This is a genomic window from Actinomadura sp. 3N407, from assembly GCF_052245875.1.
GTDB lineage: Bacteria > Actinomycetota > Actinomycetes > Streptosporangiales > Streptosporangiaceae > Spirillospora.
Map to the genome: position 1 here is coordinate 1 of NZ_JBQQBP010000019.1, position 181,758 is coordinate 181,758.

The following is a 181,758-nucleotide window of genomic DNA, read 5'->3' on the forward strand; positions in this document are numbered from 1 at the left end:
ACCATGCGGACGATCTCGTCCTTGTGCTCCTGGGTGAAATGCCGCCTCTGTCGTGCCAACGGCCTTCCTTTCCGGTTCTCTCCCCAACTCTAGTTGGGGCCCTGTCCGGAAGATCCGGGGCACCTCACTTGGTCCGCGTCACGGTATCCAGGGGACTGATCGGAGGGTGTCTGGTTCAGTTTCTAGAACGCAGTGCGCCTTGGCGCCCGCCGTGCGGTTCCTGGCGCGGGTGGCGGTCATGGGGCAACGTGGCCAGTGACTTGAGGACGGCCGCCTCTCCGGCGAGCAGCGACCTCATTAGATGTAGGCGTTGGGTTAGGCACTGGCGACATGGTTCGCTCGTTCGATGTCCTTAACGCAAACCTCGGTGAGGGGGCAGGTGGCGCAGTCTGGGAGTCCGGGATGACACCAACCACGCCCGATAAGCCAGCTGGGCAGGTCGAGCGAACCAGGGCGGGGAGGGTACAGGGTCCGGGCCCTGGTGATCATGTGGTCGCGGTCGTCCACGTCGGCGAGACGCGTACGTAGGAAGACGCGGCGCAGGTGGATGTCGTAAGCAATGTCGCTTCCTTCCATGTTCCTGATTGGGACGGCGAGGTCGCGCTCCAAGATTTCAACCGCCATCGCCGATATCTTCTGGCCGATGCCGACGAAGGCCTTGAAGCGATCTTGCAACTCCCTCGCGTCGGGATTGCCGGACCAGATAGCTCCGGCGTCGCCTTCGTACTCGGTCATCACGCGGCGAGCAGCGAGAGTCAGCCAGCGAGGCATCTTCTCGATGTATCGGTGCAGTTTGGGGGAAAGCGCAATGGCCGCTCGCACTCCCGCCTCGTCTTCGGCGATGCGGGCGGGATCGAGGTGACCAAGGCGTTGACGGAGAAGAAACGGTGCGCACCAGGCCCGCTCCGCTGGTACTCCCTGGCCGAAGAGCAGTCCGGTTAGGAAAGCGAAACCATCCGTCCGGAGAAATTCGTTCGCCTCTTGGTTCTGAGTGAACTCCACCACCTCATTCGGAGCGGACCTGTGATGTTCGGCGTAGGCCAAGAGTGCCGTGACTACACCGTCACGGAGCTCGGTGTGACTCCTTGTCGCCAGTGCGGCGGGAGCAGGCCCGCTCCTGGAGGCTGGCGGAAGAGTCTTCCTGCCACCCGGTTGGGACGGAAAACGACTCCGGTTCACGGCTCGCAGGAGGGCGTGACGAGTCCAGCCATCAACGTCATCCTGCCGGAGCTTCACCGCCAGACTTCGTGGTGCGCCCGGCGCGCGGATTTGGTCGGCGACCACCACGATGGGAAGCGTGCGATAGCCCACCGGCGTCGCGTCATCCGGTTTCAGATGCCGTTTGGTCACCTTGATCAAGCTCAGCAGGCTCTCGGACTCGTCGAAGTCATCCGACTCGACACCCTCGACGAGAGGATCGCCCTCGACCCAGGTCACCGAATGGACACGCGTCCGCCCATAGGTGTTCCTGTGTCCGATTCCGTGGCGGACAAGAACTTCTCGATCGTTCACCGTCGCAACGGCGACCCAACCGCGCTCGAAGTACTCGACTCCTTCGGGCCAACGCCACGAGAACGGCCCCAAGGCCTTCATCTCGACGAGGCGGATCCTGGGATTAACCGTGTCTCCCATATGACGAGCCTAACGAATGTCAAGAGTTGGTCGCTGATCGGGACCGATCATCGTGGCCACAATTCGGGTGGTTCGTCACATGGCTTTCACGCGAACCTCCATGTCGTCGAGGAAGGACGGGTCATATGGATCATCGACGTGGTCGCTATTCCATAGCCCGGATGTACGGACGTGCTCGTTCTCGGCATGCAGGCCAAGCCAGCCGGAAGTGGTGCGGTGAACGCCGCCGTTGCGTTGGGAGAGCAGGGAGATCGAGTTGGCCCGAATGGACTCCCTTTGTTCGCGGTCAGGCACGTCCAGCCAAAGGAGCGGCATAGCTGTTATGTGCTCGCTCACGGCCTGTTCGAATGGTCTTTCAGCTTTCCGTTGGGCCGGGCTGACCTTCGTCTGTCGCCAAGACTGCACAACATCGGCCGGCCAGTTGTCGACCTGCTGCAGTGCTGTACCGATGTGGTGGCGGAATATGGAGCCGCGATGGTTGCCTACGCCTGCATTGGTGCCGCTGACCGGGCCTCGGTGCTGGGCCAGCCTGCCCCAGAAGGTCGCCTGGGACGTAGCCCGCAAGGCATGGCTGCCCACACGTACCACGCGGAGCTCGTCTCCTCCGGTTCGGAACTGGCCTTCTTCGAGGAAGAACTCCACACCGTATTTCGGCCAACCGGTGGCCTGATTGCAGTTCCGGAGTAGCCGCGGTCCTCCGATGCGCTCCTCCAAGCGGCCGAGCAGGAAATAGAACCGCTCGGTATCCTTTCGGCGGTTAGCATTCCCGTCGCTCATGCGAGACGCTCCACAGTTGTCCCCTCCGGGTATTGGTCGGCGGGCTGCTCTTGCCAGAAGGCAGCGAACGCCTGGCCGAGTCGACGTGGCACCATGCCGGAGGCCCCCTTGCCTACGCCCGTGATCGTAACCAGATACGCGGTCAGCCCGGCCTGGCTCCAGGGCGTCGCCCGTACCACCCGTGCGTAGTCGGAGCTCCTTGCCGCAAAGGCCACGACGGATGATACGTTTCTTTGTCGAGCCTCATGGAGCAGGAGACTTTCGAGAAGACCAGCCGGCCAGTCGGCCGAGCGCATGATCTTATTGTAGTCACCGATGTGCTCCCTGGCGTGCAGGACGCCGTACCCGCCGCTGAGAATGATCAAGGGTGTGTCCTGAACTACCGCTTCTCGCAGGCTGGACTGAGCGGCCGAGTAGAAGCCCCCGCTATAGCGGCGCCATGCTGGGAGTACTTGCCGTTCGTCCAAGTGGGCCGAGGTTTGGTTGCGCGCTCGGGCTGCGATTAGGTCGGACGGCCACTGCGCTTCCTCTCGGTTCCCCGTTCTGCCGCCGGTTCGCTTGCTCTTCGAACATGGGATGACCAGAAGAGTTTCGCTTCTATTTAGCTCCTGCAGTAGCCCTGCGCTACCGGTGGGTAGCGCAGGAGACGTCTGTCGACCCGCGGCCGCGGAGACGACTTGGCGATCGGCTCCGATTCTGCGGAAGGTGACTGAGCTTCCTGGCCGGATCTCAGTGACCGTGTAGCCTGCAGCCTGCCAAGCTCGAACATGTGACCGATCGCCATGCCACCACTGTGGGTAATGTCGGACCGCCGAGACAGGAAGATCGCCTACGATTCGGCGTAGCTCAGGCCATGACAGGGCCACTTCCTCTTCACCTGCTGGACGGGCGGACAGGAATATGGTGAGGCGAGCCCAGTCGGCCCGTCCCTTCCCCGTAGCTGGCACGACACCCTCCATCCAGGTGTAATGGCATCTTCTGCAGGAAAGCACGTCAGTGGACGTCGTGCCAAGGTGGCACGGGGTGGTGTCGCGGTAGCCGGAACCCTTGAGTTCAGCTCGCAGTGGCGGGGCGGACGGGACGCGAAGTCGGCGCGTGCTTCTCGTGAATTGATGTTCAGCGAGAACCTGCTTCCCCGCTGCCGCTAACCTAGCCTGACGTGATGGTTCGCGCGCTGCCCGCCCGCTTCACCATCGTCTTTCCCCGCAGGCTGGACACCGCACGCTATTGGGTGCCCAGGCGTTGGCGTTCTCGTACGATCCACCGCTTGCCTTCCGCGGCGATTCCTTCCATGACGGTCAGGGTGTGGCGGAGGTTGGCGGCGTCCTGCGTTACTTCTGACACGACGCCGCTTGGCTCATCCTGGAGTTTTTCCGCTTCCGGGGCCATCGCCTCGACGTGGATCTCCTCACCGTTGACGAGGGTGAGTCTGAAGTCGTGTTCATCGTCGTCGGTCTGGCGTACCCGTACGGCGGCGACCGCCTCGTAGCGGTAGTTGGTCCGGTACCGATCGTGGAAGGTGCCTTTCACGAAATCGAGTTCGGCGTTGAGTTGCCGCACCCCGTCCGTGGTGAGGAGGAAGAGGAGCAGCTTGTAGCGCTCGTAGCGCCAGGGGCCTTTGCGTACGCGTGCGCTTCTGCCGGGGAAGGCGCGCGTCTCGATGAACGCGTGGGAGATCAGGCCACTCATCGTCAACCGGTAGTGGCGTAGTGCCTCATCCAGGAGCATCTTCCGGTCGCAGTCCAGCCAGGTGGCCATCTGGCGGTCGTCGGGTTTGTCGGCGAGCTTCGCCTTCCAGCGCTTGAAGGCCGCTTCGCAGGCCTTCAGCGTCTGTGTGTTCTCGGCGAGGTCGGCCGCATATCGCCTGCGCTCCAGGACGATGCGCAGCCAGGCGTGGGCGGCGATCACGCCCGCCGGCAATGCCAAGGCGGCCGTGCGGACGACGCTCAGCGGGTCGATCCGTACCGCGACCTCCAGCGTCCACGTAACCCCGGGGACGAGGAGGGCGAGACCGAGGACCGTCAGCAGCATGGAGGCCGGGGGAGTGGCGAGTTCCTGCCGGTAGTTCCACAGCGTGCCGTTCTCCCACCGTGTCCTGACGTCGCTGACCCGGTACCGGATCAGCCAGGAGATCCTTTCGACGCCGGTCCGCTGCTCCCGGTAGACCTCCACGATCTCGTCGCGCAGGCACCTGCGGATCCCCGCCGTCTCGGCCAACCAGACGGACCTGCTGGTGTCACGTGGAACGTATCTGGCGAAGTAGTGGTCCAAACGCCGACTCACCTTGTCGGCGAAGCCGCCGGAGGGGGCGCTTCGCGGGCGCGTCCACGGCGCATATTGCGCATCCTTCACCCGGCGCCGCTCGATGCGGAAGCGCCACTCCACACCGCCCCTTGCGGCGCAGTAGCCGCCACCGACGCTCAGCAGGTATGCGAGCAAAGCGACCGCCTGAAGTTCCCGCACCAGAAGGTAAGCGATGTGGATCGCCGCTGCGGTCAGAACGGCGGTCGACACCAGAGCTTGAACCCAGGTGCCGGTTGTGAGGTCCGGTGGCCGCGGCTCACGAACCCGCGGCCGGGCCGGTTTCGGCTCGAAGAACTTCCAGACACGGTCGGCTCTGCCGTTCGCCATCTGTTTTTGCTGGGCGCTGTCCAGGGCGCGGCGCCACATCTGGTTCTCGAGTGGCCCGTCCAGGAACAGCTGCAGGTGCCGAAGAATCATGGAGCGCTGCGGGTCGGCAAGCCCGTCGAGGTCCTTGAGCAGAGGACGTAGGTCCTCGTCGGGTTGCTGCGCGGACTCCAGCAGCCGGCATAGGGTCCGCACGCCGTCCGCCCATGCGTCGCCACCGGTGGCGTTGCAGGTTCCCGATGCCCGATGCAGCATGGTGAGGTGCTCCTGCGGCATCTCGTGCCGTGTCCGGCCGCTGACGAGGGCGAGTTGCCAGTGGAAGCAGACCCGGCTGCCGGTGAGACCGCCGTCCATGACGGCTCGGCCGATGAGCTCACGTGCTTTTCCCGGTATGCCGCCGGCGAGAAGCCGGACGCCGATTTCGAACATCTCCGCCGCCGATGCGCCTGCGGGGGTCTCGTAGACGTATACGTCGCCGTGTACGACTCCCGCCTGGACCCCGACGTAGGCGGAATCTCCGGCGTAGTTCGTCGTGGTGTCATTCGGTGCAGCGGTGGTGTCCTGCGCTGTCATGACAGGCCTTGAACCAGGGCGATGACGCTCGCCACTTCCGCGGAAAGGGCGGCCACGTCCCCGACCAGCCCGCGCACCTTCTTCAGGGCCAGCGTCACCGCACCGACGTCCTGCGGATCGGTCGTCTGCAGTGTCTCGCGGGCGGCGGCGAGTTCCGCCTCGGCCGCGCGGTAGGTGTCCTCATCCAAGTGTCCCGCCGTCCGCGCCTGCCGAAGCCGGAGGGCGAGTTCGATGATCGCCGCGGCGGGATCGGTGGGGCCGCCGTGCTCACCGGACACCCGGATGCCTCCGTGCACGTGCCCCGCCTGCACGACCACCCGTGCGTTGTCCTTGGCGACGTTGCGGATGGTGTCGCTCATCATCGGTGTCCCTTTCGTATCGGCCGGTTCGCGTTGTTGCGGTTCCTCGGCGGACAGGGTTTCGGCCAGTGCGGTGGTGAACGCCGCAGCGTTCGCCACCGCCCGTGCCTGCCAGTGCTCGCGGTCGGTGGTCTCCTTGGTGCCGTCGGCGTGGTCGCTGACGCCTCGGATCACGACCACCGGCAGGGACCTGTTGAGGTGCGCCGCCTGAGCCACGCCGGCGCCTTCCATCTCGATGGCGCGTGCGTCGTTGTAGTTCTGCCGGATCCAGTGCGCGTGCGGCGAAGTCGTCGAGTTCAGTACGACTTCGCCTGCTGCGATCGGCCCGAAGTGCACCGTGGGCTCCTGGTCATCGAGACCGTCCGCCCATGCGCGGTTGCGAGCCACATGCCGGGCGACCTGGTCGGCGCCGTGCGACACTTCCCAGACTCGAGGGCGGCTCTTGAACCCGTCGTCCTCGCTCGTCCCGCCGTGGAAGGCATAAATGTGGGTGGCCACCACCACGTCCCCGAGGGCGATGTCGGAGTGCAGGGCCCCGGCGACCCCTGCGAACAGCAGCGCCGCTGGGGAGAACTCGTTGATGGCGCGTTCGGCCAGGACTGCCGCGGACTGGTTGCCCTTCCCGACGAGGCCAAGGGCGATGCGTGCCCGGCCGTGCGCCAGTCGGCCCACCTCGAATCGAGTGCCCTGCGGGTGGCGATACAGCCGCGGCCTGCCCAGCTTCGCGCGGACGGACTCGTACTCCACGTCCAGCGCCGTGAGAACGACGATCGGATTGCCGCTCATTGTCCCGATCCCTTCGTGATCGACGGTTCGACTGGCCGGACCATCGGCGGATTCAGGGCCTTCTGCGGACCGGCTTTGAAGACTCGGGCCGGCCGGCCGGTCGTGCCCTTGCGTTCCGGGCCGGCCGCGACGATGAATCCGCTGGTCTTCTGAACCTTGCGATAGAAATTGCGGGGGTCGAGAGAGATCCCCCATACCGCCTCGTAGACCCGCTGGAGGTCGGCGATCGTGAACGTCGGGCCGCAGAACGCCGTGGCGAGCGCGGAGTGCTCGAGCTTGGCGCGGGCGTTCTCGACGCCGTCCTCGACGATCTGCCGGTGGTCGAAGGCGAGTTCCAGGTCGCCTGAAAGCACATGATCTGCTCGCTGCCACCGGGCCCCGGCCGCGTCTGTTCCGGCAGCCGGTTCCGGGAGCCGCGGTGCGATCGCCAGGAAGGCGACCGACACCACCCGTCCGCGCGGGTCGCGGCCAGGGGCACCGTAGACGCCCAGGTGCTCAAGGTGCAGCGTCTCGACGTCCATGTCTGCCTCCTCCGCCAGCTCGCGGTGGGCCGCGGCGGTGATGTCCTCCTCGGCGTGCTGCAGGAAGCCGCCGGGAAGCGCCAAAGCGCCCTTATAGGGCTCGATGCCGCGTTCGATTAGCAGCACATGAAGGAGAGACTCGCGCAGCGTCAAGATCACCAGATCGACGGCGAGCATGACTTCGGGGGGAGTCCAGCGGTCCTCGGCCATGCGCTGACCCTAGCTTTTTGTCAGTCTGACAAAAAGTAGTTTCAGGATGCCGTCCTGGCCATCGCCTTGTCACCCGTTGGCAAGACCGTTGACCGCAGACCAGCCTCACTTGCGCTCCGGCCGTGGCGGGTCTGCTCGTGGGCCAGCACCTCCCACGAAGAAGGTCCTCCGGGTGGTGGATAGGGCACACTGGTGTGTATGGAGGGGCACAGTGGAGCGCCGTTCAGTTATGCCGAGACCAGGCCGTACGAGGTGGCCGGGTCGCTGAGTGAGCTGCAAGGGCCGGAGCGCGGCGTCGTGGTGCTTCCGCTGGAGCTGGCGTGGGGTGGGCGAACGGAGTTCGACCTCGATGACGACTACGATCGGTCGGCCGCTTACAAGATCGTGTTGGAGGAGGGCGGTGTGGAGCACCAGCGGCAATTGATCAACGGCCGGCTGCTGGTGGAGCACTGGGACGAGATCCTCCCGGCACGTCCAGTCCGAGCCCTGTGGGAACGGCGCTTTCCCCAGCTTCGGCATGCCGCCTGATGGATCGGTTCCAGTTCCGGTTGGTCTGCATTGCGCTGGATGTCGTCGGTGACCGAGGTTTCGTGCTGGGCGGTGGGCACGCCGTCCAGATGCACGGCATGGGCGCTCGTCCTTCAGAGGACATCGACCTGTTCTCTTCTCAAAGAGGAAGCCCGGAGCAGGTCGCCGACGACGTTATCGCCGCCTATGCGAGCCAGGGGCTGCGACCCGAAGTGGCCCGGCGCACCCCGGACCTTGTCCAGATGACGGTCACTGACTCTGATGGCAATGCCTGCAAAGTGGATCTCGGGGTGTTCTGGCGGGCTCACGCTCCGGTGATTCTGGAAGTCGGCCCGGTACTGCACCCTGACGATGCCGTGGCCGGCAAGATGGACGCTTTGTTCAACCGGTGGGCACCGCGCGACTTCCTGGACATTGATGCGGTCTTGGCCAGTGGACGTTATGACCATGACCGCCTCTTGGCCGTGGCCGCGGAGCACAACCCGGGCTTCGACATTGCCTTGTTCGCCGAGTCGCTCTCCTATCTGCACCGCATCCCCGACCGGGACTTCACGGCCTACGGCGTGCCCGTTGCGCAGATCGCAGTAATGAGAGACCGGTTTGCCACCTGGGAACGAATGCTTGCACCGTAGGCAACGACGCGAGCCGCTGCCTGCCGCGCCGACTTGGCGTTGAATGCGGGCACCCCACACTCCGTATGGGCGGTATGTGCTTCTGTGCCTCGGATGGCTGGAATGAGCATGTCGATGGGCCGACGGTCACCCATGGTAATTGGTGGTGAAGGGCGAGGAGTATGAATCGTGGGAGATCAGAAGTGACTTGATCTTCCTTGAACTGGTGTCACCGGAGCGGAAGATGGGCTTCTGACCTGGGGTGATGCCTGAACGGCCTGTATCGTCGGGGTGTCCGACCGTTTTCACACCGAAGAGGTCACTGGTTCGAACCCAGTATCGCCCACCCACCTCATAGGCCCTCCTGCTTTCCGCCGGAGGGCCTCGTTGCGTTGCTGGGGCGGATTCGGGCACGCCTGAGCGGTTCGGCCAGGTTGGTAGCGGTGAGATCGGAGCCGTCGCCGGCCGCTCGTCGCGTTTCTCCCATCGCCGCTGGAGTTCGTCTCGCATGCCGTCGGAGACGTGCGTGCAGATGCCGTGAATGCCCGGGACGCCGTCGGCCTAGAGAACCTCGGAACCTCCGGAACGCCGTCCTCTGCCATCCGAGCCTTGTGCCAGCGCCGAAGTTCGTTCGCCATGTGGTTGTCCGGTGCGGGGTGTGGTGGAGCTGAGTGGGCGGCGGAGGAGGTAGGTGTCCATGATCCAGCCTTTGCGGGTGCGGGCCTCGGCGCGGGCGGTGCGGATCTGGTCGGCGACCTCCTCGACCGGGCCGGAGATCAGGATCTCGTCGGGTGTGCCGAGGTAGGCGCCCCAGTAGATGTGGAAGCCGGCTGCCTCGGTGAATGAGCAGGCCGCGTCCAGCATGACGAGGACGTCGTCGGCGGTGGTGCCTTCGGCGGCCAGGCGGCGGCCCGTGGTGATGTGGACGGGACGGCCCACGCGGGTGAGTCCGACGCGGTGACGTGCGGTGAGCGCGGAGACGCTGCTGATCCCGGGGATCACCTCGTGGTCGAACTCGGCGTCGACCTCTTCCAGGCCCGCGAGGGTGCTGTCGTAGACGCCGGGGTCGCCCCAGACGAGGAGTGCACCGGTCTGCCCGTCGGCGAGCTCGTCGGTGATGAACGACTCGTAGATCCTCGCGCGGCGGGAGCGCCAGTCCTCGACGGCGGCCGTGTACGCCGGTGCGGTGCGGTCGCGTTCGGGGTCACGGGCCTCGACGATCCGGTACGGGGAGCGGCCGTGCGCTTCGATGAGGTCGTGCCGCAGGCGGGCCAGGTCGTGTTTGGTCTCGCCCTTGTCGACGATGAGGAACACGTCGGCCGCGGCGATCGCCTTCGCCGCCTGGAAGGTCAGGTGGTCGGGGTCACCCGCGCCGATGCCGATGATCAAAAGCCGCTTCACCTGGATCAGTGTGCCAGAGCGGCTGGTATAGGCTTGGCGCCGCATTTCGTTCGAGGAGGCCAGTGGACGCGCGTGTCATCACCGTTGTGGGGATCGGCGCCGATGGGTGGGGCGGGCTTCCGGAGGCTTCCCGTGCGGCGTTGCGGGCGGCGGACGTGCTGCTGGGCGGGCGTCGACAGCTCGACCTGGTGCCGGAAGGCGAGGCCGAGAGGGTCGCGTGGCCGTCCCCGCTTCTCCCCGCGCTCTCCGGGCTGATCGAACGGTACGAGGGACGCGTCGTCGCCGTCCTGGCGAGCGGCGATCCGATGTTCTACGGGATCGGGTCCACGCTCGCGGAGATGCTGGGTCCGCACCGGCTCCGGGTCCTGCCGCATCCGTCGTCGGTGTCGCTGGCGTGTGCGCGGCTCGGATGGCCGCTGGAGCGGGTGGACGTCCACAGCCTCGTCGGCCGCCCGGCGGAGACGCTGAACGCGCTCGTCGCCCCCGGCCGCCGTCTCCTGGTCCTCGGTGCGGGACGCGACGCCCCGCTGGTCGTCGCGGAGCTGCTGGCCGGGCGCGGCTTCGCGCCCAGCCGGATGACCGTGCTGTGCGACCTGGGTGCGGAGACCGAGACGGCGCGGCGCGGCGTCGCGGGGGAGTGGGGCCGGCCCGCCGGGTCCGCGCTGAACATCGTCGCCGTCGAATGCGAGCCGGGCCCGGACGCGGTGCCGCTGCCCCGGGTGGCGGGGCTGCCCGACGGAGTCTTCGAGCATGACGGGCAGATCACCAAGAGCGAGATCCGCGCGATCACCGTGTCGCGTCTCGGGCCGCTGCCCGGTGAGCTGCTCTGGGACGTCGGTGCCGGGGCGGGCAGTGTCGCGATCGAGTGGGCGCGGGCGCATCGCTCGTGCGAGGCCGTCGCGATCGAGCGGGACGCGGAGAGGGCGGCGCGGATCGGCCGCAACGCGCGGTCGCTCGGTGTTCCCGGTGTGCGCGTCGTGGAGGGCCGGGCGCCGGATGCGCTGGACGGCCTGCCGGCGCCCGACGCGGTGTTCGTCGGCGGCGGTCTCACCGTCCCGGGACTGCTGGAACGCTGCCTGGACGCGCTGAAGCCGGGCGGGCGGCTCGTCGCCGGCGCCGTCACCATCGAATCGGAAGTCCGGGTCGCCGAGGCCCGCCGCGCTCATGGCGGCGAACTGGTCCGCATCGGTGTCGAGCGTGCCGCGCCGCTCGGCGGGTTCACCGGCTGGCGGCCGGCGATGCCCGTCACCCTCTGGACGACATGGAAGGACGACACATGACCGTGTACTTCGTCGGAGCGGGCCCGGGTGCGGCGGACCTCATCACGGTGCGCGGGCTGCGGACCTTGGAGTCCGCTCCGGTGTGCTTGTACGCCGGGTCGCTCGTCCCGCGCGAGCTGCTGGACGCGTGCCCGGCGGGCGCGCGGCTCGTCGACACCGCGGACATGACGCTGGACGAGATCATCGCCGAGCTGACCGCCGCGCACCGGGGCGGGCTGGACGCCGCGCGCCTGCACTCGGGTGACCCGTCGGTGTTCAGCGCGGTGGCGGAGCAGATGCGGCGGCTGGACGCGGAGGGCGTACCGTACGAGATCGTCCCGGGTGTTCCGGCGTTCGCCGCCGCGGCGGCGTCGCTGGGGCGTGAGCTGACGGTCCCCGGTGTCGGGCAGACGGTGATTCTGACCCGCACCGCGGTGCGCGCCACGCCGATGCCGGACGGCGAGGACCTCGCCACGCTCGGGAGCAGCGGCGCGACGATGGTGCTGCACCTGGCCGTTCAGCGCATCGAGCAGGTGGCGGCGGAACTGCTGCCGCACTACGGCGCGGACTGCCCGGTCGCGGTGGTCGCCCGCGCGAGCCGCCCCGACGAGGTGATCCTGCGCGGCACGCTCACCGACATCGCGGACCTGGTGCGGGAGGCGGGGGTGAAGCGCACGGCGGTGATCGTCGTGGGGCGGGTGCTGACGGCGTCGGCGTTCCCCGGCAGCCACCTCTACAGCGCCGAGCGGGACCGGGGATGCGCCGCGTCCTGATCCTCGGCGGGACGGCGGAGGCGCGGGCGCTCGCGGCCCGGCTCGCGGACGTGCCCGGCGTGCGTGTCGTGTCGTCGCTGGCCGGGCGGGTCACCGAGCCGCGGCTGCCCGCCGGGGAGGTGCATGTCGGCGGCTTCGGTGGTCCGGAGGGGCTGGCGGCGTGGCTTCGTGAGCGGCGGATCGACCGTGTGGTGGACGCCACGCATCCGTTCGCGGAGCGGATGAGCGCCTCGGCCGCGCGGGCGTCGCGGCTGACGGGCGTGCCGTTGCTCGCGCTGCGGCGGCGGGGCTGGGACGAGGAGGACGGCGACGACTGGCATCGCGTCCCGTCCCTGGCCGATGCCGCCGCCCGCCTGCCCGCGGGCGCCCGCGTGTTCCTGACGACCGGGCGGCGCAGCATCCCGGTGTTCGCCGCACGGACCGACGTGTGGTTCCTCGCGCGGTCCGTCGATCCGCCGGAGCCGCCCGTCCCGCCGAACGTGCGGGTGCTGGTCGCGCGCGGCCCCTACACGGTGGACGGCGAGCGGGCGCTGATCCGCGACCACCGGCTCGGCGCGCTCGTCACCAAGGACAGCGGCGGCGCGATGACCCGCGCGAAGCTCACCGCTGCCCGGGAGGCCCGGCTGCCGGTGTTCATGGTCGACCGTCCGCGCCCACCGGACGGCGTCCGGACGGTCGATGACGTCGCGCAGGTCGCCGCCTGGGTTCAGGGGTAGCGGCGGGGCGTGTAGACCGCGCCCCGGTCGGTCACGCGGGTTGTGGACGACCCGACGATGAGCAGGCACCGCATGTCGACCTGTTCGGGGTCCAGTTTGGCGAGCGTGGTCACGGTGACGCTTTCCTCCGCGCCGCCGACATCGCGTCCGATCACCACCGGCGTTTCGGGGGAGCGGTGTTCCAGCAGCAGGTCGCGCGCGGCGGGGAGCTGGTGCCTGCGGCGGCTCGAGGACGGGTTGTACAGGGCCAGCACCAGGTCGGCCTCGGCCGCGGCGGTGAGGCGGCGGGCCACCACGTCCCACGGCTTGAGCAGGTCCGACAGCGACAGGACGCAGAAGTCGTGGCCGAGCGGTGCGCCCACCCGGCTCGCCACGGCCTGCGCGGCCGTCAGCCCGGGGGCGATCCGCACCGGCACGTCCGCGAACTCCTCCTCGGACGCCGCCTCCAGTACCGCCGCCGCCATGGCGAACACGCCGGGATCGCCGGAGGAGACGACGGCGACCCGCGAGCCGTCGCGTGCGAGCAGCAGCGCGTGCCGGGCCCGGTCGGCCTCCACCCGGTTGCCGGACGCGTGCCGCCGCTGCCGCGCGTTCGCCGGCACCCGGTCCAGGTACGGACCGTAGCCGACGAGGTCGGTGGCCGATGACAGGATGTCCTGCGCCTCGGGGGTGAGCCACGGCCGGCCCGCCGGGCCGAGCCCGACGACCGTGACGCCGCCGGCCCCCTCCGGCCGTGCCGGCGGCAAGGGCTGGAACGACCGTTCCGCAGGACTGGTCAGCAGGGCGAGCGACATGTACGGGACGTCCGCCGGGTCGACGTCGGCGAGCGGCGCCACCCGCTGCCGGTCGGTGGCGGCCCGCTCCACGTACCAGGCGTCGCCGAGCCGCCCGGCGTCCTCGAAGGCCTGCCTGACCTTGGTGAACGTCCGCCCGAGCTTGAGCACCGCCGTCGCGTCCGCGCCGCGCAGCCGCTCGGTCAGCTCGTCGCCGGGCAGTGTGCCGGGCAGCACCGTGAGGGTCTCCTCCCCTTCCACCAGCGGGCGTCCCGCCGCGGCGGACGCCGCGCTCAGCGACGTGACGCCGGGGACCACCTCGGTCGGGTAGTGCGGTGCGAGCCGTTTGTGCAGGTGCATGTACGAGCCGTAGAAGAGCGGGTCGCCCTCGCTCAGCACGACGACGGTCCGCCCCGCGTCCAGGTGTTCGGCGAGCCGGGCGGCGCAGTCGGCGTAGAACTCCTCCAGCGCGCCCCGGTAGCCGCCCGGGTGACCGGTCGTCTCGGTGGTCACCGGGTACAGCAGCGGCTCCTCGATCTGGCCGCCGCGCAGGTGGGGCGCGGCGATGGAACGGGCGATGCTGCGGCCGTGGCGGGCGGAGTGGTAGGCGACCACGTCCGCCGAGCCGATCAGCCGTGCCGCCTTCACCGTGACCAGTTCGGGGTCGCCGGGCCCGACGCCCACGCCGTACAGCCGTCCGGTCATCACTCCGCCTCACTGGCGATGGCGTTGACCGCCGCCGCCGTCATCGCGCTGCCGCCGCGCCGCCCGCGCACCGTCAGGTGGGCGAGGCCGCTCGCGGTGAGAGCGTCCTTGGACTCGGCCGCGCCGATGAACCCGACCGGGATCCCGAAGACCGCCGCCGGACGTCCCCCGCCGTCGTCGACCAGTTCGAGCAGCCGGAACAGCGCGGTCGGCGCGTTGCCGACCGCCACCACGGCCCCGTCCAGCCGGTCGCGCCACAGGTCCACGGCCGCCGCGCTCCGCGTGGTGCCGAGCCGCGCCGCCAGCTCCGGCACGCCCGGCTCGCCCAGCGTGCACACGACGTCGTTGCCGGCCGGCAGCCGCGCCCGCGTGATCCCGGACGCGACCATCCGCGCGTCGCACAGGATCGGCGCACCGCCCAGCAGCGCCGCCCGAGCCCGCTCCACGACCTCCGGCGACCACGCCAGGTCGTCCACCAGGTCGGTCATCCCGCAGGCGTGGATCATACGGACGGCGGCCCGCGCCACATCGTCGGGCAGGCCCGACAGGTCGGCCTCCGCGCGGATGGTCGCGAACGACCGCCGGTAGATCTCGGCGCCGTCCCGGACATAGTCGATCACTGCTGTCCTTCCCGTGGTGCCGCCATCATCAGGACGACCGGGCCGCGGGGCGTCCCGCAGCGTCGTTCGCATCCCGCCCAGTGGACGGGCGTGTCGGGGGCGCGGTCCAGGCCGGCGACCCAGCGGCTGGCCTCGCCCTTGACGTCGCCGCGCGACTTCGCGCAGCCGGGGCTTCCCGTGCAGGCCGTCACGCCGACCCAGGGCGACGCGGCGTCGTTCGCGAAGCCCGCCGCCGCGAGCCTCGCCGCGGTCGCCCGCGCCTCGTCCGGGTCCAGGTCGCGTAGCACGACGCTCCGCCACGGCGTCACCCGGACCTCGCCGGCCGCCTCGGCGAGCGCTTCGACCTGCCGTCCGGACAACCGCCCGAGTGGCGGCACGACCTCCAGCGCGACCATCCCGTCCCGTTGCTCGATGACCCCGGCAGACGGGGCCACGGGGGCCGGACGTGCCAGGTCGTCTCGTGGTGTCCCCCCAAGCCGTCCGGCGACGAGCCGCACCCCGTCCGGCACTTCCGCCAGCCGCCAGGCGTCGCCCCGGACGTCGAGGAACGCCTCCGCCGCCGCGAGCATCGTCCCGGCCGGATCGTCGTCGGACGCGAGGTCGAGCCGTGTCCCGGCCAGCCGGAAACCGGTGGGGCCGAACGTGACGTCGGCGTCCAGCGCGGTGACGTCGCCGGTGCCGTCGTCGAACCCGAACAGGAACCGGCCCGGCAGCCCGGCCAGCCGGGGGATGCCGCAGAGCGCCCGGTCGAGCGCCGTGACCAGCGGGTCCGTCGCGAGGGCGCCGTGCGGCCCGCGCCCGCCCAGCGGGGACGCGACGATGTTGCGCACCCGCTCATGGGACGGCGAGGGCAGCAGCCCGGCGTCCGCCAGCCGTGCCGCGAGACGTACGGGGTCGTGGACGCCGCGTAGCTGGAGGTTGCCGCGGGAGGTCAGCTCGATCACATCGCGGCCTAGGTCGCGGGCGGCGGCTCCGAGCATGCCGAGGCGCGCGGCGGACACCGCTCCGCCCGGTGTGCGGACCCGCGCCAGCGGGCCGTCGGCGGCGTCGTGGGTCTGCAGCGCTCCGGGGCAGGCGTCGGCGCGCGGCCGTCCCGCCCGGTTGACATTCGGCACGAGGAGGATGTTAACCACAGTTTGCAGACGGCCCGCGCTGCCGTACTGTTCTCACCAGGCGATGGCAATGGGAGGAAGCCGGTGTGAATCCGGCGCGGTCCCGCCACTGTGACCGGGGAGCGAACCCCGCTTCAGGCCACTGTCCGCACACGTTGATGGCGGACGGGAAGGCCGGGGCGAGCACTGATCCGGGAGCCAGGACACTCCTGCCGTCGCAACACCCGCGACCGGGGCGAGGACCCCAGGGGGAGGACCCATCGTGTCCGCTGACACGTCCGGGCAGGAACGGGCCGTCCTGCTGCTGTCGACGTCCGACACCGACCTGCTGAGCGCCCGCGCCTCCGGCGCCGCCTACCGGCTCGGCAACCCCGCGCGGCTGGCCGTGGACGACCTGCCGGCGCTGGTCGACGGCACCGACCTCGTCATCGTCCGGCTGCTCGGCGGGCGCCGCGCGTGGGAGGACGGCCTCGACGCGCTGCTCGCGGGTCCCCGCCCGGTCGTCGTCGTCGGAGGTGAGCAGGCCCCCGACGCCGAACTGATGGAGCTGTCGAGCGTCACCGGCGGCGTGTGCGCCGACGCGCACGCCTACCTCGCGCACGGCGGGCCCGGCAACCTGGCCGAACTGCACGCCTTCCTGTCGGACACGGTGCTGCTGACCGGCCGCGGGTTCGCGCCGCCGGCCCCGACCCCGACGTGGGGACGGCCAGAGCGCGACTTCCGCGCCGTGGAGGGGCCCGTCGTCGGTGTGCTCTACTACCGCGCCCACCACATGGCCGGGAACACCGCGTTCGTCGAGGCGCTGTGCGCCGCGATCGTGGACGCGGGCGGACGGCCCCTCCCCGTGTTCTGCTCGTCGCTGCGCACGGCGGAGCCCGCGCTGCTCGACACGCTCCGCGAAGCCGACGCGCTGGTGGTGACCGTCCTCGCGGCGGGCGGGTCGCGGCCCGCGACGGCCGGGGCCGGCGGCGACGACGAGGCGTGGGACGTCGGCGCCCTCGCCGAGCTGGACGTCCCGATCCTGCAGGGCCTCTGCCTCACCACAGCACGCGCGGACTGGAAGGCGAGCGACGACGGGCTCTCGCCGCTGGACGCCGCCTCGCAGGTCGCGATCCCCGAGTTCGACGGGCGGATCATCACCGTCCCGTTCTCGTTCAAGGAGACCGGCGAGGACGGCCTCACCGTCTACGCCGCCGACCCGGAGCGGGCCGCGCGGGTCGCGGGGATCGCCGTCCGGCACGGCCGCCTGCGGCACACGCCGCCCTCCGGCCGCCGCCTCGCGGTGATGCTGTCGGCGTATCCGACGAAGCACTCCCGGGTCGGCAACGCCGTCGGCCTGGACACCCCGGCGAGCACCGTCCGGCTGCTGTCCCGGCTCGCGGAGGCCGGATACGACCTGGGGGAGAGCTTCCCCGGCGTCGCGGGGCAGGACGGTGACGCGCTGATCCACGCGCTGATCGCGGCGGGCGGGCAGGACGAGGACTGGCTCACCGAGGAGCAGCTCGCGGGCAACCCCGTCCGCATCTCCGCCGCGTCCTACGAGCGCTGGTACCGGACGCTTCCCGACGACCTGCGCGAAGAGATGGAGCGGCACTGGGGCCCGCCGCCCGGTGAACTGTTCGTCCAGGACGGCGACATCGTGCTCGCCGCCCTCCGCGCCGGCAACGTCGTCGTCATGGTGCAGCCGCCGCGCGGCTTCGGCCAGAACCCGATCGCGATCTACCACGACCCCGACCTGCCGCCCAGCCACCACTACCTGGCCGCCTACCGGTGGCTTTCGGACGAGTTCGGCGCGCACGCGATCGTGCACGTCGGCAAGCACGGCAACCTGGAGTGGCTGCCCGGCAAAGCGGCGGGAATGTCGGCGTCGTGCGGCACCGACGCGGCCCTCGGCGACGTGCCGCTGATCTACCCGTTCCTCGTCAACGACCCCGGCGAGGGCACCCAGGCCAAGCGCCGCGCGCACGCCGTCCTCGTGGACCACATGGTCCCGCCGATGGCGCGCGCGGAGACCTACGGCGACATCGCCCGCCTCGAACAGCTCCTCGACGAGCACGCCACGATCGCCGCGATGGACCCGGCGAAGCTGCCCGCGATCCGCGCGCAGATCTGGACGCTGATCCAGGCCGCGAAACTCGACCACGACCTCGGCCTGGACGACCGCCCGCACGACACCGAGTTCGACGACTTCCTCCTGCACGTCGACGGCTGGCTGTGCGAGGTGAAGGACGCGCAGATCCGTGACGGGCTGCACGTTCTCGGGGAGGCGCCGGAGGGCTCGACCCGCGTCGACCTGGTACTGGCCATGCTCCGCGCCCGGCAGATGTGGTCGGGACGGGAGACGCTGCCCGGCTTGCGGGAGGCGCTCGGCCTCACCGAGGACGGCACCGCCGGGCTCGCCGACGTGGACGCCGCCGAGGCCGCCGCCCGCTCCCTCGTCCAGGCCATGGAAGACGCGGGCTGGGCCGTGGAGGCGGTCCCCGGTGTCGCGGAGCGGATCCCGGCCGGACGGCGGGATCTCGTCGCCCGCGTGCTGGAGTTCGCGGCCACCGAGGTCGTCCCGCGCCTGGCCCGGACGTCGGACGAGCTCGCCCACGTCCTGCACGCCCTGGACGGCGGCTCCGTCCCGGCCGGCCCCAGCGGATCACCGCTTCGCGGCCTGATCAACGTCCTGCCGACCGGCCGGAACTTCTACTCGGTGGACCCGCGCGCCGTCCCCAGCCGCCTCGCATGGGAGACCGGGCAGGCGATGGCCGACTCGCTGCTGGAGCGCTACCGCGCCGACCACGGTGAATGGCCGCGCTCGGTGGGCCTTTCGGTGTGGGGGACGAGCTCGATGCGCACGGCGGGCGACGACGTCGCGGAGGTGCTGGCGCTGCTCGGCGTCCGCCCGCGCTGGGACGAGGCGTCCCGCCGCGTCACCGCCCTGGACCCGGTCCCCGCCGCCGAGCTGGGCCGGCCGCGCATCGACGTGACCGTCCGCATCAGCGGATTCTTCCGGGACGCGTTCCCGCACGTCGTCGCCATGCTGGACGACGCCGTCCGGCTCGTCGCCGGCCTCGATGAACCCGACGCCGACAACTACGTCCGCGCCCACGTCCAGGCCGACACCCGGGAGCACGGCGACGGGCGGCGCGCCACCCTGCGGGTGTTCGGGTCGGCGCCGGGCGCGTACGGGGCCGGGCTGCTGCCGCTCATCGACAGCCGCAACTGGCGTGACGACGCCGACCTCGCCGAGGTGTACGCGGTCTGGGGCGGCCACGCCTACGGCCGCGACCTCGACGGCGTCCCCGCCCGCGCCGACATGGAGAGCGCCTACCGGCGGATCGCGGTGGCCGCCAAGAACGTCGACACCCGCGAGCACGACATCGCCGACTCCGACGACTACTTCCAGTACCACGGCGGCATGATCGCGACCGTCCGGGCGCTGACCGGCAGGGCACCGGAAGCCTACGTCGGCGACAGCACCCGGCCGGACGCCGTCCGTACCCGCACCCTGTCGGAGGAGACCGCGCGCGTCTTCCGGGCGCGCGTCGTCAACCCGAACTGGCTCGCCGCGATGCGCCGGCACGGCTACAAGGGCGCGTTCGAGCTGGCCGCGACCGTCGACTACCTGTTCGGCTACGACGCGACCACCGGCGTCATGGCCGACTGGATGTACGACAGGCTCACCGCCGCGTACGTTCTGGACGAGGAGAACCGCGCGTTCATGGCGGAGTCGAACCCGTGGGCGCTGCACGGCATCGCCGAACGGCTCTTGGAGGCGGCCGAGCGCGGCATGTGGGAGCACCCCGACCCGGAGACCCTCCAGGGCCTGCAGGAGGTCTACCTCAAGGCGGAGGGCGACCTGGAGGACGACACCAGCCGCTGAGCCGCCTCCGGATGCCCGGCCCAGTGCAGATGCAGGTATGACGCGGTGATCCGGTCGTCCCCGAAGCCGTCGCGGCCGCCGCCCCGCCACCGGAACAGCGGCCCGGCCGTCCCGCCGTTCAGAGCGGTGCGGTGGAACTCGTGGCCGCGGAACCGCTCGCCCGGCCGTGTCAGCGGCGACTCCGCCACCGCGACCGCCTCCCTGTAGCCGAGCGTCAGCCGGGACGTCATCGCGGCGCGGCCGGGGACCCGCCCGCACATCGCCCGCCCGTCGAGCTCTTCGCAGAGATAGAGAAGACCGGCGCACTCCGCCGCGATCGGGCCGCCGAACGCGGCCACGGCGGCGAGCATCGGCGCGTTGGCGGCGAGCTCGGCGGCGTGCACTTCCGGGAACCCGCCGCCGATGACCAGCGCGGCCGTCCCTTCCGGAAGGGCCGCGTCGCGCAGCGGGTCGAAGACGACCACGGCCGCGCCCGCCGCCCGCAGCAGTTCCACGTGCTCGGCATAGGAGAAGGTGAACGCCGGCCCGCCCGCCACCGCGACGACCGGCCGTCCCGGCATCGGAGTCACGTGGTCCGCCGGGTCCCACGGGCGGTCGGACAGTGGGGCAGCCGACGCGGCGATCCGCAGCAGCGCGTCCAGATCGCAGGATCGGTCGACCAGCGCGCCGAGCCGCTCGACCGCGCGCACGGCTTCGCCCTCACGCTCGGCCGCCGGGATCAGGCCGAGGTGCCGGGACGGCGTGACGACGGCGTCGTCCCGCCGGATCGCCCCGAGCACCGGCACACCCGACGCCTCCAGCGCGTCCCGGCACAGCTCCTCATGCCGGTCCGACCCCACCCGGTTGAGGATGACGCCGCCGATCCGGACTCCGGGCTCGAACACCGCGAAGCCGCGCACGAGCGCCGCGACCGACCGGCTCTGCCGCGCCACGTCCACCACCAGGACCACCGGAGCGGCGAGCAGCCGCGCGACATGCGCCGTGGACGCGAAGTCGCTCGTGCCGCGTCCGTCGAACAGGCCCATCACGCCCTCGACCACGGCCACGTCGCAGCCGGTGGCGCCGTGCAGGAACAGCGGCGCGACCCGCTCCTCGCCCACCAGCCACGGGTCGAGGTTGCGGCCGGGCCGCCCCGCCGCGAGCGAGTGGTAGCCGGGATCGATGTAGTCGGGGCCGACCTTGTGCGGGGACACCCTGAGGTCACGCGCGCGCAGGGCCGCGATCAGGCCGGTCGCGACGGTCGTCTTCCCGCTTCCGGACGACGGCGCCGCGATCACGATGCGGGGGACCGGCCGGGGCGTCACCACTCGATGCCCCGCTGGCCCTTCTGCCCCTCGTCCATCGGGTGCCGGACCTTGCCCATCTCCGTCACCAGGTCCGCGACCTCGATGAGCCGGTCCGGCGCGTCCCGTCCGGTGATGACGACGTGCTGATCGCCGGGGCGGGTGGTGAGTGCGTCGATGACGTCGTCCAGATCCAGCCAGCCCCACTTGAGCGGGTAGGTGAACTCGTCCAGGACATAGAAGCGGTGCGTCTCGGCGGTCAGGTCGCGTTTGATCTGCGCCCAGCCCTCCCGCGCGTTCTCCGCGTGGTCGTCCTCGGTGCCCGGCCGCTGGATCCACGACCAGCCCTCGCCCATCTTGTGCCAGGCGACGGGCCCGCCCTCGGGGCTGTCGCCCAGCACCCGCAGCGCCCGCTCTTCACCGATGCGCCACTTCGCCGACTTCACGAACTGGAAGACCCCGATCGGCCAGCCCTGGTTCCACGCCCGCAGCGCCATCCCGAACGCGGCGGTCGACTTGCCCTTGCCGGGGCCGGTGTGGACGATCAGCAGCGGCCGGTTGCGGCGCTGCCTGGTGGTGAGGCCGTCGTCGGGAACGGACACGGGCTTTCCCTGGGGCATGTCAGGCCACCTTCCCGTGGTCGCGCTTCCGGTGGCTCTGGACCATCCCGTCGAGATCGCCGAGCGGGACGAGCCGCGCGCCGAGGCGGACGGCGAGCCGCCCCGCCAGACCCAGCCGGACCGGGCCGTCCTCGCAGTCCACGACGAATGCCGCCGTGCCCGCGAGCGGCCCGGCCGCCCGGTCCACGTCGCCTCCCGCGGTGGCGCGGCCGTCGGTGACGATCACGAGCAGCGGGCGCCGATCCGGGTCGCGCAGCCGCTCCGCGCGCAGCACCTCGGCGGCCCGGACCAGCCCGGCGGCCAGCGGAGTGCGGCCCCCGGTCGGCAGAGCGCGCAGCCGCGCCGCCCCCGCCTCCACCGACGACGTCGGAGGCAGCACGAGGTCGGCGTCCCGGCCCCGGAAGGTGATCATGCCGATCTTGTCGCGGCGCTGGTAGGCGTCCAGCAGCAGGCTCAGCACGGCCGTCTTCACCGTGGTCATGCGGCGCCGCGCGGCCATCGATCCGCTGGCGTCCACGACGAACAGCACGAGGTTGCCCTCGCGCCCCTCGCGGACCGCCTCGCGCAGATCGTCCGGCCGCAGCACCAGACCGGGGCCGTACCGTCCACGCGCCCGCTGATGTGGCGCCGCGGCCAGCAGCGTCGCCATCACATGCGGGTCGCGGACCCGCGCGGCCGGACGGCGCGCCCCCGTGACCCTGCCCCGCGCCGTCCGCGACCGCGACCTGCGCCCCGCCGCGCCGTCGCCGACGCCCGGGACCTCCAGCAGCGGCACCGCGTGCGGCGCGGCCGCCGCCGCGACCGTTCCGGCGCCGGCGTGCCCCGGCCCGTTCGCCGGCTCCGGCCCCGCGTCCGTCCCGTTCCGCTCATCGCCCCGCTCCCTGGCGGGCGGGTCCGCGGCCGGCGCGGCGGATTGGTCCGCCTGGTCACCGGGGCCGTCGGGGGGCGGCCCGTCACCGCCGTCCGGTGGGGTGCCGCCGGGCGGTGTGTCGTCGGGATCGTCGCCGGGGGACGTGTTCTGCAGTAGTTCGTCGAGCAGCGACTCGTCCAGGCCGGGCGCGTCGAACGGATCGCGGCGGCGGCGATGGGGCAGCGACAGCCGCGCGGCCGCGCGGACGTCGTCGGCCGTCACCTCGTCCCGCCCCCGCCAGGCCGCGTGCGCCAGGGCGGCGTTCGCCGTGACGAGGTCGGCGCGCAGGCCGTCCACCTCGAATCCGGCGCACACCGCCGCGATCTGCTCCAGCCGCTCATCGGGCAGCCGCACCCCGTCCAGCCGTTCCCGCGCCCGGGAGATGCGGTCCGCGAGGGCGGCCTCGGCACCGGCCCAGCGCGCGGCGAACACGGCCGGGTCCGCCTCGAACCCCAGCCGCCGCCGGACGACCTCCGCCCGCTCCTTCGGGTCACGCGACGCCCGCGCCTCGACCGTCAGCCCGAACCGGTCGAGAAGCTGCGGGCGCAGCTCCCCCTCCTCGGGGTTCATCGTCCCGACGAGCAGGAACCGCGCCGCGTGCCGGACCGACACCGACTCCCGCTCGACATAGCAGGTGCCGAGCGCGGCGGCGTCCAGCAGCAGGTCCACCAGGTGGTCGTGTAGGAGGTTCACCTCGTCCACGTACAGGACGCCGCGGTGCGCGGTCGCCAGCAGGCCCGGTTCGAACGCCTTGACGCCCTCGGTGAGAGCCCGTTCGACGTCCAGCGCCCCCGAGAGCCGGTCCTCGGACGCGCCGACCGGCAGTTCCACCAGCGCGGCCGGGCGCCGCGCGGACGGGCCGCCCGGATCGTGCGGCCCGTCCGGGCACGACGCGTCCGGCGCGGCCGGGTCGCAGGCGAACCGGCACGCGGCCACGACGTTCACGGCGGGCAGCTGCGCGGCCAGCGCGCGGACGATCGTCGATTTCGCGGTGCCCTTCTCGCCGCGCACCAGCACCCCGCCGACCCGGGGGGAGACGGCGTTCAGCAGCAGCGCCAGCTTCAGGTCGTCCATGCCGACGACGGCGCTGAAAGGATAGGTGGCGTTCAAACGAGGACCTTCCGGTTGACGTGGGCGACTCGCCAGCCGTCACCGGTGGTGGTGAGCCCGGTGGTGGCGAGCGCGGTGGTGGTGAGCGCGGTGGTGGACAGCGGTGCGAGGTCGATGCGGTCCGCGGCCGTGACGTCCAGGCCGACGGCGTGGGCGAGCGCGGCCCGGATGACGCCCGCGTCGCAGACCGCGACGCCGGACACGCCGGTGCCGAGCCAGGCGGCGACGCGGGCCGCGAAGGCCGCCCGGCTTTCGCCGCCGTGCGGGACGGCGTGCGGATCCGACAGCCAGCAGGCCAGCGCCTCCGGTTCGTCCGCCGCGACCCGCGCGTACGGCTGACCCGCCCAGCGGCCGTGGTCGGCCTCGGCGAGCGCCGCGACCGGCCGGGCGTCGAGACCGAGCGCGGCGCACGTCTCCAGGGCGGCGCGTGAGGGCGACGACCATGCCTCGGCACCCGGGAGCGTCCCGGCCAGGAGCCTCGCCCTGGCCAGCCCGCCCGCGTCGGCCGGGTCCTCGGCCGGGTCGCCGGCGGGGAACCGGGCCTCCCGCATCCCCGCCGACGTGGCGTGCCGGACGAACAGCACGCCGTTCAGGCCGGGACGGCGGCGCGGGCGGGACGCTGCGCCCGGTCGCACGCCCATCCGAACAGGACGCCGAACGCCGCCCAGAACACCAGCTGGGTGCCGAGCGAGACGAGACGGAACTCCCACAGCAGCGTCGCGGGGAACCCGTCCGGCACCTCGTCGACCCCGGGCAGCAGCGCCGACGCCACCACGACCGGTGCGAGGAAGGCGAGCACGGCGGCCGGCCAGCGCGCCCACGGCCCGCCGGGGACGCGCCTCGCCGTCGTCACCGCGATCGCCGCCGCGAGCAGACCGACGCCGACCATCGCCAGATACAGCACGGTCCGGCTGGTGATCGTCTCCGGGTCCCCCACCGCCGGGGGGTTGGCGGGGTACTTCAGGAACGGGACGACGATGACCGCGGCGAAGGCCGTCCCGGCGGCGGCGATCGCGAGCCCTCCGTCCGACCGCGGGCCGACGCGTCCGCGAAGCGCCGCGTAGACGAGCGCGAACACGCCGCCGATGGCGAGCCCGTAGAGCCCGGTGGCGAGGAAGAGTCCGGCCTTCTGCGTGCCGCGGCTCACCTCCGCGCCGTGCTCATGCCCGCCTCCGGCGGAGTCGTGCTCGTGCTGGTGCGCGGGCTCGGCCGCGCCGGCGGCCTCCTCCAGCGCGATCGCGTCGTCGATGCGGGGCTCGCCCGCCGCGAACGCGAAAGCGCCCGCGACGAGCCCGGCCAGCAGGCCGTACAGAAGCCCCCTGACCAACAGGGTTCGAATCATGGGGCGGCCCTAATGGCAGGGCACGCCGAGCAGATGCCGCCCATCGTGCATCAGCTCGTGCAGGTAGCCGCCCGTCTGCGACACGGCGCCGTTGTCCATCAGGACGAGGTAGCCGATCAGCAGCAGCACGGGAACCGTGAGCAGCCATGGAACGAGGCGGGGAAGGGGGATGTTGCCTGGAGCCGACAGCGTGCTCACGGTGCCTCCGCAGGGGATCTAGCGCGTCCCGGACAATGAGGTCGCGGCCGCCCGAGCGACCTGGCTCCCGGGATCGTCGTCCCGGATACAGTGGCGCGTCCGCACCGGCATCTCACCGGATTTCCCTCGGGCAACCGTGAATCAGGCGAACTTTACGATCTTGGCCTCTCTCCTGTCAACAGCGCGGCGGGACCGGGGCCGCGGAGAGGGCGGCGCAGTCGTCGGCGAAGTGGAAGGCGCCGGTGATGAAGGCGTCGCCACCGGAGCCGGCCCGGCGCACGCACTGGATGACGGCGGAGTAGTCAGTGAGACGGGGCGTCGGCCGCGTCCGGGTTGATCAACGCCAGCCCCGTTTCAGGATCGTGCTGCTTGCGCAGCGTGGTCGGTGTCTCGGTGACGATGAGTTCCAGGGTGGGCCAGACGTCGGCTTCCATCAGGTGCCCGCCGCGTGTGGACGTGTCGCGCAGGCCGAGCACCGCGTGGGCGTGCACGGCGGGGCTGCCGCCCGACTCGGCGATGTCCCCGATCAGTGACAGCACCTCGGCCTGCTCGTTCACTTCCATGGGCAGATACTCCTTGCGCACGGGGTCGAAGAAGGCCAGGACGGCTCGGCGAAAGGCGCCGACGCCGGTCAGTGAGGCACCGCCGACCGAGTTCTCCGTGGCCCAGCGGCCGAGTTCCGTCACCGGGTCATCCCCTTTGTCCATCACGATCGCGTAGGTCCGCCGGCCATCGGCCTCGGCGAGCAGCTTTGTGCGCATGGCCCTCCTTCCGTACACGGCCGCTCAGCGCGGCGACGTCTTCCGGAGTTGTTGCCCTGCGGTAACCGGCCTAACAGAACCGGCGGGGCATGCCCGGCAGAATCTTCGTCGCCCTGGTTTGACACCTCCGACTCCTGGATCCCGGACAGTTACCGGCCGCCGGCCTTCCGGAGCGCGTCGCGGAGCGTCTCGGTGCTGGTCACACCGACGATCAGCTCGCCGCCTCCTAGCAGCCCGGCGCGGGTGCCAAGCACGGCACGATCGCATCATCCTCGTGGGGCAATGGCGGTCCGTGTGCGTTCCGTTCGGGCTGGTGTCCCGCGCGAGTCAGTGCTTCAGGCCGGCTGCGCCGCTGCGATCGGCTCACCCGTCCTGTCACGGGGCACGCTCGGAGACGGCGAGACGGCGAGACGGCGAGACGGCGATCCCTGGGCATCTTGCCGGTGTCACGATGGGGTGAGGGTCTGCTCGGCCCAGATGGTCTTGCCGTGCGGGGTATGACGGGTCCCCCAGCTCTGGGTCAGCTGGGCGACCAGGAGCAGGCCCCGTCCGCCCTCGTCGAAGACGCGGGCGCGGCGCAGGTGCGGCGAGGTCTCGCTGCCGTCGGAGACCTCGCAGATGAGCGTCCGGTCCCGGATGAGACGGAGCCGTATCGGGCCCTCGGCATGCCGGATCGCGTTGGTGACGAGTTCGCTGACGACGAGTTCGGTGGTGAACGCGACCTCGTCGAGGTCCCAGACGGTGAGCTGCTCGGCCGCCCGTTTGCGGGCGTCGGCGACGATGGCGGGGTCGGCGGGCAGGTCCCAGGTGACGACCCGGTCGGACTTCAGGGCACGGGTGCGCGCGACCAGCAGGGCGACGTCGTCCACGGGACGGCCGAGGGAGACGCTGTCGAAGACGTGGTCGCAGGTCGCCTCCAGTGACGGGCCGGGCCGCGTCAGCGCCCGGCGCAGCCGTTCGAGACCGGCGTCGATGTCGCGGTCGCGGGACTCGACGAGTCCGTCGGTGTAGAGGACGAGGATGCTGCCCTCGGGAAGTTCGATGTCCATTCTCTCGAAGGGGAGACCGCCCAGGCCGAGCGGGAGGCCGGCGGGCGGGTCGAGGAGGTCCACGGTGCCGTCCGGGCCGATGAGCGCGGGAGGGCAGTGCCCGGCGCGGGCCATGCTGCACTGGCGGGAGACCGGGTCGTAGACCAGGTACAGGCAGGTGGCCCCGATCTCGTGCTCGGCTTCGCCGGAGCCGGCTTCGTTCGCGAGGCGGCCGACCAGGTCGTCGAGGTGGGTGAGGAGTTCGTCGGGGGCGAGGTCGATGTCGGCGAGCGTGCGGACGGCGGTGCGCAGCCGGCCCATGGTGGCGGAGGCGTGCAGGCCGTGCCCGACGACGTCGCCGACGACCAGGGCGACGCGGGCGCCCGACAGCGGGATCACGTCGTACCAGTCGCCCCCCACTCCCGCGGGGTAGCCGGCGGGCAGGTAGCGGCCGGCGACCTCCACGGCCGACTGCACGGGGAACCGCCGGGGGAGGAGGCTGCGCTGCAAGGCGAGAGCGGTCGCGTGCTCGCGGGTGTAGCGGCGGGCGTTGTCGAGGCAGACGGCGGCTCTTGCGGTGAGCTCCTCGGCGAGGAGCACGTCGTCCGGCTCGAAGGGCTCCGGCCGCCGGCCGCGGAGGAAGACGGCGGCACCGAGGGTGACCCCGCGGGCGCGTATCGGCACCGAGAGGACCGAATGGAACCCATGCTTCCGGACGGTCTCCGCCCGATCGGGATTATGGCTGACCGATGGAAGGAACGCCTGGTCGTGGGAGCCGGTCAGGACCGCTTCGCCGCTGGCCAGGCAGCGGGCGGACGGGGATGAGTCCGGGTAGCGGTCGATGTCCCCGATCTTGACGACGGCCTCGGGGACGCCCTCGTTGACGGACTGGTGGGCGGTGCGGCGCAGCGCGACGGTGGCGGGAACGGGCCCGGGGAGCGGCTCGTCGCCGGTGAAGACCGCCTCGAGCAGATCGACGATCGCGAAGTCGGCCAGCCGCGGCACCACCACGTCGACGAGTTCCTGGGCGGTCTGGGTGACGTTCAGGGTGCTGCCAATGGCCGTGCTGGCCTCGTTCAACAGGGTCAGCCGCTGCCGGGAGCGGTACTGCCCGGTGATGTCGAGGACCCCGACCCACACGGCCCGCGTCCGGCCGTCCTGATCCTTCAGCGGCGCGATGGACACCGACCAGGCCCGTTCGCGGGGCTCGCCGGGCACCCGGCGGTAGGTCTGCCGGTGCACCGGCTCGCCCGTGTCGAGCACCTGGCGCATGTACCGTGCCAGTGCGTCGAACTGGGGGCCGGGGAGCGCCTCGGTGAGGCGCCGTCCGCGCAGTTCGCCCTCGGCCTTCTCGAACATCTGGCACATGCGGTCATTGACGCGCAGGCACACCAGATCCGTGTCATGGATGGCGAGGGCGAAAGGGGACTGGGCGAACGCCCAGTCCATGAAGGGCAGGTCCGACTCCTCGGCCGGGGGCGGCCCTTCGACGAAGGTCGCCAGGAGCCATCGGAGCCGGCCGTCGTCGCCGCGGCTCGGGTGCGCCAGCAGTTCCACTTCCACGGCGGCGCCGTTCTTGTGCCGCAGGCTGGCCTCACCGTTCCAGTCGCTGCGCCCCTTGAGGCCCTGCAGGACGGATGCCGGCACGTCGGCGGCGAGCAGAGCGGCGGCCGGACGGCCCAGTACCTCCGCCGAGGTGTAGCCGAGCAATCGCTGCGCGCCCGTACTCCACGCCAGGATGACGCCCAGCTCGTCCAACACGGCCGTGGCCGCGATCACCTCAAGCCCCAAGGCCTCGCCCCCGCCCGGAGGGATATCGGTATGCGCGTCCCCTATCATGCGCACCGCCCCCGCCCGAGTCTTCCTCGGTTGTCGCAGGTCAGAGCTTTAACGTACCAGGACGCCGGCCAATAGAGCCAAGCATCACGGTAAAGTCCGCCATCTCCGCACACCGTGCGAGTCTCCGCCGCGCCGATGAGCTCTGGGACGGCACTCCTCGGGTGATCGCGCGTCAGGTGTCACAGCGGCCTATAGGAATTCCGTTCTAGGCCAAGCAGGTCTTACCCTTCGCCCACGGGTCCCGACGGCCGTGAGGTGCGGATGTACAAGCTTCATCACCTGCTGACCTTTCAGGCGGTGCACAGGACCGGCTCGTTCGCGATCGCCGCGCGGGAGCTCGGCTACACCTCATCGGCCGTCTCGCAGCAGATCGCGGCGCTGGAGAGGGAGACCGGGCTGCTGCTGTTCGAGCGGGAGGCGCATGGGATTCGCACCACCGCGGCCGCGCACCGCCTCCTGGAGCTGAGCAGGCAGGTGCTGACCAGTGTGAACGAGTTCGACTACCAGGTCCGGCAGCTGACGAGCGGCGTGAGCGGCCAGATCAGGGTGGGCAGCTTCCCCACCGCGAGCGTCCGGCTCGTGCCGCCGGCGTTGTCGGCCTTCAGCGAGCGGTGCCCCGGCGTGAAGATCACCCTGGAGGAGGGTGAACCCGACGAACTGATCGCGACCATCGTCGACGGTGACCTGGACGTCGCACTCGTCTACGAGTACGGGCTGTGTCCCCGCCAGTGGTCGGACGGTGTCACCCGGCACCCGCTGCTGCGCGAGGACCTGCTCCTCCTGCGGCCACCCGGCGACCGGCGCTCCGTCGATCTCTCCCGGCTGGCCGGACGGCGCTGGATCACCAGCCGGGAGGGCACGGCCGGGGCGCTGTCGCTGACCCGGCTGTGCGCCTCGGCCGGCTTCAGCCCGGCGATCGCCTTTCGCAGCAACAACTACGACGTCGTCCGCGAGCTGGTCGCCACGACCGGCGGAGTGGCGGTCGTTCCCTCGCTCGGTCACGCGCCCCACGAGCGCATCGTCGCGACCCGGCTGGCCCAGAGGTCGGCGCATCGCACCGTCCTCGCGGTCCATCGGACCGGCAACACCAACCCGCTGCTCGGCCGCTTCCTGACGACGGTGCGCCAGGCCGTTCCCGCCGGCGACCATCTGACCCCGCTGGCGCGGTAGCGGGCTAGGCCTCGGCGTCCCCCGGCGCGGCGCGCTTCTCCCGGTCCTTCTTGACCGCCCAGAACAGCAGCAGGATCAGCACCAGCAGGTCGCCGCCGAGGAATATGACGGTCCACACCAGGACTTCGGTGTCCACGGGTTGTCCTTTCTCACTGGGCGGAACTAGGAGGGGGTCTTCTCGTCGCCGCCCTCGGCCGCGTCACCGGCCGGGGCGGTGCCGGCGGGCGCGGGTGCGGTCATGGGGCCGCTGCCGATCCGGTCGGCGAAGAAGTTGTTCAGCGCGTACAGGATCACGAACAGCAGGGTCCACTGCAGTGCCAGCGTGGCGACGCTGAACGTCGAGAAGGGGTTCCACCAGTCGTCGGGGGCGAACTCGTCGATCGCCCGGTAGACCCACCAGCCGATCACGATCGCGAACATCACGGGGAACAGCCGGATCAGCCACGGCCACCAGGCCCGGATGCGGAAGTCGCTGTCGGCGTCCATCGCCGCCCGTGCCCGCTCCAGCCCGTACTTCATCATCGCGATCGCGGCCAGCAGACCGCTGATCAGCAGCGCGACGCCCCACACGAAGTCCTGGTTGGCGAAGAAGTCCAGGCTGAGGGCCGACGGGATGCCGGCGACGGCGGTGATCGCGACCACCAGCCAGACCGCGCGTGGCCGGGTCATTCCGGCGTCCATGACGTTGCGGGTGGCCAGTTCCGCCATCGCGATCAGGCTGGAGATCCCGGCCATGGCGAGCGCCAGGAAGAACAGCACCCCGAAGAAGGCGCCGCCGGGCATCTCGGCGAACAGCTGGGGGAAGAAGATGAAGGCCAGGCCCTCGTTGCCCGCGGTGGCGCTGGCGATCTGCTGCGGCTCGCCCAGCGCGTACAGCGCGCCGATCACGGCGATGCCGCCGAGCAGGGAGGCCAGCAGGTTCCCGGCGCACACCACCGTGGCGTTGAGCCCGAAGTCCTCCCGCCGCCGCATGTAGACCGCGTAGGTCAGGTAGAGGCCCCATCCGGCGCCGGTGGAGAAGGCCATCTGGGTGAACGCCTGGAGCCACAGCTGGGCGTCGCCGAGCCGGTCCCACTCGGGCACGAAGAGGTGCCGGAGCCCCTCCTCCGACCCGTCCAGCGTCAGCGCCTGGATCGCCAGCACGAGCAGGATCACGAACAGTCCCGGGATCGCCCACTTGAGGATCCGCTCGAAACCGCGTTTGAGCCCGCGGGCCACGATCGCGCCCACCAGCCCGATGGCCAGCAGGTGGAACAGGATCGTCTGCCAGGCGCTGGAGGTGAAACCGTCCCACAGCGCCTGGGTGTCACGCCCTTCGTCGAACGTCCCGGTGAGCGAGTAGACCACGTAGCGCAGCGTCCACCCGCACACCACCGAGTAGTAGAACAGGATGCCGACGGTGACGAACCCCATGTAGGCGCCCATCCAGGCGAACCTGCGTCCCATGAAGTCGCGGAAGGCGCCCACCGTGCCGAGCCGGCTCTTGGAGCCCATGAAGGATTCGGCCATCAGGATCGGGACCGCCCACACGAGGTTGGCCACCACCAAGGCGACCAGGAACGCGCCCCCGCCCCACTCGGCCGCGACCCGGGGGAACCGCCACAGGTTCCCGGTGCCCACGGCCATCCCGATCGCCGCGGCGATGAAGGCGAATCTGCTGCCGAACACTTCTCTGGCTGCCATCGGGGGTCGTTCCCTTCGCTATCTGGTTCCGCCGGTTCTGTGCCCCCGCGGCGACACGTCCGGATCTCTACCCGGACGGCGCCTCTCTGTGACCATCACGCAAGATTCAGTGCGGGTTCAAGCGCGAATCGACAACGGTTGCGCATCCTGTTGGCTCATGCGGATTCCCTGAGGCGGGACGGCCGGTGCCCGGGCGATCGACGGTCGAGGCGGGGACGGAGGGCGTCCGGCATGGGGTTCCTCTTCCTGTCCGCAGGGCGTGTCCGACGACTCGAACGCTGGGAAGACGCGATTCGCATAGCGAGAACTTTGAGCCAATCGGGTCGCCGACGAAAGAGGCGGCAGGACTAGACCTTGCCGCCCTCAGGGTCACGCCGGCTGGGCCTGCTCGCCGGTGTCCCCGTCGTCGGCCAGCTCGCGCAGCACCTGGACCAGGGCCGCCACGGTCGGCCTGTCCTGCGCCGCGGCACGCACGATCACGACGATGTGCCGCTCGAACGGTTCCGCGAGGCCGACGACGTCGAACCGCGAGGGGCGCAGCCGCATCATCAGGTCGGTGACCGGAGCGGCGCCGACCCCGGCCTCGACCAGTGCCAGCGAGGCGGCCGTGTCGGTCACCTCGTGGCGCACGTCGGGCTCGACCCCGGCACGGCGGCACACCGTGCGGATCGCCCGGCCGTAATGGCTTTCGGCCGCCGGAAGGATCCATCCCAGGGACGCCGTTTCGGAGAGGCTGATGGAATCCACACCCGGGAGCGTGCCCGCGGGGACCGCGAGGCAGAACCGTTCCCGGTAAAGCCGGACCACGTGCAGCGCCGGGTCACGGGGAATCGGCACATCGGGGTAGTCCAGTCCGAGCGCCAGATCCACCGTGCTGGAGGAGACCGCGTCGTAGACCTCGTCGACGTCCATCTCCCTGCTCTGCACGACCAGACCGGGATGACGCCGGTGGATCCTGCCGAGCGCGAGCGGAAGGATCTCCGCGGCGGCCGTGGCGAACAGGCCGACCTGCAGCGCCCCGGAGATCGCGCGGGTGGTCCGCTCCACCGCCGCGACCGCCTCGGCCTCGATGCCGAGGATGCGCTCGGCGTGCCCCGCCAGGGCGAGCCCGGCGTCGGTGAGCTCGACCCGGCGCCCGACCCGGCGCAGCAGCCGCACGCCCGCGGCCCGCTCAAGCGCGCCGAGCTGATGGGAGACACCGCCCGGGGTGTAGCCGAGCGACTGCGCCACGGCCGTGATCGTGCCGCGCCGCGCCAGCTCCACCAGCGACCGCAGTTGCACGCTCGTCCACTCCATATAGGAACTCTAATAAATACAGATGAAAAACTGTGAATAGACGTCAAAGATTCGCGGATGCACGATGGTGGCTGACGCACCTCCGCTCGCCTCGCGCCCCAGGCGTCGGCCCCACGGAAGGGACCACCGATGTCCGCCACCCCGGCCCCGCTCCCCGGCAGCGCGTCCGTCGTGATCATCGGTGGCGGGGTGATCGGCACCAGCATCGCCTTCCATCTCGCCGAGGCCGGCGTCGGCGACGTGGTGCTGCTCGAACGAGACGAGCTCGGCTCCGGCTCGACCTGCAAGGCCGCGGGCGGCGTCCGAGCCCAGTTCTCCGACGAGCTGAACATTGAGCTCGGCGCGCGCAGCCTCGAAGCGTTCACCCGCTTCCGCGAACGCCCCGGGCAGGAGATCGACCTTCGCCAGGTCGGCTACCTGTTCCTGCTGTCCACGCCCGAGCACGTCGCGGCCTTCGAACGCGACGTCGCGCTGCAGAACGAGCTCGGCGTCACCAGCCGCATGATCGACGTCTCGGAGGCGCGCAGGCTGTCACCTCTGATCGAGACCGACGGCCTGCTCGCCGCGGCGTTCTCCCCGGACGACGGCCACTGCACCCCCGAGTCGGTCGTGCTCGGCTACGCGACGGCGGCCAGAAGGCTCGGCGCCACACTGCGCACGAACACGCCGGTCACCGGCATCCGGACGCGGGCGGGCCGGGCCACCGCCGTGGTGACCGATCACGGCACGATCAGGGCCGACACCGTGGTCTGCGCGGCGGGCGCGTGGTCGCGCTCGATCGGGGAGATGGCCGGTGTGGAGCTGCCCGTGACGCCGGTGCGCCGCCAGGTGATGTTCACCCGGCCGATGCCCGATCTCGCCGCGGAGGTGCCGTTCACCATCGACTTCGCCTCGTCCTTCTACTTCCACCGCGAAGGCGGGGGGCTCCTGCTCGGCATGTCCGACCCGGAGCAGGAGCCGGGATTCCATCTCGGCTACTCCGACGCGTGGCTGCCCAGGCTGAGCCGGGCGGTCGAGACCCGCGCACCGCGGTTGCTCGACGTCGGGCTGTCGCGCGGCTGGGCGGGGCTCTACGAGGTCACCCCCGACCACAACGCTCTCATCGGCCGCGCCGACGAGCCGCCGAACCTCCTCTACGCCACCGGGTTCTCCGGCCACGGATTCCTGCAGGCGCCCGCGGTCGGCGAGGTGATCCGCGACCTCTGCCTCGAACGCGCGCCGGTCCTGGACGTGAGCCCGCTGAGCGTGCGGCGCTTCGCCGGCGGCCGGCCGCGCCCCGAAGCCCGCATCGTCTGAACACCGCACCCGAGCCGGGAGGCGAAGCATGAAGACGCTCGGCCAATGGCAGCTTCGCGCGGCCTTCGCGCGCAGGCTGTCGGAGATGTACGGGCGCGAGGTACCCGCGTACGCGACGCTGGTCGACGTCTCGCGGGAGGTCAACGCCGATGTTCTGCTCCGTTCCGGGGCCGCCGCCGAACGCTTCGGCTCCGTCGGCCGGGTCACCGCCGAGCGCCACGGCGCGATCCGGGTCGGCACCCCGGCCGAGCTGAACCAGGTCGCCCGGATCTTCGGGGCTCTCGGCATGGAGCCCGTGGGGTTCTACGACCTGCGGGAGGCCGCGTCCAGCGCGGTCCCCGTCGTGTCCACCGCCTTCCGGCCCGTCGAAGCCGGGGAGCTGGCCCGCAACCCGTTCCGCGTGTTCACCTCGATGCTGACGCCCGCCGACTCCCGGTTCTTCGATCCCGGGCTCCGGCGCAGGTTGGAGAACTTCCTGGCACGGCGGCGGTTGTTCCCGCCCGAGCTGCTCGCGCTGGCCGATCGCGCCGAGCGCGACCGGGAGCTGCCGGAAGCGGACGCGGAGCGGTTCCTGCACCTGGCGGTGCGCTCCTTCGAGCTGTCGGACGAACCCGTCGACCAGGGCTGGTACGAGACCCTGGAGAGGGTGTCCGCGGTCGCCGCCGACATCGGCGGAGTCCGCAGCACGCACGTCAACCACCTGACCCCGCGGGTCCTGGACATCGACGAGCTGTACCGGCGGATGACCGGGCGCGGCATCCGGATGATCGACACCATCCAGGGCCCGCCCCGATGGAACGGGCCCGACGTGCTGCTCCGCCAGACGTCCTTCCGCGCCCTGGCCGAACCCCGCCGGATGCGCGGGCCCGACGGAACCGTGTCCACGGGAGCGCTGCGGGTGCGGTTCGGCGAGGTGGAGGCGAGGGGGCTCGCGCTCACCCGGCGGGGGCGCGCCCGCTACGACGCCCTGCTCGACGAGGTGGACCGCCGGGCCGCCGCCCGTCCCGGCGTCCCCCGCGCCGACACGGCACGGGCGGTCTGGGAGGAGGGCCTCCCCTCCACCGAACGCGGACTCATCGAGCACGGGCTGGCGTTCTTCACCTATCACCTGTCCGGCGAGCGCCCCGCTCATGGCGGACCCGCGCCGGCGAACGTGATGGACCTGCTCCGGCAAGGGTGGATCCGCGCGGAGCCCATCGTCTACGAGGACTTCCTTCCCCGATCGGCCGCCGGCATCTTCCAGTCCAACCTCAGCGGCGAAGGCACCCGCAACACCGCCCGGGAAGCGATCCGGTACGACCTCGACTGGCTCGCCGGCGCGATCGGCCGCCATGTCCACGACCCCTTCGCCCTCTATGAGCGGCAGCAGAACGACTCGATCGCCGAGGTCGCCGAGGCCCTGGGCATCGAAGGGGCGCTCGACTGACGTCATCCGGCGGACAAGCCCGAAAGGAACCTCATGCCAGACACGCCACTCCCCAGCACCGGCTCGCTCCGCGACCGCGCCCGCACCGCCCTGCGCCGGGTCGGGGTGACCGTCACCGAGGGGGACGGACTCATCGCACGCACCCCCATCACCGGGGAACACCTGTTCGGCCTCGAAACCGGCACCGCCGCCGCCGAGGCGGACCGGGCGGTCACCGCGGCGGCCGCCGCCTTCCGGACGTGGCGCACCACCCCGCCGCCCGTCCGCGGCGACCTCGTCCGGCGCCTCGGCGACCTGCTCCGCGAGCACAAGGGCGACCTCGCCGACCTCATCACCATCGAAGCCGGCAAGATCCGCTCCGAGGCGCTCGGCGAGGTCCAGGAGATGATCGACATCTGCGACTTCGCCGTCGGGCTGTCCCGCCAGCTCTACGGCCGCACCATCGCCTCCGAACGCCCCGGCCACCGGCTCGCCGAGACCTGGCACCCGCTCGGCGTCGTCGGGGTCATCTCCACCTTCAACTTCCCCGCCGCCGTGTGGTCGTGGAACACCGCCATCGCGCTGGTCTGCGGCGACACCGTGGTGTGGAAGCCCTCGGAGCTGACGCCGCTGATCTCCGTGGCGGCCGGCCGGCTCGTGGAACGCGCGGCCGAGGACGCGGGCGCCCCCGCGGACGTGCACCGGCTGCTGCTGGGCGACCGGGCCGCCGGTGAGCGACTGGCCGACGATCCCCGCGTCGCCCTGGTGAGCGCCACCGGCTCCACCCGGATGGGCCGCGAGATCGGCCCGCGCGTCATGGCACGCTTCGGGCGCGTGCTTTTGGAACTCGGCGGCAACAACGCCTCGGTCGTCGCCCCGTCCGCCGACCTCGACCTGGCCACGCACGGCATCGTGTTCGCCGCCGCGGGCACCGCCGGCCAGCGGTGCACGACCCTGCGCCGCCTCATCGTCCACCGTGACGTCGCCGGCGACCTCGTCGACCGGCTCACCGGCGCGTACCGCAAGCTGCCCATCGGCGACCCCTTCGCCGACCACACCCTCGTCGGCCCGCTCATCTCCACCGGTGCCCACGACACCATGCGCCAGGCCCTCGACCGGGCGCGGGACGAGGGCGGCGAGCTGCTCGCGGGGGGCCGGCGCAGGCTCGCCGACGCCGCCCCCCGCGCCGCCTACGCCGAACCCGCGCTCGTGCGGATGCCCGGACAGACCGGCGTCGTCCGCGAGGAGACGTTCGCGCCGATCCTGTACGTGATGACCTACGACCGCTTCGACGACGCCATCGCCCTGCACAACGACGTCCCCCAGGGACTGTCCTCGTCGATCTTCACCCGCGACCAGCGCGAGGCCGAACGGTTCCTCGCCGCCGACGGCTCCGACTGCGGCATCGCCAACGTGAACATCGGCACGTCCGGCGCCGAGATCGGAGGAGCCTTCGGCGGTGAGAAGGAGACCGGCGGCGGACGCGAGTCGGGCTCCGACGCCTGGCGCGCCTACATGCGCCGCGCCACCAACACCGTCAACTACTCCGAGACCCTCACCCTCGCCCAGAACGTCAGCTTCCTGTAGCCACTCCTTCGACGAGTGCACACGGATCGAACACGTGATGTCCGGCATCACCGGAGCGGCGGCCAAGCCGCGGCACAGCACCGTCTACCCGAGCGCGGAGGACCCGGAAGAATGAAGATCTTGCTCGTCGGCGCGACCGGCGCCATCGGCGGCGCGGTGCACGCGGCCCTGTCGGACCGCGGCCACGACGTCATCGCGGCGCACCGCGGGTCACGCGAATGGCCCGTCGACATCTCCGATCCGGCCCAGATCGGCGACATCGTCCGCAGGGCCGGCGTCCTGGACGCCGTCGCGTGCACCGCCGGGTCGACACCGTTCGGCCCCTGGCGTGAGATGGACCGCGACGCCTGGATGTCCGGGATCAACAGCAAGCTCCTCGGGCAGGTCGAGCTGGTGCGGCAGGCCGCGGACCATGTGCGCACCGGCGGCTCGTTCACCCTCATCACCGGAATCCTCGCGCGCGAGCCCATCCGCACGGGGAGCGTCGCTTCGGCCGTCAACGGGGCACTCGAGGCCTGGGTGCGCGCCAGCGCCGCCGAGCTGTGGGGCGAGCAGCGCATCAACGCGGTGAGCCCGACCGTGCTCACCGAATCGCTGGGCAAGTACGGCGAAGCGTTCCCCGGCTTCCGGTCCGTCCCCGCCGCCGACGTCGGCCGGGCGTTCGTCCGGTCGATCGAGGGAACCGACACGGGCCGGATCTACGCGGTCTGACACGACGATCCGTCCGCCGTCAGCGCCCTGCCCGGGGAACGGACACATGGCGCGGGGCATCGGAACCACCCGGTTCGCCGTCCGGTATGCGCTGGGCGAGCACCCGGTAGGTGTTGGAGCGGCCGCCGCGCCGGATGACGGGATACAGCAGCTGGTCGGCCATGGCGGCGCCGAGCATCAGCGGGCCGGCGGCCAGATAGACGGCCGTGCGCGCGGCGACGCGGAGCCGCCGGTACCTCGGGTCGCGCCAGGGCTTGTCGGGATCGGGCACGATGCGGTGCGCCGGCATCATCACGAGCATCAGCAGGTCCACCGGCTGGTGCGCGGGGCCGCGTTCCACGGCGACGATCCGCATGCCGTGTTCGGACAGCGCGGCCGTGAGGTCGTCCAGCGGCACGAAGTGGAGGTGCTGCGGCTGGAACCAGGCGTGCCACCAGCGGCCCGCGAGCCGGCCGACCGTCCATTCGGGGTCGGGGACCTCGATGAGCAGATGCCCTCCGGGCGGCAGCACCCGGGCGGCCGCGTCCAGTTCCGCGTGTGGATCGACGGTGTGCTCGAGGTAGTGGTGCATGCTCACGACGTCGTACTCGCCGGCGAGCTTGTCGGCCAGCTCGGTGAACGAGCCGAGATGGGACGCGTCGGCCCAGCCGCGGCGTTCGGCCTCCTGGATGCTGACGCTCATGTCGAGGGCGTCGAAGCGGGTGTCCGGCCAGATGTCCCGGGCGGCGTTGCAGAAATGGCCGTGCCCGCCGCCGACGTCGAGCCAGGTCCGGGGGACCACGTGCCCGCGCGGCATTCTGGCGCGGTCCCGGTAGTGCGGCGCGGCCAGCCGGAAGCCGCGCTCGACCTCCGGGGCGCCGGAACCGTCGTAGTAGTCCCGGTAGTAGAAGTCGAGGCCGGTCGCGTTGAGGCGGGGATTCTGGAAGACGTGGCCGCAGGAGCCGCAGCGGTCCAGCCTGAAGAGACCGGGCCGGTGATGCTGGTGGTCGCCGCTCGTCAGCACGAGCCGCAGGTCGCCGTCGCCGCACCAGGGGCACGTGCGCCGGGGGGCCTCGAAGAAGCGCGCCACTCCTTCGGACAGTTCGGCCGCGTACTCCCGGCGCAGGCGTGGCATCTCCGGGTCGGGCTCCTCCCGGACGGCGGCGACCCGCAGCCACCGGCAGGGGGCGGCGATCGGCCGGGAGAGCGCGAAGCGGCGCCGGTCGTGCGGGCGGAGCGGGGTGCGGGCGGTGGCCAGGTAGGGCTGCGCGCATGCCGCGGCGAGGACGGCCGCCGCGGACGCCGCGTTCCCCGCCCGCCCGCGCGGGTGGACGAGGCAGGCCGCGAGGCCGGTGCCCAGAACGGCCAGGCCGATGATGTTCCCGGTCAGGTAGACGGGCAGGTCGCTCGGCCAGTGCCGGCGGAGGATCGCGCGGCGGTCGGCGACCGGGCTGCCGGCCGGGGTGATCCCGGAGACCACTGCGAGGTCCGTCCGCACCGGGGCGTAGAGCTTGAGGCGGGCGGTCAGCGCCTCGAACTCGGCGGAGGCCAGGCCGGTGAACCGGGTGATGCCGGCCCGCCCGGCCACGTCGGCGTCGACGAGCAGCGCGTGCCCGCCACCCGCGCCGACGGCGAGCCGGGCGCGGCGGTAGGTGTCCGGGTCGACGCGCCGGACGAGATCCAGGGCCCGGAGGCTGTCCAGGCCGGCCGGTACGAGGTCCAGGACCTGGAGGCGGCCTTCCCTGGCGTACGCGCTGGCGGCCCGCCGGGTCGCGGCGTCCACGTCGACGCCCGCGGCGGTGACGAAGAGGTGGTCCTCGGCCACGGGCTCGTCGCTGCCCGGCAGCGGCGTCAGCCTCGCCGCCCGGCCTCGCCGCCACAGCGCGTCCGCTGTGAAACCGGCCGCGGTCAAGAGCATGAGCGATCGCAGTCGCATGTCGTTTCCTTCGCGTTGGGAGCGAAAAGACGATGTGAGGCCCCGGGCGTGGCCGGGGTCTCAACGGCACTGCGATGATCGGGCGGTGGATCACCGGCCGAAATGACACTCGTGCCAAAGTCCGGGCCGCGGGCGCTCAACCGGATGAGTCGCGGGACGGGTCCGCCGCCGTCCCGGATGTGGCCGCCGGCGCGGGGAACCGGAGCAGGGCGTTCAGCGCGATGCTCATGTCGAGCCTGGTGTCGGGGTCGACGATGTCGCCGCCGTACATCTCCTGGAGGCTGCGGATGCGGTAGCGCACGGTCTGCGGGTGCACGTGCAGCCGCTCGGCCGCGGTGATCGCGTTGTCGCCGCAGTTGAGGTAGAGCAGCAGGGTCGCGGCCAGGGTCCGGCGGCGGTGCGCCGGAAGCTTCAGCAGCGGGCCGAGGTGGCGGACCGCCGCCGCGTCGATCAGGTCCTCGCACAGCGAGGCGGCCAGTACGGCGACGTGGTCGACGCACCGCACGACCCCGTCGCAGGGCAGGACTCCGCGCTCTACGAGCTCGACGGCCCGCCGGGCCCAGAGCAGGGAGACGGCGCCCCGGTTCAGCGGCACGGTGGGCCCGATCACGCCCGGGTGCTCCCGGACGAGCCGTGCCAGCAGCCGGTCCTGGCCCGGCCCGTCCGGATCGGGCACCACCAGGTACGGCGCCGGCCCCTCCCAATCGGCCAGGACCATCGGCGGAACGACGTGTGCGGTCCGCGAGACCGGCCGGCGCAGCGCGATGACGCCGATCGTGCTGGTGGGTCCCCAGTCCGCGGCGCGGCTCAGATCGGTGAGCGCCTCCAGGCTGGGGGGCGGATCGACGACCAGCAGGTCGCGCAGCCGGTTGCGGTGCCGCTCCCGCGCGGACGCCAGTTTCTCCTGGGCGGCGGCGTAGCCCTCGGCGGCGGCGTTGGCGACCGTCCCGAGCAGGAGGAACATGGAGTCGGTGAGCAGGGCCAGCGTCTCGCTGGGCCAGCCGAGACGGTACGCCTGCTCGATGAACCGCCGGCAGGCGACCTGGCTGCTCAGCCGCATGGCGTTCTGCAGGCTGTCGAGGGCGCGCCCCTTGCGGGCCTCGTGCGCGCCGAGCCGCGCGTAGATCGCCGCGAGGCCTTCCCGGTCGTACGCCGGCCGGCCGACGGTGTCGATGAAGTGCTCGACGGTCACGGAAATGGTCTCCTGCACGCGCCGGCCGTACTCGCTGTCGGACGGCTGCGCGTATTCGGGCAGCTGCCTGCGGATCTCCCTGGTGACCTCATCGACCACGGATTTCGTGTAAGGGCGGAGCAGATCGTCGAGACCGCGGTGCGACGCGTGCCGCTGGACGGGATGGTGCTTTCTGACGGACAACTGCCGGGTTCTCACAAGCATCTCCTACAGCCCCGTCTGGCGGGTCATATGAGTGAATTGGTTCGGCCGTCCAGCTCTTCCAGGCGCACGAGAAAGTTGATCTTGGTCGTCCGTGGAACAATTCCTGCACGTGCTCGATTTCCACTGCCCGGCGACCGGATCGTCGTTCGTCCCGGAGAACCGTCGTCGGGATGCTCCCCCTGATCGTGGTGCCGGACGGCCGCCTGCCCGCCGCTCGTTTCGGCCTCGTCGGGGCGAGGCGAAAGAACGGCGGGCAGTGGTGGTGGCCGTCAGACCTTGCCGGCGGCGAAGTCGGCGGCCTCGTCGGCGTCGTCGCCGTAGCTCAGGTGGGCGAGGATGTCGAAGCCCGCGCCGCAGACCGGGTCGCCGTCCGCGCACACGTCGAGGGTGCGGGACTGATAGGTCCCGGTGATGCTCCTCCCGATGGCCCGGATCGGGTTGCCGAACACCAGGACGGCGGCGACCCGGGGCTCGATCGAGGCGGGAATGGTCGCGGTGATCGGCCCGCCGACGGCGGCGCCGTCGCTGCTGATGCCGATGGAGTTGTCGACCACGTTGGCGCCCTGGGAGTAGCCGACGAGGATGAACTTCTGGTTCGGGCAGGACGCGGCCTGGCTCTTCACATGGTCGACGAGGTCGGTGTTCCCCTTGGAGGCCGAGCCGGTGCTCAGATCGGCCGGGTAGTCGACGGAGTACGCGCTGAACGTCCTGTTCCTGATCTCGCTCCTGAGCGCGGAGTAGACCGGGTCGCCGACGATCCAGCCCAGGGTGCCGGGCTCACCGGTGCCACGGGCACTGACCACGTTGACGTCGCTGCACTGGGCGGCCGAGGCGGGGGCCGCCGTCACGGCGACGCCTGCGCCGCTGACGACGCACGCCGTGGCGGCGAGCGCGGCGAACCGGCGGGAGGTGAGGGATGGGGGGAAACGCATGTGGGTCCCTTTCCGGGGGGGGGGAGGGGCTCGTGGCCGGAATACCGGCCTCGAATGGTGGTGTGATGATCGGACTTCACCGGAGCCCCGGAAACGCACCCGCATACAAAAAACCGGCCATGCTTGACTCAGCCATCTGAGTTGAGTTCAGGCCATTCGAACGTCACCGCCGGTGAACGACGTTGAACGGCCGCCACCGGAATGGGAATCGATGGCGGCCGGCTCCGTCGTCATGACCGGGCGGGGGACGATGTCGGCGGTTCGGTTACGTGTAGTCGTCGAAGAACACGGTGACGGTGTTGACGTCCGACGGCCAGTCGGGCACCACCATCCGGGCCGTCCGGCCGTCGCCGGCCCGCTGCCTGGTCTCCAGGACCACGCTGCCGGCCGGCGGGTCCGCCGCGGGCATGAAGATGTCGACGCCGCTCATGAACGGCAGGGCGGGGAACAGTCCCACCGAGACCGAGGTGTCGGTGTTGCGGTCGGATTTCCAGTCGTAGGCGAAGAGGCCGATCGCCCCCTTGCCGCGGGGGGCGGTCGTCGCGTTGAGCACATCGGTACCGTTGATGGTGAGCGTGTCGCCGTCCGTGCCCTGGTCGCCCCACCACTCCTTGTTCCGGTAGGCGAGCAGGGAGACGTGGTGCGGGCCGCGCTCGATGAGCCAGTCCACCGGGCCGCCCGGGTCGGAGGTGAGCAGCCGGATCCCCAGATCGGTGCGGCGGAAGGGCTGGAAGTACAGGTGGTGCACTCGATCGCTGCCGTCCGGTGAGATCGCGAACTCGTACCGTGCCGTTCCGCTGCCGTTGAACGGGCCGAAGGAGCCGTCGCCCGAGAGCCGGAACGTCGCGACCGGTTCGGAGCCGGCACGGCGTCCGGTGGCCGGGTCGACCTCGAACACGTCGAGCCGGGCGTCGGTGTAGCCGGCGTTCGTGGGGAAGGAGACCGCCCGGCCGGCCAGCCTGATCGGTCCGGACTCCGCCACGACGCCGGTCGTCCGGGGATCCGCTCCGGTGAGGAACTCGTAGACGGCCTTGAAGGTGGCGACGGAGGACGTCGTCTGCACGTGTGATTCGTCGGGGAGGTACACGTTGGTCGCCCCGGTCACCGCGCGGCTCTGGTTGTTCTCTCCCCAGATCGCCAGGGTGGGCACGCCGCCGGGGAGGGAGTCGGCGGCCATGCCGTCGATATTGACGTAGTGGGCGACGTTTCCCGCCCGCGAGGCGGAGCTCCGCAGGTAGTCCTGGGATATCCGGGTGCCGAGCGAATGCCCCAGCAGGTCGACCTTGTCTGCGCCGGTGGCCGCCTTCAGCTTGGCGATGCGCTCATCGAGGGCGGTGTACACCTCCTCGGTCGAGGTGTTGAGGAAGGTGGAGTCGTACTCCAGCGATTCGATGTAGGTCGCCGGATAGCCGTTGCTCGCGAACCGCTTGGCCTGGGTCTGGAATTGGCTGCCGGAGCCGAAGAACCCGTGCACGAAGATCATCGGTCGCGTTCCCGGCGGAGCGGGGGCCGGCTGGGCGCCGGCGGTCGTCGCGGGGAGAAGGCCGGTCAGCAGGACCAGGGTGGCCAGCCCGAACAGCATGCGGATTCGTCTCATGGGTGCGTTCCTCCGGTGAGTGAGGCGGCAGGATGCGTCCGGCGCCGCCCGGCGGTCACCGGACGCGCCCAGAACCTACGAACCGCGAACCCGCGCCCCTATGACGGTCGGCGCAGAATCGCCCGCCTCGCTTTTGCGGGAAGCGCATAGCCGGACGGCTCGCCCGCCGTGGCGGCGTTCTCGCGAACCTGTGACGCGGCGGGATAGGCGTCCCTTTCTCGCGCGCCGCGTCGCGGGCAGCCGGCGTCCGCGCGCAGGGCGAAGGCCGCGACCATCACCGGCTGCCCGGGATCCGAGGAGCGGCGCCGGCCCGCCGGTACACTGGCGGTTCGGTATACCGAACATCGCTGTGATCAGAGCGGGGGGCGGGAGCATGGCTGCGTCAGGGGAGTCGGTGCGGGACGTGCTGGCCGGCAACCTGCGCCGCGCGCGGCTGGAACTCGGTCTTTCGCTGTCGGAGCTGTCCCGCCGGTCGAGGATCGGCAAGGCGACGCTGTCCCAGCTGGAGGCCGGCGCCGGAAACCCCACGATCGAGACGGTGTTCAGCCTGTCCCGCGCGCTGGAGGTCCCCATCTCCGACCTGCTCGACCGCCAGGAGCCGTCCGGGCTGACCGTGGTCCGGGCCGGCGACGTCGAGGTGCTGCGCGGTGAGGGAGTGGACCTGCGGCCACTGCGTGGCATCGTGTCCGGCGGCGCCCTGTTCGAGGTGTACGACCAGCAGGTCAGGGCCGGTCGGCGGCAGGACTCGCTGGGCCATGTCGGGACCGAGCACACCATCGTCCAGGCCGGGCGGCTCGCCGTTCGGGTGGACGGCCGGGACACCGAGCTCGGCCCGGGCGACTACATCGCCTTCGACGCCGGCCTGCCGCACGCCTACACGGCGCTCGACGGGACCGTGCGCTCTGTTCTGCTCCTCCAGTACGACGCCGGTCGGCGGCTTCACTTCGGTGCGGCGGAGCCGCCGCACCGGGACGACACTCCCTGACGATCCTCAGGGACCTGCGCGTTGACACCCCGCCCGAGGGCGACGTAGCCTCAAAGCGTTCGATTTATCGAACAACGGGAGTGCGATGATGCGGGTCGTGGTGCTGGGCGCCGGGATCATCGGCGCGGCCTGCGCCCGTGAGCTGGCCCTGGCCGGATGCGACGTCGCGGTCGTGGACCGCTGTGGCCCCGCCGCGGCGACCACCGCGCACGGCGAGGGCAACGTCCTCGTCTCCGACAAGGCCCCCGGCCCCGAACTCGAACTGGCGAAGCTGTCCCGGCGGCTGTGGCCGCTGATACTCGAAACGCTTCCGGACGCCGGCGCGGTGGAGTGGGAACCCAAGGGCGGCATCGTCGTCGCGACCACCGGCGAAGGCGCGCAGCCCCTGCGGGAGTTCGCCGAGTCCCAGCGCGCGGCCGGCGTCAACGCCGAGGAACTGGACGCCGCCGCTCTCGCCCGGGCGGAACCGCATCTCACCCGCGACTGCGCCGCCGCCGTCCACTACTCCGACGACGCTCAAGTACAGCCCGCTGGAGCGGCCACCGCCCTGCTCGCGGACGCGGTGCGGGCCGGAGCCGCTCTGCACACCGGCCGCGAAGCCGTCGACGCCGTCACACGCGGCGGCCGGATCACCGGTGTCGGCACGTCCGGCGGGATCGTCGAGGGCGACGCCGTCGTCAACGCCGCCGGGCCGTGGTCGGGGGAGCTCGCCGCGCGGCTCGGCGTCCGGCTGGCCGTCCGGCCCCGGCGCGGCGAAGTGCTCGTGACCGCGCCGATGCCTCCGACCGTCTTCCACAAGGTCTACGACGCCGACTATGTGGGCGCGGTCGGCAGCGGCGCCGGGGAACTCCAGGCGTCCGCCGTGGTGGAGTCGACCCGCGCCGGGACGATCCTGCTCGGCTCCTCCCGGCGCCGCGTCGGATTCGACGACCGGATCCGTACCGAGGTGCTGTCGGTCATCGCCGGCAAAGCGCTCCGCCTCTTCCCGTCCCTGGCCGGCGTGCCGGTGATGCGCGCCTACGGCGGGTTCCGCCCGTACGTCGCCGACCATCTCCCCGTGATCGGCGCGGACCCGCGCCTGGAGGGGCTGTGGCACGCCACCGGCCACGAGGGCGCCGGCATCGGGCTCTCCGTCGGCACGGCCGCCGTGCTGCGCGACCTGATGCTCGGACGCGAACCGGACATCGCCGCGAAGCCGTTCAGGGCCGATCGGCCCGCCGTCCAATCCGGAGGGAACAGCGAATGAGCCCGAGACTCGTGCGTACGGCCGGCGACGCCTCCGGGCGGCGGGACGTTCCCCTCCGGATCACGGTGGACGGAGAGCCGCTCACCGGCATCGAGGGTCAGACGCTCGCCGGGGTGCTGATGGCGTCCGGCCGCCGGGCCTGGCGTGCGGGGCCGTCGGGCGCCCCGCGCGGGGTCTTCTGCGGCATCGGCGTGTGCTTCGACTGCCTGGTCACCGTCAACGGCGTCCGGGACGTGCGGGCATGCGGCCGCCGTGCCCGCGACGGCGACGCGGTCACCACCCAGTCCCGCGTGGACGGGGACGGCCGGTGACCCGGCACGTCGTGATCGTCGGGGCCGGGCCCGCGGGCCTGGGCGCGGCGGCGGGCGCGCTGCGCGCGGGAGCGCGGGTGACGCTGGTCGACGCGTCCGAGGACCCCGGCGGCCAGTATCACCGGACGCCGCCGGTCGCCTTGGCCGACGCACGCCCCGCACGTCCCGGGCGGAGCGGCTTCGAGCGCCTGCGCGGCCACGTGCTGGGGCATCCGCGCTGTGACTGGTGGCCGCAGACCGCCGTCTGGTCGATCGAACACCGCGATCAGGGGGCGCCGTGCCCGCATGTGCTGTGCGGGGAGGCGGACGCGGCCGGTCGGGAACGGTACGTCCTCGAACCGGACGCGCTCGTCCTGGCCCCCGGTGCGCATGACCGGGTGCTGCCGTTCCCCGGCTGGGACCTGCCCGGCGTCCACACCGCGGGGGCTGCGCAGGCGCTCGTCAAAGGGGAGCGCCTGGTCGTCGGTGACCGGGTGCTGATCGCCGGTTCCGGGCCGTTCCTCCTGCCGGCCGCCGCCGCGCTGCTGGTGGCGGGATCGACCGTCCAGGCCGTGCTGGAGGCCAACACTCCCGGCACGGTGGCGCGCGGTTGGACGCGGCGCCCGTGGGAGCGTGCGGCGCGGACCGGCAAGACCGCGGAGCTCGCCGGGTATGCCGCGTTGATGGCCCGGCATCGCGTCCCCTACCGGATGGGCCGCGCCGTGATCGAGGCTCGGGGCGACGGCCACGTGGAGGAGGTGGTCACGGCGCGGCTCCGTCCCGACTGGTCGGCGGTGCCCGGCACGGAACGGGCCGTCGAGGTGGACGCGCTGTGCGTGGCCCACGGGTTCAGCCCGCGGCTCGAACTGCCCGTCGCGGCCGGTTGCGGGCTCCGGGACGGCGCGTTCGTCGAGGTGGACGACGACCAGCGCACCACCGCCCCGGCCGTCCACGCCGCGGGGGAGATCACCGGTATCGCCGGTGCTCCGGCGGCCAGGGCGGAAGGGCTCCTCGCCGGCTGGATCGCCGCGGGCGGCGCACCGGACGCCCCCGAGCTGACGGCCGTGCGCAGCCATCGCGACCGCGGCCGCGTGTTCGCCGCGCGTCTCGCCGCCGCGCATCCCGTCGGGGCCGCCTGGCCCGGCTGGCTCCGCCCCGAGACCGTCGTGTGCCGCTGCGAGGAGACGACCTACGGCGCCCTCCGCAGCGCGGCCGACGATCCCGCCCGGAACTCCGCCCACGCGATCAAGCTCGCGACCCGGGCCGGACTCGGCCCCTGCCAGGGCCGGATGTGCGGTCCCGCCGTCGCCGACCTGCTGTCCCACCGCGCCGCTCACCACCGGCCCATCGCGCAGCCGATCCGGCTGGGCGAGCTCGCACGTCCCCCCGTCGGCAACACCAAGGAGAACGTCCGATGAGCGACACCACGCTCCAGAGCCTCGGCGGTGTCATCGTGGCGACGGCGCTGCCCTACCGCGACGACGCCGCCGCGCCCGCGGGGCTCGCCGTCGACTACGACCGGTACGCCGAGCACTGCCGCTGGCTCGTCGACAACGGCTGCCGCGGCGTCGGCCCCAACGGCTCCCTCGGCGAGTACTCGTCCCTGACCGACCGGGAGCGCCGCCGCGTCGCCCGCACCGCCGTCGAAACGGTCGGCCACGACGGTGTGGTGGTGGTCGGCGTGCACGGCCCCGGGTCCCACCAGGCGCGGCACTGGGCGGAGATCGCCGCCGAGGACGGCGCGGACGGCGTCCTGTGCCTGCCGCCCACCATGTACCGCGCCAACCGCGGAGAGGTCGTCGCCCACTACGAGGCCGTCGCGTCGGTCGGCCTGCCGGTCATGGTCTACAACAACCCGATCGACACCAAGGTCGACCTCACCCCGGATCTCCTCGCCGAGATCGCGCGGATCGACGGTGTCGTGGCGGTCAAGGAGTTCTCCGGCGACGTCCGCCGCGTCCTGGAGATCAAGGAGAAGGCCCCCGGCCTGGAGGTCGTCGCGGGCGCCGACGACGTGGTCGTGGAGTCGCTGCTGATGGGGGCGACAGGCTGGTTCGCCGGATTCCCGAACGTGTTCCCCGCCGAGGCGGCGCAGCTGTACGAGTTGGCCGCCGCCGGGAGGCTGGAGGACGCCCGCGCCCTGTACGAGCCGCTGGTCGCCGCGTTCCGGTGGGACTCGCGGACCGAGTTCGTCCAGGCCATCAAGCTCGGCATGGAACAGGTGGGCCGGTACGGCGGACCCTGCCGCCCGCCGCGCGGCCCGCTCACCGCCGAGCACCGCGCCGCCGTCACCGCCGACATGACCCGCGCCGTCAGGGCGCTCGCCGACCGCCGGGCCGCCTGATGCGCTCGGTCCGCACGATCACCGCGGTCGACTCGCACACCGAGGGGATGCCGACCCGCGTCGTCACCGGCGGGGTCCCGGCCATCCCCGGCGACACCATGGCCGAACGCCGCCGTCACGCCGCCGGGCACCTGGACGGACTGCGCCGCTTCCTGATGGACGAGCCGCGCGGCCACCCCGCGATGAGCGGCGCGCTGCTCCAGCCGCCCACCCGCCCGGACGCCGACTGGGGCGTCGTCTACATCGAGGTCAGCGGCTTCCTGCCGATGTGCGGGCACGGCACAATCGGTGTCGCGACCGTGCTGGTCGAGACCGGGATGGTCCCGGTGACCGAGCCGGAGACGATCGTCCGGCTGGACACCCCCGCCGGGCTCGTGGAGGCCCGTGTCGCCGTCCGCGGCGGCGTCGCCGAGCACGTCACCCTCCGCAACATCGCCTCGTTCGCCCTCCGGCAGGACGCCGTCGTGGAAGTGCCCGGCCTGGGGGAGGTCCGCCACGACCTGGCCTACGGCGGCAACTTCTACGCCATCACCGATCTCGAACCGCTCGGGCTGCCGTTCGACCGGGCCCGCAAGGACGACATCCTCGCCGCCGGCCTGTCCATCATGGCGGCGATCAACGCCACCGACCGTCCCGCCCATCCCGCCGACCCGCTGATCACGGGCTGCAAGCACGTCCAGTTCCTCGCGCCCGGCTCGGACGCCAGGCGGTCCCGCAACGCCATGGCGATCCACCCAGGCTGGTTCGACCGCTCACCGTGCGGCACCGGCACCTCCGCCCGCATGGCGCAACTGCACGCGCGCGGCGAACTGCCCCTGCACACCGAGTTCGTGAACGAGTCGTTCATCGGCACCCGCTTCACCGGACGCCTCGTCGGCACCACCGAGATCGCCGGTCTCCCCGCCGTCGTCCCCGAGTTCACCGGACGCGCCTGGATCACCGGCACCGCGAACTATCTCCTCGACCCCGCCGATCCCTTTCCCGAAGGCTTCGTCCTCTGAGACCGGGTCAGAGGCGGCCGGGTCGCCGCGCGTGCGGTGCCGGTCAGCCGCCGATCCCGGTGAGGGCGACGATCCGCAGCCTGGAGAAGGACCTGGGGACGCCGCTGTTCCACCGCACCGGGCGGCGCGTCGTCCTGACCGAGGCGGGCCGGGCGCTGATCGCCCCGGCGCGGCAGGCGGGGTGCGCAGCCTGGAGGTGGCGCGGGAGAGCGTCACCGCGGCTCAGGGCCTGAGGAAGGGACGCATCGCCGTCGCCTCGATGCCGTCCCCCGCGATCGAGCCGCCCGGCGGCATGATGCAGCGCTTCGCCGAGCGGTACCCGGGGGTGGACGTGCTGCTGCGGGACGCGCCGGTGCCGGGCGCGGTCATCGACATGGTGCGTACCGGGGTCACCGAGCTGGGGCTGCTGTCGGCGTGGGATCCGCCCGCCGCGACCGAGGTCGACCTGCACCCGGTGGAGGAGCAGCGGCTCGTCCTGGTGGCACCGCCGGGCGGTCCGTTCGCGCCGGGTCCGCCGCTGCCCCGGGAGCGCCTCGCCGGGCACGGCTGATCGCCGGGGAGCGCGGGACGGGCATGCGGCGCCTGGCCGACGAGATCCGGGCCTCCGGGGTGGAGGTGCCGTTCGCGGTGGAGACCGACCACCGGGCGGCGATCCTTTCGCTGGTCCTCAAGGGGGTGGGCGTGGCGATCCTCGCGGAGGCGTGGCGCCCGCTGGCACTGCGCGCGGGCGCGGTCGTCCGCGACCTGGACCCGCCCGCCACGCTGCACGTCGCCCTGGCCGCCCGGAAGGGCTGGCTCAGCCCGATCGCCGAAGAGTTCCTGCGGGTGGCTCTTCCCGCGACCCGGGCGGCAGTCCCCGCCGATCAATAGGCACGGTTTATAGGACACATCGGGGACGCGTCTTGGACGTGACCGCGAACCCTTGATCCAATTCCGGGCATGAGCAGCAGCACGGGGCACCGCATCGCGTTGATCCCCGGCGACGGCATCGGCCGCGAGGTCGTCCCGGCGGCGCGGAGGGTCCTGGACGCCGTGTGCGAGCGGCACGGCCTGGCCCTCGACTACGCCGAATACGACTGGTCGTGCGAGCGGTACGAACGCGAGGGCGCGATGATGGCGGACGACGCCCTCGACCGCCTGGCCGAACACGACGCGGTCCTGCTGGGCGCCGTCGGGTACCCGGGCGTGCCCGACCACGTGTCGCTGTGGGGGTTGCTGATCCCGATCCGCCGCCGGTTCCGGCAGTACGTGAACCTGCGTCCCATCAAGGTGTTCGAGGGCCTGGACAGCCCGCTGCGCGGCGCCCGTGCCGGGGAGGTCGACTTCGTCGTCGTCCGGGAGAACGTGGAGGGCGAGTACAGCGAGATCGGCGGGCGGATCTACCAGGGCACGCCACAGGAGACCGCCGTGCAGGAGTCGGTGTTCACCCGCGCCGGCGTCACCCGCGTCCTCGACTACGCCTTCGACCTTGCCGGACGGCGCCGCGGGCGGCTCACCTCGGCGACCAAGTCGAACGGCATTGTGCACACCATGCCGTTCTGATCGCCGGTGACGCCCGGAGCCCGGCGCCCGGAGCCCGCCGCCCGGAGCCAGGGGCCACGGGCGGCGGGCACGCGTGCGGTGTTACCTGTGGCGCGCCACGTCGTAGGCCGCGCAGCCGATCAGTTCGAGGGACACCTGGAGCCGCTTCAGGCTGATGTTCTGGGCGATGGTGTCCTCGGGGGTGTGGTAGAGCGGCTCGAGCTGGCTGGGCGCCTCATCGCCGCGCCAGCTGAAGTTGCCCGCGGGGACGCCGCGTTCGTAGAAGGCCTCGTGGTCGCTGGAGCCGCGGGCGACGGGGCCCTCGGTCTGGTCGACGTAGCCGAGCCGGCGCGCGGCGGCGTTCACTGCGGCCGTGGTGGTGTTGTCCGCGCCGTCCACGGACAGCAGCCAGTACGTGGTCGCGGGCGGATGGCTGGTGGCGACCATGTCGTTCTGGAAGCACCCGGTGATCTGCTTGACGCCGGCCTCGTCGAGGTTCTTCACGTAGTGGCGGGCACCGACCAGGCCGTACTCCTCCGAACCCCACAGGTAGATGCGGATCGCCTGCTGGGTGGGCAGCCGCTTCAGGACGCGCGCCAGTTCCAGGCACAGCACGGTTCCGCTGCCGTCGTCGTTGGCGCCGGGCGAGCCGGGAACGCTGTCGTAATGGGCGCTGACGATGACGGCCTTGCCCTCCGGGTTGGGGAACGTCGCCCTCCGTTCGGCCAGGACGTTGTACGAGGTCAGCCCGGAGTGATGGGTGACCTGGAAGGACAGCCGCCGGGCGCCCGCCCGGATCCGCTCGCCGTGGTACTCGGCCAGGCCCAGCACCGGGATGGTGACCGGCTCCTTCAGATTGGGGGTGAAAGAGCCGGGTTTGCGCTCGGGGTAGGTGGTCGAGCGTGCGTTGATGATGAGCGCCGCAGTGGCGCCCGCGTCCGCGGCGGCCTTGGCCTGCTCGGTCTCCATGCCGATCACACGGTCGAACAGCACCGGTCTGCCGCGCACGTCGCCGGTGACCTCGGTGACCGGGCCCACGTCGACCACCTTGCCGCTCACGGTGGCGACGGCGCCCTGTGGAGAGGCGCTGCACTGCCAGAGCCGTTCGCCCTTGGCGCGGATCTCCGCCAGGTACTTGTCGGCGACCGGGAAGGGCTGCAGTTCGACCTGGTAGCCGAGGCCGCGCAGTTGCCAGGCGATGTAGCGGGCGGCGCGGTGTTCGGTCTCGGTCCCGGCGATGCGCCAGCCGATCTCGTCGCTGAGCACCTTCAGGTGCCGCAGGGCCCGGCGTGCGTCGACGCGGGCGACCACGGCCTTGTCGCCGGGGGTGAGGGAGGGCGGCCGGAGGGCACCGGGGCGCTGCCGGGTCGCGGCGGAGGCGGTGCCGGGCAGCAGGCCGACGGTCGCGAATCCGGCGAAGGCCGCGGCTCCGGCCAGCAGGTCACGGCGCTTGACCTCGGACATGGGATCTCCTGAGGAGGTAGGGGGCCGTGCCCGCCGGCCCGGGTCTCGAGCCGGTGACGGACGACGGCACCGCGAACGGAGCCCCCGTTTTGGGTGAAACCTATGCAAATCCCCCAACGTCAACAAGAACGGCCCGAAGTTCCGAGACCGAACCGTGATCAAGGTCGGCCATGGAGCGTTCCTGCGTTCGTGCGCAGGAACGGGCCCGCTTCCGGCGAGGTCGCTCGCCGGAAGCGGGCCCGTGGCGTCGCGCCAGTTCACCCCTGCCGTTCCTCGCCGCCGGAATTGAACGGCGGCCATGCTTCCGCCGTCGGGTCAGGCGACGTGGCCGCGCTTGAGCGCCGTGGCCATCTGTGTGATGCGCCTGGCCTGGTAGCGGGCACCGTCGAGTACGGGCCCGGCGGGCTGGCCCTCGCCGCCGACGTGGGAGGTGCCGTAGGGGTTGCCGAGATGGAACTGGATGTCGTCGGTGTAGCCGGGTGGGACGATCAGGCCGCCCCAGTGGCAGAAGACGTTGTGCAGGGTCAGCAGCGTGCTCTCGTGGCCGCCGTGTGCGGTCCCCGCCGAGCCGAACGCACCGTAGATCTTGTCCGCCAGCAGTCCCTTCTGCCAGACCGGCCCGGTGATGTCGATGAACTGCTTGAGCTGGCTGGCCATGGCGCCGTACCGGGTGGGGGTGCCCAGCATGATCGCGTCCGCCCACAGCAGGTCGTCCACGGTGGCTTCGGGGATGTCCTTGGCCTGCTCGGCATGGGCGGCCCAGGCGGGTTGGCCGGCGATGACCTGGGCGGGGGCCAGTTCGGCGACCTTGCGCAGCCGTACCTCGGCTCCGGCCTTCTCCGCGCCCTCGGCCGCCGCGGTGGCCAATGCGTGCACGTTCCCGGTGGCGCTGTAGTAGACGATCGCGACGTTCGTCATTGCAGGGATTCCTTTCGCTGAGCGTGTGAGGCAGAGGTTTTGTGATCTTCGCGGTCGGACGGGGACCTGATGAGGAGGGCCGCGAGGCTCAGGACGGCCATGCAGAACGCCATGCCGATGGCAAGGCGCATCCCCTCGAACCGGTAGTCGGTCATGGACCAGGTAACGGTGGCCAGGGCGGGACCGAGCGCGACGCCGAGCTGCCGTACCAGGCTGGTGGACGCGCCGGTGGTGGCCAGCAGATGGTGCGGGGACAGGCCCATGGCCATGGTCTGGTTGGGCCCGGCGAAGAGCCCGGCGCCCACGCCCACGAGGGTGAGCGGAACGGCGAGTTCGGCCGGGCCCCATCCGGCGTCGAAGCCGAGCAGTTCGAACGAGGCGAGGCTGAGGGAAAGGACGACCAATCCACCGGCGGCGGTCCGCTTGGCGCCCCACCGGTCGGAGAGCACCCCGCCCGCGAGGCCCGCCACCATGATCCCGATGGGCAGTGCCAGCATGGTCATCCCCGTCGTGCTGGGGGAGGTGCCGCCCTGGAGCAGGTGGAACGGGATCAGGAACTGCACGGTCATGATCGCGGTCATCTCGGTGAGCAGCGCCAGGTGCGGGCCGCGCATGCCCGGTACGGCGATCAGTTCACGGACGGGCCGTCCGGCCGGCAGCCGCCACCAGGCCAGCACGAACGGCACGGCCAGCGGGGCGAGCAGGAGCCAGGCGGGCCCGCCGCCCGCGCCCAGCGAGAGCGCGAGCATGACCGCGACCGCGGCGGCGCCGAGCAGCCCGGTCTCGGCCGTCCAGGACCGATCCGGTACGCGCAGCCGCCGGCCCGGACGCAGCTGCGACCGCGCGATCACGATCACCAGCGCGCTCACCGGGACGTTCAGATAGAAGATCCACGGCCAGCCGAGCGACTCGATGATCAGCCCGCCCAGGCCCGGCCCGGCCACGCCGCCCAGCGGTCCGAGCGTCATCACCACCGCCATCGCCCGCCCGCGCATCTGGGGCCGTACCGCGATCGTGGTGAGGACTGGGACGAGCGCGAACAGCGCCGCGCCGAACGCGCCCTGCACCACGCGGGCGGCCAGCAGCCACCCGATGCCCGGCGCGAGTCCGGCCGCGACGCCGGCCACCGCGAACCCGGTGACCGCGAAGACCAGCGCCTGGCGCCGTCCCACCCGGTCCAGCCAGCGTCCGCTCGGCAGGCTGAGCGCGATCAGCGGCAGCACGTACCCCAGCACGACCCATTCGGTGAGGCTCGTGCCGGTGCCGAACTCGTGCTCGATGGTGGGCAGCGCGACGTTGACGATGGTCACGTCCAGCTGGGCTATGAACACCGCGAGGCCCGTGGCGGCGACCAGCCACCAGCGATCGCGCATGCCGGAGTCGTTCCCGTCCACCGCCGGCCCCCCGAGGAAACTTGTCAGCCTGTCAACTTGGTAAAGTAGACATCACGACAAATTTCTGCAAGGGGCCGCATGGCGAGGGCGATCGGAGACCCACAGAACGCGCGGAGCCGCCGGACGCGCGAAGCGGTGCTGGCCGCGACACGGAACATCCTGGAGAGCGACGGGTTCGAGGCGCTGACCATGGCGGAGGTCGCCACCCGCGCCGGGATCTCACGCCAAGCCGTCTACCTGCACTTCCGCTCCCGCAGCGAGCTCGTGACCGCCCTGTTCGGGTACATGGGCGAGAAAGAGGGACTGACCGAGTCGCTCGGCCCCGTGTGGAACGCGCCTGATGCGGTCACCGCTCTCCGGGAGTGGGCGCGGCACCTGGCCGCCTACCATCCGCGGCTGATGGCGGTGGACCGGGCGATCGACCGCGTCCGCCACGCCGACGTCGATGCCGCACGGTACCGGGAGACCATCGACACCAGGCAGATGGCCGGCTGCCGTGTGCTGGCCGAGCGGCTGGCGGACGAGGGGCGCCTGGCCGAACCCTGGACGGTGGACACGGCCGCCGACATGCTGTGGGCTCTGATCGCCACGGACCTGTTCGAACGCATGCTCGCTCGCGGCTGGACGACCGCGGCCATCACCGAGCATCTTCGGGCGATGTTCGAAAAGACCTTCGTGCGGCCGACAGACCCCTGAACGAGTGCTTCCCGATGGCCGCAGGGGGCCGGTGATCGGGTGATCGGCCGGCCGTGAGTCTCCGCTGAGGTTCCCGGACCTCCTGCTGATCGGGCCGGAGCCCCACCGCGGCGTGCCGGCCGTCACTCGGTGGCTTGATTCCACTGAGCGATGGGCGTGGGGATGTCCGAATCTCGTCGCGTACCGGGTGTGGTTGAAGTTGATCGCATGAACGCCCAGAGTGGCCGTGTCCAAACTCAATGTCATTGCCACGGGTGAAGCGGAATTCCCGGGGGCGTCGCGGCCGGGCGGTTGAAGGGGAAACTGTGAAGAAGATCTAAGTTGATCATGTTTCGGGCATTCCGTAAGCTCGTTTCTGATCACGAAGGGTCGACGAACAGGAGACTGCGTGAAGCAGCGGATGGGCCGGATTCTGGCTACGGGCCTTGTCACCACAACGCTCGCCGGGCTCGGCACGACGGTGATGGCGGGACCCGCCAACGCCACCGACACCCGATGCAAGACCAGCACGAAGGAGTACCCGACCAACGGGTTCAACGCCGACGTCTCGGTGCGGCTCTGCATCTACCGCAACTGGGGCGGTCCGGGCGGCAGCAACAGCTACAAGTGGGCCAGCGCGCATGTCAGCTGGGGCGACTCGGGCTCCGGCAAGTTCGAGAACTTCGACGTCCAGGTGCGGATCGAACAGAACGACGCCGACATCAGGACCAAGACCTGCGACTTCACCGCGGAGATCAACGGCAGCAGCTCCGGCTCCAAGACCTGCAGGCTGCCCGGCACCGGGTCGTACCTGAACATCGCCGGCAACACCGCCGACGGGCATGTCGTCGCGAACGTCAACGACGACGGCAAGGGCAACCAGACGTGGGGCCTTGCGGGTACCGCGAAGCTCTGAGCCACCGGCCGGGCCCGCGCGCGGGCGCACCGGTGCGAAGGACCCCGTCCGGATCGTCCGGGCGGGGTCTTCGCGCGGTCACGGACTTTTCTCCGGGCCCGGCCGTGGAGCGTGGACCACGACCGGGTCCCTTGAGCGGTTCGCCCGGCTGGAACGCGCCGCTGCGGGAAGGATCGGAGGCATGCTGGACGCGCAGAGGGCGATGGTCGCGGACGAGCTCGAGATGCGGGGGTCGCCCTTGTGCGACTGCGCGCAGCACGGACCCGCGGTCAGCCGGTCGACCGGGGCGGCGATCGCGCATCACTGCGGTTGCGCGGCGGTGCGGGCGTCCGCCCTGGCGCGCCGCGCCGCGTCCGCCACCCGGCATGCGCGCGAGTGCGGGTGCGATGACGCCGACCGCGAGGCCGCGCTGTTCTGGGAGGGGGAGTTCGCCGCACGCCGTCCCGGTGGCCACGTGCCGGGCTCTGGAGCGTGCTGACCAGGGCCCGGCGAGTCAGGATGCCGGGTTCTGCGGCGGAAGGGCGGCGATCAATGGGTGATCGCGGTCGATCGGGCCGGTTCTCGACGCGCCTCCCGGAGAACCTAGGTCGGTGAAGAACTCCACGTTGGCCGCGTAGAAGTCCTTCCACTGCTCGGGCACGTCGTCCTCGTAATAAATCGCCTCGACGGGGCAGACCGGCTCGCAGGCGCCGCAGTCCACGCATTCGTCGGGGTGAATGTACAACGACCGGCCGCCTTCGTAAATGCAATCGACGGGGCATTCGTCAATGCAGGACTTGTCCTTGACATCGACGCAAGGCTGTGCGATCACATAGGTCATCGAAGACCTCCAGAAGTCGCTCTTGATGAGATCATGCGGCTTATGCGGTACGGGGCTACCGGGCGTGGATCACGATGCGTTCGCCGGTGTCGATCCTGCGCGTGCGCCCGGCGCGGTCCAGCATTTCGAAAAGGGGGACGGCGACCCGTCGGGTCGTGCCGAGTGCGCGCCGTCCGTCGCTCAGGGTGAACGGTTGCGGAAGCGTCGCGAGTCGCCGGACGGCCAGGTCCGCCGCGTCCGGCAGCAGGTAGACCCCGTCGGCGACGCGCAGAAGCCGCCCGGACCTGACGGCGGCGGCGAGGGCGCGCCGCCCCAGCCCGAGATCCATGAGCTCCTGGCCGCCCGGGGCCGCGAAGGGCTCCGCGGTCAACCTCTCACTGATCACGGCGAGCGCCTTCTCCGCCTCTGGCGGAAGGGTCGCCGAGACACCCGCGCGGTGAATGCCGTCGCCGTCCGACACGATCCCGTCCGCATGCGCGACAAGTGCGTCGACGAGCCGGACGTCGGGGAGCCCCAGCCTTTTGGCGACCGCCTCACGCGGAATTCCCGGCACCAGCGGCTGGTCGGCGGCCCACTGGTCGGCGACGGAGAACAGGCCGGCTTTCCAGTCGTCCCATTGCCGTTGGTGGACGAGCCAGTCCCCGATGGCCACCGCGTTGCCGGGTGGCTCCGCATCGGGCGCCATGACGCCCATCGCGACGAGCAGGTTCCGGTCCGCCACGCGGCGTCGCGTGATCTCCCCGGCCGGGTCGGCCTCGCCTGGCATCCCGGTGAGCTCGGTCGCGCGTGCGGCGGCGGCGCGGCGGCGGATCGGCGGCGGTGCGGTGTCCAGAACGATCAGCCCGGCCACGATCTTCTGCGCCCCCGGATCGCGGAGGATCGCGCGCTCGCCCACATGCAGGGGCAACGGGGCGGCCAGGGTCAACCGTGCCGTGTCCACGCCCAGCCTGCGGACGCGCACGGAAACGGCCGCCGAGCCGACATGGAGGATCAGAACCGACGCCATGCGATCCGCGGCGGATACGAGCCGCACGTCCATGGACGTCACGGGCTTCCACCGTGAAGGGGCGACGAGTGCGTCGCCCCGGCGGATCTCGCGGGTCGTCAGCCCGCGGACGTTCACGGCGACACGGGCGACGGCCGCGGTGCGGTCCACGGCCTCCTTGAGGCATTCCAGCTTCCGCACCCGAACCGGTCTGCGGGAGGGGGCGAGGAGCAGTTCGTCGCCGGTCGCGATCTCCCCCGTCCCGAGCGTGCCGGTGATTATGGTGCCCGCACCACGGATCGTGAAGACCCTGTCGACCCACAGACGTGCCGGCAGGCTCGGTGCCGGCGCGGGTATCTCCGCGACCAGGCGTCCGAGCGCCGCACGCAGATCGGTGACGCCCTCCCCGGTGAGCGCGCTGACCGCGACGGTCTCGACCTCCTCGAACACCGTGCCGGCCAGGTAGTCGTGTGCCTCCTCGGCCGCCAGATCGGCGTCGCCGAGATCGGCGCGGCTGATGACGAGGAGGCCGCGCCGGACGCCGAGCGCCTGGAGGGCGGCCAGGTGCTCACCGGTCTGCCGGCACCAGCCCTCGTCCGCCGCGACCACGAGCATCGCGGCCGGGACGGGCCCCAGGCCGGCGAGCATGTTGGTGATGAACCGGTGGTGGCCCGGGACGTCGACGAAGGCGACGGTGTCGCCGCCGGGGAGGATTGTCCAGGCATAACCGAGATCAATGGTCATGCCCCGGCTGCGCTCCTCGGCCCAGCGGTCGGGCTCCATCCCGGTCAGCGCGCGGAGCAGGGTCGACTTCCCGTGGTCGACGTGGCCCGCGGTGGCGATCACATGCATGGCCGGCCTCGCCCTCATCGCTTCCCGAGCCGCTCGTCGGCCGCGACCACCGCACGGTGCAGCGCCGTGTCGTCGTCCTCCGGCACGCATCGGAGGTCGAGCAGGCACTGGCCGCGCTCGACCCGGCCGACGACGCAGGGGCGGCCCTGGCGCAGCGGGGCGGCGATGGGCTCGGGGAGCCGGACCGCCCAGCCCGGGAGCGCCACGCCGGGAGCACCACCGCCGCCGACCGCGCCCGGACTCTCGACGGCGGCCGCGGTGATGCCTTCCGCCCGCAGGTCGGCCGCGAGGACCTCGGCTCGCCGCCGGAGGTCTTTTCGGTCCGCCGCGAGGGCCCGGCGCGCCGGGCCCTCGGGACCGCGCAGGGTCGCCTCCAGCGCGGCGAGTGCGAGCTTGTCGACGCGGAAGGCACGGGCGAGGGGGTTGCGGCGGAGCGCGTGGACGGTGTCGCGCCGCCCGAAGATCAGCCCCGCCTGCGGTCCGCCGAGCAGCTTGTCACCACTTGAGGTGACGAGGGTGGCGCCTTCGGTCAGCCAGGTCGTGACGTCGGGTTCGCCGGGGAGCAACGGGTCGTGGACGAGAAGGCCTGAGCCGACGTCCGCCACGACGGGAGGGCCGAGGGCGCTCAGCTCCCGCACGCCGACCGAATGCGTGAACCCGTCGACGCGGAAGTTCGACGGGTGGATCTTGACGATGAATCCGGTCTCGGGGCCGACCGCCTCCGCGTAGTCGGCCGGCCGCGTGCGATTCGTGGTGCCGACTTCGCGGAGCCTCGCCCCGGCGTGGATCAGCAGCTCCGGAATGCGGAAGCGGTCGCCGATCTCCACCATCTCGCCGCGGCTGATCACGATCTCGCGTCCGCGGGCGAGCGTGGCGACCGCCAGCGCGAGCGCCGCCGCGCCGTTGTTGACGATGTGGACGTCCTCGGCGGCCGGAACCGCCTCGCGCAGCGCCTCCAGCGTGCCGCGTCCTCGCCGGGCGCGCCCGCCGCCGGTCACGTCGTACTCCACATCGACGTACCCGGCGGCCGCCGACAGCGCCTCGACGGCGGCGGGTGACAACGGGGCGCGTCCGAGATTGGTGTGCAGGACGACGCCGGTGGCGTTGAGAACGGGCCTGAGCGTCGTCGCGGTCTCCGGCAGATGCGTGATCGCGGAGTCGGCCACGGAGTCGGGCGCTATCTCGCCCGAGCGGGCGCGTTCCTGCGCTTCGCGGACAGCGTGCTTCACCAGTGTCGGGCCGAGTTTGTGCAGCGGTTCGGCGAAACGGGTGTCCGCGAGGACGGTGTCGGTGCCGGGGACGAGTCGACGGGGATCACGCATGGACACCTCGGGGGACGGTCGTTGGCTGCGAACGGGGGATGCGGTCACACTCAGCGGGGTCAGAGGACGACGAGCGTGCGGTCGCGCGATTCGACCAGCTCGCCGATGATCGGTGAACCCGGTACCTCCCCCGCGACGAGGAGGCCGCCCGAGGTCTGGGCGTCGGCGAGGAGGAGGCGGTCGTCGGTGCGCACCGCCGCTCCCCAGTCCGTGTGCGGATCGACCCAGCCGAGATTCCGGTGCGTTCCGCCGCTGACGAATCCGTCGCGCACGGCCTCGCGCGCGCCGTCGAGGTAGGGCACCGCTGAGGGGTCCACCACCGCGGTGACGCCGCTCGCGCGGGCGAGCTTGTACAGGTGGCCCAGCAATCCGAATCCCGTGACGTCGGTTGCGCAGGCGGCCCCGGCGTCGAGGGCGGCCACGGACGCCTCCCGGTTGAGCTCGGCCATGGTCTCGACCGCCTGCGGGAAACGTTCCCCCGTCGCCTTATGGCGGTTGTTCAGGACCCCGGTGCCCAGCGGCTTCGTCAGGGAGATCGGCGTACCGGGACGGCCGGCGTCGTTCCGCAGCAGGCGGCCGGCGTCCGCCGTCCCGGTGACCGCCAGGCCGTACTTCGGCTCAACGTCGTCAACGCTGTGACCGCCGGCGAGATAGCATTTCGCGGCGACCGCGATGTCCATCCCGCCTCGCATCACTTCGGCGGCGAGTCCGATGGGCAGCCGGTCCCGCGGCCAGGCGAGCAGATTGACCGCCATGACCGGCGTCCCGCCCATCGCATATATGTCCGACAAGGCGTTCGCGGCGGCGATGCGGCCCCAGTCATAGGGATCGTCGACCACGGGCGTGAAGAAATCGGTCGTCAGTATCATTGTCGAGTTTCCCGCCGACCGGACGACGATGGCGTCGTCTCCGTCGTGCAGGCCGACGAGCAGTTCACTGCCGTTCGAGAACGTCAGGTCGGCCGGCAGGCCGCCGACCAGGGACTCCAATTCGCCCGGGGGAATCTTGCACGCGCAGCCGCCGCCGTGAGCGTACTGCGTCAGACGTATCTCTGCCGACGGTTCCGGTGATTCGCCGGAGATAATGGATTCGTCTATCAAAACTCCTCCAGATGGCGGCCGGTAACTAGCTGCTTATTCGATTCTCCGGACGTCCTCGACCATCTCTTCACCGCCGGGCCGGGACGCGGGCGGGCGGTTCAGGAGTGGTTCGCCGTTTCGATTGATCGAATCGTATCGCCCGTCCCGCCTTCAGCCCAGCCATTGGCTATGGAGTTGTGCGCCGAGGCTCCCGGATGAGGTTGATTCAGGCGCCTGCGATCGTGGTAATCTGACGTTGGCTGATCAAGCCTGGAGGTGCTTCCGGCCTGGTGACCGGCGCGGTCTTCAAAACCGTTGCGGCGAGCTGCGCTCGCCTGGCGAGTTCGATTCTCGTTCACCTCCGCCACAATTCGGCCCGGGTTGCCGCCCCGGTCCGGGCGGAATCGATTTCCACCGGCTCCGGTGGCCTTCTACAGGCTCACGCGACGAGTCGGCCCAGCGTTCGAAGTGCCGGCATGTCACCGTTCACCAGCAGCGTCGTCACCATGCTGGACCTCCAGTGGCGCAGGTCCTCGGCCAGCTTCTCGGGCGGGCCCACCAGTGCGACGTCCTCGATGAGCCGTGTCGGCACGGCGGCGGCGGCCTCGGCCCTGCGGCCCTCGAAGAACAGCTCCTGTATCTGGGCGACATCCTCCCCGTAACCCATGCGCGTCATGAGATCGGCATGGAAGTTCCTGGCCCGGGTCCCCATTCCGCCGATGTACAGCGCGAGCGTGGGCCGCAGCCGATCGGCGGCCTTCTCGACGCTGGCATCGATCGACACCCACGTGCTCGCGGCGACCTCGAACTCCTCCCACGGCCGGTAGGGCCGCGCTCGTGCCGCTCCCTCCTCAAGCGGCTTGCGGAAGTTCTCCTCGTGGTACGGCGAAAAGAGAAACGTGAGCCATCCGTCGGCGATCTCGCGGGCCAGGCCGATGTTCTTCGGGCCTTCGGCGCCGATATAGATCGGCATGTCCGCGCGCAACGGATGCAGGGCGGACTTCAGTGGCTTGCCCAGGCCCGTTCCACCGCGCAGCGGAAGCCGGTAGTGCTCTCCCTCGAACTCCACCGGCTTCTCGCGCGCGATGATCTCCCGGACGAGGCCGACGTACTCCCGGGTGCGCGAGAGCGGGTGCTTGAAGTCCTGTCCGTACCATCCCTCGACCACCTGCGGCCCCGACACCCCGAGCCCGAGAACGAACCTGCCGCCGGTCAGATGGTCCATCGTCATCGCGGCCATCGCGGTCGCGGCGGGTGTGCGCGCACTGATCTGGGCGACCGCCGTGCCGAAACGAAGGTGTGACGATCCGGCGGCACCCCAGGACAGCGGCACGAAGGCGTCCGAGCCGTACGCCTCGGCGGTCCAGTAGGAGTCGTATCCGAGTTCTTCCAGTTCGCGGATGACGAACGCGAGGTCACTCGGCGGCGCCTTGCTCCACAGCATGCCGTTGACTCCGAGCCTGAGCCGCGAATGGGGGCCGGCGATGTTCTGTTCTGCCATGACCGTCACTCCTGCGTCACAACGACTTTTCCTATGGTTCCGCGCGAAGCCAGGGCGCTCAGTGCTTTGGGGACGTCGGCGAAATCGATCCGTGCCGAGATCAGCGGATCGATGCCGCCTTCCGCGTGAAGTCTCAGCAGAGCCTGATATGTGTCCGCGATGTATTGGGGTCGCCGTGTCCAGTACAGGGCGAGATGGAGCCCGACGACGGAGTAGTTCTTGATGAGGACGTGGTTGGACGGAGCCTGTGCGATGCGCCCCCCGGTGAATCCCACGACCACGAGGCGCCCCTCGAACGCCACCGCCTTGCGCGACAGGTCGAAGGTCTCTCCTCCGACCGGGTCGTAGATGACGTCGGCGCCGCGGCCGCCGGTGAACTCCCGTACCGCCGCGACGAAGTCGTCGGTCCGGTAGTCGATCGCCAGGTCGGCTCCCAGAGCGCGGCACACGTCGACCTTCTCCGCGCCGCCGGCGGTGGCGGCCACCCGGGCCCCGGCGGCCCGGCCGAGCTGGATCGCCGCGCTGCCCACACCGCCCGCGCCCGCGTGCACCAGCAGTGTCTCGCCGGCCTGCAGCCGGGCGCGCCGATGGAGCCCGACGAGGCCGGTCGGGTAGGTGACCACCATCGCGGCGGCGGTCGCGGATGTGAGGTCGTCGGGGACCTCGAAGAGTTCGCCGACGCCGACGACCGCCCGCTCGGCGAACCCGCCGTGGGGCAGCCGGCAGATGCCCGCCACACGCGTGCCCTCGGCGATCGCGACCCCGGCCCCGGTGGCCACCACCCGGCCTGCGGCCTCCATGCCCGGCGTGAAGGGAAGAGGGGGACGCTCCTGGTACTGGCCACGGCATACCAGGATGTCGGGAAAGTTCAGTGCCGCGGCCTCGACCTCTATCACGACCTCGCCGGGGCCTGGCACGGGGACCGGCGACTCCTCAAGGGACAGAACGTCCTCCGGTGGGCCCAGCGACCGGATCCGCCATGCCTGCACGTGGGCTCCCTTCCTTGTCCGCCGCAGTCGGCGTGACCGCTAGCGGCGGTCTCATGTCATCCATCCGGAGAAAGGCACCGAGGCCGGGTTCGCAGTACGCCCCCGCTCAACGGGTGTCCGCGATGACGCGACCGTCATGTGACGGAACAAGGGTCGCGTACCGCATTTTCGGCTTCTCCGAGGTTCCGTTCCCTGCGATTCGGAACCGATATCGTTCGAGCACGGCCGGTATCACCGCCTGCATTTCCAGCATCGCCAGCTGGGCGCCGAGACATTTGCGCCGTCCACCGCCGAACGGCATCCACGCCGGGGGACTCTCCTCGAGGAAACGCTCTGGCCGGAAGTCATCCGGCTCGGGGAAATAGCGGGGCAGGTTGTGCAGCAGCGTGGCGGACGGGTTGACCCACCATCCCGGGGGGATCCGGTAGCCGCCCAGTTCCAGCGTCCCGGTGGTGTAGCGCGGCATGTCCGGTCCCACGGGCCGGGTGCGGAGCGTCTCCTTGATCACGGCGTCGAGGTAGCCGCGGTCACCGCCGTCGACGACCGCCCGGGTCAGGCGGTCGAGCACGGTGGGATGGCGGACCAGCCGCTCGAAGGCCCAGGCGAGTCCCGTCGCGGTGGTCTCGTGGCCGGCGACGATGAGGGTCATCAGGGCGTCGCGCAGTTCGAGGTCGGTCATCGCGCGGCCGTCGTCGTCACGTGCTCGCAGCAGCACCGAGAGAATGTCGCCCCGGTCCGCGAGGTCGCCCGCGTCGCGACGTTCCGCGATCTCGGCGTAGAGGATCTCGTCGGTCTTGGCGAACAGTTCCCTGAACCTCACGACCGGATTGCGCGGAAGCCGTGCGAGGAGCGGTTCGATCCGTGCCCACAGCGATCTCGGCAGGATGGAGATGAGCGAGTTCAGCGACTCCCACGATTCCAGCAGCGGGGGGAGGAGCTCATGGAGCCGCTCGACGCGCCTGGCGTCACGGACCCCGAACACGACGCGGAGGATTATCTCGAGAGTGATGACCTGTATGTGCGGGCGGAGGCGGATCTCCTTGCCCGTCGGCCATTCACGGACGTGCGCGGCGGCGATGGCCGCGATCTCTTCGCGGTACCGCTCGATGCGTTTGCCGTGGAAGGCCGAGCCGAGAAGCCGCCGCTGGCGCATCCAGTCGTCCCCGTCAAGGCATATCAGTGAATTGACCCCGACGAGAGGTTCGAGGAACGGCTTGCGGGCCTCGCCGGCCTGTCCGATGTCACGATCGGTACTGAAGACCTGTTGCGCGAGATCGGGATCGGCGACGTAGGCCACGGGCGGGATTCCGATGAAGGCCACCCGGAAAACGTCGCCGTGGCGTTGCCGGCAACGTTCGAAGAATCCGACGGGGTCCCGTAATGCGAGAACCGTCTGCAGCCATTTGGGGAGGCGTGGGCCCGGTGGCAGCCCGAGATCGGCCCGTCCGCCATCCGGGGCCGCCGGGATGCGGCTGTCACCGCTCGTGCTCTCCTCACTGGGCGGCTGAGCGGATTCGGCGGATCTGCGCGCGGTATCGTGGTTCCGGCTCCTGGCGCTTGCGGTACGGCGCATTTTCCCCTCGCCTCGAACACTGCGGTTTCACCATGGCGCGCCGGGTGTGCATGACCGAGCCCAATGTAACCGCGTGATGTACAGACACGGTCCAGAATGTCGCAATTCCGAGTATGACGACTCGGGCCACGGCTTTCCAGGGCGGACGCTCCCGGCGGAATCGAGGTTCGGCCATGGGCGGCCGATTGCGAGAGCATTCCCGGGGCGCCGGGCCGATCACCGGGGTCGCGGCCGTATCGGCGCGATGCCTACATGAAATTACGGGTGTGGAGTGCGGACAGTTCGGCGGCCTCGTCCGGGGGGAATCCGAGACGGATCAGCCGGCGCTGACGGCCCTCGTCCATGTCGGCGTGGAGCCGCTGGACGCGGCGGTAGCCGTCCGCGATGGCATGCGGTGTCCAGGCCCCGGCGGCGAGGACCACCAGCGAGTCGAACACGTCCCTGTTCAGCCCCGCGGTGTCGATCAGCGTGTCGTGGCGGCGTTCCACGGCGGACCGAAGCCGAGAGCGCAGGCTCGGGTCGAGCTCGGCCTGATGCTCCAGGTGGGCGACGCCGAACGCGACGTGCCGCGCCTCGTCCTGCCGGGCAAGCCGGGCGACCTGGCGGGTGACCGGATCGGGCGCATAGCGGTCCAGGAACGACAGCAGGCTGAGAAAGCTGCCCTCACCGAGCACGGACAGCAGGAACGACGCCAGCGAGAAGTCCGGCTCCGACAGCAGTGTCACGAGCGAGGAGCGGCCGCTGGCCGAGGACGTTCCCATCTCGCCGCGGCGGAGGAGGGCGCGCCGGGTGAAGACCTCGATGTGGCGCGCTTCGTCGGCGGCCTGGACCGCGAGGAGCTGCAAGACCTCGCGGAAGTGCGGGTGGACGCGGGCGAGCAACCGGGCCGGGATCACCAGGGCCGCCTGCTCGTTCTCCACGAGGTAGGTCATCACCTGGACCACGGCCTGCTCGACCTCGTCGGGTACGGAGAACTCGGCGTCCCACGCGACGGCCGACGCCGGGTCCCACTGGGCGGAGGCGGCGTTGGCATACAGCTTGGGAGCCAGGTCCGCCCAGACGATGTCGCGGTCGTCCAGGTCGGCGGCGAGGGCGGGACCGCCGGGCTCCACGAGCGCGCCGCGTGCCGCCGGCCCCCAGTGGGCGGCAGGCCGCTTGACGATTCCCGCCGGCGTGGGACCCCCGGCGTGTTCGGCGCCCGACCAGCGGTCGAGGTCGGCGCGCCCGCGGATCACCTGGCCGCGGACCGGCCCGGTGGTGTCCTCCCGGGCTTTCCAACGGTGGCCTGTCTGGCGGCACCAGGCCGTCAGATGGACGCCCAGGGCGGGATCCGAGCCGGTGACGGTGAGTTCCGCACCCGGCGGGAGCCCGGCGAGCGCACGGTTCAGCAGCAGATGGGCACCCTGCTCGAAGCCGAGAGCGCCGAGATCCACGACGGGCTGCGGGGGCTCGCTCATGGCGTGTACTCGCGTGCCGTGATCACGCCTCGGGCGTCGTAGAAGCCCACCTCGTCGACGGCGGTCTCCAGGGCGCCGTAGCCGGTGTCGCGCCCGGCCACCCATGCTTTGAGTCCCTCCATCTCCAGCAGCGGACGGACCTCGGGGTCGGTGAAGCTCATCGACAGCAGCAGAGTGGCGAACCGGTCCACGAGCTCGCCGGGTGCGGAGTCGACCACGGTCATGTTGCAGTGGTCGTACGGTGCGGTCTGCGCGAGCACCCGTGTACCGCCCGGAGGGAACACGCTCTCGCGCCCGAACAGGAGATGGTTCGCGTCGATCAGGCATGCCGCCGCGGCTTCCCCGGACGTCAGGGCGATGGCCGCGTCGCGCTCGCCGCCGATGTGGTCGCCGTGCAATCCCACACCGACGTCGAACCGGCGCACGGTCACGTTGTCACCGGGCACGACACCGTGGCCGCGGAGGTACGACAGCGGAATGAGGGTGGCCTGGGGGGAGTCGACCGCGCCCACTGCCAGCCGCTCGCCCTTGAGGTCGGTGACGGACATGTACGGCGACGAGTCGCGTACGACGACCAGCGACGTGAGATCGCGGTCGGTGTCTCGCATGAGGAGGGGCCGAACGGTCCGCCCTCGCTCCGCGGCCAGCCGACGGGTCCGGATCCAGGCGAGCGGGGAGTTCCAGGCCAGATGGATGCGGCCTTCGATCAGATCCTCGACCTGGCGTTCGTAGTTCGAGTACAGGACGAAATCGATGGGGAGTTCGCGCGCGGCGAGCCAGGTACGGAACCGCGACCAGATCGTCACGACCTTCGGGTCGTAGGCGACCGCCCCCAGCAGGAGTGACATCAGGAGACCTCCTCGTCGAGCAGCGGGCGGCCGATGCAGGCCCGCGCCACGAAGTCGTGCAGCGCTTCGGTGGTCGGGGCCATGACCCGGGCGGCGAGCGCGTCCCGGAACCGGCGTTCGACCCCGAGTTCCTTGCGGAACGCCGACCCGCCGCAGAGCCGCATCACACCGTCGGCCACTTCTGAGGCGGCCTCGGCGGCGACGGCTTTGACCTGCAGCACGCGCAATGCCGCGTCTTCCCGGTCGGTGTGGAGCGCGCTCAGCGTGTCGCGCAGGAACGACCGGGCCTCGTCGGTCCGGGTCCGGAGGCGGGCGAAGCTCGCCCGTGCCATCGGCTGATCGGCGAGGGTCTGACCGAGGTGCGTGAGCCGCGTTCGGGTCAGATGCTCTTGTGCCATCCCAGTCAGCGCTTCCATGACGCCGACGGAGAACGCTGCGTTCAGCACCAGGAAGCGAGGCAGCACCGTCTTCAGTGCGATGTCCAGGCCGGAGCCGTCGCCTCCGAGCATCGAGCCGACCGGGATCAGGACGTCGTCCGCCGTGACTGGGCTGGATGCGTTCCCGCGAAGGCCGAGGCCGTCGAACGGCCCCTGGACGGTCAGGCCGGCCGCTCCGCTCGGCACGGCCCAGAGGGTCATGGGGCCCGGCCCGCTCAGCGGGCGGCTCGACCAGACGTAGCTGTCCGCCTCGCCCGCGGCCGTGATCCAGCTCTTACGCGCGTGGAGCCGGACCATGTCACCGCCGGCGGCGGTCGCGGTGCCGACCGGCGCCCAGAAGTGGCTGCGCGAGCCCGCCTCCGAGAAGGCCAGCGTGGTCACGTGTTCGCCGCCCGCGATCGCCCGTCGGACGTCCTCGGGACCGTACGCCTCGATCACCGTCGTCGCGGCGTAATGCATGAGCACGACCATCGCGGTCGATCCGCACACGCCCGCGAGGCGCTCGACGACGTGAACGGCCGCCTCGAGTTCCGCCCCGGAGCCGCCCACGCCGGGTGCGCTCATCAGGCCGAGCAGGCCGGCCTTTCCGAGCGCCTCGACGCCCGCCCGCGGATAGGTTCCGCGCCGGTCCACCTCGGCGGCGTTCGGCGCGATGACGGTGTCGATGACCGAGGCGAGCGTGGCGGCGTGATCGTCGGCGCCGGTCACGGGCCCGGTGGCGGAAACAGAACTCACAGATACCTCCGTGTGGGGGTTCACGGCCACCCGGAGGCACGCGCTGCGACACTCGTCGATCAGCGGGACGTCATCGGCGTGGCCAGAAGCATTCCGCCCGACCGGACGGAACCGGATGCGGCTCAACGGAGTACGAACATGCCCGCGCTCCCTTTGCTCCAGTGGAAATGATTCGGGCCGTGGACGCGGCCGAGGTCACGCGGCGGTGCTCGTCCGCCGCCGGATCAGGAAGCGGTGCTCGCCTTCCTGCACGACCTCTTCGCGCTGGTTGTACATCTGAATGTGCATGGTGAGCTTTCCGCGCTCCGGATTCTTACTGCCTTCGAGGGCGGCGACGGTCACCTTGGTGCGGAGCGTGTCACCGAGGAGCATCGGCGCACGGAAACGCCAGTGCATGTCGAGAAGCGCGACGACGACGCCTTCCAGAAGGCCGATCCGGTCGTAGCCGCCGATCGCGAAGAGCATTCCCAGCGGACCGTGCGGTATGCGCTCGCCGAAGACGGACTGCTTGCCCACTTCGTCGTCGACGTGAAGCGGATTGAAATCACCTGACAGAGCCGAGAAGGCGGATATGTCCTGCTCGGTGATGGTCCGGCCGCTCGACCAGAAGGTCTGGCCCTGCCGCAGGTCGTCCCACAGAATTCCGCGATGCGGTTGCGTCATGACAATGACCCTTTTTACGGTGATCCGGTTCGTGCTCGGCTCACGGAAAGTCGAGCGCTTCCGGCAGTTCGGGGATCCGCGCGAACTCGTACGGTTCGGGTTTGCGGCCCGCCTGCAGGAGCCATGCGCGCCCGGTCTCCTCGGTGGACATCACGGTCTCGAACGCGTCCGCGACGTGTTCGACGTCCATGAGTTCGATGCCGGCTTCGTCGAGGAATGGGCGGTCATCGGCGATGAGGGGCGTGTCCACGAAATTCGGGCAGAGCGCGTTGATGGATATGCCGGCGGGTGCGAGTGCCGGCCCGAGGGAGCGGACGAGGCCGATCAGGGCGTGCTTGCTGATCGAGTAGATCGGGTCGTACGGCATTCCGATGAGCCCGCCGATGCTGGCGGTGACGACGAACTTCCCGCCGCCTTGCCGCCGGAGTTCCGGAAGCGCTGCGCAGACGCCGTAGAAGACACCGTCGAGATTGACGCCCATCGTCCTGCGGTATTGCTCGGGATCCAGCTCGGCTCCGCCGCACACCCCGGCATTCAGATGAACGACGTCGAGGCGGCCGAATCGCCGGACCGCGGCCGCGACGGCGGCCTCGTTGTCGGCGAGCACGGAGACGTCCGTGCGGTGGAATGCGCCTCCGATCCGCTCGGCCAATGCCGAACCCCGGTCCTCGTCCACATCCGCGACCACCACTTTGGTGCCCGAGCCGGAGAGCCGGCGCGCGACCGCGGCGCCGATGCCGCTGGAACCACCCGTCACGAGAGCGACCCGGTCGGTCTCCGCCGTGCTGTGATCGGTGCTGTCGGTGTCGAACATGGCCGGCCTCCCGGATCAGATGCAACAGGAACGTGACGAATCTCCGCCGATGCGGTCGCGCTGGCTATTTGGGCTGGACGACGATTTCGTTCTTTCCGCGCAGCAGGGCGTCGGCCACGCGGCTGAGCATGAGGATCATCCACTCGTCGAGGGGGCGGTCCATCTTCTTGGCGGCCTCCTGCCAGCGCTCCTCCTCACCCGACGGCACGTTCACCTGGATGACGACGCCCTCGGCCGGCCGGCCTTCACGGGAATTCGCCGACGTCTCCCGGTGAACCCGGAGGTACTGCCGAAGCAGGTTTCTGGACCAGCCGAACTTCTCGGCCCGGTCGAGCCACTCTTCCTGCTCGTCCTCGGGAAGTGAGGCCACCTCGGCATGATGCTGGAAGCTGAGCGTGCCGCGCCGCCGGGATTTGTCGATCTTGCGACTTATCCAGGCGTAGTTGCGGAGGGTCTGGTAGTCGAGAGTCGTCTCCTTGACCGCCTGTTTGTAGCGTTCCGGGTATCTGGTCTCCCCGTACACCAGCCAGTCTCCCAGCCACCAGGCGGACGCGTTTGCGAGCGTGGAGAGCTGCTCGCCTATCTTTTTCCAGCGGGAGAATGGTATCTGCGAGAGAAACCGAAGGCTGTTGCCTTGGGCCAGCGCATTGTCGTCGATCTTAAGGAGGCTGTCCTGACAGCTTCTCTTCGATGGTTGATCGACCTTGGAAGCGTTCTCTGTCGAGCGGGATATCACGCTTTCCAAACTCATCTTCGTTGGTCCCTCCCCAAGAGATCCATCGGGACACACGAGAGTCACTATCCCAACGGTTCGGCCGAGTGGTCAAGAGGTTGGATGGGGCGTTTCTGATCAGTTCGCTTTGGTGCTGATGGCTCGACGTAATGGTGCGGGGAGCGAAATTTGGCATGACGGTTCACCTGGCCGGACAGCAGATTCTCCCCGTGATCAACGGCCTAAGGAAAGGGTGTTCCCGCCCGTGTCGAAGTTAATCCTCCCTTGCTCCGGGGTTGTCCTGACCACATACTGCTCCTGTCGGATCCCAATGCCCGAAGGAGGCATAGTGGCGCAGCATCGTGTGTTCGACGGATGGGTCAATCTGAACACTCCCGAGTTCGCCGGAGTATTCACCGTGGATATCTACGATGAAGTCAGCTCCTTCTTCAGCAGGCCGGAGCAGATGCAGGCCGGCACCGCATTGCCCGAGATGATCAAGGAAATGCGGGCCGCCGGCATCGAACGCGCGGTCCTCACCGCGTACGGCGTGGAGTACCCGGACCTGCCGGACGTGCGCTGCGTCCAGGGGGAGGACGTCGTGAAGGTGGTCACGGAGCGGCCGGAGCTCTTCACGGCGTCGGCCGGTTTCAACTCCCCCCGCGCGATCGGCGGCCACGGCGGCGGGATAACCGCCGGCGTCCGCCGCCTCGCCACGCTGATCGACCAGGGACTTCGCGTGTTCCGCATCGTGCCGTTCAACTTCGACCGTCCGCCGACGGACGCGTGCTTCTACCCCTACTACTCGCTGTGCGAGCAGACCGGCACGATCGCCTCGGTCAATGTCGGAGTACCGGGACCGAAGGGCGCGGCGTGGACCCAGGACCCGCTCCATCTGGACCGGGTGCTGCGCGACTTCCCCGATCTCACGGTGATCGCGTCGCACACGGGTCATCCGTGGGAGGAGATGCTCATCCGCCTGATGATGAAGTACGAGAACCTCTACCTCATGACCACCGCGTACAGCGCCCGCTACCTCAAGCCGGAGCTGGTCTCCTTCATGAGGTCGCGCCGCGGAAGGACCAAGGTCATGTTCGCGAGCGGATGGCCGCTTCTCGGCTTCGGCCGCGCGGTCGGCGACGCCCTCCGGCTCGACCTTCCCGACGAGGCGATGGACGGATATCTCTACGCCAACCTGGACCGCGTCCTGCGGCCGGGCGAGCCGGCGGCCGGGGGAGGGATGTAGCGTTCCACGACGAGCGCGGCCGCACCGCGGTGGCGCCGGACCGCGGGCCGGTGCCACCGCGGACGCGTTTCCGGCGTTCCCGTTCATGATGCCTCTGACGTCCGCGGGACGGCGGCGCTCTCGGCCCGCCGGCGCGCACGGCGGCGGGTCAGCGCGGAGATCGGCACGATCGCGAACGTGATCGCGAGCCCGATGCCCATCACCTTCGCCCCCCACAGCGATCCGCCGACCACCAGGACCAGCAGGTTCAGGATGAACAGCGCCACCGCGAGGACGGCCGCCTGGCCGGGCAGCCGGAAGGCGCCCGGACGGCCGTCGGGGCTGCGCCGCAGCAGCAGGTAGGCGAGGGGCAGCAGGACGAACACCACCACGTACCCGACCGCCGCGGCGGCGACGATGTCGACCACGTCCGTACCGAAGATCGCCAGCAGTGCGACGATGATCAGGATGTCGAAGAACAGCGAGCCCACCGGGGCGCCGCGCTTGTTCGTCGTCGCGAAGACCCGGGGCAGGTGCCCGTCCATGGACATCTGGTAGATCGTTCGGGACGACCCGAGGATGAACACCTGGGCTCCGAGGGTGATCGCGCAGATCAGCATCAGTCCGATGACCGCCGGTCCCGCGGAGCCGAAGAGGGCCTCCGCCGCGGGGGTGAAGGCGGCCGGCCCCTCGGACGCCGTTCCGGGCGGGCCCGCGGTGCCGATCAGGGAGATCGGGACCCCCGTGAACGTGATGACGCAGATGATGCCGGAGATGCCGAGGGACCGCGGGATCCGCTTCGTGGCGTCGCGGATTTCTGCGACCACGGTGGAGGCCATCTCCGCCCCGTACGCCGCCCACGCGGCGACGAAGAGCCACTTCAGGAAGATGAGGCCCAGCTGCATCGGATCGTGGGCGGCCTCGTCCGGCACCTCGATGGGCCACACCCGGCCGAACTCGAAGGAGGACGGCCGGAACAGCGGTCCGATCATGAGGAGGGTGAGCGGGACGATGCTGAACACCGCGAGACCGACGTTCAGCGTCATCGTGATGCGCAGCCCCAGCGAGTTGACGGCGTACAAGCAGGTCCCGATGCACGCCGCGAGCAGCAGGATGTTGACGCCGGGCAGGAGATGCTCGTGAAGGTAGGTCGACACGAGGATCAGGTGCGTGGCGATGCCGGGGGTCCACGCGAACCAGTACCCCCAGCTCGACACCGCCCCCAGCGTGTGGGAGCCGTTGGGGGCCGCGCGGTAGCCGAACTGTGCCACTCCGCCCGCGCGGTACGGGAACCGCGAGGCGAGTTCGCCGATGAGCAGGCACTGGAGCGCGCCGACCACGGCGGCGACCGGCCACACGACCAGGGCCAGGTTCCCGATGTCGTTCCTCATCGGCCCGAAGGACACGACGATGAGGCTCGCCGCTCCGAGCCCGACCGCGACCGCGTACCGCCAGGAGACCGTCCGCGGAAGCGCGCTCGCCGCGGGGAAGGTCCGGGTGCCCGGTTCGGAACGGCTCAGCGTGTTCGCCGATGCGCCGGAGGACCGTCCGGGGCTTCTTAAGTGCTCAGCGCTCACTGGGATCACTCACTCCGTTCATCGGGGAGCGGGCTCGGCCACGACCCGCGCACCGTTCTTCGGCGCGCAGGTGACGTAGCGGATGACGCCCGGTTCGGGCTTCGGCGTCGTGGGGGCGACGGTCACCCTTTCGAGCACGGCGCCGAGGACGCGTTCCATCTCGATGGACGCCAGGTTCGCGCCGACGCAGCGGTGCGGGCCCCAGCCGTAGGGCAGATATCGGTGCGCCGGAGGCGACGCGTTGAGGAACCGGTCGGGCAGGAACCGGTCGGGATCCGGGTAGTTCTCGGGATCGTGATGGATGAGCGTGGTCCCCGGCGTCACGAAGGTCCCGGCGGGTATGCGGAACCCCTTCAGCGTGACGTCGTCCGTCACCATGGGAACGGGACCGACGAGCACCGGGGGATGCAGCCTCAGCGACTCCTTGACCACTGCCTTGGCGTAGGCGTCCTCGCCGCCGGCGCGTTCGGCGCGGACGCGCCGCTGAGCGGCGGGATCGCGGGCCAGTTCGTGGAACGTCCACGAAAGCGCCGTCGATGTGGTCTCCAGGCCGGCGATGAGCACCGTGACGACGTGATCACGGATCTCCTTCCTGCTGAGCCTGTCGCCGTTCCCGTCCGTCACCGTGGCGAGCCGCGAGAGAACGTCCGCGCGGCCGGCGGAATGCCGCGCCGCCCGCCGCTCGTCGATCATGCTGTAGACGAGCGCGTCGACCCGCGCGCGTGCCCGGACGAATCTGCCCCACGGGCTCCACGGTCCGAGGTCGCGGCGCAGCGCGGGCAGCGGGAGGACGAGCGTGCCGCTCTCCACCATGCGGGTGATCGCCCGCGCGAGTTCGGCGAGCCGCGGTGCGACGTCGTCGCCGAACGTCACACGCAGCATCACCTGAAGGGTCAGGTCCTGCATGTGCGGGCGCAGTGCGAACGGCCGTCCCCGGGGCCAGGAGCCGACTTCCCGCAGGGCGACCTCCTCGACCATGTCACCGGAGTCACGGGAGCGGTCACGGCCGAAGAAGGGGGACAGCAGCTGGCGGGATCGCGCGTGGGCCCCCTCGTCGAGGGTGAAGGACGAGTGCGGGCCCACGATCGGCATCAGCTCGACCATGTTGATCTCGGAGGCGTGATAGATCTTCGGGTCGCCGGAGATGATCGCGCGCGTCGTCTCCTCGTCGGTGAAGAAGACGACGGTCCCGAGCGTGGCGACTCGGAGGGTGAAGGTGTCGCCGTACCGTGCGCCGCAGCGGCGCAGCCAGCCCTCGGGCCGTGCCGCGTAGCGCAGGAGCTGGGCGACGGGCGGCAGCGCCGGGCCTGGCGGGAGACCGCCCTGCCGGGTGACCGGTCTCGTACTCCCCATCGGATTCTCCTCGGATTGCAGTGCGTCGATCTGTCGCGATCTCGGTCCCGGTATCCGGACGTCAGGGGGCCCCGCCGTTCCGCGCCCGGGGCGGTCCGCTGGACACGGCGGCCTGGTGCGCGGCGATGCGGCGCCGCACCGCGGGATCGCCGAGCGAGGACGCGAGCCCGCCCCGCGCGTACTCCAGTCCCAGGTCCGGCGGAAGCGCCGCCGTGGCGTAGAAGGCGGACTTCCCGAGGCTGACGGCCGGTGCGGGCTTCTCCGACACCGTGGAGATCAGCCGTTCCATTTCGGCGTCGAGCTCGGCCGCGGCCACCACTCGCGAGACCAGGCCGGATTCGTGCGCCGTGCCGGCATCGATCCACTCCGCGGTCAGCATCATGTCCATCGCCCTCTTCGGCGAGCAGTGCCGGGTGAGCAGGGCCGACACGATGAACGGCCAGAGCCCCACGTCCACCTCGGGCAGCCCGAACACCGCCGTGTCGGAGCAGACGACCAGGTCGGCGGCGAGTACGAGCCCGACGCCTCCGGCGAGGCACAGGCCGTCGACGCGGGCCACGACGGGCAGGGGGCACCGCCGCATCGCGTCGATCAGCGCCGGTAGCGCGCTCGCCAGCCGCTCCGCGTCGTCGTGGGCGGCGAGCGCGCCCATCTCGCTCAGATCGGCGCCCGCGGAGAACACGCGCCGGCTGGAACTCTCCAGGACGACGACCCGGACCCCCTCGTCCACCAGGCGGGCCGCCGAGCCGAGCGCCGCCTGCAACGCGTGGAGCACCTCTGTGGACAACCGGTTGCGGTTCTTCTCGTCGTCGAGGACGAGATGCACGGAGGCGCCGCGACGATCCAGCCGGACGGGACCGTTCTCCCCCGGATGAGGCGCGTACCCGGCCATCAGCGGTCATCGCCCGGGTGCCGCTCGGCGATGCGCCGGCGGGTCGCCGGCCGCGTGAGCACCTCGCGGTGCATCGCGCTCTCCCGCCGCAGGGCGTCGTGGAGCCGGCTCCCGCGCTCGGCCGCGAGGTGCCGCTTGAAAAGGACCACCGCGTCGCGCGGGAGGTCCGCTATGTCACGGGCCAGGCGCAGCGCGGCCGGGCGGACATCGGCACGTGGCATGATCCCGTGCCCGATGGGCGCCCCGGCGGCACGGATGTCCCGGCCCTTGATCAGCCGCCCGGTCAGCAGCACCTCGCGTCCGAGGGGGGCGCCGAACGCCTCCTCGGCCAGCACGGTCGATCCCATCCCCGGCGTGAAACCGAGGTCGAGGAAGTTCGCGCCGTACAGCGACTCCTCGGCCAGGACGGCCATGTCGCACCACAGCCCGAGCATCAGGCCGCCGCCGACGGCGTGGCCGGACATGACGGCGATCGTCGGCACCGGGACGTCGAGGAGCAGCCGCCCGGCCTCCGACATCAGCCGTTCGATGCGCGCGTCGGAATCGTCCGCGAGCAGCACGCCGGCCGGGGCACCCGCGCTGAACCGCCGGGCGCCTCCCTCGACCAGCACCGCGTGAAGCCGCTCGTCCTCGGCGACCTCGCGGACGGCGGCCCGGAGCGACTCCAGCGCGGTCTCCTCGAAGTAGGGCCGTTCGTCCGTCGCCACCCGGATCGAGCCGATGCCGGGGGCGACCTCGCTGAACCATGCAGCCGTCATGATCATCCCGGGAAGTTCGCGTCGACGATTCCGCCGGAGGCGTACACGGTCGCGCCGTTCATGGCGCGGCCGGCGCGCCCGGCCAGGAGCAGCACCGCCGAGGCGACCTCCTCCGTGCCGCCCGCCCGTGCCAGCGGGTTGCTGAGCACGGACTTCCGGAAATGCGCGGGCATGTGCCGGGACAGTTCCGTCTCGACGAGCCCCGACACCACGAGGTTCGCCCTGATGCCCGACGGTCCGTACTGCTCGGCGATCGCGTGCGTCAGTCCCCGCAGGCCGCCCTTGCTCGTCGAGTAGGCGGTCTGGGACGGCGCGCCGCGGTCGAAGATGGACCCGATGTTGACGATCACGCCCGGGGTGTCGTGGCGGAGGAACTCGCGCAGGACCCGCTGGGACATCAGGAACGGTCCAGTCAGGTTGATGCCGAGAACGGTCCCGAACTCGGCGACGGGCATCTGCAGCAGCAGCGCGTCCTTGTCGATGGCCGCGTTGTTCAGCAGGACGTCGATCGTGCCCCAGACGCCGAGCGTCGCGTCGACGAAGGCGTCGACGTCACCGCGATGGGAGACGTCGGCGGCCATCGCGAACACGCGTCCGGTGCCGCCGATCCGCTCCGCCTCGGCGTGCACGTCCTGCGCCGCCTCGCCCATCGATCTCGCGCAGAAGGCGACCCGCGCGCCCCGCTCGACGGCGGCCAGCACGATGGACCGGCCGATTCCCCGGCTCCCGCCGGTCACGACGACGACCTTGCCGTCGAGGTCCCGCCGCCCGCCGGACGTCTCGCCGTTCACGCCGGCCCCTGGTCGCGCGAACCGCCGCACGTCATCCGGTCAGCTCCACTGGTAGGTGCGGTAGTAGCCCTTGACACCGGCCAGGATGAGCGAATCGCGACCCGCATAACTCTCCTCGAAGTGGTTGCCGACGGCTCCGGTGTCCGGTTCGTAGTCCTCCGCGGTGAGGCTCTGCTCGATGTCGTGGACGAGGCGTTCGTACGTCCCGACGTCCACCGCGCGCCGGGCGGCCAGGGCGGAGGAGATGCCGTGCCGGGCGAGCCGTGCCCCGGCGCCCGCCCGCAGGACGCCGCTGAAGAAGGCCGCGCTCGATCCGGAGCCATAGGAGTACAGGCCGATCCGCCGCCCGGCGCCCGCGTCCGGCACCCCGTCGATCAGACCGGCCAACGCGACGAAGAGGCACCCCGAGAAGGTGTTGCCGATCTTCTGGCAGTACCGCAGCGAGGGTGCGACCTTGCGCTCGAACTGCTCGGCGGAGGGCAGATCGGCGGCGCTCTCTTCGGCGAACAGCTGATGGGCCTGCTGGACGAGGGGTGCCAGCGGCGTGTGGCAGGCGAGGTGGTCGAGGTCGTCGTAGGCCGCCGCGCCGTCCTGCCTCCGGTAGTCGGACCACGCGCTCTCCGCGAGGTCGAGGTAGGCCGACAGCGACAGTTCCGCGTCGACGATGGTGTGCGTGTGCGTCGGCCGGGCGACGTCGTACACCTCCTGGCTCGCGTACCCCTTCGCCGCGTCCAGGGCGAGGATCCGCGGCTCCGCGGAGACCACCAGGGCGGTGGCGCCCATGCCCTCGGCGGCCTCCGCCGCGTGCCCGAAGAGCCGGCGCGACAGGTCGGTCGCGACCACCAGCGCCTTGCCGCCGGGGTTCGCGTGGACCCAGTCGGCGGCGAGCAGCAGCGCCGCGGCACCCCCGAAGCAGGCGTGCTTGATCTCCGTGTGGACGCACCTTCCCGGCAGGCCGAGGAACTCGTGCACGTAGGAACTGAGCGGCTTGGAGTAGTCCAGGCCGGACTCGGACGCGACGAGAAGGAGGCCGAACCCCGCCGCGCCGTGGTCGTCGACGAGCGGCCTGGCCGCGTTGACCGCCAGGGTGACGGGGTCCTCGTAGGGCGGTACGAGCGAACGGCCGTCGAGCCGCCACTGGGCGAGCCGCTTGCGTGGTGTGCCTCGCGCGTCGGCGATGTCCGAGGCGCTGATCGTCAGCGTGCTGCCGTAGACGTTCAGGTCGTCAATGCCGATATCGACTCGCATCGTGCTCGCTCCTGGTCAGCGGTACGTGTGGCCCTGGTGTGGATCGTCACGTGCAGCTCGTCGCCGGTGACGATCGACGCGTCGCCCGAGGCGAGGAAGACCACCGTCTCGGCGGCGTCTTCGGGGGAGCCGCCTGATCCGGCGTCGCCACGCCAGGCGACGACGGTGCTGCACGCCACGCCGCGCCTTCCGTATTCCTTGGCGACGCAGCGGCTCATCGACAGCAGCGCCGTCCGTGTGACGGTCGCGACCCCTCCGGGGCCCTCGTGGTCCGTCATGTCGATCACGTTCACGATCCGGCCGCCGTCACCGCAGATGAATTCGCCGACGGCGCGCTGGATCAGCAGGAAGGAGGTGTGCAGCGAGGAGACGAGCGCCTCGTTCCACTCCTCTTCCGAGACGTGGACCAGCCGCCCGCCGCCGTCGCCCGGGTGGACGATGTTGGCCAGAACGCTCAGCGGCACCCGGTCGGCCGCCAGATCGAAGAGGGCGTCGACCACGAGTTCGTCCGCCAGGTCGGCGGCGATGGGCGATGCCCGGTGCTCGTCCGGCCCGTCGTCCACGGTCTGGCCCGGCCGGTGCGTGCAGGCGAAGACACCTCCGCCCGCGTCCCGCGCGGCCGCGATCACCGCCTGGGCGAGGGGCCGGCCGGCGCCCGTCACGATGAGTCCCTGGCCTTCGAGGACGCCCATGGCTAGTGACCTCCCGCGAAGCGGGCGTCGCGTTGCCGCGCGTACCGGTCGAAGGTGACCGCGCTGACTCCGGGAGCCGCCTTGCCGACCATCTTGATCAGGCTCCGGCCCGGGCCGCACTGCACGACCTCGCCGACGCCGGACGCGGCGATCCGCTGCATGCTCTCGCGGAAGCGGACGCGGGCCACGATGTGCTCGGCGAGCAGCGACCGGATGTCGTCCTCGGCCGTCAGCGGGCGCGCCGTCACGTTGTCGATCACGGCGATCCGGGGCGTGCGGAAGGTGACCTGGCGCAGCGCCGTGGCGAACGCGTCCTTGACGCCCGTCAGCAGGTCGCAGTGGAAGGGGACGCTCACCGGAAGCTCGACGCTGATCGCGCCCTTGTCCTTGCACGCGGCCACGGCCGCCGAGACCGCGTCCGCCGCGCCCGAGACCACAGTGCGTCCCGGGGCGTTGTCGCATGCGACGCCCACGACACCGGCGGGACGTCCATCGCGACAGGCGTCGAGCACATCGGACAGCTCCAGCCCGCTGATGGCGACCATCGCGCCCTCACCGTCCGGAACGGCCGACTGCATCAGCTCGCCGCGGTGGGCGGCGAGCCGCACCGCGTCACGGAAGTCCAGGGCGCCGGCGACGACGAGGGCCGCGTACTGCCCGATGCTGTGACCTGCGAGTGCGCTCGGCCGCACTCCCATGTCCAGAAGGTGCCGTGCGTGCGCGACCTCGATGGTCACCAGGGCCGGCTGCGCGACCGCCGTCCGGCGCAGCTCGTCCGGCGACCCCTGGAAGATGATCTTCGACAGCGGGAAACCCAGCGCGGCGTCGGCCTCCTCGACGACGTCACCGCAGACCGGGCAATCGCGGCCGAGCGCGCGGGGGACGCTCTCGGCGTCGCCTCCCTGGCCCTCGAACACCAGGGCCGGCTCGCCCGCGCTCACGACACCGCTCCGAAGGCCACGCACGAGTTCATGCCACCGAATCCGAACGAGTTGGAAAGCGCGATGCTCGCCTTGTGCTCGCGCGCCGCGTTCGGCACGAAATCAAGATCCAGCGACTCGTCCTGCTTTTCCTGGTTGATCGTCGGATGTACGACGCCATGGCGCAGTTGCAGCACCGTGGCGACGGCCTCGACGACACCGGAGGCGCTCAGGCAGTGGCCGGTCATCGACTTCGTGGAATTCACCGGTATTTCGGATGCCCTGCTGCCGAGGACGGCCTTGATCGCCGCCACCTCCGTCGCGTCGCCCAGGGGCGTCGACGTGGCGTGGGCATTGATGTAGTCAACGCTTTCCGGGGCGATCCGTGCCGTGGTGAGCGTGTCGCGCATGGCACGTTCCTGGCCGGACTGGTCCGGCTTGGTCAGCCGGTGCGCGTTCGAGGTGCACGCACCGCCCAGCAGCGTGGCGACGGGCGACGCGGCCCGGTCGCGGACGCTGCCGGCCGACTCCAGCACGAGGGCGGCACCGCCCTCGCTGGGCACGAAGCCGGCGCGGAGCGCGTCGAAGGGGCGGGAGGCCCGTTCCGGCTCATCGTCGAACGTTCCAGTGCACAGCGCGTCGATCATGACGAGTCCCTGGAGCACCAGGGAGTCCTGCGCGACGGGCGCGCCGGTGACCAGCACCACGTCCGCCATTCCGGAACGGATCAGGCCGAGCGCCGTGATGATCGCGATGTTGCCGCTCGCGCAGGCGCCACCGACCATGAAACTCGGACCCTTGATTCCGAGGAGCTCACAGGTGACGCCGACGACGTCGGTGTCGAGATGGTGCACGCCGAACAACGGCTCGATGTACTCGGGGTCCTCTTCGAACGTCTTGAGGTTCTCCGAGATGTACGCGTGGCCGAGGTTGTGGCCGGCGCAGACGTGAGCGCATCTTTCCGCTGGAACGTCCGACTCGCCGATTCCGGCGTCGACCCATGCCTGCATCCCCGCGGCGGCCGTCAGGACCCCGGACAGCGGGGTCGAGCGAAGGAGCTTCCTCGCCTTCCGGGTGAGGTCCGGCGGATAGTCAGAACAGACGTCCGCAAGGTACTCCGAAAGGTCGAAATCGCTGAGGTCGCCACCGATTTTGGAATCGATTCTCGGATCCTTGTCCAGCCATCGGCGGATCGCGGATCGCCCGTTCACGAGACCGTTCCACAGGGAAGCGGTATCATACCCCAGGCCGGTTATCGCGCCACATCCGGTGATGGCCGCCCCGGTTCCCGTCGTCGCGGACAGTTGCTCTGCGCCGGATGGCATCCCGCCCTCCAATCAGTTCTTTTGGGCGGCTTTCTCGAAGAGCGTGACGAGTTCGCCGATGCTGTCGATCTTCGAGATCTCGGTGCGCGGGACCTTGACGTTCAGCTGCTTCATGGTGCGCGAGGCGACCTCGATGAGTTCGAGGGAGTCGGTGCCGTACTCCGCGAGGCTCACGTCCTCGGATATCTCCTGTCCGCGCGTGTCCTCCGAGATCAGGTGCAGGTTTTCCTGCAGCGCCACGAATATTTCGTCCCTGCTGAGCATCAGGCTGCCTCCCCTTCCTTTAACGCTCATTCATTGATCATTCCTTGTGCAGGCTAACACGGGCTCTCGAGGCCAGTCACTGGCGTGGGGCGTCCACCGGGGTCCCCGCTGAATTGGGCCTGACGGAGAGGTGGCGCCGACCCGCAGAAGGCCATTCAGGCTTGCGATGTCGTGCTGAGGCACACGAAAGAAATGGGCGCTGCCGGCGATGTGGGCAGCGGGCGCGCCCCTGGCCTTTCAGGCACGCGGACCGGAACGGGGACGGGCAGCGTCAATTCGCCACGGGCCCGGCCGCGGTTCGCTGGCGACGGTGTCCGTCAGCCGTTCGCCGTCGCGTCCGATCCGCGCCGGCCCGTGCGTTCGGTTCTCGCGGGGGAGAGGAACAGCGCGGCGATGGCGCCCAGTACGGCGATCGCGGCGCAGCTGAGCAGTGCGGTGCCGACGGCGTCGGTGAACGTGGTTTCGACCAGGTCGCGCAGGTGGTCGGTGTTCGGTCCGGTGATGTCCGCGGCGGGATCGCCGCTGACCCCGCCGCTGGTCAGGTCGGCCGGCGGTTCGCCCGTTGAGGGAAGGCCGGTCCCGGTGAGGGCTTGGCGGGCCTCGGTGACGAACCGGTTCTGCCAGATTCCGGAGACCACGGCTACGCCTGCGGTGATTCCCAGCAAATAAGCGACATAGGAGATGTTGCGGCCGGTGACCGTCTGCGTGGCGGGGACGTCGTCGAGAGCGGTGGCGGCGGTGGGGTCCTCCTGGAGGCCGAATCCCGCGCCGGCGATGGCCAGCGGGGCGAGGAAGAACAGCCAGCCGGAACTCGGCGAGGAGTGGGTGACCCAGTAGGTGCCCGCCGCGATCAGCAGGAAGCCGGGGATGACCAGCAGCCGGACGTCGACCCTGCCGGTGAGCGATTCGGAGACGGGCGCGACGATGACCGCGCCGACGATGATCGACATCAGCAGGGCCCCGGCCGCGAGCGCCGAGTAGCCGTGCTGGACCTGCAGGACGTGCGACAGGGCGAAGAACAGCCCGAGGCTCGCGAACTCGCCGACCCCGCGGGCGAGGTTGCCGACGGTGAACCGCCGTGACTTCAGCAGGTTGCGGGGCACGAACGGGTCGCCGGTGCGTCGCTCGTTGAGGACGAACAGGGCCAGGAGCGCGATCCCGGCGGCGGCGAAGCCGGCGATGAGCGGGGAGTCCCACCCGAAGCGGGTGCCCTCGATGACGGTGAAGGCCAGGGCGAACACGGCGAGACCGCCCAGAAGGGCGCCGGTGACGTTGAGGGAGCGTGGCGGGCGGTCTCCCCGTGTCGCCGGGACCAGCCTGCCGCCCGCGATGAGGACGGCCGCGCCGGTGAGCACGTTCAGGTAGAACATGAACTCCCACGACAGGCCCCAGGTGATGAGCCCGCTGACGACAGGTGCGCTGAGCGCGGCGACGGCGAACGCCGCCCGGTGCGCGGTGGCCGCGCGTTCTCTGGCCCGTCCCGCGAAGGCCGTCTTCGTCAGGGCGAAGGCGGCCGGTTCGGCCATCGCCGCGCCCAGCCCCTCGACCGCGCGGGCGGCCACCAGGAACTCCATCGACGGCGCGAGGGCGCACGCCAGAGACGCCGCGGTGAAGATCGCCATGCCGGGCAGGAACAGCCGGCGGTGTCCCTGCCGGTCGGCGAGCCTGGCCGCGGGGAGCAGGAACACGGCGAACGTCAGGACGAACGCGCCGTACGCCCACGTCGCCGTGTCGAGCGCGCCGCCGAGGTCCTCCAGCATCGCGGGCAGCGGGATGACCATGCCGGCGGTGTCGAACACCACGATGAACGTGCCCAGCAGGAGGACGGCGAGGAGCCCGTTCTCCGATCGCGGCGCCGGCCCCGTCTCGTGGTCGCCCGTGCGGCCGTTGCCGTCCTTCGCCGTCATACCGAGGGCTCCTCTCCGGCCGTGTCCTTGTCGCCCCCGCCTCGAGGGACGAAGAAGAGACCGATGACACCACCCACGACCGCCATGGCGGCGCAACTGAGAATGGCGGCGTTGGCCGCATGAGCGAGTGCCGTCTCAATGGCTTGTTGAAGCTGCTTGGATACCTGGCCCTCGCCAGTGCCCCCTTCCCCGGTCAGAAGGGACGAGGCGACGTCGTCCACCGCCCCGGCCGGCAGTGCCGCACTCGCCGGCGCGTCCTCCAGTTCGGTGATGAACCGGCTCTGCAGAACACTGGACGTCACCGCGATGCCCAGTTCGAACCCGAGCAGGACGGCTCCGTACGACACCGCGGACGCCACGCCGGCCTTCTCGGTCGGGATCTCCTTGAGCGAGCCGCTCGTCGTCGGCCCGTACAGGGCGCCGAGGGCGATGCCCGCGGCGAAGAGCGGTGCGATGAGCGCCGTCCATTCGGAGCCGGGCGCCAGTTGCGCAAGCCAGAACAGTGCGGCCGCGGAGGCGAACATGCCGGGAACGACGGGCCATCTGAGGTCGACACGGTCGGACAGGGCGCCGGCGAGCGGGGACGCGATGACCGCACCGATGATGAACGGAAGCAGCGTCAGCCCGGTCCGCAGAGGCGTGAAGCCGAGTCCGGCCTGCAGGAAGAGCACGAGCGGGAAGAAGATCGCCAGGCTGATGAACTCGACGGCACCCCGCAGGACATTGCCCACGGCGAACAGCCGGTACCGGAACAGGGACAGGTCCAGGAGCGGGTTCGCGACCCGGCCTTCCACGAGGACGAAGAGGACGAGGAGCACGGCGGCGGCGGCGAACGCCGTGACGATCGCAGGCGAGCCCCAGCCGTACTCCGAGCCCTGGACGATCCCGAACACGAGCGCGAACAGGCCGGCCCCGCTGAGCAGCACGCCCCCCAGATCGAGCCGCCGGTCGGCGTTCTCGTCGCGCGACTCGGAGATCAGCACGTACGCGGCGACGATCGCGATCACACCGATCGGCAGGTTGATGAAGAAGATGTACCGCCACGAGAAGGCGGTCGCGAGGAGGCCGCCGAGGATCGGGCCGCCGGCGCCGGCCAGACCGGCGGCGAGGCCCTCCACGCCGAACGCCAGGCCGAGCCTGTCGGCGGGGAACGTGGCCTTGATCAGGGCGATGATGGCCGGTTCGATGATCGCGGCGCCGACGCCCTGCACGACCCTGGCGCCGACAAGGAACTCCATGGACGGGGCGAGGCCGGCCGCCAGGGAGGCGATGGTGAACACGATCAGCCCCGCCACGAACATCCGGCGCCTGCCGTAGACGTCGGTGAGCTTGCCGAACATCAGCAGGAACGCGGCGAAGGCCAGCGCGAAACCGGCGGGGATCCACGTCGCCAGCGTGAGCGTGCCGCCGAGGTCCGACATGATCGCCGGCAGTGCGATGAGAACGACCGTGGCGTCCAGGACCACCACGAACATGCACAGGGTCAGGAGAACCAGGGTCGCCCACTGCGCGCCCGTCAGCGGAGTCGTCCGCCGCTCCTTCTGTGCTGCGTCGCCATCGCTCATACGAAGCCTTTCCGACGGGCGCCGTCTCCGGAGGCGTGGACGGGCTCGGTCTACGTGTGGACCAGCGCGAGCAGCGTCTCGGCCGCGCCGGCGATCGGCAGTTGGGGATCGAGGAGCGCGTGCAGGATCAGCCCGTCACCGGCGGCGATCAGCAGCGTCGCCAGATCCGTCGCGTTCGGGCCGCGCTCGACCACGCCGCGGCCCTGCTCAGCGCGCACCAGGTTCGAGACCATCTCCCGGTAGGCCCGCAGCAGCTCCGTGATCCGGCCCCGCAGCTCCGGATTCCGGCCGCACTCTCTCATCGCCTCCACGAGCACCCCGGAGCTGACGGGATCGATGGCCTCCGGCGCCGGTGGACTGGAGATCGAGGACTGGAACAGCGGGATCAGTTCGGTCAGCGTGGTGATCTTCTCGAGTTCGGCCAGCGGGAACATGCCCTCCACCGTGGACATCGCCGCCTCGGTCAGCAGCTCCTGTTTGCCGTGGAAGTGGTAGCTGACCGCGCCGTGGGGAAGCCCGGCCCGCTCGGCGACGGCCCGCGTGGTCACGCGTCCCCAGCCGACTTCCGAAATGAGCTGCGCCGCCGCATGCAGCAGCTGCTGCCGGGTGGCCAGCGACCGATGCCGCGTCCCTGGCTGACTGGACTGTCCAGATGTACTGGCCACACGACCAACTTTCGAAGTACGGGGATCGGCGGAAATGTGAGCGGGAGCGGGAGCGGGGGCGGGAGCGGGGGCGGGAGCGGGGGCGGGAGGCGGGCGGCGGACACCGATTCCGCTGACTGTCCAAATGTACTGTCCAGATGGACAAGATTTCTACCGTGAAACGGAGGCGATCTCCCCCGGCGTCAAGCCACCGCGTGCCGGCGGATCGCGGCGGCCCCGCACGGGGGACGGGCGCCATGGCCGTCGGCCGCGGGCATCGTCCCGGTGGGGTGCGCACCACCCGGCGCATCGTCCGGCACCATGCCGCGCACCTCCCTCACCGCGACCCCGGCCCGCGTCTGCCGCCGGGTCTCCTCGACGGGGCGGGCGGCGGGCCGCGGTCTAGGGGATCAACGCCACCTGCCCCGCGTAGGTGAGGCCGGCACCGAAGCCGACGAGCAGGGCGGGTTCACCGCTCTTGACCTCACCGCGTTCCAGCATCCCGTGCAAGGCCAGCGGGATGGACGCGGTGGAGGTGTTGCCGCGGTGCACGATGTCACGCGCGACCGGAACGGACTTCGGCAGCCGCAGCGCCCTGGCGACCGACTCGATGATTCTCAGGTTCGCCTGGTGTGGGACGAAGGCGCCCAGTTCGTGCGGAGCCACGCCCGCCGCGTCGAGGGCGCGGGCGGCGACCCTGGCGACCTCGGCCGTCGCCCAGCGGAAGACGGCGACGCCGTCCATGCGGACCATCGGCAAGATCACCTCGCCGCCGGCCAGCACGCCGGCTCTCAGCTCGGCGAACGTCGGCGACTGTGCGATCGCCTGCACCTTCGATCCGTCAGAACCCCAGACGACCGGGCCGATTCCCGGCTCGGCGGAGCGTCCGACGACCGCCGCTCCGGCGCCGTCACCGAACAGGAACGCCATCGAACGGTCATCGGGATCGACCATGTCGGTGGGTCTCTCGGAGCCGATGACCAGCGCACAGGCCGAACTTCCGGTGCGCACCGCGTCGGAGGCCACCGAGAGGGCGTAGCAGAAGCCGGCGCACCCGGCCGTGACGTCCATGGCGCCGGGTGCGCAGATGCCGATCCGGTGCGCGACCTCTGCCGCGGCGCCCGGCGTCTGGTAGGGGAGCGAGCTGGTGGCGACCACCACGAAGTCGATGTCGCCGGGGCCGAGCCCGGCCGCGCACATCGCGTTGTGGCCCGCGCGGTGCGCCATGTCGACCACCGACTCCTCCGGGCCCGCGACCCGGCGGGTCGCGATGCCGCTGCGTGTGCGGATCCACTCGTCGTCGGAGTCGATCCGCTCGCAGATCTCGTCGTTCGTGACGATGCGAGAAGGGCTGTACTCGCCCAACGCGAGTATCCGGCTTCCGAATGCGCCTGCGGACAGTCTCATGAACCCAAAATCCTCCGGATCCGGCCGGCATCAGAGGCGCGGGAGGCCTGCCTCGGCGCGCTGCGGGTCACCGATCGTTTCAAGGGGTCGCGTCCAAGAAATGACCGCCGACCACGAAAGGTCAAGACGAACGGTGACCAGCGTGGCCGGCGGCCATTTCCTGGGATCGATCAGTGGCTCCCGAGAACCGGGATGAGCACCATCGCGCCTTCCAGCGCCAGATTGATGGAGCCACCGCCGAGATGACGAGGCCAGTTGATCAGGAACGTTGTTTCGTAGGCGACGTTGACGCTGCGTCCCTCGCGAAGACCCAGCAGGCTGTCCTCCAGACTGGAGGTTATGCGGCCGTCTCAACCACCGGCGGCGCCGGCCCATATCGAGCCGGGCAGGAAGTCGAGTGTGCCCAGTGCCCGCCAGCCCGAGAGGTCGGGCTCGACGATGCACTCGTCCGTCGCCGTCGCACGGACCGGCCCCAGAAGGCTCAGGTCGTGCTTTCCGCTCGTGACGAGTTCGTGGATACCGGGGAAGATCATGTGGCCCGAGTACCGCACCCGGAGGTAGCAGTTCTCGTAGTCGATGACGCCCAGGTTGGTCATGGAATCGGACTCGGGGTCCATCGAGATGCTGATGGGCCCGGAGTCGATCGTTTCGGTACGGCTGACCGGGAACGGAAGGCCTTCCCGGCAGAAGCCGTACAGGCCGGCCACCCGGAAGACCGTCTTCTCGGTCGGTTCGCTCCTTGTGCGACGGCGTTCATCGATCTCCTGGGGGGAGATCGCGAGTTCGCCGTGCTCCGCATTCGTGGTCATACTCGGCGCAACCCCTCACTCTCGCTCTGGGTCACTCGCTGATACCTTGCTCTGCCGGCGGGACAAGTCGGCGTCCACGCCCATGCGTCCTCCAATCAGGCGACTCCGGGGTTCGATCTGGCTGGTGCTGAGGCGGGTGTGGCGGTGATCGCGGCTATTGCCCCGACCGGGTCTCCGCGTGGCCCTTGTCACCCTCGCTCTGCGACTGACATCCGCAGGCGTGGCGACCTTGCGCGTCCTCGTCCGCGTTCAGCGGTCGCGGATTGGCCCCGATCTGCAGGAGCGGGTCATCCTTCTTCCTCGAACGTTTACTGAAGAAGGCCTTCACGTCTGCGGAAACGCAGTCGACTGCACAGCGGGCGAGCTCTCTGATCCGCATCGTTCTCTTCTCTCCTGGACCGTCGGGATCGGCGTTCTTCTCGAGCTGTGCTCCCTCGTCCTCGTGCCCCGCCCACTCATCGGCCCTTTCACGGCAACCGGGGCAGTACCTCTTGCACGCATTGGTGCAGTTCGGCGTGCACACGCGGCGCCAAAGCCATTCCATACTCGCCATACGTCAACTCTCCCGCACGCGGTCGGGCCGATATCTTTCGCCGGAGGGCCGGCCGCCACTGATCAGAATTGGGCGGTGGCAACGAAGTCGCTCTGCCCTCCTTGTGAGCGTCACGGCCGCCGGTTGTTTCTGTCAAGAAGCGTGCACACGGCGATGATCGGCGGCGTCCGGGCTCTTCGTTGTCCCGCCGGCGGGACAACACGATCCCCTGACCAGTCGGTTCGCGAATCGAATCGGATTCGAAGACCGTTTAAACGGCGGAGGGGCGCTACTCCCGTCCGGGGTGCCCGGGGCGCAGTCAGGAGGACGAAGAGGGATCGGTTCAACGAACGGCGGTACGACGGACGGACTCATCGAACGGCGAGATTGAGCCGGGCGGGATGTACCCCGTGGAGATCGGCGACCTCGCTCAGTTCACGCGCAAGCTCGGTCGGAGGATTGCCCACCGAATGCTCGGTGATGCCCTCTTTCGCGAAGAGATACGTTTCGGCGAGACAGGCAATGGTGTTCCGCCCTTCGGCGAGCTGGAGCTCCATCGTATTGTGGTAATCCGGGATGAGGACCTGCCCGCCCTGAGCGACTTGAACGTCGTACTGCGAGAAGGCGGGAAACTCGGACGGGTCGATGTTCCGAGGGTGGGTGAGGTCGATGATGACCGCGCCGGGCTGGACGACCTCCGGGACGAGATGTGCCGTCGAGTCGCTCGTCAGGAGCAGAATGATCTGTGCCGCTTTGAGTTCGCTCTGCCCGCTGGTGACCCGGTGACCGTCGCAGAGGTCTCCGAGTTCTCGCCGGACGCGCCGCTCGGTCCTGCCGACGAGGATGAGGTCGAAGCCGTCCTCGGCCAGCAGCCGGGACGCCGCCGTGCCCACGGAACCGGTGCATCCGACGATGGCCACGGACGCCTGGGAGCCGAGTCCCAGGTACTCGGCGGCCTCGATCACGTTGTGGCGTGCAACGGCGGCGGTGTAGGCGTTTCCGTTGGTCAGCGTCACACCGCGCGGCAACGTGTCGAGCAGCGTGCGGCCCCCGCGCGTGGCGGGTGCGGTGAGCGCCCCCAGCCCGACCACCTTCGCACCCCGGTCGGCCGCGATCTGGACGCCTTCGGCGATCGCGTCGCGCGCCCGCAGGATCTGGTTCGGCATCCGCATCACGCAGATCATCTCGCCCCTGATCGGGGCGAACCCGAAAGTGATGCCTCCCACCACGGTCGGAGGAAGCGAGCACAGCTTTTCCTCGAACTCGTCCTCGCTTTCGCTGTGGTCGAAGATGAGCGAGCTGCCGCCAATGGAGTGAAGATCGCGACGGTCCCGCGGATGACCGAGGAATACGAACCAGGGAGCTTTGGCGCCCAGATAGGGAAGCATGCACTTCTCTTTCCGCTGTAGGTGGAGGTCGAACCGCACAGTCGCCGTGATCGTCCTGCGCTCGCCCCAGGCAATGATGATGGATAGCAATTGCCGACCACGTCAAGCCGGCGTCAGTCTGTAAACCATTTCTGGGGGATGTCGTTCAGCCTCCGGGCACGGTCGAAGCCGTGCTCCCGGACTCTTCCGGTGCGGGTCGGACCGCCGGTTTCACGGCCTACTTTTTGGGCAATCCGTAGGCACGACGCAGGATGCGGCTGAAGAGTCGTTGTGGCAGCAGTACCTTGATGTAGGGGAGCCAGTGCGCCTCGAAACCTGCTCCATAGCGCAGGCGTGGCGAGGGTGAATTGACAATCTTCAGGAGCAGTCGCGACAGTTGTTGCGGGTCATGCCCGCGCCCCGAGCTGGCCGTCAACGTCTTGATGGCGTTCTCCCGCGATGCGTCGTAGTCGCCGATGGCGCCATCGGCGATCAGCGCGGCCCCGAGAATGCCGGTCCTGAACAGGCCGGGTTCGACGAGGGAAACCCGTATCCCCAGTGGCCCCACCTCATAATGGAGCGCTTCGGTGTAACCCGCAAGGGAGCGTTTCGACGCCGAATAGACCGCCTGGCCCGGTTCGCCGATCCACGCGGCCAGTGAGCCGATGTTGACGATGCGGCCCTGTCGATTTCTCCGCATCTCCGGCAGCACCGCTTTGATCATGCGGACGGCGCCGAAGAAGTTCGTCTCGAAAACGGCATACGCTTCCTCCGCCGACGTTTCCTCGGCGAAGCCGACCTGCATGACGCCCGCATTGTTCAGCAGTACGTCGATACGACCGGCCCGCGTCAGAACCTCGTCCACGCAGCGCTGTACCGAATCATCGGAATGAACGTCCAGCTCCACCATTTCGACGCCGGCCACGGCAAGTTTCTCCACACCGGACGCATCGCGGTACATCGGCAGGTACGTTCCGAAGACCCGGAAGCCCTCGTCTGCGAAGAGCCGGGCGGTCGCCTCGCCTATTCCGGAAGACGCCCCCGTGATGAGGACCACCGTCTGCCCCGGTGCCATCCGCCGCCTCATGAGTTCTATACCGATCAAGTAGGAAAGTGGACGTCATTCAAGTGAACGATCGCCGCCGGTAGCGACCGGACGGTGCCGGTGACGATCGGATCGCGGCCTGCCGGTCCGCCGATCGGATGCCTCTAGGGCTGTATCCACGCCTTCAGCATGCTGGGAGGTCTGCCGACGCGGCAAGGTCCGCCTCCGCGTGCGGGACTGCCGCACTCCCCGCCTCGTTGAGCAGGTACAGCGAGGCGGTGTAGGCCGCATTGCGCCGCACCCCCGGCGGATCCGGGCTCGCTGCGCGCCGTGGCCGGTTCCGTCAGGACGGGGTTCGTCGGCGGCAGTGTCGTGCCCCCGGGGTACACGGGCGGTGCGGTGTCGGTGGTTGTCGGCGGGTGCTGCGGCGGTCAGGTGCCGAGTTCGGAGCTCAGCTTCGTCAGTTGCGCGTCGTAGATGCGCTGGAGGCCCTTGGGGGCGAAGGTCCGCTCGAAGAAGCCTCCGATGCCGCCCGCTCCGTCCCAGGTGGTCTCGACCTGAACGCGGGCGCCCTCGGTGGCGGGGGAGACGGTCCAGGTGGTGACCATGGAGGAGTTGGCGTCCTGCTCCACCAGCATGTTCTCGCCGGGAGTGCGCACGGTGAAAAGGCAGTCGCGTACGCGCTTGCTGGTGGCGGCCAGCTTCCAGTGCACCACCGTGCCGTCGCCTTGGCCGCCTTCTCGCACTTCGTATTCGCTGAAGTGCTCGGTCAGCATGCGGGATCGCACGCCCGTGTAATCGCCGAGTGCTTCTAGTACCCGTTCCGGGCTCGCGTCGAGCGTTCTTTCTGCGGTGACCACGACTTGTCCCATGCCGGTCATCTTCCCACCTCACCGAGGGCGCGTCGGCCACAGGACCGCTGCCTGGAGCCGTCCCGGCGAGTTGTCGACAGCCGGAAACCGTCCGGGTTCGCCCCTACAATCGTGCGATTGGGTACCAGGCAGGAGGTCCGTCCGTGAGTGGTGAGCATCATCCGGAGTGGGTGATCGATCCGGAGACCCCCAGCGTTGCCCGGATGTACGACTACTACCTCGGTGGCAAGGACAACTTCGCCGCGGACCGGCAGGCCGCCGATCAGGTGGTGGCGGCGATGCCGAACGTGCTGGAGTTCACCCGCGCCAACCGCAGGCTGGTGTCCCGGGCCGTGACGATGATGGCCGGGCACGGCGTGCGGCAGTTCCTCGACATCGGCTCCGGGCTGCCGACGCAGGAGAACGTGCACCAGGTGGCCCAGCGCGCCGCCCCCGACTCCCGCGTCGTCTACGTCGACAACGACCCGATCGTGCTCGTGCACGCACGGGCGCTGCTGGCCGACAATCCGATGACCACGGTCGTGGAGGCCGACCTGCGCGAACCGGGGAGCATCCTGGACCATCCCGAGATCACGACCCGGATCGACTTCGACCGGCCGGTGGCCCTTCTGATGCTGGCCATCCTGCATTTCGTCCCGGACGAGGACCGCCCGGCCGAGATCGTGGCGAAGCTGCGCGCGCCGCTCGTCCCGGGCAGCTACCTGGTCATCTCGCACGGCCACCGGGGCGAGGTCAGCCGGGACGTCGAGGAGCGGGTGCGGTCCGCGTACGGCAGGACGGGGGCGGGGGACCTCGTCCCGCGCGGGGCCGACGAGGTGATGACGTTCTTCGAGGGCACCGAGCTGGTCGGGCCCGGCCTGGTCCAGGTGGCCGACTGGCGGGCGGACGCCGAACCGTTCGAGCCCGACCTGTCCCGGCCCGGATTCCTCGCCGGTGTGGGGAGAGTCGTCTGATGCTGCCGCTGGAGTTCCTGTTCAGCCGGACGTTCAGCGAGGACCCGTACGCCGCGTACGCCGAGCTGCGGGCATCGGGGCCGGTCCACCAGGTCGACTTCCCCCGCGGGGCCACCGCCTTCCTGGTGGTCGACCACGCGCACGGCCGCGCGGCCCTGAACGACCCGCGGCTGTCCAAGGACAGTGCGCACAGCGCCCTGCCCGTGAACGGCGACCTGTTCTTCGGCGGGACGATGCTCGCCATGGACCCGCCCGACCACACCCGGATGCGGGCGCTGGTGGCCAAGGCGTTCACCGGGCGGCGGGTCGAGAAGCTGCGCCCCCGCGTCCAGGAGATCGCCGACGGGCTGCTGGACGGCATCGCGGCCCGCGGCGCGGCCGACCTGATCGAGGAGTTCGCCGTCCCGCTGCCGATCCAGGTCATCTGTGAGCTGCTCGGCGTCCCGGCGTCGGACCGGGCCCGGTTCCGCGAGTGGACGGCGGTGCTGACGGTGCCGGCGTTGACCGCCGAGGCCCGGGAGCGTCGCCGCGAGGTCGCGCTGGCGTTCAACGACTACCTGACCGGCGTCATCGCCGAACGCCGGGCCGGTCCGGGGGACGACCTCATCAGCGGCCTGATCACCGCCCGCGACGGGGACGCCTCCCTCACCGGGGCCGAGATGCTCAACAGCGTCGCGCTGCTGCTCATCGCCGGGCACGAGACCACGGTCAACCTCATCGGCAACGGGGTGCTCGCCCTGCTCCGGGCGCCCGGCCAGCTCGAACTGCTCCGGTCGCGGCCCGATCTGCTGCCGTCCGCGATAGAGGAGCTGCTGCGGTACGACGGCCCGGTCGAAAGGGCGAGCCAGCGCGTCGCCCTGGAGGACATGGAGATCGCCGGGACGCCGATCCCCAAGGGCGCCTGGGTGCACGTCTCGCTGGGCGCCGCGGACCGCGACCCCGCGGTGTTCGACGCCCCCGACCGGCTGGACGTGACCCGCGCCCCCAAACGGCACGTCGCCTTCGGTCACGGCCTGCACTTCTGCCTCGGCGCCCCGCTGGCCCGGCTGGAGGGCCAGATCGCCATCGGCGGCCTGCTGGACCGCTTCCCCGATCTCGCCCTTGCCGTGCCTGCCGGCGAGTTGCGCCACCACCGCACCGGTTCGATCGTCCGCGGGCTGGTCTCCCTTCCCGTACGGGTCTGAACGCGGCGCCCGGGGCGTCCGTTTCGTCTCGGCGGTGACGCGGCCGGGGTGCCCGGTGGTCAGGTGAAGCGCCGGATGCGGACCGTCCCGCTGCGGGTGGCGCCGGCGATGGAGCGGCCGTCCGGGGCGAACGCCAGCGTGCTCACCTCGTCGGTGTCGTCGGTCAGGGTGGCGATGGACGCGCCGGTCCGGGTGTTCCACAGCCGGACGGTCTTGTCCTTCCCGCCGCTGGCGAGCGTGCCGCCGTCCGGGCTGAAGGCGAGCGTCCTGACGTATTCGGTGTGGCCCCGCAGGGTCCGGATCTTCCGCCCGGTGCGGGCGTCCCAGAGGTGGACGTCGTGCGAGTAGTCGATCGACCCGGCGATGAGCGTGCCGTCGGGGCTGAACGTCAGCGCCATGAGTCCGGGTTCGTCCAGTTCGGCGACGGTTCGGCCGGTCGCGGTGTCCCAGATCCAGATGGGTCCGGTCTGTGAGCGGCCGCCCGCGAGGAGCCGTCCGTCCGGGCTGTAGGCGAGGTGGACGCCGTCGCCGAAGCGCGGGCCGGTCCTGCGGCCGGTCCGCACGTCCCAGATGTCGACGGTGTCGCCGTGGTTGGCGGCGAGCCTGGCGCCGTCGGCGGTCAGCGCCAGGGAGACCGGGCGGTCGGGGAGGTCGATGCGGCGGATGGTCGTGCCGGTGGCCGCGTCACCGATCGCGATATGGGCGTCGAAGCAGCCGGCCAGGATCCGCCCGTCGGCGCTGAGCGCCTGGGTGCCGTAGTCGAGCACCTCGGGCATGTCGATGATCTTGTGTTCGCCCGTGGACGGTTTCCAGTACCAGACGGCTCTGAGCCCGACGGCCATCAGCGTCCGGGCGCCCTCGACGAACGTGAGGTGGTCGGGGCTGAGCGGCCGGCCGACGAGCACGGTCGTCTCGGTGGGGGCGCCGGTCGGGGTGTACGGGGGCGGTTTCGCGGGCGTCTCGTCGGGGCGGGAGAGCAGCAGCGCGGCCGGGACGCCGATCGCGGCGGCGGTCGCGGCGGCCGCCCCGGCGATGAGGGCGCGGCGCGGGATCCGGCGCGGGGGCACGGCCGGCGAGGCGGTCAGGCGGCGCCCGATCTCGTCGAGGGCGGGGCGCCGGCCGGGGTCCTTGTCCAGGCACGCCGCGACGAGGTCGTGCAGGTCCCCCTCCATGCCGTCGAGCCGAGGCGGTTCGGCGACGATGCGCTGGACGATCATGGGGACGCTGCCGGCCTGGAACGGCGCGTGGCCGGTGGCGGCGAAGGCGAGCACGCAGCCGAGGGCGAAGACGTCGGCGGCGGGACCGGCGCGGTCGGCGCGGATCTGCTCGGGCGCCATGTAGGCGTAGGTGCCGACGACGGCGCCCGTGGCAGTGAGCGTGGTGGCGTCGGCGGTGCGGGCGATGCCGAAGTCGATGATGCGGGGCCCGTCGGGGGACATGATGACGTTGCCCGGTTTGAGGTCGCGGTGGACGAGCCCGCAGGCGTGGACGGCGGCCAGGCCCTCGGTGAGCGCCGCGCCGAGCCTCCGCACCGCATCGGGTGTGAGGGGGCCGTCGCGGGTGATCTGGTCGCGCAGGGACGGGCCGGGGACGTAGGCGGTCGCCATCCAGGGTTCGGCCGCGTCGGGGTCGGCGTCCACGACCTGGGCGGTGTAGAAGCCGCCGACCCTGCGCGCCGCCTCGACCTCGCGGGCGAAGCGGGCGCGGAAGCGGGTGTCGGCGGCGTGCTCGGCGCGGATCACCTTGACGGCCACCTGCCGCCCGCCCGGTGAGATGCCGAGGAACACCTGGCCCATGCCGCCCTCGCCGAGCCGCCTCTCCAGCCGGTACGGGCCGACGCTGGGGGGATCCTGTGGCCGCAACGTCTGCATCTACCGGACCTTCCAGATACGGACGGACTTGTCGTCCTCTCCGCCGCCGGCGGCGACGGTCGTGCCGTCGGGGCCGAGCGCCAGCGTGTCGAGAAGTTCGGTGTGCCCGGTCAGGACGGCGGTGGCCCGGCGGGTCGCGACGTCCCAGAGCCGGACGGTCCGGTCGAGGCCGCAACTGGCGAGGGTGGTGCCGTCCTTGCTGCAGGCCACCGCCCGCACCTCGTCGAGATGGCCGGTGAGGGTGGCGGTGATCCGGCGGGCGGCCACGTCCCACAGCGAGATCTCGTCGCTCCCGCCGCACGTGGCGATGAGGGCGCCGCCGCGGCCGAAGGCCAGCGACAGGGTCTCCTCCGTCGGGCCCCGGAACAGGGCGAGCCTCCGGCGGGTCGCCACGTCCCAGATCAGGACGGCGCCGCGTCCGTCCCCGTCGTCGCCGTACCCGGTGAGGGCGGCGGCGAGGGTCTTCCCGTCCGGGCTGAACTCCGCTTTCACGACGGTGTGGGGGGCGGGGTCGCCTTGCGGGTTCCGGGTGAGGGGGCCGGTGTCGTAGACGGTGGCGCGGCCGGTCTGGATGTCCCACAGGCGCACGTCAGGGTTTCCGGTGGCGAGCGTCCGGCCGTCCGGGCTGAACGCGACCGTGAAGACCGAGTACCGCTCGGTGCGGAAGGTTCTGATCTTGCGGCCGGACGCGACGTCCCAGAGCACGGCGTAGGGATCCACGTGCGCGGTGGCCAGCAGCCTTCCGTCCGGGCTGAACGCCGCCCCCCGCACCCGGGCGCCGTCGAGGGTGCGCAGCGGGCGGGCGGTGGACACGTCCCAGATGCGCGGTGCGTCGTCGCCGCTCGACCCGCTGGCCAGCAGCCTGCCGTCGGGGCTGAACGCGACCGCCTCGACGGCGCCGCCGTGGCCGGTGAGCGTGGCGGCGGGCCCGAGCTGCACGGTCGCCGCGGGGCCCCGGGTGCGCTCCCCGCGCCGCGCGGCGATGAGGGCGCCGGCACCGCCCGCGGTGGTGGCGGCGACGGCGCCCAGCAGCACGGCACGGCGGGCCACGCGGCGCTTGCTCGTGACATCGGGTGCGTTCCCGGCCTCCGTGGTCGCGACCAGCGTGCCGGGAGGCGCCGTGGGCGCCGAAGCGGCGGGGGGCCGGACCGGCGGGTCCGGCAGGGGGCCCGGCGGCGAGGAGGTGAGGTGGCCGACGAGCGCCGGGACGGCCGGGCGGGCCCGCGGGTCCTTGGACAGGCAGGCGGCGACCGCCCTGGCGAGGCTGACGGGGAGCCCGTTCAGGGGCGGATCCTCGTGGAGGACGCGGTGCACGACGGCCGGGACGGTGGAGGCGTCGAACGGGCCCTGTCCGGTGGCGGCGTAGACGAGCACGCAGCCGAGCGCGAAGACGTCGGCGGGGGGACCCGTGCGTTCGCCCCGCACCTGTTCGGGTGCCATGAACGTGTAGGTGCCGATGACCGCGCCGTCCACGGTCAGCGGGTCGGCGTCGGCGGCGCGGGCGATGCCGAAGTCGATGATGCGGGGCCCGTCGGGGGACATGATGACGTTGCCGGGCTTCAGGTCGCGGTGGACGAGCCCGCAGGCGTGGATGGCGGCCAGGCCCTCGGCGAGCGCCGCGCCCAGCCGCCGTACCGCGCCGGGGTCGAGGGGGCCGTCGCCCGCGATGCGGTCCCGCAGCGACGGGCCCGGCACGAACGCGGTCGCCATCCACGGCGCCTCGGCTTCCGCGTCGGCGTCGACCACCTGCGCGGTGTGAAATCCACCCACTCTTCGCGCGGCGTCGACTTCCCGGGCGAACCGGGCGCGGAAGTGCGGGTCGGCCGCGTGCTCGCCGCGGATCAGCTTGACCGCCACCTGCCGTCCGCCGGGTGAGATGCCCAGGAACACCTGGCCCATGCCGCCCTCGCCCAGCCGTCCTTCGAGCCGGTACGGGCCGACCCGGGCGGGATCACCGCGCCTCAGCGCTTCCATGACCGAGAGCCCCCAAGAGATACGTTCGCACCTGATCGATCAGAGAGATCATTCCAAGCGGCCGCCATCGGCGGAGGCACTTCGCGCCAAGATCTGGGGACGGTCGTTACCAGATCTTCCGCCGGTGGGTGCACATGGACACCGGTCGGAAACTCGCGGGCGCCGATGTCCGATCGGGCCCTCTCCCGTTCGTCTTGGAGGTGGAGAGCAACATCCGTTTCACGATCGGAAGGAGCGGGCCATGAACCCGACCCTCAACACCATCGACATCGTGGTGTCCGACATCCAGGCCTCGATGGACTTCTACGCCCGGCTCGGGCTGGCGTTCACCGTCGACGAGGCCTACCCGGACCACGCCGGCTGCGACCTGCCGAGCGGGCTCCACCTGATGCTGGACACCGAGAAGTTCCGCAGCTCCGCCCAGACCGGCGGATGGAGCCGCCCCTCCGGCGACCCGCGCAACTTCCTGGCCTTCCAGTTCGGCGACCCGGCCGCCGTCGACGCCAAGTACGCCGAACTCACCGGCGCCGGCCACACCGGCGTCCAGGAACCGTGGGACGCCTTCTGGGGGATGCGGTACGCCACCGTCCTCGACCCCGACGGCAACGGCATCGACCTGTACTGCCCCCTGCCCGCCGAGTAGACGGCCGCCCATTGACCGGCCGCCGGTACCCACATTCGATGGGGGGTTGCATCCGGTACCGGGGTACAGGCTTACCTTCGAGGTATGGAACTGGAACAGGTACGGTCCGGGCCGGGCGATGCGGGGTGGGCGCCGCGGGCGTGCACCCTGCCGACGGCCGAGCGGCCGTTGAGGGAGGCCGAGTTCGACGCGCTGTTCGGCGAGGCGGTGACCGAGGTGCGGCGTGCGGGGCCGGGACGCGTCGAGCTGGTGTTGCGTTCCGAGCCGGATGTGGCCGCCCGGGCGGCCGGGCTGGCGGTGCGCGAGACCGGCTGCTGCTCGTTCTTCACCTTCGCCCTGACGGCGGCCGGCGGCGCGCTGACCCTGGAGGTGAGCGTCGCCGGCCCGCACGTCGAGGTGCTGGACGCCCTGGCCGCCCGCGCGGCGGAGCTGGCGGGCCAGGGGAGCCGGGCGTGACCGGGCCCGCCGTCGCCGGCGGGTTGCGCAGCGGGCAGGTCGCGGCGGCGGCCGGGGTGAATCTCCAGACGCTCCGGTACTACGAGCGCCGGGGCCTGCTCGCCGAGCCCGAGCGGACGGCGGGTGGGCACCGGGTGTATCCGGCCGAGGCGGTGACGCTGCTGCGGGTGATCAAGACCGCGCAGCGGCTCGGGTTCACCCTGGAGGAGGTCGCCGAACTGCTGGACGCCGGGACGCACCGGCACCGCCGCGCCGATTCCGGGTTGCGGACGCGGGTGAGCGCCAAACTCGCCGAGGTCGAATCCAGAATCGTCGATCTGCGCACCATCGCGGGCACGTTGCGCCAAGCCCTGGACGCCGGGTGCGACGATCTGGTCGCATGCGCCGGGGAACAGGGCTGCCCGCTGCCGTTCGCCGACCTGGCCGTCGACTCCGGTGGCGAGGACACGAGCCCACCGGCCGCCGCCGCGGGCCCGAGCCGTCTGCTCGGGCCCAGCCGCCGTGCGGGTCGCTAGTCGTCCTGGCCGCCGTCGAACTCCCAGTGCCACGGTTCGTACGGGTTGCTGTAGGCCCAGGCCGGGTGGATCCAGCCGTACTTCTCGGAGTTGTCTTCCATCCACTCGAACTGGGGTGAATCGGCGTCCTGGACGCCGTCGCACAAGTCGAGGGCGATGCCGTTCCCGTGCTTGCTGTTGCCCGGTCGCGCGGCCATGCCCGCCGGCATGGTCTCGTACAGCTCCTGCTGCTTCTCGTAGCTGCGATAGGAGCTCCGCACGCACATCTCGTGGCCGAAGCGCTCCTGGTAGGCCGCGTTGAGCTTGTAGAACGCCACCGCGGCGTCGGCTCGCAGGAACTCGTCCCGCTGTGGCAGCGGGCAGAGCTCGTCGACCGGGATCCGGCCGTTGGGGTACCCGTGGTCCGTGGCCTCCGAGGGCTCGCAGTCGGCCGGCGGCTCGCTCGGCGCGTCCTCGGCTCGTCGGGAATCCGGTCGTTCGCCGCGGTCCGCCGAGACCTTCGCGGAGGCGGGCCTGCCGGGGTTCTCGGAGTCTCCGCCCCCCGGCATGAGGGCGAGGGAGCCGACAAGGGCACCGGCGAGGACGACGCCCAATACGGGTGGGGGGTATCCGTTCTTCTTGACGTGCCTGCCTGTCACGGCATCTGCTCCTTCCATGTCGCCTACCGGGTTAGCTGACGGATTCGGACGTGGAAGTCGCCCTACGACCCTTCCCGAACATGGCGAGAAGGCGTCGATTCACCCCTGCGAGGCGGCACAGGCCGGCCGGCCTGGACGTCACTCGCGCTGGTTCCCCGGCTCCGCGCGATCGCGGACTCGGCGTCGCCGCCTTCATCCCGAGCCGCGGGCTGAGGATGAGACGGACGCACTGGTCGATGGCCACGGCGCATGGCGGGCGCCGAATTCGGACAGAACCTACCAAAGGCTCAAGAGAATGCAAACACCCACAAAATCAGCAATGCCGCAGGTCGGACGGTGAGAGGGACGTCATCGACCGAGACCTGCGCGCGGTGGCGGCTAGACGGCATCGAGGTCGGCGGCCGAGTAGCGGGCGGTGAACAGGTGCATGGTGCGTGCGGGTGACCCGTGCGCTCCGTGCTCCGGGGGGCGGCCCGCCAGGAGTACGTCGACCCGGTCGCGCAGTGCCGTGGCGCCCGGCATCCGCACGATCTCGTCCCAGCCGTAACCGGTGAGCAGGATGACCGACAGGGAGGTCTCCTCCCGGACGCGGGCCAGCAGCCGGAGGACGGCGCGGCGCTGCCGGAGCGGCTCGTCGCCTCTGACCGTCACGCCCTCGATCCGGTCGCCCAGGGCGGCGATGTGCGCGAACGTCTCGTCCACCGTGACTCGGAAGCCGTGCCCCGCGGGTGCGGCGCCGGGGCGGCCGGGGCTCCGCAACCACAGGACGGCACGGGAGCCGGGGCCGCTGGTCTCGCTGACGCGCTCGAAGGCGCTGATGTGCAGCGGGCGCGGCCGGATCACGCGGCCGGTCCTCGCCGCGCGTCCGTCTGGCCCACCGTGATCGCTGGAACTCACGCCGTGATTACACTTCCGTCACGCCGGGACCGGTCCCGGTACGCGATCCCGGACGATGGTCGACGGTGAGTCCGGCGGCAGGAGGAGGACGGCGGTGGAGCCGCTTCGGCGTGGTGATCCGCACCGGGTGGGTCCGTACCGGCTGCTCGGCAGGCTCGGCGCGGGCGGGATGGGGGTCGTCTACCTGGGACGGTCGGGGGCCGGCCGGCCGATCGCCGTCAAGGTCATCAGGCGGTCGATGGCGGGGGAGCCCAGATACGCGGCCCGGTTCCGCCGCGAGGTGGACGCCGCCCGCCGGGTGTCGGGGGTGTTCACCGCGCCGGTGCTGGACGCCGACCCGGACGCGGCCGCGCCGTGGCTGGTCACCGCCTACCTGCCGGGGCTGTCGCTGCGCGAGGCCGTCGGCCGGTTCGGCCCGCTGCCGCCGGACGCCGTCCGGCCGCTGGCGGCCGGGCTGGCCGAGGCGCTCGCGGACATCCACCGCACCGGCGTGGTGCACCGCGACCTGAAGCCGGGCAACGTGATGCTGACCGCCGGCGGGCCCCGGGTGATCGACTTCGGCATCGCCCGGCCGGAGGACGCGACGGCCATCACCCGCGTGGGCGCGCCCATCGGCACGCCCGGGTTCATGGCGCCCGAGCAGGTCCGCGGGGAGAAGGTCGGGCCGGCGGCCGACGTGTTCTCCCTGGGCGCGATGCTGGCGTACGCGGCGACCGGGGCGGAGCCGTTCGGGTCCGGGCCGGCGCGGTCGCGTGACCTGCGGGCGATGACGGCGCACGCGGACCTGGACGCGATCACCGAACCCTGGCTGCTCGCGCTGATCGGGGCGTGCCTGCACGTCGACCCCGGGCTGCGTCCGTCCGCCGCCGCCGTGCTGGAACTGCTGGGACCGCCGGGTCGGGACGAGCCGTCCCTGCTGGGGGCCCGGTGGCTGCCGCCGGGGATCGCGGAGGAGATCGACCGCCGCACCGCCGAGGCCGAGACGCTGACGCGGCCCCCGGCCGGCGACGCGGCGGACCGGGACTCCGCGGCCGGGCAGGCGCCGACGGAGGATCCGGACGGTGCCGTCCAGGGCACGGCGCCCCCGGCGGAGGACGTCACCCGCCGGACGATCCTGGCCGGGGTGGGCGCGGGCGTCCTGACGGCGGGCGCTCTCGGGACGTTCGCGTGGCGGAGGACCCGCGACCGGAGCGACGGCTCGCGACCGCCCGGGGCGCGGCGCGCCGGCGCGCCGGAGGGACCGCCGCCCGAGGGACGTTCGAGGTGGACGCGCCGGGTGAGCGAGGATTTCCTGAGCCTCGCCACCGCCGGTGGGGTGCTGCTGGCGAACGGGAGCGAGAAGAACGGGGACGACGGCACCGGAATCGTCCACGCGCTGGATTCGCGCACGGGCAAGGTGCTGTGGAAGCGCGACGGAGGCTCCTCCGCGGTGGGCGGAGGCGACGTGACGTATCTGACCCTGAACGAGAGCAGGGAGATCAGCGCGGTCCGTTCCAGGACGGGCGAGGAGCTGTGGAGGCATGAGGTCGACTTCGACAGGCTCCCGAGCGGGGACCTGGCGGCCACCGGCCCGGTGGTCGTCTTCGGCCGCGAGGAGATCACCGCGCTGGACGCGACCGGCGGGGGGCGCCGCTGGACGTCCCGGGCGGCCGCCCGGTCCGGGCTCTCCGCGGCGGACGGCCTCGTGCTGGCGCTGTCGTCCGAGGCCCTGGTCGGCCTGGACGCGCGGACCGGGAAGACCCGCTGGACGTATCCGCTGGACTACGGCGACTACCAGATCACCGGCGACGGCATGGTCTTCGCCTGCGACCGGTTCGGGACGTTGCACGCGATACGCGCCGCCGACGGCGCGTCCGCCTGGCGGAGACGGAACGTCGGCGGCTGGGGCAGCCAGGTGGGCGGCGGGCGCTTCTACGTCGAAGGACGCGATGGCGTCGTGCTCGCCCTGGACAGCGCGACCGGACGGCAGATCTGGTCGCGCGGGCTGACGCGGCTGAAGGACGATCCCCGCGGCCAGGCGACGGCCTATTGCCTGTCCGGCACCACCCTGTACGCCATCTGCGCCGACGGCAATCTCTACGCGCTGGACACCGCCGACGGCCGTGTCCGGTGGACCTACGGAACCGAGAAATCCATCCGCGTCCAGCCTGTGAGCGTGAACGGGCTGGTCTTCATCGGCGCCGGGGACGGGAACGTCCGGGCCGTCGCCGCACCACGCTGAATCGGAGGACCATGTGCGACCCCTTGAGCCGGACGACCCACGCTGGGTGGAGACCATGGGACGGCGGTACCGCGTCCTGGCGCGCATCGGGTCCGGCGGGATGGGCGTGGTGTATCTCGGCCGCTCCGCCGCCGGGCGGACCGTGGCGATCAAGATGGTGCATCCCGAGTTCGCCGCGGACCACGACTTCCGGGCCCGGTTCGAGCGCGAGGCCAGGGTCGCGCGATCGGTCGGCGGCGGCTTCACCGCCGCGGTGATCGACGCCGATCCGGGCGCGGAGATCCCGTGGCTGGTGACCGAGTTCCTGCCGTCGGTGTCGCTGCGCGACGCCGTCCACGCGTCCGGCCCGCTCGCGGTGGACGCGGTGTGGGCGCTGGCGGCGGGCGTCGCGGAGGCGCTCGTGTCGATTCACGGCGCCGGCGTCGTGCACCGGGACCTGAAACCCGCGAACGTCCTGCTGACCGCGGACGGTCCCCGCGTGATCGACTTCGGCATCGCCCGCGCGGTGGACTCCTCGTCCATCTCGCGCCCGGGTGCGCAGGCCGGATCCCCGGGGTTCATGTCGCCGGAGCAGGTGGCGGGGGTGACGGTCGGCCCGTCCGGCGACGTCTTCTCGTTCGGGTCGACGCTGGCGTTCGCGTGCACGGGCCGGGAACCGTTCGGCGAGGGCCCGTGGCATGCGAAGATGCGACGCGTCCAGACGGAGCCGCCGCGGCTTGACGGGATCGCCGACGGTGACCTCCGGTCGTTGATCGAGTCGTGCATGCAGCTCGACCCGGAGCGCCGGCCCACCGCCCGCCGGCTGGTGGAGCGGCTGTCGGGCCGGGGGGACGGTGGCGTCCCGCTGCCGCCCGCCGTGGTGGCCGGGATCGCCCAGCGCCGGACCGAGGCGGAGAACCCGCCGGCCGCCCCGCCCCCGCAGACCGCCCCGCCGCCGTCCCGGCCGGGCGGGCGCCGCCGGGGTCTGGTGCTCGGTGCGGCGGGCGCGGCCGTCCTCCTGGCCGGCGTCGTGCTTCCGGTCGCGGGCTGGTACGCGTTCCGGGGCGAGGCCGGCGCGTCCGCCGACCCCACGCCCACCGCCTCGGCCGCGCCGGCCTCACCGTCGCCTTCGCCCACGTCGACGGCGACGCGGGCGGAGATCACCTTCTCCGTCGAGGGCGACGGCAGGATCAGCTCGCTGACCTACATGGTGAACGGGAAGTCCACGACGCTGAAGAAGGTTCGGCTGCCGTGGCGGAAGACGGTTCCGATGCCCGAATGGCCCCCGCGGATCTCCTGGAAGCTGACGTACCGCGCCCCGGCGGGCGGGGCCGCCCACACGGTCGCGGTGGACGGGAACGTGATCATCGCCGGCCGGGGCAGCGAGGGCAGTGACATGGCCGCCGAAGGCCTGTACTGACGTGCACGCGATTCCGGCGCCGGGACCCCTCCCGCTCGGTGAGGGATACTTTGATCGCGGCCACGCGCGAGGAGAGGACGTGCCACGTGACGATGATGACGCGGAAGGCGCCGGGCAAGGTCGGCATCCTCCCGAAGGAGAGCGGCGGCCTGGCCGCCGGGCTGCCGCCCGCCCAGCCCGGCACGCTGTTCGTCATGGGGCCGGACGGCGGGATGCGCGTGTCCCCGGACGCCGGGTTCGATGTCGTGTTCGGACGGTGCGAGCCGGACGTCCACGTCTGCGTCGGCGGTGACGACACCCGGGTCAGCCGGCGGCACGGCGTCATCACCCGGGAGCACTCGCGCTGGGTGCTGCACAACGTCGGCAAGCTGGCCATCCGGTTCCCGGGATCGCGGCTGGTGCTCGGTGGGCACCGGGCCGAACTGCCGGTCGCGTACTCGCCGCTGTTCATCGTCGGCCCGGCGAAGGAGCACCTCCTCGAAGTGCGGATCGCCGCGGGACCGCCGCCGCCGGGAGGCGTCGACCTGCACGAGGTCGAGACCCACGACCCGGACGACGTGAACCCGTGGCGTCTGAGCGACACCGAGAGGCTGGTGCTGACCTGCCTCGCCCAGCGCTACCTGCGGCAGGAGCCGTGGCCGCAGCCGCTCACCTGGGCCCAGGTCGCCGACGAGATGGGCCGGCTCCGTCCCGGCGAGACCTGGAACGACAAGCGGGCCGCCCGCGTCGTCACCGCGGTCCGCATGCGGCTCAGCACCGCGATGGACGGGCTGCGCGAGGAGGAGATCCCGCCGCCGCTCGGCAACGCGCTCAACCACAACCTCATCACCGGCCTGCTGGTCAACACCCGGCTCCGCACATCGGACCTGACCCTCCTCGGCGGCTGACGCCCGCGCGGGGCCCGTCAAAGCAGGGAGATCAGGAGGAAGAGGCCGAGGACCAGGGCCACCCAGAGCACCATGACGTCGGTCGACCACGGCACTCCGAGCCACCCCCGCGCCCGGAAGGGCCGGGAGGCGATGGTGGAGACGCGGCCCCCCTGCCGCTGGAAGGGCTTGCTGATCTCGTCCCGCATGCGTGTCGCGCCCTGGAGGCCCGTGCGCCAGGCGCGCGGCAGCAGGCGGCGGTAGATCACGTCGGCGTCCAGGTTCACCGAGGGCAGCTCGGCCGGGTAGAGGCCGGTCCGCATCAGCACCGTGAAGGCCAGCGAGGCGAGCAGCAGCAGCTGCACCTGGTTGACGACGTGCGGGACGGTGTAGGCCGAGTAGTCCATCTCGTACGGGAGCAGGCCGTACAGCAGGTTCGGCGCCACCCCGATGGCGATGGAGCCGGCCGCGGCCAGGCCCATGGCGAGGCGCATGTTCAGCGGTGCCTCGGAGACCCGGTGCCCCTGGTCGTGGGCGAAGAACGCGAAGAACGGGATCTTGATCCCGGCATGGTGGAAGACTCCGGCCGAGGCGAACAGCAGCAGCAGCCAGACGGCGGTGCGGTGCTCCTCCGCGAAGGCCTCCATGATGATCGACTTGGTGGCGAACCCGGAGAAGAGCGGGAACGCGGAGATGGACGCGGCTCCGATGACGCACAGCACCATGGTCTGCGGCATCGACTTGTAGAGCCCGCCCAGTTCCGAGCCCTTGGTCGTCCCGGTGCGCAGCAGGACCGCGCCCATGCTCATGAACAGCAGGCCCTTGAACAGGATGTCGGCGAACGCGTGCGCGGCGGCGCCGTTGACGCCGAGCGCGCCGCCGACCCCGACCGCGGCGACCATGAAGCCGAGCTGGTTGATCATGCTGTACGCCAGCACCCGGCGCAGATCGTTCTCGATCACGGCGTAGAAGATCGGGAAGCACGCCATCACGACGCCGACCCACACCAGCGCCCCGGTGCCGGGGAAGCCGCGCGCCAGCACGTAGACGGCGAACTTGGTCGTGAACGCCGACAGCGCCACGGTGCCGACGACGGTGGCCTCCGGGTAGGTGTCCTGGAGCCAGGCGTGCAGGACGGGGAAGGCGCATTTGATCCCGACCGCGAGCAGGATCAGCAGGCCGCCGGGCTCGGTCGCGCCGATGAAGCCGAATTCCAGGCCCGCCCCCGACTGCACGTGCAGGACGATGCCGCCCAGCATCAGCAGGCCGGACGCGACCTGCGCGACGAGGTAGCGCATCCCGGCCCGGTAGGCGCGCTCGGTGCGCCGTGCCCAGATCAGGAACACCGAGGACAGGCCGGCCAGCTCCCAGAAGACGAACAAGGTGATCAGGTCGCCGGCGAGCGCCCCGCCGACCGCGGCCGAGGCGTAGACGGGGATCACGGCCTGCTGCATCCGGTCCCGCAGGTGCAGGGCGTAGATCACCGAGATGAACGCCGCGAGGAGGAAGGCCGTCGCGAAGATCCGCGCCAGCGCGTCCACCCGCAGCGGCTCCAGCCGGAGGCCCAGCATCCCGAACCCGCCGTGCACGCCCTCGGGCAGCGTCCACAGCACCGCCATCGCGGCGACCGGGAGCAGCATCATCCAGACCGCGCGAACCCGGCCGGCCAGCAGCGGGATGGGCAGCGCACCGGCGATGAGCAGCAGCGCCGGGTTAATCGTCATCGTCGGTCCGCTCCGGCCGCTCGTAGTAGTCCTCGCGGCGCATCAGCACCCGGCGCAGCTGCTTGGCGGTCAGCACCAGCGTCACGCTGCCGATGAACCCGTAGAGGGCGTAGAAGCCGAAGAGGTTCTCGAAGCCGAAGAACGGGTGCTTGGTGTAGAACAGGTCGGCGAGGAACACCAGGGCGCACAGCGTGTAGAGGCCGTGGACGACGCGGTCCACGTTGCGGGGCTCGTCCAGCCAACGATGATCGTCTTTCATGGTGACTCCAGGACCTCGTTGAGGGGGGCGATGACCGCATCGACTCCGATGAACAGGGCCACGCAGGCCACGGCGGTGAGGACGAGGGGGAGCACCAGCGTCCACGGCGCCTCCCCGTCGCCCGGCCGGCCGGCGGGCGGGCGGAAGAACGCCCGCGCCGGGATCGGCATCAGGTAGGCCAGCGACAGCAGCGACCCCGCCAGCAGGACCCCGAACATCACGGTCTGCCCGGCGTCGGCCGCCCCGAGCAGCAGGAGCCACTTGCTCCACACGCCGCCCAGCGGGGGCAGCCCGACGATGGAGACCGCGGCGACCAGGAAGGCCCCGAACGTCCAGGGCATGGTGCGGCCGAGCCCGTCGAGCTCGCTGACGCGGGTTCGGTTGGTCGCGGTGTAGATCGCGCCGGCGCAGAAGAACAGCGTGATCTTGGCCGCGGCGTGGTTGGCGATGTGCAGCGCGCCGCCCGCGGCGGCGATGTCGTTGGCGAGGGCGGCGGCGAGGACGATGTAGGCGAGCTGGCTCACCGTCGAGTACGCCAGCCGTGCCTTGAGGTCGTCGCGCGTGACCGCGATCAGGCCCGCGCCCAGCAGCGTGACCGCGGCGACCCACATCATCGGCTCCGCGGCGCCGGTGACGTCGAGCGTGTCGATGCCGAAGACGTAGATCGAGACCTTGAGGACCGTGAACACGCCCGCCTTGACCACCGCGACCGCGTGCAGCAGGGCCGACACCGGCGTGGGCGCCACCATGGCTCCGGGGAGCCAGCGGTGGAAGGGGAACAGCGCCGCCTTCCCGATGCCGAACAGGTAAAGCGCGAACAGCACGGTCAGAGTGGCCGTTCCCGCCTTGCCGTGCAGGATCCCCCCGGCCACGAAGTCCGTGGTTCCGGCGAGGACGGCCGTCCAGACGATGGCCGGGAGCAGCAGGCCGATCGAGGTCGTCAGCAACAGCCCCAGGTAGACGCGTCCGCCGCGTTTGGCCTGTTCGTTGCCCGAGTGGATGACCAGCGGCCAGGTCGACAGCGTCAGGACCTCGTACCCGATGAACAGTGTCGCGAGGTTGCCGGAGAACGCGATCCAGAGCGCCGACGCGATGGCCAGGGCGAAGAAGAAGTAGAAGCGGGTCTGGTTGCGCTGCAGGTTGCCGCGCATGTAGCCGATCGCGTACAGGGTCGTCACCGGCCACAGCAGCCCGGCGACGGTCGCGAACAGCAGGCCGAGCGGTTCCAGCGTGAACACCAGCGAGATGCCCGGCAGCCAGTCCCAGAGGCGGAGCCGCAGCCCGTCGTCCACCGCCGGCCACAGCGAGAGGACCATCGCGGCCGTCGCGACGGCGGCGACCAGCGAGGCCGCCTCGCGCAGGTTGGGACGGCGCCGGAGTGCGACCACGGCGAGGCCGCCCAGCAGCGGCACCGCCACCGCGGCGGGCAGGGCGAGCGCGGCGTCGGGGGACGGCAGGCCCGCGGACTGGACGGTCATTCCGCGCCCCCCATCAGGACGGCCGCGGCGCCTTCCGCCAGGCTCATCGGCCAGCCGGGCGCGAACCCGAACACCAGGGACAGCAGGACGAGGGACCAGGTCGCGGCGGCCATGGACGGCGGCGGTCTCTCGACCGTCACGGGCTCGGCGGGACGGCGGAACCAGCCGACCTCGATGACCCGCCCCACGTAGACCACCGACAGCAGGGAGCTGATGAGCAGGACCGCGAGGACCGCCCAGCGTCCGTCCTCGATGAGGGCCTCCGCGAGCACCCACTTGCTGACGAACCCGGCCGTCGGCGGCAACCCGATCAGCCCGAGACCGGCCACCACGATCGCGGCGAACGTCCACGGCATGGCCCGGCCGAGCCCCGCCATCGCCGACAGCCGCGCCGAGCCGAGCCGCAGCACCACGATGCCCGCCGCGGCGAACAGCGCGCCCTTGATCAGCGCGTGGTTGATGATGTGCAGGTACGCGGCGGTCAGGCCGTCGGCGGTCGCGAGGCTGAAACCGGCGGCGATGTACCCGACCTGGGCGATGCTCGACCAGGCCAGCAGGTATCTGAAGTCCGTCTGGAAGCACGCGACGGCGGACGCGACTAGCATCGCCAGGCACGCCAGCAGCAGCCCGATCTCGGTGACCGGCATCCTCCCGAAGACCAGCGCCGCCCCGAAGACGCCGAACGCGAAGCGCAGCAGCAGGTAGATCGCGACCTTGGTGTTGGTCGCCGCCAGGAACGTGGCGACCACCGACGGCGATTCCGCGTAGGCGTCCGGCAGCCAGGCGTGCAGCGGGAAGAGGGCCATCTTGATGGCCAGGCCCACGAACACGAAGATGACGGCGGCGGCCAGGGCGCGGTTGCCGTAGATCTCCGGCAGCCGCTGCGCCAGGTCGGCCATGTTGAGCGTGCCGGTCACGGCGTAGGCCAGTCCGATGCCGATCAGCACGAAGGTGGCGCCGATCGTCCCGACGATCAGGTACTGGAACGCGGCCAGAAGGGCGCGTTTGCGCCGTCCCATGGCGACCAGCGCGTACGAGGACAGGGAGGTGATCTCCAGGAAGACGAAGGCGTTGAAGGCGTCGCCGGTGGCCGTGATGCCGAGCAGGCCGGCGAGGTTCAGGCAGAGGCAGGCGTAGAACAGCGGGGCCCGGGCCGGCTCGATCTCCGACGCGATGCTCCGCCGGCCGTAGACGGCGGCGGCGAGGCCGATGGCCGCCACCAGGATCAGCACCGGAACGTTGGCCTTGTCGACGACGTACTCGATGCCCGCCGGCGGCCGCCATCCGCCCATCGTGTAGCGGAACACCTCGCCGTCGGCGACGTGCCAGGCCATCACGGACGCGCAGGCGAGGGACGACGCCGCGGCGGCCAGGAACAGCAGCCACGCGGCCGTCCGGGAGCGCAGCAGCACGCACAGCGGGGCGCACAGCAGAGGGATCACGACCTGCAGCGCAGGCAGATGGGGCGTCACGAGGCCTGCCCGTCGTCGACGTTGTCCCGCTCGATGACCTCGTCCTCCTCGATCGTGCCGTAGGCCTCGTAGATCCGTATCGCGAGCGCGAGCCCCAGCGACGTGGTGGCGACACCGACGACGATCGCGGTGAGGATCAGTACGTGCGGCAGCGGGTGGGAGTAGGTCTCGACGCCCTTCTCGATGATCGGCGCGTGACCGTCCTCGACCTTGCCGAGGGCGATGTAGAACATGAACACGCCGATCTGGAAGAGGTTCAGGCCGATCAGCTTCTTCACCAGGTTGCCGTGGCTGATCACCGTGTACAGGCCGATGACCATCAGGATGAACACGAACCAGTAGATGTAGTGGTCACCGGTCATCGGCGCGCCCCGCGGCCGGCGAAGCTGTAGAACACCGCGATCAGCACGGCCGCCACCGTGATCCCCACCGCGGTCTCGATGATCAGGATGCCGATGTGCTGGCCTTCCTCCGGATGATCGGGTACCAGGGTGTCGTAGTCGAGGAACGTCCCGCCCAGCAGCATGTTCGCGATTCCGAGACCGGCGTAGAGCAGTACGCCGACCGGCACAAGGCCCAGCATCACCGGCCAGGGCAGGACGCGTTCGACGCTCCTGATGCCGAACACCAGTCCGTAGAGCACGAAGCCCGCCGCGAAGATCACGCCGCCCTGGAACCCCCCGCCCGGCCCGTAATCCCCATGAAAGAGGACATAGCACGCGAAGATAAATATGAAGGGCATCAAGATCTTGCTGGCCACCCGGAGGACGCGGTACTCGCTCATCACGACCGCGCGGGCCTCGTCCTGCTCCCCGCGCCGCCGCGTCCGCATCAGCAGCAGCGGGACGGTGACGCCCGCGGTGAAGATCACGACCAGTTCGCCCAGCGTGTCGTAGCCGCGATAGGAGGCCAGCACGGCCGCGACCGTGTTCGGGATGCCGATGTCCTCCTGTGACTCCTGGAGATAGGTGTGGCCCACGGGATGGGTCTGCACGGGCGTGTCCGGATCGGCGAACGACGGCAGGTCCTGGCTCGCGTACAGGAGCGTGGCGCCCAGCAGCACGGCCACCGCACCGCCCGACCAGAGCTTGCGGCGGGGGGTGACCGCCTCCCGTGAACGGGTCAGCGCCAGCGCGCCGAGGAACAGGACCGTGCTGATCCCGGTCCCGACGGCCGCCTCGGTGATGGCCACGTCCAGCGCGTCCAGGGACACGAAGAGGCTCGCCGACAGCAGGCCCGCCAGCGCGGTCAGCATGGTCGCCTCGTAGAGCGCGCGCAGCCGGGTGATCGCGAGCGCGGTCGCCAGCAGAAGCGCGAACAGCGAGACGTTCATCAGCACCAGCAGGGACATCAGTGACGGTCCTCGCCTTCGGCCGGAAGCCGTTCGCCGTCCCGGCGCGCCGCCTGGGCGAGCGCGTGCGCGGCGGTCGGGCCCGTCAGCATCATGAACAACATGATCAGTACCAGCCGGAGCGCGCTCTGCCAGCTCTCCGCCTGCAGCAGCAGCCCCAGGATCAGCAGGGCCGCCCCGGCGGAGTCGGTGAGGCTGCCGGCGTGCGTGCGGGTGTAGAAGTCCGGGAACCGCAGCAGGCCGACGCCCCCCGAGACCACGAACACGCAGCCGGCCAGCACCAGCGCGCCGCTCGCGACGTCGATGAGCAGCGAGACGCTCACCGCGCGTTCCCTTCGTCGGTTTCGGGCAGCAGTTCGTCGATGTGGGTCAGCCGCAGGACGGCGACCGTGGTGACGAAGTTGACCAGCGCGTAGAGCAGCGCGATCTCGAAGATGTAGGGCCGCCCGGAAATGGCTCCGACCACCGCGATGAACAGGACGGTCTTCGTCCCGAACACGTTGATCGCCAGAACCCGGTTGTAGAGCCTGGGCCCCAGGAACGCCCGGACGAGCGCCAGGGCCATGGCGACGAGCAGAGCGGTGACGGCCGCGATGAGCATCAGCCTGTCCCCAGGCCCTCGACCCGGGTCCGCATCGCACCGCCCCGCAGGCCGGCGATGCCCTCCCGCTGGAGGCCGTGCACCTCGATGTCGTCATCGCGGAAGGAGACCGAGAGCGTCCCCGGCGTCAGGGTGATCGAGTTCGCGTAGATGACCTTCGACAGGTCCGGCAGGTCGGCGGCAGCGACCATGCCGACGGCGGGACGGATCCTGCTCCGCGGCGACCACACCAGCCGCAGCACCGTCAGCGCCGAAAGCATGATCTGCCCGCTCAGCCACAGCAGGTAGCGCGGCAGGCGCGGCACGAGCCGCAGCGGGAGGCTCTCGTCGTCGACGACCTGCATCCGCCAGATCACCCAGACCACCAGGACGACGGACAACGCGCCGAGCATCAGCAGCAGCGGTGTGTAGTGCCCGGATATCGCGAGCCAGAAGGCCGCGAGCAAGGGCAGCAGTTTGAGCGCCGTGGCGCGACGCCCGTTGCGACCGGCCGTTACGGGGGTGGGCAGGCAGGGCATCAACGCACTCCGAGAGAGTTCGGGCAGGACTTGCCGACCAGACTTCCCGGCGCACCAGTTCACGACACTAACTGGATTCAGGCCAGATGACCACACAGGCCCCATGTGTGCGGTGCCACAGGTTACGGTCGCGCGCCCCCCGGATCTGTCCCGCCGGACCCGTGGACCATACAAGCATATTGCGTATTGGACGTTTGTATTGCACGCTGGGGAGCGTGGCAGACCGGTCACGAGCGGACGAGGACCTGACCGCCCGCGCGAGGATCCGCGACGCGGCACTGCGAGTGTTCGCCGAGCGCGGTGTGAGCGGCGCGACGATCCGCGGGATCGCCGACGCCGCCGGGGTGTCGGCCGGGCTGGTGCAGCACTACTTCGGGTCGAAGGAGGTGCTGCGCCGGGCGTGCGACGAGTACGCCATCGACGTCCTGACGACCACCAAGCGGGAGGCGCTCGAAGGCGGCTTCTCCACCCCCGGCTTCATGTCGATGGCGCTGAGCGTGGGCCTGCCGGTCCGGCGTTACATGGCCCGGGCCCTGGTGGACGGGTCGCCGGCGGCGGCGGACCTGTTCGACCAGGCGGTGGAGGTCTCCGAGGAGATGCTCGCGCAGGGCGCACCCGGCGTGTCCCCGGCGAAGACCTCGGACCCGCATGGATACGCGGCGGTCTTGAGCGCGATGATCTTCGGGGTGACCGTCCTGCACGAGCATCTGGCGCGGAACCTGGGCGCCGACCCGCTCACCCCGGCCGGGCACCCGCGCATGACGCTCGCCATGCTGGACATCCTGAGCGACGACCTGCTGAGCCCGGAGTTGCTGGCGCAGAGCCGCGCCGCGATGGAGCAGATGCGCTCCTTCGCGCCGGACGACGCGGGGGCCGACCGGGAGCTGCGCATCCCGACCTCGGACGCCGCCGCCCGCAAGACCGATTCGGATCCGCCGGCCTGATCCCGCGCCGGCACCGCTCCGCGCGGGCCTGCTCCTCGACGGCCCGGTCCGCGGTGGCCCGCACGGCCATCGCGCGGCACGTCCGGTCCCTCCGCGCGTCCTCATGCCGTCACGGCAGGGGGCGGCTGCTCCCGTACCCCCACGTCCCCCAAGGCGTAGCCATGTCCGAACAGACCCCACATCCCATCGAAGTCTCCGGCCTCGTCAAGACGTTCGGCCGGACCCGCGCGCTCGACGGGCTCGACCTGAGCGTCCGCACCGGGGAGGTGCACGGATTCCTCGGCCCGAACGGCGCGGGCAAGTCCACCACCATCCGGATCCTGCTGGGCCTGCTCCGCGCGGACGCGGGCACCGCCCGGCTGCTGGGCGGCGACCCCTGGAAGGACGCGGTGCGGCTGCACCGCCGCATCGCCTACGTGCCCGGCGACGTCGATCTGTGGCCCAACCTCACCGGCGGGCAGGCCATCGACCTGCTGGCCCGGCTGCGCGGCGGGCTCGACAGGGCGCGCCGGGACGACCTGTGCGACCGGTTCGACCTGGACACCTCCAAGAAGGGGCGGACCTACTCCAAGGGCAACCGGCAGAAGGTCGCCCTCGTGTCCGCGCTGGCTTCCGACGCCGAGCTGCTGATCCTGGACGAGCCCACCGCGGGCCTGGACCCGCTGATGGAGGCGGTCTTCCAGGAGTGCATCGTCGAGGCGAAGGCCGCCGGTCGCACGGTGCTGCTGTCCAGCCATATCCTCGCCCAGGTCGAGAAGCTGTGCGACCGGGTGAGCATCATCCGCCTCGGCAGGGTCGTGGAGACCGGGGCGCTCAGCCGGATGCGGCACCTGACCCGCACGACGATCGAGGCCGAGACCGCGCGGCCGCCCGCGGGCCTGGACGAGCTGCCCGGCGTGCACGACGTCCGGAGCGAGGACGGGCGGGTCCGGTTCGACGTCGACGGGGAGCACCTGGGCGCGGCCGTCCACCGGCTGGCGGAGTTCGACATCCGCGGCCTGGTCAGTCGGCCGCCCACGCTGGAGCAGCTGTTCCTGCGGCATTACGGCGAGGAACTGGCCGAGGACGGCGTCCCCGTCGAGCAGGTCGCGGACGGGCCCGCCACCAGGGACGGGGGCGAGTGATGGCCGTCGCCACCGAGGCTCCCGCCGCGGCGGGCCGCCGCGGCGACGGCACCCTGACCGGCACGGGGACGCTGGTGCGGTTCATGCTGCGACGCGACAGGATCCGCATCCCGGTGTGGATCCTCTCCCTGACGCTGGGCACGCTGATGACGGCGTCGAACCTGCGGACCACCTATGCCACGCCGGAGGGCCGCGAGTCCCGCGCCGCGCTGGTGGACAGCCCGGCGGGCATCGCCTTCAGCGGCCCCGGCTACGGCCTCGACGACTACACCTACGGCGCGATGCTCGCCAACGAGGTCCTCGGCTTCGTCGCGATCTTCGTGGCGCTGATGAGCGTGCTGCTGTTCACCCGGCACACCAGGACCGAGGAGGAGGCGGGCCGCGCCGAGCTGCTCCGCGCCGGCGTGCTCGGACGCCACGCGCCCATCACCGCCGCGCTGATCGTGGTGGGCGGCGCCAACGTCGGCCTGGGCGCGCTCATGACGCTCGCCCTGGGCGGCAGCGGCATCGAGACCGTGACGTGGTCGGGTTCCCTGCTGTTCGGCGCCTCGCTGACCGCCGTGGGGCTGTTCTTCACCGCCGTCGCGGCGTTCACCGCGCAGATCACCGAGTACGGCCGCGGAGCCGCCGGCATGGCGGGCGCGGCGATCGGCGCCGCCTACGCGCTGCGGGCCGTCGGCGACATCGGCGGCGGCGCGCTGTCCTGGCTGTCGCCGATCGGGTGGGCGCAGGCCACCAGGGTCTACGTCGACGGCCGGTGGTGGCCGCTGGCCCTGGCCGTGGCGGGGGCGGCCGCCCTGCTGGCCGTGGCGTTCGCGGTGACCACGCGGCGCGACGTGGGCGCGGGCCTGATGCCGCCGAGGCCCGGCCCGCGCACCGCTTCACCGTTCCTGAGCACCCCGCTCGGGTCCGCGCTGCGGCTGCAACGCGCCGCTCTCCTCTGGTGGAGCGTGTCGATGGCCGCGCTCGGGGCCGTGTACGGGGCGTTCGCCGGCGACGTGCGGGACGCGGTCGGCGGCAACGAGACCGTCCGGGAATGGGTGCGGAGCCTTCCCGGCTCCGACCTGACCGAGCAGTTCCTCGGCGTGATCATGGCCATGCTGGCGACCGTCTGCGGCGTCTACGCGGTCCTGGCGCTCCAGAAGCCGCGCGGCGAGGAGACCGCGGGCCGGGCCGAACCGGTGCTGGCCGCCGCGGTGTCCCGGACGCGCTGGCTCGCCGGGCACCTGACCGTCGCCCTGGCCGGCAGCGTCGTCGTCCTGCTGCTCAGCGGGCTGGGCGCGGGGATCACCGCCGCGATCTCGGCCGGCGACGCCGGGCTGCTGTACGCGATGCCGGGAGCCGCCCTGGCGTACGCGCCGGCCGTGTGGGTCACGGCCGGCGCGGCCGTGGCGGTGTTCGGGCTTGCGCCCCGGGCCATCGGGCTGGTGTGGGCGGTGGTGGTGTACGCGGTCGTCGTCACCATGTTCGGCAGGCTGCTGCAGTTTCCGGACTGGATGCACGACCTGTCGCCGTTCGGGCACGTGCCGCAGCTCCCCGGCGCCCGGATGAGCTGGCCGCCGATGCTGATCCTCACGGCGATCGCCGCCGCGCTCATCGCGGCCGGCCTGGCCGGCTTCCGCCGCCGCGACCTGACCCTGCGCTGAGGGCGTCCACTGTGACCCTCCCCACCATCGGGGGAGGGTCCCGTGGATCCTGGGAAGTGTGGACGGGATGGAACCGCTGGTGACGTTCGGTCATGGCACCGCCGGGCGGGAGGAGCTGGCCCGCGCGCTGCGTGACGCCGGGGTGTCGGCCGTCGTGGACGTGCGCACCGCGCCCGGCAGCCGGCGCAACCCGGACGCGCAGCGCAGCGCCCTGGAGGAGTGGCTGCCCGCGGAGGGGATCGGGTACCGGTGGGAGAAGCGGCTGGGCGGCTTCCGCCGGGTCGGGCCGGACTCGCCCGACACGTTCTGGCGCAACGATTCCTTCCGCGGCTATGCCGGGCACACCCGCAGCCCCGACTTCGTGGCCGCCATGGACGAGCTGCTGGGCGAGGCCGGCCGGGCCCGCACGGCCGTCATGTGCAGCGAGTCGGTGTGGTGGCGTTGCCACCGCAGGCTCATCGCCGACTTCGCGGTGCTGGCACGCGGCCGGCCCGTCCTGCACCTCGCCCATGACGGCCGCCTCACCGGGCATCCGCCCACGTCCGGGGCGCGGCTGCGCGATGACGGGCTGCTCGTCTACGACGGGGAGTGACGGGCCCGGCCCGCCGCGCCCGTGCCGCCCTGTCGCCGCTCTATTCGCCGCGCCAGACGGGTGGGCGCTTCTCGGCGAAGGCGGTGGCGCCCTCGCGGGCGTCGCGGGAGGTGAAGATCGGGCGGATCAGTTCCTGCTGGCGGGTGAACGCCTCGTCGGCGGACCAGTCGGCGGAGGCGACGATGATCTCCTTGGTGGTGGCGACGGCGAGCGGGGCGTTGGCGGCGATGCGGGCGGCCAGGTCGCGGGCGGCGTCCAGGGCCTTGCCGGACGGGGTGACCTCGACGACCAGGCCGTGCTTCTCGGCGTCGGCGGCGGTCATGAACTCGCCGGTGAGGGCGAGCTTCATCGCGACCGCGTACGGGACGCGCTGGGGGAGCCGGATGAGGCCGCCCGCCCCGGCGACGAGGCCGCGTTTGACCTCGGGGATGCCGAACTTGGCGTCCTCGGCGGCGACGATCAGGTCGCAGGCGAGGGCGACTTCGCAGCCGCCGGCCAGGGCGTAGCCCTCGACCGCCGCGATCACCGGTTTGCGCGGGGGACGCAGCGTGAGGCCGGCGAGGCCGCGCCCGGGGACGGTGACGTCCTCGCCGGCGACGAACGCCTTGAGGTCCATGCCGGAGCAGAAGGTTCCGCCGGCGCCGGTGATGACGGCGGCGGTGAGGTCCCTGCGGGCCTCGAACTCGTCCAGTGCGGCGGCCACCCCGTCGCTGACCGCGCGGTTGACGGCGTTGCGGGCCTCGGGCCGGTTGATGGTGATGACGGTGACCCCGTCCGCGTGCTCGACCAGCACCTCGTCTGACATGCCGCCTATCCTAATGATCGCCCGGTTTCATCCGGCGCCGGTGTGGTCCGCGCCGGCCTGGGCCTCATCGGCGAAGTGCCGACGGGAGACGGACGTCGGGGCGCAGGGGAGCGGCCGAACGCGCGCGGGCGGCCGCGGCCGTGACCCCGGTCCCGTAGGCGACGTCCTCGGTGAGCCGCAGGACGGTGTAGCGGGCGGGGTCGATGGGGGGCCGCTGCCGCAGCCATTCCAGCGCGATGGGCGTGAGCATGGCCAGGGCGGCGGTGCGGGCGACGCGGCTGCGCGGGCACGCGGCCAGGGCGAGCAGGCCGGCGGGCCACCATTCGCGGCGCAGCGCGTGCCCGAGGCCGGCGGCGTCGGCGACGATGCCCTTGCCGACGAGCGCGACGGCCAGGCTCCAGTCGGCGGGCAGCGGTGCCAGGCTCCGGGCCAGCAGCGCCGCCGAGACGCCCGCGCACGCGGCCGCGGCGCCGGGGCGTCCCCGCGCGAGCAGCCCGAGGACGGCGAGGTTCCACATCGACGGGCGGGCGGGGGCGAGCCTGCCGGGGTGACGCCGCGCCAGGTCGGCGGCGGACGTTCCGTACTCGTGGCGGCGCCGTGCCCAGTCCGCCGGGTGCAGCCGTCCGGTGTGGGTGACGTGGGCGGCGGGCTCGTAGCGGACGTTCCACCCGAGGTCGGACAGCCGCCAGACGAAGTCGACGTCCTCGCCCAGCCGCAGGTCCTCGTCGAAGGCGTCGCCCTCGACCGCCGCCACGCGCACCAGCAGCGTCGCGGTGGGCACGAAGCCGAGCCTGCCTCCCGGCCGGACGAGCGCGGGCCGCACACCCATGTCCAGGGAGGACCGGGCGGCCTCGTAGCGGGCCAGCAGCGGGGAGCCGTGGTCGCCGCCGGGAAGCACGCGCGGCGCGACGGCGGCGACGCGGGGGTCGTCGAAATGCGGGACGAGGACGTCCAGCCAGCCGCCGCCGGGCCGGCAGTCGGAGTCGACGAACGCGACGAGCGGTGTCTCGACGAGCCGCAGGCCGGTGTTGCGCGCGGCGGCGGGACCCCGGTTGCGGGGGTGCCGGACCAGCCGCGCGCCGTGCGCGGCGGCCGCCCGGCGCAGCGGTGCGGGGTCCGGTGACCCGTCGTCCACGACGATCACCGGCACGTCCGCGATGGCCGCCAGGCACCGCTCCAGCTCGGAGGCGCGCCCGTAGGCGGGGATGACGACCGTCACGTCGTGCGGGCCGCGACGCGGTGCCGGGACGGGGTGGGCCATGCCGAGGTCGAGGAGGCGGCGGGCCACCGCCCGCCCGGTCGGGGAGGTGTCGGCCAGGCCGCGCGGCCCGGCCCGGCGCAGCGCCGCCAGGTGCGGGCGGGCGGCGTCGGCCAGGCGCACCACCTTCCAGGGCGACCCGCCGGTGGCGACCCGCCCGCCGGACCAGAAGGACGTCTCCCGGTCCAGGGCGACGGCGAAGCCGGCCGGGAGCCTCATGCCCTGGCCTTCGGGGACGGCGTGCCGGGGTCGAGGAGGCGGCCGCGCTCGTCCACCCGCGCGCCGCCGATCCGGAGCACGGCGGACGCCACGACGGCGTCCACGATCTCGCGGCCCCGCTCGCCGGAGGCCCCCGCCGGGTCACCGAGGACGCCGGACGGCGACACGGCCCGGACGCCCCGCGCGACGAGCTCGGGCATGATCACGTCGAGCGGCCGGGTCTCACCCGTGACCGCGCCGAACGGCCGCACCAGGCCGGGAGCCAGGTACAGCATCACCGACGTCTCGGCGAACCCGGCGTGCGCGTCGCCGCCGGGGATGCCGCAGCCGGTCCAGGCGGCGTCGTGTCCCTCGCGGCGGAGCCGGCCCGCGGCGGCGTCGAGCGTGGCGACGTTGCCGCCGTGCCCGTTGACGAGGACCACGCGCCCGGCCCACGCGGCGAGCGAGCGCGCGGTCTCCACGATCACGGCGTGCAGCGCCTCGTGCCCGATGGAGATCGTGCCGGGGAATCCGGCGTGCTCGCCGCTGGCGCCGTAGGCGATCGCCGGCGCGACGAGCACCTGCCCGCCCGCCTGCGCACGCAGGACATCGGCCACCCGCTCGGCCACGGCCCGGGCGATCACCGTGTCCGTGGACAGCGGCAGATGCGGCCCGTGCTGCTCGGTCGACCCGAGCGGCACCAGGACCAGGGGCGCCGCCGCGACGTCCGGCCAGGCCGCCCCCGCCAGATCACCGTCACCGGTTCCGGCCACGTCAGCCCGCCGTGTCGCCGCCCAGCGTCAGGCGGAAGCCCGGCGGGACGACGAGGTCGTCGGGGGACAGGTCGTGGACGCTGGAGTGGCCCAGGCCGAGGACGGCGGAGTCGAGGCCGCCGCGCAGGATGTCCAGGACGTTCTCCACCCCGGCCTGCCCGTTGGCGGCCAGACCCCACAGGTACGCGCGGCCGATGAGCACGGCCCGCGCGCCCAGGGCGAGCGCCTTGGCGACGTCTCCGCCGCGCCGCACGCCGCCGTCCAGCAGGACCTCGATCTGGTCGCCGACCGCGTCCGCGACGGACGGCAGGACGCGGATCGTGGCGGGCGTGGTGTCCAGGTTGTTGCCGCCGTGGTTGGACACCGACAGGGCGGTGACGCCGGCGTCGACCGCCCTCTTGGCGTCGTCCACGCGGGTGACGCCCTTGAGCATGAACGGCCCGCCCCACTCCTTGCGCAGCCACGCCACGTCCTCCCAGGTGGGAGGCGGTGTCTGCATCCACTCGCCGTAGGCGCCGAAGAAGGTGGGGGCCGGTCCCTCCGGCGGCTTGAGGTTCGGCGCGGTGAGGTCGGGCATGCGGCCCGTCCTGGCGAACTTCCACAGCCAGCCGGGGTGGGGCAGGACGCCCGGCGCCAGCTTCGCCATGGTCCTGACGTCGATCTTCTCCGGGATCATGGGGCTGCCCCAGTCCCGGCCGTGGGAGAACGACCAGTCGAGCGTGGCGATCAGCGCCTTGGCCCCGGCGTTCTTCGCGCGTTCCATGCGCTGCAGCATCGCGTCGCGGTCGCCGCTCCAGTACATCTGGAAGAAGACGTTCGGGTTGGCGTCCGCGACGTCCTCCACGGGTTTGCTCGCGAACGAGCTGAGGCCCATGATGACGCCCCGGTCGGCGGCGGCCCGCGCCACCGCCACCTCGCCGTCGGGGTGGACGGCCTGGACGCCGGTGGGGGAGATCAGCACGGGGAACGACGACTCCACACCCATCACGGTGGTGGACAGATCGCGCTCCGCCTTGTGGCCGACGACGCGCGGCGCGAAGCCGAGTTCGCCGAAGGCGCGGGTGTTGTCGCCGATCGTCCGGCCGCGCTCGGACCCGGCGACCAGCGCTCCGTAGACCATGTACGGCAGCCGCCTCTTGGCCCGGCGCTGCGCCTCGGCCACGGTCTCGAACCACGGGTTCCTGAACATGTGCGATATCTCCTGGGGATGGGCCGCCGCCGGTGACTCGTCTCAGGTGATGCGGAGGCCGGCGAGGGGGTTCTCCTCGCAGGCGCTCACCGGCGGGCGGTCCGGGGGCCGGCGGGACAGCGTCACCGGGACCGGCCTCCGCCGGGCCGGTGCGGTGCGGTGCGAGTGGTCGGCGGACGGCCTGGGGATGCCCGACCGGTCTTCGGGACGCCCGGCCAGCAGCTTCTCGCCGTACCCCTGGACGCATTCGGGGTCGGGGCCGTCGAGCGGCAGGCCGGTGAAGAACTTGGCGGCCATGCAGCCGCCCTTGCACGTGTCGTAGAAGGCGCAGGAGGTGCACGCCCCGCCGTTCTGCGGCTCGCGCAGGCCGCGGAACAGGTCGGACTCGCGCCAGACGCGGGTGAAGCCCCCCGGCCGCCGGATGTTCCCCGCGAGGAACTCCTCGTGGATCGCGAAGGGGCAGGCGTACACGTCGCCGACCGGGTCGATGAGGCACACCACCCGCCCGGCGCCGCACAGGTTGAGCCCCGGCAGCGCCTGCCCGTAGGCGGACAGGTGGAAGAACGAGTCGCCGGTCAGGACGCTGTCGCCGTGCGCGACCAGCCAGTCGTACAGCTCGCGCTGCTGCCCGCTGGTGGGGTGCAGCTCGTCCCACACGTCGGCGCCGCGGCCGGACGGGCGCAGCCGGGTCAGGCGGAGCTGGGCGCCGTGCTCGTCGGCGAGCGCCTTGAACGCGTCCATCTGCGGGATGTTGTGCCGCGTGCACACGACGGAGAGCTTGAAGTTCTTCATGCCCGCGTCCGCGAGGTTGCGCATCGCGCGCAGGGCGGTGTCGTAGGAGCCGGGGCCGCGCAGCGCGTCGTTGACGTCGGCGGTCGCGCCGTCGAGCGAGATCTGGACGTCGACGTAGTCGTTGGCCGCGAGCCGCCGCGCGACCTCGGGCGTGATCCGGACGCCGTTGGTGGAGAACTTCACGCCGACGTTGTGCGCGGTGGCGTAGTCCAGCAGCTCCCAGAAGTCGGGGCGGACGGTCGGCTCCCCGCCGCCGATGTTGACGTAGAAGACCTGCATGGCCTCCAGTTCGTCGATGACGGCCCTGGCCTCGGCGGTGCTCAGCTCACGCGGGTCGCGGCGCCCCGAGCTGGACAGGCAGTGCGCGCAGGACAGGTTGCAGGCGTAGGTGAGTTCCCAGGTCAGGCAGATCGGCGCGTCGAGCCCGTACTCGAACAGGTCGACCAGCCGCGTCCCGGGTTCCGTGGTGGCGGTCATGAGGTCCTTTCGACGAGCATCGAGGACCGGACGAGCGCGCCGAGGGCCGCGCGGTACCGGGCCAGGTCGGAGGCCGGGACGCCGGCCGCCGCGCAGGCGTCCCGGGCCGTGGGCGCGTCCTTGAGGGACCGCACGACCTCCAGCAGGCGGCGGTCCTTGAGGAAGGACAACTTGCGCGTGCCGAAGTGGTAGAGGAGCGCGCCGAAGGGCTCGGGCCGCACCGAGACCTGCGGGTGCAGGTCCCAGGCGCGGTCGAGGTCGATGCCTGGCATGCCGGCGGACATGGCGGCCGGTCTAGTAGACGCCGCACATGCCGTCGATCGAGACCTCCTCGATCAGGGACTCGGCGACGTCGAGCTCCTCGGCCGCGTCGTCGGCCTGGTCCGTGACCTGGTTCTCCGGGGCGGTGTCCATGTGTCCTCCTTTGCCGGCTTGGTCGGATACTAAATGCATCGAGTGCCAAAAGATAGGCTCCGATCATGATCCGGCGTGCCGACGTGCTCGTCATCGGGGCGGGCGGCAGCGGCGCCGCCCTGGCGGCCAGGCTCAGCGACGACCCCGGCCGCGAGGTCCTGGTCGTGGAGGCCGGGCCGGTCCCGCGCGCCCTGCCGGAGTTCCCGGCGGACCTGCTGGACGCCCGCCTCGTCCCGGGCGCCCGGCCGGGGGACCCCGCCGTCCGGACGTTCCCGGCTCTGCTCACGTCCGGCAAGCCCTACACGGCGGTCCGGGGGCGCTTCCTCGGCGGTTCGACCACCGTGAACGGCGGCTACTTCATCCGGGCACGGCGCGCCGACTTCGACCGCTGGTCGGCTGCCGCCGCCGACGACCTCTGGTCCTATGACCGGGTGCTGCCCTTCCTGCGCGCACTGGAGACCGACCTCGACCACGGGGCCGCGCCGCTGCACGGCGACCGCGGCCCGGTCCCCGTCCGCCGCACCGGGCTGCGGCATCCCGCCGCCGCGGCGTTCCAGGCCGCCGCCCGCGAACTCCGGCATCCGGACGAGCCCGACAAGAACGCCCAGGACGCGCCCGGCTTCGGCCCGGTGCCGTCGAACACGGTGGACGGCCGGCGGGTCAACACCGGCATCGCCTACCTGCTCGGCGCGGCGGCGCGTCGTCCCAACCTCACCGTGGTGGGCGGCTGCGCGGTCCGGTCGGTGACGATCAGCCGCGGCCGTGCGACCGGGGTCGTGGCCGAGCACGGCGGGCGGCGGACGGTGCTGGAGGCGGACGAGATCGTCCTGTGCGCGGGCGCCCTCACCTCACCGCACCTGCTGCACCTGTCGGGCATCGGACCCGCCGAAGACCTCGCGCGCGCCGGCGTTCCGGTCGTCCACGACCTCCCCGCCGTGGGCGCCGCGCTCAGCGACCACCCGCAGGTGGCCGTGGAGTGGGTCCCCCGGCGGCCGATGCCCGAGCCGTCCGGCTCCTGGCTCGGCGGCGCGCTGCACCTGCCCTCCTCCGGCGGCGCCGGGGCGGGCGACCTGGAAGTCCTCCAGTCCCTCGTGCCCATCACCGGTCTGATCGCGGGGACGACCACGGACCCCGGCGCGCCCCTGCCCTTCCTCGTGTCGGTGCTGACCCCGCGCAGGTCCGGCGGGCTGCGCACGGTGTCGGCGGACCCCGGCGTCCCGCCGCGCATCGAGTACGGGTACCTGGAAACCGGCGCCGACCGGAGCCGGATGCGCGAGGCGGTGCGCGCGGCGGCCGCCGTGGTGGCCGCCGCGGCCTTCGGCGAGGTCTCGCGGGGCCTGGTCGGGCCCGCCGCCCCGGCACTGGACGACGACCGCGCGCTGGATCGGTGGATACGCGCCCGGCTCGGCACGGCCCAGCACACCTGCGGCACCGTCCCGATGGGACCGGCGGGCGCCGTCGACGCCCGCGGCAGGGTCCACGGGCTGGAGGGGCTCCGCGTAGCCGATACCTCGATCCTCCCGACGGCTCCGCTGCGCGGCCCGGCCGCCACGGCCGTCCTCATCGGCGAGCTGATCGCTTACGCCGGGTCGTGCTGAGTCAGGGCGCGGACACGGTCCCGGCGTCGTCCAGCACCGCGGTCAGGCCGGCGCCCAGGTGGCGGATGGCCTCGTCCAGCAGGCCCGACAGCGCCGTCCGCCCCTCGCACGCCAGCCAGTGCTCATAGGCGGAGACCGCGGCGGCGAGGACGAGGTGGCCTGCGAGCCGGGGGACCTGCGCCGACGCCGGGACGCCGGTGCGCCCCGCCACGAACTCGGTGATGACCGCCCGCCATGACGCGTACCGCAGGGTGGCGTCCGCCTGGAGGGTCGGCACCCGCAGGATCAGTTCCATGCGCTGCCGGTGCCAGGGCACCTCCTGCGGGTCGAACCGGTTGAACTCGACGACGGCGCGGCGCACCGCGTCCATCATCGGCGCGTGCGGATCGGTGTCGTCCAGCAGCCCGCGCAGCCTGCGCAGCTGACCCTCGAAATCGCCCCACACCAGGTCGTTCTTGGACGAGAAGTAGCGGAAGAACGTCCGCCGCGCGATCCCCGCCGCAGCCGCGATGTCGTCCACCGTGGTCTTGTCGAACCCCTGCCGGGCGAACAGCTCGAAGGCCAGCCGCTCCAGGGCGGCCGGCGAGGTCGCGCGCGGCCTGCCCATGGCCCGCCGGTTGCCGGCCGTCCCGGCCTTGGAGGTCACGGGTACAGGTTCCCACGGCCCGCGCGGTCACCGCGCGGGCTCCGCGAGATGGCGTCTCCAGGCCCGCCCGACGCACAGGGGCCTGACCGGCCTGCTCGCGTTCCTCGGTGTTCCGGGCCGCTGCCGGGGGCGGGTAAATCTTCTGGAAAGCGGCTTTCGCCCCTTGGATGACCCGGGGTTTTCGAGGTTCACTGTTGGTGGGTGGAGGAAGCCCGTCGAACGGCACGGAGAAGTGGGAGACCACGCACCGCGCATCTTGTGACGTCGTCTAAACGACGCAGGACTTCCTTCACTCTTTTCGTGCAGGCATTCGGGCACTACCGCGGCCTTCTGTGGGAATCGACGCCGAGAGCGACCGCAGGACGGACGAAGGAGAGCGTGCCATGCCCAAGCCGGCTCCGATCATTGTGGGTGTCGACGGTTCCGCGCATGCCTGGCGGGCCTTGGACTGGGCGGCCGACTACGCCGCCCGGCACCGCCTGCCGGCCCGTCTGGTGCACGGGTCGCGCGCCCTCGTGCCGGACGGGACGATCCCGGACGACGCGCTGCGCCGCCTGGTCGCCGAGCGGGAGGAGATGCTCGCCGAGGCCCGGCGGTACGCGCTGAAGCAGCATCCCGACCTGGAGGTCACGACGCGGCTGGAGCCGACGGACCCGGGCGGCGCGCTGGTGGACGGCGGCGAGGACGCCGCGCTGGTGGCGGTCGGGTCGCGCGGCCTCGGCGGGTTCGAGGGCCTGCTGTTCGGCTCGGTCGGCCTCCACGTCGCCGCGCGCGCCCCGTGCCCGGTGCTGGTGGTGACCGAGGCGGCGCCCTATCCGGGTGACGCGCCGCCGCAGGTCGTGGTCGGGGTCAAGGGGGAGCCGGGCGAGGACGCGGTGGTCCGCTGGGCCTACGAGGAGGCCGATTCGCGCGGTGCCGGGATCGTCGCGCTGCACGCCGTCGGCGGCGATTTCTCGCCCCGCCGGCGGGTGATCGAGGACATGGAGCTGTCGGCGGCCGTCGCCGGGATGAGCGAGGACTTCCCGGACGTCCCGGTCAGGGAGCTGGTCTCCGACCGCACGGCGCCGCGGGCGTTGACCGAGGCGTCGCGGAACGCCGCGCTGGTCGTGGTCGGCGCCCGTCCACGGAAGAAGAACCTGATCGGGATGGCGCTCGGGCGCGTCAACCACGCGGCGCTGCACCACTCGCGCTGCCCCGTGGTCATCGTGCCCACCGGCGGGTGAGCCGGGGAAGGGAGCGGTCGATGGTCGCGCTGACCAGGGCCCAGCGGCCGAACGTCCTGTTCGGCTATGACGGGACCGAGCAGAACGACCCCGCGTTGCGCTGGGCGGTCGAGGAGGCCCGGCTGCGCGGGCTGGATCTGGTGATGTGCCATTGCTGGCACTGGCCGTATCCGCGGAGCCATGTGGACGAGGGCGTTCAGGCGATCGTCCAGCGGGCGGGGGGGAACCTCCTGCAGCAGGGCGAGGGGTGGGCACGCGAGTTGGGCGCGCCGGGGGAGGTGCGGACGGCGCTGCGGCAGGGACCGGTCCCCGACGCGCTGGTGCGCGAGTCCGGTGACGCGGAGCTGATCGTGATCGGCTCGCATGAGCCGAACCGGCTGCCCGAGGGGTCGACGGCGACACAGCTTCCGGCGCGGGCGCACCGCCCCGTGATCGCGGTGCGCGGTGCCGGCGCCGGGCGCGGCCTGGTCGTGGCCGGGGCGGACGGGTCGCCGGCGGCGGGCGCGGCGCTCGGCTTCGCCATGGAGGAGGCCGTCCTCCGGAGCTGCGACCTGCATGTCGTCTGCGGGGCCTGGGAGCCCGGCGCCGTGCCCGTCTCCGAACTGTCCTTGTTCACCGACAAGGAGACGCTGTTCCGCGCGCGCGCCGTCATGCTGGAGGAGGCCGTCCAGCCTTGGCGGGATCGCTACCCGGAGGTGCCGGTGCGGATCTCGGTGCTGCTGGAGCGTCCCCGGGAGGCCCTGCTGGACGCGGCCGCCGGCGCCGATCTGCTCGTCGTGGGGGACCGGGGCACCGGCGGTGTGGATCCGCTGCTGCTCGGCGCGACGAGTTCGACGATGCTGCAGCATGCCCCTTGCACGGTTGCGATCGTCCCGCAGCCCTGATCCGCGGCCGGGGGCCGATGCGGTTGGTCGCCGAGGCGGGCCCGCGCGCGGCGTCCCAGAGCCGGTCGCCGCGCCCGCCGGTCGCAGTGGCGCCGCACGAGCCCGTACAGGCCGAACAGCGGCGGCCCCATGGCGATGACGACGCCCGTCCCCGCCGAGCTGGACGGCCTCTTTTTTGCCCCAGGCGTGGGGTTAGAGCCGTCCGGGTGGGGAGTTTCGCTTTGAGAGGCCACGAAAGGAGGGCACGATGTCCGAACCGATCGTCGTCGGCACCGACGGGTCCGGTGAGTCGGACCGTGCCGTGGAATGGGCCGCCGCCGAGGCCGTCCTGCGCCGGCGTCCCCTGCGCATCGTGCACGCCGTGGAGAGCTGGCCGTTCAAGGCGCCGCTGTTCGCGCCGCCCGAGAAGGCGGACGGTCTGAGCCGCGCGGGCAAGGCGCTGCTGGACACGGTCGCGGCGCGCGTCCACGAGCGGTGGCCGGACCTCGAGACGGCGACCGCGCTGGTCGCCGAGGAGACGCCCGACGCCCTGCGGGAGCAGGCGGACGACGCGTTCGAACTGGTGATGGGCAGCCGCGGCCGGGGCGGCTTCGCCAGCCTGCTGCTGGGGTCGACCAGCCTGCGGGTCGCCTCGCGGTGCACCGTCCCGGTCGTGATCGTGCGCGGGGACGTCACCGACCGCGGCGAGGTCGTCGCGGGGGTCGACCTGCGCCGGGGCACGGACGCGGTCCTCGACCACGCCTTCGGCGCCGCGGCGCTGCGGGGCGCGCGGCTGCGGATCGTTCACGCGTGGCAGATGCCCACGACGCTCATCGACGCCGGCTACACGGCCGAGGAAGAGGAGGAGGCCGGACGGCGGCTGCGGGGGCGGCTGGTCGCGGCGTACGACCCGCACCGGCGCGAGTACCCGCAGGTGGAGGTCGTCGACGAGGTCGTCCTGAAGCACCCGGTGACCGCGCTGACCAACCCGTCGCGCGATGCCCGCCTGCTCGTGGCGGGCGCCCACGAACGCCGCTGGAACGCGCCGCGGCTCGGGTCCACCAGCCACGGGCTCATCCACCACGCGCAATGCCCGGTCGTCATCGTCCCTCCCCGCTGAGCGAGGTTCAGCGGGACGGTTTCTCGATGCGGTCGGCGAGTGCCCGGCAGCCGGGGCCGGAGAGTTCGTCCACGATGCCGCGCCGCCCGGCGATGGCCATCAGCAGCGCCTCGGCGGTGCCCCGCACTTCCGGGCCGGAGCCCTTGGACCAGTTCAGGTCGGTCGCCACGAGGCGGAGGCGCCGGACGCGCCAGAAGCCGCCGAGGACCGGGGCGGCCAGCGCGCCGCCCAGGGTGGGCAGCAGCCGCTCCGCCGGTATCTCGCGCGGCATGCCCAGCGGACGCCGGATGTCCTGGTGGTGGATGACGCCGTCCACGAGCGCGATCCGTCCGCCGAACGCGGCGGTCAGGCCCTTGGGCTGCCGGCGTCGCCTCAGCAGCGCCAGCAGTTCGGCGGGGGAGAGCGCGCGGTGGGCGTCCACGCCCAGGGCGTTGGCCCGCCCCAGCAGGAAACGGCCCTTCGCCAGCCGCCGCCCCACCTCCCGCATGCTCAGGTCCTCGTAGCTGATCATGTGGCCCACGACGTCGCGGACCCGCCAGCCCTCGCACAACGTGGGCGCGTCCCACTGTTCGGGCGTCAGCGTCTCAAGGAAATCCGCCAGGTCGGTCCGCTCGTCCCGCGCCAGTGCCTTCGCGTCCATGACGACTCCCTAACGCACGCCGGCGTCCCCGCGCAAGCGCCGTGGTTCGGCCGGGGCTCGCGGGGTAGGCGACCTATCCCGCAGGACGGCGATTCGGGGAGGGGCATGCGATGGCGACCGTGGCGATCAACGGGCTGGGCAGGATCGGCCGGGCGGCGCTGAAGATCCTGCTGGACACCGAGGGGCTCGACGTGGCCGCGGTGAACGACATCGCCGACGCCGACAATCTGGCCTATCTGCTCAAGTACGACACCGTGTACGGGCGGTACGGCCGCGAGGTCAGCGCGGAGGACGGGACCCTGCTCGTGGACGGCCACCGGATCCCGGCGTTCACCGAACGCGACCCGGCCGAGCTGCCCTGGGGCGACCTCGGCGTCGATCTGGTGCTGGAGTGCACCGGCGTCTTCACCCGCGAAGAGGATCTGAAGAAGCACATCGAGGCCGGCGCGTCGTACGTGATCCTGTCCGCGCCGTCGAAGACGGAGACGGTGCCGACGGTGGTGCACGGCGTGAACCGTCCGGACGGTGAGCCGCGGATCGTCTCGTGCGCGAGCTGCACGACGAACTGCATCACGCCGATCGTCGAGGTCGCGCACCGGCGGGTCGGGGTGGAGCGCGCGGTGATGACGGCCATCCACGCCTACACCGGCGGTCAGCAGCTGGTGGACGGCCCGAGCAAGCGGTACCGGCGTGGACGGGCGGGCGCGGCCAACCTGGTGCCGACGTCGACCGGCGCGGCGCAGGCCACCACCCAGGCGGTGCCGGACCTTGCCGGACGGTTCGACGGGATCGCGGTGCGCGCCCCCGTCCCGGTGGGGTCGATCGCCGACGTCGTGTTCGTCGCGTCCCGGGACACGACGGCGGAGGAGATCAACGACGCGTTCCGGGAGGAGTCCGAGACAGCCCAGTACCGGGGCATCCTCGGCGTCTCGGCGGACCCGCTCGTGTCGGCCGACATCGTCGGCGACCCGCGCGCCGCGATCGTGGATCTCGACATGACGCAGGTCGTGGACGGCACGCTGGTCAAGGTGATGGCCTGGTACGACAACGAGTGGGGGTTCACGCACCAGATGGTCCGTGAGGCCCGCAGCATCCTCACGTGACCGACGCGTTCTCCAGGGCCGCGGAAGACCCGATTACGGTACCGGCGTGAATCCCAGCCGCGCCGGTACCCGTCTCGCCGCGGTGAAGCAGGCGGTCTCCACCCTCAACCCGGGCTATTTCGCGTTCGTCATGGGTACCGCGATCCTGTCGATCGGGGTCACCGGCCACGGACTGACGACCCTGTCCGCCGTGCTGCTGTGGCTCGCCGCGGCCGGCTACGCCGTCCTGGTCGTCCTGACCGCCTGGCGCGCCGCCGCCTTCCGCGCCGAACTGAAGACGGAGTTCACCGACCCGCGGCGCGGCTTCGGGTTCTTCACGTTCGTCGCCGCCACGAACGTCCTCGGCGCCCGCCTGGTCGCCGCCGACCACAAGACGACCGCGTTCGCACTGCTCATCGTCGGATGCGTGGCCTGGATCGCGCTCGGCTACGTGGTCCCGTGGACGGCGGTCCTCGGACGCGCGGAACGCCCGGTCGTGGCAGGAGCGAACGGCACCTGGTTCATCTGGGTGGTGGCCAGCCAGTCCGTCGCGGTGCTCGCCGCCGTCCTGGAACCGGTGGTCGGGTTCGGCCGGCACGAGCTCGCCATGCTCGCGGTGGGGTCCTGGTCGGTCGGCATGTTCCTCTACGCGGGCACCGGCGTGTTCGTCGCCGCCCGCATGCTGCTGTACCCGCTGCGCCCGGCCGACCTCACCCCGCCGTACTGGGTCGCGATGGGCGCCACCGCGATCACCGTCCTCGCCGGTGCCCGGATCGTGCAGATGGCCGACACCCCGATGGTCACCGCGACGCGCGGCCTGATCGCCGGCACGTCCGTCATGGTGTGGGCGTTCGGCACGTGGCTGATCCCGCCGCTGGTCGCGGCCGGCTGGTGGCGGCACATCACCCACCGGGTCCCGCTGCGCTACGACGTGACGCTGTGGAGCGTGGTGTTCCCGCTCGGCATGTACGGCGCAGCCGGGCACTACCTCGGCACCGCCGACGACCTTCCCATCGTCCGCGCGATCGGCGAGACGGAGACCTGGGTGGCGCTCGCCGTCTGGGCGCTGACGTTCGCCGCCATGCTCGTCCACCTGGCGAACACCCTGGGACGCCCGGGTGGGAGCCGCGCGGCGGGGAGCTGAGGGGCACCTCCCGGCCGCGCGGCGGCTGGCGGCTCTGCGGGTCACCTGTCCGGACGGGCCTTGAGGACGGCCTGGATGAGGTCGTCGGGATCGGGCGCGTTGACGATCTTCCACTGCGTCCCGCCGGGGATCAGCGCCCACCACTCCTTGGTGGAGACGCCCCACCAGCAGACGACGCCGTCGAACCGCTCCTGAAGCTCGGCGATCGTCACCGCGTGAGACGGGTCCGGCATGGAGGGGATGTCAGGGCACGTCGCGTCGATCGCCGACTCCTGGTGTGTCCGCGCGGCGAGCGCGGCCGTGACGAACGGCTACCGCTGGAGCGTGTGTCGAGGTGGCGTTGGAGCCAATGCACACTGGCGTAAGAGCAGCCACAGCGACGACACCGGCGGCCAATGTGTCGAGGTGGCGTCCATGGTGCCGGTATCGACTGCGACGTGGCAGAAGAGCAGTCGTAGTACTAACACCGGGGATCAGTGTGTCGAGGTAGCGGACTTGCTGTCGGCGGTGGCGGTGCGGGACTCGAAGGACCCGGACGGGCCGAAGTTGGTGTTCGGGGCCGACGCGTGGCAGGCGTTCGCGAGCCGCGTGAAGGGCGGAACCCTCGACCTGTCCTGAGATCACGAGCAGAGCCCCCGAACCGCACGGGCCGGGGGCTTTCGCGTCCCACCTCCTCCTTTGCTTTGGCTCGGCCCCGCGCCCCAGGCAAGGACGTCTCCACGCCGAGGACTCCCACCCTCAAGCCCCGGCCCCGCGCCATCGCAGTTCTGGCCCGGTCCCGCCAGGACGCCACCTGCCGGCGCACCAGGACGCCAACGGCTGCGCTCGCTGCTGCGCGTGACCACGGACCGATGTCTCGGTGTCAGGCTTCGGCTACCACGAGGCCCATCTCGTTTCGTGGGGTGGCGATCTGAGTGATGGAGTGAAAGCCGGTGGCGGTGAGTCGTGCCGCCAGTTCGGCGGGGGTCCAGGGGGTGATGTCGCGGCGGGCCATTCGCCATCGAAGCACAGCCTCGCGTACGGGCTCGGGCTGGTCCGTGTCGGCCAGTACGGTCGCGCCGACCAGCCAGCCTCCGGGCCGTAGCGCGGCCAGGACGCGCGGCAAAGCCTGCGTGGCGGCGTGCGGTGCGAGGACGCCGAGTGGCAGCCAGGCCAGGTCGTAGGCGGCGGTGTCGGCGAGTTCGGCGACGTCCTGGAGCCGTAGGTCGACGCGGTCGCGGACCCCTCGGCGGGTCAGATGCTCCTCGGCCAGACGCAGTGCGCGGGGAGCGGTGTCGATGCCGACCGCTCGGGCGGTCGGCGCCCGCGAGATCACGCCGGCGGCGATGGCGCCGATACCTGTGCCGATGTCGAGAAAGTGCAGGCCGGGACGGTGCAGGACCTTGCCGACATCGGGGACGCGAGCCGTCACCAGATCCAGGAATGCGGTCATGCGCTCGCCGGAGGACTCGCCCTGAACGATGAAGGACGCGTCGTCATCTTCTTCGGCGGGGCGTCCGTCGGCTGCGTCGGCGGCTTGGCGGAGGATTCCCGCGATCTGGCCGGTGAAGGCGACCGGCGCGGGCAGCCCGTCCAGGAACGTGCGGTAGGCGGGATGCAGCCGCCAGCCGTCCGGGGTGTGTTCGGCGTATCCGGCGGCGCCCAGTACCGCGCCGTGCTCCTCGCTCAACGAGGAGGCGCGTACCGCGGCGGCCAGGGCGGCGAGCACCCAGGCATCGGTCATCAGTGCATCGATGCGGGAGCGGGGAGCGGGTTCCCGAGGCGCCATGTCGTGAGTCTGGCATTCGCCAGAACCCTCGACAAAACACCGAATTTATGTTGATCATGGACTCTGGGCAACTGTCCGGCCAATCGCAGAGGAGGGTGCTTGTGGCTTGCGCAGGCTACGACTGGACCGTCTCCCTTGAGCACGTGAGCGATGCTGTGCTCGAAGCGGACGAGCTCGAACTCGACACCGACGAGGCGACCGAGGGCGTTGCCGCGGTCTGAGTGGATCGCCGCGACCGGGACGGGCACCGTTCCGGTCGCGGCGGGCACCGAGGTTTGGCCGGGCGCACGCGAGCGTGAGCTGGCGCTGGATGAGGCCGAGCGGCGAGTTCTCGCAGATATTCGCGGGCTCGGCTGGTGTTCCCGTCATCGGCTGCTGGATGAGAACGAGCCCACTGCGGTTCAGTGCGAGTTGCGGTCCGCGGACGGCTCCGAAATCCCCTACGGGCTCGGCAGTGGCAAAGGGCAGAAAGCACAGGCCCGTGTCGGGGCGCATTTCGAAGCGCTGGAGCATGCTTTCAGTGGTCCCATCGTTCTTGATTCCCTGCCCGTGCGTCTCAGCGATCCAGACGATCTGCTCGCCGGTCCGCTCGGTGCCGAGCGGGCGGTCCGGGAGCTGGCTCGCCAGAAGGATGCCCGCGTCGCGTGCCTGCGGTATTCGGCGCTGGACGGTGGAACTCCGGTGGATGTCCCCTTGGCCCTGTGGGCGCCGTGGTATCCGCTCCCTACCGAGGCGATGGCGCGCGAACGGGCGAGGCTCGGCGACACGGCCGACTATCGACCGGTGCTCTCCTACACCGTCAACACGGGCTGCGCGATCGGCGCCACCGAGGACGAGGCGCTGCTGCACGCGCTGAACGAGTGGGCCGAACGGGACGCGTTCTCCCTTTTCCTGCTGCGCAGCGTTCATGACGGAGGGGCGATGCCCGCCTGCATACCGCCCGGGGCGCTGCCCGGTTTCCTGAAGGAACGACTAGATCGCGCGGCCGTGCTCGTGGACGGCCCGGTCGTCCTCCTGGACTTGACCACCGACCTGGGTATCCCCGTGGTGATGGCCTACGCGCCTGAGTCAGGCGGCGGCGCGGCACGCCGGTACGGGCTCGGCGCCTCGCTCTCCGGCGAGACGGCCGTGGAACGCGCGGTGACCGAGCTGGTGCAGGGCGAGCTTCTGGCCCGGGTCGTGGCCGAGCACGACAGGGACGCCGCCGTCCGGGACCGGCGTGCCGACCGCCTGTCCTTCGCGCGGGTGGTGGCCGACCACGACATCGCGGACGCGGTGCGTGACCGGCTCGCCGGCCATCCGAGGCTGCTGGCCTGCGCGCACCTGGACTTCGCCGAACGTCTGGGCGACGCCCCGATGACCGGTATGCCTCCGGAGACCGTTCCTCCCGGCACCAGCGTGCCGCGGCAACGCGCCGCCGCCGTCGAACGGATCGACGCCGCCGGTCACCGCATCGTGGCGCACCGGCTGAGGGTGCTGGACCACGGCACCACCGTGGTCCAGGTGCAATGCCCCGGACTGGAACGGTTCCATTTGATCACGAAGGGTCACCTCGCTCTGCCCGGCCCACGGGGCAGGCGGCTTCGAGGACGGTAGACCGGATACCGGCCCGGCTGGAACAGTGTCCTGTGGATCTCGGGCCGTGCAGACGGTGTACTTGAGGAGATGCCGATGCGCTGGGTGACCTACACCTCCCCGGCCACAGCGACCGACCGGGCCGGGCTGCTCGTGGACGACGTCGTCCACGGCCTGGACGCCGCGTTGCCGGAGCTGCTGGGCGACCTGCCGGCGGCCGGCGAACGGGCCCGTTCGGCGCCCGCCGAGACGCTGCCCCTGACCGAGGCCCGGCTCCGCGCACCGGTCCCGGAACCGCCCTCGGTGCGTGACTTCCTGTCGTTCGAGGAACACGCCAAGAACGCCTCCGCCGCCTTCGGCCGCGACGTCGACCCCGTCTGGTACTCCCAGCCGGTCTTCTACTTCACCAACCCGGCGGCCGTGCGCGGACCCCGCGACGACGTCCCGATCTCCCCGGGCTCACAGAAGTTCGACTACGAGGTCGAGGTCGCCGCCGTCGTCGGCCGCCCGGGAGCGGACCTCACCCCGGCCGAGGCGGAGGCGCGCATCGCCGGCTACACGATCTTCGTCGACTGGAGCGCCCGCGACGTCCAGGGCGTGGAATCGCGCGTCGGCCTCGGCCCGGCGAAGGGCAAGGACGGCGCGACCTCCCTGGGCCCCTTCCTGGTGACGCCGGACGAACTCGACGGCCACCGGTCGGGCCGGGGCTACGACCTGGCGATGTCCGCCTCGGTGAACGGCGTCCACCAAGGCGGCGGCTCCTGGGCCGGCATCCACTGGTCGTTCGGCCAGATGCTGGCCTACGCCTCACGCGGCACCCGTCTGCGCCCCGGCGACATCATCGGCAGCGGCACCGTCGGCACCGGCTGCCTGCTGGAACTCTCCTCCCTGCACGGCACGGGCAAGCACCCCTGGCTGCGGCCGGGCGACATCGTCACCGTCGAGATCGAGCACCTCGGCGCGGTGAACGCGAAGATCACCGCGCCCGCCCCGGTCATCCCGCTCGACTGACCGCGGGTGCCGGTCAGCCCTCGGCGATGCAGAAGGGATGCCCCTCGGGATCGGCGAGGACCGTCCACTCGCCCTCGCCGGGCTGGAACTCGGGCCTGGACGCGCCCAGCGCCACGAGCTCCCCGGTCGCGGCCTCCACGTCGGCGACCTTGAAGTCGAGGTGCGCGTGCTTGCCCGCGTCGGGCCACCCCGGCCTCCGGTAGCCGGGAACCCGCTGGAACGCCAACTGGACCGGGCCGTTCCCGAGATAGGCGGAATCGTCGTCGCCGTGGGTGACGTCCCAGCCGGTCGCCTTCCGGTAGAACTCGGCCAGCGCCTTCGGGTCGGCGCAGTCGAAAATGATCGCGGTGGGCTCCGCGAGAGCGGTCATGGTGACTCCCCAGATCGTCGTTTGACGTGCCCGCCCAGCATCCGCCGCGCGGCGTCCGGCGGTCTTGAAGATCCTTGCGGCCGTTTCGTCGTACCGTCCGCGTAATGTGCGCCGCGTGCTGTGCGCCGTGCCCCTCACCGCCCGGCCGGACTTCGCGGTGTCCGCGGTGTCCTGCCGCGCCGACCACCCGCGATGGTCGGAACCGGACGTCCGCGACGACCACCGGCTCGTGCTCGTGCGCCGCGGACGGTTCCGCCGGCGGGCCGACGGCGCCTCCGCCGACCTCGACCCCACCCTCGGCTACCTGGGTGCGCCGGGCGAGGAGGAACGCTTCGCGCACCCCGCCGGAGGCGACGTCTGCACGTCCATCAACCTCGGTCCCCGCCTCCGCGAAGGGCTCACCGGCCGGACGACCGTGTACGTGGACACCCGCGTCGACATGGCCCACCGGCGTCTCCTCGCGGCGGCCGCCGGCGGCGACGTCGACTACGCGCTGACCGAAGAACTCCTCCACCTCATCGCGGCCGCCGCCCGCCGCCCCGCGCCCGGCCCGGCCCCGCCGACCGTGTCCTCGTCGCCGCCGCCCGCGCCGCCATCATCGACGACCACCCGGACGCGTCCGGCCTCCTCCCGCTGGCCGCGCTCCTGAACGTCTCCCCGTACCGGCTGAGCCGCGTGTTCACCCGCGAGATGGGCGTCTCCCTGACCCGCTACCGCAGCCGCGTCCGCGTCGGACGGGCGATGGACCGCATCGAAGCCGGCGAACGCGCCCTCGCCGCCCTCGCCGCCGACCTCGGCTTCGCCGACCAGGCCCACCTGACCCGCACCGTCCGCGCCCACCTCGGCCGGACCCCCACCGCCCTCCGCGGCCTCCTCACCGGCGGCTCTGAGCGCGAGGCGACCCGGTCCGACGTACGATGTCGCATGTGACCAGCAGATCCGCCTCGGCGCCGAACCTCAGCGATCTGGCCCGGCTGCGCCGCGTCCGCGACCGGATCGACCGGGAGTACGCGCAGCCGCTGGACGTGGAGGCCCTCGCCCGCGGCGTGAACATGTCGGCCGGGCACCTCAGCCGCCGGTTCCGACTCGCCTACGGTGAGTCGCCGTACTCCTATCTGATGACGCGGCGGATCGAGCGCGCGATGGCGCTGCTGCGCCGCGGCGACCTCAGCGTCACCGACGTCTGCTTCGAGGTCGGCTGCCAGTCACTGGGCACGTTCAGCACGCGCTTCACCGAGCTGGTCGGTGTACCGCCCAGCGTCTACCGGGGCGAGGCGGCCCGCGCGACGGCGGGGATGCCGCCGTGCGTCGCGAAACAGGTGACGCGACCGATCAGGAATCGAGAAGCGCCGGTCGGCGGTCCGCGCCTAGCGTGATCGCCATGGAATTCACCATTCACTCGAGCTTCCTTCCGCACAACGACCCGGACGCCTCCCTGGCCTTCTACCGCGACATCCTCGGCTTCGAGGTCCGCGGCGACGTCGGATACGGCGGGATGCGCTGGATCACGGTCGGCCCCGCCGGCCAGCCCGACACGTCCATCGTCCTGGAGCCCCCGGCCGTCGAGGGGTCCGGCATCACCGACGACGAGCTCCGCACCATCACCGAGATGATGGCCAAGGGCACCTACGCCGGCGTCAACCTGGCCACCGCCGACCTCGACGGCGCCTTCGAACGGCTTCAGGCCGGCGGCGCCGAGATCGCCCAGGAGCCGACCGATCAGCCGTACGGTGTCCGCGACTGCGCCGTCCGCGACCCCGCGGGCAACCTGATCCGCATCCAGGAGCAGCAGCGCTGAGCCGCCCGGCGATCGCCGCCGTCACTGAACACGCGGCTGCCCGGAAATACGATCATGGGCGTGAAGACACCGGAACCGCGATTCAGTAGGGTCGGCCAGTGCCTCGAACACTACGGACCGACCGGCTGGTTCTGCGTCGCTGGAAGGACGGCGACCGGGAGCCTTTCGCCGCGCTCAACGCCGATCCCGAGGTCATGGAGCATTTCCCGGCCCCATTGACCCGGCGTGAAAGCGACGCCCTGATCGACCGGATCGAGTCCTGCTTCGAAGAGGACGGCTTCGGTTTGTGGGCCTTGGAAATCGCCGATACGGGCCAGTTCATCGGAATGACGGGCCTGGCCGTCGTGCGTTTCCAGGCGCCCTTCGTCCCCGCCGTGGAGGTCGGCTGGCGGCTCGCCCGCTCCGCCTGGGGCCACGGCTACGCCGCCGAGGCCGCCCGCCGCGCCCTGCGCGCCGGGTTCGACGGCTTCGGCCTTGACGAGGTCGTCTCCTTCACCAGCACCACCAATCTCAAATCACAGGCCGTCATGAAACGCATCGGCATGACCCACGATCCCGCCGGCGACTTCGACCATCCCCTCGTCGACGACGGCCACCGGCTGAAACGCCACGTCCTGTGGCGCATGACCGCCGTCCCCGATGGTGACGGGTCCGCTTGAACCCATGGAGAACCTGATCAAGGGCCCGGGCGCCTCGCGGATGGGCGACGACCGCGGGTTCGGACGCCGGTGCCCGGCCTCCCGGCCCAAATGATCAGCAGGCTGCGGAGGCCCGGCGAAATCTCGGTGGCCTGGTGCGCCGTGCTCCTCTGCCTGGGCTGTCGCTGTCGGCCGGACAGTCCAGCGTCGGACCCCGCACGGACGACCGCGGATGCGTCCCGCTCCCACCGGTACGGGACACCGGCGGCGGCGCACGGGTCGACCAGTGGGACCGGCTCGTCGATGCCCAACGCCGCTCCGAATTCTCACCGCGTCCGGGAGAACTCGGCAGGGCACTGTCGGAACACGACGGATGTGGGACCGCCGTCGGCCCCGGCGCCGCGATCGCCCTGGCCCGCCCGGACGGAACGGTCGAGCGCTACAGCCCCGCCGTCGGCACCGCCGCACTCGACTGCCCGGTCACCGTCGTCGACGGCGGCCAGGTCGTCGAGTCCGGCTCCGGCCGGCTCAACTCCCTGGCGAAGGTCGACGCGTACGCGGGCGCGTCCTGGAACGCGTCCCCGCCACCGCCACCGTCCTCGTGCAGGGCGTCACCGAACCACCGGGCGGCACCCGGCGTCTCGCGGTCGGTGACCGTCCCGATCCGGCTGCTGCCGGCCCGCCCACCCTGGCGGGTACCGCTGGCGGTCAGCCTCCTCACCTTCACCGTCCTCGTGGTGGACGCCGCGACCGGCACCCTCCTGCACCGCGCCGGCCCGTTCGGCCCGTCCGCCCTGTACGGCGGCCGCTACTACGGTTTCGGCAACTCCACCTTCGCCGTCTTCTCCGTCGCCGCCCTCGTCCTGTCCGGAGCGGCCGCGGCGGAACTGATCTCCCGCGGACGCCGCCGCGCCGCCACCGCCTCCGTGGTCGCCATCGGTACCGTGGCGGTCGCCGTGGACACCTGGCCCGCATGGGGAGCCGACGTCGGCGGCGGGCTCGCCCTGATCCCGGGAGTGGCCGTCCTGGCCTTCGCGGTCGCCGGGATACGCCTGACCCCCGTGCGCCTCCTCGCCGTCGCGGCCTCGGCCGTGACGGTGGTCGCCGCCGTGGGGGTCGCCGACTGGCTGCGCCCCCCGGCCTCCCGCACCCACGCCGGACGCTTCGTCCAGGAAATCCTCGAAGGCCAGGCATGGCAGCTCGTCGAACGCAAAGCCGGCTACGCCTTCAGTTCCCTTGCGGGCGGCCCTCTGGCCTGGGGGACCGCGGCCGTCCTGGTCCTCCTGGTCCTGACCTTGGCCTGGCCGCACCGCTTCTCGCCGCCCTACCTGGACGCGGCCCAACGCGAATGGCCGACCCTGCGCCCCACTTTGATAGCGACCCTGACCACTTGCGGGGTCGGCGCAGTGGTGAACGACTACGGCATCCGCCTGATCACCTTCGGCCTGATAACCCTGCTTCCCCTGCTCGCCGTGAGCATCGCCGTCGTCACGATCTCCGGCCTGCCGGAAGACCGTGCCCACCATGACGATCACGAGGATGGTGGGGCGGGCCATCCAGGCGCACTGCCACCGCGACGAGGGCCTGGGCGATGACCGGATCGCCCGCACCCCGGCCCGGCCGATCTGGCCGACGGCACGGTGTGCCCCCGCCCCGCCTTGATCTGGACAACTGTCCAGACTAGAGTCCGCATCGTTCGACGCGGCCGGGCCGACGCCCCCTGATCCAAGGAACAGCCCATGGACGACCTTCCAGAACTGGGCTTCTACGGTCTGGCCGGCCATTCGGCCACACCCCGCGACCTGCTCGCCGAAGTCGCCGAAGGCGAACGCCTGGGCCTCGGCTCGGTCTTCCTGTCCGAACGGTTCGCGACCAAGGAGGCGGCCACCCTCTCCGGCGCCGCCGCCGCGGTCGGCGAACGGATCGGCATCGCGACCGCCGCCACCAACCACAACACCCGGCACCCCCTGCTGACCGCCACTTTCGCGACGACCATGCACCGCCTCTCCGGCGGCCGCTTCGCGCTCGGCCTCGGCCGCGGCTTCGACATGCTCTTCGACGTCATGGGCGTGCCCCGCGTCACCACCGCGCAGCTCGAAGACGTCACCGGCATCCTGCGCCGCCTCTGGCGCGGCGAGGCGGTGGCCGGGCACGACGGCCCCGCCGGGAAGTTCCCCTACCTCATCCAGGACCCGTCCTTCGACGAGGACATCCCCATCATCCTGACCGCCATGGGGGAGCGGACCCTGGAGTTCGCCGGCCGCGTCGCCGACGGCGTCGTCCTGCACACCTTCTTCACCGACGAGACCCTCGCCAAGTCCGTCGCCACCATCCGCCGCGGCGCGCTCGAAGCCGGCCGCGACCCCGCGTCCGTCCGCGTCTGGTCCGTTTTGGCCACGGTAGGCGATCACCTGGACGACGACCTGCGCCTGCGCAAACTCGTCGGCCGCCTCGCCACGTACCTGCAGGGATACGGCGACCTCCTGGTGCGCGTCAACGGCTGGGACCCCGCCGTCCTGGCCCGCTTCCGCGCCGACGACCTCGTTACCGGCTACCCCGGCGCCTTCGACGCGATCGGAACGACCGACGACCTGCTCCACGTGGCCGGCCTGATCCCGGACAAGTGGCTCGCCGCGTCCGCGACCGGCAGCCCCGACCAGTGCGCGGCCCGCGTCCTCGACCAGTTCACCGCGGGCGCCGACGGCGTCATCCTGCACGGCGCGGCCCCCGCCGAACTCGCGCCGATCCTCGACGCCTATCGCCGCGTCCGCCCGCCCGGCCGCGCCGCCCACTCCCGGAACCCGGGCCGGCCATGAAGATCATCGCCGGCCCGGAAGGCCTGACCCCGGCCTGGCTGACCGAAATCCTGAACACCCGGATCGACAAGGTCGACGTGGAGGCCATAGGCACCGGCCAGATGGTCACAGACGTACAGCAGCCGGTCCGAAGATGATCGGTCTCATGGGACCGCTGGGGGCGATGGCTGAACCGCGACGGCTGGATCCCGCCGTCTACGGTGGGGCGGATGAGAATGGAGATCGATGAGGTCGGGGGGTGGCTGCGGGAGCGGCTGCCGGGGCTGGCGGAGGAGCACGGGGTGCCGGGGGCGGCGGTCGCCGTCGATGCCGGGGGGCGGGTGGTCGAGGCGGCGGCGGGGGTGCTCAGTACGGCGACCGGGGTGGAGGCGACGGTCGACTCGGTGTTCCAGATCGGGTCGGTCACCAAGGTGCTGACGGCGACGCTGGTGATGGGGCTCGTCGCGGAGGGGCTCGTCGAGCTCGACGCCCCGGTGGAGAGGTACCTTCCCGGGTTCCGGGACGCGACCGTGCGGCAGCTGCTGTGCCACACGGCCGGGTTCGAGGGGGACGTGTTCACCGACACGGGCAAGGGGGACGACTGCCTGGAGAGGTACGTGGAACTGCTGGCCGGCGTGCCGCAGATCTTCGAGCCCGGGGAGATGTTCTCCTACAACAACGCGGGCTACAGCGTTCTGGGGCGGATCGTCGAGATCGTGCGGGGCGAGCCGTACGACCGGTGCATGCGGGACCACCTGTTCACGCCCCTGGGCATGACGCACGCGGCGAGCGATCCGTACGAGGCGATCCTGCATCGCGCGGCGGTGGGACATCTCGGAGGGCGGCCCGTCCCGGTCTGGGCGATGGCGCGCTCGAACGCGCCCGCCGGGTCGATGCTCGCCATGACCCCGCGCGACCTGCTGGCCTTCGCCCGGGCGCATCTCGCCGACGAGGGGCTGCGGGCCATGCGGGAGCCGCAGGTCGTCCTGCCGGACATCGGCTGGGGGACGGCCTGGGGCCTGGGCTGGGAGCTCTACGACCTGCCGGGCGGCCCGGTGTTCGGCCACAACGGCAACACCATCGGGCAGTCGGCCGTCCTGCGGGTCGACCCCGGCCGCGACGTGTCCGTGGCGATCTTCACCAACGGGGGCGACCGCAAGCCGCTGATGAAGGAGATCCTCGGCAGGGTCGTCGAGTCGCCCGCCGAGCCCGTCCCGGATCCCGCGGCGCCCCCGGACGCCGGGCGCTGCGCGGGCGTCTACCTGTCGAGCACGAGCCAGACCACGGTGGGCGGGGACGACCGGGGACGGCTGTGGCTGGAGCAGGTCCCCCTCGGCCTCGCGGCGGAGGCCGGCGACGAGCCGTACCGGACGGAGCTGCTCGGCTGGCGGGGGGACTCCCTGCTGCCCGCGGAGCCCGGCCACGGGCCCGTCGCGTTCCTGGGAGACGACGGCGAGGGTCGTGCGCGTTACCTGCACACGGGCCGGGCGGACGTTCGCGCGGCCGGACGGATCGAAGCCTGAACATTCGCCGGACCGGACGAGCACCGTCCCGTCCGGGCCGAACTCCGCGGCCATGCACGCCGCCGCCTGGACGACGTCGGCGGGAGGATGCGCCTCCACCAGCGGTCCGACGATGTCGTCGTCCCACGTGATCTCCACATCCGGATCACGCCTGACGGTTCTGGCGGACAGTGGTCTTCGGTGAAGGTTCTCCGGTGGTCGGAGGGTGTGTATAGCCTGCGGTGAGCTGGTGGGATTCCTGTGGTCTGGGTGGGGTGTATGGGTGAGGCCGCTGAGCGCGGGCCGGTCGTCGGGCGGGTACTGGGGACGCAGTCGGCGACGCCGCTGTCGTTCTGGGTGGGGCTGGAACCCGGGACGGTCGTCCAGCTGGACGAGGTGATCGCCGCGCGGCGGGAGGTTCCGGGGCGGGGCGAGGTGCTGATCGCCGGGGTCGTCACGAACGTGGAGGCCAGGCATGAGGGGGCCGCCTACGACTCGGACGTGTTCCTCATCGCCCAGGGGGTGCTGCCCGCGGCGGTGGTCGAGTCGGCCGAGGTCACGGTGACGCGGGTCGAGCCCGAGGTGTACGTGCCGCCGCTGCCCGGCACGGAGGCGCGCAGGGCGGGCGCCCTGGACCGGGAGCGGGCGCTGTACTTCGACGTGATGGAGCGGCGGATTCCGGTCGGGCTCGGGCGGGACGGGGAGCCGATCCACGTGAACCTGGAGTTCCTCGACGGGACGCGCGGCGCGCATGTCTCCATCTCCGGGATTTCCGGCGTGGCGACCAAGACGTCGTTCGCCACGTTCCTGCTTTACTCGATCTTCAATTCGGGGGCGCTGGGCGCGGAGGCGCACAACACGAAGGCGCTGATCTTCTCGGTGAAGGGCGAGGATCTGCTCTTCCTCGACCACGCCAACAACCGGCTGGACGAGAACGCGCGGGCCGCGTACCGGCGGCTGGGGTTGCGGCCGGGGCCGTTCGGGAGCGTGCACGTGTTCGCGCCGCCCCGGCCCGGCGACCCGAACGGGACGCCGCACGTGACGGCGCGCACCCAGGACGTCAGCCCGTTCTACTGGACGCTCGCCGAGTTCTGCGAAGAGGAGCTTCTGCGTTACGTGTTCGCCGACACCGAGGACGAGCGGGCGCAGTACACGATTCTGATCGGACAGGTCGCGGCGAGGCTCGCCCGCGACGCCGAGCCCGTCGGAGCCGGCGGCGCGGTCCGGCTGGGGGACGGCGGCCAGGTCTGCCGCACCTATGAGGATCTGGTCCGGTTCATCGAGGAGACGTTGACGGACGAGGACACCCGCCGCGCCTGGGGCGCGCAGCTGATGGGGCTCGGCACCGTCAACGCGTTCCTGCGGCGGCTCCGTTCGTCGGTGCGGCCGCTGTCGCCGATCGTGCGCGGCGACCTCCCTGCCAGGAGCGGCCGGTCGATCGAGACGGACGCGCAGGTCACCGTGGTGGATCTGCACAATCTGCCCGAGCGCGCCCAGCGGTTCGTCGTCGGGGTGGTGCTGCGGGGCGAGTTCGCGCGCAAGGAGAGCACGGGCAGCGCGCGGCCGCTGCTGTTCGTGGTGCTGGACGAGCTGAACAAGTACGCGCCGCGCGAGGGCGACTCGCCGATCAAGGAGATCCTGCTGGACGTCGCCGAGCGGGGCCGTTCGCTCGGCGTGATCCTCATCGGTGCGCAGCAGACGGCGTCGGAGGTCGAGCGCCGCATCGTCGCGAACTGCGCGGTGCGGGTGGCCGGGCGGCTGGACGCGGCGGAGGCGTCCCGGGGCGAGTACGGCTGGCTGCCGCCGGCGGCGCGGGCGCGGGCCACGATCGCCAAGCCCGGGACGATGTTCGTCGGGCAGCCGGAGCTGCCGGTGCCGCTGGCGGTCGAGTTCCCGTTCCCCGCCTGGGCGACGCGTCCCGCCGAGGCGGCCCCGCGTGCGATGGCGCGTTCCGGGCCGTCCCGCGACCCGTTCGAGGGTCTCGGCGAGGACGACGAAGTACCCCCCTTCTGATCCACCGGGAGCGGACATGAAGTTCCTGCACACCGCCGACTGGCACGTCGGCAAGGTGCTCCGGGGCCGGTCACGGTTCGATGAGCACACGAAGGTGCTGGGCGAGCTGGTCGAGGTCGCCCGGGAGGAGGACGTCGACGCCGTCATCGTCGCCGGGGACGTCTTCGACGGCGCGGTCCCGACGCCGCCGTCGCAGGCCCTGGTGATGAAGACGCTGATGGCGCTTCAGGAGGGCGGCCGGGAGGTCGTCGTCCTCGCGGGCAACCACGACGATCCCCGCCTGCTCGACGACGTGTACCGGCCGGTGCTGCGGCAGCTCGGCATCCGGGTCGTCGGGAGGTTCCGGCGTCCGGACGCGGGCGGGCTGCTGTCGTGGACGGCCCGGACCGGAGAGCCGGTCAGGCTCGCCGCCATGCCGTTCCTTTCGCAGCGTTACGTCGTCCGGGCCCTGGAGGCGCTGACCGACACGCCCGACCAGCACAACCGCGACTACGCCCACCGGTTCGGGAGGCTCGCCGAGGCGCTCACGGCGGGGTTCACCGCCGACACCGTGAACCTGGTCGCGGCGCACGGCACGCTGCCGGGCGGCAGGCTCGGCGGCGGCGAACGCGAGGCACAGACGATCTTCTCCTACTACTTCGAGTCGTCGGCGTTCCCGCCGACCGCCCACTACGCCGCGCTCGGCCACCTGCACCGGCGGCAGCGGATGCCCGGCCCCTGCCCCATCTGGTACAGCGGCTCCCCGATCGCCGTCGACTTCGGGGAGGAGCAGAACACGCCGGGAGCGCTGGTCGTCGAGGTCACGCCGGGACGTCCCGCCGACGTGCGCGAGGTGACGCTGAAGGGCGCCCGCGTCCTGCGCACGGCCGGCGGCTCCCTCGGCGCGCTGGAGGCGATGGCGGGCGACCTCGGAGACGCGTGGCTGCGCGTCGTGGTCGCGGAGAAGCCGCGCGCCGGCCTCGCCGACGACGTGCGGGAGATCCTCCCGAACGCGCTGACCGTCGACATCGACGAGGCGTTCCGCCCGACGTCCGCACCGCGGCAGGCGACCGTCACCGGGCGGGACGCCCCGACGCCGCGCGGGCTGTTCCGCACCTATCTCGAACAGCTCGGACATGAGGACGAGCGGGTCGAGGCGTTGTTCGACCGGCTCCACGACGAACTCGACGGGCACGGGGGAGGGGAGGACTGATGCGTCCGCTGTGCGTCCACATGGACAGCTTCTGCAGCTACCGAACACCGACCTCGGTCAGCCTCCACGACGTGGACTACTTCGTCCTCGTCGGCCCCACCGGATCGGGCAAGAGCACCGTCATCGACGCGATCTGCTTCGCGCTGTACGGGTCGGTTCCGCGGTGGGGGAAGGAGAACGTGATCCGGCTGGCGCTGGCGCCGTCCGCCAACTCCGGCAAGGTCGCGCTCGTCTTCGAGTCGGCGGGCCGCCGCTACGGGGTCGTCCGGGCACTGGCCCGCAGTGGACGCGGCGCGGTGACCACGAAGGAGGCGCGGCTGGACGAGCTGGACCCGTCCGTCGACCCCGCAGGGGGCATCGAGGAACTGCTGGCCGCGCAGGTCCGGACGATCGCCGACGGCGACGGGGTGACGGCCGCCGTCCAGCGCATCACCGGGCTCGAATACAGGTTCTTCATGCAGTGCGTCGTCCTCCCGCAAGGGCGGTTCGCCGACTTCCTGCAGGCCGAGCCGAGAAAGCGGCAGGACCTCCTCGTCCAGCTCCTCGACGCGAAGACCTTCGAGCTGATCAAGCAGCGGGCGGGCGAGGAGGCCAAGGCCGCCGAGGTCCGGGCGCAGGCGGCCGAGGCGCAGCGGGCCAAGCTCACCGGCGCCGACGAGACCGCCGAGGACGAGGCCGCGCGGCGGCTGGAGCGCATGCGGGCCCTCCGAGACCGTGTCCGCGAGGCACTCGACGAGCTGCAGCGGACCGGCGACGAGATCCGGGAGGGGACGGCGGAGGCCGCCGAGGCGGAGGGTGCGCTCGCCGCCCTGACCGCGCTCGCCATGCCCGGCGACGTCCCGACCCTCGCGGACGACCTCAAGGCCGCGAACGACGAGGCCGAGCGCCTCACCCGGGAGGTGGCCCGGCACGAGGAGGCGGAGTCCGCGGCCCGCGACCGGGTCGCGGACCTCGGCGACAAGACCGTCCTCGACCTGGCGATCACGGCTCATCGTGACCACGTCCGTCTCACCGGCGAGATCGAGGAGGCCCGGGCCGGGGCCGGGGAGGCGGGCCGGAACGTGGACGACGCCGGCGCGGACCTCGCCGTCGCCGGCGCGAACCTCGAACAGGCCGAGGCCGAGCGGCAACGCGTCCGCGACGCCGACACCGCCGCCGACCTCGCCCGGCGGCTCTCCGTCGGCGAACCGTGCCCGGTCTGCCGGCGGGACGTCACCGACCTGCCCGAGCACCACGCCCCGCCGGCCCTCGGCGCGGCGGACCGGAACGTACAGGCCCGCAAGCGGGAACTCGACGCCGCGCAGACGAGGCTCCGGGAACTGGAGCGCGAACTGTCAAAGCGCGAAGCGGACCTCGCCGGCCTCGGGCGGCAGCTCGACGCCCAGGCGGCCCGCATCCACGCCCACCCGGACCCCGAGGAGGTGCAGAGGCGCCTCGACGCCATCGCGGCGGCCGAGCAGGAGGCGACCACGGCGCGGCAGGCCGTCCGCACCGCCCGGGCCGAGCTGGCGAAGGCCGAGGACGAGCGCACGGCCCTCGACCGCGAGGCCGGCAGGGCACTCGCCGAGCTGGACGGCGCCCGCGACACCGTGGTCGCACTCGGCGCGCCATCGGTCGACCGCGCCGACCTGCACGCCGCCTGGACGACCCTCCTCGGCTGGCGCGACCGGGAGGAGGGCCGCCGGAGGCAGGCGGCCGAGGCGCTGGAGAACACGCTGGGCGACCTGCGGCACCGGCGGGACGAGCGGCGCCGGGCGCTCGCCGCCGAACTGGACGCCCATGAGATCGCCGTGCCCGCGTCCATCGAACCCGAGACGGTCCGCGAGGCCGTCCTGAACGCCGGGAACCAGGCGGGCAACCGGCTGGAGCGCATCCGGCGGGACCGCCGGATGGCCGGGGAACTGGCCGAAGAGATCCACCGCCACCGGCAGGACGCCCGCGTCGCGGGCGAACTGGCCCGGCACCTGCGGGCCAACAACTTCGAGAACTGGCTGTGCGGCGAGGCCCTGGCGCTGCTCGTCGGCACCGCGTCCGGGACGCTGCGGGAGCTGTCGGACGGCCAGTTCGAACTCGTCCTCGACGACAAGAACGCCATCGAGGTGATCGACTACGCGGAGGCGGGGCTGCGGCGCAGCGTCCGGACGCTGTCCGGCGGGGAGACGTTCCAGGCGTCGCTGGCGCTCGCGCTGGCGCTGTCGGACCAGGTGGCGCGGTTCGGCGGCGGCGCGGCCCGGAGCCTGGACTCGATCTTCCTGGACGAGGGCTTCGGCACCCTCGACCCCGTCACCCTCGACACGGTCGCGACGACGCTCGAACGCCTGACGTCAGGGGGTGATCGTATGGTCGGCATCGTGACCCACGTTCCGGCGCTCGCCGAGCGCGTCCCCGTCCGCTTCGACGTGTCCCGCGACAACACCGGCTCGCATCTGGAGAAGAGGAGCACGTGACCACGGCACCGCCGGCCGCGACCGCCGCCATCACCGTCGACCCCTGGGACCCGGGGTACGCCACCTCGCTGACCGCCGAGGCGATCGGCGAGCTGGACCCCTCGTCCGTCCAGCTCGACCTCGACGTGGAGCTGCCGTCGGGCCGCTGGCGCCCGGTCGGGCCGCCCGCGGCGGGGCCGCCGCCCGGCGGGCTGATCGTGGCGGACGGCGTCCGCCGCGTCGAGGCCCGGGTGTGGGTCGGCGACCCGTCCGGGGGCATGCCCGCCCCCGGCATCGCCGCGTCCTGCGCCGCCGGGCTGGTGCGCTGCGCGCCCGGCGGGCTCGCCGAACTCGCCGAGGTGGACGTGCGCCGCTCGCTGTTCACCCCGTCCCGGCACGCCGCCGACCTGTCCACCTGGGCGGGCACGTACGTCGCGGCGCGGGCCCGCGGCGGCACCGCCGAGCAGCTCTCCCTCGCCCTCCAGGGGCAGCTCAGCGACCTGGAGGTGACCCTGGCGACCCGGTACCGGACCTCTTCCGGCCCCGACGACCTGCTCATCGTGGACGGCCCCCTGCGCGGTCGCGCCCACCTGCCGCGCACCATCGGCTACGTCAAGACCCACCACGCCGCCTACCTGGCCGACCCGCAGACGGCCGTCCTCACGGCGCTCCGGCCGGGTCAGCGCACGCCCGTCTTCCTCATGACGACGAGCTGGGCGCGCCACTCCTGGTATCTGCGGCTGCCGACCCCGTCCACCGCGCCCTGGGCGGGCATCGCCCGCTGCGAGGCCGCGGCGGACCTGCCCCGGGACGCGGTCGTCGAGCTCGCCGACCACAGCGCGGCGATCATCCCGGGGCTGGCCGGGATCGGTTACAAGGATCCGCGCGCCCCGCAGAACCTCGTCCCGATCGGCGGCCTGGAGAAGGTTCTCCGGCACCGGCTGGGCGACCCCGGCCTGTTGTACCGGGCGCTCCGGACGGCCACGCGGCCCCGGGGCGGCTGATCTAGGGCCGGATGCCGCCGGTCCAGGAGGCTTCGAGGTCGCCGCCGTCGACCGGGGCCGTGCGGCGCAGGGCGGTGCGGGCGCCGTCGCCGTCGCCGGTGGCGAGACGCACGGCGATCTTGTCCTCGATGTCCTTCGGCGCTCCTCCGGAGTAGCCGTTGAAGACGCTGGAGAAGATCAGCGTGCGGCCGCCGGGGTCCTTCACGTATCCGGACAGGGCGGTGACGCCGGTCAGCGTCCCGGTCTTGGCGCGGACCTTCCCGTCCGCGGCGGTGCCCCTCATGCGGTTCGCGAGCGTCCCGCCGGCCAGGGGGTCCGGCTGCCCGGCGATGGGCAGCGCGGCGTGCCAGGCGGGGAACCACCGCGTCTTTCGGACGTTCCTCAGCAGGGTGCCGAGCTGCACGGCCGTCGTGTGGTTGCCGCGGGACAGGCCCGAGCCGTCCGTCATGGTCACCTGGGAGGTGTCGACGCCGAGGCGGCGGATGTAGGCGGTGATGGCGGGCAGCCCCGCCTCCCAGGTGCCTTCGCCCCGCACCTCGCGGCCGATCGCCTTGACGAGGGTCTCGGCCATGACGTTGTTGCTGAGCTTCAGGAACGGCTTGGCGAGCCGCGACAGCGGCATCGAGGTGCGGGTCGCGATCGTCCTGGCGCCCGGGGGCGTCCTGCCGCGCTCCGTCGCGCCGGACACCTCGACGCCGTGCGCCTTCAGCGCCTTGCGGAAGACGTCCGCCGCGTACAGCGCGGGCTCCTCGACCGTCCGCAGGACGCTGGTGGGCGCCGCGCCCGCCGGGTGGGAGCCGGTGATGACGATGGTGTTGGTGCCGTTGCTCCGGTTGACCGCGAGGGTGGACGCCGACCCGGGCGGGCCGGTGACCGACCTGTTGTCGATCTTCACGACGTCGGTGCCGGGGGTCAGCCCGGCCCGGACCGGCTTCCCTTCGCGGGCGGCCGGGGCGAGGGAGATCTTGATCGAGCCCGCGTCGAAGTCGTCGTTGGGCGCGATGGTGAGCGCGGACGTCTGCCCGGCGTAGGCATACTGGAGATCAGCGGGGTCCCAGTCGTCCGGGGTCCGCTTGGCGCCGAACCAGGTGTCGTCGGCGACGAGATCGCCCTTGATCCTGGTGATGCCCTTGGCGGCGACGGCCGCGGCGAGGCGGTCGTACTCGGCGGCCCGCATGGTGGTGTCGCCGGTGCCCTTGAGGTAGAGGTCGCCGCCCTTGACGCTCACCGTCGTCCGGAACCGGTGTCCGGGGCCGAGGATGCCGAAGGCCGCCGCCGAGGTCTGCAGCTTGTTGTTGGACGCCGGCGTGACCTGCCCGTCGCCGTTGCGGTCGTAGAGGACCTCGCCGGTCCCCGCGTCACGGACGACCACGCCGACGGTCGCGCCCTGGAGGCGCCCGTCCTGGAGTATGGCGTCCAGATCCTCCGCCAGGTCCCCACCCGGGGCGGCGTAGGCGGGGACGGCGGCGGCGCCGCCCAGGACCATGCTTCCGCCCAGCAGCAGGGCGGCCCCGACGTTCTTGATCATGACATCCGAGTCTACGAAGGAGGCGCCGGGTCCCCAAGCACCACCGCGAGCACCGGACGTCCGCGCAGGTGATCTCTAGAGTGATCTCAATCACATTAATATACAAACAACCCTTGACGCGCGACACTACTTTGTCTAGCGTTCCTCGCGGTCGAGGTAAGCGTCCCGATTTCCCCGCGTGGAGGGAAGGCCCTCATGCCCACCAGATCCGAACCTGATCGGGACACCGTCACCGTCCCCGACGATCCGCTGCTGACCGTCGAGGGTCTCGACGTCGGCTACGACGGTGCGGTGCGCGCCCTGCGCGGAGTGTCCCTGCAGGTCCCGAGGGGCGGCGTCGTCGCGGTGCTCGGCGGCAACGGCGCCGGCAAGACCACGCTGCTGCGCGCCGTCTCCGGATCGCTCGGCACCGTCGGCGGCGGCATCACCGCGGGCACCGTCCGCCTCGACGGACGGGACATCGGCGGCCTGCCGACGGCGGAGATCGTGCGGGCGGGCGTGGCGCAGGTTCCCGAGGGCCGGCGGGTGTTCCGCGACCTCACGGTGGAGGAGAACCTCCGCGCCGGCGGCTTCACCGCGCCGGAACGCGTCAAGCGCGAGGCCCTGGAACGGGTCTTCGAGCTGTTCCCCGACCTGGCCGGCCGCCGCCGCCAGCGGGCCGGGCTGCTGTCCGGGGGCCAGCAGCAGATGCTCGCCATCGGACGCGGTCTGATGAGCCGGCCCCGCCTGCTGCTGCTGGACGAGCCGTCGCTCGGCCTGGCGCCGCAGCTGGTCACGCAGATCGGCGAGATCATCACGGAGATCAACCGGCAGGGCACGGCGGTGCTGCTGATCGAGCAGAACGCCGTCATGGGGCTGCGGGTCGCGGGCAGCGCCTACGTGCTGGAGGTGGGGACGGTCGCCGCCTCCGGCCCCGCCGAGGTGCTGGCCGGCACCGACGAGATCCGCAGCCGCTACCTCGGCGGCGGTACGACCGAAGCCACCGACACCGACACCGGCGCCGACAGCGACGCCGACACCGAGATCGGGGCCGACACGGAGGCCGCCGCCGGCGCGCGGGACGGCGGGCTGACCGGCCTGGCCAAGGCCGTGCACGCCGGCGCGGGCGACCGGGCGGTGCGCGCGGAGGCGTTGCGCGTGGAAGGGGTGACGGTCCGGTTCGGCGGCGTCACCGCGCTCCTGGACGTCTCCTTCGAGATCGCGCCCGGCACGGTGCACGCGCTCATCGGCCCCAACGGGGCCGGCAAGTCGACCTGCATCAACGTCCTCGGCGGGGCGTACAAGGTCGCCGAGGGCACCGTCCGCTACGGCGACCGCGTCCTCACCGGGCTGCGGGCGGACCAGATCGCCGGGCTCGGCGTCGCGCGGACCTTCCAGAACATCTCGCTGTCCCTGGACGCCACGGTCGCCGACAACCTGCTCACCGGGCGGCACCGCCTGATGCGGTCCGGCGTCCTCGGCGGCGCGTTCGGCCTGCCGCGCGCCCGCCGGGAGGACCGCGAGCACCGCGCCCAGGTCGGGCGGGTCGCCGAACTGCTCGGCATCGCCGGGCTGCTCGGCCGGGCCGTGCACACCCTCTCCTACGGCGACCGCAAGCGGGTCGAGCTGGGGCGTGCGCTGTGCGCCGAGCCGACCCTGCTGCTCCTGGACGAGCCGGTCGCCGGGATGAACCACGGCGAGTCCGCCGAGATGGCCGAGACGATCATGGCGGTGCAGCGCGAGCTCGGGATCTCCATCCTGCTCGTCGAGCACGACATGCCGTTCGTGATGGGCCTCGCCGAACGCGTCACCGTGCTGGACTTCGGCCGGCTCATCGCCGACGGCACGCCCGCCGAGGTCCAGCGCGACCCCGAAGTGCTGAGGGCCTACCTCGGGGCCGAGGCGGCATGAGCGGAAAGGGGCGCACCACATGAGTTATCTGCTGACCCAGCTGGTGAACGGCGTGTCGCTCGGGCTGGTCCTCGGGCTGATCGCCGTCGGGTTCGTGGTCGTGTTCAAGTCCACCGGGGTTCTGAACTTCGCGCACGGCTCGGTGCTCCTGCTCGGCGCCTACCTGGTGGCGCGGCTGCAGTCGCCGCTCGGGTTCTGGGTCGCGCTCGCGGTCGGGGTGCTGGGCGCGGCCCTGGTCGCGGCACTGATCAACGCGCTGCTGGTACGGCACGTCGCCGAACGCGACCCCGGCGTGTTCGCGATCCTGACGATCGGCGTGGACATCCTGCTGCTCACCGAGCTGACCAGGCAGATCGGCAACGACGTCCTCAGCAACGGTGCGCCGTGGGGCGCGTCGGTGGTCAGCGTGGCCGGGATCAGCCTGCCGGCGTCCCGGGCGATCGCGGCCGGTACGGCGCTGGTGCTGTTCGCCACGCTCGGGGTGCTGGCCGCCCGCACCGACTGGGGCGTCGCGATGCGCGCGGCGGCGGCCGACCCCGACACCGCGTCGCTGATGGGCATCCGGCTCAGCCGCACCAGCGCGATCGGGTGGGGCCTCGCCGGTGCGCTGGCGGCCGTCGCCGGGGTGTTCCTCACCTCCTACCCGACGCCCGGTGTCGAGCCCGGCATCTCCGTCATCGCCTTCGCCGCCATTCCCGCCTGGGTGCTGGGCGGCTTCGACTCGGTCCCGGGCGCCGTCGTCGGCGGTCTGGTCATCGGGGTCGCGCAGGCGCTCGCGGTGGGCTACGAGTCCGACCTGCATTTTCTCGGCAGCGGCTTCGGCGAGGTCGTCCCGTACGCGGTGATGGTCCTGGTCCTGCTGCTTCGCCCGCACGGGTTGTTCGGCCAGAAGGAGGCCATTCGTGTCTGATCGGCCGCACGCACTCGGCCTCACCCGGTTCCGGCGGGTCACGCCGTCCCGGGCCACCGGCGCCGTCCTGCTCCTCGTCGCCGTCGCCGGCCCGCTGTGGCTCTCCGACTTCTGGCTGCAGGCCGGGCTGTTCGCGATGGCCGCCGTGGTCGGGGCGATCGGCCTCACCCTCCTGGTCGGCGTCGCGGGCCAGCTCTCGCTCGGGCACGCGTTCTTCCTCGGCGTCGGCGCCTACACCTACACCCTGCTCGCCGGTGGGCGGGAGGGCGAGATGTCCGGCTTCGGGCTGCCGCCGGTGCTGGCCCTCATCGCGGCCGCGGTGGTGTCGGGCGCCGCCGGCGCGGTGTTCAGCCCCATCGCGGGACGGCTTCGCGGCATCTACCTCGGCCTCGCCTCGCTCGGGCTGGTGTTCCTCGGCCGGCACGTCTGGCTCAACGCCGACGACGTCACCGGCGGGTACAACGGCCGCACCGTCGAGGCGTTCGCGGTGCCCGGCTTCAGCTTCAGCGACGAGAACCCCGACTACCTCGCGGTGCTCGGGACGCCGTTCGAGGACCTGCACCGCCTCTGGTACCTGTTCCTGGTCATCGCGCTGCTGGCCGGCTTCCTCGGCCGGGGCATCAAGGCCGGGCGCGCGGGCCGCGCGATGGCCGGCGTCCGCGACGGCGAGACCGCCGCCGCGTCCGTCGGGATCCAGGTCGCCAGGGTCAAGGCCACCGCGTTCACCGTCTCCTCGGTCTACGCCGGGATCGCCGGCGCGCTGACGGCGCTGGCCTTCGGCCGGATCGCGCCGGACTCGTTCGCGCTGACGGTGTCCATCGACTACCTGGTGATGATCGTGCTCGGCGGCGCCGGCTCGATCGCGGGCGCCTCCGCCGGGGCGGTGTTCGTCTCGGTGCTGCCGCTGCTGCTCGTCCAGTACAGCTCGCAGCTGCCCTTCCTGTCCGCGGCCGGCTCCGGCGGCCTCGACGCCGCCACGCTGAGCCGGTTCGTCTACGGCGTCGCGATCATCGCCGTCCTGATCTTCCTGCGCGGCGGGCTCTCCGGGGCCCTGCGCCGCGTGGGGATCCGCACCGAGCGGACCGGGGGGCCGGCCCGGTCCACACGTCCTGCCGAACGTTCCAGCCTGAAGGAGACCACCCCATGACCTTCCGTCCCCTAGCCGCGGCGGCGCTGTGCGTGGCCGCGCTCACGGCATGCAGTACCACCGACCCCAACGCAGGATCCGGAGGAGACGGGAAGGGGGTCCGCACCGGCAACGGCGTCACCGACTCCGAGATCAAGATCGGTGTTCTCACCGACCTGTCCGGTCCGTTCAAGGCCGGTGCCGCCGTGCAGGTCCAGGAGAAGAAGGCCTACTGGGCGGCCAAGAGCGCGCAGGGCGGAATCTGCGGCCGGAAGATCACGGTCGACGTCCGCGACCACGGCTACAACCCGCAGCGCGCCGTGTCGCTCTACCGGAGCATGTCGCCGAACATCGTGGCGCTCCAGCAGGTGCTCGGCTCGCCCGTCGTCGCGGCCGTGCTCCCGCTCGCGGAGAAGGACGACCTCTACGTCGGCGGCATGGGCTGGGCCAGCGTCGCCCTCGACTACAAGGTGGCGCAGGTCCCCGGCACCACCTACAGCATCGAGGCCGCCAACGCCGTCGACTACCTCGTCGACACGCTGAAGGTCCCCGAGGGCAGCACGATCGGGCACGTCTACTTCGAGGGCGACTTCGGCGGAGACTCCCTCGCCGGCGCCCAGCACGCGGCCGGGGAGCGCGGGCTGAAGATCCACCCGATCAAGATCACCCCGCAGGACTCCGACATGTCCGCCCAGGCGACGGCGCTGGAGCGGGCCGACGTCAAGGGCGTCATCCTGGGCGCCGCCCCGTCGCAGCTGTCCTCGCTCGCCAGCGTGCTCGCCTCCAACGGGGTGAACGTCCCCCTCATCGGGAACACGCCCACATTCAACCCGGCGCTGCTGGACACCCCGGCCCGGGAGGGGCTGATCAAGAACTTCTACACGGTGACCAGCGTCGCGCCCTACAGCGGTGAGGGCGCCGGGGTGAAGAAGGCCACCGAGATGTTCGAGAAGAACGCGCCGGACGGCGCCAAGGGCTGGGAGGTCCCGCTCGCCTACGGGCAGGCGGAGCTGCTCGCCAAGGCGCTGGAGGCGGCGTGCCAGAGCGGCGACCTCACGCCGAAGGGCGTCGTGGAGGCGATGCACAAGACGTCCGACCTGGACACCCAGGGCCTGTTCGCCGGGAAGCTGAACTACACCGAGACGGGCAAGCCCCCGGCGCGCACGGTGTTCGTCTCCAGGGTCGACCCGGAGGCGCCGGGCGGGTTGAAGGTGCTGGACACCATCGAAGGCCCGAGCGCCCTCAGCTACACGTTCGACTGAGCGGGCGGCACCCATGGCGGACGCGCTCCGGCGGTCGGAACTGCGCGGCGCGCCGGGGCCGCGCCTTGAGGAGTCGGTGGTCGGCGACGTGCTGCGCCGGGCCGCCCGGCTGGGACCGGACGACGTCGTCCTGACCGTCCCGGCCGGGCGGGGCCCCGGGAACGGGACGGCGGCGCGGGACGAAGGGGGGAGCTGGACGGCGGCGGAGCTGCTGGCCGACGCCACCGCCGTCGCGGCGTCGCTGCTGCGCCGCCATCCGCCCGGCACGCGCATCGCCACGTACCTGGCCAACGGGCCCGAAGCGGTCCTGCTCCAGTTCGGCGTGGCGCTGGCCGGCATGGTGCTCGTCCCGGTCAACCCGAAGGCCCGGCCGGACGAGCTGGCGCACGCGCTCGGCCTGTCGGAGGCCGCGCGCCTGTACGTCCGCGACGGGGACGCGGACGTGGCGGGCCGGGCGGCGTCGAGGCCGCCGCGCCTCGACGCGGTGGTGCGCCTCGGCGGGGACTGGCGGGAACTGCGGGCGGGAGGGCCGGCGCCGGTCCTCCCGCCGGTCGCCCCGGACTCGCCGGCGCAGATCCAGTTCACCTCCGGGACGAGCGGACGGCCCAAGGGTGTACGGATCCACCACCAGGGCATGGTGCTCACCTCCCACGCGTTCGCCCGGCGGATCGGCCTGCCGCCGGGGGGTGTGTGGGTCAACCCGATGCCGCTGTTCCACACCGCGGGCAACGTCCTCGGGACGATGGGCGCGCTGTGGCAGCGCGCCGAGCACGTCGTGCTGCGGTTCGAGCCCGCCGCCGTCCTGGAGGCCATGGCGGCGCGGCGGGCGACGCTGCTGTCCGCCGCGCCGACGCTGCTGCACCTGCTGATGGACCATCCGGACTTCGCCGGTACCGATCTGCGCGACCTGCGGGTCGTGTTCACCGGCGGCATGACCCTGACGCCCGCGATGGTCGACACGATCGAGGCGCGCTTCGGCGCGCCGCTGTCGGTCACGTTCGGCATGACGGAGACGTGCGGCTGCGCTCTGCAGACGGCACCGCTGGCAGACGACGCCGAGGTCCGCCGCACCACGGTCGGCGTCCCGATCGCGGGCACCGACGTGCGCGTGGTGGACGCCTCCGGCGAGGTCGCCCCGATCGGCCGGGCCGGGGAACTGCTGCTGCGCGGGACGCGGCTGACCCGGGGCTACCACGACGACCCGGAGGCGACCGCCCGCGCCATCGACGCCGACGGCTGGCTGCACACCGGCGACCTCGCCGTGATGGACGCCCGAGGACGCCTGCGCATCGCGGGGCGGCTCAAGGACATGATCAAGACCGGTGGCGAGAACGTCGCCCCCGAGGAGGTCGAGGACGTCGTCACCGGCCATCCCGGCGTGGCGCGCGCGGCGGTCGTGGGCGTCCCGGACACCCGGTGGGGTGAGCTGGTGGTGGCGTTCGTCGTCCCCGAGCCCGGCGCGGACTTCGACGCGGACGCGGTCACCGCGCACTGCCGCGAGCGGCTCAGCCCGTTCAAGGTGCCCCGGCGCTGGACCGTCGTCCACGAGCTGCCGCTGACCGCCTCGGCCAAGGTCAGGCGCGCGGAGCTGCGCCGCCGCGCCGCTGAGTCGCACGAGCACGGGCACTAGCCCGAGCCCGAGCACGGGGCGCTGACGCGCCCCTCGCCGCGTCCCGGGACGCTAGCGCGGGCCGGGCTCCGTCGGCGGGAGCGGGGTCTCCTTGGTCGGCTGGAGGTAGTTGTGGGCCGCCGCGGCGAGGACGGCGCCGGTCATCGGGGCCACGATGAACAGCCAGACCCCTTCCAGGGCCGAGCCGCCGGCGACCAGGGCCGGACCCACGCTCCGCGCCGGGTTGACCGACGTCCCCGTCATCGGGATCCCGATCAGGTGGACGGTGGTGAGCGCCAGCCCGATCGCGACGCCGCTGACGGCCGGGATGGCGGTAGAGCTCGTCATGGACAGGACGATGAACACGAACAGCGCGGTCAGGATGGCCTCGGCGAGGAAGGCGCCGCCCGCGTTGATCTGGATGAGGCTGTCCTCGCCCCATCCGTTCGCCCCCAGCCCGGTCACGGACCGGCTGTAGATCGCGGAGCCCGAGAAGGTGAGCCAGAGCAGGAGTGCGCCGAGGATCCCGCCGACGAACTGGGCGATCCAGTAGCGGCCGGCGTCCCCGGGCGTGATCCGGCGGGCGAGCAGCACGCCCAGTGTGACGGCCGGATTGATGTGGCAGCCCGAGACCGGCCCGATCGCGTAGACCAGGACGAGCAGCACCAGCCCGAACGCCAATGCCGTGGCCACCACACCCGCGGAGGGGCTGCCGCCGGCCACGCCGAATCCGAACGACAGGGTCGCCACCCCCACCGCGAAATAGACGAGGAGCAAGGTGCCCACGAGTTCCGCCGCGACTCTTCTGACCACGCGTCCCCCTCTTCGATGAGCCGGTTCCTCCCCCTCATCCCCGGGCGGCGCGGGAGATCAGCGCCAAATGATCATTTCTGCCGGAGATTTGGCGTCCGGTTGACCTTTCGGCACGGGTGCCGGTGCCTTCGCCTCTTCTGGAGCGCGCCGGATGCGCGCAGACTGAATGAAGGAGGGCAGGCACATGAACGGCTCGGAAAGGATTCGAAGACCGCACGTCCTGTTCGGCTACGACGGGACTGCTGAGAACGACGGCGCGTTGCTGTGGGCGGTCGAGGAGGCCCGACGGCGCGAACTCGACCTGGTGATCTGCCACTGCTGGCACTGGCCCTACGCGAGCGGCCACGAGGACCCGCACGCCGAGGCGATCATGAAGCGGGCGGGGGAGAACCTGCTGGAGCGGGGCGTCCGCCGCGCGCGGAGGCTGGGCGTGCCGGGCACGGTGCGCCGGCGCCTGATGCGGGGGCCGGTGGACGAGGCGCTGCTGAGCGCGTCCGGCGCGGCGGAACTTCTGGTGATCGGCTCGCACGATCGGCTGGACGACGGGGCGACGGCGCTGGAGGTGCCGGCGCGGTCGGAACGGCCGGTGATCGTCGTCCCGGACGGGCGGACGCGGCCCCGGCGGGTCGTGGTGGGCACGGACGGGACGGCGGGCTGCGACCCGGCGCTCGGCTTCGCCTTCGGGGAGGCGGCCCTGCGCGGCTGGGAACTGCACGTCGTCTACGGATGCTGGGAGCCGTCGGCGGTGAGCGAAGCGGAACTGGCGCTGTTCAACGACAGGGAAGCCCTGGAGAAGACGCGCGCCGCCGAACTGGAGGACGCCGTCGCGCCGTGGCGGGAACGCAACCCGGAGATCGACGTGACGGTCTCGCTGCTGCTGGAACGTCCGTGCGAGGCGCTGCGGGACGCGGCGGACGGCGCCGGGCTCCTCGTGCTGGGCGACCGTGGAAACGGACCGTGGCCGCTGGGCGCGACGAGTTCCGAGATGCTCCGCGAGGCGCGGTGCCCGGTCGCGGTCGTCCCGGGCCGCAAATCCCGGGACGACTGGGCCTACGCCTCTGACCAGGACGTGGCGACCCCCCACGCGACGGCCGACCCGGCCGGCGGCTAGCGCTTGCGGAGGATGCCGCCGTATTCCGCGTTCGGGGTCGTCGCAGGCGACCTGGCTGAAGGCCGGGTGGCTGCCGGGGACGGCACGGTCGATGACGTGGTGCAGCGGCCCGGCGCGCGTTCCGACTCCGTCCGCCGAAGAACGATCATGGTTTGGCCACCAGCGCGGCGGTCGCGTCCAGCGCCGGGTCGGTCGGCAGGTCGGGGTCGAGGATCAGCTGGAGCAGCAGGCCGTCCAGGATGGCGGTGAACAGCATGGCGGTGCCCTCGCGGCGTTCCACCGGCCAGTCCGGGCACAGCTGCGCCAGCCGCTCGGCGATCCGGCCGCGCAGGGCGCGCGACCAGTCGCGGCGCTCGGCCCCCATCCGCGGGTCGCGCAGGGCCCTGACCAGCAGTTCGGCGGCCAGCCTGAGGTTGCGCTCGCCGGCCACCATGTCCGGGACGAGATCGCGCAGCGCCCGCACCGCGGCCGGGGTGTCCGGCGCCTCCAGCAGCGCGTCCACCACCGGATCGATGATCATTTCGCTGGCCCGCTGCGCGACGGCGACGTGCAGCCCCGGCAGCCCGTTGAAGTAGTGGTGGAGCAGGCCCGGACGGGTGCGGGCGCGGTCCGCGACGGCCCGCGCCGTGATCGCCGCCCAGCCGCCCTCGGCGAGCAGATCGAGGCCGATCTGCACGAGCTGGTCCCGGCGCGCCCGCCCGCGAGGAGTCGACGCGCGATGGTCCTCGTGGGTCATGCCGCCAAGCTATCCCAACGGTTGCATCGTGCAAAGATCATCAGCGGGGACTTCGGGGGTTGCGGTTCCGGCCATCCTTGCACTGTGCAAGGATGAATCCCCCAAGATGGAACGCGGTGGTCCGCTCGGAGGCGTGCTGTGAGCGACGACGCCGCCGCGGCCATGCCGCTGTCGATCGACATCACCATCGAGCGGCGCTGCATCGTCGTCCGGCTCGGCGGACACCTCGTCACCGGCAACGTCCCCAGGCTGAACCGCTGGATCGACCGCATCGGGAGGCTGGAGGGCCGCGTCCTGGTCGCCATGGACCTCCAGGGCGTCGTCGGCTGCGACTCCGTGGGCGTCGGCGCGCTGGCCGACGGCGCGGGACGCATCCGCCGGGCGGGCGGCCACCTCATCGCCGCGCACTACCCCGGCGCCTGCGACGACTTCCCGGGACGGGCCGTCCTGGAGACCCGCCCCACCGTCCGGGACGCCATCGACGAACTCCACGACCGGCACCCGTAGCTCCCGCCCGGCGCGGTTCCGGGGACGCCTTCCGGGTAGGGCCGGTGCATGATCGATGCGGTCCTCTTCGACGTCGACGGGACGCTGGTCGACACCAACTACCTGCACGCCACGACCTGGTGGCAGGCGTTCCTCCAGCACGGCCACACGGTCCCGATGGCGAACGTGGGCTGCGCTGCGTCTGCGTTCTCACCGGCGGCTGGACCCGCGAGGAACTGGAGGAGGCGGGTGCGGCCGCCGTCTACGGCGACGTCCGGGTGCTGCTGCGGGACCTGGACGGGAGCCCCCTCGCCTGAGCGGGCTCCCGGCCCCGGCTACGAGGCGCGCTCCCGCTCGGCGGCGAGCTGCAGCGCCACGTCGATGATCATGTCCTCCTGGCCGCCGACGTACCCGGCCTCGCCGACCTTCTGCAGGATCTCGTGCGCCGGGACGCCGTAGCGTTCGGCGGCGCGCTCGGCGTGCAGCAGGAAGCTGGAGTACACGCCCGCGTACCCCTGCGTGATCGCGCCCCGGTCGGCGAACGGCAGCCGGTGCAGGAACGGCTTCACCACGTCGTCGGCGGCGGCCATCACACCCTGCACGTCCACGCCGGTCGGGACGCCGAGCCGCTCGAACGTCGGGACGAGCACCTCGGTGGGGGAGTTGCCCGCCCCCGCGCCCAGCGCGCACAGCGCCCCGTCGATCTGCAGCGCGCCGTTCTGCTGCGCCAGCACCGAGTTCGCGACGCCCAGCGACAGGTTCTGGTGGCCGTGGAACCCGACCTGCGCCTCCCGCCCGATCTCCTTGACCAGCGCGCTGATGCGCTCCTGCGCGTCGCCGAGGACGAGGGCCCCGGCGGAGTCGACGACGTAGACGCACTGCGCGCCGCCGTCCACCATGATCCGGGCCTGCTTCGCCAGCTCCTCCGGCCCTACCCGGTGCGCCATCATCAGGAACCCGACGGTCTCCATGCCGAGGTCGCGGGCGGCGGCGAAATGCTGGAGCGACACGTCCGCCTCGGTGCAGTGCGTCGCGATCCGGGCCACGGCCGCGCCCGCGTCGTGCGCCAGCTTCAAGTCCTCGACCGTGCCGACGCCGGGCAGCATCAGCACGGCGATCCTGGCGCGGGTCGCCTCGTCCACGGCCGCGGCGACGAGCTTGACGTCGTCCTCCAGCGAGAAGCCGTAGTTGAACGACGAGCCGCCGAGGCCGTCGCCGTGCGTGACCTCGATGACCTCCACCCCGGCGCCGTCGAGGGCGTGCACGACCCCGCGGACCTGCTCCTCGGTGAAGCGGTGCGCCATCGCGTGGCTGCCGTCCCGCAGCGTCGAGTCGGTGATCCTGATCTTGTCGGCGGTGCTCTGCTCGGTCACTTCGGTCATGAGTTGGCCTTCCTGCGCGCGAGCTGCTCGCCCACCCGGGCGGCGGCCGCGGTCATGATGTCGAGGTTGCCGGCCCACGGCGGCAGGTAGTCGCCGTTGCCGCGGACCTCCAGGAACACCGCGACGCGGGCCATCCCGTTCCAGATGTCGCGGGGCTCGTCGAACTGCGGCTCGGCGCGCAGCGTGTAGCCGGGCACGTAGGTGGCGACCTCGGCGACCATCTTCTCCACCGACTCGGTGATCGCCTTGGTGTCGGCGTCCGCCGGGATCGCGCAGAACACCGTGTCCCGCATGATCATCGGCGGGTCGACCGGGTTCAGGATGATGATCGCCTTGCCCCGGCCGGCGCCGCCGACCCGCTCGATGGCGTGCGCGGTGGTCTGGGTGAACTCGTCGATGTTGGCGCGGGTGCCGGGACCCGCCGAGCGCGACGCGATCGACGCGACGATCTCCGCGTACGGCACCGGGACCACCGACGACACGGCGTGCACGATCGGGATCGTCGCCTGCCCGCCGCACGTGATCATGTTGAGGTTCGGGGCGTCCGACAGCGTGTCCAGGTTCACCGGCGGGCACACCAGCGGACCCGTCGCCGCGGGCGTCAGGTCGACCGCGGTGACCCCCGCCTCCTCGTAGCGCGGGGCGTTGGCCAGATGCGCCTTCGCGGACGTCGCCTCGAACACGATGTCGGGCAGGGCGGGCTGTGCCAGCAGCCAGTCCACGCCCTCCGCCGACGCCGGGACGCCCAGCTTGCGGGCGCGGTCCAGGCCGTCCGACTCCGGGACCACCCCCACCATCGAGTGGACGTCGATCAGCTCACTGCGCATCAGCTTGACCAGCAGGTCGGTGCCGATGTTGCCGGGACCGACGATCGCGGCGCTCAGCTTGCTCATATCCGTGCCTCCTTTCCGAACCGTGCGGTCACCGAGCCGATCCCGGCGAACGTGGCGGTGAGGGTCTCACCGGGTGCGACCGGCACGGCGGCGGTGATCGAGCCGGGCAGCACCACATGGCCCGCCTCCAGCGACACGCCGCGTTCGCCGAGGACGTTGGCCAGCCACACCAGCGCGTTGATCGGCGAGCCCAGCACCGCGCCGCCCGCACCGGTGTCGATCAGGTCCCCGTCGCGGCGCAGCAGGCAGCCCATCAGCGACAGGTCCAGGCCGTCCAGCCGGACCGGGCGGGTGCCGAGCACGACACCGCCGCTGGAGGCGTTGTCGGCGATCGTGTCCGGGAGGGTGATCTTCCAGTCGGCGATCCGGGAGTCGATGACCTCCAGCGCCGGCAGCACGTACTCCACGGCGCCGACCGCGTCGGCGGCCGTCGCGCCGGGCCCGGCCAGCGGGCGGCCCAGCACGAACGCGATCTCCGGCTCGATCCGGGGCTGCAGGAACCGGCCGGTGTCGATCGGGGCGCTGTCCTGGAAGAACATCGAGTCCAGCAGCACACCGAAGTCCGGCTGGTTCACTCCCATCTGCCGCTGCATCGCCGCCGAGGTCAGCCCGACCTTGTGGCCCTTGATCCGCGCGCCCGCGCCCGTCCACGCCTCCACCTGCGCGAGCTGCACCGCGTACGCGTCGGCGACCGACATGTCCGGATGGTTCGCCGTCAGCGGCGAGATGGGGGTGCCGGTCGCGTACGCGTCGAGCAGCGCCGCCGCGGCCTTCTCCACCGAACCCGGGTCCATGGGCTGTCCTTTCATCGTCTGCGCAGGTCGTCGACCGCGCAGGCCCGAGCCTCTCCCGCCCGGGCCACCGGGGGCAACGCCACCGTCCCGCGTGGTGGGACACCTCTTCTACATTGGGGCCATGCCGTCCGACGACACGTTCCTGCGCCGCGCCGTCGCGGTGCTGACCGCCTTCCGCGCGGACGAGGACGGCCTCGGCGCCGCCGAGCTCGCCCGCCGCAGCGGCCTGCCCCGGTCGACGGCGCACCGCATCGCCGCCGACCTCGTCGAGGCGGGGCTGTTGGAACGGCAGGGCCCGCGCGTCCGGCTCGGCCTGAAGCTGTTCGAGATCGGGCAGCGGGTACCGCGCCAGCGGGTCCTGCGGGACGCGGCCGTCCCGTACATGTCGGACCTGCGGGAGGCGACCCGGCAGACCGTCCATCTCGCGGTGCTGGAGGGCGGCGAGGTCGTCTACGTGGAGATCCTCGGCTCGTCCGGCGGGCCCCGGCTGCCGTCGCAGGTGGGCGGCCGGCTGCCCGCGCACGTCACCGGCGTCGGCAAGGCGATCCTCGCGTTCTCCCCGCCGGACGTGGTGAGGGCCGTCCTGGATGCGGGTCTCGTCAAGACCAGCGAACGCAGCGTCGTCGCGCCGGGGCTCCTGGCGAAGGAACTGGAGACGATCCACCGCGAGGGCGTCGCCTACGACCGGGAGGAGTCCGGCCGCGGGATCGTCTGCGCGGCCAGCCCCGTCCTCGGCCCCGACGGCCTGGTCCTCGGCGCCCTGTCGGTGTCGGGCTGGTCGAACCGGATGCGCCTCGCCGCGGTCGCCCCCGCCGTCCACACCGCCGCCCTCACCCTGTCGCGCACCCTCGGCCAGCGGCAGCGGGGCGGCTAGGCGGCGGGGCCGCTAGGGCAGGTGCCGGGCCAGCAGTTGCGCGAGGTGCTCGCCGTCGCGCCGTGCCAGCTCGCGGAGCTGCGTGCGGCAGCTGAACCCGTCGGCCAGGACGACGTCGCCCTCACCGGTCCTCCGCACGGCCGGGAGCAGCTGGTATTCGGCGACGGCGACGGACACGTCGTGATGGCCCTTCTCGACGCCGAAGTTGCCCGCGAGCCCGCAGCAGTTCCCGAGCCGGCCGACGTCGGCGCCCGCCTCCCCGAGCAGCGCGGCGTCCTTCGTCCAGCCCATGACGGCGTGGTGGTGGCAGTGCGGCTGCGCGATCCCGGTGACCCCGGACAGGTCGGGCGGCGTCCAGTCGTCGGTTTCGGCGAGCAGCTCGGCGAGGGTGCGGGTCGCGGCGGCCACCTCGCGCGCCGCGGCCGCGTCCACCCCGCTCAGCAGCTCCTCCGCGTCCGACCGCAGCACACCCGTGCAGGACGGCTCCATCCCGACGACCTTCGCGCCGCGCCGGACATGGGGGAGCAGCGCCTGCACGGTGCGCCGTGCCTGCGCGCGGGCCCCGTCCAGCTGCCCGGTCGAGATCCACGTGATCCCGCAGCACACGGGACGTTCGGTGACGGTGACGCGGTATCCGGCGTGTTCCAGCACCTTCACGGTCGCCTTGCCGACGTCGGGCGAGAACGCGTCGGTGAAGCTGTCCACGAACAGGACGACGTCGCCGTGGCGTCCCTCCGCGCTTCGATGCGACGCGAACCAGCGCCGGAACGTCACGGGGGCGAACGGGGGCAGCGTGCGCCGCCGGTCGATGCCCGCGCTCCGCGCGACCAGGGACCTCAGCGCCGGCGACCGCATCCCCGCGTTCGCGACCTTGATCATCATGGGGATCCGGGCGAGCAGCCGCGTCCAGCGGGGCAGCCGCCCCAGCGCGTAGTGGGCGCGGGGCCGGACCCTGCGCCGGTACCTGCGGTGCAGCGCCTCCGCCTTGTAGGACGCCATGTCGATGCCGGTGGGGCAGTCGGACGCGCACCCCTTGCACGAAAGACACAGGTCGAGCACGTCGTGCAGGGCATCGGACTTCCAGCCGTCCGGGCCGAGCTTCCCGCTGACGACCTCCTGAAGCACCCGGGACCGTCCGCGCGTGGAGTCCTTCTCCTCCCGGGTCGCCAGATACGACGGGCACATGACGCCGCCCGACGCGGTGTTGTCGGCGCGGCACTTGCCCACCCCGGTGCACCGGTGCACGGCCCGCGACAGGTCGCCGCGATCGTCGCGGTGGGCGAGCCCGAGGCCGCGCGTCAGCGGGACGGCCTGCACCGCGCGCAGATCGGCGTCGACGGGCGCCGGACGGACGATGATGCCCGGATTGAGCACGTCATCGGGATCGAAGACGTCCTTGACGGCCGAGCACAGCGCCAGCGCGCCGGCCGAGTACATGTGCGGCAGCAGCTCGCTCCGCGCCCGCCCGTCCCCGTGCTCCCCGGACATGGTGCCGCCGTGCCGGGCCGCCAGCGCCGCCGCCTCGCCCAGGAAATCGCGGAAGACCCCGCGCCCGCCGGACCGCCCGAACGGGAAGTCGATGCGGACGTGAATGCACCCGTCCCCGAAATGCCCGTACGGGACGCCGAAGAGCCCGTACTCGCCCAGCAGCGCCTCGAACTCGCGCAGGTACGCCCCCAGCCGCTCCGGCGGCACCGCGGCGTCCTCCCACCCGGCATGGGCCTGCTCGCCCCCGGGCGTCCGCGCCACGAGCCCCGACCCGTCCTCGCGGATCCTCCACAGCGCGTCGGCGAGCGCCATGTCCTCGACCAGCATGGAGTCGACGCACCCTGACGCACCGACGGCTTTCCGCGCGGTCGACCGCAGCGCCTCGACCCGCGGCCCGGCGAGCTCCACGAGGAGCCACCCCGACCCTCGCGGCAGCGGAGGCACCGCGTCGGCTCCCCGCCGCTCCCGCACGACACCGGTGATCCGCGAATCCAGCCCCTCGCACGCCACCGGCCCATGCGGCAGGATCGCCGGGACGGCGTCGGCGGCCTCCGCCATCGACCCGAACCCGAGGACGGCCAGCAGCCGGCATTCGGGCTCGCGCACCATCCGCACCCGCGCCGCCAGCGTCAGCGCGAGCGTCCCCTCGGTGCCGACCAGCGCCCGCGTGACGTCGAACCCCTTCTCCGGCAGCAGATGCTCAAGCGAGTAACCGGAGACCTGCCGCCCGAACCGCCCGAACTCCGTCCGCACCAGGGCGAGGTGTTCGCCCACCAGCCCCCGCAGCCGCTCAAGCAGCGCGGACTCGGCACCGCCGCCGGGCACGTCCCCCAGCCGCAGCCGCTCCCCGGAACCGGTGACGACGTCCAGGCCGAGCACGTTGTCGCTCGTCCGCCCGTATCCGAGCGCCCGCGACCCGCACGCGTTGTTGCCGATCATCCCGCCGAGCGTGGCCCGCGTCCGCGTGGACGGATCGGGCCCGAACCGCAGCCCGTGCCGCGCCGCCGCCTGATGCAGCCGCGCCTGCACGATGCCCGGCTCGACCAGCGCCGTCCCCGCGTCCGGGTCGATCTCCAGCACCCGGTTCAGATGCCGGCTCACGTCCGCCACCACACCGGCCCCGACCGCGTTGCCCGCGATGGACGTCCCGCCGCCCCGCATCGTCAGCGGCACCCCGAACTCCCGGCACACCCCGAGCAGCGCCGGCAGCTCGCCCGCCTCCCGGGGCGTCACCACGACCTGCGGCGGCACCCGGTAGAGCGAGGCGTCCGACGAGTACATCGACCGGGCGAGCGCGGAGTCGTCGACCCCGCTCACCCCGGCCCGCCGCAGCGCCCCGACAAGCTCGCGATGACCGCTCAAGCCGCCGCCTCCGTCTCCGGGGGCGCCGTGGTGCCCGGACCCCCGCGATGAACTCATGATGGACGGTAGTAACGGTAGGTCATGGCGGCGCGCGCCACGCGGCGGCCGTGCGGGCCCGCCGGTTCACTGCGAAGACCATGGACGGTCTCGGGACGCCTGTTCGGGCGATGCGCGGGGTGGTGCGCGGCCCGGCCGGGGCAGGCGATAACGTCCCGGTGAACCGGTCCCGATCATCGTCCGGCCGTCCAGGGAGGCACCCGTGCTCGAGGTCACCACCGCCGATGTGCGGCTCTTCCTTCATGTGCTCGCCGCGACGATCTGGGTCGGCGGGCAGATCACGCTGGGCGCGCTCGTCCCGGCGCTGCGCGGCTACGAGGGCGTCACGAAGGTCGCCGCCCGCCGCTACAACATGATCGCCTGGCCCGCGTTCGCCGTCCTCGTCCTGACCGGCGTCTGGAACATCACCGCCGGCGACATGGGCGACGCGGCGCAGCGCACCCTGGGGGTGAAGCTCGCCTTCGTCCTCCTGTCGGGCGTGGCCGCGTTCCTGCACACCCGTGCCCGCTCGAAGGCCGGTCTCGCCGCCTGGGGCGCCCTCGGCGCGGTGGGCGCTCTGGCGGCCCTGTTCTTCGGCGTCCAGCTCGGCTGATCTTGCGCCTGAAATATACCGCAGTGTCCCGCAATGTCCGGAACTCTACCCTCTGTCCGTTATGACCCGGTGACGCGTACGCTGGTGTCGTTGGGCCCCGCTCAGCGGCGAGGGATGGGCGAGACCTTGCCCGGCCCTCCCTCGCAGCTGCCCATCGGGGGAACGACATGAGGCAGATCATCGTCGTGGTGGTGGCCGCGCTGCTCGCGGCGGTCCTGGCGAGCGCCGGTGCCATCGCCTTCATCAAGCTGAGCCCGGACGAGTCGCGCGACGCCGGCAGGGTCGGCGAGACCAGGACGTCGGCGCCCCCCGCCCAGGAACCGGAGCAGAGGCGGGCGCCGCCCGAGCCGCGGCCGACCGTCACCGTCACCGAACCCCGGACCGTGGCTCCGGAGCAGCCCGGCTACGGCGCCGCCGACGCGAACTTCCTGGCGCTGATCGCCGCCGACGGCATCACGGCCCCGGACGACTGGGCGATCGAGGCGGGGCGGGCGACGTGCGGCATGGACTACGCGTCCGCGCGCGAGTATCTGACCGACGGCGGTCTCTACGACCACCACGTCCAGGCGTTCCTGGACGCCTGGGTGATCACGCACGGCGGCTGCTGACGCCGGCCGCGACCCGGCCGGCGATCCTGTCCAGGGCGTCCAGCAGCTCGGGCGGCCCGCCGACCTCGAAGGCGGCGTCGAGCATGAGCACGTGCATGGCCAGCCGGTACGGGGTGTCGGCGCTCGCGTGGACCACGCACGTGCCCGCGTCCACCGGCTCGACGAGCACGGACGCAGGGACGTGCTCCGAGATCTCCCCGGCCGGCGCGTGGACGGTGACACGCGCCCGGTGATGGGCGAGCGCCGCGTCCACCCCCCGCGGAACAAGATCGGCGGGAGGGTCCTCGCGCGGCGTGAAGCGCGGGCCGTCCGGGGTGCGCGGGGTCAGCCGGTCGACGCGGAAGGTGCGCCAGCCGTCGCGGGACGCGTCCCAGCCGACCAGGTACCAGCGGCGACCGGTGTGCACCAGCCGGTAGGGCTCGACCTCGCGGACGGTCTCGGTGCCGTCGTGGCGCCGGTAGCCGAACCGGAGCCGGCGGCGGTCACGGCAGGCGGCGGCGATGGTGGCCAGGGTGTCGGCCGCCACCGTGGGGCCGCCGTGCGCCAGCGGGGTCGTGTATCCGTGCAGCGCGGCGACACGGCGCCGCAGCCGGGACGGGAGGACCTGCTCCAGCTTGGCCAGCGCCCGGACGCAGGTCTCCTCGATCCCGGTGACCGTGCCGCCGGCCGCCGTGCGCAGGCTGACGGCGACCGCCACGGCCTCCTCGTCGTCCAGCAGCAGCGGCGGCAGGGCGGCGCCGGCGCCGAGCCGGTACCCGCCCGCCACCCCCGGGACGGCGTGCACCGGATAGCCGAGGTCGCGCAGCTTGCCGATGTCGTAGCGGACGGTCCGGGGGCTGACCTGAAGGCGTTCGGCCAGCTCGGCGCCCGTCCAGTCCGCGCGGGTCTGCAACAGGGACAGCAGGCGAAGCAGGCGGGCCGACGTTTCCAGCATGTCCGCATTCTCCTCCCAATCGCGGCAGGAATCTTGCCGCATTGAGGGAGAGGGTTCTTCCATGAGCGAAGACATCCGCCCCTTCCGCATCGAGATTCCGCAGGCCGACCTCGACGATCTCCGCGATCGGCTCGCCCGGACCCGGCTCCCCGGCCAGGTCCCCGGCACCGGCGCCGAGCGCGGCGTCCCCGAGGACCGCGTGCGCGAGCTGACCGGCCACTGGGCCTCCGGATACGACTGGCGCGAGCACGAGGCGCGGCTGAACGAGCACCCGCAGTTCGTCACCACGATCGACGGCCAGCGGATCCACTTCCTGCACGTCCGCTCGCCCGAGCCGGACGCGACGCCGCTGATCCTCACGCACGGCTGGCCCGGCTCGGTCGCCGAGTTCCTCGACGTGATCGGCCCGCTGACCGACCCGGCCGCCCGCGGCGGCGACCCCGCCGACGCGTTCCACCTGGTCATACCGTCGCTGCCCGGGTACGGGTTCTCGTCCCCGCTCGCCGGCGGCGGCTGGACGCTCGGCCGCATCGCCGGGGCGTGGGCGGAGCTGATGGACCGCCTCGGCTACGACCGGTACGGCGCGCAGGGCGGCGACTGGGGATCGGGCGTGTCCCGCGAGCTGGGACGCCTCGCCCCCGACCGGCTGATCGGCGTGCACGTCAACTTCCTGCTCACCTTCGGCTCCCCCGAGGGCCTGGACGAGGCGGACCGGGAGCGCCTGGCCGGGACGGAGCGCTTCACCTCCGAGATGGGCGGCTACATGGCCATCCAGTCGACCCGCCCGCAGACCCTCGCCTACGGGCTCGCCGACTCCCCGGCCGGGCAGCTCGCGTGGATCGCCGAGAAGTTCTCCGAGTGGACCGAGGACGCCATCGACCGCGACGCGCTCCTGACCAACGTCTCCCTCTACTGGCTGACGAACACGGCGGGCTCGTCGGCGCAGCTCTACTACGAGTTCGCCCACGCCTGGGAGGAGAGCGAGCCCTCCACCGTCCCGACGGGCGTCGCCGTGTTCCCCTTCGAGGCGGCCCTGCCGGTCCGGGCGCTGGCCGAGCGGACCGACAAGATCGTCCGGTGGACGGAGTTCGACCGCGGCGGCCACTTCGCCGCCCTGGAGCAGCCCGGCCTGCTCGTGTCCGACATCAGGGACTTCTTCCGTGAACTGACCCGTGGGTAGATCCCCTAGGTTTGCCCCATGAGCGATTCTGTGGCGGTGGGGCTGGTCGGGGCGGGACCCTGGGCCGGGATGGTGCACGCGCCGACGCTGGCGGAGGGGCCGTCCACCCGGCTCGCCGGGGTGTGGGCCCGGCGGCCGGAGGCGTCCGCCGAACTCGCCGGCAGGCACGGCGCGCCCTCGTTCGAACGGATCGAGGAGCTGTTCGACGCCTGCGAGGCCGTGGCGTTCTCCGTCCCGCCCGACGTCCAGGCCGACCTCGCCGCGCGCGCCGCCCGCGCGGGCAAGGCCGTCCTGCTGGAAAAGCCCCTCGCCATGGACCTCGATGGCGCCCGCCGCGCGGCGGGCGCCATCGCCGAGGCGGGCGTCGTCTCCCAGATGGTCTTCACGCTGCGCTACTCGCGCGCCGCCCGCGCCTTCCTCGGCCGGGTACGGGACCTCGACCCGTTCGGCGGCTACGGCTCGTTCGTCTCCTCGGTGCTCAGCGGCGGTCCGTTCGCCACCCCGTGGCGGCTGGAGAAGGGCGCGCTGCTCGACCTCGGCCCGCACATCGTCGACCTGCTGGACGCCTCGCTCGGCCGGGTCGCCGGCGTCCGCGCGCACGGCGACCCGCTCGGCTGGCTGGGGCTGACGCTGGAGCACGAGGGCGGCGCGGTCAGCCAGGCCTCGGTCTCGATGGCGGGGACGGGGGAGCTGCCGCCCGCGCACGTCGAGGTGTACGGGCGGAAGGGGCACGCCCGGCTCGACTGGTCCGAGCTCGGCGACGACGCGTTCGCGACCATGGTCGCGGAGTTCGCCGGTGCGGTGCGCGGCGAGCCCGGCGGCGCGCTGGACGCCGCGCACGGCCTGCGGATCCAGGAGATCCTCGCCTCCGCCGAGGCGCAGCTCGCGGGCGAATGACGTCTGCCATGCTGGATGCCATGGCTCGTACGATCGAAGAGATCCTCGCCGACGCGCGCGTCCGCCTGGCACGCCTCGACCCCGGTCAGGCCCACGCCGAGACGCGGGACGGCGCGCTGCTGGTCGACATCAGGCCCGCGGCCCAGCGCGCGGACGAGGGCGAGGTGCCCGGCGCGCTGATCGTGGAACGCAACGTCCTCGAATGGCGCCTCGACCCGGTGTCGGCCGCCCGGCTCCCCCAGGCGACCGGCCACGACCTGCGCGTCATCGTGTTCTGCTCGGAGGGCTACACCTCCAGTCTCGCCGCGGCGTGCCTGCACGACCTCGGCCTCACCCGCGCCACCGACGTCGTCGGCGGCTTCCGGGCGTGGCGGGCCGCGGGCCTGCCGACGACCGGGGGAACGGGCGCATGAGCACCGTCGTGCTGGTGGGCAATCCGCGGCCGAAGTCGCGGACGCTCGCGGCGGCGCTCCAGGCCGCCGAGGCGGTCGACGAGCGGATCGGGGTCACCGCCGAGGCCGGGACCGTCGACCTGTCGGTGCTGGCGCCCGACCTGCTGAGCGCCGTCCCGCCGCCCGGCGTGCAGCACGCCCTGGACACCGTCGGCGGCGCGGACGTCCTCATCGTGGCGAGCCCGACCTACAAGGCCACCTACACCGGCCTGCTGAAGGTGTTCCTGGACCGCTTCGCCGCCGGTTCGCTGGCGTCCGCGGTCGCCCTGCCCCTCCTGGTGATGGGCGACCCCAGGCACGCCCTCGCCGTGGAGACGCATCTGCGGCCGCTCCTCATCGAACTGGGCGCGAACGTCGCGACCCCCGGCCTGGCACTGCTCGAATCGCAGCTCGCGGACGCCGAGGACGTCATCGGAGCCTGGGCCGACCGCGTCGCCCCGCAGGTGGCCGGCTTCCTCGCGAACAGATCCACCGGCATCTGACCGGCCGCGCGATCCCGCCATTTCCTGGGCTATTCTCTTAGCGCGCCCGGCCGATTTCGCTGGGTGATTTCGCGTTCAGCTTAGTGTTCTCCTCCGCCGTTTTAGCGGAATTCTATAAGACGTGAACTTATTTCTGATCGGGTCTTTGTTTCTCTGGATCACTCGGGTACAAACAGGTTGTATTCCGCGCGGTCATGTCTCCCGTTCACCGCGCGAAGGGGGCCGTGTGCGGGCGCCGCACCCGGAAACAGAAAGCCCGCTCCCGAGGAGGAGACCCCGTGAAAGCTCCCACCAGACTCGCCGTGCCGGTGGTGGCCGCGTCCGCCGCGCTGGCCCTGACGGCGGGCACCGCGTCCGCCGCCACCACGACCCTCCGCGAGGAGACCGCCACCGGAGCGCCCTACTCCGGAAACTGGCAGGTCTCCACGGTCGGGCCGCTCACCTTCTCCGTCGACTTCCTGGGCTCGGAGGTGACCGGGTCGTGTGAGAGCGCGACGCTGCAGGGCACCGTCCAGTCCGCCGGCGCCGGCGAGCTGACCGCCGCGTCGATCGGCGCGTGCGAGACCTCCAACGGCCTCAGCTCGCCCGCGACCGACCTCGACCTCAGCGAAGTGCCCGACAAGAGCGGCCAGGTCGCCTACGACCCGGTCGACGGCGGACGCGACGGCACGCTGTCCATCAACGCCGGCCTGAGCTTCAAGGTCGAAGGCAAGATCCTCGGCTTCACCGTCACCTGCTACTACGGCTTCCGCACCGGCGACACCCCCGGGCTCGCCTTCGACGTCTACAACCGCGACAACCCGAACCGGCCGCTCCCGGACCTCGACGACGCGCAGGGCGCGGCCGACGACATCACGCTCGTCCGGCAACCGGGGAGCAGCGGCCTGTGCCCGTCCGACGGCACCGGCGCCGGCGCCGGCATCGCCCGCGGTGAGAGCACTCCCGGCTCCGGCGTCTTCGACCGCAAGCTCTACCTGACCTCGTAACGCCCCTGCCTGTGACGCCCGCCCGCCGGTCCGGGCCGCCCCCGCCCCGTCCCGTCCGCTCGGGGCGGCCCGGACCACCCGCGGAGAAAGAGAAAGACGGCCGGGCCCCGGGGCCGGTGCAAGGGAGTGATCATCCTCCTCGGAGCCCGGCCGCCCCCTCTGCCCTCGCGATGCTGGGTCGCCGCGTCGGAACGGCCGGGGGCGTACGGCCGGAATCCTCCTGGACGAACGCGAGGAATTCGAGCGTAACTCCGCAGGTCAGCGCACGGTAATGACAGCTTGCTTACAGTTGTTTCCCACCGGTGTCCGGATCCCGGCGTGGCAAAATCACCCGCCCCCGCGACGGGGATGTGGCCTGAATCACGTCCGGGAACGTCACGACCGGCGACCCTGTCCCGTCCTGATGCAGAAACCGTCGTTCCCGGCGACGCTGCCGGGACGGATCAGGGGAGGTCATCATGCGAGTTCTCGTCGCCGGGTCCACCGGGGTCATCGGGCGCCGGCTCGTCCCGCTGCTGGACGCCGTCGGGCACGAGGTGACCGGGCTGGCCCGCACCCGCCGCCCGGCCGCCGCCGGGCGGACCGTGACCGCCGACGCGCTCGACCGGGACGCGCTGGCCCGCGCCGTCGCCGAGGCCGCGCCGGACGCGGTCGTCAACCTGCTCACCGCGATCCCCGCCGCGCCCGACCCGAGGCGCCTGGCCCGCGACTTCGCGGCCACCAACCGGCTCCGCACCGAAGGCACCCGCAACCTGTACGACGCGGCCGCGAACGCCGGCGTCACCCGCGTCCTCGCCGAGGGCCTCGCCTACGCCTACCAGCCGGGCGACGGCCTGGCCGACGAGGACTCCCCCCTCTGGACCGACCGGACGCCCAAGCAGTTCGCGCCCGTCCTCGCCGCGCTCATCGAACTCGAACGGCTGACCGGCGAGGCCGGGGGACTGGTCCTGCGGTTCGGCCACCTGTACGGGCCGGGCTCCGCCTTCGCCCCGGACGGCGCGTTCACCGGCCAGGTCCGCGCCGGCAAGCTGCCCGTGGTCGGCGGCGGGAACTCGACCCTGTCGTTCACCCACGCCGACGACGCCGCGACCGCCCTCGTCGCCGCCCTCGACAAGGACCTGACCGGCGTCGCGAACGTCGTGGACGACACGCCCGTCACCATGGGCGAGTTCCTGCCCGCGTTCGCGCGGACGCTGGACGCGCCCGCGCCCAAGCGCGTCCCCGCCGCCCTCGCCCGGCTCGCCGTCGGCGGCTGGGGCGTGGCGTACATGAACGGGCTGCGCGGCGCCGGCAACACCCGCGCCCGGCTCCGCCTCGACTGGCGCCCCCGGTACGCGTCCTGGACGGACGGCTTCGCGGCCGGCCGCGGCCCGGGGGGCGGTGACCCGGCCCGCGCGGCATGATCGTCCCATGGACGCGACGACGACCGGGGCCTCCGGGGACCCCGGGGACCCCGGGGCCTTCGAGAAGCACCGCCCGCTCCTCCTCGGCCTCGCCTACCGGCTGCTCGGCAGCATGTGGGACGCCGAGGACGTCGTCCAGGAGGCGTTCCTGCGCTGGACCCGGGCCGGCGCGGCCGAGATCAGGGATCCGCGCGCCTACCTCGTCACGATCGTGTCGCGGCTCGCGCTCGACCAGCTCCGCTCCGCCCGCGTCACCCGCGAGGCCTACACCGGGCCGTGGCTGCCCGAACCCGTCCCCGCCGACGCGTTCGGGCCGCTGGATACCGCCGAGATGACCGACACCCTCGCCTACGCGACCCTGCACATGATGGAGCGGCTGTCGCCGCCCGAACGCGCCGTGTTCGTCCTGCGCGAGGCGTTCGAACTGCCCTACGAGCAGATCGCCGGCGTCCTCGGCGTCCCCGCCGCGACGTGCCGCCAGCACCACCGCCGGGCCGCCGCGCGCCTCGCCGAGGGCCGCGACCGGTTCCGCCCGGCCGCCGCCGACCACACCGAGCTGCTCGGACGGTTCCTGGACGCGGCCCGCGGCGGTGACCTCGGCGCCCTCACCGAACTGCTCGCCGAGGACATCGTCGCCTGGAACGACGGCGGCGGCCGCACCCGCGCGGCGCTGCACCCCGTCGAAGGCCGCGCGCACGTCGCGGCGTTCATCGCGGGCCTCGCGTCCCGCTCCGGGCTCGGCACGACCGAGATCGTTGAGGTTAACGGCGGCCCCGCCGTGTGGACGCACATCGACGGCCGGCGACAGCTCACGGTGTTCGACATCCGGGACGGCCTGATCCACGCGATCTACGGCGTCCTCAACCCGGACAAGCTCAGCCGCGTCCGGCCGCCCGGATGACGGACCCGCGGAACCGCATCCCGGCGCGTGCGGGACAATGGGACGTGTGAGAGCGGTGGCCATCTCCGACACCCACGCGCCCCGGCGCTGGAAGTCGTGCCCGCCGCGGGTGGCCGCGCACCTGCGGGACGCCGACGTGATCCTGCACGCCGGCGACGTGTGCACCGCCTCCGTCCTCGACGAGCTCGCCGAGTACGCGCCCGTCCACGCCGTCCTCGGCAACAACGACGGACCCGACGTCGCCGCATGGGGCGCCCCCGAACGCCTCGAACTCGACCTCGGCGGCCTCGCGGTCGCCCTGGTCCACGACAGCGGCCAGGCCCGCGGCCGGACCGCCCGGATGCGCCGCTGGTTCCCCGACGCGGACCTCGTCGTCTTCGGGCATTCGCACATCCCGCTGGACGAGACCGGCGACGGCGTCCGCATCTTCAACCCCGGATCGCCCACCGACCGCCGCCGCCGGCCCCACGGCACCCTCGGCCTCCTCGAAATCCACGAAGGCCGGCTCACCGGCGCCGAAATCGTTCCCGTCACCTGACCCCGGCCGCGACAATGCGTGAATGAACGCCGTACCGAACGGCCGCCTCCCCTGGGACGGAACACCCGCGCACGTCCGGGCGGACGTGGAAGGGCTGCTGGGCGCCCGCGTCATCGACGCCGCCACCCGGCCCGGCGGGTTCTCCCCGGGCGTCGCCGCACGCCTGCACCTGGACGACGGCCGCCGCGCGTTCGTCAAGAGCGCCGGCCCCGAACCCAACCCGGACACGCCCGGCCTGCACCGCGCCGAAGCCATCGACGCGCCCACGGCCGCCGAACGGTTCGGCGCCGCGTTCCGGGGCTGGCGGCTCCTGTCCGCCGGTGAGGACCTCACCGGCCTCGACCCGTGGGCCCGGCGCAACCTCACCCGGCTGGCCGCCCTCGAAGACGCGTGGGAAGAGGCGTCCGCGGGCCCGACACTCGCCCACGCCGACCTCCGCGCCGACAACCTCCTCCTCACCGCCGACCGGGTCGTCGTCGACTGGCCGTGGGCCTGCCTCGCGGCGCCGTGGTTCGACCTGGTCACGACGCTCCCGAGCATCCACACGCAGGGCGGCCCGCCGCCCGCCGGCGTCTTCGCCGCCCACCCCGTCGCCCGGCACGCCGACGACGACGCGGTGACGTCCGTCCTCGCGGCGCTGGCGGGATACCTCGTCCGGGCGGGCAGGCGGCCGCCGCCGGGCCTGCCCACCCTCCGCGCGTTCCAGAAGGCCCAAGGCGACGCCGCCCTCGACTGGCTGCGGCGGCGCATGGAATCGTCACCCTGAGAAGATCGCCGACAGATGAGGATCCCGGCATGACCGACCGCGTGACCGTGAACGTCCACGAGGGAGTCGCCGACGTGCGGCTCAACCGCCCAGACAAGCTGAACGCCCTCGACATGGCCACGTTCGACGCGCTCGCCGAGACCGGGGAGACGCTCGCCGCGGACCCGTCCGTCCGCGCCGTCGTCCTGTCCGGCGAGGGCCGCGCGTTCTGCGCCGGGCTCGACTTCGCCAACTTCGCCGCCATGGCCGGTGACTCCGCCCCCGACGAGGGCAGCACCCGCTTCCGGCGGCTGGCGGGCGACATCACCGCACGCGAACCGGGACGCATCACCAACCTCGGCCAGCAGGCCGTGCACGCCTGGCGGGAAATGCCGCAGCCCGTCATCGCCGCCGTCCACGGCCACGCCCTCGGCGGCGGCCTGCAGATCGCGCTCGGCGCCGACATCCGGATCGTCGCCCCCGACGCGAAACTGTCGGTCCTGGAGATCCGCTGGGGCCTGGTGCCCGACATGACGGGAACCGCCGCCCTGATCCGTCTCATCGGCGAGGACGTCGCGAAGGAACTCACCTTCACCGGCCGCACGATCAGCGGCGAGGAGGCCGCCCGCATCGGCCTCGCCACCCGCACCGCCGCCGACCCGCACGCCGCCGCCACCGAACTCGCCCGGGAGATCGCCGGCCACAGCCCCGACGCCGTCCGCGGCGCGAAACGCCTCCTCAACCGCGCGGCGGACGACGACCTGGCCGGCCAGTTCCTCGAAGAGTCACGGACGCTCGGAGAACTGCGCGGCACCCCCAATCAGGTCGAGGCCGTCCGCGCCTACTTCGAGAGGCGCCCGCCCGCCTTCACCGCCCCGGCCTGACCCGGCAGGCGGCCCGCCTATGAGCCGCCCGGTTCGTCCCGATTCCAGAACCGGGCGATGCCCGCGGCCAGTGCCTTGCCCTGTGCGAGACCCGCGTCCGCCGACGGTGTGCGGGTGGACGGGGCCAGCGGATCGGCGCCGAACGCCGCCAGCGACGCCCCGTCCGGATCGATCACCTCGACGCGCCCGCCCCGGTCGCCGACCACCGCGATGCCCGCCTCCAGCGCCGGGTCCTCCATCGGCGCGATGACCAGCACACGCTCATGACCGGCGGCGAGGTCGACGTTGTTCACCGATCGCACGCCGCCGTCCACGTACCGGACGGAGTCGATCGTCACCGGCGGCCAGATCATCGGGACGGCGCAGCTCGCCGCGACCGCGTCCACGAGCCCGACCCCCGAGTCGCGGTCGAAGACGCGGAGATCACCGGTCAGGGCGTTCACCGCCGTCACCTTCAGGGCCCGGGACGGCCACTCGTGACGGGGCAGCCGCCCCTCGATCACCGCCCGCCGTTCGGCCTCCGCGACCGTGTCGGCGGCCAGCGCCCGCGCACCGAGCGCCCGCCGGATCACGGCGGGGTCGTCGTTGTCCTCGGCGAGCCGCATCCAGATCTCCGCGAACTCGGCGACGGTCACGCCGCCGGACGGAACCAGCTCGCGGTTCTGCAGCGCGGGATCCGCCTGCCGCGCGAGCAACTCACCGATCGGCAGGCCGCTCCCGATCTGCGCGCCCACCGCGGCGCCCGCCGACGTCCCGACCAGGAGATCGGCCCCGGTCACGTCCGTCCCCTCGCGGGCCAGCCCGGCGATGACGCCCGTCAGCCACGCGATGCCCGCGACACCGCCACCACCGAGAACCAGGGCACGTCCGCTCATCAGCGACCTCCGGGGAAGTACCCGCTCCAAGGCGGGACGACGTCGATGCGCACACGAAGGGGAGCGTAGGGGTGCCGGTCCGGTCCCCGTCGACCGGGGTCAGGCGGCGAGGAAGGAACCGAACGGCAGGTTCCGCACCAGCCAGAAGAGGAGGACCGCCGCGAAGAACGCCCAGATGAACGCGGGAGGAGCCGTCTTCGTGCGGGTGGGACGGTCCCGGGCCAGGGCCTTCGCCCACCGGAACCAGAAGAACGCCAGGACCGGGATCATCGTCACGGCGAAGACGTTCAACGCCAGGGCGTCCCCGACGTGACCGTGGGCGAGCGCGTGAATGGTCCGCATCGAGCCGCAGCCCGGGCACTGCAGGCCCGTCAGCGAGAGGAACGGGCAGGTCGGATAGTGACCTTGCTCATTCGGATCTACCGCGGCGATGTAGGAGACGACCGCGGCGGTGAGGACCACGACCCCGGCCGGCCGGAGCAGCCGGACCGCCACCGCGGCCGCGGAACGGCCGCGGGGCCCGCCCCGCCGCCCGGTGAGGGGCCCGCCCGGCTGAAGCAGGGCGGACCGGCGCTCGCTCGTCATGAATCAGGAGCTGGTCGCGAAGGACACCACGAACGAGATGAGGAGCACGACCACACCCACGGCGGCGGAGACGATCGCCCAGGTCTTGGCGTTGTTGGACGCTTTCTGAGCACCGGCGTGGTCACCGGCCTGCCACTTGGAGTTGACCTGCGCGGCGAACACGATGGACACGACCCCCGCGGGCAGGCAGCAGAGGAGCGTCGTGAGGATCGCCCACACCAGATGGTTCGGGGGCGGGCTGCCGGCACCGTAGGGGTTCGGCGGCGGGGGAGCGGGCGGGTAGGCCATGGGTCGTACCTCCGTGCATGTGGGCTGGGTAATCCAAGAAGATAGATGGTTACCAGTCCCGATGGGTTCCCGCCTACTCCCACGTTCGGCCCGAGGCGAGGCCGGCGGTGCTCCAAGTTGACGTGGCCGCTACGACCGCGTAAGTTAACCCCTCGTCCCCACACGGATGCCAGGACGCCTGCACGGCGGCCGGCCAACCGGGGAACCACCACCGAACCAGCCGACGCGGCTTCGCCGTGCCCGGCCTGCCATGGTGATCGGAAAAGGTCGATTTTGACAATCGCGCCGGATCTGATGAAATAGCTTCACCGCCCGGAAGGCGCCGCGCGAGCGGCAGCGGAAGGGTATTTATCGGAAAAGGGCACGAAATTGACATTCGGCCCGGATCCGGTAAAGTAAGATGAGTCGCCCCGGAGCCGGGGCCTGCGGGAGCGGGGTTCGGCGCGGTGGGTGTCCGTTTCTTGAGAACTCAACAGCGTGTTAAAAGCCAGTGCCTTTATCGGCTCGGCCGGTTCTTTTGTCGGTCGGGTCGCCCCGTGTGCCGCCCCGCTGTGTAGGGGGTGGTGGGGGTTTCTTTGAGGCAAGGGCCCCGCCTTTTTTGGTGGGGTTGTTTGCTGGGATTGTTTTCCGAGGTTTGGCCGGCTGGGGGTTCGTTCTCTGGTTGGTCGTTGTGCCTTAATGGAGAGTTTGATCCTGGCTCAGGACGAACGCTGGCGGCGTGCTTAACACATGCAAGTCGAGCGGAAAGGCCCCTTTGGGGGTACTCGAGCGGCGAACGG

Annotated in this window: 173 protein-coding genes, 1 tRNA gene, 1 rRNA gene, 2 pseudogenes and 2 riboswitches; of the genes and pseudogenes, 81 read left to right on the forward strand and 96 right to left on the reverse strand. The window is 71.9% G+C overall.

From position 1 onward, the window contains the following. Positions 1–315: 315 nt before the first annotated feature. From ACTWPP_RS35700 to ACTWPP_RS35730, 7 genes and pseudogenes are all read right to left on the reverse strand, one after another. Positions 316–1,632 carry a hypothetical protein gene (locus tag ACTWPP_RS35700; protein ID WP_443108834.1) on the reverse strand — a complete coding sequence of 439 codons (1,317 nt, stop codon included), beginning with the start codon at positions 1,630–1,632 and terminating at the stop codon, positions 316–318. A gap of 75 nt (positions 1,633–1,707) precedes the next feature. Beyond that, the gene (locus ACTWPP_RS35705; protein WP_443108835.1) at positions 1,708–2,409 is read right to left on the reverse strand and encodes a hypothetical protein; all 702 of its coding nucleotides are present in this window, start codon (positions 2,407–2,409) and stop codon (positions 1,708–1,710) included. Beyond that, a complete protein-coding gene (locus ACTWPP_RS35710) occupies positions 2,406–2,774 on the reverse strand; it encodes a hypothetical protein (protein WP_443109006.1) in 369 nt (122 codons plus the stop codon). The genes ACTWPP_RS35705 and ACTWPP_RS35710 overlap by 4 nt, the downstream gene beginning before the upstream one ends. Before the next feature lie 339 nt (positions 2,775–3,113). Further along, positions 3,114–3,368: pseudogene (locus tag ACTWPP_RS35715) on the reverse strand (DUF7662 domain-containing protein); the annotation flags it as partial. A 265-nt stretch (positions 3,369–3,633) separates the two neighbouring features. Next, positions 3,634–5,391, reverse strand: coding sequence for a hypothetical protein (locus ACTWPP_RS35720; protein ID WP_443108836.1), 1,758 nt, complete (start codon positions 5,389–5,391; stop codon positions 3,634–3,636). Positions 5,392–5,606: 215 nt separating this feature from the next. Beyond that, the gene (locus ACTWPP_RS35725) at positions 5,607–6,755 is read right to left on the reverse strand and encodes a 5'-methylthioadenosine/S-adenosylhomocysteine nucleosidase (protein ID WP_443108837.1); all 1,149 of its coding nucleotides are present in this window, start codon (positions 6,753–6,755) and stop codon (positions 5,607–5,609) included. Further along, positions 6,752–7,486, reverse strand: a complete 735-nt coding sequence (locus ACTWPP_RS35730; protein ID WP_443108838.1) for an NUDIX hydrolase — start codon at positions 7,484–7,486, stop codon at positions 6,752–6,754. Before ACTWPP_RS35730 ends, ACTWPP_RS35725 begins: the two co-directional genes overlap by 4 nt. A gap of 198 nt (positions 7,487–7,684) precedes the next feature. Between ACTWPP_RS35730 and ACTWPP_RS35735 the strand changes: the two genes are divergently transcribed. Together ACTWPP_RS35735 and ACTWPP_RS35740 are read left to right on the forward strand one after the other, a co-directional pair. Then, complete coding sequence (locus ACTWPP_RS35735) at positions 7,685–8,014, forward strand: hypothetical protein (RefSeq protein ID WP_443108839.1); 330 nt, start codon at positions 7,685–7,687, stop codon at positions 8,012–8,014. Further along, entirely contained in the window at positions 8,014–8,646 is a 633-nt protein-coding gene (locus ACTWPP_RS35740) for a nucleotidyl transferase AbiEii/AbiGii toxin family protein (protein ID WP_443108840.1), read from the forward strand. The genes ACTWPP_RS35735 and ACTWPP_RS35740 overlap by 1 nt, the downstream gene beginning before the upstream one ends. 540 nt (positions 8,647–9,186) lie before the next feature. Here the strand turns inward: ACTWPP_RS35740 and cobF are convergent. After that, a complete protein-coding gene (cobF, locus tag ACTWPP_RS35745; RefSeq protein ID WP_443108841.1) occupies positions 9,187–10,026 on the reverse strand; it encodes a precorrin-6A synthase (deacetylating) in 840 nt (279 codons plus the stop codon). A gap of 62 nt (positions 10,027–10,088) precedes the next feature. On the opposite strand from cobF, the gene cbiE reads away from it, so the two are divergent. From cbiE to ACTWPP_RS35760, 3 genes are read left to right on the forward strand one after another with little or no spacing between them, the layout of a single operon-like run. After that, positions 10,089–11,306 carry a precorrin-6y C5,15-methyltransferase (decarboxylating) subunit CbiE gene (gene cbiE / locus ACTWPP_RS35750; RefSeq protein WP_443108842.1) on the forward strand — a complete coding sequence of 406 codons (1,218 nt, stop codon included), beginning with the start codon at positions 10,089–10,091 and terminating at the stop codon, positions 11,304–11,306. Then, positions 11,303–12,058: a precorrin-4 C(11)-methyltransferase gene (cobM, locus tag ACTWPP_RS35755; protein WP_443108843.1), complete on the forward strand. Its 756-nt coding sequence runs from the start codon at positions 11,303–11,305 to the stop codon at positions 12,056–12,058. The genes cbiE and cobM overlap by 4 nt, the downstream gene beginning before the upstream one ends. Beyond that, positions 12,043–12,774 (forward strand): cobalt-precorrin-6A reductase, encoded by a 732-nt coding sequence (locus tag ACTWPP_RS35760; RefSeq protein WP_443108844.1) that lies wholly within the window; start codon positions 12,043–12,045, stop codon positions 12,772–12,774. Before cobM ends, ACTWPP_RS35760 begins: the two co-directional genes overlap by 16 nt. Here the strand turns inward: ACTWPP_RS35760 and cobJ are convergent. The 3 genes from cobJ to ACTWPP_RS35775 are packed head-to-tail and all read right to left on the reverse strand — an operon-like array spanning position 12,765 to position 15,987. Beyond that, entirely contained in the window at positions 12,765–14,252 is a 1,488-nt protein-coding gene (gene cobJ, locus ACTWPP_RS35765) for a precorrin-3B C(17)-methyltransferase (RefSeq protein WP_443108845.1), read from the reverse strand. The genes ACTWPP_RS35760 and cobJ overlap by 10 nt on opposite strands. Then, positions 14,252–14,872: a precorrin-8X methylmutase gene (locus tag ACTWPP_RS35770; protein ID WP_443108846.1), complete on the reverse strand. Its 621-nt coding sequence runs from the start codon at positions 14,870–14,872 to the stop codon at positions 14,252–14,254. Before ACTWPP_RS35770 ends, cobJ begins: the two co-directional genes overlap by 1 nt. Continuing rightward, positions 14,869–15,987, reverse strand: a complete 1,119-nt coding sequence (locus ACTWPP_RS35775; protein ID WP_443108847.1) for a precorrin-3B synthase — start codon at positions 15,985–15,987, stop codon at positions 14,869–14,871. Before ACTWPP_RS35775 ends, ACTWPP_RS35770 begins: the two co-directional genes overlap by 4 nt. Before the next feature lie 11 nt (positions 15,988–15,998). Beyond that, positions 15,999–16,215: riboswitch (cobalamin riboswitch) on the forward strand. A gap of 31 nt (positions 16,216–16,246) precedes the next feature. Here ACTWPP_RS35775 and cobN point away from each other — a divergent pair. After that, positions 16,247–19,855, forward strand: coding sequence for a cobaltochelatase subunit CobN (gene cobN / locus ACTWPP_RS35780; protein WP_443108848.1), 3,609 nt, complete (start codon positions 16,247–16,249; stop codon positions 19,853–19,855). Here the strand turns inward: cobN and ACTWPP_RS35785 are convergent. The 8 genes from ACTWPP_RS35785 to ACTWPP_RS35820 form a co-directional block, all read right to left on the reverse strand. Further along, positions 19,810–21,159: a cobyrinate a,c-diamide synthase gene (locus ACTWPP_RS35785; protein ID WP_443108849.1), complete on the reverse strand. Its 1,350-nt coding sequence runs from the start codon at positions 21,157–21,159 to the stop codon at positions 19,810–19,812. The genes cobN and ACTWPP_RS35785 overlap by 46 nt on opposite strands. After that, positions 21,156–21,758, reverse strand: a complete 603-nt coding sequence (gene cobO / locus ACTWPP_RS35790) for a cob(I)yrinic acid a,c-diamide adenosyltransferase (RefSeq protein ID WP_443108850.1) — start codon at positions 21,756–21,758, stop codon at positions 21,156–21,158. Before cobO ends, ACTWPP_RS35785 begins: the two co-directional genes overlap by 4 nt. Position 21,759: 1 nt before the next feature. After that, entirely contained in the window at positions 21,760–23,742 is a 1,983-nt protein-coding gene (locus ACTWPP_RS35795; RefSeq protein ID WP_443109003.1) for a VWA domain-containing protein, read from the reverse strand. Positions 23,743–23,774: 32 nt separating this feature from the next. Next, the gene (locus tag ACTWPP_RS35800; protein WP_443108851.1) at positions 23,775–24,419 is read right to left on the reverse strand and encodes a histidine phosphatase family protein; all 645 of its coding nucleotides are present in this window, start codon (positions 24,417–24,419) and stop codon (positions 23,775–23,777) included. Further along, on the reverse strand, positions 24,368–25,120 hold the full coding sequence (locus ACTWPP_RS35805; RefSeq protein WP_443108852.1) for a CbtA family protein: 753 nt from the start codon (positions 25,118–25,120) through the stop codon (positions 24,368–24,370). The genes ACTWPP_RS35800 and ACTWPP_RS35805 overlap by 52 nt, the downstream gene beginning before the upstream one ends. A gap of 9 nt (positions 25,121–25,129) precedes the next feature. Beyond that, entirely contained in the window at positions 25,130–25,318 is a 189-nt protein-coding gene (locus ACTWPP_RS35810; protein ID WP_443108853.1) for a CbtB domain-containing protein, read from the reverse strand. A gap of 302 nt (positions 25,319–25,620) precedes the next feature. Further along, positions 25,621–26,079 carry a PPC domain-containing DNA-binding protein gene (locus ACTWPP_RS35815; RefSeq protein ID WP_443108854.1) on the reverse strand — a complete coding sequence of 153 codons (459 nt, stop codon included), beginning with the start codon at positions 26,077–26,079 and terminating at the stop codon, positions 25,621–25,623. Between the two features lie 446 nt (positions 26,080–26,525). Then, entirely contained in the window at positions 26,526–28,898 is a 2,373-nt protein-coding gene (locus ACTWPP_RS35820) for a SpoIIE family protein phosphatase (RefSeq protein ID WP_443108855.1), read from the reverse strand. 309 nt (positions 28,899–29,207) lie between these two features. Here ACTWPP_RS35820 and ACTWPP_RS35825 point away from each other — a divergent pair, with 309 nt between their 5' ends. Continuing rightward, complete coding sequence (locus ACTWPP_RS35825; protein WP_443108856.1) at positions 29,208–30,116, forward strand: LysR family transcriptional regulator; 909 nt, start codon at positions 29,208–29,210, stop codon at positions 30,114–30,116. A gap of 4 nt (positions 30,117–30,120) precedes the next feature. Here the strand turns inward: ACTWPP_RS35825 and ACTWPP_RS35830 are convergent, their stop codons facing one another. From ACTWPP_RS35830 to ACTWPP_RS35840, 3 genes are all read right to left on the reverse strand, one after another. Continuing rightward, positions 30,121–30,252, reverse strand: coding sequence for a hypothetical protein (locus ACTWPP_RS35830; RefSeq protein ID WP_443108857.1), 132 nt, complete (start codon positions 30,250–30,252; stop codon positions 30,121–30,123). Positions 30,253–30,278: 26 nt separating this feature from the next. Beyond that, positions 30,279–31,799, reverse strand: a complete 1,521-nt coding sequence (locus tag ACTWPP_RS35835) for a sodium-dependent transporter (protein WP_443108858.1) — start codon at positions 31,797–31,799, stop codon at positions 30,279–30,281. Between the two features lie 369 nt (positions 31,800–32,168). Beyond that, positions 32,169–33,095: a LysR substrate-binding domain-containing protein gene (locus ACTWPP_RS35840; protein WP_443108859.1), complete on the reverse strand. Its 927-nt coding sequence runs from the start codon at positions 33,093–33,095 to the stop codon at positions 32,169–32,171. 129 nt (positions 33,096–33,224) lie between these two features. Here ACTWPP_RS35840 and ACTWPP_RS35845 point away from each other — a divergent pair, with 129 nt between their 5' ends. The 4 genes from ACTWPP_RS35845 (at position 33,225) to ACTWPP_RS35860 (ending at position 38,094) form a co-directional block, all read left to right on the forward strand. Next, positions 33,225–34,391 carry an NAD(P)/FAD-dependent oxidoreductase gene (locus tag ACTWPP_RS35845; RefSeq protein WP_443108860.1) on the forward strand — a complete coding sequence of 389 codons (1,167 nt, stop codon included), beginning with the start codon at positions 33,225–33,227 and terminating at the stop codon, positions 34,389–34,391. A 28-nt stretch (positions 34,392–34,419) separates the two neighbouring features. Next, positions 34,420–35,817 carry a 2-oxoadipate dioxygenase/decarboxylase gene (gene hglS / locus ACTWPP_RS35850; RefSeq protein WP_443108861.1) on the forward strand — a complete coding sequence of 466 codons (1,398 nt, stop codon included), beginning with the start codon at positions 34,420–34,422 and terminating at the stop codon, positions 35,815–35,817. A gap of 33 nt (positions 35,818–35,850) precedes the next feature. Then, a complete protein-coding gene (gene amaB, locus ACTWPP_RS35855; RefSeq protein WP_443108862.1) occupies positions 35,851–37,383 on the forward strand; it encodes an L-piperidine-6-carboxylate dehydrogenase in 1,533 nt (510 codons plus the stop codon). Between the two features lie 111 nt (positions 37,384–37,494). Beyond that, positions 37,495–38,094, forward strand: a complete 600-nt coding sequence (locus ACTWPP_RS35860) for a short chain dehydrogenase (protein WP_443108863.1) — start codon at positions 37,495–37,497, stop codon at positions 38,092–38,094. Positions 38,095–38,113: 19 nt separating this feature from the next. Here the strand turns inward: ACTWPP_RS35860 and ACTWPP_RS35865 are convergent, their stop codons facing one another. The 4 genes from ACTWPP_RS35865 to ACTWPP_RS35880 form a co-directional block, all read right to left on the reverse strand. After that, a complete protein-coding gene (locus tag ACTWPP_RS35865) occupies positions 38,114–40,009 on the reverse strand; it encodes a methyltransferase domain-containing protein (RefSeq protein WP_443108864.1) in 1,896 nt (631 codons plus the stop codon). Positions 40,010–40,145: 136 nt separating this feature from the next. Next, positions 40,146–41,384 carry a helix-turn-helix domain-containing protein gene (locus ACTWPP_RS35870; RefSeq protein ID WP_443108865.1) on the reverse strand — a complete coding sequence of 413 codons (1,239 nt, stop codon included), beginning with the start codon at positions 41,382–41,384 and terminating at the stop codon, positions 40,146–40,148. 290 nt (positions 41,385–41,674) lie between these two features. After that, complete coding sequence (locus ACTWPP_RS35875; RefSeq protein ID WP_443108866.1) at positions 41,675–42,337, reverse strand: cutinase family protein; 663 nt, start codon at positions 42,335–42,337, stop codon at positions 41,675–41,677. A gap of 265 nt (positions 42,338–42,602) precedes the next feature. After that, complete coding sequence (locus tag ACTWPP_RS35880; RefSeq protein ID WP_443108867.1) at positions 42,603–43,934, reverse strand: alpha/beta fold hydrolase; 1,332 nt, start codon at positions 43,932–43,934, stop codon at positions 42,603–42,605. Positions 43,935–44,307: 373 nt separating this feature from the next. Between ACTWPP_RS35880 and ACTWPP_RS35885 the strand changes: the two genes are divergently transcribed. The 9 genes and pseudogenes from ACTWPP_RS35885 (at position 44,308) to ACTWPP_RS35925 (ending at position 51,342) form a co-directional block, all read left to right on the forward strand. Then, positions 44,308–44,919 carry a helix-turn-helix domain-containing protein gene (locus tag ACTWPP_RS35885; protein WP_443108868.1) on the forward strand — a complete coding sequence of 204 codons (612 nt, stop codon included), beginning with the start codon at positions 44,308–44,310 and terminating at the stop codon, positions 44,917–44,919. An 85-nt stretch (positions 44,920–45,004) separates the two neighbouring features. Beyond that, on the forward strand, positions 45,005–46,165 hold the full coding sequence (locus tag ACTWPP_RS35890) for an NAD(P)/FAD-dependent oxidoreductase (protein WP_443108869.1): 1,161 nt from the start codon (positions 45,005–45,007) through the stop codon (positions 46,163–46,165). Next, positions 46,162–46,476, forward strand: a complete 315-nt coding sequence (locus tag ACTWPP_RS35895; protein WP_443108870.1) for a (2Fe-2S)-binding protein — start codon at positions 46,162–46,164, stop codon at positions 46,474–46,476. The genes ACTWPP_RS35890 and ACTWPP_RS35895 overlap by 4 nt, the downstream gene beginning before the upstream one ends. Then, the gene (locus ACTWPP_RS35900; protein WP_443108871.1) at positions 46,473–47,873 is read left to right on the forward strand and encodes an FAD/NAD(P)-dependent oxidoreductase; all 1,401 of its coding nucleotides are present in this window, start codon (positions 46,473–46,475) and stop codon (positions 47,871–47,873) included. Before ACTWPP_RS35895 ends, ACTWPP_RS35900 begins: the two co-directional genes overlap by 4 nt. Continuing rightward, positions 47,870–48,799, forward strand: a complete 930-nt coding sequence (locus ACTWPP_RS35905) for a dihydrodipicolinate synthase family protein (RefSeq protein ID WP_443108872.1) — start codon at positions 47,870–47,872, stop codon at positions 48,797–48,799. Before ACTWPP_RS35900 ends, ACTWPP_RS35905 begins: the two co-directional genes overlap by 4 nt. Continuing rightward, positions 48,799–49,800, forward strand: coding sequence for a proline racemase family protein (locus ACTWPP_RS35910; RefSeq protein WP_443108873.1), 1,002 nt, complete (start codon positions 48,799–48,801; stop codon positions 49,798–49,800). Before ACTWPP_RS35905 ends, ACTWPP_RS35910 begins: the two co-directional genes overlap by 1 nt. 59 nt (positions 49,801–49,859) lie before the next feature. Further along, positions 49,860–50,033 carry a LysR family transcriptional regulator gene (locus ACTWPP_RS35915; protein ID WP_443108874.1) on the forward strand — a complete coding sequence of 58 codons (174 nt, stop codon included), beginning with the start codon at positions 49,860–49,862 and terminating at the stop codon, positions 50,031–50,033. A gap of 26 nt (positions 50,034–50,059) precedes the next feature. Further along, positions 50,060–50,670, forward strand: a pseudogene (locus ACTWPP_RS35920) (LysR family transcriptional regulator substrate-binding protein). Between the two features lie 69 nt (positions 50,671–50,739). Further along, positions 50,740–51,342: an isocitrate/isopropylmalate family dehydrogenase gene (locus ACTWPP_RS35925; RefSeq protein ID WP_443108875.1), complete on the forward strand. Its 603-nt coding sequence runs from the start codon at positions 50,740–50,742 to the stop codon at positions 51,340–51,342. A gap of 81 nt (positions 51,343–51,423) precedes the next feature. On the opposite strand, the gene ACTWPP_RS35930 is transcribed toward ACTWPP_RS35925, so the two are convergent. The 3 genes from ACTWPP_RS35930 to ACTWPP_RS35940 form a co-directional block, all read right to left on the reverse strand. Next, the gene (locus tag ACTWPP_RS35930; protein WP_443108876.1) at positions 51,424–52,785 is read right to left on the reverse strand and encodes a M28 family peptidase; all 1,362 of its coding nucleotides are present in this window, start codon (positions 52,783–52,785) and stop codon (positions 51,424–51,426) included. Positions 52,786–53,100: 315 nt separating this feature from the next. Beyond that, complete coding sequence (gene wrbA, locus ACTWPP_RS35935) at positions 53,101–53,703, reverse strand: NAD(P)H:quinone oxidoreductase (protein ID WP_443108877.1); 603 nt, start codon at positions 53,701–53,703, stop codon at positions 53,101–53,103. Beyond that, positions 53,700–55,097 carry an MFS transporter gene (locus tag ACTWPP_RS35940; protein WP_443108878.1) on the reverse strand — a complete coding sequence of 466 codons (1,398 nt, stop codon included), beginning with the start codon at positions 55,095–55,097 and terminating at the stop codon, positions 53,700–53,702. The genes wrbA and ACTWPP_RS35940 overlap by 4 nt, the downstream gene beginning before the upstream one ends. Positions 55,098–55,175: 78 nt before the next feature. On the opposite strand from ACTWPP_RS35940, the gene ACTWPP_RS35945 reads away from it, so the two are divergent. The 3 genes from ACTWPP_RS35945 (at position 55,176) to ACTWPP_RS35955 (ending at position 57,166) form a co-directional block, all read left to right on the forward strand. Then, positions 55,176–55,793, forward strand: a complete 618-nt coding sequence (locus tag ACTWPP_RS35945; RefSeq protein WP_443108879.1) for a TetR/AcrR family transcriptional regulator — start codon at positions 55,176–55,178, stop codon at positions 55,791–55,793. 388 nt (positions 55,794–56,181) lie between these two features. Beyond that, the gene (locus tag ACTWPP_RS35950; RefSeq protein WP_443108880.1) at positions 56,182–56,688 is read left to right on the forward strand and encodes a hypothetical protein; all 507 of its coding nucleotides are present in this window, start codon (positions 56,182–56,184) and stop codon (positions 56,686–56,688) included. A gap of 181 nt (positions 56,689–56,869) precedes the next feature. Further along, on the forward strand, positions 56,870–57,166 hold the full coding sequence (locus ACTWPP_RS35955) for a hypothetical protein (protein WP_443108881.1): 297 nt from the start codon (positions 56,870–56,872) through the stop codon (positions 57,164–57,166). A 15-nt stretch (positions 57,167–57,181) separates the two neighbouring features. Here the strand turns inward: ACTWPP_RS35955 and fdxA are convergent, their stop codons facing one another. The 4 genes from fdxA to selD are packed head-to-tail and all read right to left on the reverse strand — an operon-like array spanning position 57,182 to position 61,767. Further along, positions 57,182–57,508 carry a ferredoxin gene (gene fdxA, locus ACTWPP_RS35960; protein WP_443108882.1) on the reverse strand — a complete coding sequence of 109 codons (327 nt, stop codon included), beginning with the start codon at positions 57,506–57,508 and terminating at the stop codon, positions 57,182–57,184. Positions 57,509–57,563: 55 nt separating this feature from the next. Further along, positions 57,564–59,345 (reverse strand): selenocysteine-specific translation elongation factor, encoded by a 1,782-nt coding sequence (gene selB, locus ACTWPP_RS35965; RefSeq protein ID WP_443108883.1) that lies wholly within the window; start codon positions 59,343–59,345, stop codon positions 57,564–57,566. Between the two features lie 14 nt (positions 59,346–59,359). After that, positions 59,360–60,667 carry an L-seryl-tRNA(Sec) selenium transferase gene (gene selA / locus ACTWPP_RS35970; RefSeq protein ID WP_443108884.1) on the reverse strand — a complete coding sequence of 436 codons (1,308 nt, stop codon included), beginning with the start codon at positions 60,665–60,667 and terminating at the stop codon, positions 59,360–59,362. Positions 60,668–60,726: 59 nt separating this feature from the next. Next, the gene (gene selD / locus ACTWPP_RS35975; protein WP_443108885.1) at positions 60,727–61,767 is read right to left on the reverse strand and encodes a selenide, water dikinase SelD; all 1,041 of its coding nucleotides are present in this window, start codon (positions 61,765–61,767) and stop codon (positions 60,727–60,729) included. A 251-nt stretch (positions 61,768–62,018) separates the two neighbouring features. On the opposite strand from selD, the gene ACTWPP_RS35980 reads away from it, so the two are divergent. Then, a tRNA-Sec gene (locus tag ACTWPP_RS35980) sits at positions 62,019–62,113 on the forward strand. Between the two features lie 72 nt (positions 62,114–62,185). On the opposite strand, the gene ACTWPP_RS35985 is transcribed toward ACTWPP_RS35980, so the two are convergent. The 9 genes from ACTWPP_RS35985 to ACTWPP_RS36025 all read right to left on the reverse strand — a co-directional run bounded on the left by ACTWPP_RS35985 (position 62,186) and on the right by ACTWPP_RS36025 (position 71,514). Continuing rightward, on the reverse strand, positions 62,186–63,247 hold the full coding sequence (locus tag ACTWPP_RS35985; protein ID WP_443108886.1) for an LLM class F420-dependent oxidoreductase: 1,062 nt from the start codon (positions 63,245–63,247) through the stop codon (positions 62,186–62,188). A 5-nt stretch (positions 63,248–63,252) separates the two neighbouring features. After that, a complete protein-coding gene (locus tag ACTWPP_RS35990) occupies positions 63,253–64,236 on the reverse strand; it encodes an NADPH:quinone oxidoreductase family protein (protein WP_443108887.1) in 984 nt (327 codons plus the stop codon). A gap of 106 nt (positions 64,237–64,342) precedes the next feature. Continuing rightward, positions 64,343–65,809, reverse strand: coding sequence for a cytochrome P450 (locus tag ACTWPP_RS35995; protein ID WP_443108888.1), 1,467 nt, complete (start codon positions 65,807–65,809; stop codon positions 64,343–64,345). 248 nt (positions 65,810–66,057) lie between these two features. Continuing rightward, positions 66,058–67,266: a hypothetical protein gene (locus ACTWPP_RS36000; RefSeq protein ID WP_443108889.1), complete on the reverse strand. Its 1,209-nt coding sequence runs from the start codon at positions 67,264–67,266 to the stop codon at positions 66,058–66,060. Continuing rightward, positions 67,263–68,114: a phosphate/phosphite/phosphonate ABC transporter substrate-binding protein gene (locus ACTWPP_RS36005; RefSeq protein WP_443108890.1), complete on the reverse strand. Its 852-nt coding sequence runs from the start codon at positions 68,112–68,114 to the stop codon at positions 67,263–67,265. Before ACTWPP_RS36005 ends, ACTWPP_RS36000 begins: the two co-directional genes overlap by 4 nt. After that, a complete protein-coding gene (locus ACTWPP_RS36010) occupies positions 68,114–69,286 on the reverse strand; it encodes an acyl-CoA dehydrogenase family protein (protein ID WP_443108891.1) in 1,173 nt (390 codons plus the stop codon). Before ACTWPP_RS36010 ends, ACTWPP_RS36005 begins: the two co-directional genes overlap by 1 nt. Before the next feature lie 195 nt (positions 69,287–69,481). Next, entirely contained in the window at positions 69,482–69,949 is a 468-nt protein-coding gene (locus ACTWPP_RS36015) for a MaoC/PaaZ C-terminal domain-containing protein (protein WP_443108892.1), read from the reverse strand. A gap of 40 nt (positions 69,950–69,989) precedes the next feature. After that, positions 69,990–70,763, reverse strand: a complete 774-nt coding sequence (locus tag ACTWPP_RS36020) for an SDR family oxidoreductase (protein ID WP_443108893.1) — start codon at positions 70,761–70,763, stop codon at positions 69,990–69,992. 64 nt (positions 70,764–70,827) lie between these two features. Beyond that, positions 70,828–71,514, reverse strand: a complete 687-nt coding sequence (locus tag ACTWPP_RS36025) for an LmbU family transcriptional regulator (RefSeq protein ID WP_443108894.1) — start codon at positions 71,512–71,514, stop codon at positions 70,828–70,830. A 310-nt stretch (positions 71,515–71,824) separates the two neighbouring features. Between ACTWPP_RS36025 and ACTWPP_RS36030 the strand changes: the two genes are divergently transcribed. Beyond that, entirely contained in the window at positions 71,825–72,721 is an 897-nt protein-coding gene (locus ACTWPP_RS36030) for an amidohydrolase family protein (protein ID WP_443108895.1), read from the forward strand. An 83-nt stretch (positions 72,722–72,804) separates the two neighbouring features. On the opposite strand, the gene ACTWPP_RS36035 is transcribed toward ACTWPP_RS36030, so the two are convergent. The 18 genes from ACTWPP_RS36035 to ACTWPP_RS36120 form a co-directional block, all read right to left on the reverse strand. Continuing rightward, positions 72,805–74,286, reverse strand: a complete 1,482-nt coding sequence (locus ACTWPP_RS36035; RefSeq protein WP_443108896.1) for an APC family permease — start codon at positions 74,284–74,286, stop codon at positions 72,805–72,807. A 9-nt stretch (positions 74,287–74,295) separates the two neighbouring features. Beyond that, positions 74,296–75,630, reverse strand: coding sequence for a cytochrome P450 (locus ACTWPP_RS36040; protein WP_443108897.1), 1,335 nt, complete (start codon positions 75,628–75,630; stop codon positions 74,296–74,298). Positions 75,631–75,691: 61 nt separating this feature from the next. Next, on the reverse strand, positions 75,692–76,522 hold the full coding sequence (locus tag ACTWPP_RS36045) for an enoyl-CoA hydratase/isomerase family protein (RefSeq protein WP_443108898.1): 831 nt from the start codon (positions 76,520–76,522) through the stop codon (positions 75,692–75,694). Then, entirely contained in the window at positions 76,522–77,280 is a 759-nt protein-coding gene (locus ACTWPP_RS36050; RefSeq protein WP_443108899.1) for an enoyl-CoA hydratase-related protein, read from the reverse strand. The genes ACTWPP_RS36045 and ACTWPP_RS36050 overlap by 1 nt, the downstream gene beginning before the upstream one ends. Positions 77,281–77,282: 2 nt before the next feature. After that, positions 77,283–78,071, reverse strand: a complete 789-nt coding sequence (locus ACTWPP_RS36055; protein WP_443108900.1) for an SDR family NAD(P)-dependent oxidoreductase — start codon at positions 78,069–78,071, stop codon at positions 77,283–77,285. Positions 78,072–78,110: 39 nt separating this feature from the next. Beyond that, positions 78,111–79,319: a hydroxymethylglutaryl-CoA synthase family protein gene (locus ACTWPP_RS36060; RefSeq protein ID WP_443108901.1), complete on the reverse strand. Its 1,209-nt coding sequence runs from the start codon at positions 79,317–79,319 to the stop codon at positions 78,111–78,113. Beyond that, complete coding sequence (locus ACTWPP_RS36065; RefSeq protein ID WP_443108902.1) at positions 79,289–80,011, reverse strand: SDR family NAD(P)-dependent oxidoreductase; 723 nt, start codon at positions 80,009–80,011, stop codon at positions 79,289–79,291. Before ACTWPP_RS36065 ends, ACTWPP_RS36060 begins: the two co-directional genes overlap by 31 nt. 2 nt (positions 80,012–80,013) lie before the next feature. Then, on the reverse strand, positions 80,014–80,952 hold the full coding sequence (locus ACTWPP_RS36070) for an ACP S-malonyltransferase (RefSeq protein WP_443108903.1): 939 nt from the start codon (positions 80,950–80,952) through the stop codon (positions 80,014–80,016). Continuing rightward, positions 80,949–82,256 carry a beta-ketoacyl-[acyl-carrier-protein] synthase family protein gene (locus ACTWPP_RS36075; RefSeq protein ID WP_443108904.1) on the reverse strand — a complete coding sequence of 436 codons (1,308 nt, stop codon included), beginning with the start codon at positions 82,254–82,256 and terminating at the stop codon, positions 80,949–80,951. Before ACTWPP_RS36075 ends, ACTWPP_RS36070 begins: the two co-directional genes overlap by 4 nt. Positions 82,257–82,268: 12 nt before the next feature. After that, positions 82,269–82,520: a phosphopantetheine-binding protein gene (locus tag ACTWPP_RS36080; protein WP_443108905.1), complete on the reverse strand. Its 252-nt coding sequence runs from the start codon at positions 82,518–82,520 to the stop codon at positions 82,269–82,271. 317 nt (positions 82,521–82,837) lie between these two features. Next, a complete protein-coding gene (locus ACTWPP_RS36085) occupies positions 82,838–84,427 on the reverse strand; it encodes an MFS transporter (protein ID WP_443108906.1) in 1,590 nt (529 codons plus the stop codon). Further along, complete coding sequence (locus ACTWPP_RS36090) at positions 84,424–85,992, reverse strand: DHA2 family efflux MFS transporter permease subunit (protein WP_443108907.1); 1,569 nt, start codon at positions 85,990–85,992, stop codon at positions 84,424–84,426. Before ACTWPP_RS36090 ends, ACTWPP_RS36085 begins: the two co-directional genes overlap by 4 nt. A 50-nt stretch (positions 85,993–86,042) precedes the next feature. Beyond that, positions 86,043–86,657, reverse strand: coding sequence for a TetR/AcrR family transcriptional regulator (locus ACTWPP_RS36095; RefSeq protein ID WP_443108908.1), 615 nt, complete (start codon positions 86,655–86,657; stop codon positions 86,043–86,045). Between the two features lie 381 nt (positions 86,658–87,038). Beyond that, positions 87,039–88,043, reverse strand: coding sequence for a beta-ketoacyl-ACP synthase III (locus tag ACTWPP_RS36100; protein WP_443108909.1), 1,005 nt, complete (start codon positions 88,041–88,043; stop codon positions 87,039–87,041). Between the two features lie 350 nt (positions 88,044–88,393). Beyond that, a complete protein-coding gene (locus ACTWPP_RS36105; protein WP_443108910.1) occupies positions 88,394–88,852 on the reverse strand; it encodes a hypothetical protein in 459 nt (152 codons plus the stop codon). A gap of 903 nt (positions 88,853–89,755) precedes the next feature. After that, complete coding sequence (locus ACTWPP_RS36110; protein WP_443108911.1) at positions 89,756–90,772, reverse strand: hypothetical protein; 1,017 nt, start codon at positions 90,770–90,772, stop codon at positions 89,756–89,758. Positions 90,773–90,989: 217 nt separating this feature from the next. Further along, positions 90,990–91,826, reverse strand: a complete 837-nt coding sequence (locus ACTWPP_RS36115) for an SDR family NAD(P)-dependent oxidoreductase (RefSeq protein WP_443108912.1) — start codon at positions 91,824–91,826, stop codon at positions 90,990–90,992. Between the two features lie 401 nt (positions 91,827–92,227). Beyond that, complete coding sequence (locus ACTWPP_RS36120) at positions 92,228–92,677, reverse strand: SRPBCC family protein (protein ID WP_443108913.1); 450 nt, start codon at positions 92,675–92,677, stop codon at positions 92,228–92,230. 134 nt (positions 92,678–92,811) lie between these two features. Between ACTWPP_RS36120 and ACTWPP_RS36125 the strand changes: the two genes are divergently transcribed. Continuing rightward, a complete protein-coding gene (locus ACTWPP_RS36125) occupies positions 92,812–93,621 on the forward strand; it encodes an SAM-dependent methyltransferase (RefSeq protein WP_443108914.1) in 810 nt (269 codons plus the stop codon). Continuing rightward, on the forward strand, positions 93,621–94,805 hold the full coding sequence (locus ACTWPP_RS36130; protein WP_443108915.1) for a cytochrome P450 family protein: 1,185 nt from the start codon (positions 93,621–93,623) through the stop codon (positions 94,803–94,805). Before ACTWPP_RS36125 ends, ACTWPP_RS36130 begins: the two co-directional genes overlap by 1 nt. Before the next feature lie 59 nt (positions 94,806–94,864). On the opposite strand, the gene ACTWPP_RS36135 is transcribed toward ACTWPP_RS36130, so the two are convergent. Together ACTWPP_RS36135 and ACTWPP_RS36140 are read right to left on the reverse strand one after the other, a co-directional pair. Beyond that, positions 94,865–96,676 (reverse strand): WD40 repeat domain-containing serine/threonine protein kinase, encoded by a 1,812-nt coding sequence (locus tag ACTWPP_RS36135; protein ID WP_443108916.1) that lies wholly within the window; start codon positions 96,674–96,676, stop codon positions 94,865–94,867. Next, a complete protein-coding gene (locus ACTWPP_RS36140; protein ID WP_443108917.1) occupies positions 96,677–98,650 on the reverse strand; it encodes a WD40 repeat domain-containing serine/threonine protein kinase in 1,974 nt (657 codons plus the stop codon). Between the two features lie 241 nt (positions 98,651–98,891). Between ACTWPP_RS36140 and ACTWPP_RS36145 the strand changes: the two genes are divergently transcribed. The 3 genes from ACTWPP_RS36145 to ACTWPP_RS36155 all read left to right on the forward strand — a co-directional run bounded on the left by ACTWPP_RS36145 (position 98,892) and on the right by ACTWPP_RS36155 (position 100,264). Then, positions 98,892–99,293, forward strand: coding sequence for a VOC family protein (locus ACTWPP_RS36145; RefSeq protein WP_443108918.1), 402 nt, complete (start codon positions 98,892–98,894; stop codon positions 99,291–99,293). 84 nt (positions 99,294–99,377) lie between these two features. Continuing rightward, positions 99,378–99,749 (forward strand): hypothetical protein, encoded by a 372-nt coding sequence (locus ACTWPP_RS36150; protein ID WP_443108919.1) that lies wholly within the window; start codon positions 99,378–99,380, stop codon positions 99,747–99,749. Next, a complete protein-coding gene (locus ACTWPP_RS36155) occupies positions 99,746–100,264 on the forward strand; it encodes a MerR family transcriptional regulator (RefSeq protein WP_443108920.1) in 519 nt (172 codons plus the stop codon). The genes ACTWPP_RS36150 and ACTWPP_RS36155 overlap by 4 nt, the downstream gene beginning before the upstream one ends. Here the strand turns inward: ACTWPP_RS36155 and ACTWPP_RS36160 are convergent. Both ACTWPP_RS36160 and ACTWPP_RS36165 read right to left on the reverse strand, forming a co-directional pair. Beyond that, positions 100,261–100,902 carry a M15 family metallopeptidase gene (locus ACTWPP_RS36160; protein ID WP_443108921.1) on the reverse strand — a complete coding sequence of 214 codons (642 nt, stop codon included), beginning with the start codon at positions 100,900–100,902 and terminating at the stop codon, positions 100,261–100,263. The two genes, ACTWPP_RS36155 and ACTWPP_RS36160, sit on opposite strands and share 4 nt — an antisense overlap. A gap of 6 nt (positions 100,903–100,908) precedes the next feature. Then, positions 100,909–101,095, reverse strand: a riboswitch (cyclic di-AMP (ydaO/yuaA leader). Positions 101,096–101,280: 185 nt separating this feature from the next. Beyond that, positions 101,281–101,745, reverse strand: a complete 465-nt coding sequence (locus ACTWPP_RS36165) for a 4Fe-4S cluster-binding domain-containing protein (protein ID WP_443108922.1) — start codon at positions 101,743–101,745, stop codon at positions 101,281–101,283. Between the two features lie 148 nt (positions 101,746–101,893). On the opposite strand from ACTWPP_RS36165, the gene ACTWPP_RS36170 reads away from it, so the two are divergent. The 3 genes from ACTWPP_RS36170 (at position 101,894) to ACTWPP_RS36180 (ending at position 106,306) form a co-directional block, all read left to right on the forward strand. After that, the gene (locus tag ACTWPP_RS36170; protein WP_443108923.1) at positions 101,894–104,020 is read left to right on the forward strand and encodes a protein kinase domain-containing protein; all 2,127 of its coding nucleotides are present in this window, start codon (positions 101,894–101,896) and stop codon (positions 104,018–104,020) included. Between the two features lie 13 nt (positions 104,021–104,033). Next, the gene (locus tag ACTWPP_RS36175; protein WP_443108924.1) at positions 104,034–105,419 is read left to right on the forward strand and encodes a serine/threonine-protein kinase; all 1,386 of its coding nucleotides are present in this window, start codon (positions 104,034–104,036) and stop codon (positions 105,417–105,419) included. An 86-nt stretch (positions 105,420–105,505) separates the two neighbouring features. Continuing rightward, complete coding sequence (locus tag ACTWPP_RS36180; protein ID WP_443108925.1) at positions 105,506–106,306, forward strand: hypothetical protein; 801 nt, start codon at positions 105,506–105,508, stop codon at positions 106,304–106,306. Between the two features lie 17 nt (positions 106,307–106,323). Here the strand turns inward: ACTWPP_RS36180 and ACTWPP_RS36185 are convergent, their stop codons facing one another. From ACTWPP_RS36185 to ACTWPP_RS36225, 9 genes are read right to left on the reverse strand one after another with little or no spacing between them, the layout of a single operon-like run. Beyond that, a complete protein-coding gene (locus ACTWPP_RS36185; RefSeq protein WP_443108926.1) occupies positions 106,324–108,009 on the reverse strand; it encodes a Na(+)/H(+) antiporter subunit D in 1,686 nt (561 codons plus the stop codon). Next, the gene (locus ACTWPP_RS36190) at positions 107,999–108,268 is read right to left on the reverse strand and encodes a hypothetical protein (protein WP_443108927.1); all 270 of its coding nucleotides are present in this window, start codon (positions 108,266–108,268) and stop codon (positions 107,999–108,001) included. Before ACTWPP_RS36190 ends, ACTWPP_RS36185 begins: the two co-directional genes overlap by 11 nt. After that, complete coding sequence (locus tag ACTWPP_RS36195) at positions 108,265–109,746, reverse strand: proton-conducting transporter transmembrane domain-containing protein (protein ID WP_443108928.1); 1,482 nt, start codon at positions 109,744–109,746, stop codon at positions 108,265–108,267. The genes ACTWPP_RS36190 and ACTWPP_RS36195 overlap by 4 nt, the downstream gene beginning before the upstream one ends. Beyond that, positions 109,743–111,218, reverse strand: a complete 1,476-nt coding sequence (locus ACTWPP_RS36200) for a monovalent cation/H+ antiporter subunit D family protein (RefSeq protein WP_443108929.1) — start codon at positions 111,216–111,218, stop codon at positions 109,743–109,745. Before ACTWPP_RS36200 ends, ACTWPP_RS36195 begins: the two co-directional genes overlap by 4 nt. Then, a complete protein-coding gene (locus ACTWPP_RS36205; protein WP_443108930.1) occupies positions 111,215–111,580 on the reverse strand; it encodes a cation:proton antiporter subunit C in 366 nt (121 codons plus the stop codon). Before ACTWPP_RS36205 ends, ACTWPP_RS36200 begins: the two co-directional genes overlap by 4 nt. After that, positions 111,577–112,569 carry a DUF4040 domain-containing protein gene (locus ACTWPP_RS36210; protein ID WP_443108931.1) on the reverse strand — a complete coding sequence of 331 codons (993 nt, stop codon included), beginning with the start codon at positions 112,567–112,569 and terminating at the stop codon, positions 111,577–111,579. Before ACTWPP_RS36210 ends, ACTWPP_RS36205 begins: the two co-directional genes overlap by 4 nt. After that, complete coding sequence (mnhG, locus tag ACTWPP_RS36215; protein WP_443108932.1) at positions 112,569–112,892, reverse strand: monovalent cation/H(+) antiporter subunit G; 324 nt, start codon at positions 112,890–112,892, stop codon at positions 112,569–112,571. Before mnhG ends, ACTWPP_RS36210 begins: the two co-directional genes overlap by 1 nt. Continuing rightward, positions 112,889–113,170 (reverse strand): monovalent cation/H+ antiporter complex subunit F, encoded by a 282-nt coding sequence (locus tag ACTWPP_RS36220; protein ID WP_443108933.1) that lies wholly within the window; start codon positions 113,168–113,170, stop codon positions 112,889–112,891. Before ACTWPP_RS36220 ends, mnhG begins: the two co-directional genes overlap by 4 nt. Then, positions 113,170–113,616 carry a Na+/H+ antiporter subunit E gene (locus tag ACTWPP_RS36225; protein WP_443108934.1) on the reverse strand — a complete coding sequence of 149 codons (447 nt, stop codon included), beginning with the start codon at positions 113,614–113,616 and terminating at the stop codon, positions 113,170–113,172. The genes ACTWPP_RS36220 and ACTWPP_RS36225 overlap by 1 nt, the downstream gene beginning before the upstream one ends. A gap of 287 nt (positions 113,617–113,903) precedes the next feature. Here ACTWPP_RS36225 and ACTWPP_RS36230 point away from each other — a divergent pair, with 287 nt between their 5' ends. From ACTWPP_RS36230 to ACTWPP_RS36245, 4 genes are all read left to right on the forward strand, one after another. Then, a complete protein-coding gene (locus tag ACTWPP_RS36230) occupies positions 113,904–114,632 on the forward strand; it encodes a TetR/AcrR family transcriptional regulator (RefSeq protein ID WP_443108935.1) in 729 nt (242 codons plus the stop codon). A gap of 161 nt (positions 114,633–114,793) precedes the next feature. Continuing rightward, positions 114,794–115,756: an ATP-binding cassette domain-containing protein gene (locus ACTWPP_RS36235; RefSeq protein WP_443108936.1), complete on the forward strand. Its 963-nt coding sequence runs from the start codon at positions 114,794–114,796 to the stop codon at positions 115,754–115,756. Then, complete coding sequence (locus ACTWPP_RS36240; protein WP_443108937.1) at positions 115,756–117,402, forward strand: ABC transporter permease; 1,647 nt, start codon at positions 115,756–115,758, stop codon at positions 117,400–117,402. The genes ACTWPP_RS36235 and ACTWPP_RS36240 overlap by 1 nt, the downstream gene beginning before the upstream one ends. A gap of 67 nt (positions 117,403–117,469) precedes the next feature. Then, entirely contained in the window at positions 117,470–117,994 is a 525-nt protein-coding gene (locus tag ACTWPP_RS36245) for a DUF488 domain-containing protein (protein ID WP_443109004.1), read from the forward strand. Between the two features lie 40 nt (positions 117,995–118,034). Here ACTWPP_RS36245 and ACTWPP_RS36250 read toward each other — a convergent pair whose 3' ends face one another. The 7 genes from ACTWPP_RS36250 to mftA all read right to left on the reverse strand — a co-directional run bounded on the left by ACTWPP_RS36250 (position 118,035) and on the right by mftA (position 123,900). Further along, a complete protein-coding gene (locus tag ACTWPP_RS36250; protein ID WP_443108938.1) occupies positions 118,035–118,799 on the reverse strand; it encodes a crotonase/enoyl-CoA hydratase family protein in 765 nt (254 codons plus the stop codon). A 64-nt stretch (positions 118,800–118,863) separates the two neighbouring features. Further along, entirely contained in the window at positions 118,864–120,276 is a 1,413-nt protein-coding gene (mftF, locus tag ACTWPP_RS36255; RefSeq protein ID WP_443108939.1) for a mycofactocin biosynthesis glycosyltransferase MftF, read from the reverse strand. Further along, the gene (gene mftE / locus ACTWPP_RS36260; protein WP_443108940.1) at positions 120,273–121,028 is read right to left on the reverse strand and encodes a mycofactocin biosynthesis peptidyl-dipeptidase MftE; all 756 of its coding nucleotides are present in this window, start codon (positions 121,026–121,028) and stop codon (positions 120,273–120,275) included. Before mftE ends, mftF begins: the two co-directional genes overlap by 4 nt. Before the next feature lies 1 nt (position 121,029). Further along, positions 121,030–122,217 carry a pre-mycofactocin synthase MftD gene (mftD, locus tag ACTWPP_RS36265; protein WP_443108941.1) on the reverse strand — a complete coding sequence of 396 codons (1,188 nt, stop codon included), beginning with the start codon at positions 122,215–122,217 and terminating at the stop codon, positions 121,030–121,032. Positions 122,218–122,259: 42 nt separating this feature from the next. Then, complete coding sequence (gene mftC, locus ACTWPP_RS36270; RefSeq protein WP_443108942.1) at positions 122,260–123,486, reverse strand: mycofactocin radical SAM maturase; 1,227 nt, start codon at positions 123,484–123,486, stop codon at positions 122,260–122,262. Then, the gene (gene mftB / locus ACTWPP_RS36275) at positions 123,483–123,770 is read right to left on the reverse strand and encodes a mycofactocin biosynthesis chaperone MftB (RefSeq protein WP_443108943.1); all 288 of its coding nucleotides are present in this window, start codon (positions 123,768–123,770) and stop codon (positions 123,483–123,485) included. Before mftB ends, mftC begins: the two co-directional genes overlap by 4 nt. 10 nt (positions 123,771–123,780) lie before the next feature. Next, complete coding sequence (gene mftA / locus ACTWPP_RS36280; protein WP_443108944.1) at positions 123,781–123,900, reverse strand: mycofactocin precursor MftA; 120 nt, start codon at positions 123,898–123,900, stop codon at positions 123,781–123,783. A gap of 65 nt (positions 123,901–123,965) precedes the next feature. Between mftA and mftG the strand changes: the two genes are divergently transcribed. After that, positions 123,966–125,498, forward strand: coding sequence for a mycofactocin dehydrogenase MftG (gene mftG, locus ACTWPP_RS36285; RefSeq protein ID WP_443108945.1), 1,533 nt, complete (start codon positions 123,966–123,968; stop codon positions 125,496–125,498). Position 125,499: 1 nt separating this feature from the next. On the opposite strand, the gene mftR is transcribed toward mftG, so the two are convergent. Then, the gene (gene mftR, locus ACTWPP_RS36290) at positions 125,500–126,144 is read right to left on the reverse strand and encodes a mycofactocin system transcriptional regulator (RefSeq protein ID WP_443108946.1); all 645 of its coding nucleotides are present in this window, start codon (positions 126,142–126,144) and stop codon (positions 125,500–125,502) included. Positions 126,145–126,527: 383 nt separating this feature from the next. On the opposite strand from mftR, the gene ACTWPP_RS36295 reads away from it, so the two are divergent. The 3 genes from ACTWPP_RS36295 to ACTWPP_RS36305 all read left to right on the forward strand — a co-directional run bounded on the left by ACTWPP_RS36295 (position 126,528) and on the right by ACTWPP_RS36305 (position 129,350). Further along, entirely contained in the window at positions 126,528–127,367 is an 840-nt protein-coding gene (locus ACTWPP_RS36295) for a universal stress protein (protein ID WP_443108947.1), read from the forward strand. Between the two features lie 20 nt (positions 127,368–127,387). Then, positions 127,388–128,251, forward strand: a complete 864-nt coding sequence (locus ACTWPP_RS36300) for a universal stress protein (RefSeq protein ID WP_443108948.1) — start codon at positions 127,388–127,390, stop codon at positions 128,249–128,251. Positions 128,252–128,498: 247 nt separating this feature from the next. Continuing rightward, the gene (locus ACTWPP_RS36305) at positions 128,499–129,350 is read left to right on the forward strand and encodes a universal stress protein (RefSeq protein WP_443108949.1); all 852 of its coding nucleotides are present in this window, start codon (positions 128,499–128,501) and stop codon (positions 129,348–129,350) included. 7 nt (positions 129,351–129,357) lie between these two features. On the opposite strand, the gene ACTWPP_RS36310 is transcribed toward ACTWPP_RS36305, so the two are convergent. After that, on the reverse strand, positions 129,358–129,990 hold the full coding sequence (locus ACTWPP_RS36310; protein WP_443108950.1) for a maleylpyruvate isomerase family mycothiol-dependent enzyme: 633 nt from the start codon (positions 129,988–129,990) through the stop codon (positions 129,358–129,360). Positions 129,991–130,100: 110 nt separating this feature from the next. Between ACTWPP_RS36310 and gap the strand changes: the two genes are divergently transcribed. Beyond that, positions 130,101–131,093, forward strand: coding sequence for a type I glyceraldehyde-3-phosphate dehydrogenase (gene gap, locus ACTWPP_RS36315; protein ID WP_443108951.1), 993 nt, complete (start codon positions 130,101–130,103; stop codon positions 131,091–131,093). Between the two features lie 46 nt (positions 131,094–131,139). After that, positions 131,140–132,216 carry a tellurite resistance/C4-dicarboxylate transporter family protein gene (locus ACTWPP_RS36320; protein ID WP_443108952.1) on the forward strand — a complete coding sequence of 359 codons (1,077 nt, stop codon included), beginning with the start codon at positions 131,140–131,142 and terminating at the stop codon, positions 132,214–132,216. A gap of 41 nt (positions 132,217–132,257) precedes the next feature. Here the strand turns inward: ACTWPP_RS36320 and ACTWPP_RS36325 are convergent, their stop codons facing one another. Further along, complete coding sequence (locus ACTWPP_RS36325) at positions 132,258–132,449, reverse strand: hypothetical protein (RefSeq protein WP_443108953.1); 192 nt, start codon at positions 132,447–132,449, stop codon at positions 132,258–132,260. A gap of 7 nt (positions 132,450–132,456) precedes the next feature. Between ACTWPP_RS36325 and ACTWPP_RS36330 the strand changes: the two genes are divergently transcribed. Continuing rightward, positions 132,457–132,834: a DUF397 domain-containing protein gene (locus ACTWPP_RS36330; RefSeq protein WP_443108954.1), complete on the forward strand. Its 378-nt coding sequence runs from the start codon at positions 132,457–132,459 to the stop codon at positions 132,832–132,834. Between the two features lie 244 nt (positions 132,835–133,078). Here ACTWPP_RS36330 and ACTWPP_RS36335 read toward each other — a convergent pair whose 3' ends face one another. Next, positions 133,079–133,939 carry an SAM-dependent methyltransferase gene (locus ACTWPP_RS36335; RefSeq protein ID WP_443108955.1) on the reverse strand — a complete coding sequence of 287 codons (861 nt, stop codon included), beginning with the start codon at positions 133,937–133,939 and terminating at the stop codon, positions 133,079–133,081. Positions 133,940–134,323: 384 nt separating this feature from the next. Here ACTWPP_RS36335 and ACTWPP_RS36340 point away from each other — a divergent pair, with 384 nt between their 5' ends. Together ACTWPP_RS36340 and ACTWPP_RS36345 are read left to right on the forward strand one after the other, a co-directional pair. After that, complete coding sequence (locus ACTWPP_RS36340; protein WP_443109005.1) at positions 134,324–135,580, forward strand: YcaO-like family protein; 1,257 nt, start codon at positions 134,324–134,326, stop codon at positions 135,578–135,580. Between the two features lie 75 nt (positions 135,581–135,655). After that, entirely contained in the window at positions 135,656–136,570 is a 915-nt protein-coding gene (locus tag ACTWPP_RS36345; RefSeq protein WP_443108956.1) for a fumarylacetoacetate hydrolase family protein, read from the forward strand. 13 nt (positions 136,571–136,583) lie between these two features. On the opposite strand, the gene ACTWPP_RS36350 is transcribed toward ACTWPP_RS36345, so the two are convergent. Beyond that, a complete protein-coding gene (locus tag ACTWPP_RS36350; protein ID WP_443108957.1) occupies positions 136,584–136,940 on the reverse strand; it encodes a VOC family protein in 357 nt (118 codons plus the stop codon). 115 nt (positions 136,941–137,055) lie between these two features. Between ACTWPP_RS36350 and ACTWPP_RS36355 the strand changes: the two genes are divergently transcribed. The 13 genes from ACTWPP_RS36355 (at position 137,056) to ACTWPP_RS36415 (ending at position 150,308) form a co-directional block, all read left to right on the forward strand. Continuing rightward, entirely contained in the window at positions 137,056–137,589 is a 534-nt protein-coding gene (locus tag ACTWPP_RS36355) for a hypothetical protein (RefSeq protein ID WP_443108958.1), read from the forward strand. Between the two features lie 26 nt (positions 137,590–137,615). After that, a complete protein-coding gene (locus ACTWPP_RS36360) occupies positions 137,616–137,870 on the forward strand; it encodes a helix-turn-helix domain-containing protein (protein WP_443108959.1) in 255 nt (84 codons plus the stop codon). After that, the gene (locus ACTWPP_RS36365) at positions 137,858–138,316 is read left to right on the forward strand and encodes a helix-turn-helix transcriptional regulator (RefSeq protein WP_443108960.1); all 459 of its coding nucleotides are present in this window, start codon (positions 137,858–137,860) and stop codon (positions 138,314–138,316) included. Before ACTWPP_RS36360 ends, ACTWPP_RS36365 begins: the two co-directional genes overlap by 13 nt. 5 nt (positions 138,317–138,321) lie before the next feature. Next, the gene (locus ACTWPP_RS36370) at positions 138,322–138,738 is read left to right on the forward strand and encodes a VOC family protein (protein WP_443108961.1); all 417 of its coding nucleotides are present in this window, start codon (positions 138,322–138,324) and stop codon (positions 138,736–138,738) included. A gap of 98 nt (positions 138,739–138,836) precedes the next feature. Further along, the gene (locus ACTWPP_RS36375; RefSeq protein WP_443108962.1) at positions 138,837–139,397 is read left to right on the forward strand and encodes a GNAT family N-acetyltransferase; all 561 of its coding nucleotides are present in this window, start codon (positions 138,837–138,839) and stop codon (positions 139,395–139,397) included. 134 nt (positions 139,398–139,531) lie between these two features. Beyond that, complete coding sequence (locus ACTWPP_RS36380; protein ID WP_443108963.1) at positions 139,532–140,971, forward strand: hypothetical protein; 1,440 nt, start codon at positions 139,532–139,534, stop codon at positions 140,969–140,971. Between the two features lie 144 nt (positions 140,972–141,115). Next, positions 141,116–142,192 carry a TIGR03857 family LLM class F420-dependent oxidoreductase gene (locus ACTWPP_RS36385; protein WP_443108964.1) on the forward strand — a complete coding sequence of 359 codons (1,077 nt, stop codon included), beginning with the start codon at positions 141,116–141,118 and terminating at the stop codon, positions 142,190–142,192. Continuing rightward, a complete protein-coding gene (locus ACTWPP_RS36390) occupies positions 142,189–142,329 on the forward strand; it encodes a hypothetical protein (RefSeq protein ID WP_443108965.1) in 141 nt (46 codons plus the stop codon). Before ACTWPP_RS36385 ends, ACTWPP_RS36390 begins: the two co-directional genes overlap by 4 nt. 72 nt (positions 142,330–142,401) lie before the next feature. After that, positions 142,402–143,694: a serine hydrolase domain-containing protein gene (locus ACTWPP_RS36395; protein WP_443108966.1), complete on the forward strand. Its 1,293-nt coding sequence runs from the start codon at positions 142,402–142,404 to the stop codon at positions 143,692–143,694. A 258-nt stretch (positions 143,695–143,952) separates the two neighbouring features. Further along, positions 143,953–145,686 carry an ATP-binding protein gene (locus tag ACTWPP_RS36400; RefSeq protein ID WP_443108967.1) on the forward strand — a complete coding sequence of 578 codons (1,734 nt, stop codon included), beginning with the start codon at positions 143,953–143,955 and terminating at the stop codon, positions 145,684–145,686. 16 nt (positions 145,687–145,702) lie between these two features. After that, a complete protein-coding gene (locus tag ACTWPP_RS36405) occupies positions 145,703–146,878 on the forward strand; it encodes a metallophosphoesterase family protein (protein WP_443108968.1) in 1,176 nt (391 codons plus the stop codon). Continuing rightward, the gene (locus ACTWPP_RS36410; RefSeq protein WP_443108969.1) at positions 146,878–149,325 is read left to right on the forward strand and encodes an AAA family ATPase; all 2,448 of its coding nucleotides are present in this window, start codon (positions 146,878–146,880) and stop codon (positions 149,323–149,325) included. The genes ACTWPP_RS36405 and ACTWPP_RS36410 overlap by 1 nt, the downstream gene beginning before the upstream one ends. Continuing rightward, complete coding sequence (locus tag ACTWPP_RS36415; protein ID WP_443108970.1) at positions 149,322–150,308, forward strand: hypothetical protein; 987 nt, start codon at positions 149,322–149,324, stop codon at positions 150,306–150,308. Before ACTWPP_RS36410 ends, ACTWPP_RS36415 begins: the two co-directional genes overlap by 4 nt. Before the next feature lies 1 nt (position 150,309). On the opposite strand, the gene dacB is transcribed toward ACTWPP_RS36415, so the two are convergent. After that, positions 150,310–151,836 carry a D-alanyl-D-alanine carboxypeptidase/D-alanyl-D-alanine endopeptidase gene (dacB, locus tag ACTWPP_RS36420; RefSeq protein WP_443108971.1) on the reverse strand — a complete coding sequence of 509 codons (1,527 nt, stop codon included), beginning with the start codon at positions 151,834–151,836 and terminating at the stop codon, positions 150,310–150,312. 195 nt (positions 151,837–152,031) lie between these two features. On the opposite strand from dacB, the gene ACTWPP_RS36425 reads away from it, so the two are divergent. The 5 genes from ACTWPP_RS36425 to ACTWPP_RS36445 are packed head-to-tail and all read left to right on the forward strand — an operon-like array spanning position 152,032 to position 158,654. Further along, positions 152,032–153,726, forward strand: coding sequence for an ATP-binding cassette domain-containing protein (locus ACTWPP_RS36425; RefSeq protein WP_443108972.1), 1,695 nt, complete (start codon positions 152,032–152,034; stop codon positions 153,724–153,726). A 19-nt stretch (positions 153,727–153,745) separates the two neighbouring features. Then, the gene (locus ACTWPP_RS36430; RefSeq protein ID WP_443108973.1) at positions 153,746–154,636 is read left to right on the forward strand and encodes a branched-chain amino acid ABC transporter permease; all 891 of its coding nucleotides are present in this window, start codon (positions 153,746–153,748) and stop codon (positions 154,634–154,636) included. Next, on the forward strand, positions 154,629–155,783 hold the full coding sequence (locus ACTWPP_RS36435) for a branched-chain amino acid ABC transporter permease (RefSeq protein WP_443108974.1): 1,155 nt from the start codon (positions 154,629–154,631) through the stop codon (positions 155,781–155,783). Before ACTWPP_RS36430 ends, ACTWPP_RS36435 begins: the two co-directional genes overlap by 8 nt. Next, positions 155,780–157,024 (forward strand): ABC transporter substrate-binding protein, encoded by a 1,245-nt coding sequence (locus ACTWPP_RS36440; RefSeq protein ID WP_443108975.1) that lies wholly within the window; start codon positions 155,780–155,782, stop codon positions 157,022–157,024. Before ACTWPP_RS36435 ends, ACTWPP_RS36440 begins: the two co-directional genes overlap by 4 nt. 13 nt (positions 157,025–157,037) lie before the next feature. Then, positions 157,038–158,654 carry a class I adenylate-forming enzyme family protein gene (locus tag ACTWPP_RS36445; RefSeq protein ID WP_443108976.1) on the forward strand — a complete coding sequence of 539 codons (1,617 nt, stop codon included), beginning with the start codon at positions 157,038–157,040 and terminating at the stop codon, positions 158,652–158,654. Between the two features lie 51 nt (positions 158,655–158,705). Here ACTWPP_RS36445 and ACTWPP_RS36450 read toward each other — a convergent pair whose 3' ends face one another. Continuing rightward, positions 158,706–159,446 carry an aquaporin gene (locus ACTWPP_RS36450; protein WP_443108977.1) on the reverse strand — a complete coding sequence of 247 codons (741 nt, stop codon included), beginning with the start codon at positions 159,444–159,446 and terminating at the stop codon, positions 158,706–158,708. 184 nt (positions 159,447–159,630) lie between these two features. Between ACTWPP_RS36450 and ACTWPP_RS36455 the strand changes: the two genes are divergently transcribed. Next, positions 159,631–160,557: a universal stress protein gene (locus ACTWPP_RS36455; RefSeq protein ID WP_443108978.1), complete on the forward strand. Its 927-nt coding sequence runs from the start codon at positions 159,631–159,633 to the stop codon at positions 160,555–160,557. Positions 160,558–160,702: 145 nt separating this feature from the next. Here ACTWPP_RS36455 and ACTWPP_RS36460 read toward each other — a convergent pair whose 3' ends face one another. After that, complete coding sequence (locus ACTWPP_RS36460) at positions 160,703–161,293, reverse strand: TetR/AcrR family transcriptional regulator (protein WP_443108979.1); 591 nt, start codon at positions 161,291–161,293, stop codon at positions 160,703–160,705. Positions 161,294–161,431: 138 nt separating this feature from the next. On the opposite strand from ACTWPP_RS36460, the gene ACTWPP_RS36465 reads away from it, so the two are divergent. Together ACTWPP_RS36465 and ACTWPP_RS36470 are read left to right on the forward strand one after the other, a co-directional pair. After that, the gene (locus tag ACTWPP_RS36465) at positions 161,432–161,800 is read left to right on the forward strand and encodes an STAS domain-containing protein (RefSeq protein ID WP_443108980.1); all 369 of its coding nucleotides are present in this window, start codon (positions 161,432–161,434) and stop codon (positions 161,798–161,800) included. A 119-nt stretch (positions 161,801–161,919) separates the two neighbouring features. Continuing rightward, entirely contained in the window at positions 161,920–162,096 is a 177-nt protein-coding gene (locus ACTWPP_RS36470; RefSeq protein WP_443108981.1) for a hypothetical protein, read from the forward strand. A gap of 18 nt (positions 162,097–162,114) precedes the next feature. Here the strand turns inward: ACTWPP_RS36470 and dmpG are convergent, their stop codons facing one another. The 3 genes from dmpG to ACTWPP_RS36485 are packed head-to-tail and all read right to left on the reverse strand — an operon-like array spanning position 162,115 to position 164,848. Beyond that, the gene (gene dmpG / locus ACTWPP_RS36475) at positions 162,115–163,161 is read right to left on the reverse strand and encodes a 4-hydroxy-2-oxovalerate aldolase (protein ID WP_443108982.1); all 1,047 of its coding nucleotides are present in this window, start codon (positions 163,159–163,161) and stop codon (positions 162,115–162,117) included. Further along, positions 163,158–164,054, reverse strand: coding sequence for an acetaldehyde dehydrogenase (acetylating) (locus ACTWPP_RS36480; RefSeq protein WP_443108983.1), 897 nt, complete (start codon positions 164,052–164,054; stop codon positions 163,158–163,160). Before ACTWPP_RS36480 ends, dmpG begins: the two co-directional genes overlap by 4 nt. After that, entirely contained in the window at positions 164,051–164,848 is a 798-nt protein-coding gene (locus ACTWPP_RS36485) for a 2-keto-4-pentenoate hydratase (protein ID WP_443108984.1), read from the reverse strand. Before ACTWPP_RS36485 ends, ACTWPP_RS36480 begins: the two co-directional genes overlap by 4 nt. Positions 164,849–164,969: 121 nt before the next feature. Here ACTWPP_RS36485 and ACTWPP_RS36490 point away from each other — a divergent pair, with 121 nt between their 5' ends. Next, the gene (locus ACTWPP_RS36490) at positions 164,970–165,722 is read left to right on the forward strand and encodes an IclR family transcriptional regulator (RefSeq protein WP_443108985.1); all 753 of its coding nucleotides are present in this window, start codon (positions 164,970–164,972) and stop codon (positions 165,720–165,722) included. Positions 165,723–165,734: 12 nt separating this feature from the next. Here ACTWPP_RS36490 and ACTWPP_RS36495 read toward each other — a convergent pair whose 3' ends face one another. Then, positions 165,735–168,572: an FAD-binding and (Fe-S)-binding domain-containing protein gene (locus ACTWPP_RS36495; protein WP_443108986.1), complete on the reverse strand. Its 2,838-nt coding sequence runs from the start codon at positions 168,570–168,572 to the stop codon at positions 165,735–165,737. Positions 168,573–168,831: 259 nt separating this feature from the next. On the opposite strand from ACTWPP_RS36495, the gene ACTWPP_RS36500 reads away from it, so the two are divergent. Together ACTWPP_RS36500 and ACTWPP_RS36505 are read left to right on the forward strand one after the other, a co-directional pair. After that, on the forward strand, positions 168,832–169,221 hold the full coding sequence (locus tag ACTWPP_RS36500) for a hypothetical protein (RefSeq protein WP_443108987.1): 390 nt from the start codon (positions 168,832–168,834) through the stop codon (positions 169,219–169,221). Positions 169,222–169,388: 167 nt separating this feature from the next. Then, positions 169,389–169,829 (forward strand): DUF732 domain-containing protein, encoded by a 441-nt coding sequence (locus tag ACTWPP_RS36505; protein ID WP_443108988.1) that lies wholly within the window; start codon positions 169,389–169,391, stop codon positions 169,827–169,829. Here the strand turns inward: ACTWPP_RS36505 and ACTWPP_RS36510 are convergent. Then, a complete protein-coding gene (locus ACTWPP_RS36510; protein ID WP_443108989.1) occupies positions 169,810–170,763 on the reverse strand; it encodes a helix-turn-helix transcriptional regulator in 954 nt (317 codons plus the stop codon). The genes ACTWPP_RS36505 and ACTWPP_RS36510 overlap by 20 nt on opposite strands. A 61-nt stretch (positions 170,764–170,824) precedes the next feature. Between ACTWPP_RS36510 and ACTWPP_RS36515 the strand changes: the two genes are divergently transcribed. The 10 genes from ACTWPP_RS36515 (at position 170,825) to ACTWPP_RS36560 (ending at position 179,231) form a co-directional block, all read left to right on the forward strand. Beyond that, the gene (locus tag ACTWPP_RS36515; protein WP_443108990.1) at positions 170,825–171,943 is read left to right on the forward strand and encodes an epoxide hydrolase family protein; all 1,119 of its coding nucleotides are present in this window, start codon (positions 170,825–170,827) and stop codon (positions 171,941–171,943) included. An 18-nt stretch (positions 171,944–171,961) separates the two neighbouring features. Beyond that, on the forward strand, positions 171,962–172,840 hold the full coding sequence (locus ACTWPP_RS36520) for a Gfo/Idh/MocA family protein (protein ID WP_443108991.1): 879 nt from the start codon (positions 171,962–171,964) through the stop codon (positions 172,838–172,840). 20 nt (positions 172,841–172,860) lie between these two features. Further along, a complete protein-coding gene (locus ACTWPP_RS36525; protein WP_443108992.1) occupies positions 172,861–173,253 on the forward strand; it encodes a rhodanese-like domain-containing protein in 393 nt (130 codons plus the stop codon). Continuing rightward, the gene (locus tag ACTWPP_RS36530) at positions 173,250–173,774 is read left to right on the forward strand and encodes an NADPH-dependent FMN reductase (protein ID WP_443108993.1); all 525 of its coding nucleotides are present in this window, start codon (positions 173,250–173,252) and stop codon (positions 173,772–173,774) included. The genes ACTWPP_RS36525 and ACTWPP_RS36530 overlap by 4 nt, the downstream gene beginning before the upstream one ends. 278 nt (positions 173,775–174,052) lie before the next feature. Then, positions 174,053–174,760 (forward strand): hypothetical protein, encoded by a 708-nt coding sequence (locus ACTWPP_RS36535; protein WP_443108994.1) that lies wholly within the window; start codon positions 174,053–174,055, stop codon positions 174,758–174,760. A gap of 458 nt (positions 174,761–175,218) precedes the next feature. Further along, positions 175,219–176,163: an NAD-dependent epimerase/dehydratase family protein gene (locus ACTWPP_RS36540; protein ID WP_443108995.1), complete on the forward strand. Its 945-nt coding sequence runs from the start codon at positions 175,219–175,221 to the stop codon at positions 176,161–176,163. Between the two features lie 7 nt (positions 176,164–176,170). After that, positions 176,171–177,064, forward strand: coding sequence for an RNA polymerase sigma factor SigJ (sigJ, locus tag ACTWPP_RS36545; protein ID WP_443108996.1), 894 nt, complete (start codon positions 176,171–176,173; stop codon positions 177,062–177,064). A gap of 37 nt (positions 177,065–177,101) precedes the next feature. Continuing rightward, the gene (locus ACTWPP_RS36550; protein WP_443108997.1) at positions 177,102–177,602 is read left to right on the forward strand and encodes a metallophosphoesterase family protein; all 501 of its coding nucleotides are present in this window, start codon (positions 177,102–177,104) and stop codon (positions 177,600–177,602) included. Positions 177,603–177,624: 22 nt separating this feature from the next. Then, positions 177,625–178,368 (forward strand): phosphotransferase family protein, encoded by a 744-nt coding sequence (locus ACTWPP_RS36555; protein ID WP_443108998.1) that lies wholly within the window; start codon positions 177,625–177,627, stop codon positions 178,366–178,368. 29 nt (positions 178,369–178,397) lie between these two features. Next, entirely contained in the window at positions 178,398–179,231 is an 834-nt protein-coding gene (locus ACTWPP_RS36560; RefSeq protein ID WP_443108999.1) for a crotonase/enoyl-CoA hydratase family protein, read from the forward strand. A gap of 17 nt (positions 179,232–179,248) precedes the next feature. Here the strand turns inward: ACTWPP_RS36560 and ACTWPP_RS36565 are convergent, their stop codons facing one another. The 3 genes from ACTWPP_RS36565 to ACTWPP_RS36575 all read right to left on the reverse strand — a co-directional run bounded on the left by ACTWPP_RS36565 (position 179,249) and on the right by ACTWPP_RS36575 (position 180,979). Beyond that, positions 179,249–180,106, reverse strand: coding sequence for a patatin-like phospholipase family protein (locus tag ACTWPP_RS36565; protein WP_443109000.1), 858 nt, complete (start codon positions 180,104–180,106; stop codon positions 179,249–179,251). A 99-nt stretch (positions 180,107–180,205) separates the two neighbouring features. Further along, positions 180,206–180,691 (reverse strand): DUF2752 domain-containing protein, encoded by a 486-nt coding sequence (locus ACTWPP_RS36570; RefSeq protein ID WP_443109001.1) that lies wholly within the window; start codon positions 180,689–180,691, stop codon positions 180,206–180,208. Positions 180,692–180,694: 3 nt separating this feature from the next. Continuing rightward, positions 180,695–180,979 (reverse strand): CD225/dispanin family protein, encoded by a 285-nt coding sequence (locus ACTWPP_RS36575; RefSeq protein WP_443109002.1) that lies wholly within the window; start codon positions 180,977–180,979, stop codon positions 180,695–180,697. 675 nt (positions 180,980–181,654) lie between these two features. Between ACTWPP_RS36575 and ACTWPP_RS36580 the strand changes: the two genes are divergently transcribed. Continuing rightward, positions 181,655–181,758: ribosomal RNA gene (locus ACTWPP_RS36580) — 16S ribosomal RNA — on the forward strand; the annotation flags it as partial.

What these genes read in the sequence shown, in the direction of transcription:
- ACTWPP_RS36335 (WP_443108955.1), bottom strand. Translation starts at nt 133,939, where the DNA reads ATGACCGATGCCTGGGTGCTCGCCGCCCTGGCCGCCGCGGTACGCGCC.
- ACTWPP_RS35925 (WP_443108875.1), top strand. Translation starts at nt 50,740, where the DNA reads ATGAGCAGCAGCACGGGGCACCGCATCGCGTTGATCCCCGGCGACGGC.
- mftA (WP_443108944.1), bottom strand. Translation starts at nt 123,900, where the DNA reads ATGGACACCGCCCCGGAGAACCAGGTCACGGACCAGGCCGACGACGCG.
- ACTWPP_RS36015 (WP_443108892.1), bottom strand. Translation starts at nt 69,949, where the DNA reads ATGACGCAACCGCATCGCGGAATTCTGTGGGACGACCTGCGGCAGGGC.
- selA (WP_443108884.1), bottom strand. Translation starts at nt 60,667, where the DNA reads ATGCGTGATCCCCGTCGACTCGTCCCCGGCACCGACACCGTCCTCGCG.
- ACTWPP_RS35705 (WP_443108835.1), bottom strand. Translation starts at nt 2,409, where the DNA reads ATGAGCGACGGGAATGCTAACCGCCGAAAGGATACCGAGCGGTTCTAT.
- cobO (WP_443108850.1), bottom strand. Translation starts at nt 21,758, where the DNA reads ATGCCCCAGGGAAAGCCCGTGTCCGTTCCCGACGACGGCCTCACCACC.
- ACTWPP_RS36575 (WP_443109002.1), bottom strand. Translation starts at nt 180,979, where the DNA reads ATGGCCTACCCGCCCGCTCCCCCGCCGCCGAACCCCTACGGTGCCGGC.
- ACTWPP_RS35880 (WP_443108867.1), bottom strand. Translation starts at nt 43,934, where the DNA reads ATGAGACGAATCCGCATGCTGTTCGGGCTGGCCACCCTGGTCCTGCTG.
- ACTWPP_RS36250 (WP_443108938.1), bottom strand. Translation starts at nt 118,799, where the DNA reads ATGTCAGACGAGGTGCTGGTCGAGCACGCGGACGGGGTCACCGTCATC.
- ACTWPP_RS36145 (WP_443108918.1), top strand. Translation starts at nt 98,892, where the DNA reads ATGAACCCGACCCTCAACACCATCGACATCGTGGTGTCCGACATCCAG.
- ACTWPP_RS35740 (WP_443108840.1), top strand. Translation starts at nt 8,014, where the DNA reads ATGGATCGGTTCCAGTTCCGGTTGGTCTGCATTGCGCTGGATGTCGTC.
- mftG (WP_443108945.1), top strand. Translation starts at nt 123,966, where the DNA reads ATGATCCGGCGTGCCGACGTGCTCGTCATCGGGGCGGGCGGCAGCGGC.
- ACTWPP_RS36520 (WP_443108991.1), top strand. Translation starts at nt 171,962, where the DNA reads ATGAGCGATTCTGTGGCGGTGGGGCTGGTCGGGGCGGGACCCTGGGCC.
- ACTWPP_RS35930 (WP_443108876.1), bottom strand. Translation starts at nt 52,785, where the DNA reads ATGTCCGAGGTCAAGCGCCGTGACCTGCTGGCCGGAGCCGCGGCCTTC.
- ACTWPP_RS36210 (WP_443108931.1), bottom strand. Translation starts at nt 112,569, where the DNA reads ATGTCCCTGCTGGTGCTGATGAACGTCTCGCTGTTCGCGCTTCTGCTG.
- ACTWPP_RS36245 (WP_443109004.1), top strand. Translation starts at nt 117,470, where the DNA reads ATGGAACCGCTGGTGACGTTCGGTCATGGCACCGCCGGGCGGGAGGAG.
- ACTWPP_RS36370 (WP_443108961.1), top strand. Translation starts at nt 138,322, where the DNA reads ATGGAATTCACCATTCACTCGAGCTTCCTTCCGCACAACGACCCGGAC.
- ACTWPP_RS36565 (WP_443109000.1), bottom strand. Translation starts at nt 180,106, where the DNA reads ATGAGCGGACGTGCCCTGGTTCTCGGTGGTGGCGGTGTCGCGGGCATC.
- ACTWPP_RS36305 (WP_443108949.1), top strand. Translation starts at nt 128,499, where the DNA reads ATGTCCGAACCGATCGTCGTCGGCACCGACGGGTCCGGTGAGTCGGAC.
- ACTWPP_RS36060 (WP_443108901.1), bottom strand. Translation starts at nt 79,319, where the DNA reads ATGCGAGTCGATATCGGCATTGACGACCTGAACGTCTACGGCAGCACG.
- ACTWPP_RS36205 (WP_443108930.1), bottom strand. Translation starts at nt 111,580, where the DNA reads ATGACCGGTGACCACTACATCTACTGGTTCGTGTTCATCCTGATGGTC.
- dacB (WP_443108971.1), bottom strand. Translation starts at nt 151,836, where the DNA reads ATGATCAAGAACGTCGGGGCCGCCCTGCTGCTGGGCGGAAGCATGGTC.
- ACTWPP_RS36100 (WP_443108909.1), bottom strand. Translation starts at nt 88,043, where the DNA reads ATGAGACTGTCCGCAGGCGCATTCGGAAGCCGGATACTCGCGTTGGGC.
- ACTWPP_RS36550 (WP_443108997.1), top strand. Translation starts at nt 177,102, where the DNA reads ATGGGACGTGTGAGAGCGGTGGCCATCTCCGACACCCACGCGCCCCGG.
- mftF (WP_443108939.1), bottom strand. Translation starts at nt 120,276, where the DNA reads ATGAGGCTCCCGGCCGGCTTCGCCGTCGCCCTGGACCGGGAGACGTCC.
- ACTWPP_RS36140 (WP_443108917.1), bottom strand. Translation starts at nt 98,650, where the DNA reads ATGGAAGCGCTGAGGCGCGGTGATCCCGCCCGGGTCGGCCCGTACCGG.
- ACTWPP_RS35700 (WP_443108834.1), bottom strand. Translation starts at nt 1,632, where the DNA reads ATGGGAGACACGGTTAATCCCAGGATCCGCCTCGTCGAGATGAAGGCC.
- ACTWPP_RS36195 (WP_443108928.1), bottom strand. Translation starts at nt 109,746, where the DNA reads ATGACCGTCCAGTCCGCGGGCCTGCCGTCCCCCGACGCCGCGCTCGCC.
- ACTWPP_RS36310 (WP_443108950.1), bottom strand. Translation starts at nt 129,990, where the DNA reads ATGGACGCGAAGGCACTGGCGCGGGACGAGCGGACCGACCTGGCGGAT.
- ACTWPP_RS36345 (WP_443108956.1), top strand. Translation starts at nt 135,656, where the DNA reads ATGCGCTGGGTGACCTACACCTCCCCGGCCACAGCGACCGACCGGGCC.
- selB (WP_443108883.1), bottom strand. Translation starts at nt 59,345, where the DNA reads ATGCATGTGATCGCCACCGCGGGCCACGTCGACCACGGGAAGTCGACC.
- ACTWPP_RS36025 (WP_443108894.1), bottom strand. Translation starts at nt 71,514, where the DNA reads ATGAGTTTGGAAAGCGTGATATCCCGCTCGACAGAGAACGCTTCCAAG.
- ACTWPP_RS36480 (WP_443108983.1), bottom strand. Translation starts at nt 164,054, where the DNA reads ATGAGCAAGCTGAGCGCCGCGATCGTCGGTCCCGGCAACATCGGCACC.
- ACTWPP_RS36395 (WP_443108966.1), top strand. Translation starts at nt 142,402, where the DNA reads ATGAGAATGGAGATCGATGAGGTCGGGGGGTGGCTGCGGGAGCGGCTG.
- ACTWPP_RS35945 (WP_443108879.1), top strand. Translation starts at nt 55,176, where the DNA reads ATGGCGAGGGCGATCGGAGACCCACAGAACGCGCGGAGCCGCCGGACG.
- ACTWPP_RS36050 (WP_443108899.1), bottom strand. Translation starts at nt 77,280, where the DNA reads ATGACGGCTGCATGGTTCAGCGAGGTCGCCCCCGGCATCGGCTCGATC.
- wrbA (WP_443108877.1), bottom strand. Translation starts at nt 53,703, where the DNA reads ATGACGAACGTCGCGATCGTCTACTACAGCGCCACCGGGAACGTGCAC.
- ACTWPP_RS35995 (WP_443108888.1), bottom strand. Translation starts at nt 65,809, where the DNA reads ATGCGCCGTACCGCAAGCGCCAGGAGCCGGAACCACGATACCGCGCGC.
- ACTWPP_RS36400 (WP_443108967.1), top strand. Translation starts at nt 143,953, where the DNA reads ATGGGTGAGGCCGCTGAGCGCGGGCCGGTCGTCGGGCGGGTACTGGGG.
- ACTWPP_RS35910 (WP_443108873.1), top strand. Translation starts at nt 48,799, where the DNA reads ATGCGCTCGGTCCGCACGATCACCGCGGTCGACTCGCACACCGAGGGG.
- ACTWPP_RS36410 (WP_443108969.1), top strand. Translation starts at nt 146,878, where the DNA reads ATGCGTCCGCTGTGCGTCCACATGGACAGCTTCTGCAGCTACCGAACA.
- ACTWPP_RS36005 (WP_443108890.1), bottom strand. Translation starts at nt 68,114, where the DNA reads ATGTCACTCCTGCTGGGGGCGGTCGCCTACGACCCGAAGGTCGTGACG.
- ACTWPP_RS36560 (WP_443108999.1), top strand. Translation starts at nt 178,398, where the DNA reads ATGACCGACCGCGTGACCGTGAACGTCCACGAGGGAGTCGCCGACGTG.
- ACTWPP_RS36385 (WP_443108964.1), top strand. Translation starts at nt 141,116, where the DNA reads ATGGACGACCTTCCAGAACTGGGCTTCTACGGTCTGGCCGGCCATTCG.
- ACTWPP_RS35865 (WP_443108864.1), bottom strand. Translation starts at nt 40,009, where the DNA reads ATGCGACTGCGATCGCTCATGCTCTTGACCGCGGCCGGTTTCACAGCG.
- ACTWPP_RS36295 (WP_443108947.1), top strand. Translation starts at nt 126,528, where the DNA reads ATGCCCAAGCCGGCTCCGATCATTGTGGGTGTCGACGGTTCCGCGCAT.
- amaB (WP_443108862.1), top strand. Translation starts at nt 35,851, where the DNA reads ATGCCAGACACGCCACTCCCCAGCACCGGCTCGCTCCGCGACCGCGCC.
- ACTWPP_RS36425 (WP_443108972.1), top strand. Translation starts at nt 152,032, where the DNA reads ATGCCCACCAGATCCGAACCTGATCGGGACACCGTCACCGTCCCCGAC.
- ACTWPP_RS35845 (WP_443108860.1), top strand. Translation starts at nt 33,225, where the DNA reads ATGTCCGCCACCCCGGCCCCGCTCCCCGGCAGCGCGTCCGTCGTGATC.
- ACTWPP_RS36570 (WP_443109001.1), bottom strand. Translation starts at nt 180,691, where the DNA reads ATGACGAGCGAGCGCCGGTCCGCCCTGCTTCAGCCGGGCGGGCCCCTC.
- ACTWPP_RS36105 (WP_443108910.1), bottom strand. Translation starts at nt 88,852, where the DNA reads ATGACCACGAATGCGGAGCACGGCGAACTCGCGATCTCCCCCCAGGAG.
- ACTWPP_RS35720 (WP_443108836.1), bottom strand. Translation starts at nt 5,391, where the DNA reads ATGGACGGCGGTCTCACCGGCAGCCGGGTCTGCTTCCACTGGCAACTC.
- ACTWPP_RS36510 (WP_443108989.1), bottom strand. Translation starts at nt 170,763, where the DNA reads ATGCTGGAAACGTCGGCCCGCCTGCTTCGCCTGCTGTCCCTGTTGCAG.
- ACTWPP_RS35840 (WP_443108859.1), bottom strand. Translation starts at nt 33,095, where the DNA reads ATGGAGTGGACGAGCGTGCAACTGCGGTCGCTGGTGGAGCTGGCGCGG.
- ACTWPP_RS36505 (WP_443108988.1), top strand. Translation starts at nt 169,389, where the DNA reads ATGAGGCAGATCATCGTCGTGGTGGTGGCCGCGCTGCTCGCGGCGGTC.
- ACTWPP_RS36525 (WP_443108992.1), top strand. Translation starts at nt 172,861, where the DNA reads ATGGCTCGTACGATCGAAGAGATCCTCGCCGACGCGCGCGTCCGCCTG.
- ACTWPP_RS36085 (WP_443108906.1), bottom strand. Translation starts at nt 84,427, where the DNA reads ATGACGGCGAAGGACGGCAACGGCCGCACGGGCGACCACGAGACGGGG.
- ACTWPP_RS36040 (WP_443108897.1), bottom strand. Translation starts at nt 75,630, where the DNA reads ATGGGGAGTACGAGACCGGTCACCCGGCAGGGCGGTCTCCCGCCAGGC.
- ACTWPP_RS36065 (WP_443108902.1), bottom strand. Translation starts at nt 80,011, where the DNA reads ATGGGCGTCCTCGAAGGCCAGGGACTCATCGTGACGGGCGCCGGCCGG.
- ACTWPP_RS35805 (WP_443108852.1), bottom strand. Translation starts at nt 25,120, where the DNA reads ATGATTCGAACCCTGTTGGTCAGGGGGCTTCTGTACGGCCTGCTGGCC.
- mftD (WP_443108941.1), bottom strand. Translation starts at nt 122,217, where the DNA reads ATGTTCAGGAACCCGTGGTTCGAGACCGTGGCCGAGGCGCAGCGCCGG.
- ACTWPP_RS35905 (WP_443108872.1), top strand. Translation starts at nt 47,870, where the DNA reads ATGAGCGACACCACGCTCCAGAGCCTCGGCGGTGTCATCGTGGCGACG.
- ACTWPP_RS36530 (WP_443108993.1), top strand. Translation starts at nt 173,250, where the DNA reads ATGAGCACCGTCGTGCTGGTGGGCAATCCGCGGCCGAAGTCGCGGACG.
- ACTWPP_RS36445 (WP_443108976.1), top strand. Translation starts at nt 157,038, where the DNA reads ATGGCGGACGCGCTCCGGCGGTCGGAACTGCGCGGCGCGCCGGGGCCG.
- ACTWPP_RS36110 (WP_443108911.1), bottom strand. Translation starts at nt 90,772, where the DNA reads ATGCTTCCCTATCTGGGCGCCAAAGCTCCCTGGTTCGTATTCCTCGGT.
- ACTWPP_RS35815 (WP_443108854.1), bottom strand. Translation starts at nt 26,079, where the DNA reads ATGCGCACAAAGCTGCTCGCCGAGGCCGATGGCCGGCGGACCTACGCG.
- ACTWPP_RS36240 (WP_443108937.1), top strand. Translation starts at nt 115,756, where the DNA reads ATGGCCGTCGCCACCGAGGCTCCCGCCGCGGCGGGCCGCCGCGGCGAC.
- ACTWPP_RS36150 (WP_443108919.1), top strand. Translation starts at nt 99,378, where the DNA reads ATGGAACTGGAACAGGTACGGTCCGGGCCGGGCGATGCGGGGTGGGCG.
- mftC (WP_443108942.1), bottom strand. Translation starts at nt 123,486, where the DNA reads ATGACCGCCACCACGGAACCCGGGACGCGGCTGGTCGACCTGTTCGAG.
- ACTWPP_RS35760 (WP_443108844.1), top strand. Translation starts at nt 12,043, where the DNA reads ATGCGCCGCGTCCTGATCCTCGGCGGGACGGCGGAGGCGCGGGCGCTC.
- ACTWPP_RS36300 (WP_443108948.1), top strand. Translation starts at nt 127,388, where the DNA reads ATGGTCGCGCTGACCAGGGCCCAGCGGCCGAACGTCCTGTTCGGCTAT.
- ACTWPP_RS36555 (WP_443108998.1), top strand. Translation starts at nt 177,625, where the DNA reads ATGAACGCCGTACCGAACGGCCGCCTCCCCTGGGACGGAACACCCGCG.
- fdxA (WP_443108882.1), bottom strand. Translation starts at nt 57,508, where the DNA reads ATGACCTATGTGATCGCACAGCCTTGCGTCGATGTCAAGGACAAGTCC.
- ACTWPP_RS36220 (WP_443108933.1), bottom strand. Translation starts at nt 113,170, where the DNA reads ATGCTCATCGCGGCCGTCACCGCTCTGCTCGTCGCCATGGCCCTGGCG.
- ACTWPP_RS36115 (WP_443108912.1), bottom strand. Translation starts at nt 91,826, where the DNA reads ATGGCACCGGGGCAGACGGTGGTCCTCATCACGGGGGCGTCTTCCGGA.
- ACTWPP_RS36185 (WP_443108926.1), bottom strand. Translation starts at nt 108,009, where the DNA reads ATGACGATTAACCCGGCGCTGCTGCTCATCGCCGGTGCGCTGCCCATC.
- ACTWPP_RS35725 (WP_443108837.1), bottom strand. Translation starts at nt 6,755, where the DNA reads ATGAGCGGCAATCCGATCGTCGTTCTCACGGCGCTGGACGTGGAGTAC.
- ACTWPP_RS35730 (WP_443108838.1), bottom strand. Translation starts at nt 7,486, where the DNA reads ATGGCCGAGGACCGCTGGACTCCCCCCGAAGTCATGCTCGCCGTCGAT.
- ACTWPP_RS36235 (WP_443108936.1), top strand. Translation starts at nt 114,794, where the DNA reads ATGTCCGAACAGACCCCACATCCCATCGAAGTCTCCGGCCTCGTCAAG.
- ACTWPP_RS36460 (WP_443108979.1), bottom strand. Translation starts at nt 161,293, where the DNA reads ATGACCCACGAGGACCATCGCGCGTCGACTCCTCGCGGGCGGGCGCGC.
- ACTWPP_RS36515 (WP_443108990.1), top strand. Translation starts at nt 170,825, where the DNA reads ATGAGCGAAGACATCCGCCCCTTCCGCATCGAGATTCCGCAGGCCGAC.
- ACTWPP_RS35875 (WP_443108866.1), bottom strand. Translation starts at nt 42,337, where the DNA reads ATGCGTTTCCCCCCATCCCTCACCTCCCGCCGGTTCGCCGCGCTCGCC.
- ACTWPP_RS36365 (WP_443108960.1), top strand. Translation starts at nt 137,858, where the DNA reads ATGTCGCATGTGACCAGCAGATCCGCCTCGGCGCCGAACCTCAGCGAT.
- ACTWPP_RS36430 (WP_443108973.1), top strand. Translation starts at nt 153,746, where the DNA reads ATGAGTTATCTGCTGACCCAGCTGGTGAACGGCGTGTCGCTCGGGCTG.
- ACTWPP_RS36440 (WP_443108975.1), top strand. Translation starts at nt 155,780, where the DNA reads ATGACCTTCCGTCCCCTAGCCGCGGCGGCGCTGTGCGTGGCCGCGCTC.
- ACTWPP_RS36350 (WP_443108957.1), bottom strand. Translation starts at nt 136,940, where the DNA reads ATGACCGCTCTCGCGGAGCCCACCGCGATCATTTTCGACTGCGCCGAC.
- ACTWPP_RS36325 (WP_443108953.1), bottom strand. Translation starts at nt 132,449, where the DNA reads ATGCCGGACCCGTCTCACGCGGTGACGATCGCCGAGCTTCAGGAGCGG.
- ACTWPP_RS35735 (WP_443108839.1), top strand. Translation starts at nt 7,685, where the DNA reads ATGGAGGGGCACAGTGGAGCGCCGTTCAGTTATGCCGAGACCAGGCCG.
- cobJ (WP_443108845.1), bottom strand. Translation starts at nt 14,252, where the DNA reads ATGACCGGACGGCTGTACGGCGTGGGCGTCGGGCCCGGCGACCCCGAA.
- ACTWPP_RS36020 (WP_443108893.1), bottom strand. Translation starts at nt 70,763, where the DNA reads ATGTTCGACACCGACAGCACCGATCACAGCACGGCGGAGACCGACCGG.
- dmpG (WP_443108982.1), bottom strand. Translation starts at nt 163,161, where the DNA reads ATGACCGAAGTGACCGAGCAGAGCACCGCCGACAAGATCAGGATCACC.
- hglS (WP_443108861.1), top strand. Translation starts at nt 34,420, where the DNA reads ATGAAGACGCTCGGCCAATGGCAGCTTCGCGCGGCCTTCGCGCGCAGG.
- ACTWPP_RS36490 (WP_443108985.1), top strand. Translation starts at nt 164,970, where the DNA reads ATGCCGTCCGACGACACGTTCCTGCGCCGCGCCGTCGCGGTGCTGACC.
- ACTWPP_RS35800 (WP_443108851.1), bottom strand. Translation starts at nt 24,419, where the DNA reads ATGGGCGTGCGACCGGGCGCAGCGTCCCGCCCGCGCCGCCGTCCCGGC.
- ACTWPP_RS35825 (WP_443108856.1), top strand. Translation starts at nt 29,208, where the DNA reads ATGTACAAGCTTCATCACCTGCTGACCTTTCAGGCGGTGCACAGGACC.
- ACTWPP_RS36075 (WP_443108904.1), bottom strand. Translation starts at nt 82,256, where the DNA reads ATGCCATCCGGCGCAGAGCAACTGTCCGCGACGACGGGAACCGGGGCG.
- ACTWPP_RS36540 (WP_443108995.1), top strand. Translation starts at nt 175,219, where the DNA reads ATGCGAGTTCTCGTCGCCGGGTCCACCGGGGTCATCGGGCGCCGGCTC.
- ACTWPP_RS36080 (WP_443108905.1), bottom strand. Translation starts at nt 82,520, where the DNA reads ATGCTCAGCAGGGACGAAATATTCGTGGCGCTGCAGGAAAACCTGCAC.
- cobM (WP_443108843.1), top strand. Translation starts at nt 11,303, where the DNA reads ATGACCGTGTACTTCGTCGGAGCGGGCCCGGGTGCGGCGGACCTCATC.
- ACTWPP_RS36390 (WP_443108965.1), top strand. Translation starts at nt 142,189, where the DNA reads ATGAAGATCATCGCCGGCCCGGAAGGCCTGACCCCGGCCTGGCTGACC.
- ACTWPP_RS36485 (WP_443108984.1), bottom strand. Translation starts at nt 164,848, where the DNA reads ATGGACCCGGGTTCGGTGGAGAAGGCCGCGGCGGCGCTGCTCGACGCG.
- ACTWPP_RS36135 (WP_443108916.1), bottom strand. Translation starts at nt 96,676, where the DNA reads ATGCAGACGTTGCGGCCACAGGATCCCCCCAGCGTCGGCCCGTACCGG.
- ACTWPP_RS36090 (WP_443108907.1), bottom strand. Translation starts at nt 85,992, where the DNA reads ATGAGCGATGGCGACGCAGCACAGAAGGAGCGGCGGACGACTCCGCTG.
- ACTWPP_RS36405 (WP_443108968.1), top strand. Translation starts at nt 145,703, where the DNA reads ATGAAGTTCCTGCACACCGCCGACTGGCACGTCGGCAAGGTGCTCCGG.
- ACTWPP_RS36130 (WP_443108915.1), top strand. Translation starts at nt 93,621, where the DNA reads ATGCTGCCGCTGGAGTTCCTGTTCAGCCGGACGTTCAGCGAGGACCCG.
- ACTWPP_RS35985 (WP_443108886.1), bottom strand. Translation starts at nt 63,247, where the DNA reads ATGGCAGAACAGAACATCGCCGGCCCCCATTCGCGGCTCAGGCTCGGA.
- ACTWPP_RS35895 (WP_443108870.1), top strand. Translation starts at nt 46,162, where the DNA reads ATGAGCCCGAGACTCGTGCGTACGGCCGGCGACGCCTCCGGGCGGCGG.
- ACTWPP_RS36000 (WP_443108889.1), bottom strand. Translation starts at nt 67,266, where the DNA reads ATGAGCGAGCCCCCGCAGCCCGTCGTGGATCTCGGCGCTCTCGGCTTC.
- ACTWPP_RS35795 (WP_443109003.1), bottom strand. Translation starts at nt 23,742, where the DNA reads ATGGACGACCTGAAGCTGGCGCTGCTGCTGAACGCCGTCTCCCCCCGG.
- ACTWPP_RS35860 (WP_443108863.1), top strand. Translation starts at nt 37,495, where the DNA reads ATGAAGATCTTGCTCGTCGGCGCGACCGGCGCCATCGGCGGCGCGGTG.
- ACTWPP_RS35835 (WP_443108858.1), bottom strand. Translation starts at nt 31,799, where the DNA reads ATGGCAGCCAGAGAAGTGTTCGGCAGCAGATTCGCCTTCATCGCCGCG.
- ACTWPP_RS36120 (WP_443108913.1), bottom strand. Translation starts at nt 92,677, where the DNA reads ATGACCGGCATGGGACAAGTCGTGGTCACCGCAGAAAGAACGCTCGAC.
- ACTWPP_RS36455 (WP_443108978.1), top strand. Translation starts at nt 159,631, where the DNA reads ATGAACGGCTCGGAAAGGATTCGAAGACCGCACGTCCTGTTCGGCTAC.
- ACTWPP_RS36330 (WP_443108954.1), top strand. Translation starts at nt 132,457, where the DNA reads ATGTCAGGGCACGTCGCGTCGATCGCCGACTCCTGGTGTGTCCGCGCG.
- ACTWPP_RS36045 (WP_443108898.1), bottom strand. Translation starts at nt 76,522, where the DNA reads ATGGCCGGGTACGCGCCTCATCCGGGGGAGAACGGTCCCGTCCGGCTG.
- mftB (WP_443108943.1), bottom strand. Translation starts at nt 123,770, where the DNA reads ATGTCCGCCGGCATGCCAGGCATCGACCTCGACCGCGCCTGGGACCTG.
- ACTWPP_RS35955 (WP_443108881.1), top strand. Translation starts at nt 56,870, where the DNA reads ATGCTGGACGCGCAGAGGGCGATGGTCGCGGACGAGCTCGAGATGCGG.
- ACTWPP_RS36190 (WP_443108927.1), bottom strand. Translation starts at nt 108,268, where the DNA reads ATGAAAGACGATCATCGTTGGCTGGACGAGCCCCGCAACGTGGACCGC.
- ACTWPP_RS35885 (WP_443108868.1), top strand. Translation starts at nt 44,308, where the DNA reads ATGGCTGCGTCAGGGGAGTCGGTGCGGGACGTGCTGGCCGGCAACCTG.
- gap (WP_443108951.1), top strand. Translation starts at nt 130,101, where the DNA reads ATGGCGACCGTGGCGATCAACGGGCTGGGCAGGATCGGCCGGGCGGCG.
- sigJ (WP_443108996.1), top strand. Translation starts at nt 176,171, where the DNA reads ATGGACGCGACGACGACCGGGGCCTCCGGGGACCCCGGGGACCCCGGG.
- ACTWPP_RS35890 (WP_443108869.1), top strand. Translation starts at nt 45,005, where the DNA reads ATGATGCGGGTCGTGGTGCTGGGCGCCGGGATCATCGGCGCGGCCTGC.